This window comes from Sphingobacterium olei (assembly GCF_005048855.1).
Classification (GTDB): Bacteria; Bacteroidota; Bacteroidia; order Sphingobacteriales; family Sphingobacteriaceae; genus Sphingobacterium; species Sphingobacterium olei.
This window is the reverse complement of record NZ_SUME01000002.1, coordinates 530,399-760,836: the sequence shown is the minus strand read 5'-3', so window position 1 is coordinate 760,836 and position 230,438 is coordinate 530,399. Positions and strand designations below refer to the sequence as shown.

Genomic DNA, 230,438 nt, shown 5'->3' with positions numbered 1-230,438 from the left:
CGGAATGTGCCAGCAACGCCGTATACTTTTTGGCGGGTAACCCTAACGCATTTCCTGCCAACAATTCTAGTTCGCCAAACTCGACAAAGTGATTGCCCTTGCCTGATGTGCCCAACTGCCGCACGGCTTTACCTCTTAACGGTTTTAAAAAGGGGATCTCATTGAATACGGGACTGTCTAACACTTCGTGTTCCTGCCTGATATCCAAGCCGCCTTCCATACCAAAGTGCGTATAGTTTTTCAACGCCTGTTTAATCTGATAGGCAAAGCGTTGGATGTAACTATCGCTTTCATCAATAATGGAGAGCGACATCCGACATCCGATATCCATCCCCACTGCATAAGGGATCACGGCATTATCCGTGGCCAGCACACCGCCGATGGGTAAACCAAAGCCCATGTGTGCATCTGCCATGAGTGCACCTTGTACGCTGATCGGCAAGAGAGTGGCGAGTTCCATCTGCTTTTTGGCGGAGGGTTCAATCCACTTACCACCGTAGGTTTTACAGAAGACCGGCTCGTCGCGTAGTGCATGTGTTTGAAACGATGGATTTCCCGATTCGCCTATGATTTTTTCAGCAATTTTACCCGTGACCTCGTCTGCTAAAAATGACGCCGGATCGGCCATGATTTGTTGCAACATCTCGAACAGTTGTTGCTTGCTGTGGTGTTTGAAATGTTTGGAAACTATGTTAATGACCAAACTACGTAATTGATCATTTCGATAGCCGATTTTACTTAAATCTTTTGTTCTTAAATTGCCCATGTGGGTTCTTATGTATCTAAACTCGGGAACGCATTGAAGCTGTCGCCGAGTATGTTATTAAAAATTTGTTGAATTTGTTGTCTGACGCTATTTCATCCTTGTGGAAGGATATACCCTTGTATAGGTGCTCAGAAAATACCAAGAATTTGAAGGCAGCAAAAAACAACCAGCATAATTATGTACGCAACTGCTTAATCAATAAAAAAACAAGTGTTTGACTGCCTTGTTAGGCAATGAGCGAAAGGGGCGATATGTAAATTTGCGCTGTCATGATTCCTTGATGCTTAAAAGATTAGTAAATCAAGAATTGACGCAAAGTTAATCAATATGCTGACATTTGCAAAAAAGAGATTGGACTGAGGTAGTTAGATTTGATACAAAATTGGATCCCGAGCATTTTTAGTGTATTTTTAGAAATAGTCATCTACTAAAACTACAAATACGCTATTATTTTTTTCTTTCTAATAAGGAAGTATCTATATCTGCTTTTGTAACTCGTTTACTGAATCGAATGGTTCTTCCCGTTCGTGATACACCCTGAACCGTAATAATATACGAATCCGACAGGGTGTTGTTGTGGAACCTAACGGGAAACTTCACGTTGCCCTTGATCTGTACATCAGGATTCCAGTATAGGGTCTGCCGATCGTCATAAGCCGGCAAGCTGTCTCTGTTGTATTTTTTGTGATGAAAATCGTGAAAACCACTATAGCCAGCCACGTTGGAAAGTGATATTTTCGCCACACCAATATCCTTGTTCCTTGCATTGACGCCCGAGGTGTAGTACATAATGGCTCCACCACCTGATGGGTGTTGGATGTAATTTTCGTACACCCTAGCAAAGACAATCTCTGTAACATCCAACGGCATATCTCCACCTGTCCATGTCTTATCCCTATCATGTATATTGTTCGCCAATATCAAAGGCCCTAGACCTCGTATTATCGGATATTTGTTTTTTAGGTATTCAGTCAGTTCCTCTAAAGTAAACACATAACCAGGTATACCTTCGTGGAGAAGATCAATATCCATCACCGATTCGCGGTCGAACCAGCCCCGGGAGAATTGTGCCTGCATCTTCTGGATCCTGGCGTCGACCTTCTTTCGGGGAATACCAACTTCTTTGATGGCACGTTCCCCCGAGGGGAGTATGTAGTAATGGGGATCAAATTTTCCGATGTAGACGTGTGACAGATCCGTTCCCGCTTCAAAATCCGGGACAACCATTCGGTCGACCGGCTCAAAGTTGGAAAAGCTCCACTCGATCTCATGCGAAATGGTTTTGAGGCGTTCGTCGATCTGTACCACCCGGGTCTGTAGCGTGTCATAGAAAACGATGTCACGCAGGAGCAGATTGCCTAAAGTATCGTACGGTACCTCCTCATAGCGGAAATCTGCTTCGGTCAATAGCCGGTAACCGAACGAAACTCCTTTTACGGTCTTATCTTCTTTTTCAAGGCGCTGCTGCCTTTTGTGGCGCAGACCCCAAAACTTCTCCCATTCTTTGGGCGGCATCGTTATCCGCCCTTGCAGCGAGAGAACGGCATCATTAATGGAATCAGCAGGCCCGGGCTTGGGGTAGGAATAGCGGTATCGTCCGCAAATGGCAAATTTATAACGTGCCGGATTATCCGCAACGCTAGGTAATAGGCCGTCGTGCACAGAAACGGACAGGTTCCATTCATTGTAGTCCGGGATCAGGATATCGAAGCTGTTCCCACCAAATCGATCAAAGGAAACCTGTTCGAAGGACAACTGTGGCTGAATGGGGTTAAAGCGGTCAAGCCGCATCGTGGCAAGCACGGAGTCCTGTTCTTCAAGCACGAAGTCTCCGGAATAGCTTCCTCCCAACAGTTCTTCAAGGGGGAATGTTATCATATTATCTATCCCAAAATGCAGGTTCTTATACCATGTGGTGCCAGGTTCGGGAATGAATAGCAGGGTCGCATTTCTGAATCTGGACTGGTTTTCGATAACGATCAGGGTGGTGTCACCGGCCTGTCCAAGCCTCATACGTGCACCATATGGACTATTCGTAAGTACTTGTTCATAGTCCGTGCCCTGATGGGACCAACGTAGGAACAAAGGGGTCTTTTCTGCCCTGAACTGCACGGATGCCCTGCCAAGGGTATCGGTTGTAAAAGCGGCCACTTCCGTCCCGCTTTCGTTGGCCAGTATAGCATTGATCCCGGTACGTACGTTCCACTGGAAAGATGCATTATTAAAAAGTCCGGGAAGGATACCGTCTCCCTCAATAAGTACCTCAACGGCAGGTCTACTGTCCGATACTACTTCCTTCTTCTGAAAAACGCCTATCTTGGATACGAATGGTTCGTGCTCTTTTCGTTTAGTGTACAGGTTGAAATAGAGCTCATGGTCTTTATAATCATCCGGTATAATATATTGCCCAAAGGTCGAACCTCCTACAACAGGCCTTAGCTGTTGCTCAAGGACATCTTTGTCCGGCCGGCCGATGGCCATCGCGAGATTCCGTACGGCGGTGTCGGGGCTGCCTTTATAAATGAGGTTAGCTTTATACCACACCGTGTCACCTGGAAAATAATATGTCCTATCTGTATGCAGCTGCACATCGTGCTGGGCATAAAGTTTATGGGCAAATATAAAATACAGCAGCACCATCAATAGTCGTTTGCTAACAGCACGAACAACGCTATTGCTAGTATTAATTTGTAATATGGTCAACTTCTTAATATTTGAAAGGTGTACGGTCATGCTAAGTATTAATCGTCCTTCTCTTTTTTAACGGATACTAAAAACTTCAATGGACGGAATCAAGATGAACAAATATAAAAAATCAAATCATCTATCTTGGCGGAGCCTAGCTGAATCATAATTGAATATAACTGTCTGATAAAGATACTAAAACGTTTTTACATATAAAAAAAAGAATAAGCAGCTCGGTATCGAACAAAGAATAACCGTTTTCAGTTAATAATGATAAGATGGCATCTATTTGCTGTTTTGCATCATGGATTTAGCGGTTATTAGTTACGACAATATTAACAATTTTATGTCGCGGTTTAGAGTTATAGTTTACGCCCACGATGCTGAACCTATCGAAGAAACTGTGGTAGAAACTGTGGTAGAAACTTCTGCTTTAGTACGCTCTTATATAGAGGACAATCCCCACATCACAAGAGAAGAATCCGTTAAAAAAATCCAGCGTTCAGTTAGAGGGATAGAATACCAACTGCTTTTCAATCCGTTTTTATGGATAAAATACGGATAAGATACAGACTCTCGATATTCTGTTGAAACGTTAAAAAATGATAAATAACGAAGGAGCTTATGAGGTGTATAAATATTTCGATATAGATTAGTTCCAACATAAAGATTATATCATGAAGGTAGTATTACAACTTCTATTTTTTGTCGTGTTTTTTAACACAGCTGCTTTAGCTCAAGTTTCCCAAAGAGACTACAATCTAGATTTTAAGCAAACTAAAAATAATCTCCCAATTGGCTGGCATATCGTTAATAGCGAGGGTTACGACATCGGAATGGACACCAGTCAATTAGCGTCGGGTACCCCCTCTTTGAAAATAAAGTCCGTAGCTGAGGTGAATTCAGGAGCAGGTGTACTAGTTTTCGATATTCCTGATAATTTAGCCGGGAAATCACTCACTTTCGTTGCTAAAATAAGAACTGAAAATGTTTCGGAAGATGGGCAGGTCGGGATCTATGGCCATGTCCATCATAAGGTTGATTTTAAAAATTTGGAAGACCTAAAAATTAATGGCACCCGTGACTGGAAAGATTACAGCATCACATTGGAACTCGCTCCTGAAGAAACGGATAAGATAAGTATAGGATTATATTTGATTGGAAGTGGCACAGCATGGTTTAACGAATTGCGCTTGTTTGTTGATTCCAAAAACTATAAGCAAGCTCCGGTCTTTGAGTCCACTGCGGATTCTATTTACAGGTCAAGTTCCCGTTTATCTCCTTTCGAACTAAACGATCAGAATCAAAAACTTTTAAAAGATGTTGCGCTGGTCTGGGGAACAATCAAATATTTCCATCCTTCCGTAGCTGAGGGAAAATGGAACATGGATGCCGAATTGTTTAAATTTCTTCCTAAGATTCTGTCCCTTCAATCAAAAGAGCAACAGGAAATTGAATTCATTAACTGGATCCACAAATTTGGCGAAATACCATCTAGATTAAACAATAAACAAGATCACAATGAAAAAAACGAACTGAAACTGAGAACAGATTTGACCTGGATCGCGCAATTAGATTATTCCGATAAACTGAAAAAGATACTTTTACAATTGTCGGAAGTTGAACCTCCTGATCAACATAGATATATAGAGTATTTTGCAGGCCCAGATCACCCGGACATCAAAGAGTTTTCATACACAAAGGCAAGTGTGGATGATATTGGTATTAGACTGCTGGGATTATTTCGTTACTGGAATATCATTCAGTATTTCTTTCCTTACCGCTATTTGACAGAACAGCCCTGGGACGGGGTTTTGGAAGAATTCATACCGGTTTTCCATCGTGCCAATACCTTCTCGGCTATAGATAGTGCTTATCTAAGATTGTTTTCTAAAATAAACGATGGTCATGCTTTTGCTACTCTTTCGACTTATTATAATACAACTGTATTCGGGAATAACGGTGTCGGGTTTAAGATTAAGATTATTAATGACAAGGCAGTTGTTGCGGCGTTGGGAGTCGATAGCCTGGACCGTGAAAAAGGTCTGTTAGTTGGAGATGTTATAGCTGAAGTTAATGATATCCCCATCGTTGAATATATTCGATCCAAACGCCCGTTTATAGCTGCTTCGAATGAAAAAACAGCTTTAAAATATATGGAGCAGATTCTCTTCCAGACGAATAAAGACCAACTGAAAATCAAATTTTCAAGAAATGACATTGAAAGTTTCATTAGCATCCCTACATTAAAGATAGATGCTATCCGGTCAGTCCCTGAAAAAAGCTCGCCACCTTTTCAGATTATAAATAACCGTATAGGATACGTTCAAGCCGGAAAATTCAAAGAAAAAGATCTCGAGCCGTTCCTTAATTTGATGGAAGGTAAAGAAGGCCTAATATTAGATTATAGGCAGTATCCAGCGGAAGAGATGCACCAGTTATTTTCAGATTATCTATTTCCGGAAAAAAAAACCTTTGTTAGGATTTCAAATAACAAAGGTCTTTCCCCGGGCGAATTTGCTATAAAGCGTTCAAGCACCATTGGTAATCACAACCCTAATCATTTTAAAGGCAAGGTGGTCATATTAATAGACGAGGGCTCACAGAGTGCTGCTGAGTTCCAGACGATGGCCTTCCAGACCATCCCAGGCACAGTGGTAATTGGGAGAAACAGCGCAGGAGCAGATGGAAATTTCTCTTCGATCCCGCTACCTTTTGGGTTTAAAACTGCATTTTCAGGAATTGGTGTCTATTATCCCGATATGGGAGAAACACAGGGAATAGGAATCGTTCCCGACATTTATGTAGAACAGACCATCGAAGATGTTAAAAACAAGAAAGACAGGATATTACAAACCGCTTTAGATCTATTTTAATAAAAACAGGTATGGTTTCATCCATGGATTATTCAAAATCGCTACTGGATTACAATGTTTCCGAGTTTGATCTCATCCGCACGAAATACAACTTATTGTACAATCAGGGCGATACGTGAGAGAAACCATAAAATAACCATTCCAGAATTATCTGAAATTGTCGGAATTAACGCCACAAACATACAAGATAATGTAAAGAAATTGCACGATATGGGTAAAATAAATTGCATAGACCCAGCGAAAGGTGGCCACTGGAAAATTATTGATGGATACTACGATACCCCCGATCTTTTCAGGGGGAACTGCTATCGACGCATGACGAAAACCAGATAGTTACTACGACTTTTTCCGAATGCTGGGGACATTATACAGAATCTTCCATTCGGAATTTTCGTTTACCAACGTGATATTAGATGAAAAATGCAGCAGTTCGCTCTCCAGTATAACCTTGGCGATGGCGATGTTGCCCCGTTCGTCTATAGACTCGATCTTAATCGTACGTGGTGAACCCCCGAATCGTTTTGTCTCAATCAGTTCGATGTAACGTGTCTTGGAAAAGATAAATATTCCCTTCTGTTCAAAAAATCCATCTTGTATATTTTGGTATGCATCGTGCATTACGGCGGCTAATACGAAAGTATTACGTGTATCGGCGGCATTTACGAAGGTATGTATGGCCTGTATAATCGCTATGCTATAGTTCATTGTCGTCATTATAATTTTAGATTAGTGCTGTTTTGATTTCCTGATAAATAGAGGCTAGATTGGTTGGCGTCATTAATGGGTTGGCCGTGCCTTCTATCTCAAATAAATAGCTGTGGCTAATGCCCATAAAAGCCAAAATATCCGTTAAGTATCTTCCAAATATATCGATGTGCTCGGTAGGATCTTTTTGGCCTCCTCTAGCCGTAATTACAAATGCCTTCTTGTTAACAAGTAATCCTTGATGCGTGCCTTCTTCTGTATATCTAAATGTTTCATTGACCCGTACAATATGATCAATATATGCTTTTAGACGGGAAGGGATCATGAGGTTATACATCGGGCAGGTGATTAGTAGATAATCACTTGCTTTAATTTCATCAACGAGAGCATTGGATAGGTCTAGAATGGCCACCTCTCTGTCCTTGGCAAAAAATGCTGTAGTTAATTCCTGATGAAGATCGGGTATATCCAGAATTCGTAGATCACGGTATATTACGTTTCCATGAGCATATTTTTTCTTCCATCGTTGTTCTAAAAAATCACCCATTGATCTACTATAAGAACCGTCTGTGCGTATACTTGCATCGATTCGTAGTAATGTTTTCATAAATACGTTTTTTGTATACAAGACAACAAGCACTATCTGAATGTGACACTATTCTAAATTATTTTGGAAATGTGATAATTTGTCCGGATCTACAATGGAATATATATTGTCTATATGACCAGATGGACTGACAGAAAATATCTGACAATTATAGAGTTTATTATTTTTATAAAAGCATACGGCCGGCTGATGGTTGACTATCGCAAATGTATAATCCTTTGCTTCGAGAAACATCCGGTATACATATTGAAGAAGTTTTGCTGTTGCTTCACGACCTACCTCAATATCCTTTACCACATTGACTTTCTGTCCACCATCTGCCATTATTCTGATATCATCGACCAATAGTTCTTCTAAACTACGAATGTCGGCATGTACGATTGCGTTGATATAGCGGGATAGCAGTTCGTCTGGTTGCTGTCTTATCTTGAACGGCGCCCGGCCCATTCCTTTTTTGGCTCGGGTCAGCAGTTGCCTGGAATTAGCTATACTGATTTCAAGTAAATTGGAAATCTCCTCATGCGTGTAATCAAACCCTTCTTTGAGTATAAAAACCGCTCGTTCCCTTGCATTCAATTTTTCCATCAATACCAGCAACGTATAGTTCGCCGTATGTTCTTTGAGCAGTTTCGAAGCGGGGTTGTCCGTAGCAACGGGTTCGGGCAACCATACACCATATTGAGCGGTACGTTTATTTCTCTTCTTAAAGTTGATAGAGAGATTGATGACAGTACGGATCAGATAATTGCGCTCATTTTCTATCTTAGATTTATCGACAGCAATGTATTTTTCGAGGGTATCCTGTACCAGATCTTCTGCATCCTCATAAGATCCGACGATATTGTAAGCGTATGTAATTAATTTGCGGTATGTTTCGTCCATTATGTTTTTTTCTTACGGACAACTAAAGCCGATGAAACGTGACAACTTATATATTTTTTTGTTAATGGGTGAATTGCACTGTTATTTATTCAGAACAAATGTAAAATTCTTCTACTAAATTAAACAAACGTTTGTTTGCATATCCACTAGTGAAGATTTTCTTTTGTTTTATATCTTTAGGTTCAAATATATTCGCTAAACTATGAGACTATCGCTATTGGCTTTATTCCTATTGACCCCTTTCCTTATTGCCATAGGACAGCAACAACGTCCCAATATTATTTTCATTCTGGCAGATGACCTCGGTTACGGGGATATTGGACCATATGGCCAAACCAAAATAAAGACACCTGTATTGGACGAACTGGCGACCCAGGGAAGACGATACACCCAGTTTTATGCGGGCAGTACCGTCTGCGCACCTTCCCGATCCGCCTTGATGACCGGGAAACATACGGGCAACGGCTACATCAGGGGCAACGGTGAAATTGCGTTGAGAAGCCACGATGTCATCTTACCAGAACTTTTAAAACAATCGGGTTATACTACCGGGATGGTAGGTAAATGGGGATTAGGACTAGCAGGCACGGACGGAGCTCCCGAAAAAAAAGGGTGGGATTTTTTTAGTGGTTTACTGCATCATGTTGAAGGACATTTCCAACGTAAGGATTCCGTGTGGACATACCTGAACGGACATAGCGCAAAAATACCCCTGGAAAAAGATGCTTATGTTAACGAGTGGTTTGCACAGCAGGCACTAAATTTTATGGATGCGAACCGCAATAATCCATTTTTTCTATATGTTTCTTTTACGCTACCACATGCTGAACTGGCGGTACAACAGCGTTATCTGGATCAGTACCTGGATGCGAAAGGAAATAGTATCTTCTCACCGGAAAAAGCGCAACCAAGTGGTTTACATTATGGGCCTCAGTCTTTTCCCAAAGCAGCTTATGCAGCGATGGTAACTAGCGTAGACGACTATACGGGTTGGATTTTGAAGAAATTAGATGAATTAGGCATCGCAGAGAATACGCTTGTGATCTTTACGAGTGATAACGGCACCCACCAAGAAGGCGGACGTACGTTATTGGATGCAACGGATGTATTTCGCAGCAGCGGGCCATTACGAGGAATTAAACGTGACCTGTATGAAGGCGGAATCAGGATTCCTTTCATTGTCCGTTGGCCGGAGAAGATCAGTGCCGCAACAACGAGTAATCATATCGGTGCGTTCTGGGATATCGTACCCACATTTACGGAGCTCGCAGGAGGCAATGCTCCTGCCGATATCGACGGGATATCGTTTGCTGCAGATCTGACTGGTGGAAAAAAACAAACACAGCATGAAACACTTTATTGGGAATTTAATGAAGGAGGATTTAAACAAGCGTTACGGATGGGTAATTGGAAAGCGGTACGTTTCTACAAAGGTAAGGAACCTCAACGAACAGAGCTTTACGATTTGAGTACCGATATTGGTGAAACAAAAGATCTTGCTAATGATTTTCCAGATCAGGTCAAAAAAATGGAAGATAGGATGGAAAAGCAGCACACCACATCGGAACATCCACTGTTCAGAATTAAATAGTAGTATGGTTATACTTAGTTAAAAAATATCTTAATCTTTAGCCTGAGTTAAAATGCTCTAGAGCTAAAGCTTCGTTAAAACGGGAGATTCGTAGCAAGTAAACCCAACTTGGGTACCTCATCAAAGAGAAAATTCAATGTTCCTATCTATAAAATATTGGCTCCCAAACCGACTACACTTGAAATTATCTCTGTAGAATTAAACGAAGAAAAAAAATTCGGAAAGAAATTTTTAAAATAGCTAACCACCCGTCGTGCGTTAACAATTTTGAAATACACAAAGTCACAGATAGACAAAAAATTAAAAGTTTAATAATCAAATATTTACAAATCAATTTATCGCATATCGCTCTAAAAAAAATTAGAATATCGTTCTCAGTCTATAATTCAAATTCTCACGAGCAACCGCTTCCGCTCACTGTTCATTTCAAAACAATTTGCCAAAAATGTTTCAAACGCTTTTGAAAGCAAATAAAAATTACCTATTTTAGAAAATATAAACAATAAAATGCGTTATGAACTATACTAATCAGAGACTATTCGTCAATATGTTAAATCCTCAAGTTTCGCGTATCCACAGAAATTGTTCTGGCTTTAGCCAATTTTAACATATTCCAGAAATCAGGATTAATACACGTCTTAAACTATTTACTTAATCATAAAAGATTCATTTGCTCGTATACAAACGCAAATGGAAAATTTAATAATTCTTACCATATAACGGAGTTACGATATGACTGAAAATAAAAAAACGAAGAGATCTTTAATCACTAAATCGAAATTATTAAACGCAGTAGAAAAAGTACTTACGGATAAAGGATTTACGGAATTAAAAGTGGTTCCTATCTGTAAAGCTGCAAATGTAGATAAAAAACTGATTTACTTCCATTTTGGAGATCTAAACGGACTGCAGACCGAGTTCCTAAGAAGACAGGACTTTTGGGAATCTAAAACGGAGATTTCCGAAGAAATGGACAAAGAAACTGTTAAGCACATATTGACCAATCAATTTGCCTCTATCTATGAAAATGATCTACTGAAGCGCTTATTGATATGGGAGCTAAGTGAAGAGAATGAAACATTGAAAGAAATTGCTCAAGAGAGGCATGACAATACAAACAAGATAGTTGATGAATTTGTCAACCAACAGGATTTCAGCTCTGACGTGCCTCCGCTATTGGCATTGGTCGTCGGTGGATTGCATTATCTTTCTATACGTTCTTCGGAGAAAGGAAACACTTTCTATGGGATTGATGTAAACAAAAAATCCGACAGAAATAGAGTAGTCAACACAATGAGGAGATTAATCAAACATTTGAAATAAATAAAAAAGCCCCCTTTCTTCACATTTTTGTTACAAACACCTGTTGCTTAGTTTTTTTACGCAAACGATATACTGCATTCAAAAAAAGGATATTCTATGCCAACCCCTTGGCTAGTATATTCTTTTTAATGCCGGCTCCGGCATTTTTTTTAATTTAAATCTAACTATAAACAATTTATAATTAAAAAGTTATGAAAAGCAAATCATTTGCACTTATGTCTGGTTGGTTACTACTGGCCTTTTTCTTGTCTTGCAGTAAAAAAGAAAACCTGAAATCACTCAATCCCATCGCCACCGCTGAAAAACTTGCGACCACCAATCCCATGGCAATCACGAGTGCACAAATTGGTCAAAACACCCAAAATTTCACTGAAATAGTGGATGCAAATACAGAAAGGAAAAGACTGCAGGTAGGCTATCCAATGACAGATCACGAACCTACCGGATTCTATGCGCTTCCAAACAGTACACTCACGGTGAATCTAGAACTAACGCAAGGTAATAACAGGCCCACGTTGTTGATCGGGACTTACTCACGTACCACACAACGCTGGAATCCACAGGAGTTTCATCTTGCTGTAGGAAACAATACTATCAATGTGGATAATGTGGGAGGAATTATCTGGGTGAGATATACGAACAGCAATCCCACTTCAAAAGCCAAGATAACGTTTACAAATGGTCATGTAAAGCATGCTGTTTTTCTTCGTGATGAGACGAATAACACCGACTGGTATAATCAACTACAGACTTATCAAAATGTACCGGAGGTATTGATGGTGGGCGCAAGAAGCTTAATGGTATTTACGCGTGATCGTGCACTCAATACCTATAATCAAGACAACAACCTAGTTGTCTCGAATGGAGATTTAATCTCCAACACCTACGATTATATACACGGATTAGACGGCTCCATACCACTCCATACCCCAAGTGCGCACAAGCGGGTTTTATTTGTAGAGTCTGATCTAAATGACCTATGGATGTCGGCCGTTAATTACCGAACAGCCTATCATGTAAACGCAGCCCAATACGCATTCACGCCATTGATTGCGCTAGAGGGATGGGGACCATGGCATGAGATTGGGCATATGTTTCAACAGCAGACATGGAAATGGGGATCCATGGGGGAGACTACAGTGAATGTGTATACATTGGCAGCAGAACGCGCAATGAATATTCCTGTCAATCAAAGACGCCTTATTGTGGACAATGTATATAACAATGTAATTTTACCTTTCTTCGCTGTAAACGAATCTTCCCGCAACTTTGAAAACGTTGGCGCGTTTGGACAATTGTATATGTTCCACCAACTATGGCTCGCTTTTGGGGATGATTTCTTCATCCAGCTCCATCGCCAAAGTAGAGAACACAGCGTGCTTGCCGACAATATGAACGACGTGGCGCGACAACGTTTCTTTATGGTAAAAGCCTGTACCATATCCGGATACAATCTTACTGCTTTCTTCCGTAAATGGGGCTTCAAATATGATGAATCCATCTATACGGAAATCGCAGGCTTAAATCTTCCAAATCCGCCACAGGATTATACCCTGCTAACCGATTTAAATGCCGCGGAAGGAAATATTATCGACGGAGGTATATATCATATTATAACTAAACTGAACAACAGCAGTGTGGTAGACTGTAATAGCCATTACCCTGTAAACGGGACTGCAATTACATTGTGGACCAACAATGGAGGAGGAAACAACCAGAAATGGCTGGCTCGTAAAACAACCGATGGATCGTATATATTTAAATCTATGGCAGACACGAGCAAGGTTATAGATGTAGAGAATGGCAGTTCGACCGCCGGCACATTGATAAAGATGTATAGCTTACATGGAGGAAATAATCAAAAATGGTCCTTAGCAGCCGATGGAAAAGGTAGCTATACACTATCTCCCCGAAATGCGCCGACCCTAATATTGGATGTAAACGATATGTCGACAAACAATGGAACTAGCTTAAAAATATGGAATGCCAACGGTTCGAATGCTCAGAAATTCAGGCTAAACAGGCTTAACTAATATCGTTTCATAACATGCAGCAAATATAATATGTACGCTTAAATATCTAAAACAAAAGAAAACTGTTAACAACTATCTCAAAATTAGAAAAAATTTAACTTTTTATTTTGTTTCTACGAATTACTTCGTACATTTGATTACGAAACAATTCGTAGAAGATATGAGTGAGCATTTAATTAAGCCTACAGAAGGTGAAATGGAAATTTTGCAGGTCCTTTGGAAAAAAGGGGAGTGCACTGTCCGTGAAGTATTCGAAGAGCTGAATAAAAAAGACATCGGATATACCACCATTCTCAAAATCATGCAAATCATGCACGAAAAAGGGATGGTAGATAGAAATACGTCTGCAAAGACGCACATCTATAAAGCTTTACTGAATAAAGAGCATACGCAGCAACATTTTCTAAACAAAATGATAGATACCGTTTACAATGGATCTACAGCGCGGTTAGTCATGCAGGCATTGGGAAATAAAAGTGCGAGTAGGGAAGAAATTGATTTAATAAAAGAATACCTTGAAAAACTTGAAAAATAAAAAATCATGGAAGCTATCGTTCAAAATCTAATTAAAGCCCTCGGATGGAGCATCGTGCACTCCCTCTGGCAAGGTGCAATACTATATATCATATTGGTTGGCCTATTTACACTTATGCCTAAGGCGAGTCCCAGAATAAAACATAATATCGCCTTCGGAACATTATTGTTAACGTTGGCAGCTTTTATATTCACGGTTGCTTCTACATTCTCCCTGCCGGTTGCACAAACCAATCCAGGTGTTAAATTTAATGAACAGGATTATGTTCTGCTTATAAAAGAATTTCAAAAAGGACAATTCGCAACGGAAAATGTTTTCCCTTTTATCGTATCGATATACCTGTTGGGAATATTATGTCAGACCGCGTTTCTACTGAAAGGCTATCTTAGGCTCAAAAACATCCGCAATCGTGATATTCAGCCTGTCCCTGCCGAGTGGTCAATCCTATTTCAAAACGCCTTGCGAAAATTGAACATTTCTAAATCGATAGGTTTCTATCTTTCGACACGCGTAAGCGTGCCATTGGCGATCGGTTATTTCAAACCCGTCGTGTTATTTCCAGTTGCCCTGATAAACCATCTTGACACGGAACAGGTGGAAGCTATATTATTACATGAACTGGCTCATATCCGCCGAAATGACTACTTAATTAACCTCGTTAAAGTATGTATCGAAACGATGCTATTTTTTAACCCGTTTATATGGCTTACTTCAAGGTTTATGCATATCGAGCGTGAACACGCATGCGATGATTTGGTCGTCCGTTCGACTAAGACACCTCTTGCCTATGCTAAAGCGTTGTTACATATCGAAACCCTCCGCATCGAAAAAGCTCCTTCTATGTCTATGGCAGCCACAGGAAATACACACTATTTATTAAAACGTATAAAAAGAATAACGAATATGGAACGAAATTATCCCAATGTAAAGCAACAGCTCTTTGCAATTGCATTGACCTTATTTACCTTTATTACTGTTGCCTGGATTGCACCGGACAGAAATAAAAATGATCTTACAAAAAATAAAAAAACTGCGGAAGAAACGCTAACCGAAATAAACAATGAAACAGAAATACGGGAAGTGTTGACAGGAAGAGCAGATTGCGATACAACATCAGTTGAATCGATAACGACTCCTATAGTTCGTAGTACTTCAACGGGAACAACCGTAATTCAACACTCGGACAACAGATCCGACAGTGTAAAAGCATTGTTTGACGATGCGGAATTTAACGCAAAGATTTCAAAAATAGAGGCGAGCGCAAAAGAAATCGAACAATATCACAATTCGCCGGAATTCAAGGCCAAAATAGCAAAGATAGAAGCCAATGCCAAGGAGGTCGAAAAGTACTTCGAATCGCCGGAATTTAAAGAGAAGATTTCGAAAATAGAGGCAAATGCAAAAGATATCGAGAAGTATTTTAATTCGCCAGAATTTCAGGGAAAAATAGCCAAAATAGAATTGGAAGCTAGAAAAATAGAAAAATACTTTGAGTCCCCAGAATTTAAACAAAAGATCGCGAAGATAGAATCCAGCGCCAAGGACATCGAAAAATACGTTGAATCGCCAGAATTCAAAGAGAAAATAGCTAAAATAGAAATCAATGCGAAAAACATTGCAACATATTACGAATCGCCAGAATTCAAGGATAAAATAAATAAGATAACGGAAACATATAATGCTCCGGAATATCAAGAAATCCACAAAAAATATCAACAAGAGTTGGAGACCTTACGAAAGTCAAAAGAAAAATAAGGCTACACCATTTTTTCTGAAAGTGTTCATATCACTGCCCTTCAAGAACCTTCATATTTACCTGTATTATTGGTAAAATATGAAGGTTTTTTACGTATTATTGTGTTTAAGCATACTTCGTTAACACATGGACTTTATATATTATAGCGATCTTTTAGGTACAATGGTTTTTGCCATCTCAGGAGCTATGGCAGCCAATCGCAATAACATTGATATTTTCGGCGCTACTTTTACCGGATTTGTGACGGCTATTGGCGGAGGATCTTTGCGTGATATATTTCTAAATATCAGACCCGTTTGGGTGGAAGATGGAAATTACTTAATCGCTATATTCATAGGCGTATTTATTTCAATTATAGCCAACAAACAGTTGGACAAATGGGCGCGTACCCTATCCTTATTTGATGCAATCGGTATCGGCTTCTTTACCGTGGTGGGTGTTCAAAAGTCATTATCTTATGGTAGCAGTGATATTGCGGCAATTATGTTAGGTATGTTTTCTGCATCCATGGGTGGGGTGATACGTGATGTATTAATGAATGTGACACCATTAATATTGCGGAAAGAGATTTATGCCACAGCATGTTTATCCGGGGCAATGCTATTTGTTGTATTGAATAACTTTCATGTGGATAATGGTACGAATGCCTTCTTAAGTGCAGCACTCGTATTTCTGATTCGCATATTATCTGTTAAGTTCAATTTGTCGTTACCGACAGTCAACCCTACAGAAAAAAAAGACGCTTAAAGTTGTTCCAATAGTTTTTCAAATGCCATCCCCCTAGATGCCTTTAGTAAGACAAAACTATCCGAAATCGTTGAAATTGCTGATTTAGCTTCCTCCGTGGTTCGATAGTATTCGCCTCCGGATTCCCTCTGTGCATAGAATTCTTCTCCTACAAAGATTAATCGATCCAGACGCAAGGACTTCGCCAGTGCGATAATTTTTTTATGTTCGACATAGGCGTCCTCACCCATTTCAAACATATCGCCCAAAATCACCACTTTCCGATCTGCATCCAGCACCTTCATGTTATCCAAAGCCGCCGACATACTGCTTGCATTCGCATTATAAAAATCCGCAATAATGGTATTCTTTGCTGTTTTTGTAATCTGCGAACGATTATTTTTCGGGACATATTCTTCAATACCCCTATTGATAGGGATAGGGCCCACTTTAAAATGTAATCCGACTGCAATAGCGGCCAAGAAGTTTTCGATATTATACGCTCCTGTCAGGCTTGTAGATACCTCATAAATGGGGGTTGTATCTTTTATCTTCCAGCTAATGGAAAGATATGGATTTGCATGCAACAACTTTCCAATTACATTATTTTGATCGGAAAAACCATATCGCACGATTTTATTAAACGTTCTCGCATTCGCCATTTCGAGTAATTCGGTATTGTCGCTTTGCAAAAAAAGAACGCCGCTATTTTCCTGAAGAAAATCATATAACTCCCCTTTCGCCTGTTTAACTCCTGCGAATGAACCAAAACCCTCCAAATGAGCCTTTCCTACGTTGGTAATAAGACCATGTGTAGGCCTTGCTATATTACTTAATAGCGCAATCTCTCCTACATGATTTGCCCCCATTTCTACAATAGCGACTTCGTAACTATTGTCTATGGAGAGGAGGGTCAAGGGCACTCCGATATGATTATTTAGATTACCCTGTGTAGAATACGTTTTATACTGCTGGGAAAGCACTGCATATAATAGCTCTTTCGTTGTCGTTTTACCATTTGTTCCGGTGACACCGATAACAGGAATATTTAAGTGTGATCGGTGATACTTTGCCAGATTTTGAAGTGTGGAAAGCACATCCTCCACGACAATGTAGTGATCGCCTTTACCATATTGAGCCTCATCTATCACGACATATTTTGCTCCCGCTGCCAACGCCTGATCGGCAAATGCATTTCCATTAAAGTTAGCTCCTTTTAAAGCAAAGAAAATACTATCTGCCGCTATATTACGCGTATCAGTAGTGACTTTGGGAAACGCCTTATAAATATCGTAAAGTTGATCGATCTGCATAACCTATTAATTGATAAAACAAAAGTAAACATAAAAAGGAGCATAATTTTCTAATAATGCTCCTTTTTATGTTAGTATCCCTTCTATCTAAGTTTATATGCGACGACGCTATTGCTATTGAAGGTCGGGATATACAGTATTTGCTCGCTTGGATTGTACCCCAAATCTGCTGTATTCATACTACCTTGCACATCGAGCATTTTTTGAAAAGATCCGTCTGCCCGCACATAATAAATAATTCCAGACCAACATGTAACCAGAAAGTCGCCATTTCCTACTGGTTCTAACCCATCGCCACCCTTCTCAAATCCCGTTGCAAGTACGGTCTTATTTTTGTTGGCATCAATCTTCCATAACTCCGGTCCCGCCAAGGCATATAAATGATCATTTACAAATTTCAACCCATTTACGGAAGGAACATCTTCCATATATAAAGTATATCTAGATCCCTTGATTTGGAATATCTTATTTTGCCGTGTATCTGAAACATACACGACACCATTCTTATCAACGGTAACATCATTTAAGAATGTCGCCTCCGCTATCTCGATTTCATTTACTATATTTCCGCTGACAACATCCACCACCACTACGGAACTAATATCTGCAATGTACAGAAGGTCGCGATATAGAGCCAAACCTTTAGGTGCATTGAGTCCGGTAATCCAATCGGCGTGCTTCAGCGATCCGTCAAGGTTTAAAATAGCAACACCCCCTTTGCCATCCTTTGTAGTTCCTTCTCCATCAATTAAGGAAACATATAGTTCCTTTTTTTCAGGAACAAACAGCACAGATTCCGGAACGGGTAATTGATCTGTTGATTCCCATAATTTATCCAGAGATTTTTGTTGTGCATTAATTCCTTGAACGAATAGCACGGCACATAATATACTGATTAACTTTTTCATCTATTTAATTTCTATTTAATTTGCCTTTTAACGGTGATGAAGCTATTGGGATAAAAATAGCTAAATCAAATCATAACATCAAATTTACCTTCTCTCTACATAACACACTTTCTTCGACATCGTTTGCGTAAAAATCACTTCGCTTTTCTAATAAAATTGGTTAGACTTGTCTATCCAATATAATAAAGTCTCTATGTATTTAAATCATAAAAATCTAGTTTCAATAACGAACAATACAGTCGAAAAACCAACTGAAAAGGTTCTTCATCTTCCGGAAAAAATAGTCCAATTCGGAACAGGTGTGCTGCTACGCGGATTGCCGGACTATTTCGTCGATAAAGCCAATAAAAAAGGTGTTTTTAATGGTCGCATTATCGTCGTAAAATCAACGTCTTCGGGTGGTGTAGATGCGTTCAAAGAACAGGACAATTTGTATACTACCTGTATTAAAGGTATCAGTAAAGGAGAAATTATAGAAGAAAATATTATTAATGCTTCTATCAGCCGTGTACTATCCGCAAGAGAAGAATGGAATGAAATACTTGCTACTGCGGCAAGCGCAGATATCGAAGTGATCATCTCTAATACAACAGAAGCAGGCATTGTAGAAAGCAATGACAATATCCATGATATGCCGCCAGCCTCATTTCCGGGCAAACTTCTGTCGTACTTATACGCGCGTTACAGGGCGTTCAGTGGTGATGTAAGTAAAGGATTGGTCATTTTGCCGACAGAACTTATTTCTAATAACGGAGACGTACTAAAACAATACACCATTTCGTTGGCACAAAAAAACAACCTTGAAGAGGCATTTATCCACTGGTTAACATCTGCCAATACCTTCTGTAATACGCTTGTTGATCGCATTGTACCCGGCGCATTTGTTGACGAAAGCTTAGGCTACAAGGATGACCTTATGATCATGGCGGAGCCTTTCACATTGTGGGCCATCGAAGCTAACGATCCTAAAGTAAAAGAGATTCTGAGTTTTGAGTCCGTAGATACTGGCGTGGTCATTACACCGTCCGTATATAAATTCAAGGAACTTAAACTTCGCCTATTAAATGGTTCACATACCTTCACCTGTGCATACGCATTGCTCCAGGGTTTTGTAACCGTAAAGGAAGCCATGGAAAATGCTTCTTTCAAAAAATTCATCGAAGAATTAGCGTTTAATGAGATTGGTCAGGCTATCGAATCCGAAGAAATAACCCGTGAAGATATTAACGATTTTGCAAGCAGTGTAATCGATCGCTTTAGCAATCCTTTCCTGGCACACAAGTGGGAAGCTATCTCCCTAAACTATACATCGAAAATGGCTTTACGGAACGTTCCAATTGTCGAAAAATGGTATAATAAATCAGAAAATGTACCGAAGCACATCGCAACAGGGTTTGCGGCGTATATCGTACTTATGGACACGCAAAAGGTTTCCGATAAATTTTTCACAAAATTACAAGATACTTCGTTCGCCATTCAAGATGATCAAGCCGGAAAACTGTACGACTATTGGCAAAATAAAGATACAGTCGTTAAAAACATTTTGACCGATCAAGGGATTTGGGGTGTCGATTTAACCTCGTTCCCAGGGTTTTTGGAAGAGGTACAAGCGCAAGTTAATACCATTAAAAAAGAAAATAAAACCGCGGTTTAAGATGAAATCAAGAGTATTACGCATACATCCTAAGGATAACGTATTGGTCGCTCTTCAGGACTTGACCCAAGGGGAGACCATCACCTTCGAAAACAAGGCTTATACCCTGCTGGAAGATATTCCTGCCAAACATAAGTTTTTTACGCAGGATATGAACTTGCAAGACGAGATTTATATGTATGGTGTATTGGTCGGAAAGGCGCAATATCCAATCCCGGCAGGCAGCATCATGAATACCCAAAACACGAAACATGCGGTAGATCCCTATACCTATCGTCCTTATCACTACGAATGGCAGGCTCCTGATGTATCCAAATTCGAGGGCAGTACGTTCAATGGCTATTGGCGTAGTGATGGCCGTGTGGGGACTGCGAATTACTGGCTTTTTGTACCGACTGTCTTCTGTGAAAACAGAAATCTGGACGTCATAAAAGAAGCGATGCATAATGAGCTGGGTTATACGGTAACCGATAAATACAAACGATTCACCCATAGCCTCATCAGATACTATGAGCAGGGAGACGATATTTCTAACCTTGATTTTTCTGCAGATAGTGCAGCACCAAACGAGCGATATTTTAAAAACATCGACGGCATTAAATTCCTCAACCATCAAGGTGGTTGTGGCGGCATCCGTCAAGATGCCGCGGTACTCAGCAAATTGCTGGCCGCCTATGCGGATCATCCGAATGTAGCTGGGGTAACTGTTTTAAGTCTGGGCTGCCAAAACCTGCAGGTTGCAGACTTTCGAAAAGACTTATTGGAACGTAATCCCGGTTTTGATAAACCTTTGTTTGTCTTTGAGCAGCAACAATCACAAAGTGAAGAACAGCTCATCAAAGAAGCGATAAAACAAACTTTCGCGGGTTTAATTGAAGCAAATAAGCTGGAACGCAGTCCGGCTCCGATCAGTAAGCTCGTACTGGGTGTTAAATGTGGCGGAAGTGATGGGTTTAGCGGTATAAGCGCCAATCCCGCTGTTGGATATACCTCCGATTTATTGGTCGGATTGGGCGGTACGGTGTTATTAGCTGAGTTTCCGGAATTGTGTGGTGCGGAGCAACAACTTATTGACCGCACAAAAGACGAGCAGGCCGCAAAAAAATTTATCAGATTGATGAGTGCCTATAGCACAGCAGCCGAACAAGCAGGATCGGGATTCCACATGAACCCTTCTCCTGGAAACATCAAAGACGGACTGATTACAGATGCCATAAAAAGTAATGGGGCTGCAAAAAAAGGGGGTACTTCTCCTGTAGAGGACGTATTAGATTACACCGAGCAGGCTATTAAACCGGGACTAAATCTGGTATGTACACCCGGAAATGATGTTGAAGCTACTACCGGAAAAGCGGCGTCCGGCGCGACGCTGATTTTATTTACGACAGGCTTGGGCACGCCCACGGGAAATCCAATCTGTCCGACGATCAAAGTGTCAACAAATAAAGAGCTGACCCGCAGAATGGGCGATATTATTGATATTGACACCGGCCCAGTGATTGACGGTGAAAAAACCATTGAAGAAATGGGAGAGGACATCTTAGCGTATTGCATCAAAGCCGCTAGTGGCGAGATCACACCAAAAGCAGTATTATTAAATCAGGACGACTTCATTCCTTGGAAAAGAGGCGTGAGTTTATAATTATAAAAACTATTTGACATGAAGAATTTTTTAGATGATAACTTCTTACTACAAAGTAAAGTGGCGGAAGAGTTATATCACAACTATGCCAAAAATCAGCCTATTATAGATTATCATAACCATTTGATTCCGGATCAGATTGCTAATAATATCAATTTTGAAAATCTGACTCAAGTGTGGTTATATGGTGATCATTATAAATGGCGTGCAATGCGGACAAATGGGGTAGATGAACGATACATCACCGGTGACGCTTCAGATTTTGAAAAATTCCAAAAATGGGCGGAAACCGTGCCGTATACAATGCGCAACCCGCTATATCATTGGACACACTTGGAATTGCAACGTTATTTCGGAATCAACACATTGCTAAACGGAAATACGGCAAAAGAGATCTACGACGAAGCTTCTGCTAAACTTCGTACACCTGAATATGCCGTACGTGGACTATTGCAAAAGATGAACGTCGAAGTAGTCTGTACGACAGATGATCCGATTGATACGCTGGAATACCATCAGCAATTTGCTAAGGAAGATTCTACGCTAAAAATGTTGCCTGCATTTCGCCCCGATAAAGCGATGAACTCGGATAATATAGCAGATTTAAATGCCTATATCTCCAAATTGGAACAGGTTACCAACACTTCAATAGGTTCACTAGATGAATATTTGGATGCGCTCAAACAACGTCATGATTTCTTTGCGGCCAATGGTTGTTCGGTATCTGATCATGGATTAGAACAAATCTATGCCGAAGATTATACGAAAGAGGAAATCGCTGCTATCTTCAATAAAATCCGTACGAATCAGGAAATCAGTTATTCGGAAAATCTGAAGTTCAAGTCTGCTATGTTGATCTATTTTGCAGAATGGGATCATGAAAAAGGATGGGTACAACAATACCACTTAGGTGCACTTCGCAATAATAACACTAGACTGTTGACCAAATTGGGCCCGGATACAGGCTTTGACTCGATTGGGGATTTTAGCCAGGCAAGAGCATTATCCAAATTCTTAAACAGATTGGACACACAGGATAAACTTACGAAAACCATTATTTATAATCTCAATCCGGCAGACAATGAATTGATCGCTACAATGATTGGAAACTTTAACGATGGATCTGTCGCTGGTAAAGTTCAATTTGGATCGGCTTGGTGGTTTCTAGACCAAAAAGACGGCATGATCAAACAAATGAATACCTTATCAAATATGGGTTTGTTAAGCCGGCTTGTGGGTATGCTCACGGATTCTAGAAGCTTTCTTTCGTTTCCTAGACATGAGTATTTTAGAAGGCTGGTTTGTAACCTTTTTGCCGAAGATGTCGTGAATGGCGAATTGCCAAACGATATGGAATGGATCGGTAAGCTAATAGAAGATATCTGCTATAAAAACGCGAGAAACTACTTTAATTTTTACAAATAATAATACAAAAGGAAGCTTGACTTATCACCGGTCAAGCTTCTGGTTACCTTTAGCACATAATCATTAAACAACTAAACTTAATATGAGCTTAAATTTGGAAAACCTCTTTTGGGAAGAAGAAGACATCCCGAAGGAGTATCTCTTGGAAGAACAGATTGATCAACGTACATTTCTATCAAACGGCGAAATGAAAACGTGGAATGGTCCTGTCAGTGAAGTTTTCTCACCCGTATGTGTAAAAACGAAAGACGGCCTGGCTCGTAAACGCATTGGCAGCTATCCAGTATGTACGGAAAAAGAATCCGAAGAGGCACTAAATGCAGCGGTAGCGGCTTACGACAATGGACGTGGGAAATGGCCTACGATGTCGGTAGCTGAGCGCATTAAATGTGTAGAAGATTTCACGAATAAAATGATCGACAAAAAAGATATTGTCGTCAAATTGATCATGTGGGAAATCGGAAAATCGTATGCGGATTCGATCAAAGAATTTGATAGAACGGTAGAATATATTTACGCCACAATCGATTCGTTGAAAGATCTAGATAGACAGTCTTCCCGTTTCGAGATCGAGCAGGGCATTATTGCCCAGATCCGTCGTTCACCGCTCGGGGTTGTATTGTGTATGGGACCATTCAATTATCCGTTGAATGAAACATTCACGACCTTGATTCCGGCCTTGATAATGGGTAATACGCTGTTATTTAAACCTCCTAAGCATGGTACATTATTACATTATCCATTGCTGGAAGCATTCCAATCCAGCTTTCCGAAGGGTGTAATCAACACGATCTACGGTAGAGGTAATAAGATCATTCCCGCACTAATGGAATCCGGCAAAATCAACGTACTAACGTTGATAGGGAGCAGTAAGGTTGCAAATGAGCTTAAGAAACTGCATCCGAAAGTAAATAGACTTCGTGCTATATTAGGCTTAGATGCTAAAAATGCAGCTATTATTACAAAGGATGTTGATCTTGACCTGGCGGTAAAGGAAACAGTGCTTGGTTCTTTGTCGTTCAATGGACAGCGTTGCACGGCTATTAAAATTGTATATGTACACCGCAGCTTGGCACAGGAATTCCTGAAAAAGCTCTCTGAAGAGGTCGCAAAGTTAAAATTCGGAATGCCCTGGGAAAGTGGCGTGTCGCTTACTCCTCTTCCAGAGCCTAATAAGCCTGCATATTTGCAGGAATGCATCACCGACGCTGTTGCAAACGGCGCTAAAGTAGTCAATGAGAACGGAGGCCAGACGCTTGAATCCTTTGTGTACCCCGCTATTTTATATCCCGTAAACGACAAGATGAAACTGTATAGGGAAGAGCAGTTCGGACCATTGATCCCTGTCGTACCTTTTGATGATCTAGAAGAGCCTATAGAATACTTAATTAGCTCGCCACATGGCCAGCAGGTAAGTATATTCAGTCGGAATGCTGCGATCATTTCATCACTGATCGATCCTTTAGTGAATCAGGTAAGCCGCGTGAACATCAACTGCCAATGTCAGCGTGGACCAGATAGCTTCCCTTTCACCGGGCGAAAAGACAGCGCGGAAGGTACACTTTCGGTATTCGATGCTATCCGGTCGTTTTCTATACGATCACTGGTGGCAGCTAAATATACGGACGACAATAAGAAGCTGCTCAATGATATTATTGAAAGCAATAATTCTAATTTCGTCAGCACCAAGTTTATATTTTAAAACAACAGTTACAAGTCAGGCCATCGTGCTTGACTTGTATCGTTATAAACCTTTGTAAATTCGATCGTCCAACAGCTATCGTACTATTTCAATAACCACAGTTATGAAGATATTTTTAACAATCTCTCTTTTCGCACTAGTTGGCATTTTAAATGCACAGGTGCTGTCGGATTCTGTTGCAGATCGGATGACCAGCTACCAACTTAAAAATGGCGGTTGGCCAAAGCATCTGGCCGATAAATCGGTTGTTAACTATTCGAAAGTTCTGACGCCCGCTTTGCAAAAAATCATCGATCAATCGACCGAAAAGTCTGCGACTATTGATAACAATGCGACCACACGTGAGATAAACCACCTTCTCCTTGCTTATTCCAAAACCAATAATGACAAGTATCTTCAAGCGGCGACAAAAGGTGTTGCGTATATTCTGAGTGCTCAAAATGACAAAGGAGGATGGCCTCAATATTATCCGGACAGTAGCTCATACCGTGGCCAGATCACTTACAATGACGGCGCGATGATTAATGTATTGGAAATTTTACTTTCCATATCAACAAAACAAAAGCCATACGCTGTTTTAACGGATAAATTTAACGGAAGGATAGAAAAAGCCCTAGCACGAGGAATTAAATGTGTATTACAAACCCAGGTTAAACAGGGGGATAAAATAACTATTTGGGCCGCGCAGTATGATCAGAAAACAATGGAACCTGCCCAAGCCAGATTATTTGAACCGGTAGCCCTAGCAACAGCGGAATCCGTGGGCGTTCTTCGCTTTTTGATGCGTCTTGACCATCCAACTCCGGAAATACAAAATGCAGTTAACCACGCTGTAGAATGGTTTTCGGCCCATAAAGAGGTGGGTTATGATTACATCAAAACGGAAAAAAATGGAAAATTTATACGGGATTTGGTATCTTCACCGACGTCTACCATATGGGCAAGGTTTTATGACATCAAGACGAATCAACCCATCTTTGGAGATCGCGACAATACGATAAAGTACTCGCTGAATGAAATAAGTGAGGAACGACAAAATGGCTACTCTTGGTATGGAAACTGGCCAGAAAAGATAATTACACGAGAATATGAAAAATGGCTTAAGAAGGTAAATGAATAACGTTACTTAGGTATGCTAAACTAATTGTATTGCATATCAACGTAATTTTCTCTAAGTTTACCTTTGTGAAGTACAGAAATTATACACTTAAGGATGTTGCGCAAGATTTGGGCCTTTCGACTTCTACTGTTTCACGTGCATTGCGGGATAGTCACGAAATCAGTGAAGAGACCAAGAAGAAAGTGTTGGATTATGCCGCAAAAATAAAATTTAAAATAAATCCTATAGCAAGAAGCTTAAAGGAACGGAAATCGCAAAGTATTGGTATCGTCGTCAGCGAAATCGCTAATAATTTCTTTTCACAAATTGTAAACGGAATCGAATCTGTCGCTCATCAGAAAAACTATCACGTCATTATCTCACAGTCTCACGAATCGAGTGAGAAGGAAAAAATGAACATAGAACACTTAGCGTCCCGGTCAGTAGATGGTCTTCTTATATCGCTGTCTTCCGAAACAAAAAATATTGACTACATCAAGGAGCTTTATAGCAGAGGTTTGCCGATTGTATTTTTTGATCGCATTCCCAAAAATTTCAATACGTTCACGATCGTTTCCGATAACTTCCAAGGGGCTTACAAGGCTACTGAAGAGTTCATTTTATCAGGAAAAAAGCGAATTGCACATCTCACAAATTCTAAAAGCCTTTCTATTACTCAATCTCGTCTAAATGGTTACAAAGCAGCTTTGGATAAACATAACATTTCTTTTGATGAACAATTGATTCAATATTGTCCGTACGGAGGTATGCACATGGACGAAATAAATCATGCATTGGATCACTTTATGCAAGAGGGTTTTGATAGCATTTTTATTTCGGGAGATCGTCTCACAGCAGGATTTTTATTGGCGACTAAAGAGAAAAACGTGGCACATGATTTCCCGATTGCTGGATTTACAAACTCTGATTTTATTCAGTTATATTCACCAAAAATAATGGTAATTCGTCAAAATGCCTTTGAAATGGGTAAAACTGCTGCAGAGCTGCTTATCAAAATGATCGAAACAAAATATCCAATCACGGAATTCGAACAAATTGTGTTGCCGGTGCAGCATAGTTAGAGATGACGTCGCAGATATCGTCTTCTTTTATGTTCGATCTTGATTCAGCCATTTGGGTACGTTGGGAGCTTCGTACGATTCCATTTTTAGGATAAGTCCTTCTATGGTTTTATCCACTAACAGCATCTCTTGATTCTCCTTTTTTAAGAATCCTACCTGTACAAGATGATTAATAAAGGCAATGAGATGATCGTAAATGCCGTTCGTGTTTAATATCCCAACGGGTTTTTGATGTAGACCAAGCTGTGCCCAGGTTATCATCTCAAATAGCTCTTCCAATGTTCCGAATCCGCCCGGGAGCGCAATGATACCTTCAGACATATCATCCATAATCGTTTTACGTTCATGCATAGTGTCGACACATATTAGATCCGTAACGCCGCTATGTGCAATTTCTTTACTGTTTAAAAACTTAGGAATTACGCCGATCACCTTTCCATGCTTTGCTAATGCTCCATCAGCTACGGCGCCCATAAGCCCAACCCGTCCGCCTCCATAAACTAATGTAATTTTTTTTGACGCTAAATATTCACCCACATGACGTGCTGCCTCCATCCAGGATTCATCAAAACCAGGACTTGATGCACAAAAAATAGATATGCTATTCATCTTCATACTACAATTATAACGAAAAAACCGCAAGCATAGCGCCTACGGTTTGATTAAACTAAACATTGAAACAAAATAATCTCATTATAATGCCCTATTTTTTTCTTCGCTATCGCTGTCTTTTTTACGGATAGATTGCTTTAAATTTCCAAATTTATAGCTATACGTCAGTCGTACTGACTGTGTATCATGATATTGCCGTATTTTAGAGTTGAACTCCGCAAAATTGGTCGAAAGGTTGTTTCTGTTGGTTTTAAATATATCTGTCGCCGCAAATTTGAGCGAGCTTCTCTCGTCTTTAAAATTATAATTAACGCCCAAATCCATGTTCCACTTGGTTTCAATACGGTACACATTGTATAGGAAAGGCGACGTATAATTAACCGACATTTCGGCTGAGAATGCTTTTGAAATCTTAAAGGTATTCATGGACGTACCTTGAAAGAAAACCGAGCCTTCGCTTACGTATGAACCAGCAACCGGACCTTCAAAATACATATGAATTCCTGTTAAGTTATTATACATTGTCCAAAATTTACCAATCCGGAAAGGTGCACTGATATTTACGTATGTTGTATTGGTTCTTCCCAAATTTTCCCTAATCACCCAGGTCTTCTTTTCAACCGTATCTTGTCCCATACTTTCAACCATCGCATCAGTGGTGTAGTCATGTCCTAATGAAATATTAAACATTTTGTATAGGGTATAATTTAAGGTCAAGTTATTTGTATACTGCGGCTGTAGATACGGATTCCCTCGCATAAAAGTTCTCTTATCTATATAATACTCAAATGGATTTAAATGCCTATAGTTTGGACGTGAAATCTTGCGGGCATAACTTAAAGATAACACATGGTTTTCATGCGCATTAAAACTTACCGCAGCCGACGGAAATAAGTCAAAATAGTCTCTTTTTACCTGAGAATTTTCGGTAATAGATTTTCCATCAGAAACGGTATATTCACCTCTAAGCCCCGCTTTAATACTCCATTTACCATAATCTTGACCATAATCCAAATATCCGGCGGCAATTTGTTCGATATACAAAAAATTGTTTGTTCTGTCTATATTGTTTTCCCATGCTCCCTCTTGAAATTGTTCAAAAAGTATATCATTGTCCGATCTGACATTGCTATACTTCAGTCCTGTTTCCAAATTTCCCTTCGCAAAAGGTTGTGTATAATCCAACTTAGCTGCTAATATATCTATCTTGACGGATGAATTACTTTTCTCCAATTCAGGCTCATAGATATTAGATAGATTCGGAAACATTGTTCTATATATATAATCAATGCCGGTCTCTGTACCGAACTTGCTATAGTCTAGGTCTGCCGTCAATTTCTTACCTGTAGTATCAATTTTAAACTCGTTATTGGCGTTAAAGGAGTATCGGTTAAAACGTTCCAGACTCCAAGAATTTGTATGCATGATGGAGTCGATCACATTTAACACAGGGCCCATATTCGTTATGCTATTATTATCCTGATCTTCAACGTTATTATTTCCATTAAATTGAAGGGTTAAAATATTCCGCTCGGATGTTTTCTGCTCTATACCAATTTTATACGCATGCGTTCGATCTCTCTCGAATAATTCGGCCATCTGATCAAAAACCGTATTTTCATTGTTATTCGGAATTACTCGTTCCAAGTCCAAATCACTTTCTCTTGTATTATCTGTATAAGAATAGTTACCAAACAATGTTGTATTGTTCTTCTTATAGTTCAGATTAATAGAAGAATTTCCTCGAAAGCGCCTACCCATACCACCACTAGCTACAAAAGATCCGTTAAAACCTTCCACTCTATTTTTCTTCATCACAATATTAATGACCCCTGCCGCACCCTCTGCATCATCTTTAGCAGAACGCGTCGTAGAAACTTCAATACTTTTTATCTGGGCTCCATCTGTACTCTTCAAAAATGTGGCTAATTGATCTCCTGTCATATAAGTTTGACGGCCATCGATAGTAACATTAACACCCTGTTGTCCCATCAACAACACATTATCATCCTTGTCGACACTTACACCTGGTGCTCTTTTTAAAACTTCCAAAGCGTTATTCCCTGCTGAAATAGATGAATTTTCGACATTGAGTATGAGTTTGCCATTTGAGCTTTGAATAAGTGGTAGTTCGCCTTTCACTTCTACAGCCTCTATTTCGGTAGATAATGGTAACATCGTAATGACGTCCATTTCTATTCCCCTATCAACAACGGTGAACGATTCACTTTTGAATCTGGACAATCCAACTGCCGAAACTTCTATTATAAATGAACCCTGAGGCGCATTTTTTATTTCATAGTATCCCGATTCATCGGTTACACTTGTTTTGATAATAGCCTGTGTACTAGAAGACAAAAGATAAATGGAAGCGCCGACAATTGGTTCTTTTTGTTCATTCACTACCTTACCTTTTACATCGGTTTCCTGTCTGGAAGCCCAAGCAAAGTGAGCAGTAGTGAGCATGTTTAATAGCAATAACAGTAAAGTTTGTTTCATATATAATATTATCTCTTAGACGCAAATTATTCAGATGTCGTTGCATCTTCTTCTTCTTTTTTTTCTACTTCTACTTTTTCAGGTATAGCACAGATCAAACCAGATTTTGTCATTATCCATTCTGTTTGTTTTATTTTTAATTCTTCGGGGTAGTTATCGTAGCAATTGTGATAAGCAATTTCTCTAATTTTACCTTCCAAAGATCTATCAATACCTACTTTAGTCCCCACAGGTAGATACGCAACCACGTTCACACTCTGCCCCCTGTACAAATCATCGGCTCCTAACGCAAAATGACTGTTAAAGATTACTTTGCTATCTACCTGTTCGGCTTGATAATTTATTTTTGAGGCACGTTCGGCAGCCAATTGATACGATTTCCCCTTCGCTTTATAATGATATTGAATAAAGGGTTTTTCTAAAGAATCCAATGACTCAAAACGAATTTCAATATCTGAACGCAACAGGTTATGCAAACTTTCTCCATCTACCTGAATATTATACCTTGTTTTACCATCTGCAGATGAAGAGGCTTCGATCACCCGTACATCTTTTTCCGAAAACGAATAAACAGGCTGTACCTTAAGTGGCCTATCAACTTTGATGATACTATCTTCCCTAAAATCTTGAGCACCTATTACACAATAGAATATCACCACGATAATTGAAACGATCCAAGTCGCCCACATTCCCATTGAAAGGTAATTATTCATGGGTCTGATCTTAAATAAGATCCGTAGGAAAATATAAAACAACGCTATAAAAGGTAGTGCTATGGCAAAGGTACCTGCTAGCAAGGCAAAAAAAGCCTGTCCGGCCTCTAGCACTTCCAATGGTGGAAAATAAATTTCTTCCTGATAACCCATGATAGCTAAAGTACAGGCGACAAAGAAGAAAAATAAACCAAAAATAGTAGCTCCCGTGAAAACAAGCATACAGGCTGCAAGTGCCTTTCCAATGAATTTAAAAATCTCTCCGAAACCTGTTCCGATGCTGCGTAGCCCTCTGCTAAACTGAGCATTTGCGCCCGAAAAGTTTTCACGGATACCCTCCATCTCTTCTTCAAAATTCTTTTTGAAATTTTGCAAATTGGGTGCTTCTCCCCGCATTGCCATTCTATCTGCACGGGTAGAAGCTACCGGCATCACTGCCCACAATACGATATAAAGTAGTACCCCAGATCCGCCGATCAAAACGAATAGAATAAAGAACGCGCGCATCCACTTTGGCTGAACCCCAAAATAATGCCCTAGACCGCTACAAACACCACCGATTGTGGTATCTTCTGGATCACGCATTAATTTCTTTCCCGTTTGGAAAGGCTTATGTTCTTCTCCACTTGAAGTCTGTTGTTGATGAAAAGATTGTTGTCCGATTTCTTCTTCTTCAGATGCTTCTTCAAAATCACTCACTCGCCCCATCTGCGCAATAACTTCGGAAACATCGTCTTTATTGATTACCTCTTTTCTTCCGGACTGAATACGCTCACTGAACATTTCAGCAATTCGATTTTCGATGTCAAGCAATATTTCTCCACTATCTGCAGATTGGCTAAAATGTCGTTTGATATCGATCATATAGCCCCGTAATGTCTCATAAGCATCTTCTTCGATATGAAAAACAATACTGTTGATATTTATGATGATAGTCTTATTCATGATTTTTATTGATATAGTTGGGTTGTTTATGTTTGTTATTTTCGTCCGAATAGTGATGTCTCTACAGCGTAAACCAATTCTTTCCAGGTGATATCAAGCTTTTCTAATACTTCGGTTCCCTCAATGGTGATCTGATAGTACTTTCGGGGAGGACCGGATGTAGACTCCTTCCAACTGTAACTCAACAGGCCATTATTCTTAAGGCGAGTCAATAATGGATAAAGTGTTCCTTCCACTACTAAAAGCTCCGCCTTTTTAAGCTCGCCAATAATATCCGAAGCGTATATTTCACCCTTAGAAATAATGGAAAGAATACAGTATTCTAGTATCCCCTTTCGCATTTGGGTTTGTGTATTTTCTGCTATCATAATAATACAAAGATATATCCTTTAACTAGTACTTTGCAATACATAGTACTATATTTTTTAAACAAACAATACTAACAAACTGATAATCAGTCAAATAATTTTTACTCAAGAGAATAATGTAATATAAATATGGTCTAGTTTTTCGGATTTTATGCAGAATACTTTCCGTAATTGAAAGATTAATACGACATTTAGGGCACCATGAGATATCTTGTAAATTACTTTTGGGCTATATTTTGGGCACTTATTATGTTCGTGCTTATGATAATGCCTTCCAATGAAGTGGGAATACCTCTTTTCGAAGGTTTCGACAAATTGGCGCACTGTGGTACATTCTTCGTCTTAACGGTTCTGTTATACTGGGGATCTATTATTAAATCCAAACGGAGAGCCTCTAAATGGATAACTGTTATTAAAGTATTGATCAGTACTGTTATATTTGCTTTCATAACCGAAGGTGCGCAATTGTACTTTGCACCAACGCGAACCTCCGACTGGTGGGATATATTTGCAGATGTGGTGGGTATAGGAATGGGAACTTTTGCGTATATTTTGTATTATCAAAAAAGAGAATTCTAATGCGAAAAAAATATATTATTTGGATAACTGTAGCCTTCTTGACGACAACAGGCTTACAATCTTGTGGCATTTTTAAAAAAGGCTGTGACTGCCCTTCCCCGACTGGAAAAAGGAGATAGTTCTAGGCTCGGGCTATAGTCGCCACACTTACTTGTGCGCCCGCATCTATCAATACATTTCCTAACGATGAAATCGTAGCTCCTGTAGTCAAGACATCATCTACGATCAAAATATGTTTATTTTTTACCATTTCCTGGTCTTTGATGTAAAAGATATTCTCCACATTATCGTATCGGTCCGATCGGCTCTTTTTGGTTTGGCTTATGGTAGCCTTTAACCGCAAGAGCAATGTATCTGACCATTCCTTTTCTAATCCTTCAGCTAGACCTTTAGCAAAATAACTGGACTGATTATACCCTCTTTTTCGCAATTTAGAGCGATGCAACGGAACGGGTAGAATTAGATCGATCTGACCCATATCGCAACCTTCCAACAATTTCCGTGCATACATTTTTCCTAAATAATAGCCTATTTCCGGCTGATTTCCGTATTTCAAATTATACACGATCTTTTCTACCCTGGAAGACTTAGATAGATATAACATGGATATGGCAAATTGAAAGTCTAGTTTGCCCCACAACTGACGGACTGTCGCATTGTCTGCATCCGAATGAAAATCAGTAAAAGGAAGATGATATAAACATGCTGTACAAACCAACTCTTCATGCGAGAAAAGGGAAGTCTCACATCCTACACAAATGCTTGGGAAAAGCAAGCGTACAAAATCCTGAAAATATTGACGAATCATCACATCTTTAACCGATTAGTAGGATTAAAGATAATAATAAATTAGGTCATACCGGTGATGCATACGCTAAAAAAACATGTCACTGCCTACGGTAGGCAGGCGAGGAGGTCTCGTTTACATGAATAGGCGGCTGTGCGCCTTGCAATGACGCTAAACATTAGGATTTTAGATAGATAGAAACTGTAAATAATTACGTTGTCGCTTCCTTTTCCTTTATCGCCAACTGCCCACATGCGGCATCGATATCCTTACCCCGGCTACGACGCACATTGGTAATAATACCCTGACTACGCAAATAAGTTGCAAACTGCTCGATTTTATCTGCTTCAGCATTGACAAAATCAGCAAGTGCGATAGGATTGTATTCTATAATATTGACTTTGCAAGGTACATGTTTACAAAAACGAGCTAATTCTTTAGCATCTTGCAGCTCGTCGTTAAAATTGTGAAATACGATATATTCGAAAGTAACCGGGTTTTTAGTTTTAGCGTAGTAATATTTAAGGGCTTCCGCAAGTGATTGAAGCGTGTTTTGCTCGTTGATAGGCATGATTTCATTGCGCTTTTCATCATTTGCAGCATGTAAAGAAAGCGCTAGATTAAATCTTACTTCATCATCACCCAGTTTTTTGATCATCTTGGCAATACCGGCAGTAGAAACCGTTATACGTTTAGCAGCCATATTCAGACCGTCTGCTGCTGTGATACGTTCGACGGACTTCATCATGTTTGAATAATTCAATAGCGGCTCTCCCATTCCCATGTATACAATATTTGTAAGCGGGAGTCCGTATTTTTCTTCGGCTTGTTTACTGATCAAAACAACCTGATCATAAATTTCATCGGCATTGAGATTACGCTTGCGATCCATATACCCCGTAGCACAGAATTTGCAGGTAAGGCTGCAGCCCACTTGTGAACTCACACATGCCGTCATGCGCTCCGGTGTAGGGATCAACACGCCCTCGATGATGTTGCCATCGTAAAGGGAAAAACTACTTTTTATGGTACGGTCGGCGCTAATCTGCGATGCTTTAACAGCAACAAAATTGATCGTAAAGCCAGCTTTCAACGTTTCGCGAAGCGACTTACTCAAGTTACTCATTTGATCAAAATCAGTTGCTGATTTTTGCCAAATCCACTCATAAATTTGCTTTGCACGAAATGCCTGCTCACCCATTTCGGTAAGTTTTTCTTTCAATTGATCCAATGAAAGACTTCTGATATCCACTAACTTAGTTTTCTCTGCCACGTGACAAAGATACAGCAAATTTTATTAGCAGTCCTATTATCTCCCTGTATCGCACTATAGATTTACAAAAATATTATATTAATAAACAAGAATATCCCTGACACTCAATATATTTGTTCTATGAAAGCACATTCCATTCTATCTGCCATCACGGCATTACTTATCTTTTCTTCATGTGGAGGAGGAAAATATGCAACTACCGAGAAAGTTTATAAAAAGAAAGCAAAGCAATTTGCTGAAGTGTATAAAGAAAGTCCAGTAACAGGACAACTGGAAAAAATTAATGCCGCAGATAAAGAATGGATAGCATCTATTAATTTTGGTGTACGCAAACCCAATTACGTCATGATACACCACACTGCTCAAAATTCCTTGGAACAAACGGTAAAAACTTTCCACAGTGAAAGGGCGGGTGTAAGTTCGCATTATGTCATTGGAAGGGATGGCAAAATTGTACAAATGGTTAACGATTATTACCGCGGGCACCATGCCGGATTGGGAAAATGGGGTAACGATACCGATTTGAATTCCTCGTCAATCGGTATAGAATTAGACAACAACGGAACCACCGATCCTTGGCCAGAGATACAGGTAGACGCTTTGGTTCAATTGTTGGCATATTTAAAAGATGCCTACAAAATTCCTCAAGCTAATTTTATAGGCCATATGGACTATGCCCCTACGCGTAAAAATGACCCATCACGCTTCCCATGGAAAACGTTAGCCGAAGAAGGGTTTGGCTTTTGGTACGAAGACTATTTGGAAAACCCTCCGCTCGGTTTCGATCCCCGATTGGCGCTACGCATTATTGGTTACGATGTCAAAAATCTGGATGCTGCAATTAAGGCCTTTAAAATACACTATATTCAGAAAGATACGACAACAGCCAACCTAAACGAGGAAGATCTGAAGATATTGTATTCCATTTTCAAAAAATTCTTGTAAAAAAAATGTAAAGTTGTAAAGTCAAAAATTGGTTAAAACAATTTCTAAAACTTCCATAAATTTTTAGCTTTTTAATACTATTTGTCGGCAATTTCACGAAGATTCGTAATAATTTCGAAGTCTTATTTGGTTCGAATTATGTTTCCTAACTTAGCAGAAAGACCTTTTATACTATTGTTATGCTAAAACTAAATGTAAAAAACGAGACAGGTAGATTGAGGGCCGTAATACTAGGAATAGCAAAAAACAGCGGACCGGTTCCTAAAATGGAAGAGGCATATGATCCAAAATCATTGGAACACATACTTGCAGGAACATATCCCACTGAAAGCGATATGATATATGAGATGGAGACTTTTGCCGAGGTACTGCAACGATACGGAATCCAGGTATATCGTCCAGAGTTAATTCCCGACCTGAACCAAATCTTTACGCGTGATATCGGTTTTGTAATCGACGACTATTTTATCAAAGCCAACATTCTTCCCGATCGCGCGGAGGAATGGAATGCAATTCAATATATTATCCGCCAGATCGATCCGGAAAAATTCATCATTCCACCGGAAGAAGTGCATATTGAAGGAGGAGATGTTATCTTATGGAACGATTACATTTTCGTCGGCACCTACAGAGGGGAAGATTACACCCAATACAATACGGCACGAACGAATATACAAGGTGTAGATTTTATAAGAAACTTATTCCCTAACAAAACTATACTCGAATTTGATTTGATCAAATCCATGACCAACGCCAGAGCAAATGCATTACATTTGGACTGTTGTTTTCAACCGGTTGGTATACATCAAGCCATCATCTTCAAAGAGGGATTTCGGGAAGAAACCGAATACAATAAGATCGTAGACCTATTTGGGCTCGAAAATTTATTCCAGATCAATGCAGATGAAATGTATCAAATGTATTCAAATGTGTTTTCTATTGGTCCGGAGATTATTGTTTCCGAAAAGAGATTTACACGCCTTAACTCTTGGCTCCGACAGCACGCATTCATCGTTGAGGAAATCCCATATCACGAAATCGGTAAGCAAGAGGGATTACTCCGTTGCTCTACATTACCTTTAACACGAGATTGATATGCAGACCACTGATACCATCTTATTGGTGAGACCGACCGCTTTCAGACGTAATGAAGAAACGGCTGTGAACAACCATTTTCAACAAAAAGGAAAACAGATAAACGTGCAGGAGCTAGCATTGGCGGAGTTTGACAACTTTGTCGACTTATTGGAAACATATGGAATTCGTACAATTGTTGTACAGAATGACGCGAAGCTGGATACTCCTGATAGTATCTTTCCAAATAACGTAATCTCGTTCCATCAGGGGAAAAAGGCTATTCTATATCCCATGTTTGCACCAAACCGAAGGGAGGAACGAAATCTCAATTATTTAGGGGTACTGAACAAGGTTGGTCTCAATTTCGAAAAACTCAAAGATTATTCAATCTATGAGGAAAGCGGAATGTATTTGGAAAGTACCGGAGTGCTCGTATTAGATAGAGTTCATAAAATCGCATATTGTTCTTTATCGGAAAGAGCTCATCCTCAATTGATAGCGCAATGGTGTGAAGAAATAGGATATCGTCCAGTGATTTTTGAGGCGTTACATCATGTGGATGGTAAAATGCTTCCCGTCTATCATACCAACGTCATGCTCGCCTTAGGAACCAATTTTAGTGTTATCTGTTGGGATAGTATTCCCAATACGAAGCATCGAGAAACGCTGCAGAAGTGCTTTGAAAAAACCAATAAGACCATAATTTCGATCTCGACAGAACAACTAAATCACTTCGCTGGTAACATCCTAGAGGTGCACTCCAAGGATGGCGAGCCGATTATCTGCATGAGTACACAGGCATTCGAAAGTTATACGGAGAAGCAGATAGATCTGCTGGAACAGTTCGGGAAAATAATTCATGCCCCTATTTACAACATAGAAAAATATGGCGGCGGAAGTGTGAGGTGTATGATGGCCGAAGTATTCTATTAATACAGGATCGTAAACTTAAAATCTAAGGGATTAAAATGTTTCACCAACTCTTTGACCAAATCGTCTCCATATTTAATATACAACGTTGCAAAGTTCTCTGTACGTTCCTGTAGGCCACCACCGGGAAATAACTGTTCTTTCACGCGCTCAATATGGATTAGGGCCTCATCATGGTTTCTTTTGTCGGCCTTCAGAAGTTTTTTTTCCAGGTTGTTCATGGCCTTTTTGAGACGAGCCTTTACAGCTTCGGCACTCGGTCCAAGACTAGGATCAATTTTGTGTGTACGGAGTTTGATTTTTCCAAATATGGCATTGATTTCCATCCATTCATCCCTTAAATTAAGACGGTGGGCGGTATGCCGTTTGACATAATCATTCTGCAGGATGAGCGTGGGTTTGAAAATGCTCTTAAACGTGAGATCTAATCGAAAGATTTTACCCGCTACGTTATCGTCCGTAATCATGGCCGAGTTACGGGGTATCAGAATCGGGAAAGGTACTCCAAACTGGTCGAAATTTGCTTTCAATTGAAGCCAATAAACAATTTCAGCACCGCCTCCGATATAGGCTAAATTAGGCAGAATCACTTCTTCGTATAATGGCCGCATAACTACATTTGGACTGAAACGCTCGGGGTGAGACTGGATTTCAGCTCGTATTTCGGCTTCGGTGAAATATATATCCTGATGTAAAACCTCAAATCTACCGTCAGGATTTTTGACAATCCGTTCCCGGAAACCGTCCGTCAAATAAAAAAAATTGCATTCTCGAGCATGTACCTGTGCATGGAAGCCTTTTTCTTCCAGCATGCGGGAAGTCTCCGTAATGGCATGAAAGCTTTTTTCATGTAGGATATCCTCTTCGATAATATGTGCAAAGAGTTTTTTTAGCTCCGGCTTGTCGGCATCCACGATGACCAGACCATATTCCTTGAATAGTGAATTTGCAAAAACACGGGTTGCATCTGCTAATGATCGGTCTTTGCGATAAGCATCTTCCACGATCGCTGTAAGTTTGGTAGAATTTTCGGATAGACCCAACATCGAACAGTACTGACGTACCACCTGCTCCATACTGCCCGTATCCATCCTTCCGGTGCCCGAAACACGTGGAACATCCCAAACTATCTTTTTGCCATAAACCCGTGTATTGTTGATTTCTTCAAAATCATGATCCTCTGTTGCCATCCAGTAAACAGGAACGAATTCTTTGTCCGGAAAATTTTTCTTTAAGTCAGAAGCTAGACGTATCGCGGTGACGATTTTGAAGATAAAATACAATGGCCCCGAGAAAATGTTTAATTGATGCCCCGTCGTAACGGTAAAGGTATTTTGATCCGTTAATAACTCAATATTGGCAGCCACCTGAGGGGAATCTGCCAACACGGAACCATATTGTCGTTTTATCTGATCGACTAGAATTGTTCGACTCTCAAAAGTAAAAGAAGACTTCAGTTCAATTTGTTTCTCAAAACCCGAGATATTAGGAGAATTGCTATAAAAATTTGCTAACTCCTCATCTGCTGCCAAATACGCGAGTAATGTTTTAGAAAAACTGTTGGTGTCTTTATAGTCGATATAGGTTGCTTTCATTTACCTTTTTAAATCTTGCACAAACTTAGATATTTTTCTAAAAACGTAGGTTCACACAACAAATTATATCATTTATTTGACAATTGAGGATAGCACATCTCGCTTACTTTGAAGCTTGGACAATCGTATTAAACTCATATTCTCCCTTAAGGGGATCATAGGAAATATTGACCGTAAACTTCTTATTCATATCGATTTCAATCTCGTGTGTATCGACCGTCGTATTCAAATTACTCTTGCGATATAATTGTACCTCCACTTTTTTCGATTCAGAAGGAACATAGGTGAAGGCATTTAAGTTAATGTTACGGATTACCGAATCCCCTTTCATATCGACTTTATACTCGGATGGATCGGCACCGATAAGATTCCAGCGTATTAACTGCAGAATGTCGAAATTGTTATCTGAATCATAGGGAGCATCAACCGTAAGCTGTACACTATCCCTATCAAATACCATTAGCGTATAATAGTGATGTTTTTTAATGCGGACAGTATCTTCGTGATCGCCGATAGAAAACTTCCTCAGACCTGCTTGAATATCTTCATATGCAGCTGGTTGACCCGTCGACCCCGAAATAGTAATTCCCTTGCTCGCTCCAAACAGTCCATCGATATTCAGTTGATTGGGCAAGGAAGCTTGTTTAGATACATTAATAACCGAAATAGACGCAATATCCTCAACCGGATCAATGGTTACTTCCGGTTCAACATGACTTGGACTGCATGCCATAAATAACGAACCTAATACAAGGCTCAGGAAGGATAATTTTTTTGTCATATTGATCGCAATGAAATGGTTAAAATAATCTATAACAAACTTAGCGAACTCCTTGTCGTTTTACAACAGTTTTATTTAATTTAATAGCACATTTTAAATTAGCTATTTCACAATAGAACCATATAAATCGAAGTCTTCAGCCCGATGAATATTTACCGGTACGAAATCACCGGTACGGGCATAATTGTCCCTCGCGTCAATAAGTACTTCATTATCAACTTCCGGCGAGTCATATTCGGTACGACCCACAAAATAATCCCCATCCACTTTATCGATTAAAACCTTGAACGTTTCCCCTATTTTTTCCTGGTTAATCTCGTAAGAAATACCTTGCTGTACCTCCATGATAGCTTCTACACGTTCTTGCTTCGTCTCTTCCGGAACATCATCCACTAAAGTATGGGCATGTGTTTTTTCTTCGTGCGAATACGTAAAACACCCCAGGCGGTCGAAACGCGTTTCTTCGACCCACTCCAACATTTCTTGAAAATCTTGCTCCGTCTCTCCTGGATATCCACAAATTAGTGTTGTACGTAAAGCGATATCTGGAACTTTATCCCGGATTTTATGAACAAGATCAATTTGCTTTTGCTTACTCGTACCACGGCGCATCGAAGTCAACATCCTATCGCTAATGTGTTGTAATGGCATGTCTAAGTAGTTACAAATATTACTTCTTTCATTCATGACGTCCAAGATATCCATCGGAAATCCAGAAGGATAAGCATACTGTAGTCGGATCCATTCGATTCCATCTACATCGGAAAGGTGCCGCATTAAATCAGAAAGATTACGCTTACCGTAAATATCCAGTCCATAGTACGTTAAGTCCTGCGCAATCAGAATAAGTTCCTTGGTTCCATTTGCAGCCAAGAACTTTGCCTCTTTGACCAGATCATCGATTGATTTAGAAACATGTTTTCCGCGCATAAGCGGAATCGCACAAAACGAGCACGGGCGATTACATCCCTCCGCAATTTTGAAATACGAAAAGTGAGATGGCGTAGTTAATAAACGTTCGCCTAATAATTCATGTCGGTAATCTGCACCTATACTGGATAGCAGGTCAGGAAGATCATTGGTTCCGAAATAAGCGTCTACATTTGGGATTTCGGACTGCAGTTCGGGTTTATATCGTTCAGACAAACAACCCGTTACAATCACTTTATTTATTTTACCTTGATCTTTAAGTTCGGAATACTGCAGAATGGTATCTATCGATTCCTGTTTTGCATTGTCGATAAATCCACATGTATTAATTACGACAATATCATTTGCTTGGATATTCGCCGACTCGTGAACGACCTCGATTTGATTGCCCTTCAATTGTCCCATCAACACCTCGCTATCGTGTATGTTTTTCGAGCATCCTAGTGTTACGACATTCACACGAGGTTTACTCACCGGTTGAGCAACCTTTGCATATTTTGTTCTCATTCTTTTTTAATATATGATCACGCGGATTTAAGTTCAACGATCACTTCTTCTTCGGCAACAAGATCGCATCCGCCGTCAATTTAATCCATAAATCCGTGTAATTACTTAAATAGCGAATCCACGAAATCTTTCTTGTTAAATAATTGTAGATCGCCGATTTTCTCACCCACCCCAATATACTTTACCGGAATTTTGAATTGATCGGAAATTCCAATTACCACACCGCCCTTGGCTGTACCGTCTAATTTTGTCAGTGCCAAAGCATTGACATCAGTGGCTTGTGTAAATTGTGTACATTGTTCTATCGCATTCTGTCCGGTGGAAGCATCCAGTACCAGCAAAATCTCGTGTGGTGCACCTGGTACAACCTTCTGCATTACCGTTTTGATTTTACCAAGCTCATTCATTAAACCCACCTTATTATGCAAACGACCCGCTGTATCAATAATAGCGACATCATCACCATTAGCGACGGCAGATTGTACTGTGTCAAACGCGACCGAAGCCGGATCCGATCCCATGGCCTGAGCGACTACACGCACACCTACCCGCTCACCCCAAAGTTGGATTTGGTCTACAGCTGCCGCTCTAAACGTATCCGCTGCTCCCAATACCACCTTGTTTCCTGCCAGTTTGAGCTGATGTGCTAATTTGCCTATAGTAGTCGTTTTGCCGACACCATTGACACCCACCACCATAATAACATAGGGTTTGTGATTTCCGTATTCAAAATTTTCGAAATCCGCACTGTTATTTTCGGCGAGCAGATCTTGTATTTCCTCTTTAAGAAGTCCGTTCAGTTCATCAGTACTTATATACTTGTCCCGAGCAACACGTTGTTGAATACGATCTACAATTTTTAACGTAGTCGTCACACCCACATCCGACGTTACCAGTACCTCCTCAAGATTATCCAATACATCATCATCCACTGTCGATTTACCAACGACGGCTTTCGTAATCTTGGACAAAAACCCCTCTTTGGTCTTTTCCAATCCGCGATCTAAGGCGTCTTGCGCTTCAGGAGTTTCCTGTTTTTTCTTAAAAAAATCAAATAATCCCATTCGTAAAAAAGTAAAAAGTAAGAAGTAAGAAATAAAAAACAGGAATTAAGCCTATCCTTAATCCTTAGTCTATCAACATCAAACATACTAAAAAAGCCCTTCTGGTGCAATACCAAAACGGCTTTTCGTATTTTTAAAGGAAAACTTTAAAAAAGGAATATCTTCTGCTTATTTAGATGCTGCAGCAACAACTTCTTTTACGTTGTCGTTGTGTACCATACTTTCTTTGAAAGTATAAGCTCCAGTTTTCGCAGATTTAGTAGTAATGATAACTTTTGTAAATTCTTTACCGCCACCTTTTTGTAACGATGCAACTGCTTTCTTTGCCATGGTATAATATTTTTAAATCAATGGTACTAGACCACCAATAACGTGATTACTTAATTTCTTTGTGAACAGTAACTTTTCTTAAAACAGGGTTGAATTTTTTCAACTCTAAACGCTCTGTGGTATTCTTTTTGTTTTTTGTTGTGATGTAACGCGACATCCCTGGAAGACCACTTTCTTTGTGCTCAGTACATTCTAAAATTACTTGTACTCTATTTCCTTTTTTAGCCATTGTTTTACTTTATTAAAATCCCGAAGGACTAATGTTCATGAATATTTTTAATTAACAGGCGATTATCTATTAAACGTATCCTTTTTTGATAAATTTATTAATAACCGAAGTAATTCCGTTCTTGTTAATCGTTTTAATAGCAGATGTAGACACTTTTAAAGTTATCCAACGGTCTTCTTCAGGAATATAAAAACGCTTAGTTTGCAAATTCGGGTAGAATTTACGTTTAGTCTTAACGTTCGAGTGAGATACGTTATTTCCTGTTAATGCCGTTTTGCCTGTTAAATCACAAATTCTTGACATGATATTTATATTTAATGTTGTCTATTTACACAAATTGTCTCTTTGCACTCTCTGCAAAGAGTTTGCAAATATCTAAATTCTTTTTGTGATATGCAACAGTAAAATAAGAATTATTTGAAATAATAATTCAATAATAGGCTCTTCTCGCAAATGTATATCTTTTATAATATTATATTTGTCTACAGAAGGCAAAATAGTTTTCAACAATTCACAATGAATAAATATCTATTACGTGGAATTCTGCTTTTACTGGCAGGTTCTGCTGCTGTATATGGCGGCAATATCCTTATGGAAAACGAGAACAATCTATACAAGATCGTTATGGCTCTTGGGGTGATTCTATTTGGAATGGGATTCCTCCTTGCCATCTACAGTTTTTTCCGTAAAATAGACCGCCATACTATTTTAGAAAAAAGAAGAGAAAAGCAGTAAGGAAAATATGCTTCAGAAGACGAAGGGAATTGCCCTCAAGGTCACCAACTATTCGGAAAACAGTGTAGTAGCCCAAATCTTTACAGAAGATTTGGGGCTACAATCCTATTTAATTAACGGTGCCCGAAAACCCAAAGCCAAAATCCACATCAATATGCTCCAGCCACTGCACTTACTGGAGATGGTGGTATACCACAAAGATAATAATGCACTGCAGCGAATTAAAGAGGCGCAACAGTACCCTGCGTTGCACCAGATACCGCTAAATATCGTAAAAAGTTCATTGGCCATTTTTCTTAATGAGGTGCTATATAAAGTATTGAAACATCAACAACCTGATCCGCAACTATTTCATTTCATACAGCAATCTATATTATGGCTAGATGAAACGGAAAGCCCCTTAGCGAACTTCCATCTTAGTTTTCTGATGAAACTCAGCAAATTTCTAGGTTTCTTACCTACCGTAAACCAAGATCAGAAACCGTTCTTTGATTTAATGGACGGCGTCTTTACTGATTCGCTCCCTCCTCATCAACATGTATTGCAGGAGCCGCATACGACGATATTCCACAATATACTCACGTCCAGTTATGAAGCATCCTATGGCTTTCATATGAAACATGTGGATAGAATCTACCTTCTACAAAAGATAATAGATTTTTACCGTCTACATACGGAAAACTTTGGAGAAGTTAATTCACTTTACATTTTAGAAGAAATATTTCACTAGACCGCGCTGTTGGTGTCGATAACTCTCGAAAAATCACAGAGATGAAACCAAACAATTTTCAAGAACCCACATTGTAGTATACGTGACTTTTGTGCTCGCTTAAGCAAAAGCACTTTATTCGAAAGTATATTTGTCTTTCTAGAAATGATTTTCGATATTTAATATCAATTTTAAATTTAAATTATCACAATTATGGAATGGTACTTGAAAGTAGTCCGCGACAACTACGCTAATTTTAATGGTCGTGCCCGTCGTAAAGAATACTGGATGTTTACACTGGTAAACTTTATCATCGGCAGCGTTATCCTTAGGACCATAGACCAACTGTTTGGTCTTACATTTGGAGGAGAAGGTCTTCCTTGGTACAGCCAAAACGGAATCTTAAGCACGGTCTATTCTTTGGCAGTATTGATTCCGGGCCTCGCAGTAAGTGTGCGGCGTCTTCACGACACGGGAAGGTCTGGTTGGAACTTCCTTTGGGTTTTTACATGTATTGGGATAATTTACGTGCTGTACCTCGCTATATTGGAGGGCGATCACGGACATAATGAATACGGAGCAGATCCCAAAGGTGACGAAAATCAAGATCCTTTTGCCGGCCAACGGGAGGCTTATCAAGATCCTAATAACCCTTATACCAATCCGCATACACCCAATAACCCTTTCGACAGCGATAGACCTGTCTAAAACACCGGACAAACATAAAAAAGCCCGTATTCAAAATTTGAATATGGGCTTTTCACAATAAATATATATAGAATCTATTAGATAACTTTTACATTTACCGCGTTAAGACCTTTGCGGCCTTGCTCCACATCGTAAGACACGTTGTCGTTCTCACGAATTTTGTCGATTAATCCTGACACGTGAACGAAAATTTCGCTCTCTCCAGAATTTGGAATGATGAAACCGAAACCTTTGGTTTCATTAAAGAATTTTACTACTCCTTCTTGCATTGTATTAAGGTATTATTTTTTCTAAAGGTATTAAATTTTTTGAAAAGATGTAATTTTTTTGAAAACAACTTTAAACGCTGATAATTGTTTTGTGTCTATCCAATACATAAAAACGGTAGAGTTTTTGAAGTACTTTTACATACATAGATTACATACACATGAAAAAATTATTAGGTATCCTTATTTTGATCGGCGCAATGACAATGGCTCAAGCGCAAACCGGAAATGTCGAAAACAGTCGTAAAGTAGCGACCAAAGGTTTCGCCGAACGTGAAGTAACTCCAGATATTATTTATCTTTCCATTAATTTGAAAGAATTTTATATAGATGGAAATACCAAGAAAAAAGTTTCCATTGAAACATTGGAAAAGCAACTATACGATGCTGCTATAGCAAATGGGGTGAAAAAAGAGGATTTTACCATTCAAAACGTTTATAGCTACAACTACAATACGAAGAAAAAAGGCAACGAATTATTGCAGGCCCGCCAATATCGTCTCAAAATATCTAACCTCAATAACCTAGACCTCATGTTAGATAAAGTAGATCCTTTTGGAATCGAAAGCACGTCCATTAGTGGATACGATCATTCGCAGAAAAAAGAAATTGAAAAAGAATTAAAAACGGAAGCGGTAAAAGATGCACGTCGCAATGCAGAGATATTAGCAGAAGCGGACCAGCAAGGAGTAGGAAAGGCCTTAGTCATCAACGACAACAGCAGCATGAACTTCAATGACCTCATTCCACAACCTCGCATGATGGCTTATGCAAAAACGGCAGACTCCTCTGTAATGGAATCAAGTGGAAATGGTCTTAATATCGACATCCGCCCAATCAAACTGACCTGTTATATAGACGTGGTATTTGAGTTGAAATAAAAATGGTTAATGAAATAGCATTTCCTGAAGACAAGCGCTCCAAAGATTTTCGATGGGTAGAACGTATGTCCAAATGGATGGATAGCGAGTTTAGTATTGGAAAATTCAAGTTTGGGTTGGATCCAATACTAAATTTCATTCCATTAGGTGGTCAGACCGCGTCATTTGGGATTTCATTGATGCTAGTCATTGTGATGTACCGCAACGGGGTAGGATCCAAGGTCGCGGTCAAGATGCTTCTAAATGTAATGTTAGACGCGATATTAGGTTCAATCCCGTTAATTGGAAATATATTTGACTTTTTTAACAAAGCCAACCAAAAGAACATTAAGCTTTTAAAGGAACATTATTTTGAAGAGAAGCATCAAGGGTCTGCCAAAGGGTTATTGATCTCCATCTTTTTCATATTATTCCTCCTTTGTGGTGTGATCTTCTATATGATGTGGCTTTTAGGAGAATGGCTTTTCAGTTCTATAGAAAATTTATTCTAACCTAAAATATTAGTGCCTAGTTGAAAAAATTATCCACTATTTTTGTACCATGTCTAAAACAAGAATATTTGCATTAATTATTATCGTCGTCATGCTCGCCGCGATTCTGACTAATCCCAAGGAAGAGGAGTTTTATCTTGCCGTAAAAGAAAAAGCGACCACTTTAGTGGAAAAGGAACTCAATTACGAACACCAAGATGCATTAAATCTGGGCATGACATTATTTGGCAACCGCATTGTCGACGAGTTTGTTACGAATAACGTGCGGATAAAAAATTACTATTTATTTTCGGTCGTAAGTCTTAAATGGCAGGGCGAAGAAACCCCGATAGGAGGTGGTGCTTTTAAAAATATATGGTTTAGTTCAAAAATTGACGAAAAATCAGAAGAGATCGTCGGTATACTCAAAAGGCTGTAATGTTAGAGATACTTTACGAAGACGAAAATCTCATTGCGATCAATAAACCACACGGTCTATTGGTGCACCGATCTTCCATTGCCGCAGACACATCGCTATTTGCCTTACAGCTCCTTAGGGATCAAATTGGTAAAACAGTTTATCCAGCACATCGTCTCGATAGAAAGACCGCTGGTGTCCTATTATTTTCGCTGGATAAAGAGACCGATCAACTGGTTCAGCCTTTATTCGCCAATAAAGCAATAGAAAAAAAATACATCGTAATAGTAAGAGGCTTCTGTCCCGAAGAGGGTACAATAGACTATCCTTTGGCCAAAGACAACGGTACGGTACAGGAAGCCATAACACATTTTAAAAAGCTCGCTCAGGCTGAAATTGATATTCCTTCGGGAAAATTTCTAACTTCACGATATTCCCTCGTGGAAGCAATTCCCGAAACCGGACGAATGCATCAATTAAGACGACATTTTGCGCACATCCTCCACCCGATAATAGGTGATAGACCACACGGATGCAACAAGCAGAATAAAATTTGGAAAGAAACATTTGAAATGGACACTATGATGTTGCATGCCCGATTACTTGACTTCATCCACCCCCATACGCAAAAAAGAATACAAATCGAAGCTACTCTTCAGCCCGAATTTCATCGCGTACTTGAGATACTAGCTATACCCAATCCGTACGATCATGCTTAACAATTTCTTAATCGAAATATTTTTGACCATTTCAGGGGTAAGTGCGGCTTCGGGCTTGCACTATGAAAATAACAGTATTTTTCTGATCGCCGACAACAGCAATTACCTCTACACCTATCTTATTGCAGAAAATCGCCTCGAAAAGCGCTTGCTTTACGGAGAAAACAGCAATAACGAACTGCTGAGCAAAGCAAGCAAATTAGATCTCGAATCTATTTTTAAATTCAAGGATACATTCTACTTATTCGGATCTGCCTCTACAAAAAACAGAAACCATCTTTTCAAGCTAAATCTCGGCGAAACTGATGCCGTAATGCACCACATATGGACAGATAAGTTTAAAGCCGTAAAAGAATCGTTATCTATTGCCGATGAGGATCTAAATATTGAAGGATCCTTTATCCACCAAAATCATTATTATCTTTTCAACCGAGGAAATGGCCCTGCTGGAAAAAATGGAATTATCCTGATAGATTTAAAATTTAAAGATCCCGTGCAATTTTTTCCAGTTGTTCTCCCTCGTTTTGAAAAGGGAATAGCCAGCTTCACAGATGCTATACTTATCGGTAACAGTGTTTACTTTTTGGCAGCGATAGAAGATACTCAATCCACTTATGAAGATGGAGAAAAAGGAGGAAGTCTATTTGGCAAAATAGACCTTGAAACCAAACAGGTTCAGGACATAACAATGATATCCACTACCCATAAATTCGAAGGGATCACCTTAATGGCAGAAGATGAGAATAAATTGTTTTTTTTGTTGTGTGAAGATCCGGATGATGAAAGTCTTGAAACGACGATCTATAAACTCACTGTACAAAAGTAATCGATTGCGCAAATTACTAATATCATAAAATGATCGTCTTTATTGTTGTTTAAATAACTATTTTTGTAACAAAACATTACTAAAATAAACAAAATGGAACTGATCTATTCAAAGAGAATCGTTAAACACCCACGAGAATGATTCTTTGAACATCGATAAATTTCATGCTGTCCTAAAAACATAATTATAAAACAAATGAAAAATACTGCTTTAACAGACCTGCATACATCATTAGGTGCTAAAATGGTTCCTTTCGCCGGCTTTAATATGCCGGTGCAATATTCCGGTATTAATGATGAGCACGAGACAGTACGTACAACTGTCGGCGTTTTCGATGTAAGTCATATGGGCGAATTTATATTAAAAGGAGAAAAAGCATTGGACTTAATCCAAAAGATTTCTTCTAATGATGCCGCTAAGCTTTACGACGGCAAAGTACAATACGGCTACATCCCAAATGAAGACGGTGGTATCGTAGACGACTTTTTAACTTATCGCATAGACGAAACGACGTATTTATTGGTAGTAAATGCCTCTAATATTGAAAAGGACTGGAACTGGATCAGCAAATACAATACCGAAGGTGTTGATATGAAAGATATCTCTGACAAAACTTCGTTGTTAGCAATCCAAGGCCCTAAAGCGTCAGATGCATTACAATCGCTAACAGATATCGATCTTGCGCCAATGGAATATTACACCTTCCAAAAGGGAAAATTCGCTGGGGTAGACAATGTAATTGTATCGGCCACAGGCTACACCGGAGCTGGAGGTTTCGAAATCTATGTGGCAAATGAAGACGCAGAGAAAGTATGGAATGCCATATTTGAAGCCGGCGCAGCTTATGGTATCAAACCAATAGGATTAGGTGCACGCGATACTTTGCGTTTGGAAATGGGATTCTGTTTATATGGAAATGACATTGACGACAAAACATCACCTTTCGCCGCGGGCTTAGGCTGGGTAACGAAATTCACGAAAGACTTTGTAAATTCAGCTAATCTTAAAGCTGAAAAAGAAAATGGCGTTGCACAGAAATTAGTTGGCTTTGAAATGATTGATAGAGGGATCCCTCGCCACGATTATGAAATCGTAGATGCCGAAGGTCACGTGATCGGTCGTGTAACCTCGGGAACACAATCCCCTTCATTGAAAAAGTCTATTGGTCTCGGTTATGTCAATACCTCCTTTGCAAAGGAGGGTACTGAAATCTACATCCATATCCGTAATCAAAAGGTGAAAGCGGTAATCAAAAAACCTCCTTTTGTAAAATAATCATAGAAAGAATAAAAAACGGGTTAATGTAAAATTTAACCCGTTTTTTTATTCTTCTTTTGCTTCGTCAAAGGAGGTGTTCGTAACGCTGGTTTAGCCTGATTCCGGACATATTTTAAGAGTACCATTTTTAGGTAGATCAACACCACACCAATGGCGATAGCCAATCCAAGAATCAGCATATTCCCACTTTTATAAGCGGCAACTCCACTCATAATCAGAAAAACAATCCCCAGATTAAGTAATACATTTAATATAATTTGCTTCTTCATTTTTTGGTTCCTTTTTGTTGTATGACTCTTTCTCGAATAAAATAAAAATAGACGATTCCCCCAATGATATTTAAAAAAACAATAAATAGGGTTAACATGATTCGTTCGGAAGGATCGATATACGGAGAAAGCATAATTTCCCGAAGTACCATAAATACCCATATAAGCGAAATTAGTAACGAAACACTAAAAATAAACGGAGCAAAAGATACCTTGAGGGTCAATAATAGAATCCCTATTATATAAAACACCAAACTAAACAAGAATGCTTCTTTAGTTTGGTGAAATAGATTCATGAGTTTCATGCTACAAAGATACAGGAAGTTTTACAGATGCCCCTACAAAACCGATACCGTCTTTTCTAAAATTGTCTAAACGATCGAACGGAAACGATACTCCCTGTAATTTTCAACATTTGTTTACGGGAATATACCCAGTTCTTCGTAAGAAACACCAATTTTATTTATCGCACAAATAAATGCAGCAGTACGCATATCATCCACACCAGGTGTATTGACATAGATTTCTCTTATTTCTTGATAAGACCCCATCATTGTATCTTCAAGCCCCGAGTGAACGAGATCAATTTCGTCCGGGCCTTTGAGGATGATTTTACGCTCTACTTCAGAGACCTTCTTATTCGTCATGCTTTCCACAGAGTTGATAATCTCGGCATATCTGTTTTCACTAAACCGCTTCTCCAAACGTCCATAACGTACATGACTTAGGTTCTTTAACCATTCAAAATAAGAAACAGTTACGCCTCCGGCATTCAGATACATATCCGGAATAACCAATACTCCTTTTCTGAGCAATATTTCATCCGCATCTGGGGTCAAAGGACCGTTTGCGGCTTCACCGATAATTTTAGCTTGAATACGGGAAGCATTGTCTTTATGGATTACCGATTCCAAAGCTGCTGGAATAAGAATATCGCACGCTTGTTCTAGCCCTTCGGAAATATTTTCTATATTTCTAGCATTAGGAAAATTCAACAATGAACCGCTCTTAGCACGATGCGCCTGCGCCATATCGACATCTATTCCGTTCGCATCATAGATCGCTCCATTGTATTCGATCAATCCGACAATAATGGCTCCGGCATTCTGAAAATATTTAGCGGCATGGTAGCCTACATTTCCTAACCCCTGAATGATAACTCTTTTCCCCCTTATCCCAGTCGTCAGACCCAATTTTACCATATCTTCTTCGAAAGCACAAGCCTCTCGAATCCCAAAGAATACGCCTAGACCTGTTGCTTCTACACGACCTCTAACACCACCCTGCGAAATAGGTTTGCCCGTAACACAGGCCATCGCATTAACATCATTGGGATTTAAAGATGAATATGTATCTACTATCCAGCTCATTTCCCGCCCACTTGTACCATAATCGGGCGCGGGAACATCAATCCCAGGTCCAATAAAATTTTTTTTGCACAATTCGGAAGTATAGCGACGGGTGATTTTCTCCAAATCGAATACGCTATATTTCTTAGAATCTATTTTTATACCGCCTTTTCCGCCACCAAAAGGCACATTCACAATAGCACACTTATAAGTCATCAGTGCAGCCAAAGCCATCACCTCATCCTGATTTACTTCCATACTAAAACGAATCCCACCTTTGCAAGGTAACTTGTGGTGAGAATGCTGTACGCGATAGGCTTCTATCACTTCCACACCATCACCGATACGAACGGGAAATTTGACACGCAATATCGAATTACATGCCTTGATCTGCTCCAATATCCCGGCTGAAAATCGTGTAAATTTAGCCGCCTTATCAAAGCTTCGTTCTACCCCTTTGAAAAAACTATAGTCACTTGTAGACATAAAAATGGTTTATTTATTCTGTTTATAATTTTCGATAAAATTACCAAAAATCAGTAGATAAATCTTTAAAAACCAGTGAAAAGTGAATTTTTAACAAGTTTTCAGCGATGACGCCATATTATTATAAAATAATAAACAAAGGTCAAAATTAGTTGGGATCTTGTTAGCATTCTTTCCCTAAATTGACAAAAAAGAAAAAGGGAACAAACTATAATTTATTCCCTTTTTGCACCTATTCATACTGATGCCATTAATACACATCCAATTCAGGATCAATCTCTTCTTTCCAAGCTAAAATACCACCCTTTAGGTTGGAAAGATTCGTGTAGCCTTGTTGTTCCAATAGCATCACTGCCTGAGCACTTCGTTTACCTGAACGGCACTGGATGATAACGGGAATATCTTTAGAAATTTTCTCAGCCTCAATCACAACGCCCGATAGCGGAATATTAAGGCCATTTAAATGAGATACTTCATATTCAAAAGGTTCACGAACGTCGATTAATTGAAACTCTTCGTTTCGATCCATCATTGACTTTAATTCTTGAACAGTAACTTCTTTCATAGTTTTCTATTTTAATCAAACTTAGATAAAATGCTTCGAATTCGCAAACCGCACACAGTGAATTTAAAGTAGAAAAATACGACTTTCTTCCGATACACACCGTTTGTAGTATCATAACATTTCTAAAAATGCTAACTTGCCTAAAACTTTTTATTATATGATAAAATATGCTTTTTTACTCCTTGGTTTTTCCTCATCACTATGTTGCACATTGGCACAACAACCTTCGGTAAAACCTGTTTCAAATAAAGAAGAAATCGCCCGTATCCTGAACACATTAGCTTCGGACGATATGCAGGGCAGACATGCTTTTACTCCAAACATTGCTAAAGCGGCAGATTTTATTGCCGATGAATTTAAGACAATCGGACTAAAACCTTATGCCGAAGATAACTATAGACAGACTTTTTCCGTTCGAAAAATCATACGAAAAAGCCAAAAAATAATGCTTAATAAAAAAATACTTGCTGAAAATGAATATCTTATCCTTGGAAATAATCCCGTTATAAACTGGAAAGAATACAATACCTCGTTAAGAATAGATAAAGGTGAAGATTTCGCCATTAGGTTTAGAGAAATAGCAACTTCTCCTGAAGATGCTATCGTGCTAGTACACCCCTCATTTGCGGAAATGATTTTGCGATTCAATAAAATATATGGCCGGGAAAATGTGCTTTCAAAAACAGAACAACATTCTCCGGCTAAAGTATTTATTGTTACCAATGAGAAAAACCCTTCGATTGATGTTCATGCTGAAAATGAAATTCAAGACTTTCCATTATTTAATGTGGCTGGTATGCTTCCAGGTAAAAGCAAACCAGAGGAGTTTGTCATATTCTCTGCACATTACGACCATATCGGAATAATCCAAGCAGATGGTCAAGATTCTATTGCCAACGGTGCTGATGACGATGCTTCGGGAACTACGGCAATGATTAGCTTAGCCAAATATTATGCAACGCTCAACAATAACGAAAGAACGTTGATTTTTGTCGCATTTACGGCCGAAGAAATCGGAATGTACGGCTCAAAATATTTTTCAAACGAGATAGATCCGGAGAAAGTTGTGGCAATGATTAATATCGAAATGATCGGCAAAGATTCTAAATTTGGCCCCAATACCATGTATATTACGGGATATAACGCCTCTAACTTAGGCCAATTGATGCAATCTAATCTGCAGGGTTCGACCTTTCAATTCCATCCCGACCCCTATCCGCAACAGAATTTATTCTACCGCAGCGATAATGCTGTACTCGCGGCATTGGGTGTGCCTGCGCATACTTTTTCTACTTCTCAAATCGACAAGGACACCTATTATCACACCGTAAAAGATGAAGTGGGCACCCTAGATCTCGACAATATAAAATCGAGCATTGAGGCTATTGCAATAGGAGCAAAGGGTCTAGTGGATGGCACGCAAACGCCATCTCGGGTAGAGAGATTAAAAGATTAGAAGAGACAAGGCTGTGTGGGCGATGTTGTCCTGGACAACATCGCCCACACAGCCTTTTATTTAGATGGCTTACATGACCCGCTTGTGTTCCGTGAATACCTTTGTATCTACTACATTCAACTTGCCTATCTCCGTACCTACATTGATTCTGAAACTACCTTTTTCAGTAACTCTCCTTAGATCGTAATCCACGAACGAAAGATCCTTACCGTTCAATATAAATACGAGATCTTTGGTTTCCCCCGGATTTAATTCGATTTTTTGAAAAGCTCGTAATCGTTTATTGTCGGGTGTAATGGAAGCGTATTCATCTGATGAATACAATTGCACGACTTCTTTTCCTGCACGATTTCCGCTATTCGTCACTTTTACAGTGACCGTGAAATTCTCATCGGCCTTGATGTTAGTTTTGTCGAAGGCGAGACCTGCATATGTAAAAGTGGTATAACTCAATCCATAACCAAATGGGTACTGGAATTCCACCGCATTCTGGTAGTTATAAACACCGTCCATCGATTCCTTTACCTCGGCAGGTTTATAATCGTATGTCAATAGTGCGTTCGGAAACTTTGGATAAGAATATGGCAATTTTCCAGAAGGGTTAATCTCACCAAAAAGAATGGAAGCCAATGCATCTCCACCATAATTCCCAGGTAAATAGGTTTGAATAACCCCTTTCAGTTCCGCTTCAAAACGACTGATTAGTCTCGGGCGGCCTTCATTGAGCACCAATATAACAGGTTTGCCTGTTGCTATTAAAGCTTTGGCCAATTTTTCTTGATTTTCTGAGATATACAAATCATTCATATTGCCAACCGATTCGGTATAGGTATTCTCTCCAAGACATAGGATAATAGATTCTACATGCTGTGCTGCGCGTACTGCTTCATCTATATCGATTTGATACTCTTCATGCCATTCACCATCGTTTTTATAGGATACCCCGGCAACGTAAGTGGTATTTTCCTTTCCATTTTTGTGGGCTATTGCATCATATATCGTGTGGTAACCTTCCGAAAATTCATGTACTTTTTCTCCTTGCCAAGAATAAGACCAACCTCCGTTGAGCGCTCGCATCGAATGTGCATTTGGTCCCGAAACCAATACCTTTGTATTCACCTTGAGTGGCAATACATTGTTGTTCTTCAATAGCGTAATAGATTCAGCTGCCGCATCAAAAGCTAATTTTTTGAACTTTTCTGACGCAAAATCTAGATATTGACCCTCTTTTGGGATTGGATTTTCAAAAAGTCCCAACGCCATCTTAAGTTTTAGTATCTTCGTAACTGCATCGTCAATGCGCGCGATCGGCACCTCTTCGTCTTTCACCAATTCGATCAAGTAGTCACAAAACTTAAAATTATACGGTACCATAGACATATCGATACCGGCATTTATCGCCTTTTTCACCGCCTCCTTATGATTTTCAGCAGCCTTATCACGGTTGTAAATATTCTCAATATCTGCCCAGTCGGTCACAATAACACCTTCGAATCCAAGTTCCTCTTTCAACAATTTGGTTAATAATCCCGGATTGGCATGTACAGGTAGTCCATTAATAATCCCCGAATTGATCATGACGCTGTGTGATCCCGCATCAATGGCTGCTTTATATGAGCCTAGATAATATTCACGTAATTGAATTTCTGGAATCCATGTCGGAGTGCGATCTTTCCCCGAGCGCTCTGCTCCATAGGCAATAAAGTGCTTGATACAGGATGCTACCGAAAACGGACTGGAAAGGTCATCACCTTCGTATCCTTTGATAGCAGCAGCTGCCATTGTAGCGGTCAGATAGGAATCCTCACCATAGGTCTCCCACATCCTCGGCCAGCTCGGAATGCGTCCGAGATCTAGTAAGGGGCTGAAATTCCAAGGGATAGCAGATGCCCGCGTCTCATAAGCCGTTACCTGAGATCCTTTATAGGCAAACTCTGGCTGCCATGTTGCTGCGATACCTATTTGCTGGGGAAAAAACGTTGCTCCTGCGGTGTATGTAGTACCATGGATCGCATCGACACCATAAATTATAGGAATACCGGTTTCTTTAATAGCCTCCTCCTGTAACTTCCCTATCAAGTCATTCCATACCTCCACAGTTCTCGCTCTATTATTGGCTGTATTCAATACTGAGCCGACTTTATATTTTTTAAATGCGGTCTCTAGCTGTATTGGGTCTAACACCAATGGTTCTTTGCTTGAAAATGGATCCGGTCCTATTGTTAACACATCTAAAGTTACCTGTGTCATCTGTCCCACCTTTTCTTCCAAGGTAAGACGTTTTAAAATTGCCTCTACTTTTGATTCGTCTACATTGGTAAACAGTTTTGCTTGTGCATACAGCGATCTTCCGGAGATGATCAAACCAAATGAAAGAGCAAGTACAAGCGTGCCTAGTCTATTGTTCATAATATACGTGTATAGTGCGGTAAGGGATTGTTATTTTTTTCTATTTAGACGGATTTATGAGATCATATACTCTAACATAATCAACTTTCATTTCGGCAGGAAAAGCATGTTCATCCACCCCTTGCTGTCCGCCCCAATCTCCACCTACAGCGATATTGATTAGCCAATGAAATCGTTTATCAAAAGGCCAAGCATTAGATCCTTTCTTTTCATTGGGAAAATTGAATATTTGTTGATCGTCGACGAATCCACGGATATAATCGGGAGTCCAATCTACGCGATATAAATGAAACTCAGTAGAAGGGTTCTGTATCGCTTTCGTAGCTGTTTTCTGTGTTCCGATCGAATGGTGATAATCTTTCGTGTGCGTACTGATATGTACCACACCCAAATCGTATCCGACATGCTCAAGGATATCAATTTCACCAGAGTTTGGCCATCCACCATAAGCCCAATCGGTAGGCAACATCCAAACGGCAGACCATGTCCCCCTTCCGGTAGGCACCTTGGCCTTTACTTCAAACCGACCGTATAAAAAATCTGCCTTGCCTCGGCTCACCAATCTAGCAGATGTATACGCTAATCCCTCAAAATCTTCTTTACGGGCGGTAATAGTCAGTGATCCGTCTTCTACCCGTGCATTTTCCAACCTAGATTCGGTGTAATACTGAAGTTCGTTGTTCCCCCATCCATTATTTTCGGAACCCACATCATATCCCCATTTTTTGGGATCGGGAGCTCCTTCGTAATCAAATTCATCAGACCAAGTTGGTGATGTTGTAAATTGCCAATTGTTATTGATCACAGAGTCTAATGTACCGCCACTTTTTTCTTCACTGACACAGCCAAAAAGAGAAGCAGATAAAAAAACACACAACAAAGTTGCTAAAAGATTGATATGCATATCTAATATTGTTCTACAGAAACCATATAGGTCTCCATTCAAGGTAAAAAATGTATAGGGGCATTAATAATTATTTTGCGTTAATCCGCCAGTTCGCACTTCGTTATCCGGAATAGGCATCAGTTCATGTTTACCCGCAATAAAACCCTGAGCAGCTAATTCTGCTGATGCCCTGCCCCAACGGACAAGATCAGGGAAACGAGCACCTTCATAAGCGAGCTCCAGTTGTCGCTCGCTAACGATAGATTCAAATAAGGCCGTACCTGTGGCAGTAATATCTGGCAAATTAGCACGAAGTCGAACTTTATTTAGTTCGGTCCGCGCCCTATCTTCATCATTGGAACGATAATATGCTTCCGCAGCCATTAACAACACGTCCGAATACCGAATTAAACGCCAATTATTCCCATAGTTCAATTCGGCAACCGGAGCACCAGATTGTGACGCATACGTACCATATTTCCGTTGGAAATAACCTTCAAATTGATAAGCGTTTGTACTTGTCCAGTCTCCTCCGGCAGCCCGCAGCTCGCTTAACGACATCACCGTATTCTTTCTTCTATCGACATCACCGGCAGCGATAAATGCATCCCAAAGTTTTTTCTTTGGTGTTATAAAGCCCCAGCCGCCGACGAGCGAATCGGCAGGTGCCTTAACATAAAAGTCACTGCGAGGTCCCATCAATTGGATATGGATGTTGCTAATCGGACGAGAGTCCCATGGGAAATTACCCCAATCGTAACTCCGGTCGCTGGCATAGCTTACTTCAAAAATAGACTCTTTCCCAAACTCGCCTGTCCGTGAAAATGCATGTCCTATACTTGGTTCCAGACCGTATTGATTTGAAGTGATGACGTTATCAAACTCGGCTGCAGCGGATTGCCATTTTTCTTGATAGAGAAGTACCTTTCCTAAGAGAGCCTGTGCTGTCCCCTTGGTTACCCTAAACCGATCTCCTCCAGCATAACCACTACGAATCGGAAGCACAGCAATGGCGTCGCGACAATCTTGCTCTACTTGAGCATACACATCTGCACGAGGCTGCCGTCCGGTTGAAGTATATTGAGTCGCAGGCACATCGTCTAAAACCAGGGGCACATCACCCCATAACGACGTCAATTCAAAATACTGATACGCCCGAATCACTTTAGCCTCCGCAATGAGACGTTTACGCAAATCGTTATCCGGACTCACCTTATTAATCACCTTATTCGCACGAAAGATCGTGTAGTAACACATCCTCCATACATCACGTATACTTTCATTTGTCGCATCAAAATTATAGGTGTTGATCTGCTGATAACCCGGTTGATCTCCAGGACCACTACCTCCAGCATTCGCCTCATCCGATGGTAGTGTTTTGATAAAGTAAACGCTACCCCAAGTACCATTATAATGTGCCGCCATGAAGTTGTAAATGGCGGTAACTGCTTGTGTTGCATCCACATCCGATTCGTAAAAATCGTCCTCAGAATATTGTCCCGGAACGTCTTGTTCCAGAAATTTCTCACACCCCGCAAACAGGAGTAACATGGCAGTAAGAACTGAAAAACTCTTGATATATCTCTTTTTCATAATATGTATCTATTTAATTATTAGAATGTAAAGGATAAACCCACCATTGCCTTTCTTGGAATAGGGTATCCTCCCCTGTCAATACCTATGCTATTTCCACCGTTACTTCCCCCTTCAGGATCTACACCCGGGTATTTGGTGAACGTGAAAAAGTCGTCAAGCGAAACGTACACTCTTGCATTCTTGAACCTGATAGTGTTTAAAACATTATCGCCTAAGGTATATCCGAATTGCAATTGACGGATTCGGGCAAAAGATCCACTAAATATCATCAAGTCACTATTATAGATGTAATTGTTGGACGTATTAGGGGCAAACCAGGTATTAGTGCTTCCCGGTCCTGTCCATGCATCGGTCGAGAAGAAAGCAGGTTTGTTTGCTGTCGGCCGATCTGTTCGATTAAAGCCCATCATGATGTCATTTCCTGTCTGCCCTTGAAATAGCACAAGAAAGTCAAATCCCTTATACGAGGCGCTCAGCCGGGCCCCATAAACAAAATCTGGATGTGGATTTCCGATCATCGTCATATCCGCATTAGATATTTGTCCGTCACCATTCACATCCACAACTCTTGGATCCCCTGGATTTGGTGCGTATCCCGTTAGGCCGTTGTCCGCAATATATTGTGATATCTCTTCCGGTGTTTGGAAGATTCCGTCTGTTTTGTACCCATTAAAATACCAGATAGGATTGTTTAGTGTCATAGCTGTTGCCGTCCAACCCGTACCAACTCCTGCCCCGCCGATAAAAGGAATATTGGGATCAAGACGCGTTACCTTATTATTCAACGTGGTGAAGTTACCTCCAATTTCAAAATTGAAATCCGAACCAATTTTGTCGCGGTAGTTCATCTCAAATTCGAAACCCTTGTTAACGACTTCTCCGGCATTGACTGTCAATAATGGAGCACCTGCAAAAAAAGGAGCGGAGCCCGTCGTCAACAGATCCATTGTAGACTTTTTATAGTAGTCCATGGTTACTGATAAGCGGTTACTTAGGAATGCTAGATCCAAACCCACATCAAACTGCTGACTTGTCTCCCAGGTAAGGGTAGGGTAAGCAAGGTTATTGGGAGCTGCACCATTCAATAGGTTTCCATCCGCATCGGGATAGAAATGTCCAGAACCCACAGCATTCATCCATTCACCAAGTCCCACTGCCGAAAGGCTACCATTTTGTCCCCAACTGGCGCGAACCTTAGCATAGTTCAAAATACTAGATAATGCCGCTCCATAAAAACTCTCGTTGGAAAGAATCCATCCCGCCGATACAGACGGGAATGTTCCCCATTTATATCCGCTGGAGAACAGGGACGAACCGTCTCTTCTTACCGTAGCGTTCAATAGGTACCTTCCCGCGAAATCATAGGAAATCCGACCAAAAAATGACGCCAGTGTACGCGTATTGGCATTACTACCTATGCGGTCGGTATCATCTGGCACGAAATCGGCATAGGAGAATCTATCTTCTTCTTTAAAAAGTCCTGCATAACTTCCGTTCATCCCATGCCACATAAATTTCATAGCAGATACACCTCCCAATACGGATAAATTATGCTGATTAAATGCGCGTTGATAAGTTGCGAAGTTTTCCCACTGCCAGGACGTCCAGGTGTCACTATTGTCCCATCCCGTTGCTATACTGTTAAGGCTTTCGCTGGAAGACCAAAATGTCGGTGTCCATCCGTGACCTTGTTGTGAAGCGATGTCTACACCAAAACGTGAGGTAAACTTGAAGTTCTCGATCGGTTCCACTTCTGCATATACATTTCCCACTATCTTATTCTGAACAGTTTCCCCCCTTGCCATATCTATGCGTGCCAACGGATTACCATATTCTCCTCTTAACCAATTGGAGATACCATATAAGTTTCCGTTCGGATCTGTCCGCAACAAAGGCCCAATAGGATCCCCATTAGGTGTAGTTCCTCCCATTGCCGCTTGTACATGTGACGGCAAGGTCGAACCATTAGCATACACCACTGGCGTCGTCGGATCCATTACCAAGGCACTAACCAGGATAGAACCAAACTCGTTGTTGTCAGAGATCGCCCTTCGCTTAAACTGCGTAATAGACAACCTATTTCCAACAGTCAGCCAAGATCGTAATTTACTATCTCCGTTAAAACGCACATTGTAACGATCAAACCTCGATTTAGGGCCACCTGCAATACCTTCTTGTGTGAAATAAGTCCCGCTTAATAAATAAGTAGACTTTTCTGAACCTCCGCTAAAGGTCAATGTATGGCGCTGTTGGGGCGCATTATTTATTACTTCCGATAACCAGTTTGTACCCTCTGGATCAGTGACGTCAGAAGCCGAAGGACTCCCTGGTGTATTGGACGCTTGCAAATACTGCTGATACTGATCTGCATTCATCATTGTAATGAAATTATTTTTAACAGATTGCTGTACAAGCTGCGAACTCCAGCTAATGTCTGACGTGTTATGCTTCCCTGTTTTCGTGGTAATAATAATGACACCATTCGCGCCCTCAGCGCCATAAATCGCTGCTGAGGCTGCATCCTTAAGCACTTCTATGGATGCTACTTCTGATGGGTCGAGAGCTTCAATCCCACCGGCGCGTACACCATCAATAACGTAAAGCGGTTGATTAGATCTATTTGACCCCGTGCCACGAATCCGTATATTGATTCCCGCTCCAGGCTGGCCTGAAGTCGGTAGCACGGTGACACCCGCAGTCCTCCCCTGTAATGCCTGATCTATTCGCGCGTTAGACACAGATTTAAGTTCTTCTTCTTTTACGGAAGATATTGCCCCTGTGACCAAACTTTTCTTTTGTGTTCCATACCCAACGACAACAACTTCGTCCAACTCGCTTAGCTCTTCCTCCAATGAAACATTGTACGTTCCGCTAGATGTGACACTGATTTGTTGAGAAACCCTTCCCACCTGACTGAACACCAAAGTAGCACTTGATCCCGAAATTGTAATTGAATATTCGCCTGACACATTCGTACTTGTAGATATACTTTGTCCCAGGATAGCTACTGTAACACCCGGAAGGGGATTACTCCCCACAGTAGATGTTACACGACCTCTTACCTGCAACGATTGTGCAACAAGTTCCATGGTCGAAAAACACATACATAGTAACATGAATGCATGTAAAACTCCATTTCTCATAAGCTGAAATTATTAAACATGGTTTATAAATTATTTGGTTATCCATATAGTCCTCTTTCTGTGTGACAGATTTTAGAAGACTATACATCAAATTTAGGTTACGAATTCTAATTTTTGCTTTTTCAGAGGCCTACAATTAGCCCTACAGAAAATGAGAAACAATAAAAAATATCTAAAAACAGCACTACAAACGCACTACAACAAATATTCAAGTCATTGATTTACAAACGCTTAAAAAGTATCTCGAAAATGTTAGGATTTCATGAAAATAATCGACGGAGGGGAGTTCTATATATCCTTCCGCATGATATAATCATCTAATATATACTTGTAATAAGGTATATCTACTGCTTGAGTAACGACAAAGCCTTGTTTCAGATAGAAATAATAAGCTTTATTTCCTCTATTTACGTTTAATTCAAGAGTGGTTATATTACGTTTTAATGCTTCATTTGCAGCAAAGTTAATCAATAGTGTACCGCATCCTTTACCCTGAGTTTCTGGAAGAAGATACAGTTTTTCGATCCGTAATAGGAGGCTAGTACTTTTCTTTTCCACTAGTGCCATAAAACCCACCGCTACTCGATTTTCATCAAATAGAAGATAAAACTCTTGGCCATCATGTATTGATTTTTTCAGCGCTGAAATACAATATAAATTTTCGAGCATAAAATCTATCTGCTCCTGGTTTAGAACATCAATATAGGTGGGTGGATAAATCTGATGTGCCAATTGATGAATAATTAAAACATCTTCGGCAGCAGCCTTTTGGATAGTAAACATTAGATTTCTTCTCCTATCCACACAAATTCGGGTGTATTAAAGGCTAGATAAATAAATCCATCTTGCTCCGTAATAAATGTATTTATGGATACCTTCTGGATGCCGACCAATGATTTTAACCGGTCTTCCCGCACAAAAATCTTTTCTCCCTTTTGTTTCCACTTTTTGTATTCCCTTTCTACAAAAACATACCTTTTGCCCCCAAAAAATAACACGATGTTTATCTTGTTACAATAAGAAAAAACCGCATCCGGAATTTCATCACAAATAATATTAACGGCTTTATAGTTATTAACAACCAAATACTGCAGCGCATCAGCAATAAATCCACGTTGGAGTGGGATTTTTTTTATCTGTTCCTGTATATATAGATTATTACATTGATTCGTAACAACAACGTCTACCTTGATGTCATCTGCCAGAAAGAAATCTATCGTATAGTCATTGGTAAAAACGGTAGGGCACCATTCCAGCAATTGACCAACATATTCTTTATCTAGATCCGTTACCGATTCCACAACCAATGCCGGTTCTTGATTTTCTCTTACTATATGATGAGAAGACATTTTTTGAAATTAAAAAACCATAATAAGATTTTTTACCGTTGTAACTGCTTGATTGCTATATATGACATAAGCCCTATACTCGTTTCTAATGCGGCTTCATCGATATCGAATGTAGGTGTATGGACAGCAGACGTAATTCCTTTCGCCACATTTCCAGTTCCCAAACGATAGAAACAAGCATTGGTTTCCTGCGAATAATAAGCGAAATCTTCCGCCGCCGGCCATAGGTCCAACTCAATAACATTTTCATTTCCCAGAAACTCTTGGGCAAAGGCCCTGGATTGCGCTGTCAGCTCGGGTTCATTTATCAAAAAGGGATATCCTTTTCGCACTTCTATCGAACAGCTTGCATCCATGCTTTCTGCTATTCCTTCGGCCATCTTTGTAATTTTTTCATGCGCTTCAGCACGCCATTTCTCGTCAAAAGTTCGGAATGTACCCTCCAAATAAACTTCGTCTGGAATAACATTTGTCGCACCGTTACCTACGATCTTACCCCAAGAGAGTACAGTCGGTATACGGGGGTCAGCACTACGGCTAACAACCTGCTGAAGAGCCGTAATAATCTGCGCCGTAATAGCGATGGGATCAATATTTTGATGAGGCTGTGCTCCGTGACCGCCTTTTCCGCGTACTGTCATGAAAAGTTCATCACAGGATGCCATATATTTTCCTGCTCGAAAACCAACCTTCCCCACTTCAATAAATGGCATTACATGTTGACCTATAATCGCCTGTGGCTCAGGATTTTTCAAGACACCTTCTTTGATCATGATAGAAGCTCCTCCAGGAAGACGCTCTTCTCCCGGCTGGAATATAAACTTTATCGTACCGCCAAACATAGATTTAAGACGATATAAAATCTTCGCCGCACCTAATAGTGAAGAAGTGTGCACGTCATGCCCACAGGCATGCATCACACCCTCCTGCTGCGAACCGTATTCTCTTCCTTCTACTTCTGTGATAGGCAACGCGTCCATGTCAGCACGCAACGCAATAACACGATCAGAAGGCAGTTCTCCACTTATAATTCCTACCACGCCCGTATTAGCCATAGACTGATAGGGGATCCCTATTTCATCCAGCCTCGCTTTTACAAAGGCAGCCGTATTAAACTCTTTAAACGAAAGTTCGGGATTTTGGTGGAGATGGCGTCTTGTTGCAACTGTTTCTGCAAACAATTCTCGTGACAAAGATTTAATGGTATCCTTTAAATCGGACATGATATAGATTTTTTATTGCCAAACCCAAATGTCTTCAACAAAAACGAAAACATTGCTATATTGTGAACGTAAAACATTCATAAAGTTATTTGCTTCAGCTCTACTTTTGAAGTCGCCGACTTTAACCCGATAGTTGGGTTCATCGTAATTAATATAGCTATCCACGTCAGCATATTGACTTCTAAAACGACCCTGCACAGCGTAAGCCTCATTTCGGCTTGACCCCGAAAATATCTGTACCCTAAAGCCCTTACGTTTTACGCGGGTTGCTTTTTTTTTGTCTACGGGTTTTGTACCAAGACTAATGGTCCGTGTAGCTGTAGGGTTGATTTCATGCGCTGATCTATATTCTTGTAATAATGTAATCAATGAGTCCTTTGCCACTTCTACAGTACCCTCCTGTGCTTTCGCTACAGTAGATACCACGACAAGTACTACACATGAAATCAAACCTCTTTTCAGCATCACTTTATATTTTTTTAACCGTTTTTTCCGTGACAGTTCTTATACTTAAGACCTGAACCACACGGGCATTCGTCATTACGTCCCACTGTTTGCTCCTTACGGATCGGTTGGGTCACCTGCGGTACGCGTGTATCAATATCCTCATCACTTACACCTGTTGGCGAACTTAACTGCTCTTTAGTAGCTGTAACCTTAGCTTGCTGGACTGGTATAGGACGAGCCTCTTGTATATCCTGCTGTTGCTGACCCGGTATTTCTCCTTTAAACAAGAAACTAACAATATCCTTATTCATGGAAGCAAGCATAGCTTTGAACAAATTGAAAGCCTCCATTTTATAAATGATAATCGGATCCTTCTGTTCATAAACTGCATTTTGTACAGATTGTTTTAAATCGTCCATTTCACGAAGATGCTCTTTCCAGGCTTCATCAATAAGCGCTAATACAATTCCTTTCTCGAACGATTTGAACACCTCTATTCCGTTAGATTCAATCGCTTTCTTCAAATTCGTCGCAACTTGTATGCCACGAATTCCATCTGTAAACGGAACAACCACATTTTCTATCATATCGCCTCGCTCTGCCATTACATTTGTAAGAACAGGTAAGGTCTGCGTAGCAATATTTTTAGCTTTATTTTCGTAATGCGTAATGACCTGTGTAAAAAGTTTATCCGTTAATGTAGGAATATTACTAGAAGTATATTCCTCCACAGAGATAGCCGGATCAATGGCAAACAAGCGAATGACTTCTATTTGGAACTCTTCATAAGAACCGCCTTCTTTCGATTCCGTAACAATATCCTCCGTAACATCGTAAATTGTATTGTTCAAGTCAACATCAAGACGCTCTCCAAACAAAGCGTTTTTACGCTTTGTATAAATCACAGTACGCTGTGAGTTCATGACATCATCGTACTCCAATAAACGTTTACGAATGCCGAAGTTATTTTCCTCTACTTTACGTTGTGCTCTTTCGATAGATTTCGTCAACATACTGTGCTGCATCACTTCCCCTTCTTCGACTCCCATTTTCACCATGATGTTGGATATTCGCTCAGAAGCAAATAGACGCATCAACGGATCTTCCAATGAAACGAAGAATTGAGAAGATCCTGGGTCTCCTTGACGACCAGCACGGCCGCGTAACTGACGGTCAACACGACGAGATTCGTGACGTTCTGTACCAATGATGGCTAATCCTCCAGCATTAATTACTTCCTCTGCCAATTTAATGTCCGTACCACGTCCGGCCATGTTCGTAGCAATAGTTACTTGCCCTGGACGACCTGCTTCAGCTACAATATCCGCCTCCTTTTGGTGAAGTTTCGCGTTCAATACATTATGTTTGATTCCCCTCAACTTCAACATCCGACTTAACAATTCGGAGATCTCTACCGAAGTAGTACCGACTAATACCGGTCTCCCTTGCTCCGTAAGGAGTTGTATTTCTTGTGCGACGGCATTATATTTCTCACGTGCTGTACGATAAATAAAATCCTGTCTATCATCACGTTGTGTAGGTCTATTTGTCGGTATTTCTACAACATCCAATTTATAGATTTCCCAAAGCTCTCCGGCCTCTGTAGAAGCCGTACCCGTCATACCCGCAAGCTTGTGGTACATACGGAAGTAATTCTGCAAGGTAATTGTAGCATATGTTTGAGTAGCATCTTCTACCTTTACATTCTCTTTTGCTTCAATGGCTTGGTGCAATCCATCCGAGTAACGACGACCATCCATGATACGTCCCGTTTGTTCGTCTACAATTTTTACTTTCCCCTCGTCTACAATATACTGATCATCAATTTCGAAAAGCGTATAAGCCTTCAACAATTGATTAATGGAATGAATACGCTCTGCCTTTACCGAATAATCCCTCAATAATTCTTCCTTACGGGAAGCCTTCTCTTCTAATGGAATATCCGCTTTCTCAATATCGGCGATTTCTGTACCTACATCGGGAAGGATGAAGAAACTAGTATCCTCTCCTGAAGCTGTAATTAATTCAATCCCTTTTTCAGTAAGTTCTACTTGATTATTTTTTTCATCGATAACGAAAAATAATTCTTTATCCGCCTTTGGCATATGACGGTTTTGTTCTTGCATGTAGTAGTTTTCTACCTTTTGAAGAACTTGACGGTTAGAACCTTCACTTAAGAATTTGATTAAAGCTTTATTTTTAGGAAGACCACGATATGCACGGAATAACGCTAAACCACCTTTTTCAACATCGGTATCGCCAGATGCTATCGCTTTCTTAGCCTCATTCAATACCGTATTGATATACGCTTTTTGCGCGTTCACTAACTTTTCGATACGCGGTTTTAGTTGATGAAACTCATGTTGGTCGCCCATTGGGATAGGGCCGGAGATAATCAATGGGGTACGTGCATCATCAATCAATACAGAGTCAACCTCATCAATCATTGCAAAATGCAACTTACGCTGTACCATTGCCTCAGGCGTCTGCGTCATATTGTCACGCAAATAGTCAAAACCAAACTCGTTATTGGTACCGTAGACAATATCACATTTGTACGCATTACGGCGCTGTGGCGAATTTGGTTGGTGTTTGTCAATACAATCTACGCTTAACCCGTGAAATTCAAACAAAGGACCATTCCACTCGGAGTCACGCTTTGCCAAGTAATCATTGACGGTTACAATATGTACGCTTTGTCCGGACAACGCATTCAGATAGGTAGGCAAGGTACCTACTAACGTCTTACCTTCACCAGTAGACATCTCCGCAATCTTTCCTTGATGTAATACAATACCGCCTATAAGTTGTACATCATAATGCACCATGTTCCACGTGACTTCTGTTCCTGCAGCATTCCATGTATTGCTCCAGAGTGCCTTATCCCCTTGAATAGTGACATTTGGTTTACGGGCAGCCAAGTCTCGGTCAAAATCACTAGCTGTAACCTCAATAACAGTGTTTTCAGTCAACCGACGTGCCGTATCTTTCACAACAGCAAAAGCTTCAGGAAGAATTTCTAACAATATCTCTTCTAACTTTTTATCTCTATCTTTAGTCAGCTTATCGACTTTTTCATAGATTTCTGTTTTTCCAGAGATATCAGATGTGCTTTCATCCGCACTTGCTTTCAATGCTGCAATTTCAGTATCTATGTCTTTTAAATATTCTTGGATTCGGTTTTTAAATTCGGTAGTCTTTTCGCGCAGTTCATCATGCGTAAGGTCGGTCAATTTACTGTATTCTTCTTTGATCTTGGTAACTAACGGTTGGATAACCTTAATATCCCGTTCAGACTTACTACCAAAAAGTTTACTTAGAAATTTTAACATAATATTTTTTTTTCTCAGTTCTAGCACTCAAAATTAAATCCAAAGTTTTTTTTAAGACAATTTGGCACTAATCGGGCAAATTTACTTATTAAGGATGATAACTTAGACTATGATATCTATTTTTTTGTCTTTTATTTTTTTGACAGTGTTTGCCTCCAATATTCATCAAGAAACCTTCGTGACATTTGCGATAGTTGTTCATGTTACTACAGATCATAAAGGCTTTTTATGTCAGAAAAATATTCTTCTCGATTTGCGGTATAAGACCCACAGAATGGGCTTTTTCGAATAATGTTGTCACAGCAGATCGACCTTCCGTTCCTAAATGTATAGAATATTTATTGACGTACAATTCAATATGTTTGTACATTACTGTTTCTTCCATTTCCTGTGCATACGAACGAATGTATTCCAATCCGGATTTCGGATTGGCAAAAGCGTACTCCACACTTTCCTTAATAAGCTGATTGACCAACAATTTAACATCAACAGGAAGCTCACGTTTTATGACAATACCACCTAAGGGAATGGGATTACTCGTCGTTCTCTCCCAGAAATCCCCCAAGTCCATGACTTTAAAAAGCCCTTTATCTTGATACGTAAATCTGTTTTCGTGAATAATCAGTCCTAAGTCGATGGTATTATCCAATAACGCCTGTTCGATATCCGAAAACACGAGCTCTTGTTTATTCTGGAGGGCTGGAAAAGCTAATCCCAATAAAAAATTAGCCGTAGTATACTTGCCCGGAATGCCAACCCGCAAATCCTCCAATGCCGCCGGTAAATCATTTCCTGCATATGCCTTCAATTTAGTCGTTAAATCCGCACTTTTCGTAATCAATAACGGGCCGACACCAAAACCTAAAGCACTTCCCGCATCCAGCAACTCGTATTGCTGAACCGCGTATGCAAATGCATGATAACTGAGTTTCGTAATATCCAGCTCATTATTAAACGCTTTATCATTTAGGGTCTCGACATCATGGTACTCTACCCGAAAAGTTAACCCTTTAGTATCTATTTTATGATGTATCAGTGCATCGAAAATAAACGTGTCGTTCGGACAGGGCGAAAAGCCTAACGTTAGTTCCATGTTCTTAAATTTTCAATTTCGTTGCGAAGATAAGCAATAACGCCCCGATAAAAGTGACCAAGACAACACCCCGTCCGGTGGCATCATATCCTTTTTTAAACAAAATACGCATTGCTATTAAATTAACACCCGCTGCTATGACGTATAAAAAAATAGGTTTATCCGGAGATAACATAGTCTCAAAGTCAGTATAAACAGTCAGCAAAAAAGCAATCAGCGGGGCAATCAGGCCAATTAGTACACCTTGGATTAACGAATTCTTCATTTTTTAATTAACATCAAAATTCCAGGAATTTAATTCGGTAATGGTATGATGGGCGGTCATGTCAAATTGGGTAGGCACCACGGAAACATAACCATTGCTCAGCGCGTGTACATCGGTATCCTCTCCCTTATCTAACAGTTGAAATTTACCGGTCATCCAAAAATATTCTCTATTGTACGGATCCAGGCGTTCATCAAACTCCTCAAACCACTTGGCGGTCGCCTGCCGGCAGATTTTTATCCCTTTTAGCTCTTTGCCGACATGGGGGAAATTGACATTCAACAACGTTGCTTTTTGTAAACCATTATCCAACACCTGCTGGGCAATAGCCCGTACATACGGTCGGCAATGCGAAAAATCGGCATGATGCGAAAAATCATCTAACGAAAATCCTATCGACGGAATATCCTCTATGGCGCCCTCTACCGCAGCTGACATCGTCCCCGAATATAGCACGTTAATGGAATAATTCAACCCATGGTTGATTCCTGATACACATAAATCAGGTTTTTTACCCTTAAAAATCTTGTTTACCGCTAACTTGACACAGTCTACCGGTGTACCGGAGCATTTATACATCTCCACGCCTTCATACAGGTCAATTTTGTCCAAACGGAGCGGTTTTCCGATCGTTATGGCATGTCCCATTCCCGATTGCGGACTGTCCGGAGCTACCACTACGATATCGCCTATTTTTTGCATCTCTTCAAGCAGCACTTTAATACCCGGTGCTGTAATGCCGTCATCATTGACGACCAAAATCATCGGTTTCTTTTTTGCCATACTGCGAAGTTAGAAAGAAATAAATTAAGAGATTGTAAAATCTCCATATGGTTTGTACGTATAAAAAAAGAAAAGGTTGATTTCCAAACAGAAACCAACCTTTAAATTATCCAATCGTTAATTTTAACCTAAACCTTTAAGCCAATCAATGACTTCTTCTCTGGCTTTACCCAGTCTTTGTTGAAGCCGTCCCAGTAATTCATCATCTTTTCCTTCTTCATATTTTAAATCGTCATCCGTCAACTCTGCGTATTCTTGCTTTGCTTTCCCTTTCCATTCGTTCCACTTTCCTTTTAAATCTAATTTATCCATTATATATTACTCCGTTATATGTGATATAAATTCAACAATCCGGCTGAGCAAATGTTTTAAAAAAATATATTTCATCCTATAAAAATTCCAAAGGGAAGCGGCTAACGCAACCCCGGTAAAACGATAATCGAAGTTGGTATACAATCCAATTATATTGCATATCAACGTAATTTTAGTTAAGTTTAGAATTTATTTCAAAATTTCAGCTAAACTATGAGTAACATTACCTTTGAGAGCCGGTATGCTATTGGGCCTAACGAAGCGAAATCCTTAGACACGAAAGGTCTTCGTGAAAATTTTTTAATCGATAAACTTTTCTTCGAAGATAAAGTACACTTTGTATATACGCATTATGATCGCTATATGGCTGGAGGAGCACTTCCCGTCAATGGAAAACTAAAACTCGAAACGATTGAACCATTGTTAAAAGAACCTTACTTTTTAGCGCGCCGTGAATTGGGCATTATCAATGTTGGGGGAGATGGAAAAGTAGAAGTCGATGGCGAAACTTTTGAGGTGAACTACAAAGAAGCGTTATATATTGGAAAAGGAGCCAAAGAAATTTATTTTATCAGTAACGACTCGAGCAAACCTGCAAAGTTCTATTTAAACTCTACTCCGGCTCATCATAGTTACCCAACAAAACGTGTAACCAAGGCCGAAGCGAATAAAATCGAATTAGGTGCGTTAGAAACAGCCAATCACCGTACAATTAATCAGATGTTATTGCATACTGTCATCCAGACGTGCCAATTGCAGATGGGAATGACCGAATTAAAACCGGGTTCTGTTTGGAACACCATGCCGGCCCATACACACGACCGCCGTATGGAAGTATATTTCTATTTCGACGTACCGGAAGGACAATCTGTTTCCCATTTTATGGGGCCGGTCGATGAGACCCGCCATATCTGGATGCAAAATGAACAGGCTGTAATTTCTCCACCGTGGTCTATACATTCCGGCGCCGGAACAAGCAATTACACCTTTATTTGGGGTATGGCTGGCGAAAACATGGACTATGATGATATGGATAAAAGTGCTATAACTGATCTAAAATAATAATAAACTAATATTAATGTCTATATTAAATTCTTTTGATTTAACAGGAAAAGTTGCACTCGTATCGGGGTGTAAACGAGGTATCGGTAAAGCATTAGCCGAAGCTCTTGCAGAGGCCGGAGCGGATATTATCGGCGTGTCAGCAACCCTAGAGTTGGAGAACTCCAAGGTCGAACAATCTATTAAAGCAATCGGTCGAAACTTCTACGCCTACCAATGTGATTTTTCAAAACGTGAAGAGCTTTATACATTTATTGAAAAAGTAAAAACAGAACATCCGCAAATTGATATTCTATTCAATAATGCGGGAAATATCTTACGCAAACCTATAGCGGAACATCCAGATGAATATTGGGATGAAATTATAGAAATCAATCAAAACGCCCAATTTATCTTAACTCGCGAAATAGGTAAAGATATGATAGCGCGCGGTTCGGGTAAAATTGTATTTACCGCCTCGCTATTGACTTTTCAGGGCGGAATTAATGTACCAGGATACGCCGCCTCTAAGGGTGCTGTCGGTTCCTTAGTAAAAGCATTTGCTAATGAATGGGCTTCCAAAGGGGTTAATGTAAACGCAATCGCTCCAGGTTATATCGCTACCGATAATACAGAAGCTCTTCGGGAAGATCCTGAACGTTCGGCATCAATCTTGGGTCGTATTCCTGCAGCACGTTGGGGAGAGCCGGAAGATTTTAAAGGCCCGGCAGTATTCTTAGCTTCAAAAGCTTCAGATTATGTACACGGCACGATTCTTACAGTAGACGGAGGTTGGATGGGCAGATAAAAGAAAGGGCTATGAATATAGCCCTTTCTTCTCTATAAAATCAATGACCTTATCCGGTGTATAAAATTTAATGTTTTTTGCGTCTTTTATCGATCTGCGCAGAAAAGTAGAGGATAATTCCATCATGGGAGTTTCCGTCATGATAACGGAAGGGTGATTTTTTAACTCGCTTTCCTTATATCCCGGTCGAGGATAAACTAATATTTTATAATCTCGCAGAATAATATCGGCATTTTTCCATTTCGGAAGACCGATTAAATTGTCTTCTCCCATAATCAGAAAGAAATCTTTGACTGGATATTTCTCCGCTAAATACATTAGGGTATCGATAGTATAAGAAGGTTGTGGTAATTTAAATTCGATATCCGAGGCTTTCAGGTTTACCGTATCGGCAATGGCTAAGTTTACCATTTCCAATCGGTCGTACATATTTCCCAAACTTTTTTTTTCCTTGAACGGATTTTGGGGCGACACAACAAACCATACTTCATCCAGTTCGGTATGATTTGCCATATAATTTGCAATAATCAAATGACCTATATGAATGGGATTGAAGGAGCCAAAAAATAGACCAATTTTTTTATTTACCATTATACTCTAAAAAATCCAACACCAGTTTTTCAGCATCTTTACATGCTGTATCCAGGTCAAAGTTATTCAATATCACGTCAAATTTATCGGCGTAAGATAATTCCAATTCTGCTTTCGCAAAACGTTCCTTCAGTTTCTCTTCCGAATCCGTACCTCGACCCGAAAGGCGTTCTTTCAAAACAGCCAAAGAGGGGGGATTGACAAAAATAGCTAACGCATCTTCCGGATATTTTGATTTGAGACGTAATCCACCTATCACATCAATATCAAATATCACATGCTTGCCCAAAGCCCATATGCGCTCCAGCTCCGAGCGCAATGTACCATAAAAAGTACCCGCATAAACTTCCTCAAATTCAATAAATTCGTGTTTTGCAACTTTATGCAAGAAATCGTCCTTCGATATAAAATAGTAATCCTTTCCATTCTCTTCTGTTCCCCGTGGAGCACGTGTACTAGCAGAAATCGAAAACTCAAACTTATCGCTATATTGCCCTAATATATGTCTTACTATAGTTGTTTTTCCAGCTCCTGATGGTGCAGAAAAAATTATTAATTTACCATTCATTACTATAAAACATTTAGTAATTGTTCTTTGACCTTCTCCAATTCCTCTTTCATCCGTACAACAATTTGTTGAATACCTGCATGATTAGCTTTCGATCCCAATGTATTGATTTCCCTACCCATTTCCTGAGAAATAAATCCTAGTTTTTTTCCGTTCGAATCCGTTGCCGTCAAAGCTTCCAAAAAGTAATTACAGTGACTTTTCAAACGAACTTTCTCTTCGGTAATATCCAATTTATCAATATAAAAAATCAATTCCTGTTCGAAACGGTTTTTATCAATATGTTCTTTTCCTACGGTATCGTCCATATACTGACTAATTCGTTCACGGATCAAGGGAATACGATCTCCTTCTATCGATTCCACCTCCAATAAAAAAGATAAAATCATTTTCACCCGACTTTCTAAATCCGACTTCAGCACTTTACCCTCATCTAAACGAAAGGTATTAAATTTTTCAATAGCCTGGTGAAAAGCGGCCATTAAAATTTTTCCCTCTTCTTCATCCACCTCATCCTCGTTATTCGTCACTACCTCCGGCATGTTCAAGGCCAAATCAAACAAAGAAGCTTGTTTATCTCCTACTTGGAAAGCAATTTCTTGAAGTTGTGTGTAATATTTTTTTAGCAGGTCGCCATTAATAGTCGAGGCTTTTGCTGTTTGATCAGTATATTCTGAAGAAATCATCACATTGACTTTACCTCGTTCAATAAGTTTACTACACTCACCCCGCAAAGTCAGTTCTTTATCTGAAACCGCTTTTGGAAGGCGGATACCTAACTCCAAAAATTTAGAATTTAGAGATTTGATTTCTACGGTATATTTTACCTGCTCGTTTTCTTTCGAGCCAACACCATATCCTGTCATTGATTTTATCATACGCAAAGGTATGAAATATTCATGTCTCCGAAAACACCCGAAAAATTCGCCGGCTACCAATCATGTTTAGCGATCAAGACGCATAAATAACTTGTATAGCGTGAACCAACAGGTACGCGCACAAAACCAATACCGATATCGACAAGTGATCCGTTCCATTCGTCCATTCCCAAAACATGCTTTCGGTGCATAAATCCAGGAGAATTTTTTCCAATAATAAACGCTTTTATTCCCTCTGAAGCCGTAGGGTGGTTGGCAGCAATGGATTCAAAGTTATTCGCGGCACTTTTCTTCAGCCAATCACTATTCAGGGAATATCCACCTTTCGCGATATAATAGTTCGGCCCGAGCCCTTTGGGCGAAACGTGATCAAAATAATTATGATTGGCCATATCGTAAGCCCTAAATTCAGCTACTTGGGCTAGAACATCATTCCATACTAATTTTGTGCTTGTGACTTTCGAAATATCAGATATTCCCAATACCCTGGCATATTTTTTTGGATTCATTCGAATATCATTTAATAACTCATAGGCCTCTCTAGCTTGAACCTTGTCAACAATGATATTCTTTTTTTGAGCATTACCCGTTGTAAAAAAGAAAAAAGAGATTAATAAAATAAGAATTCGCATGCGTATATTTTTAATTACAGACTAGCTCTCGTTTACAACGTTTAAAACAGCACGAAATTGATGGTATTTTTGTGATCATCGGAAACGATTTCCAGAAAAAAGGAAGCTTATTAAGCTTCCTTTTTTCTGGAAAATTTTTCTTTAACGACTTCGAATAGAATCGGAACTATAGAAAGAAAAATAATTATCAATACCACTTTTGAGAAGTTATCTCGTATAATCGGGATATTTCCTAAAAAGTATCCTGCTAATGTAATTCCGATAACCCAAAGAACAGCTCCTATTACATTATAGGTGATAAATGTTCCATAGTTCATTTTTCCTATACCTCCAACAAAAGGAGCGAGGGTTCTTACAATCGGAACAAAGCGGGCAATTACAATCGTTTTACTACCGTACTTCTCATAGAAAGAATGTGTTTTGGCAATCTGTTCATCGGATACCATCTGCTTACCGAAAAGCTTGAACTTCGTAATCCGCATCCCAAAGTTCTTGCCGATAGCGTAGTTAAGAGAATCTCCGGTAATCGCGGCAACTAATAATAGGATTATCATAATCCATACGTTAAGTTCATTAGGCTGGGCTGCCAACATGCCTGCTGCAAACAATAAGGAATCGCCCGGTAAAAAAGGCATCACGACAACACCCGTTTCAACGAAAATTATTAAGAACAAAATCAGATATGTCCAATACCGATAATCATTGACAATCTCCACAAGATGGTCATCAATGTGGAGTATAAAATCTATTAGCGAATGAATGAATTCCAAGATCGAACGAATTAACCGATATTATTTAACATAACAGGCATGACCAACATCAGGATATCTTCATTATCCTGCTTTATAGCCGGCACCAATAATCCCGCTCTATTTGGCGTACTCATTTCCAATACGACTTCTTCACAATTTAAATTGTTTAACATCTCCACCAAGAATTTGGCATTGAAGCCAATCTCCAGATCCTCGCCTTCAAACTGACAGCTTAATCTTTCATGCGCTTCATTTGAGAAGTCCAAATCCTCTGCCGAAATATGTAACTCACTACCATTGATTTTCAACCTTACCTGATGCGTTGTTTTATTGGCGAAAATGACCACACGTCGAAGGGTATTCAAAAATAACGACCTATCAACTGTCAGCTTATTGGGATTTACCTGAGGAATCACGGCTTCGTAATCCGGGTAGCGCTCATCTACTAATCGACAGATTAGATGAATACTTCCAAATTGAAAGAATGCATTTGTATTGTTATATTCAATAGATACGGTCACATCATCCGAAGGAAGTGAAGACTTCAATAAGGCTAGTGCTTTTTTGGGAAGGATAATAGACGTTGGTTTTTCAGTACCAATATCTGTACGGCGGTACCTGACCAAACGATGTGCATCCGTAGCCACGAAAGTTATATTTTGATCTCCCAATTGCACAAGTACCCCCGACATAGCAGGGCGCAATTCATCATTACTTACTGCAAAAATCGTTTTGTTTATTGCTTCCGCCAATATTGGGGCGATAATCTTTACAGTCGTCACATTTTCTACAACAGGAATTTTTGGAAAATCGTCAGCATTCTCACCACTTAATTTATATTTTCCATCTCCGGCACTTATTTCGATAGCCAATGTATTCGTGTCTACCGAAAAAGCTACGGGTTGATCTGGAAGAGTTTTTAACGTATCTATCAAGATTTTAGACGGCATAGCCACACGGCCTTCCTCTTTAGCTTCAATTGGCAGAGAAGTTACCATACTGGTTTGTAAATCCGTAGCCGAAATAGTAAGCGTGTTATCTTTGATTTCAAACAAAAAGTTTTCCAATATTGGAAGCACAGTACTGCTACTAGAAGCTCCGCTAATGGCTTGCAATTGCTTTAATAAAACTGAAGTAGATACAATAAATCTCATTTCTGATTTGCTAATTTTTTATATGCAATAATACAGAAAAATTATCAAATCTTTACAATACCGACGAAAGGTTGTTGTATCGTTTCAACCAACTCAATTATTAAATTAGTACATTTGTAGCTGTAGCGAATACATATGCAGTTTAAAGAGATTGTAGGACACGAAAGCATTAAAGCACATTTACTCCACACGGTGAAAGAAAACCGGGTGAGTCATGCGCAATTGTTTTTAGGGCCGGAAGGTTCTGGAAGTCTCGCCTTGGCTGTAGCCTATGCACAGTATTTAAATTGCGAGGATAAAGGTGATGAGGACAGTTGCGGGCATTGCCCTTCTTGCCGGAAGTACGATAAACTTATTCATCCGGATTTGCATTTTTCTTATCCCTTCTTTGCAAAAGGTAAAGATGAAACAGCAACCACTTATGTGGAAAACTGGCGTAAATCTTTTATCGCAAATCCTTATATGGGACTGTCTTTTTGGAGAGACCAACTGGATGCGGAAAATAAGCAAGCAAATATCAATATTGCAGAAGCGCACAGTATCATTAAAAAGCTAAGTCTTAAATCCTTTGAGGCGGAATACAAAGTATTGATCATGTGGTTGCCGGAATATTTAGACACACAGGGGAATGCTTTATTGAAATTAATTGAAGAACCTCCTGAAAAAACACTCTTCTTACTTGTAGCTGAAAATCAGGATAAAATAATTAACACCATTATTTCGCGTACACAGCTGGTCAAAATAAATAAGTTACAACACGATAAAATCAAGACCTTTCTTATCGAAAACAAAAATCTTGATCCTAAAAGTGCCAATGAGATCGCTTTTATCGCGGATGGAAATATTCAAGAGGCTTTAAATCTCATTCAACAAGAAAGCGAAAATAAAACGTTCGATCTGTTTGTTTATTGGCTTCGCAATATCTATTCAGACAACGGCTCGGAAATTATTCCGTTGTCTGATGAAAATCTTGCAAAACTAGGACGAGAAAACCAAAAAAGTTTCTTACTTTATGCCATTAATATGATGCGACAAATTATATTGATGCAGCAAGGTTTACGTGATTTAGTGTTTTTGCAGCAAGAAGAATTGACTTTTGTCGAAAAATTTAGTGGAATTTATCAATTTGAACAACTAGAAGAAGCTATAGCGTTGCTTGAAAAGGCGCATTATGCAATTGAAAGAAATGCAAATCCAAAAATATTATTTTTAGATTTGTCTTTGCAATTAGTTTTATTGTTCAAATATCAAACGTTCCCGAAAGGGGCTCAATATATATAAAATAAAAATATGGGATGCGGCAGTTGCTCGTCCGGAGGTTGTGGAAGCAGTAGCAAATTAGGCACTGTACCAGCAGGATGCCAGGATAATGGCTCGTGTATGACCAGCGGATGTAATAAATTAGATGTATACGACTGGCTTTCCGACATGGATTTGCCTTCAAATTATAAACCATTTGATATCGTAGAGGTTCGTTTTAAAGGATCTCGTAAAGATTTTTTTGTCAATACAGACAATATCTACTTAGAAATGGGTGAAATGGTCGCGGTAGAGCCTTCTACCGGAGGCTACGATATTGGGCACGTTTCTTTGACGGGTGAATTGGTAAGATTACAGCTCAAAAAAAATAACATTACCCCGGATTCGGTCGCCAAAAAGTTATATCGGAAAGCCAATGAAACCGATGTCGCTAAGTTTAATGCGGCAAAAGAACTAGAGTGGGAAACCATGCACAAAGCACGTAAACTTGCTTTAGACTTAGGTCTTTCCATGAAAATTTCGGATGTAGATTATCAAGGAGACAAAACAAAGGCAACGTTTTATTATACAGCAGAAGGTCGTGTTGACTTTCGCGAGCTGATAAAAAGAATGGCCGAATCTTTTCGTATCCGTATCGAAATGCGCCAAATTGGTATGCGCCAAGAAGCAAGTAGACTGGGAGGAATCGGATCTTGTGGAAGAGAATTATGTTGTTCTACCTGGCTTACTGATTTCAAAACAGTATCTACCTCAGCAGCGCGTTATCAAAACCTGTCCTTAAATACACTCAAATTAGCAGGACAATGCGGTAAGTTGAAATGTTGCTTAAATTATGAACTGGACAGCTACATGGATGCTCTTAAAGACATTCCTAATGATGTAGACCGTCTGGAGACTTTGGCTGGAATGGCTTATCTGCAGAAAACGGATATTTTCAAAAAAACGATGTGGTTTTCTTATCCAGGAGTCGAGAACTGGATTCCTTTATCGATTGATAAAGTAAGAGAATTTGCTGAAATGAATAAAGGTGGTATAAAACCAGAAGCTTTAGAGTACACACCCGAAAAACAAGAGGTTAAAAAACCTCTTGTCTTAGATTACGAGAATGTGGTTGGACAGGACAGTCTTACTCGTCTTGATGAAAAAAATAGAAAAAAGAAAAAGAAGAAAAGTAAACCAAAAAATCAGGTTAACACAATTGCTGAAATAAAGGAAAATACGTCTGGCGAAAAGAAACAACTTCCCCTAAAAAATCAAGTTCAAAAAAACCAAGCCGAAAAGAAAAGCGAGGGGAGTAGTACAGAAAATCAGTCTAGACCAAAAAGACGATTCAATAATCGAAATAGAAATAGAAACAACGATAAATCAAATAAAACTGGCGAGTAAATCTCGCCAAATTTTGGTATGATGTACAAGCACCTTTTAATCGTAGCGTCCGTAATTTCTTTGCTTTCTTCTTGTGTAGATGGGGCTTATTATGAAAGTAACGCAACAATACCTAATCAGTCCTGGTCTTACGACAATATTCAAAAATTTAAAGTAAATATTGATGACACTACGGCCAGATATGATCTATTTATTAGTTTAAGACATGGCGCTGACTACGATTTCTCCAATATCTTTGTCTTGCTTCACGAAAAAGGAAAGGGGTTAAAAGATACCGCTTATAGAAAGGAAGTTACACTGGCTCAATTAGACGGAAGATGGTTAAGTAATTCGGCTGGAGGCGTTTACGAAAAACAATACTTAGCAAAAGAAAATTTTACTTTTCCAGATACAGGGAAATATGAATTTGCTGTAGAACAAAATATGCGTGAAAACCCGCTAAAAGATATTATCAACGTAGGTATTAAGCTTGTGAAAAAATGATCCCGGTCCTAAGATGGATATTGTCACCTATTAGCCTAATCTATCTTCTCATAGTATGGATTAGAAATAAACTTTACGACAAGGCCATACTAAAAAGCAAATCTTTTGATATACCCACCATCGTAATTGGAAACTTAGCAATAGGAGGGACGGGCAAGACTCCTATGACGGAATACCTTATCCGTTTGCTAACTTCACATTATACACTTGCAACATTAAGCCGCGGATATGGTCGTAAAACTTCCGGCTTCCGCTACGTTGAAAAAACTTCTACAGCCTTAGAAGTAGGAGATGAGCCGCTACAATTCAAAAACAAATTTGCGAAACTCACCGTAACGGTTTGTGAAGATAGATGTGCAGGGGTTGAAATCTTAAGAAATAGCCATCAAGTTATTCTTTTGGACGATGCCTATCAGCATCGCAGATTAAAACCAGGATTTGCTATCCTGCTTTTTGATTTTAACTCTCTGTTCTCCACAATCATTACTCTTCCAACGGGAAATTTTAGAGATAACTTTTCAGCTTCGTCCAGGGCAAACTTAATAGTAATAACGAAATGCCCTCTTCGACTTTCATTGAGCCAGCAACAGCAAATAGAACACCGAATCAGAAAGCACTCCAAAGCGCCAATATTTTATTCTACCATTAAATATGATCAACTTAAGGATTCTAATCATATGCCCGTAGCATTCGATCTCTCGGTTTATCATATTCTTTTGCTCACAGGAATAGCTAATCCCCAGCCCTTAAAAGAATATCTCCTTTCCAAAGTAGCTTCTATTAAGCAATTAACCTTCGCCGATCATCATAATTATAGTGAAACGGATTATATTAAAATCAACTCCGCTTTCCAAAACCTAGAAGGGAATAAAATAATCATTACGACCGAGAAAGATATACATCGTCTTCATGAAGAGATCCTAACGACTCTTCCTATCTATTATATTCCCATTCAGTTAGACTTTATAGCGGATAAGGAAATGTTCGATGAGAAGGTATTAAACTACCTTTTTCACGTGCAAAGTGTTAACGAACATTAACAAAGGTTAATCTTTACTAAAGATCTTATTTTAATGCATTTATATAGAATAAAATCATGATTTTTATACTGCGAAGCAAACTTGCCTTGTGAGTAAATTTGAAATAATGCAATTAAAACAAAAACATATGAAAAATTTAATGTTAGTATTAGTGGTTATATTTTTGTCTGCTTCGGCAACTGTAGCCCAAGAAAGAGGAAACCGTCAAGGAGCAGGTCAAAACCGAACACCTGAAGAACGAGCCAAAGCGGAAGTAGAGCGGCTCGGTACCGCGTTAAGTTTAAATCAAAGCCAACGCGATTCCATTTATAAATATTCACTCGAACAGACTAAAGAGCAACAAGCCTTATTCCAACAAGGTGAAGGAGACAGGGAAAAACGCATGGAACAACTGAGATCTTCTCGGGAAAAGTATGACACTAAGATCAAATCGTTCTTGACTGAAGACCAAATCAAAAAATACGAAGAAGCACAAAAAGAAAGAACACAACGCAGACAACCGAGAAACGAATAATAATATTCTGAATACCAATATATTAAAGGGAGAATAATTAAATTATTCTCCCTTTAATTTGTTAAATGATGTTAAAATGTAACAAAACAGATACACAAATACAACAAATAGGTTCTTTTGGTTGTTATTATATCAACAACAATTAAATAATATTTAAACACTTTAAAAATTTATGCTATGAAAAAATTAATTTTAACAGGACTGAGCTTTTTATTTGCTATTACATTAACATTCGCTCAACAAGGTACACCAGAGGAAAAAGCAACAGAGACAGTGACCAAGCTCACCGAGAAATTGGCACTTACTGAAGAGCAACAAGCATCGGTATATAATATTGTTCTAGAGCAAACTACAGCAAAATATGCACTAAAAGCAGATACTACATTATCAGAAGATGTCGTTACAGAACAAATTTCGACATTAACTTCAACAGCAGATGCAAAAATAATAGAGTTGTTGACTGATGAACAAAAACCCGAATTTGGCAAATATATTGAAGAGCGTAATGCTAAAAAAGCGGAAAAAAAGTCTTCTACTGACCCAGTACAATAATTAAATAAAACTTTAGTTCACAAAAAAGGGATTCATAAAAATGAATCCCTTTTTTGTGAACTACTTAACTTATGATGCTTTCAATTTCTTCTGGATATCCTGCACGTAAGTTTTAAACTTTTTATCTGTTTCAATTAAATCTTCTACTGTTTGACAGGCATAAATAACAGTGGAATGATCTCTACCTCCAAAAAAGTTACCGATTGATTTCAATGAAGACTTTGTATGATTTTTAGCCAGATACATGGAAATCTGACGAGCTTGTACAATCTCCCGTTTACGAACTTTTGATTTGACCATTTCCACAGGAACTTCAAAATATTCACAAACTAATTTCTGAATATATTCCATAGAAATCTCCTTGTTTGTATTCTTAACAAAATTCTTTAACATCGACTTTGCTAAGTTCAAATCTATTTCTTTCTTATTCAATGTAGACTGAGCCAACAAAGACACCATAGCGCCCTCTAACTCGCGAACACTATTATCGATTTGGGTAGCAACATATTCTACGACACTATCCGGCAATTCAATACCATCGGAATACATTTTCTTCTTCAAGATAGCCATTCTCGTTTCTAAATCCGGTATTTGGATATCTGCCGACAAACCCCATTTAAAACGACTTAATAACCTTTCTTCTAAACCTGACAAATCTTTTGGTGCCTTATCTGAAGTCAGAATAATTTGCTTTCCCGACTGATGTAAATGGTTGAAAATATGAAAAAATATATCCTGTGTTTTTTCCTTTCCAGCAAAATTATGAACATCATCCATTATAATCACATCCATCGCTTGATAGAAGTTTACAAAATCATTGATCGTGTTATTTTTCAATGAATCTACAAACTGTTGACAGAATTTTTCACAAGAAACATAGATGACAAGCTTATCCGAAAGATTTTTCTTAATCTCATTTCCAATGGCTTGAGCTAAGTGCGTTTTTCCCAATCCTACATCTCCATAAATCATCAGCGGATTAAAAGAAGTACCTCCTGGTTTATTAGCAACAGCATATCCGGCAGAACGAGCTAGACGATTACATTCACCCTCAATAAAATTATCGAACGTATAATTTTGATTTAACTGTGGGTCTACTTGTAATTTTTTTAACCCGGGAATAACAAAAGGATTTTTAATATTCTTATTAAGCGCTACCGGGACTGGAATTGACTGCTTCTTTGCTTCCGCGCCGTTTCCTGTTGAAGGAAGATTGGTCGTATAAGGTACATTAGTCGAGGATTTCTCTATTACGATATTATATTCTAAGCGCCCCTGCTCTCCTAGAAACTTTTTAACGGTCTTACGAAGAATGCCTACATAGTGTTCTTCCAACCATTCGTAGAAAAATAAACTTGGCACTTGAATAGTCAAAACGTTTCCTTCCAAACGAACAGCTTTTACGGGCTCGAACCATGTCTTGAAACTTTGTGCCGGGATATTGTCTTTTATAACCTGAAGACAGCTATTCCAAACACTTGTATACGTTTTTTCCATTCCTAAATTGTTAATAACTTGATAACCAATTAATGATATAAAAAGTGTTTATAACTTTTCCTTACAACGAAGATGACAAAATTTTTTCAGCTAAAAAATTAAAAAGTTAAAAAAAACACAAGTGTTTATAAATTAGATAGTTAAAGTGTTTTCTTTACTATTTTTAGCGAATTAATACCCGTCAACTTATACTTTTCCACAGCAAAAAAATAAGTAAAATTTCAAGCAAATTTTGTGTATGGATCGAAGTTAACGATAAAAATTGTGGAAAACTATAACTATAAAATTTTAATAGATTATACCACAAAAAATAAGCCACAAATACTTGTGGCTCAATTAACTTTTTATTGATAGGCAACAACTAACTTACCATAGCATCCGTGGGCATTGCTTTCGCCATTTTTCGACATTCCTCGATAATAGATTTTGCATCGTAATGACAGATACCCCAAAGTTCGGACTGTTCACCATGCTCTACAATACTGTCTGGAATTCCCAGACGCCTTACTTGTGCCTGATAATTATGATCTGTCATAAATTCTATCACAGCAGATCCAATTCCACCTGGTAAACAACCGTCCTCTACGATTATTACCTTACCGAATTTCTGAAATACTTCATGCAACAACTCTTCGTCCAAAGGTTTTGCAAACCGCAGATCATAGTGAGCAGGATGAATTCCTTCCGTATTTAGAACCGATAACGCTTTTGTGGCTTCATTACCTATATGGCCGAAAGTTAGAATAGCGACTTCCTCTCCGTCTACAAGTTTACGTCCCTTACCAATCTTAATTTCTTTAAAAGGTCTTTTCCAATCTACCATTACACCGTTACCTCTTGGATAACGGATTACAAAAGGTCCTTTATCTTCTAATTGTGATGTATACATCAAATTACGCAACTCTTCTTCATTCATTGGCGAAGACACAATCAGATTCGGAACGCAACGCATATAGGCGATATCATATGCACCGTGGTGCGTAGGACCGTCGGCACCAACCAAACCTGCACGATCCAAACAAAATACAACATTGAGCTTCTGTAATGCGACATCGTGTATTACCTGATCGTATGCGCGTTGCATAAAAGAGGAATAGATATTACAAAAAGGGACTAACCCTTGTGCGGCTATACCGGCACTAAATGTAACTGCATGTTGTTCCGCTATACCCACATCAAAAGCACGGGTAGGCATTTCTTTCATCATAATATTCATAGATGAACCGGAGGGCATAGCTGGTGTCACACCCATAATTTTAGGATTCACCTCCGCCAATTCCACTAATGTGTATCCGAAAACATCTTGATATTTTGGTGGCTGGGGCTTATCTGACGACGATTTTTTTATTTCTCCAGTAATTTTATCGAACAAACCAGGAGCATGCCATTTCGTTTGATCTTTTTCAGCCAGTGCATAACCTTTTCCTTTTACTGTAACCGCATGCAATAATTTTGGCCCGGGAATATGTTTAAGATCTTCTATAGTTTTCACCAACTTATTAACATCATGTCCATCTACGGGACCAAAATATCTAAAGTTGAGCGATTCGAATAAATTTGCGTTTTTTAATAATGTTCCTTTTATACTTTGTTCCAATTTTTTAGCCCATCCGTATGCGTCAGGACCGTTTTTTGAAATTTTAGCTAATACTGAAATCAGATCGTCACGAAATTTATTGTAGCTTTTTGACGTGGTGATGCTGGTTAAATATTCCTTTAATGCGCCTACATTCGGATCGATCGACATGCAATTATCATTCAGGATAACCAATAAATTTGATTTTTCTATTCCTGCATGATTTAGTGCTTCAAATGCCATACCGCCTGTCAAAGCACCATCGCCTATAATGGCAACATGCTGTCTATCTATCTCTCCTTTATATTCCGAAGCTACGGCCATTCCCAAAGCAGCCGAAATCGATGTCGATGAATGTCCAACACCAAAGGAATCATATTCGCTTTCACTACGTTTAGGGAATCCGGAAAGTCCACCTAATACTCTATTGGTATGAAAAGTTTCACGCCGACCTGTTAATATTTTATGTCCGTAAGCCTGATGACCCACATCAAATATAATTTGATCATAAGGTGTATTTAAAACATAGTGTAACGCAACCGTTAATTCAACCACTCCTAAACTAGCAGCGAAATGTCCACCGTTAACAGATACGATGTCAATTATATATTGCCTCAACTCTTTACATACTTCCTCTAAATCAGATTCCTTAAGTTGTCGTAAATCAGACGGATAGATTATATTCTGTAAGAGTGCTCCTGCATCTACTTGCATAACTTGAAAAATTTCAAAATAAGATACAAAGTAACAATTTATTCTATAAATAGTAGAACAATAAAAGTAAATAAAAGTTTAGCTATACCTATTTCACTATATAATCCGTTTACAGCTAAAAATAATATTTCCGCTATGGAGTAGGTAATTAATTGTGTATAAATTTATCTAAGTTTGTAAAAAAACAAGTTTTGCAGCGTTTATGGAAGCTATTAGTTACGAAATCAAGTTAGAACAGTTCGAAGGACCTTTTGATTTATTATTGTTCTTTATTGAACGTGATGAATTGAATATACATGATATTCCTATTTCCAGGATCACAGATGACTTTTTGGATTATATCCAAAAGATGCAATCGTTGAATATTGAATTGGCTAGTGAATTTATTTTTGTAGCTTCTACGTTAATGCGCATTAAAGCCAAAATGCTCCTTCCAAGACCGGATCTTGATGAAAATGAAAACGAGATCGACCTGAAAGAACAACTCGTTCAAAAATTGATTCTCTACAAGCAGTTCAAAGACGTATCTGAGCACCTCAAAGAGGCTGAGGATCGCAGATCAAAGCTACATCTTCGAGGCAATATCGTCTATGATTTAAAGAATACGAAACGCCAGATCACAGAAGAGGAACTTTCTTCCTTTGATTTATATAAGTTGATGATGGTTTATGAAAAAATGATGTATCATTTTACACACCGCATACTTCCTGTGACCCATACCGTTGTCAAATTTCCCTATACCATAGAACAGCAGAAGAAAGCTATTTCCCAGTTAATAGAACTCAATAAAAAACTCGACTTCCAAAACATTCTAAAGAACTCGGAAAACAAAGTACATTTTGTCTTTAACTTCCTTGCTATTCTCGAAATGCTTCAGCAAAAACTATTGGAAATTGAAGTGGGAATTGGATATAATAATTTTTCAGTGGAGAAAAGAGCAATTGAATTAAATTAATGTTTCTTCAAACTATCTAAGCAGTTTTTGAGATATGCAAATTGTTCGTCCTTCGTCTTGCTGGGTATCTGTCTCAAAGCCTGAATACCGGCCATCAACGCTTTAGTATTACGGTTTTCAAAGGAGGCGGTAAGCGATTCAATGGTATTATCATCTATAAACCCATCGACAATACCAAGGACTATGGCTTTTTCCGCATCAAAATACTCGGTTTGTAGACATAGCTGTAATACCTTTTTTCCGGGCATTACTTTAAGCAAACTTGCCATCACCTGAAATGGAAAAAGCCCCAAGGCTAACTCAGGAAGTTTAAACAGCGTCTCCTTTTTACAATAGACGTAGCTGCAACCTAGAATAATGAGAAAACCACCCGCAATAACATTTCCCTCTACGATCGCTATTGAAGGTTTTAGAAGACTATCAAATACCCGTCCTAAGGAAATGTCCTGATTAGGAATGGACAGATTAGGAGTATCAAGCGCAGCATTTTCAAACGTATGAAGATCCATTCCTGCACAAAAAACCGGACCTTCCGCTTTAATTATTACGACTTTGATAGCATCATCAGCATTGGCCAATTCAAATGCATGTGCTATTTCGTTGACCATTGTAGGTGTAAACGCATTTCTCTTTTCTGGGCGAGCCAATGTCAAAATAAATCTGAAATCCTCCTTTTCTATTTTTATAAAATTATACTCCATTATTCGATACCCCCGCTTAATCTAAAGATATACTTTTTTATCTGCTACAACGAATATTCTATTTCGTGTAATCCACTAAATCTTGTAATTTTATCCTTTCTTTTTAACCTAACACCTAACACCTGCCTATCAACTCTTCAAAACCTGTTAATAATGCTGTTATTTGCGTTGGTTTTCCTCTTCCAAACCTATCCAAAAGCAGTTCCGAAGGTACATTACCTACTAAATCATCCTGTGCAAAGGGACATCCTCCATATCCTAGTATTGCACCTTCAAATGTTTTACATCCCACTTCATAAGCCGTATTAACTTTTAAAAGTGCTGATTCAGCCGTACTGTGCAAATGAATACTAAATTCCAATTCGGGAAAATTAACAAATAAAGTTCCTAAAAGTTCTTTTATCATTAAAGGAGTTGCTTCAGATGTGGTATCAGCTATTGAAAATCGGCGTATACCCAGTTCGTTAAGTTTTCCAATCCAATTCAACACGATATCCGGATGCCAACTATCTCCATATGGATTACCAAAAGCCATAGAAATATAAATCAATAGTTGCTGAGCAGGAGTGCGATCCAAAATATCTTTACACGCTCTCACCTTACCGTAGGCTTCGGATATAGATGACTTTGTATTTCGTTGTTGAAACGTCTCAGAAATAGAAAATGGGTATCCCAAATAGTCAATTTTTTCAAATTGACTACCAATTTCAGCACCTTTTTCATTTGCTATAATGGCAATTAATTTGATATGATCATCCTTTTGAATTAGATCAATAAGCGAAATAGTGTCCCTCATTTGAGGTACCGCTTTAGATGAAACAAAACTCCCACAATCAATATAATCGAAAAGTTTACTTCCAATCAATTTATTAATATATTTTGCTTTCTTTTCTGTCGGTATAAAATGAGCTATACCTTGGATTGCATCTCGAGGACAATCTACCAGCTGAATATTTGATTTATTTACCATCCCTTTTTTCTGAAAATATACTTTTTTAATGACCATCAGGAACTTTCATCCCCATTATGCGCTAATCATGAAGGTTTTATCTCCCTTGAAATAACCATTTTCTGGATGGCGCTTGTACCTTCACCAATCGTACACAACTTCGCATCACGAAAAAATTTCTCCGCTGGGAAATCCTTTGTAAAACCGTATCCTCCGTGAATTTGTACGCTTTGATTCGAAACTTCAACAGCAGTTTCAGAAGCAAATAATTTCGCCATTGCACTCTCCTTTGTAACATTTTTACCAGTATCTTTCAAATATCCCGCCTGACGGGTCAATAGTTCCGAAGCTTCTACTTTTGTAGCCATATCTGCTAAAGTAAAACCCACATCCTGAAAATCAAATATTTTCTGATTAAACTGTTCACGTTCATTTGCATACCTCAATGCGCATTCATAAGCACCACGTGCTATTCCTAATGATAACGCAGCGATAGAAATCCTTCCTCCATCGAGTAATTTTAGGGCTTGCACAAATCCATTACCCACCTCTCCAATTACCTGACTTTTATGCACCCTGCAGTTATCAAAAAACAAACTCGCTGTTTCCGAAGCACGCATTCCTAATTTATCGATTTTCTTTCCAGCCGTAAAACCAGGTGTTCCTTTTTCTATAATAAAAGCAGTCACACCATGCTTATCACCCTTTTCTCCCGTACGAACCATAACGACAGCCACGTCACCACTAATCGCATGCGTAATGAAAGTCTTCGATCCATTTATAATAAAATAATCTCCATCTGCTACAGCTGTCGTAGTCAATCCTCCTGCATCTGATCCCGATCCGGTTTCTGTCAGTCCCCAAGCACCGATCCATTCTGCAGAAGCTAATTTAGGAAGATATTTTTCCTTTTGCTCCTCATTCGAAAATGACAAGATATGATTGGTACACAAAGAATTATGTGCAGCAACAGACAAACCTATCGAACCGCATACCTTAGATATTTCGTCTAAAATAGTGATATATTCTTGATAACCTAAACCTGTACCATTGTATTTTTCGGGGATGAGAACACCCATAAAACCGTATTCACCCATTTTTTTAAATAGTTCTACAGGAAAATATTGGCTTTCATCCCATTCCATGATATAGGGTTTAATATGAGCTTGTGCAAATTGACGAGCACTTTCTCGTACTAAAGCCATTTGTTCTGTATTCTTCAATTCGTACATAATGAAATATTGCTTAAGTTTATATAGAGTTTTAATATATATTTACAAATATTATAAAAAACAAATAATATTTTATGATATTTATAAATATATATTCTATAATCCATTTAAAATTAATATTTTTTTAATATATCTATATGGACAAGTTATTGACATTACTAAAGGAAAAAACAGAAAAACTTCATTTAGGTGGCGGTATACATAAAATACAAAAACATAAAGAAAAAGGAAAATTAACAGCCTGGGAACGGATTATCTACCTTCTAGACGACAATAAACCATATACCGAAATTGGAATTTTCGCCGGAGATGGAATGTACAAAGAAGAGGGGGGATGTCCAAATGGGGGCGTGGTAGTTGTACTCGGTTATGTAAAAAATAAATTATGTGTCATTGTATCAAATGATGCTACCGTAAAAGCCGGGGCCTGGTTTCCAATTTCAGGTAAAAAGAACCTCAGAGCTCAGGAAATAGCTATGGAAAATCATCTCCCTATTATTTATTTAGTAGATTCCGCTGGTGTATATTTACCCCTGCAAGATGAAATCTTCCCGGATAAAGAACATTTTGGCCGCATATTCAGAAACAACGCTAAAATTTCAGCAATGGGAGTCCCCCAAATTTCAGCAATAATGGGATCCTGTGTAGCTGGAGGAGCATACCTGCCAATAATGTCTGATTATGCGATGATAGTGGAAGGGACAGGATCTGTTTTTCTAGCTGGTTCCTATCTTGTACGCTCATCAATAGGGGAAATTATTGATAATGAAACTTTAGGAGGAGCGAGTACGCACTCCGAAATATCAGGTGTTACAGATAATAAATACCCAAATGATGAAAGCTGTTTAGATGCCATTCGGCATATTGTAGATAAATTTGGTGATAATCCGTACGCTGGTTTTTCACGTATTGAACCTAAAGAGCCAGCCGTTCCATTTCAATACATTTATAAGCAATTACCAGAAGATCGACTCAAACCTTATAATATGATACCTATATTGGAGGCTATTGTTGATAAAGAATCACTAGAGGAATATAAAAAGGATTATGGTAAAACGATTATATGTGCGTTAGCGCGTATAGATGGTTGGGCCGTCGGAATTGTAGCGAATCAGCGGGAAATTGTGAAGGCCAAGAAACCGGGGAATGCAACGGAAATGCAGATGGGAGGAGTTATCTATTCGGATTCAGCAAACAAAGCCGCTCGATTTATTATGAACTGTAATCAACAGAAAATTCCATTGGTATTCTTCCAAGATGTAACAGGTTTTATGGTTGGAAGTCGTTCGGAACACAATGGAATAATTAAAGATGGTGCAAAAATGGTAAATGCAATGGCCAATTCGGTAGTACCAAAATTCACATTTATAGTTGGAAATAGTTATGGTGCAGGTAATTACGCTATGTGTGGGAAAGCATATGATCCAAGATTAATATATGCCTGGCCTACTGCACAAATGGCTGTTATGAGTGGCACTTCTGCAGGTAAAACATTATTACAGATACAGGAAGCAACTTTAAAATCTAAAGGAGTAGAACTTACAGAACAGGATAAAAACAAATTATTAAAAGATATCGAAACCAAATACACTGAACAATTAAGTCCCTATTATGCCGCGGCACGATTGTGGGTAGACGGTGTCATTGATCCTAAAGATACCCGCAAAATTATATCTATGGGTATTGAAGCTGCTAATCACAACCCAACTATTGAAAGATATAATGTAGGCGTGATACAGACATAATTGTTAGATTATAAAGTTTGCGACTTTGCATTCCATATTAAAACACATTTAAATTCGCAATATTATCTTTATCCAATGGTGATTCAACTACCTTGGTACCAAATTGGTTGTAAATTCTCAGGTTAAAAATTACGTCATCTTTTACTAAGCTGTTTAAATCTGGATGGGAATTAACAACCTGATCAAGAATTTTCGGAAACGATGTCTTTAGGATATCATTTGTTATTGTCGAATCTGTCGCATTAAGGATAAAATCAATATTCGCTTCTTTCTTATTGATATAATATGCTTTAGATTGCTTTACTAAGGGATTACTAATTTCTGAATTATTAAAATCCTCAATGAATGCGAAAATTTTTCCTTCTTTGGATTTACAAGATGCTAAAACTAAAGCAAGAAAAAAAAGTGTAAGTTTCTTCATAATTTTATGTTTTTAAATTTAAAGCAACTGCTATTTTATACTTTACTATTATTCGACTTTACAACTTCACGAAAGTAAAACTTTACGAATTTTACTTTTTAAACGCGTTCCAACCCTGAGCCGTAATCGGATGAACATGACCTGATTTCGAAATCATCTCGCATCCTGCATGCTCTTCAGTGATATAACCAATAATAGATATATCCAGCTGATTTTTAATTTTATCGTATTGATCCTGTGGAACAGTGAATAACAACTCATAATCTTCACCGCCACTCAATGCACAAACGGTTGGATCTAAGCCAAATTCACGAGCAGTCTCGTACGTCATTGGATCCAATGGTATTTTTTCTTCATAGAGCTTGCATCCCACTTTAGACGCGTTACAGATATGCAATATTTCAGATGCTAAACCGTCCGAAACGTCAATCATCGCATTCGGCTGTATGCTATATGCCGCAAACAATTGCACAACATCTTTTCTGGCTTCCGGCTTTAATTGCCTTTCAATGATGTAATCTTTACCTTCTAAATCCGGCTGAATTTCAGGATTTTCCAGAAAGATATTCTTTTCACGTTCCAATAATTGTAATCCTACATAAGCCCCACCTAAGTCTCCTGAAACGCATAGTAAATCACCTTCTTTTGCACCGGAACGGTAAGCTATTTTATCCGCATCTGCATATCCGATGCTCGTTACCGAAATCACAAGGCCTTGAGCCGAAGCCGAGGTGTCGCCGCCCACCAAATCAACATTGTATTTTTTACAGGCTATCAATGCACCTTCATATATTTCTTCAACAGCCTCTAAGGGGAACTTGGAAGAAAGACCTATGGAAAAAGTAATCTGCGAAGCCAACCCATTCATCGCATAAATATCACTTAAATTAACCTGAACAGCTTTATAACCCAAATGTTTGAGTGGAACGTAGCGCAAATCAAAATGTATACCTTCCAACAATAAATCCGTAGAAATTAAGGTCTTCTTGTTACTAAAATCCAACACAGCAGCATCATCGCCTATTCCTTTTATAGTTGAAGATTCCGTAATTTCTACAGCTTCTGTCAAATATTTTATTAGACCAAATTCGCCTAACTCATTAATATCTGTTCTATCTTTATTATCAAACATTATCTAATTCAAAAGTATTAAGTTAAAAAAATAAAAGCCAAAGATTAAAAGTAAAAAGATCTAAATACCAATATTTGACATCTAAAAAGCTACAATCCCAATTGAGCCGAAATTTGCAGCATACGTTCTATAGGTTTCTGAGCCCTAAGAATAACATCTTCTGCTAAGTTAATTTCAGGTTGCTCGTAATACAGACAGTTATATAATTTTTCCAACGTATTTAATTTCATATGCGGACAGTCATTGCAGGCACATAAGTTATTAGGAGGAGCAGGAATGAACGTTTTAGTTGGACTAGCCTTTTGCATTTGATGTAAAATACCCGATTCCGTTGCTACAATGTATGTTTGACTGGGATCTTCAATCGTAAATTTTAACATCCCGGAAGTAGATCCAATATAATCCGCTTTTGCTAAAATATGATCCTCACATTCAGGATGAGCAATAAATTTGGCATCTGGATAAGCCTCATGTAAAGCCTCTATCTTGTCTTGAGAAAAAATCTCATGCACCATACAAGCTCCATTCCACAATACGAGGTCACGTCCGGTTTTCTTTTTAACATAAGCTCCCAAATTCCGATCTGGACCAAAGATAATTTTTTGATCTGGAGGCAGACTTTCTACAATCTGCACGGCATTACTCGAAGTACACACAATGTCTGACAAAGCTTTTAGTTCTGCCGTACAATTTACATAGGTGATGACTAAGTGGTCAGGATATTGTTCCTTAAACTTAGCAAATAGGTGTGGAGGACAACTATCTGATAAAGAGCATCCTGCTTTCAAATCTGGTAATAAAACCTTTTTTGTCGGAGAAAGAATTTTAGCCGTTTCTGCCATGAAATGTACACCGGCAAACACAATTACATCAGCATCCGTTTTAGCGGCCTGTTGCGAAAGACCTAAGCTATCTCCAATATAATCAGCTATATCCTGAATTTCGGATTCCTGGTAATAATGAGCTAAAATAACAGCATTCTTTTCTTTCTTAAGTCTGTTGATTTCAGAAACCAGATCAATAGTTGGGTCTATATCCACATCTATAAATCCTTTTGCTTCTAAATCTCTTTCAAAAGTTGTATTCATTATCTCTTCTCTAAATTGTCGTTAATTACTTTGACTAACCAACTTTACAAAAGTAAACAAAGAAATTCAAACGAAATCCACATTCCCTTTTTTCAATAAATAATAATTCTTTTTATAAAAGAGAATCTTATTGTTTATTAGCATGTGGAAAATGGGGAGAATTTAGAACGTATTTATTTTTATATATAGATAACTTGTTTTTATTAACAACTTATTCACATTTTAAAGTATATTTAGTACTGATTATCAATTATGTAAATATAGACCTATTTTATTTTCCATATTTTTATGTGAATTTTTTGAAGTTTATAATTTGTTAATATTATCTTCAAATTGAGGTAATAATTACATAACATATGTGTGAAGTTTATAGCTATTGTGGAAGAATAAATAGTTTTCATATTTAATTCACTATTTGTCTACACGTTTTCCACATATTTTGTTAATTTGTTGTCTTATACAATAATGGATATATATAAAGAGCAATATGTCTTTCAAAAAGGTTGATTTTTTAATAGTTGGTTCTGGTATAGCGGGTTTAAGTTTTGCGTTGAAGGCTGCTAAGTTGGGAAAAGTATTGATCGTTACCAAGGCAAATGAGGATGAGTCTAATACAAAGTATGCTCAAGGGGGAGTAGCCGTGGTTACAGATCAGACAGATAGCTTCGAAAAGCATATTCAGGATACGCATACAGCGGGTGACGGTTTATGTAATCCACAGGTTGTGGAAAACGTAATTAAAGAGGGACCCGCTCGAATTGACGAGCTTATCGCGTATGGAACCTCCTTTGATAAGGAGGCTTCTGGGGAATATGATTTAGCGAAGGAAGGAGGACATTCAGAACATCGTATTCTCCATTATAAAGATATTACCGGATATGAAATAGAACGTGCTTTGTTGAGTCAGGTGCATCAAAATGCGAATATTGAAATACTTACGCATTATTTTGCCGTAGATTTAATAACTCAACATCATCTAGGAGAGCATGTGGATAAGAAATCCCAGGATATTAATTGCTACGGTATATACGCTTTTAATACGAGGTCAAATCGTGTAGAGAAATTTCTTGCAAAAATAACGTTAATGGCAACAGGTGGTGCGGGACATGTATACGCGAGTACGACCAATCCTACCATAGCGACGGGAGATGGAATAGCTATGGTGTATAGGGCTAAGGGCAAAGTTAGAAATATGGAATTTATCCAATTCCATCCCACTTCATTATATAATCCAAGTGAATATCCTGCTTTCTTGATTTCTGAAGCAGTGAGGGGTTTTGGTGGTATTCTACGTAGAGCAAATGGGGATTCTTTTATGGAAGAATATGATGAACGAGGTTCGTTGGCACCACGTGATATCGTTGCACGAGCAATAGACGCTGAAATGAAAAAATCTGGATTAGATTATGTTTATTTGGATATTACGCATCGGAGTAAGTCAGATTTACTCTCTCATTTTCCTAATATTTATGAGAAATGTCTTTCCATAGGATTAGATATGACCAACGATTTTATACCGGTTACACCAGCGGCGCATTACTTATGTGGTGGGATATTAGTTGATGAATTCGGTGCGACATCAATTCAAAATTTGTATGCCTGTGGAGAGTGTTCTTCTACGGGATTACACGGTGCTAATCGTTTAGCTTCTAATTCACTACTGGAAGCTGCAGTGTATGCACATCGCATTTTTTTGGATGCAAGTGTTCGATTTTCAACAATCAATTTTCAAGATAACGTTCCTGATTGGGACGATTCGAATACGCGGCTTTCCAACGAAGATATATTGGTTACACATAATCTACGTGAAACGCAAAAATTCATGAGTGACTATGTGGGGATAGTGCGATCTGATTTTCGTTTAGAACGTGCAATGAGCCGACTTGGTCTTTTGCATGAGGAAACAGAATCTTTTTATAAGAAGACGAAGCTTTCAGTAAAACTTTGTGAACTAAGAAATGTTATTCAAGTAGCATATTTGGTAGTTAAATCTGCCATGAAGAGAAAAGAAAGTAGGGGATTACATTACACGACAGACTATCCGGATCATGCAGATGTATTAGAAGATACTATTTTATAAGATATGGCGATTATACTACCGGTTAATGAACATTTTCCATTCATTGGAGAGAACAGTTTCATAGCTCCTAATTGTACGATCGTAGGAGATGTTACTATAGGTCAGCATTGTTCTATATGGTTTAACGCCGTGGTGCGGGGGGATGTTAATTATATTAAGATAGGTGACTATTCTAATATACAGGATAATGTGACTATTCACGGTACCTACCAACGGAATGGTACCGACATAGGAAGCTACGTTAATATAGGTCACAATGCGATCGTTCATGGTTGTGCCATACACGATTATGTGTTGATTGGAATGGGCGCTATTGTGATGGATAGAGCTGTTATTGAATCAAATGTGATTGTAGCTGCCGGCGCGGTCGTATTGGAAAACAGCATATGTGAATCAGGGTATTTATATGCCGGAGTTCCCGCTAAGAAAGTTAAACCGCTTACGGAAGATCAGCTTAATTTATTGCAGAAACTACCACATAACTATGTATTATACAGCTCTTGGTTTTCCGATTAAAACTTGTCTTACTACTCGAATTTAACAGCTATCGTTTCGTTTTGCTCCCAGTTTGCACGAATAGTAAATGTTTTATTAAGGTACCAAATGGGTTCTGCTTGTTCTAGTGTATATACATTGGCACCATCCCATTTATTATTGTTGTTGATATCCTGTATGATTCGGATAGAATATTTTCCTCCCGGAAATTTAGTATACGTTAAGGTGGATTGATTTCTGATAAGCCGTTTATTAAATACCTTTGTTTTGGCTTCATCGATTAACTCCACAATATAATTAAAAGAGGTATCCAAACCACTTATTTTAAAGATAATATCTCCATAATTATCGGATTCGTCAAGTGTAAATCTGGTTTTAAGTTCTTTATTAAAGTCATCAAAAGGACTGAGCATAGCCTTTTCTTCCAAGACCAACTCATAATTTTTGTTTGGCCTCCAATTAAATCTAATATGATATAGACGGCTGTTTAAACTATCTTGTTGTAATTGGAAATTTCTTCTAGACACAGAGTCTTCTAATAATTGTATTTTGTTTTTATCGACAGAAGCGATTGGGTATTTACTGGTAAGTGTAATATGGTTTACTTTATCTACCTTATTGGACACGTTTAAAAGTGGTGTGATGAATCGTTCATATTTATCATTTTTTCCTCTACGGATCAAGATAGTATCCACAACATTCTCATTTTCAGTTAGCTGTAGTTTTAGCGAATCGAAATCTAATTTTTCTAAGAAGATAAATGCGGAATCATTATAATTCGAGTAGTTGACGACCTTTTGGGTATCATATACACTAGGATCGATAACTCTTATATTAGGGTCGTCTAATTGTTGATTAAAGGTGAGCAATATCCTGCCATCCTTTTCTATTTTCTTATCTAATGTACGGTGTACCTGTGGCTTTCCTTTAGAATATTCAAGATGTATACCTGAAATATCGGTTGTCAATACAATGCTATCTTTTAGAAATCCGATTGCTTCGTCAGGGCTGTTGTATATTCTATCATTGTTTTGTTCTTGTAAGGCATAAATGCGGTAGGTATCTTCTCTTAAATTTCGAAAGATAAAGTTTCCGCTGGTATCTACGGTGGTATATATGGAAGCTTTCTTTTTACCGAAAATGGAATCTTGTCGAGTAGGAATCAAAAGAACGCGAACGTCTTTATCTACTTTTTCGTCAAATGCTTTGGTATACGCATTTTTAACAGATCCGGATATCGTTAACGAATCTAATTCAGGGCCGGTAGCGAAAACATAGGTATAGTTGATAATTGGATTACTTTCATTATAATCTACCAATCCTTTTCCGAAGTTGATTGTATAGGTGGTATTATTTTCTAACGAATCGGGTAGCTTAATGTGTAGATTTTTTTTTCGTACTTTATATTCTGGCTGCTTATCGACATCAGGTGAGATATTGAATTCTTTAAATTGATTGTTGAGTTTAATGAATTCATCAAATGTCAGTATAATTTCAGAAGCATTAAAATTTGTGGTAAGGTTTACGGGCGACTCATTTAAGAGTTTTGGTGGTAAAGAATCTTTGGGTCCACCGGTCGGCCGTTGCATATTAGCACAACGAAAAAGCGTTAATGATATAAGGATAAGAAAGCTTAAAACAACTAATTTTTGAAATTTACTACTTTTTAAGCTCTGTGAGCCATTTTTATATATTTCGGACACCTGTTTCATATATTTTAAAATATTGTCTTATATCGCTTAATATTAATCATCTTTTTTTATTTTTAATATATTGAAAATCAGTATATTAACTCATGTGAACCATTAAAATGCTTATATCAGATGGAGAAACGCCGGATATTCTCGAAGCCTGACCTAACGTTCTCGGTTTTACTTTAAATAATTTTTCGCGCGCTTCGATAGATAGAGAGGTCAGAGAAGAATAGTCAAAATCCGGATTGATTTCTTTATCTTCCATCTTTTTCATTTTATTTACAATTTCCATTTCTTTTTCAAAATAGCTGTCGTATTTTACTTTAATTTCAGCCTGTTCAATGGTGTCTTCATTAAATGTACTGAGAAACGTATGGAAGTCGGAATCCGCTTCGGCAATATCCAGAATTCCTACTTGAGGTCGTGTTAAAATATTAAATAGACGTGACTTTTGTGTTAAGGTGCTTGATCCTAATTTTTCCAGCATAGGATTCATACGATCTGTACTAATGCTATTTAGTTTCATATATTCTACAATAGCGTCGGAATTATCAATTTTTTCCTGAACACTTTGTAGTCTTTCTTCAGATACCAGACCTAATTTGTGTGCTAAAGGTGTGAGTCTAATATCTGCATTGTCCTGCCTAAGCAACAAACGATGTTCGGCTCTGGACGTAAACATACGATAGGGTTCTTCTGTACCTTTCGTAACCAAGTCGTCGATAAGCACACCAATATAAGATTCAGATCTTTTTAAAATAAGTTCATGTAAATCGTTTATTCGCTGATGTGCATTTACACCTGCTACGAAACCTTGAGCGGCGGCTTCCTCATAACCTGTAGTTCCGTTAATCTGGCCCGCAAAGAATAGTTTTTTTACGCGTTGTGTTTCCAGTGTAAGATCAAGTTGCATAGGAGGGAAGTAATCATATTCAATAGCGTATCCCGGCCTATACATTTTAGCTTGTTCAAATCCTGGAATGAATTGTAGGGCTTTCAGCTGTATATCTTCCGGAAGGGAAGTTGAAAATCCGTTTACATATATTTCCACAGTTTTGAATCCTTCAGGCTCAACGAATATTTGATGGCGTTCGCGCTCGGCAAAACGATTTATTTTATCTTCTATTGAAGGACAATAGCGGGGTCCAAGACCTTTGATCCGTCCGGTAAACATAGGAGATTTTTCAAAACCAGTCTTCAGTATTTCATGCACTTTATCGTTTGTATACGTAATCCAGCAGCAACGTTGTTCTGTGGGCATTTCTATATTTGTATATGAAAATCTACTCTTTTTTTCATCTCCCCATTGTTCTTCCATGAGGGAGTAGTTGAGGCTCCGTCCATCTATTCGTGGTGGCGTACCTGTTTTCATACGTCCTGACTCAAAGCCAAGTGATACCAGTTGCTCTGTAAGACCAGTGGATGATTTTTCGCCTGTTCTGCCTCCGCCGAATTTTTTTTCACCAATATGAATTATACCATTTAAAAAAGTTCCGTTAGTAAGAACCACAGAGTCTGATTCTATGCGGATACCCATTGAAGTAATGACACCTTTCGCCTGACCATTTTCTACGATTACTTCCTTGACGGTATCCTGCCACATGTCTAAATTTGGCAATGACTCTAACTGCAATCTCCATTCCTCTGCAAAGCGCATTCTGTCATTTTGCGTTCGAGGACTCCACATCGCGGGTCCTTTGGATTTATTTAGCATTCGGAACTGAATAGTAGACTTGTCGGCAATAATACCAGTATATCCGCCCATCGCGTCTACTTCGCGCACAATCTGACCTTTCGCAACCCCGCCAATAGCGGGGTTGCAGCTCATTTGTGCAATGACACCCATGTTCATCGTTATTAACAAGGTGGATGAACCTAAATTTGCAGCAGCAGCAGCAGCTTCACAACCGGCATGCCCAGCTCCTACAACAATAACATTATATTTTTTAAACATATTTCAATTCTGTGGTTTCACGTGAAACATAGCGCTATGTTTCACGTGAAACTTTATATATATTCCGCTAATTCTAACCAGCGTTCTGATTTTTTGTCGAGTGATGATTTTAGCTTTTCAATTTCAGATGCTATTTCAGCTAACTTTATATGATCTGCTATTTCAGACAGTAAATTAGTTTTATCAACTATACTGTTTTCAAGTGTAGTGATTTCTAGTTCTAAATCTTCATATTCTTTAATTTCTTTATAACTTAACTTCTTTTTTAAATGGTTTTCAATAGGAGAGGGGATAAGTGTTGCAGCCTTATTTTTGCTAAGTGCTTTTTCTTCTTTAATCTTTTGTTCTTGCTCCGATTTGAAATCAGCGTAATTTCCGTTATAAATCGTAACAGACCCTTCACCGTTAAAAATAAAAAGTTGTTCGGTTAATTTGTCTATTAGATATCTGTCATGTGATACCAAAACAAGTACTCCGGGGAAATTAAGCAAAAACTCTTCCAGCACATTTAATGTGTCTATATCTAGATCATTAGAAGGCTCATCTAAAATTAGAAAATTGGGATTAGCCATCAATACCCGCATAAGATGTAATCGTTTTTTTTCACCTCCACTTAGTTTGCTTACCATTCCAAACTGCTTTTCGGGCGGGAAGAGAAATAACGTTAGTAATTGAGACGCCGTAAGTGTATCTCCATTTGCCATTTGGATATATTCGGCGACGTTCTTTACAACATCCAATACACGTTCACCTTCATTAAATTTAAGTCCACTTTGTTTATAGTATCCAAACTTAGTTGTTTCTCCTATTTCAATCTTCCCATAATCTGGTAGTACCTCATTCGTAATAAGATTTAAAAATGTACTTTTACCAGAGCCATTTTTACCGGCCAATCCGACACGATCTCCTTTTTTGAAGATATAGCTAAAGCTAGATATAACGTCTTTATTGTTATAGGATTTATTTATATTTTCAATTTCAAGAATCTTTGATCCTTGACGGGATACCTTAACACTCAGTTGTACCTTATCGTTTTGACGGGGACCTTTAGATTTATCTTCTAAATCATAAAAAGCTTCAATCCGTGCCTTGGATTTCGTTCCTCGAGCTTGAGGCTGTCTTCGCATCCACTCTAGTTCTTTTCGCAATAGATTCCGAGCTTTTTCTGCAGAGAGTACATCATTGTATTCTCTATCAGATTTCTTTTCTAAGTAATATGCGTAATTACCTTTATAAATGAAAAGCTGCCCCTTATCTAATTCGCGGATTTCGGAAGATATATTGTCCAGAAAATACCTATCATGTGAAACTGTTAGTACCGTTTTGTTGCCCGTAGTTAGCAACTTCTCCAGCCATTCAATGGTCTCGATATCCAAATGATTGGTTGGCTCATCTAAAATGTATACATCCGGCTCGTCAATTAATAACTTAGCCAATGAAAGACGTTTTTTCTGCCCACCGGAAAGATTATCTATTCGTTGATCAAAATTGGAAATCTGTAACCTGTTAAGAATAGTCTTAATATTATTTTCGTATTCCCAGGCGTTTAAAGCCGTTAGTTTGTCGGTAATATCAGCTAATTTGTTATTGTCAATATGTTGACTATCAATTAGTTGTTCGTACTCTTTTATTAATTGTTGTTGTTCGTTGTCCGCACTGTATATGAAATCATTTATGGTATTTAATCCGGTGAAATCAGGTTCCTGAGGGAGATAACCTATGCGAATTCCTTTTTCTTTTACCACTTTTCCCTGATTCGGCTGAAATACTTCAGCGAGGATTTTCAAAAGGGTGGATTTACCTGTCCCGTTAATCCCTACAAGAGCTACCCGTTCTCCTCGCTGTAGCGCGAAATGCAAATCTTTAAATAGCCATTTGTCGTTGAACGAATGACTTACCTGTTCTGTACCTAATATACTCACGCTATTTTTTTATTTCTTCTGTTTTGTAAATGTAAACCCCATTGCTCGAAAAAGTAGCGATATATACCACCGTCGAAGCCACTTTGGCCGAATCTATACTTCGTAAATTTTTAAATCTACCTGCATTTTTTCTAATAATATACTCTCTTTTCTGTTTCCTTTAAGCAGGGAGGTGCGAAAAATATTTGTGCTCTCGATTGATTGTGCAATTAAATCTTTTTCTGTTTCTCCCTTTAGCCGTAAATAGAATTTTTAGAACCAGGATCGGCTAACATACTAGAAACTATTGCTACGAATTGGCCACCGTTCTTTTTCAGAATAACCGCAACGTTAATGGGATAATCGTGGTCTATTTCAATAATAAATCGACTAGTTGAACACCAACTAGTACGTTGGCACCCAATACCAATGTATTATATTTTTTCGTAGACATACTTATCCAATTACAAAAGTAATGAAATATTCTTTTTTAGAAGGGAAAATACGAGGAGAGGTGATGTTTTTACAAATGTCTGTTAATTAAGCCGGAAGTCAGCTATTAAATGAAAACGTGGAATATCAACATGAATAATAGCCGCGTCGACTTCGCGGATCATTGTATAAAAGCCTTCCATGTAGCCGATATCACTTTTTAAGTTACAACCGGAAACATATTGATGCAGTTCTCCTGGAGCTAAAGTAGGCTGTTCGCCCACCACACCTTCACCATCAACCTTTTTATGCTCACCAATAGAGTCGAAAATTTCCCAATGCCTGCCGATCAGCTGCGCTGTATGATCACTTGTATTTTCAATCGTAATCCGATAGGCAAACATAAAATGCATATTAGTAGGATTAGAATATTCCGGCTGATAGATACATTCTACAGAGACTTTTATTCCAGACGTTGATTGCGTGATCATATTTGATTCAAACTTAGATAAATTTGTTTTTATATACAAAATATAGTTGCGATGAATATGATAACAAATTTATTCATTCGCTTTTGTTCATATCGCATGAATGAGCGCCGTGCGGTTATCGCTCTCCTCTGCCATCAAGCATTTATTTATAGAGGAAAAATAACAACTTGCGTCGACTTTTCATAATGGTACTGTAAAGAAATATACAATTTTGCAGATTTGCGAATTCGCAAATCTGCAAAAGGAGAGTCTAAACTTTACTTGCTTCGCGCACCTTTGGTGCGATTTTATTCCCATATATTTCAATCGCTTTCATCATATCTTTATGAAATGGACTCCCCACATCCATATGCGCTGAAAAACGGGTCAAACCAAAGACTTCTTTCACGTGTAGGATTTTCTCTATTGCCTCATTCGCATCTCCTATAACCAAATGACCATGTGGAGATCTTCCAAAATCAAATTGAGAACGTTGATAGGGGGGCCATCCTCTTGAAGCACCTATTCTGTTCATTTGAGCAGAATAAACCGGATAATATTGATCGGCTACAGCTTGGCTGTTCTCTCCGAAAAAAGCATGCATGTGAACACCAACCTGAAATTTAGATATATCATGACCGTTATCAGCATATGCCTGTTCGTACAATTCAAAAAGTGGTTTAAATTGTTCCCAAGCTCCACCTATAATGGCAAACATAACCGGTAGACCAAGTTTTCCGGCCCGGATAACAGACGAAGTAGTTCCCCCAACAGCAACCCAAATCGGCAGATGATTGTCTATAGCACGGGGCAATACGTCCTGATTAATCAACGATTTACGGAATTTTCCTGTCCAGTTAATCGGGTTCTGATTATTTATTTTTACAAGTAGATTTAATTTTTCTTCAAAAAGCTCACTATAATCTTTTAGATCATATCCAAAAAGGGGAAATGATTCAATAAAGGAACCCCGTCCTGCCATCAATTCAGCTCGGCCATTTGAAAGTAAATCTACCGTTGCAAAATCTTGGTATAGTTTTACAGGATCTGTAGAGCTCAATACAGACACGGCACTTCCGAGCTTAATGCTTTTGGTAACAGTGGAAGCTGCTGCCAAAATAATTTCAGGGGAAGCAACAGCGTAATCCGATCTATGGTGTTCTCCCATTCCGAAGAAATCTAAACCAACTTCATCCATTAACTTAATTTCTTCAATAATTTCTTGAAGACGTTGTTGAGTAGATTGGATTTCTCCTGTTTTGGGATCAATTTGAAGATCACCAAACATACCTATTCCTAATTCTAACATAATTTTTCCTCCTTTATAAAACAAAGGTACGTTGGGGATTGCGAATAATTCTTGAACTACATTAAGAATTTGAGATTAGGTAACTGTCTCTAAACTTTTGTTTAGAGATAACGTAAGTTTGTTTTCACTATTTATTGGGGTATTAATTGGATATAAGAGGGTAATAACAGGGGGTTAGCAGGGGTTAAACCCTATAATAACCTATTTAACAGAGTTTAAAAAAACTTTAAATAGATAATAAAATAAGAAATTATATCTAACTTTAACAAACAACTAACCCAATAAAGAATTATGGCAATACAAAAAAATGGACCAAACGGAGCTTTTATCGGAAAAGTAGGCAGCGTGTTCGGATACGTACTAAACGGACAGAATATTATTCGAGGCGCACGCAAACCGAGTACAAAGCAACCGAGCGCAGCCGAGTTGTTGAACAGGGAGAAGATGAAAGTTATGGCAAATTTTTTAGGTCCAATTTACCCGGTATTACGTTACGGTTATAAAGAGCTAGCACCTAAAGGAGCTCGTGTAGGAGCTGTACAATTAGCTCAATCGCATGTACGCAAAGAGTGCGTAGAGCTAGACGACCAAGGCGTACCGTTTGTAAATCCGGAAAAGGTTTTGGTATTTAGGGGTAGTTTGGAACCTCCCAGGGAATGCGAGATGCAACGAGAGGGAAACAGCTTGCATTTTCGTTGGCGCGTAAATCCGGTTCATCAAGATTCCTTTTATCAATTGAACGTACTTATTTATAAAGTTGATGCCGCTTTGGTTGATCTGAGGATTGCGTTGACGGAGGCAAGTGCGGGTCAATGCACGATAGAATCCTCTGTGTTATCTACCAACGACAATCCGACACATGTGTACGTGGGCGTTGTTGATACATACAAGGAAATTTTATCTGATTCGGTTTATCTAGGTGTTGTGGGATAATTATCCGTGTATGTATTCCTTGTTTCCATAGGATTGAATAAGTTGCCCCTCAAAGTCCAGCCACTCTTTCCATCGCTTATCCACATCTACGTCAATCGTATATTTGCGCGCAAAGTTTAAAAATGTGGTATAGTGATTGGCTTCTGATACCATAAGATCATAGTAGAATTTAGCCAGAGCTTCGTCTTTTATATTCTGGGTCAATACCCTAAAACGCTCACAGCTTCGCGCTTCGATCATGGCTGCAAATAGCAATCTATCGATAAAGGCTTGATTACGCGAGCCATCTTTCTTCGAAAATTTCATCAATTGGCCGACATAATCATCCTTACGTTCACGACCTAAGGTATAGCCTTTTTCTTTGATGATGTCGATTACCATCTTAAAATGTTCCATTTCTTCAATGGCTATTGCTGTCAGCTCATGTACCAAATCTTCGTATTCCGAATTCTGAGTGATCAACGAAATAGCATTCGATGCTGCCTTTTGCTCACACCAAGCGTGATCGGTTAAGATTTCTTCTAAATTTGATTCCGCAATATTTGCCCAACGCGGATCTGTTAATAGTTTTAAACCAAGCATAGTCATTCGATTTCTGAATCCAAACTTAGATAAAGATATGTTATACGCAAAATAAAATAGCTAATTTCGGAAGATGAGAAAAATCTTATTCATAGGACTTGTCTGGCCGGAACCAACATCATCTGCTGCAGGGTGGCGGATGTTACATTTGATTAAATTGTTCCTGAATTCCTATGAAGTACATTTTGCATCTGCTGCCGGAAAATCAGATTACTCGCATGATTTAATAAAACTGGGCGTTCACGAACATAACATACTGTTAAATCACAGCTCATTTGATAAGTTTATCAGTCAACTTCAGCCTGATGCAGTATTATTCGATCGCTTCATGATTGAAGAGCAGTACGGTTGGCGTGTTGCAGAATACTGTCCTAATGCATTACGTATATTAGATACGGAAGATCTGCATTTTTTGCGGTTGGCCCGGCAAGAAGCCTACAAGAAAAATCAACCACTAAATATAAATTCAGATACGGCAAAAAGAGAGATAGCCTCTATTTTACGATCCGATATTTCACTCATCATTTCAGAAAATGAAATGGAGCTCCTACAAAAGGTATTTAGTATAACTCCAAATCTTTTATACTATTTGCCCTTTCAGGAGGATGAAATTGTAGCAGATAGAATTGACCGATGGCTGAATTTTGAGGAACGAGAACATTTCGTTTTTATTGGTAATTTCATCCACGAGCCCAATTGGCGGACCGTAGAAATTTTAAAAAATATCATTTGGCCTGTGTTAAGAAAGAGAGTACCTTCTGCGGAATTACACATTTACGGAGCCTATGCTTCAGAAAAAGTATTTCAATTACACAAACCTCAGGAGGGCTTTTACATAAAAGGCAGAGCTGATAATGCGCGACAGGTATTAGAACGATACCGTGTATTGCTGGCACCCATTCCATTCGGGGCAGGAGCAAAGGGCAAATTTGTGGACAGTATGCAAGCGGGAACACCCACTGTATGTTCGTCTGTTGGAGCAGAATCCATGTCGGTAGACGGCGAATGGAATGGTTTCATATGCGATGAATATCCTGAATTTATAGAGAAAGCTGCTGTACTATACCACAATAAAGAGCTTTGGTATGATTGCCAACACAAAGGTGTGCAAATCCTGAATGATCGTTACGCCAACCCAATCTATGGTACAGCTCTTCTTTCCCTCTGTGAAACCAAAATCAACCATTTGACGGAAGACAGGAATGAAAACTTTATGGGTCAGATTCTACTTCATCAACAGCATCAGGCTACAAGATATATGGCGCTTTGGATAGCCGAAAAAAACAAAAAAGCGCAACCTTAGCTGCGCTTTTTTTCTCACTAATTTAACGTTTGTTACTACCTTACCTCTTTCTTTTAAATACAATCTCAGTTCGCACGCTAGCCGTGATATTTATTAAGGTCAACGTGGCGATTGACTGTACAATATTTTCTTTAATATCATAATCCATACCGTCAAATGTCATTTTTTTAGGAGACGATAGGTTATAATTCTTGGATGTCTGTACATCAGATCCTTCCGTTTTTATCCAAGCTTTACCATCTTTGTCAAAATTTAGCGTTTGATCTTCAGCTAATAATTCTGTCGTTATATTTAATGTGTTATCTGAGTTTCCAGATATTGTCTTAGTGGCTTTTTGCCATACTCCGGCGGTAATAATATTTAAAGCTGTATCACGAGTGATGCTATCTATCGTTTCCTTGCTACAGGAAGACAATCCGATTATGGAAACCGCCATGAATAGTATTAATGTAATTCTAGTTTTCATATGTATATAATTATTTGTACTTAATATACCAACTATTGTACCAACCCCTAAAATATAAAGACAATGATTTATGTTAGCTCAAACTAAAATCAGATTTCTTATCTTTATAAGGCAATCAAAAATATGATCAAAAAACAAACTAAATGAAAACAATCAAAGGGCCAGGTGTTTTTTTGGCACAATTTATAGGAGAGGAAGCCCCTTTCAATTCATTGGACGGTATTTGTAAATGGGCCGCTGATTTGGGCTTCAAGGGAATCCAAATGCCTACATTAGATACGCGATTTATAGATCTTCGTCTTGCCGCAGAGAGTAAAACCTATGCAGATGAACTAAAGGGTAAAATAGCTTCATATGGTTTGGACATTACGGAGTTATCTACACATTTACAAGGGCAATTAGTCGCTGTTCATCCAGCATATAATGAATTATTTGATTCTTTTGCTGTGCCTGAAGTGAAAAATAACCCGAAAGCGAGAACGGAATGGGCTATTCAACAGTTGAAATATGCCGCTCAAGCATCACAGAATTTGGGTTTGAAAGCACATGCCACCTTTAGTGGATCGTTATTATGGCAATATTTTCATCCGTGGCCCCAACGCCCAGAGGGATTGGTCGATGAGGCTTTTACCGAATTAGCAAAAAGATGGACACCTATTTTAGATGCATTCGAAGAGTGTGGGGTTGATGTCTGTTATGAAATACATCCTGGAGAAGATTTATTCGATGGTATTACGTATGAAATGTTTTTGGAGAAAGTGAATCAACATCCTAGAGCCTGCCTATTATATGATCCATCGCATTTCGTACTACAGCAATTGGATTATATCCAATACATCGATTTTTATCACCAACGGATTAAGGCTTTCCATGTGAAAGATGCTGAATTTAATCCAACGGGACGACAAGGTACATTTGGTGGATACCAAAGTTGGGCAGATCGTGCAGGGAGATATCGTTCTCCCGGTGACGGTCAGGTTGACTTCAAAACTATTTTTAGCAAGTTAGCGCAATACGATTACGATGGATGGGCGGTTATGGAATGGGAATGTTGTATCAAGAATCAAGAAGATGGAGCCCGCGAAGGATCAGAATTTATTCGCAAAAATATAATCCACGTAACAGACAAAGCCTTTGATGATTTTGCCGGAGCTGAAAACGATGCAAATTTTAACAGGAAAATATTAGGACTATAAATTACATTCATCTAAAAAGGCCAATGAATATTTTATTGGCCTTTTTAGCGTTATCGTCCTTTTTTGACAAAAGGGAATTTCATCTTGTAAGATACCGTTACATTACCTTTCGAGATAGCATCTAACTTGCTTTTCAACATGGCCTTTTTTACAGGACCTAATTTATCGATAAATAATTTTCCCTCGATATGATCGTACTCATGTTGTACAATACGTGCTGCAAGTCCAGATAAAGCGACTTCATGTTCTTCGAAATCCTCATCAAGATAATTAATAACAATATTGGCAGGGCGTTGCACTTCTTCGGTAATATCTGGGATGCTTAGGCATCCTTCGTTGAATCCCCATTTATCTCCGGTCTCCTCTACTATAATTGGGTTTATCAATACTTTTTTGAAATCTTTCAACGACGGATCGCCTGCTTCATCTTCATCATCTTCTGCAAAAGGAGATGCGTCAATCACAAAAAGTCGAATCGGCAAACCCACCTGTGGGGCAGCAAGTCCCACACCACGGGCTGAGTACATCGTTTCAAACATATTGTCGATTAGCTCTTTTAAATTTGGGTAATCTTCATCTATTTCGGCGGTCTTTTTTCGTAACACGGGATCGCCATACGCTACTATTGGTAATTTCATTTTCTTTATTTGCAAAGTGCAAAGTTACCAATTATTTGTGACAAGGTTCTGAACGAATAATTAGTAATTTTACGACCATGAGCGATCACAAGCAGATAGTATTGGAATTTATTCAAAAAATAAGGCAACGAATTCCATTGAATTTTACGGTACTTGTGCGTGAGAAAACAGTTTCTTTGCTATCCGAAAAATTCCATGTAGTTTTCTATCATCCGCAATCCGTACGTTTATCGAATGAGATCATTCGAAGAACCATTCATATCGATTACGATATAGTAATCTCTTCGTCCGAAAAATTATTAGCTCGGTTAGAAAGTATCTTTGGATTTGGGAATCGCATTTATGCGCGGGATACGGTGGTTGCACGGGTTGATAAAAAGGTAGCCCTGGAATTTCAGGAAGAGCATCATCTGCAATTGGCCTTACCAGGAAAATATCGATATGGTCTATATCGTCAAGGGGAACTGGTATCAATAGCCGTATTCAGCGGAGGTAGAAAAATGAATGATACACCGTTGGATTATCGATCTTTTGAATTGCTTCGTTTTTGTCACAAAGGATCCGATATTGTGATTGGTGGATTGTCTAAATTAATAAAGGCTTTTAGGAAAGACTTTAAACCCGGAGACATTATGACGTATGCTGATCTAGACTGGTGTCAAGACTCCACTTTGGAGAAAATCGGGTTTATACCCGTACAAAGAACTCCACCTCAGCTGATTCTTGTAAGAGAAGGTATCCGTGTATTCGGAAAGAATATAGTGGTTAAAGATCAAAAAAACGATTATTGGGTTGAAAATAACGGAAGCCTGAAATTGAAGATGATCTTTTAATTTCTTTATTTTAAGCAATAGCCCGCCAATTTATTGCATTTAAGATCAAATTTGCCTAAGTTTATTTTTCGGTTACGGGCCGAAAGTCTTAGTTAGTAAACCCTGTTTAGAAACAAACAAAACACACACACATATGACACGAAAACTTCGTATGGGAATGGTAGGCGGAGGAAATGATGCCTTTATCGGTGCGGTACACAGAATTGCCGCTTTTATGGATGGAAAAATTGAACTTGTATGCGGTTCATTTAGTGTAAATCCGACGGTTTCCCTTGAATCGGGTAGAGATTTATTTGTTGCAGAAAATCGTATCTACGCCGACTATAAAACAATGATTGAGCAGGAAGCGCTCTTACCCGAAGGAGAAAGAATGGACTTCCTAACTATTGTGACACCTAATTTTCTGCATTTTGAACCTGCAAAATTGGCGTTAGAGAATGGATTTGATGTTGTGGTCGAAAAACCAATGACCGTATCGTTGGAAGAGGCAAAGCAACTTCAAGATATTACGATTCGGACCGGACGTACTTTATGCCTTACGCATACGTATTCAGGATATCCGATGGTAAAGCAGGCAAAGGCTATGGTAAACGGAGGACATTTCGGAAAAATTCGGAAGATCGTTGTCGAATATCCACAAGGGTGGCTTAGTCGTTTATCGGAACGCGAAGGTAATTCCGGAGCGGCCTGGAGAGCAGATCCAAAACGATCGGGAAAATCTTTGGTAATGGGAGACATTGGCACCCATGCCGCTCATTTAGCGGAGTATGTTTCCGGCTTGCGGATAACTGAATTATGTGCAGATTTAACCACGTTTGTAGAAGGGCGTCAAATGGATGACGACGGTTCTGTCTTACTCCGTTTTGATAACGGCGCTAAAGGTGTTTTGATGGCATCACAGATATCAGCAGGGGAAGAGAATGCGGTTCGCATACGTATATATGGTGAAGAAGGCGGACTCGAGTGGGCCAATGAAGATCCAAACAATTTAATTATAAAGATGTTGGATCAGCCGCGACAGATTTATCGCACGGGTAATGCATATGCAGCACCTTATACGTTAAGTTCCTTTGCCACACACAATACGCGGATTCCGGCCGGTCATCCGGAAGGACTATTGGAATCTTTCGCTAATATCTACCGAAATTTTGCATCCACTGTATCTGCAAAAAGAGATGGGCTTGAACCTAAACCAGAGGAGCTGGATTTTCCGAATGTACAGGATGGCGTACGAGGGATGGCCTTCATTGATACGGTAGTAGAAAGCAACAATAGTAACGAAAAATGGACTAAATTTGTGGTGTGATAAACATCCATTCTGTAGTCCATTATCTTCAGACAGAAACCTCTTTTCTGTCTGAAGATTTATTAATTATATTGGGCCCCACAGCCAGTGGAAAAACGAAACTAGCCGTAGCGCTAGCTCAAGTATTCGATGCTGAAATCATCAGTGCCGACTCCCGTCAGGTGTACCGAAATATGAATATTGGTACAGGTAAAGATCTGCAAGAGTATCAAGACGTTCCCTATCACCTGATCGATATCTTAAATCCCGGAGAGAAGTATAATGTAAGTTCTTTCCTGCGGGATTTTGATGAGGTTTTCCAGACCATTAGAAGCAAAGAAAAGAAGGTAATTGTCTGTGGTGGAACGGGATTTTATTTGCAGGCATTATTGGAAAGCAGACCCTATATGCACATTCCGGTTAACCCTGATCTTCGATCGAAACGATCTGACTGGTCCAAAGATGAACTCATAGCTCAGATCAAATCCAAAAACATCCCAGAGGACTATGATATCGACTTTCATTCGCATAAACGTTTAGTCCGCGCATTGGAGGTGTTATCCTGGCTTGCTGAGAATCCTGGGGAAGAGATAACTTCTACCCCTCTTTATACCGCAACAGTGATCGGACTTAATCCGCCGGTAGAAACGAGGCGAATGCGTATTTCGAAACGTTTAATTGCACGTTTGGACAACGGCATGGTCGACGAAGTGAAAACTTTACTAGCTGGAGGCGTTACACAAGAAGAGTTAGAATATTATGGATTGGAGTATAAGTATATAACGTCCTTCCTGCAAGGAAAAATGAGTTATGCAGATTTTACGCTTAAGTTAGAAACAGAAATTCATCGTTATGCCAAAAGACAGATGACCTATTTTCGAAAAATGGAAAAGGATGGGGTAAAGATTCATTGGTTCTAAATATAAAAAAAGGTTATCAACCGGGGAGATTGATAACCTTTAACTAACCAATTATTAACCTAAATTATGAGCAACAAAGATAATGTTCCACCTGGAAATAGTCAAGTTTTTAACCTATATTAACGATAATGATACAGTTTGGTTGCGAAAGAAAGAATTCCTTCCAGATGTCAAAAATACTTCATATTTCGTATCCATACGGAGCGTTATACAACATGATCAGCAATTACACTGATTGCATTTAAAGATAGCATGCTCTCGTTTTCTCATTCGCTTCAATTTTGATACATTTTAGCAAAAAGATGAACAGAATCTACAACCCTCAATGGTTTTCTTGCTTTACTTTTGATTTACAGGTAACAGATTTATAAACAACACTGCAAAATAATTTTCTCGCCAATGCAACACACGCTTAGACAGCGTGAGAAATTCTCTCGGTGGTCAGCCATTGACTTCGTTGGATAAAGATAGATTGGCGAGAAAAATTAGAGGGGTAATGCGAATCAGTAATATAGACTTATGGAAAAAAACTGAAAGATTTATTTCTCCCCGACGAATAACTCGATACGGAGGATGATGTGGCAATTAATTAAAAAAGAGAAAAGATTTCAAAATTAGATTTATGATGATAAACACATACTTACAACGACCGTGGAAAATGAGCGCGCGCGGTTTAGTTTTAGTTTTATGGACCTGCCTTGTGCCGTTCATGGTACTTGGACAGAACAGATCGATAACAGGTACTGTGACCGATGTGCAGACCGGAATGCCTTTGGAGGGAGTTGGAGTGCAGGTCCAAAACAGTTCGGCTGGAACGAGCACGGCCGCCGACGGAACGTTCTCTTTAGAGGTACCGGCAAATGCGGTACTGACGATTTCCTTTGTCGGTTATGAATCCCAGACACTAACCGTAGGGAATGACATTGATCTTCAGATAAAATTGACTGCCGGTATCGAATCCATGGAAGAGGTGGTTGTGGTGGGTTATGGTACCATGCGGAAAAAGGACCTGACCGGTTCCATTATCCAAATCCGTCCAGATCGCATCGCAAACGAAAACCCTAGAACGGTGCAGGATATCCTGCGCGGAACGCCAGGGCTTAATGTTGGTTATAGCGCGTCGGCAAAGGGCGGAGGTTCTTTGCAGATCCGCGGGCAACGTTCGGTATATACCGATGGCGATCATAATAGCCCGTTGCTCGTAGTAGACGGTATGTTTTTTTATGGTGAACTTTCCGAAATTAATCCAGATGATATCGACCAGATTGACGTGTTGAAAGATGCCTCAGCGGCAGCCGTTTATGGATCAAAAGCGGCTAACGGAGTTATCATTATTTCAACCAAAAGGGGTAAGCCCGGTAAGCCTGTTGTAAATTTCAACGCCAATTTTGGGGCTACCGGACCGAGTAATTTCCGTAAAAGATGGGCTACAGATGCGTATCTACAGCATCGACAGGATTGGCTGACAAAAAACACCTATGGAGTCAATTCCGAAACAGGTGCATATGAGGCTTATCAAACTGGCGTGTTTGCCAATCAGCCAGGCTTTTTTATGCGCCCAGATCAGTTGCCGTCAACAGTTTCGCTCGATAGTTGGCGTGCGTATAGCACTAATGATGCAGATGAGTCTGATCAAAGCATTTGGGCAAGACGCTTGGGTTTCACAGGTAATGCTCTGCAAAATTTTTTAGACGGAAAAACAGTTGACTGGACTGAAAAAACTTTTCGTACAGGCTTCGATCAAGATTATAATGCTAGTGTAAGCGGAGCAAGCGAACGATCAAACTATTATTTTTCCATGGGGTATTTAGAGAATCAAGGCGCTGTGGTCAGTGATAACTATAGGGCGATACGTGCTAATATGAAGGTAAATGCCAACGTAACCAATTGGTTCGAAATAGGAGCCAACGTTAACTTTCAAGACCGTTCGGATGGTAATGTAGAGATCGACATGGATCAGATGATGCGTAATAGTCCCTATGCCGATTATGAAGACGGCATGGGTAATCCGCTACAGTTTCCGTTGAGTTCCGAATTTAGCCAGCGTGGGTACAACTACGATTTTCAAAGGCAATATTTGGAATTGGACAAGGGCTTTACCGTATTCAATACGATCTTGCAAGCGAAAATTAAGCTGCCTTTTAATATTACGTACTCCTTTAATGCTTCACCGCGTTATCAATTTTTCCACGACCGCTATTTTATGTCGGCAGATTTACCGGGGTCTGACCCTAAAGCGCGTGGTGCCAATCGGGAATCGGCGAAACGTTTTGACTGGTCCTTAAATAATACAATCAACTGGGATTATATCTTTGCAGAGAAGCATCGGTTTAATTTAACGTTGGTGCAAGAAGCCGAACAACTTCGGTACTGGCAAGAACGCATTGAAGCACGAAACATTTTACCTTCTGATGCGTTAGGCTTTCATAATGTTGGAATGGGTAATAAAGAAGAAAGTAGTTATTCCAGTAATGATACCCACGAGACAGCTGATGCATTGATGGCGCGCCTGTTTTACAATTACGACGATCGCTATATGTTAACTGGAACAATTCGGCGTGATGGCTATTCCGCTTTTGGTTCGACTGATCCGTATGGCGTATTTCCATCCTTGGGTGCTGCTTGGACGTTTACCAACGAGGATTTTTTTAAATGGAATCATATTATGAGCTCCGGTAAGCTGCGCATTTCATACGGAAAAAATGGTAATCGATCGCTTGGTTCTCCATATTTGGCATTAGCTAATCTTTCAAGAGGAGGAGGAAAGATGCAAGGTTACCTTGACGCTTCAGGTCAGCTGCAATTGTACCGATATCTGATGATGGACAGATTAGCTAGTCCCAATTTAGAGTGGGAGAAAACTGCCGCATGGAACGTTGGATTGGATTTCGGATTTCTTAGCAACCGTATATCCGGAACATTCGAATATTATAATATGCAGAGCCACGATATGATCATGAATCAACGTATAGCAGGCTTTTCTGGATTTAAAAGTATCACGACCAACCTTGGTCTGGTAGAGAACAGTGGGGTCGAGATTGCGCTTAACACCCAAAATTTCGAGCGGGAAAATTTCCGTTGGTCTACGACCTTCGGGTTTTCATATAATAAAAATCGAATTAAACACCTGTATTATGATTATGAAGACGTGTTGGACGAAGGGGGTAACGTAACTGGAAGCAGAGAACAAGACGATATTACAAATGGGTGGTTTATCGGCCAATCCATCAATACCATCTGGAATTATCGCGTAACCGGAATATGGCAAACGCATGAAATTGAAGAAGCAGCACAATACGGACAAAAGCCAGGTGATCCTAAGGTGGCAAATAATTATAGTGCTGACGATGTAGTTAACACAGATGGTTCTGTTACGCATGTTTATAATGATCGGGATAAAGAATTCCTAGGTGAGACCGTTCCACCTTACCACTGGTCTTTACGCAATGAATTTGTCTTGTGGAAAGATCTGACCTTATCCTTTCAAATTTACTCTTATATGGGACATAAAAGTTTGTCGGGCAATTATCTCAACAACGATGATGATGGTGGACGTATGCAGTATGCTTTAGCCAATCTTCCTGCAAAAGAATACTGGACACCTGATAATCCAACAAATGAATTCGGTCGAATAGAAGCTGCGGGTCCGGTAGGAGCTGCTGGCGCGCAAAAATTGTATAACCGTTCCTTTATCCGACTGGATAATATTTCAGCGGGGTACACGCTTCCACAACGATGGACGACCATGTATAATTTAAACCGGGTCAAGGTGTTTGGAGCCGTGCGTAACACGGCGACTTGGGCACAGGAATGGATATACGGTGATCCCGAAACAGGTTCTTGGGCGTCCCGTACATTTACTATTGGTTTGAATTTAACTTTTTAGGGCATTAAAAACGACAGAGATGAAGAAGATACAACATAAATTAAATCGTATATTATATACCGTATTAATAGCAGGCACTATTTTGAACAGTAGTTGCTCACGGGATTTTTTAAATCCGGATCCACTTTCCTTCTATGAACCAGGAACTACTTTCAATTCTAAATCTGGATTAGAGGCCGTCATGGCTATTAGTGACCGTCACCTTAAGTTATATTGGATGACAGATCATAATGAAATGTTATCGCTGGGTACGGAATATATTTTTTCCGAACTGATGGTGGCTTCTGCGACCGACAAGCGAAATATGCTTGCAGATGTGGCCAATATGCTTACACCTACAAGTGATGACGGCACTCACAATAACCTAGATCGGACCAATAGCCTGTGGTACTTTTGGGACGAAACCTATAACGGTATTAGGAATGCAAATACTATTCTCCATTACGTAGACGGTGTACAGGATTTGGACGATGCGACCAAAAATCGATTTAAAGGACAAGCGTACTTTCACCGCGCATTCCGTTATCTGGCCTTAGTGTTCCAATACGGCGACGTGCCCTTGGTTACTAAATTAGTGGAGGTTCCCAAGCAGAATTACCGTACGACCAAACGGGAAGCTATTCTAAAGATGATCACGCAGGATATGGAGCTTGCTGTAGATTGGGTGCCCAACCAAAGCGAAATAGGTTTAGTTGGTATGGTTAATAAAGGTGCTTGCCGCATGTTGTTGGCAAAATGTTATTTGGCGATTGGAGAATATGCTAAAGCCAAGGAACAGTTGGATATTCTGATCAATCAGTCTGGCTATGCACTCATGCTAAATACCTTCGGTACGTTTAACGACGGTGGAGAGCCAGAGACTTGGCCTATCACCCGAAATGTGATCTGGGATTTACATCGCGCCGAGAACAAGTTGATTACAGCAAATCAAGAAGTAATTATGGGGATGCCTAATCGGGGATCGGATGCCGAATCTTTTGTAAAAATGCTGACCATGCGTATATTGTATCCTTTTGTTTTTGACAACCGAGTACAGGCAAAAGACGGTCGGCAGGCTCTGATGAACATCCGAAGGAATACCGCAGACTACAACTCACAATACGATTATATGCGGGCGTTCGGACGTGGGATAGGAACCTTTCGCCCTACGCGCTTTCACATGACCAACCTATGGCGGGTGAATGGAGTAATGGATGAAACTGACTTGCGGCATAGCTCAGAGGCGGGCAACTGGATCCGTATGGAAGATTACAAGGTAAATAATAAAGCATCCACCGAATTTGGTAAACCACTTGCGCTTTTTAACCCGGACAATGGTGCCTTGTTATGTAGCGATACGATCCGCCGTTGGTTTGATGTACCCCATTATAAACTTTTTTTGGATGATCCGGTGGCTGAAGCTAATATTGTCGGATCGGATGGACATCGAGGTGCTACAAATGGTGGGAATGCAGACTGGTATCTCTACCGTTTGGCCGAAGCGTATCTACTTCGAGCAGAAGCCAAATACTATATGAATCCTAGCGATGGAACGATCAAAGACGATTTGAATGCCGTGCGACAGCGGGCGAAATGTTCCCAGTTGTATACCGGTAACGTGACGATCGGCGACATTATGAACGAACGTGCGCGGGAGCTATATTGGGAAGAATGGCGCAATGTGGAATTGAAACGGGTATCGCTATGCTTAGCCCGTAGCGGAAGACCGGACGAATGGGGTAATACTTATTCTTTGGAAACATTTGATAAACAGAGCGGTACCGATGCAACGGGGGGAAGTTACTGGTATCAGCGTATTATTCATTATAGCATCTATAATAAAGGTCCCATCCAGATCAATGCTCCCGGCATTAGTGAACCAAACTATACTATGGATAAAAAGAATATGTACTGGCCTATTCCTAATTCAGCAATCACTGCTAACATAAATGGACGACTTGCCCAGAACTATGGCTATGATGGCTACGATCCAAGCGTACCAAAATGGGATAACTGGGAAGATGCGGTAGCAGATGAGGACACATTTTAAATAATAAAGACGGCTACTTTTTATTTAGCCCCAGTGAATAACCTGTTATTCTGTACAGGTTATTCACTGGGGTTCTTATTTCAGATAGGTTCAGTATTAAAACTGAAAGTAATCGTCGTTACCTCGGTGATGGCCTAAGCATCAATTTAGGGCAGGGTTTAATAGTGTGTGATAAGCCGAAACAAATTGTGGTCTAGTATTTGTTTATATAGCGACATAGAAGATGAGTATGAAAATGAGAAAAATTTTAGGGTTTATTCTAGTGTTCGCTATGTTGTTGAGCTTTTCCTCCTGTTACACGCATCGAAATGCGCGTGGACATGTACCTCCGGGGAAAGCAAAGAAGGTCTATGGGGATAAATCCGCAAAGCGATATGCCCCCGGACAACAGAAGAAAAAGACGAAGAAGGGCAGAGGACACCATAAGTATGACGTTTATCTGTACCGAGCGTTGTAAGATAGCAATCAGTCCTCTATACATAAAGGACTGATTACCTCTCTAAATACGTTAATGCTTAGAAAAGGCACTAAATTTTACTAAAAGTAAGTTTTGGAATAAGCTATTTTTCTTTATTTTTAGCGAAAGAGAATCGTCTTGCGATACTAAAACCCCATCTAAATTGCCCTTTGGTCCATGTGCTTGTTGTCTCGGTTATGAATTGTGACTCTTGCACCGCGGTAGCGTTAGTAAAATTTAGATGGAATATATGTCCGCCAGTTTCCAGCTCTAGACCTACACCCAAGGCATTATAGAATTTCTGTTGATTCACCTCTTCTATGTATTGTTTTTTCTCTTGATTTCTGAAGGGCAGAAAATAATCAGCAACGACAGCCATACGCTTACTTATTTTCAAGCGTCCTCCTGCTCCGATGGCAAAAACGCTATTCTGATCTCCAAAAGCTGTATAGTTGCGGTGCGTATAGGTTGGTAGAATAGCAAAGGAAAAAGATGGGCTAAACTTTCGGGCGATGATAAATTGGCTGATATAGGTTAACCGATCCCCGAATCCCCCATAACTGATTGGAGAAACTGGGTCATTTGAAGTTCCTACAGCTGCAGCCGTTGTACTCGCGAAGAAAGCAATACTAATTGGTCTCACATTATCCTGTGTTTGGTCTAGAAAGCGATATTTTACATTCATTTCATAAAGTTGAGTCGCAGCTGTAGCACCTTTTGCCCGTGCTATGCCGACTGTCACATTGTCGAATAAACCGTAATCAAAACCTATACGTATATCTGTCGAATGATCCATCCCAAAGAAATTCTTTACACCCCCTGCTCGACCGGCAAGATCTCCGAAGCGATGGTCTACACGGAAGTCCATTTCATTCTTATGAATGGTTTCGGTAGTCTTTATATTGATCAAATTACCTGATTTAAAGGTTGCCAATATTTTCTCGGAATTATTGGTTTCCAGCTCGATGAGCTTGTCCAGGTCTTCCTGTGCAAACGACAAAAGTGGCATGGTTAGAACAATGGCTGTTACGATTTTCAAATACAATAATTTCATAGTTATGATTGAGGAATTAATATTACTGAGGTTTATAGCTTGCTGATATCTCAATATTTACGACTTCGGCAATGTTTCTACCTACAATAGAGGGTATCTTAATCTTGTGGTCTGCAAGTTTAACGTTAAAGCGGCAGGTCGCAGATAGTATATTGTCTTTGACAATAATCTTAGCCTTAGTTTGATAGAGTTTGGTTACCCCATGGATGAGAAGTGTACCTGACACATCGACTACGTAGGTTCCGTTTTTATTTAACTTTTGTGGTTCATCAATTTTACCTTTGAATTCAGATAGCGGATACTTATCGCTTTCCATATAATTTTCATTAAAATGCTCCTGCATTAGTTTTTTGTCAAATTCAAACGAGGTATTTCTTACCTTAAAGACAATATCTCCGGTGCTGAGGTTCAAAGCGGAGGCAGCAGTTTTGCTAATAGCTTGTATATCTTCTAAGGGAGCATTGCTAAAGAAAGAAATCTCCGCATGCTTAGCTGTCAGCGTTTTTTGTGCGTAAACCAACATAGGTAGACAACTCGTTAGTAATATGATGTATTTTATCAATTTCCGCATATTTGTTCAATTAGTTTTCGGGTGTATTACGAGTGAACCAGGCCGCGAGTAATTCTCTTTCCTGTGATGTTAATGATCCACCCAAAGGCATGGTGCGATTTTCGAGTACGACGTTTTTTATGGTGGCAGCATTGTTTTTAACGGATGTATATCCGCTGAAAGTCCATTTTCCGCTCGCGGATGCTCCGGCCACGTGGCATGAGCTGCATTTGCTTTCAAAAAGAGTTCTTGCAAAGTTGGTATAACTTACATTTTCTACAGTTACGCTTTCAGGAGGCGGTTCTGGATTTGGTTCTGCTGCTTGGTCTTTAGAACAGCTTACTATAGCGGTGATAATCGCAATGATGGATAATACGACGATGTTCGTGCTTGTTAACGGGCGGGTGCGTCTGCATCTGTTTTTTAATTGTACTAATTTCATGTTCATTCTTTTAGTATAAACTTAATTGCTTGGGGCTATGGAGCTGTTTTCGTTTACAATCGGCCATATACCGGGTTGCGGTACGCTTACTCCTTTATTATCTCCAGTTTGGCTGTCCTGGCCAAAATAGTAGAGCGGCCATCCTTTGTAGGTAAGCTGTTTTTTACCAAATACGTCTATATTATCTATTAGTTCGTCAGCAATTATCGAAGGTAGTGCTCCGCTTATCATTTGATAAATCGGCCATATAGGATCGTTACTAAAGTCTTCTTTGGTGAATGTGTTTTTATTGAATTTATCTGGAGCAAAGGCATAAAGTGTGCGTCCACGATCGTCTGTAAAGTAAATTGTATTTCCCATTCCTTCAGACAGATCTTCTTTATAATTTTTTCCATTAGCTCCCACCAATTGGCTGTTCACAACCATTAGCATATAGTCTGGTTTTGCTACGAACCAGATTTTTTCTAATCCATCGCCATTGATGGTATTGGCACTATTGTCGCCAGTAAAGTAGTATAACGGCCAACCTTTATAGGTTGTCTGCTTAGATCCGTCGGCCCTGGTAATTTCTCCAATCTCGGCTTTGTCGACTGCCATGTCAGTACTCGTTTCGGCACTATGATATTTAGGCCACGTTGTCAAGCAGCCAGCTGTGCATGTCGAAGTGCCTTTTGCGTCGTTGGAAAAGAAGTATAGAGTTTTTCCCTTCGCATCCGTAAGGACATCCCCGAAAACAGGATCAGCTCGTAGCTGTAAACCCATTGGGTCATTCTTCAATTCGTTCTCGTCATCTGAGCACGAGATAAATGTTGAAAAGGCCATCACTAGTAGCGAGGCATAAACTGGCGTTTTTAAAAAATTAATCATATCTTTCCATGTTGAATGTTGTAACATATAGTACGGAGATGGATTACAAAAGGTTGCCACGAGGAGAAAAAAAGTTCTAAAAAAAAAAATTACTAATGCAGGCAACCTTTTGGAGTTACCTTACGTAGGTAGAGTAGAAAGGAGAATTGGTGAAATCCATTACGCAGATTAATTCCATCAAAAATATTATTAAGGGTTGTATAAAGGAAGACCGTAGATCTCAAAAAGAGCTCTATCGTGTTTTCTATGCATTTTCGATAGCTATCTGTACGAGATATGCCAACAATAGAGAAGATGCTGCCAGTATAATGAACGAGGGTTTCTATAAAATCTTTACACAAATCAAGAAATTTGATATCAGTAAACCAATGGAGCCCTGGATTAGAAAAATTATGACCAATACCGCGATAGATTTTTATCGACACAATCTTAAGTTTGCGTATACATCAGATATAAGCGATTATGAACATCTCGGAGATCGTTACGAGCAGATATATGCTAAATTGCACTATGATGATCTGATACTCATGATTCATGCTCTTAGCCCTTCCTATCGAGCAGTTTTCAACCTTTATGTCATTGAAGGGTATAACCACGAGGAGATTGCCGAAATGTTAAATGTTTCTATAGGCACATCAAAATCTAATTTATTTAAAGCGCGCGCCAAACTGGCTGAAATGGTCAAATTAGCGGAATTAGGGACAAATGAAAAAAAAATGAATGTGGAGGAGTAATGGAGAAAGAAAGAAAGAATATTGATGAGTTATTTCGAGAAGGATTGCAGCGTCCATTAATACCCTTTGATGAGATGCATTGGCAAGCGATGGAGCAGAAGTTGGAGCGGAAGAGACGTCTACGAAAGACCAGAGTAGTGAGTATATTTGTTGCCATGACTGCAGCCTCAATAGCTGTATTTTTGTTATTGCATATTGACAAACCCGCGCCTATCCGCTCAAATGTTGTATTAAGCAAACCAGAATATCTTGCAGATACAGCAGTTGTATCCAAGAATGCCAAAGTAGAAGACAGGCATAGGATAGATGAAGTCGTTAAGAACAGAGGAAATGTAGGACAAAAAGAGAACAGTCAGGGGCTTGACAATAAAAGCAGACTAAGTGCGGCAAGCGAAGGACAGTATTTTGGGCGTGGGGAAATACAGGAGCTAACTTTGGCGTATAGACTTTCAGCAGCTTCATTAGACTTAAAGCTCGCGCCTGCCGCTTCACCGAGAGAAATAAAGATGCAAATCATGGAGGATACACTCTTTGTGTTCGAAGAGCAAGACCAACGATCTAATTCTACCAAGCAATTGATTAAAGAGAGCCCTTTTAAACAAAAGGGTACATTGAGTGCATTAGCTGCTCCAGATTTGTCTAATGTCCGTGGTGCGGGTCAGTATTCATTGAGTCAAAACGTCGGTCTGCTTTATACCCATTCTTTAAGTAAGAAGATTAGTATTTCGACAGGAATCCTTTATGCGAAGAAAAACTATAAATCTTCATATAGTTTCTATAAGCCAAAGTCAATAGCTGAAGGTATTCAGCTTCCTTCTGATGTAGATGCCTCTTGTGATGTGATCGATATCCCCCTATTGGTTAATTTTAATGTAGCAAATCTTAAAAAGACGAAAGTGACCTTGAGCGCCGGTCTTTCAAGTTACTTTATGTTGAGGGAAAATTACCGTTTTTCATATGACGAACAGCCTAGTTATTCTAGTAGTACGTTGTACAATAACTACGAAGTACGCGGGGAGAACAAACACATAATGGGGGTAGCCGACGTTGCAATATCTTTTGATCGTCAGATAAATGATAAAGTCAATATCGGCATAAGACCTTTTGTGAAATTACCTTTGACCGGGATAGGCTATGGACGGACACGTTTAGAATCAAAAGGCGTTGCTATAACCGTCGGATTGAATATTTTCGGTCGATAATGAATTAAAGTTTTTCTAATCTTTTATTTGAGTAAGGCGCAAGGAAATGTAGGTCTGATGTGCTTCCTTTATACGGATGTTAAAGAGATAAAATTACATAAGTTGTTTTCACTCACTTATATACCGCATTCGCTCGATGAAAGCCACACTCTGCTCATTAACCTGATATTTTCGGATTTTATGTGTTTGTTTTGATGTAACAAGCCCTATGAAAAGTAATGTACATAGTGGCAATATACTATTTGTTATGAACACTAAAAGCCTGATTAAGATTGTCCCGATGGTTATACGCATTGGAAGCTATTCATTAAGTTGTACAAAAGGAGGTGTGGCAGTTCCCCGGGACGAACGAAGTGGGTGGGGAGATGGTGGATTTTCCGCTAATGCCATTGTTAATTGGCACGATTACAGGAGTGTAAAAGCGGCATTCGGTGTCGCCGACTAATTTAGTTTGAAAAAATCCCCTTGCCATGAAATTCTCCCTTTGGCTTTGTCTGTTGGTAGCGTTGATAGTTAAGACCTCGACTACACTTGCCCAAGACTTATCGAACCTTCAAGCCCAGAAGCCCATCGGGTTCAATGGCACTCTCGAACTTCGGGGTATCTATTACAATGCCAGCGGCATTGCCAATCGGCGTGATCCTTTTACCTATTTGCTGAGTGGAAGCCCTACGGTGAGTCTTTACGGATGGAGTGTGCCCTTCAGTTTTACACTGAGCAAAGATGACCGTGCGTTTAGGCAGCCTTTCAACCAATTTGGGATGAGTCCTACCTACAAATGGATCACCTTGCATGCCGGGTATCGAAACGTGACTTTCTCTCCCTTTACCTTGGCAGGCCATACGATGCTCGGTGGGGGATTCGAGATCAACCCCGGCAAATTGCGGGTTGGATTCATGTACGGGCGACTCAATCGAGCTACTGTTATAGACACAACTACGCAATCATTAGTGCCGTTTTCCTTTAGCCGTAAGGGAATGGCTGCCAAGCTGGGGTATGGAACCTCCACTAACCATTTTGACTTGAACTTCCTGCATGCCAAGGACGATAGTACTTCCCGGCCGGATGTCCGGTTACCCGACAGTTCGAATGTACTGGCCGCGGCCAATACGGTGTTGGGTTATAGCATGAAGTTTACGTTATTCAAGAAATTCTCTATAGAAAGCGATGGTGCGGCAAGTATCTACACCCGCGACATAAATTCACCGATTACATTCGATTCCATAGCCGACCCCACGCTTCAGCGAATGAAAGGGCTCCTGGACATCAACGGTACAACGGAATGGTTTCTGGCATTTAATGCGGGCATCGGCTACCGGGAGAAAAACTACGGTATAAAGGTAAACTACAGGCGTATAGAGCCTGATTTTAAGACTATGGGTGCCTATTTTTTCGCCAATGATGTGGAAAATTTGACGATCAACCCCAATTTCTCACTGCCTAATGGGAAGCTACGCGTAAATGCAAGCCTAGGAATACAACAGGATAACGTGAATTTACAAAAGCAAGCCACCAATAAACGGATTATCGGTTCGGGTGTGATCGGTGCGGAAATTACCGATAAGCTGGGTGTAGATATCAACTATAGTAATTTCTCTAATAACCAGCGGCCGAATACGCTGCGGTTCGCCGATTCATTGAAGATCGTGCAAACTACCCAGACACTGAATATCATGCCACGGTACACGATTATTGGGGAGCGAATGACCCATATGGTCATGCTCTCTGTAAACCTAAGCGGTATGAAAGATTACAATAGTTACTTTGAGCAGGAGGCCAACAACCGGGACATTAATACCAGCCAATACCTGCTGAACTATAGTGTGAGTTTCCCTTCCAAACTATTGAGCGTGTTCGCAAGTCTTAGCCACACCGCGATGGAAGGCGCAGGCACGGAAACGAGTTACAGCGGGGTGACCTTGGGAGGCAACTATAGTATGGCGAAGCAAAAGCTACAGACCGGCCTCAATGGCAGCGTGATGCAAGGCAATACGTCGTCAGGCAAAAGTATGATTATCAATGGATCGATGAATCTTAACTATCGAGTCAATAATTGGCAATCTATACGTGCCTCGTTCTTTTTGACCAACAATAATCCAGGGAGTGTGATTACGGGTGTGAATCCTACATTTACCGAGACACGTGGTGAGTTGGCCTATCAAATCAACTTCGGATTATGAAAAACTTACGATTGATATTACTTCCTATTAGTTTGATCCTGTTGTTTTTGACGGCGTATGACGTCGAGGCGCAGGTCAATGTAAACATCAGGGTGTTACCGCCTTACCAAAGCCGGATCACCGAGTATGCCTCCCGGCCAGATCTAATGCTGCTCACGCTCACCAATACATCCACCACGCCACGCCGTGTGCAACTATCTGCATCCATAAGCGGCGACAACGGAGTGGGAGCTTGGGTGAGGCCGGGTTATCGCAGCCCACAAGCTATCGTACTGGCTCCGGGACAAGTGCTGAACCTCAATGGGACGGACATTGCCTTTTTATTTGACCATAACCAGATCCAGTATACCGGCATCAGTCAAGCGGATTTCACAAGGGGTGTGGGTTTGTTGGAGGGAACTTATCAATTATGTGTGAAGGCGCTGGACTATGATACGCACAATCTATTGAGTCCAGAAGAGCCTATCGGCTGCACGCAGCTGGTAATCAGCAGTGTGGAACCACCCACGATCATCTCGCCTTTCAACGAGCAAGAATTGCGCGCCGATGGTCCGCAAGCGTTTCCCATCACATGGAGCACACCGCCGGGCGCATCGCCGATGACGCAATATAAAGTGAAGTTGGTGGAAATGATTGTGCCCAGGAACCCAAACGACGCCATGCAATCATCTACTACACCTCCCTTTTTTGAGGAAACGGTCAACATGAACATGTTGTTGTATGGCCCACAATACCCACAACTCACTCCGGGAAGGCAATATGCGTTGATGGTGCAGGCCATCGACCCCTTTGGCACAATCAGTTTCCGCAACCAAGGGATGAGCGAGGTGGTGCTATTTACGTATGGTGCTACGCAGGCGGAGCCGGCGGGTCCCATCGTTGTCTATCAGGGAGACACCTTGCGTAAAGATACCACGCGTATCCGCGGGCGGCTCCGGTATCGCTTTGCGGGTGATGCCGAGGGGCGCACATTCGCCGTGGCCCACGAACGGGTATACCTGAAAAAGGTGTTTGCCCGGCAGGAAATGGACGACGACGGTGTAGCGCGGTTTGTGCCGCTATCACCCCGTGAGTCTTTAGCCATCGACGACCAATCGGCCATGCTCGACGGTGTGGCCGTGGAAACCGATGAAGATGGAAACTTTACACTGACCTGCCTGATGTCGGCATTGGATAGCGCGGGGGTCGTCCCTGACGGAAAGCGGGATTGGTTTACCGGCGGACAAGCAACGAAATCACGGGTTTCCGGATTCGGGAATTTCGGTCAGGTACCTGACAACCTGGTGCTGATGTATCAGTTGGTGACAACCAATCCGCATTATAAACCGTACGGAGAATACCTGGCCATCACCCCCGGCGGTACCCGTGATCTGGCGGACGTGGTGGTAGCTGCCAACAGCTATACGTTGAGCGTAAATGTGCAGGAGGTGTTCAACCAACTCCGTGGCGATTACGTAGCGGGGGCTAAAATCCGGATTTACCGGAATATGGCCGACAAGAACGACAAGCGGCTCGGTATCCCGAAATACGAAGGCGACCTGTTGGACGATGCACGCTTGGATCAAGCCACCCGTGCCGATAAGGTGCTGATCGCTGAGCGTACGACGCCCAGTCCTTCAGGTTCGGCCGATCCGGAAGCGTTCCGGGTCAATTTCGAACGGCTATTCAGGAACTTGGATGCCGAGCCGTACCGATACCGGGTCAGCCTCGAAAATGGCAACATGGTACTGATGGAAACTTCGCTCGAACAGCTGCAAATGGCGCTAGGTGGTTCGCCGTTGGGCGACCGCATCGCGAAGCAGGGAAAATCCGACGGAAAGGAAACGGCTAAGGCAATCGATACAAAAGGTCTCGTTGCACTTTTCGGAACTGGGGCGGCCAAACCGGCTCCTAGCAATCCCAAGGGCGAATCTCCTCAAGCGCAGACATCGGACGGCCAGGCAGAAGCCCGTGTTGCGAACGCAACACTCAAGCCCAGCACGAATAGGAGTGGCTGGCTGAGTTATCGGTATAACGACGAGCCGGATACGGCCAGGCTGACGCTCGATAAAAACCTGGTGACACCGCCAAGGACCAAGCTGACCGGCAAATTGCAGTATGCCTATAAAACCGACCGCAGCATGCCCGCTACCCCATATGCGAATATGCCCGTTAAGTTGGTGGTTTTCTACCTGATGGATGAGAACGGGTCGTCGACGCCTGATAAGAGGGGCCGTGAGGTGACCAGCCGGACATTACAGGCAGTTACCGCCAAAGTGGGCGCCGTGGCGTCAAATTCGTTCTATTCAACCGCCGCTATGCGGTATGCCAATCAAGATTTGGTAGGCCCACAGGCCAGCGCGTCGGGAAGCATAAGCGGCGCCAAACTGTTTGTCCCTGGAATCAGCGCGGAGGTGGGGGCTACAGCCATCGGTTCGAGTTCGGTTGTCCAAGGCGTGTTGAACGGCGAGCTTCAAGCAGGGAGTGAGGACGGGTATGAGCGGTTGCGTGGTGATGGTATTGAGGTGGGCGGCAAAACCATCCAGGACAATATGCAGGTGCTACAGACGGTGTATACGGATGCAGAAGGGCGCTTCACCTTCGATTTTCCCAACGGCGAATTTACGGGGGCCGAGCTGGATGGGTCGGTGGCTACGCCTGTGCCGGACCAGACAGGCTTGCGGGCGTACGGAAAGGTAAAGCGGGTGTACCGCGTCGTCCCCGACGTACGGTACTATTGCGCGCCGGATGAGAACATTGTCGTACAGCCTTGGGAGGATGCCGACTGCGGTACACTCACTTCATTCGTGCAAACGGTGAATATCGATGTGCATGTCGAAAAGATCGGCAGACTGGATAAACCGGATATCCTCGGTGCTTTTGCCAACGTGCCGGTAAACCTGTATAAGCCCGCCTATAGCTCCACCCGGAAATATTGGCCCGTGATGCAGGGTATCGACATCAACAGGGAAGTGAATCCGTTCAATAGTGGAGGGAACATGATGCTGGCCGGCACTGTAACGATGGCGACCGGTAGTATGGCCAATACGGGCAATGCGGCTAATCCGGGCAATTCAAATGCGCTCAACAACGCGTTCCAAACCGCGAGGTTTACGCCCAACTACAATGCAACTTACAGCGGAGCCAGCTTGGTCGCGTTTAGTGGCAGACAGACGGACGGTAAACCGGCCGCTGCAAATGTCCTGGCTATGCGGCCCCAATATGGCGTACTACAGTCTGCGGCGCCGTCGGTGTCCTCGCCCGTGTTGACGAATTTCCAAACCTATGTATTGTATCGGCAGGGGGCCAGTGACGAAAACGGGAATATACGGTTTGAAAACGTGCCCAAGTCGCTGCCAATCACCCAAGACATGATTATGCTGGAAGCCGATGGCCGCGACCGGCTTACCGCTGCCGCTTTTGAGACGGCCTACCTCGATTTTCCGGCCACGAAGAATATCCCTACGCGGCGGGAAGTGGAAAATCCCGGAATTGACATGGATAATAAAGGGATTATCCGAACGGATGCATCCAGCTTCGTTTTCAATAGCGAGTTCGACCCGAGTGTTAATCAATCGGTTTACTTCCGCGTACTGGCCAAGCCCACCGAAGTTCGTGGACGGATTACGGATGATTTTACGACGTTAGGCATCAAAGGCGTCAAGCTCCATGTGAGCATCAGCTTCGGCGTGAACAATAATGCATACTACCTCTCTGAATTTACGGAAACGAATGCTGATGGGTATTATGATTTCTCGTCGAAAATAAAGGATTTCCTGATCAATGCTGGCAACGATGGTGTGGAAAAAACCGGAGAGACAGGCTACCTCTATGTGCGTGTAATTTCGGCGCCGGGATATGAAGTGCCGGCCGAGCCCTACGGTGTGCAGATCGCTCCGGGAGTAACCGGAAAGCGCGAAGATTATACCACCGCGCTGAAGCCGCTTGGGCGGAATGCCTTCGGCTACGTGGTGGACGCCGAGAACCCAGCCAAGGGCGTAACCGCTCGGGTGAAAATCAAAGACCGCGGCCGTTGGGTAGACACCTATGCCTACACCGGAAAAAAGGATGAGCCCGCAAAAGAAAAGAATTACATGGAGTACAATGGATACTACGCGAGTTCATTTGACGCTGTGGTGCAGTCGAATATCCAACTAGCCACCCAAAGTGGCAATCAGTCTGTATCGCGACCGTTGGGCAACGCCGGCATGTTGGTGACCGCCTTGGTAAACAATAAACCTCAAACCACCTTCAAAGCCAGCTCCGCAGCCAGTGTTTCACCGATTGTCCAGGCAGCCATGGCCCGGTCGGAAGAATCGGGAAGCAATATTCAGGTGATGGGGGCTATACGGGAAATGCAGGTGGGCCCTTCAGTAGGCGTCACCGCACTCAACCGGGTGACCGACCTACAGCGGTTTGACATCGACCTACCGGCAAGACCCGATTCGATCATGATCTTGCCCTATGATCCCGCCTACATCGGCGTAACCGTGGCAGTGAATCCGGACGGTCCGGACGCGTATCTCGGCGATTTCAAATTGCAGCGGAGGGAGCACCGCGTCGAGATCCTGGTGAAAACAACAACCGGGGGAGTGGTGACCAATGCGAACGTAGAAATAGAAGGTGCGGGCGACGATAATTTCCGGAAAACGAACAGCATGGGGTTGGCATCGTTTACGTATGTAAATAACTCCATCGACAACTTTACCGTGCGGGTTAGCAACGGCGCGCAACCCCGTTCGCAGACAGGTAAAGCACGGGAAACGACCCCTGATACGGCCCCAGCGAAAGGTGCACAGCCGCAGCAAACCGGTGGACTGCGTCTGCCGGACGGAAATGTTGGCAACGCTAACGGAACAGGGAACGGGCAGCTCAACATCGTCAGCCCCACGCAGCAAAACGTACTTTTCGTGCCCCGCACGCAAAATTTTGTGAGCAACGATGACAATGTGGTACACCGGATTACGGTCGTTGTCCAACCCGCCACCGTGATGACGGGCCGTGTGGTCTTCGCCGCGGATAGCTCACCGGTAAGGGGTGCCGTGGTCTACATAGACCAAGGGCGGGGCAGCGAGTCAGACATGCGGGCGGAAACCCGTTCGGATGGTACCTACGAACTAATTGTCCCGGCACCTGCCGCCAGTGGATTATTCCCGAGTGGCAATAGCCAGCTCCCACAGGCGATTACCGCCACCTATTCGGCGCCGGGCCGCACCTATATCGGCCAAACCGTATCGTTGGCCAAGCGGGGCAAGGTGCCTCAATCTGCGCCTACTTCCGTCGATTTCGCGATACGCGAAGCGGGCGACATCGATGTCAGCAAGCTGTACGGATTCCCCGCGCGGTTGAACGATTTACGTCCGACAAGCGGCGGATACCTTGTCAGCGGTGAATTGTACGACCTGGAAGACAACCCGAATTTTGCGCTCCGGTCGGCATCGGGACCGAAAGTGCTGGCGTTTGAAAACCTCAAGGTCGGCGCTTCCACCATCACAAATGATGACGGAGTTCCGTTGGCTGTACCCACGGAAGACCACATCCAGTTTGAACAGAAACAGCTGCGGATCCGTGTGTTTAACGTATTCAACGGACAGCTGGCTGAACAGGGCAACGGTAAGTTGAAGATGACCAAGGGGCAGACAGATACTACGGGCGTACTCAATGGACAAGTACGTATTGTTGACAATTCGTTTAATTTCCCGACGAGTTACATGACCATCAGTAATTCGGATTTTTACGTCGGGAATTATGGGAATGCCAACACGGCCCAGAAGTTGACCATTCCGGTCTTCCGCACAGGTGAACCTTATCCGCTGACGAAATTTTCGATTACCGCGGGCAATGGCAGCCCAATCCGATTCAAATACCTCGGCTTCGACGGACTCACGGAGACCGCCGGCGAGCGGGAGTCTTTTGTGATGGGCGATAGCGTGAACCTGTTCATGAACCTAACCGCGCGCATACAGGGTGGGATAACCCTAGACCTCAAGGCGGGCAAGGCCGTAATCAGGCACGACCGCATGGATCCGGTGGTGACAGACAATGAGGTGCGCTTTAAGCTGGAGGAGTGGGAGGTGCACAGTACGTCATGGACGCTGTCTAATACATCGGGCGGTATCGTACTGAATAACAATACACTGTATACCGGGAAAGCCGATATCAAATTGAGCAAGATCTCAATCATCCCCGGCGAGCTTATTTTCCACAACGCTACCGGATCGGAGGCCGCAAATCTCCGCAACAACCTCACGGTGGGGGGCAAAGCGAACATCAAGCTGCATGTCAATCCCCGGGCAGACATTGCTTTTGTCTACGATCCGGATGTAGGCCGTATACCCGGACAGGGGCATTTCAAGTTTACGCTGCGGAGCGATGACGGAAAGGCGGCGCACCTGAAAGGACTTCCTGGGATGACGAATCCGAATGATCGGTTGGAGATTCAATATATGTCGCTGTTGAGCAACAACGAAGAAGTGTTCGGCTTCAGCACGGATGCGGAGGGTATCACGTTCCAAAATCAACTATCGTTCAAACCACAAAGCATCTATAGCGCGTTCGACCGGCTCGTCATTTCTGGAGCGGCTAGTCTACATATTCCCAATGTGCCAGACAACCTGTCGGCCACCATTTCCTACTATCCGGAAGGCAACGGCGCTAACCGCTTGGTGGTAAGTCCGCTGGAGTTTTCCTTTACGGGCAGCGGTGGCACCACGTTCACCACCCTGAAGCAGGAAAACGCACAACTGTTTCATGAAAAGGGCATTGGCATCGCCGGCACGATAAAGCTGCCTGGGCAGTCCACGACGCTGAAGGCAAACCTGGTGAGCATGGTCACCGGCGGCCTCAATGGGGCGGCCGACGAAGCGCGGCGGCAAACGGAGATCGTATTGGGAGCCTATCAGGAAGAAGCAGGCCGAATGGCCGCGAACCTGGTGGATGAGGTGGCCAATGATCCCGCGCTGGCCGAAGCCCGCCGGACACTCGAAGAAGCTATGGGTGGCGCAAACGACACCTATAACCAGTTGCTCCAGATGGGCGGATCCACCGCACAGGCGATGCAGGAGCTTGCCGGCAAATGGCGGCTGATCGGCGAGGGGATGGACATCGTCAACAACGGTATCGACAATAACCCCATCGGGGCCGCGATGCAGATAAACGGCATCATCAAGGGCTTCTCGGGTATCGATATTGCCGACAAGGCGAAACAAACCGCCAAAATGGTGGCCATGGAGGCGCTAAAAGGGATTCAGGACGAAATACCGGTACAGAAAATCGCCGACGGGGCAGCGGGAGGCAATGGTGGCTTCTCAGACATGAAGTTTGATTTTGACTTCGCTAATGGCCGCGTGTTCGGGTCGCTCAGCATGCCCAAGCTGGAGGCAGGTGCCGTGACGCTGACCAAGCTGGGCATAGAAATGTTGTTTGACCCCAAAGGCTGGTATTTTTACACTGGCGCCAATATCAACGTACGGGGCGTGCCGCTGATTTTCCCACTGGGCGTAGGCATGTGCGTGGGTTCCTATCCCGAGATTTCACCGGCACTGGAAGCCCGGATCACCGAAGTATCGTACGTGAAGCGCCTGCCGAATACGTATAAGGCCAACGGCATACAGGGCTTCTTCCTGACCGGGCGAAAAGACATCATCGAGGAAGTGAAATTCGAGGTGCCGGGGATCGGGATCGAAGTTGGTGCCATGGCGGGCTTGGATGCCCGTATCTATGCCAATTTCGGCGGAGCCTCGCAAGAATTGGGTATCGGGGCGATGGCATTCGGGCGCGCTTACGCCCGCATGTCGCCGGTTTCGCAACTACTCATGGGATGCGGCATTTCCGGCGAGGTCAAAGCGGAGTTGGGTGTGAAGACCACCTTTACCAACAGCCCGGCCGGTGTCACGTTCAACGCCCGGGCGTGTGGCTCGCTTAACATGAAGGCCGAGGTTACTTGTTTGCTGGTGGCAAAGAAATCGTTTGACATCGGATTCCTGGCATTGCTTGATCTTTGCGTCGGTGCGGATTGCACAAAGACCGTGAACTTCAATGCCCGCCTCTCCGATGAAAGCTGCAGTGAAAGCAATGATTTTGATTATTAATACGATAAAGCAATGAAATCTGCGAGTATAAAAAGTGTGTTGATGTTAGTGGTGGCCGGCTTTGCCGGTATCACGGTCGGTTTGGCGCAGCAGCGTAAGACGGGCGAAAAGGCCTACTTCACCGGTACGGCGCAAGGGCTCTACGTGGAGTTCAATGACGTGGCGGTGGCGCGGATGGGGCTGACCGTTATGCGGAAAAGCAAGGCGGACGCCGATTATGTGCCTGTCGGAAGGACTGCCCGGCCGACCAGCGGTGCTGATTTTTACCGACGGATGAGCGATGTGGTCGATTTGTTTCCGGGATACAGCCTACCCGCTACGGAGCTGGCGGATTCGCTGTGGCAGGTATGGAGTGGTCAGGACGCGGCCTCGTTATTGGGTGTGCGTAGTCCGATCATCCATTTGGCGCTGGGCCTGAGCTTTTTGGATACCGGCGCTGTAAGCGGCGAAACCTATGCCTATCAATTCACAGGCAAGGCCGATGGATCCCGTTTTGGATCAGAGTGGGTGGACTATGAACGGACATCGCCGGCATTTTCCCCGATGAGGAGCACCATTGTTGACCCCGGAGAAAGCCGGCCATACCTGGAATGGCAATCCGCGCAAGCGAACGGGGCCATGCAATTTGACATATGGCGAAGGGTAAGCGGCACGGCTACCGATTTCGAAAAATTATTCACGCCGTCTGGCGTAGTCGTGAATGCCAAGGGCGATTCGCTTACCTACTTGGTCACCGATACCACGGCGCTATCGGGTGTGCGGTACGATTACTACATTGCCAGCAGGGATATCTTTGGCAACCCCGGCAATCCCTCGGATACCGTTACCTTGCAGGTAGGCGGGCGTCGGAATATCGAAACGGCGTTCAATGTGCAGACCCAGGCGGTAGACAACGGCATACGGCTGTATTGGGAGCCGTTGGAGCAGCGCTATAGCCTGCAGAACATCGTCATCCTGCGAAGCGCTGTGTACGACGGGGGGTACGAAACCATTGCTACTGTGCCCGTAACGGATACCGCCTACGTAGACCTCGACGTGCGCGGGGGAAAGAGCTATTACTACCAGTTGTTGATACAGGGCGAGGCCAATTTTTCCCTAGCGTCGCCGCGCGTTTCTGGCATCTATCAGGGCGTCGTGAAGCTATTGCCGCCCCAGAACCTCGAAGGCAAAGATACGCCCGAAGGCTGCCGTTTATCGTGGTACTATGCTGATACGGTCAATCTGCGCGGTTTTTACGTGTATCGCACCACGTCCCCCACATCGCCCTTGGAGCAGGTAAGCGGACTGCTACCCCCCACGGCGGGCCTCAATACTTATGTAGACACTGCACAACGGGCAGCGGGTGGCCATGCGTACTACATGGTTGCTGCCGTATCTACCACCCAATCGTTGAGTCCACCTTCCGCCGTCATCGAAGTACTGCGGTCTGGTACGAACGAAACCGTGCGGTTAACCGCACCCAGCCAGCTGAGGCCGCTTTGGCTCACCGATACAACGGTTTCGCTCACCTGGTTGGATTTGCACCGCATTTCTGAGCACGTGGCTGTTTACCGGGTGTACCGCAAGGACACCGATGATGGAGCATTCGGGGAAAAAGCATGGCTGGAAACCGATATGAACGAATTTGTCGACACACTGACCCACGGGCAGCAATATTGGTACGCCATCCGATCCGTTGATGCCAGTGGTACGCTGAGCGCGCTGAGCCCGGTAGTGGTCGTAGCCTCCCAATATCAGAAACCCCTGCCGCCAGGGAGTGTGCGATTGATGGCGGGCGACGGCGGCGTGGTAGTTAACTGGGACACCGATGGCGCATCGGGCAACATTCATTCGTATCGCATTTACCGGGCGCTGGCCGCAGGTGGTACGGAAATGATTGCCGACGTTGAATCCGTGGGAGAACAGCAAAGCTATTTAGACAAAACGGCAAAAGCGGGCAATCGCTATTATTATTATGTCTCGAGTGTCGATAAACGCGGAATTGAAAGTGAAGTAAGCGAGGAGGTTTCGATTACGATGCCTTAACGGCGCCTAACCCTACCGGCCTCCTTGCTTGGCGGCGGGTATTGGCACGGATGTGAACAGCTCCCTCAATCAAACGGCTCACTCGCTCATTGATACGCTATACCGGCGCATTGTTGGAAATAAAATCTGAGGCATGACTTAGGTTTGTGTAGTCATTCGTTAAATATAGATGTTATGAACAGACTTTCACTATGCATCGCAGTTGTCCTATTGACCATGGCTTGCGGCAAAAAAGACAACCCTCAACCCGAAAATGAGTTGACTTACAACGGGCAAGCCATCACGTTAGCCAGTGCCAGCTATATCATCGCCAATGACTACGAGTCGCTGGAGGTATACAGCGAAGACCAGCAATGCATGATCAACATCCTTTTGAGTAAGCTTGGCAACGAGGTGGCACAGGGCACATACACCTATGCCAATCAGAATAATAATCCAAACTACAATCCTTCGGAAAACTTTTGGTATGGACACATCTTGGTGGCAGATGAACCGGTGGATGAAGTGGTTTCCGGTTCGGTCAGTATCCGCAAAACAGGAAGTAATTACCAAATAACATTCGATTTGGTTGCCGAAAAGAGCACGATCAAAGGAAGGTATGCAGGGCCGGTGAATATTAGCCCATAAAATGAGAGCACGATTAAGACGATTTGTAAGATAAGGTGCTGTTTTGCGATCAGGGCGGCTGGAAAAATATTATACAAGAGATAATGAGCACGATACGGTTCATTGACTCTAAAAAACTAAGCGAAATGAAATTCAGTTTAACATGGGTATGGATAGTGGCATTGGGAATTGCGTTGGGATGCAAAAAGGAAGGTAATGGCCCACATGTGGCGCAGTGTGCGCTGCCAGATTATAAGGCGGTTTCGCAAGGCGATTTCGGCCGGCCATGCGGTATAGCGGTTTCCAAAAGCGGAATGGTCGCAGTGAATGCATATAACGGATTTGGCGAATATGGTGGTGCATATGGTATCCTTGGCAAAACCAGGGTTTGGCGCAATTACAGTGACTTTCTGGCTAAGGCCGCTCCTGTGGCTGAATGGGACAACCGAGGGGCTGAGGCGTTGGCTTTTGACAGCGATGATAACCTATATGTGGCCGAAACCGAGCAGGTTGCAGGCATTGCCGTTTATCGTAAACAGGTGTTTACGATTTCTGGGCGACCAGACGTTGTCACTTACCACTATGTCAAAACTATACAAGGCGGATTTGTGAACCCGCGAGGTCTGGCTTTCGACAGCCAGGACAGGCTCTACATCGCAAATGATGGCGTGGGAAACATCATCCGGATGAATAGTCCGCTTACCTCGGATGTGAAGCAACCCATCGCCTCAGGTTTTGGCAATGTCAAAGGGTTGGCCATCTATCAGGATACGCTGTACACCACAACGTTTGGTGAAGACGTCGTGATGAAGCATACTTTAAATGGGGATGGGTCGTACGGTACAATTGTGGGCATTGCGAGGGGTATCGCCAACCCGGTCGATATAGCTGTAACGGATGGGGTGTTGGTGATCAGTTCGCCGGTATCTGGCATGGTTACCCTCCTTAACCCACAGGGGTTCAACGGTCCATCCGTGAGTTACGATGATTGTGTTAAGGAAATAGCTGTAGGTCGCAATTTGTTCGGATTGGCGTTTGTGCCCACGCCAAGCAATGGTGTGGGCTTATTGGCCGCCCATCTCGATCAGAATAAAGTGATTTTTTACCAACCATAATGATTGAGATTAAATTATTACACCATGAAAGCACTTCAAAAATTAATATTTTCTGCCATGTTGATCTGCCTGATGTCGGCATGTAAAAAAGATAACAACCGTCCAGACGAACAGTCAGGAGATGTGACCATCCGTGTCGAAACGGCCAGCGGAATCACCTATAAGGTGTATGTCAATGAAAACCTGGGTAGCTACAAAGGCATCCTGGTGATGGGTAGCGGCAATGACCCTGGAAATCCTAGTCCCGGCAGCTTGGACGGGGGGCTTGAAAATAACACCTGCAAGAAAGCAGCAGAAAACGGTTACGTGGCTGCCGTGGTGCAATACCGCGCTACACCCGGGAATGCCGATTGGAATGGCAGCGCCACCATGGTAGGACAGGATTACGCCACGTGCATCAATGCTTTGTCGGCAAAATATGGAGTGGACAAGTCCAAGTCCGTGGTGGGTGGTGTATCGTATTCTTCGGCCATGCTGCTTACCAATATCGTCCTTTCGGAAACCCTCAAACACACCAAAGGACTGCTCGCCTCCTGCTGGACGGCTGATGCTTGGAGAGCACAAAACTTCAAAATTCCCGTATTCAACATCGTATGCAACTGCAACTGCGATGGCGGCGGGCTCACTGGAGCGGCGCTTATGGCGCAAATTAACCCGGCAGTAAAAGCGCAAAGTGAAGCCGTGGTAGACAATAGTTGCAATACACATTGCGGCGGCAATTGGGTGGATCCGCTCTATACGAAAATGACAGCTTGGTTAAATTAAATCACATAACATTCAAATTCCATGAACACAAAACAATTTTCCCTCGTACTGGCCATGTGCATGATGTTACTTGGCGGGGTACAACATGCAAAAGCACAATTCCCCGTGAAATTCGGCATTGGATTGGAAGTCGGTCTTCCGCTTACAGAAGGCTTGGCGGAACACATGCTGGGTATCGGTGCCACGTTAAATGCCAGCTATGCTATGCCATTCCACGAGCCCTTGGACGTGATTGCCTCTGTGGGATACCACCGGTTTGTGTATTATGAAAGACTCGAAGGCGTAAATAATCCGCAGTATGTGCCCATAAAACTGGGAGCGCGATACAATTTCAATACGGCTTTTCCCGTGTTTGCCAAATTGGAATTTGGTCCGGTGATTTCCCTCCAGGATGCTGAAGTGGGAGAAGGCACGAGCTTCCTAGTTTCACCGGGTGTTGGTACCCTATTTGGTCCCGTCCGTGCCGAGCTGAAATATGAGGAATGGATGAATTCAGGAATTGCGGACTTTGGGCTACTCTCCCAATCCTTTTTGGGACTCAAATTCACCTATGAATTCTAATATGCACCGCACACACCGTGTGATTAATTATTCGAAATATGAAACATCTTATTACCTATATCTTTCCATGGTTGGTCGGGCTGCTGGCGGTGGTAAGCTGCAAAAAGGATGGTACATCATCCGACCAACAGGATAACCTGGCCAACACCCTTTTATACGGTCATTTTACCGACGATGCCCTGTCAGACGATAATAGGCTTTTTGCTATTAGATTGCATGAAGGGGGTAAATTCACCTGGTACGATGCTGTCAATACCTTTTCTGGCGAATGGTCGCAGGAAGGGAATAAGGTTGATTTTAGGTTTACCGAAGGCGCATTCAACCGCTGGAGTGCGACCAGAAATCGGGATGAGCTGGTGGATATCATCGGCCCAACTCCTGCAAATTATTTTCACTTGGTCAATATCCGTATAGCCGGTGCCAGTGGCCCTAACTCATTGAAGGGAACTGAATGGCGGGAAATCAACGAAAATAGCCAGCTAACTATTTTTCCCGGCCAGCCGGAAGGCTTGATGCAAGTTGTCGGGGTAAGACTGCGAAGCTTGGGTAGCGATGGCTTGATTTTTAAGCAAGTGGATAGACAGGTCTTGTTGCCAAATGACAGCTATGCTGGACAATATCTCACCATGCTCATTACGCATGGGAATTTCTTGGTCATGTATTGTTATGAGCCCACCCCTTATTCAGGGATGAAGAAGTTCACAACTTATACTTACCTATTGAAGTAATAGAAAAGCAAAATGAAACAAGAGGAAATAAAAAATTAATACATGAAAACATTAGCAAGAATATTATTCGTCGTCTTATTGCTGGGAGGTGCGTCTGCCTGCAAAAAGGACAATGTCAATGCGGGCTTTGATCTTAATGAAGATATAGGCGGATACGTAGTCATTGGCAAAATAACGCCTGTAGAAAATATCCAATCCACGTTTATGATCACATTCGACCCATTGGTCAAACGCGCAACATTCTATGATGGCTCCTCGTATATTTATTCGCACCGTTTTACGGTGAGCGGGAATGAAGTGCACATCGATATGGATAATCAGTATTTGAAAATCAGTATCAGGGAGGGGGCGATCGCTTCTTGGGATGCTGGCGATTCGGAGTTTGCAGCCAATATTGTGGACAACTCACTTTCCCTACACAAGATACCGGATAGCAATGTACTGCCTGGCCAATACGAACGTACCCAATGGGCAACTAATATTCCAGCGTATTTCATTCCATATTTCAGCACCCATCTGGCGGTATCCACAGACAGTTTTGTGTTTGGTGTAGACGATGACACTGAGCCGACAACAGCATATGAATTGATCAATAATATGGCAGCAGATCACCTCACGTCGGTAATGTCCAACGATGTCCGAATACGAACCCTGATGATCAGGATAGGTAATCACATGGAGGTGGTGCGTGTGCGGTCGTTTTTTAGCAACGGGGCCATACAAGGTTTTGAAAGCACGCAATATGGACGCAAGTAAAGGAGAACGGATCGATATGCTTAGGCTTTTCGTGTCGAAGACTCGCGCACAATCAATTCTGTTTTTAAAGTAATCACCTGATGATCGATAATGTCAAAGTCTTGATCCTGAATATGTTGAATAAGCATTTTGGCGGCCGCTTCTCCCATTTGTACCGCTCGGTCGTTAATAGTGGTTAGGCTGGGTTCGATTATCTGCGCAATAGGATAATCACTAAAACCGACTATTGCGACTTGTTCTGGTACGTTTATTTTTCGTTTATTAAGAACCTTTACCATACTGGCAGCTGTGTAGTCGTTAGCACAAAAGACACCATCAGGTAGCGGATTTAATTCCAATATTTTTTCAGCACATGTTAGCCCTTCTTGATAACTTAAGCTATGGGTCACAAAAATATGGTCGTCCCTAAGAGGCAGATGGTATGATTTAAGCGCTGCTTTATACCCCTCTAGCCGAGCCCTGAAAATTCCGGTCGATTGATTACCAGCTATATGCACGATATTCTTGCAGCCGATCTTTATCAAATGTTCCGTTGCGTTGAATGCCGATTCAAAGTCATTAATCGTAATTTTGTTGGTGTCGAAAGTTTCTGGTGTTCGATCGTAGAAAACGACAGGAAGTTTAGTTTTAATGAGTTTTTTGAGATGATCAAAATTTTTGGTTTCCATCGCCAAACAGATAATCATACCTTCTACCATCATGTTTTGTAGATTCTGAATGATCTCTTTTTCCATTTTGTAGGAATCTTTGGACTGAAAGATAATAACATGATAGCCACTTTTATATGCGCAATCTTCAATGCCGCTAATCACACGGGAGTGAAAATCAATATCTATCCTCGGAACGATTATACCTATAGACTTTGTTTTTTTGCTTCTAAAACTTGAGGCAATTGCATTAAGGCGAAAGCCAGACTGCTCAGCTCGTTCAGAAACAAGTTTTTTGGTAGCCTGACTTATTTTGGGGTGATCAGCAAGAGCTCTTGATATAGTTGAGGGCGAAAGATTGAGTTCTTTGGCCAGATCTTTTATCGTTATAGGAGTTGTTTTTTTTCTTTTCATCTCTGTCAAACTATTGCCCGATGGTTAGAGTTGTCCTACTGCAAGCGGGCAAAATAACATAAGGTAAGTATAGCAAATAAAGATAAGTAAAATTCCAACGCCGTGCTGTTTTAGTTCTATTTTGTGACAAACGTTTGCATTATTTATGTGCTTTCAGTATTTTTTCAGCATTTATTTTTTATTTGATTTATTTATTAATATTCTATAGATCAATTATATATGATAAGTATTGTTTGTTATTTATATTTAATAATGATAAAATTTTTGGGCAAATGTTTGCATTAATAGTTGTTATTAAGTAGTTTCGATTAACATTTTATAACCTCGATAAATGATGATATATGAGTTTAGAAACCAATCCTAAAATTTCTTTAAGCCCAAAAAGAAATCAAGCAATCATTAGGTGGGTAGCCTTGGTTGCCTTTAATTTCCTTCTCTTCCATTCTGTATTGGCACAAACAAGGACAGTATCTGGAAGAATTACCGATGGCCAGACAGGGCTAGCCATATCAGGGGTCAGTGTGGTCGTCAAGGATGGGGCTCAGGGGGTGAGCGCCGGGCAGAATGGTGAATACAGTATACCAGGTGTAGCTGATAACGCTGTCTTGGTATTTTCCATCTTAGGCTATAGTACACAGGAAATCAGTCTTAACGGACGATCCGTACTTAATGTTTCTTTGCAATCTTCCTCCAATGAAATTGAAGAAACTGTGGTGGTGGGATACGGACGTCAGAAAAAGCGAAACTTGACGGGATCGATTGTTTCCGTAAATAGCGAAGAGATCGAAAAAACAGCATTACAGGATCCAATATCTATTTTGCAGGGACGTGCAGCGGGTGTTCAGATTACATCCAATTCGGGCGCTCCAGGTAGCGAGATGACTATTCGCGTGCGGGGTAGCTCCTCGCTGAATTCAGGAAATAACCCACTTTTTGTTGTTGATGGTATTCCGATCGAATCGGGATCCATGTCCAACCTCAATGGCACGGAGGGCTTCGGATTAAATCCTTTGGCCGCCATAAATCCAGGAGATATTGAATCAATAGAAATATTAAAAGATGCGGCATCCACGGCTATCTACGGTTCGCGAGCTGCGAATGGTGTGGTGATGATCACCACTAAAAGAGGGGCGGAGGGTAAGGCCATTGTGGATGTTAATTTAACCACCGGCGTAAGTGAGTTAACGCGCAGGTTAAGTGTGTTGAATGCCACACAATATCGTCAAGCTATTATCGATTCATATAATAATATGGACAATCCGGAAGAGCCCTTCTGGACGATTTTGGATTCATTGAGTGCAACAAATAACGGAGATGTGGATTGGCAGAGCGAGTTGATGCGTGTGGCACCACAGTATAAAGTAGATTTATCTATTCGAGGAGGAAGTAAAACAACGCAATACGCTTGGAGCACATCGTATCTGGATCAAGATGGTATTATTTTGAATTCCAATTTTAAGCGACTCACCTCCCGGTTGAATACAGATTTCAATATTACGGATAAGCTGAAAATTGGTCAAAGTATTTCATATACGAATGCCCTTAATAATAGGATCAATGCTGCCGGTGCCGGCAATTTAAGTGTGATCCGGGAATTGCTGGTCCGTCCACCTATTATGTCTATGTACTTGCCAGATGGTTCGTTAAACGGTTATAGTTTAGGGAGACGGAACCCGGTAGGTATTGCCAAATATGCGACAAATTTAAATAAAAGCAACCGGATAATAGGTAGCCAATACCTCGAGTATCAGATTATACCCGACCTTATTTTCAGAAGTAATTTAAATTTCGACTTCACATCCATGAAGGAAGATGAATTCATGCCGACAATACTGGATTACAGAGAAGGTTATAATACGGGTGCAGTTAGAAGCAGTACCAACATGAACTGGGGGAGTGAGAGCTTTTTGCGCTATACCAAAACAGTCAATCAAGATCATAATTTTGGAGCCTTGTTAGGGTTTAGCTTACAGAGCTGGCGCTATGATCGTACAGGGCTAAACGGCATGTTTTTTCCAAGCGATAATATCAGGACATTGAATGCTGCAGGTACGATCTCTAACAAAGATGCGAATGGTGTAGATATCAATGTTGCTTCCGAACATGCGATGCTGTCTTATTTTGGTCGTGCGTCCTATGATTATCAAGGGAAGTATCTGGGAGAAATCAACCTACGTTCCGATGGTTCATCTAGATTCGGTAGGCAGAAGCGATTTGGTTACTTTCCTTCTGCATCGGTTGGTTGGCGCTTCTCACAAGAAGATTTCTTCAACGCTAACGTAGTCAACGATGGTAAGATACGCTTCAGTGTAGGTAAGACGGGTAATGAGGCCATCGGAGATTACACCTCTCAAGGCGAATTTGTTGTTGGTGCCAATTACCTTGACTTTTCTGGCGCAGCTCCTACGGTTATGCCGAATGAAGGCTTAACTTGGGAAACGACGACACAATATAATGCAGGTCTGGATCTGGCGTTTTTTGCGAACAGAATCACCTTTACAACCGATTTGTATATTAAAAATACCGACGACCTGTTATACGACGTTCCTATTCCTACAACAACCGGATTTGGCAGCTTTATGCAGAATATCGGTAGTATACAGAATCGTGGTGCGGAGTTCTTGCTGACCACTAAAAATATTTCCCGTGAGAAATTTTCGTGGGCAACAAACCTTAACATCAGTTTGAACCGTAACAAAGTCTTATCACTACCGGAAAATCTCTTGACAAACGGGTATATCCAAAATGGAGCATACCATATCTTACAGGAAGGGTTGCCTATCGGCGTATTCTATGGGTGGCGCTTTGACGGGGTATATGCTCGTGATGAAGACAATGTGAATGCGATCACGCATGGTGCATTGGGACCGTTATTTAAGGGTGGCGATCCCATCTGGCACGATCTAAATGGCGATGATTTTATTACGCCTGATGATCGTCAGATCATTGGTATGGCCGAGCCTAAGTTCTTTGGAGGCTTTGGTAACGACTTTACGTACAAGAACTTTGCATTGAATGTGTTTTTCCAGTTCTCATACGGCAATGATATCTATAGCGCGATAAACCAGGAACGGAATTCTATCGTGCGTTATAACAACCTATCAGCAGATGCACTGAACAGGTGGCGAGAGCAAGGTGACGTCACAAACTACCCAAAACCGGTGAGGGATGACCCAAAGCAGACAGATAGCCGTGTGTCCAGCAGATGGGTAGAAGATGGTTCTTACATCAAATTGAAAAATGTTAATCTAAGATATACGTTTGCCAATAGTTTAGTGAACCGGATCGGACTGCGTAAGGTCGATGCTTTTGTAACTGGTACCAATTTGATCACATGGACAAAATACACTGGATTTGATCCAGATGTCAATTCCTTTTCTGGCTTGCGTGTCGGTGTGGATCAAGGTTCTTATCCGCAAAGCCGTATGTTCATTTTCGGGTTAAATATTGGTCTTTAATAGAATATATTATGAAAAATACGAATATAAAATTTCTGCTATTCACGCTGATCGTACTGGTTAGCTCATGTGCAGACTCATTTTTAGATAAGGAGCCGATCAGTGGCTTTTCGGCTAAGGGATTTTACAAGAATGCAAGTGATGCGCAGGCCGGTGTATATGGTATCTATAATTCGATGCAATCGGCTTTTCGCCAAAATTTTGCCTTGTGGGGTGAAGGTCGTGCCGACGCCGTATCAACCAATCAGGCGGGCGATCCCCTAGCGTTGACTCAAAACGACCTCACGCCGGTTATGCAGTCTGCCCGTTGGGATAATCTCTATACCGTTATAAGCCGGGCTAATTATGCAATCAAATATATTCCGCAGGTGTTTGACTCAGAAGAAGGCACCTTGCGTAATCAATTAATAGGACAGGCTAGAGCATTACGGGCTATCGCTTACTTTTATGCCGTGCGCGTATGGGGTGACGTTCCGCTCATTGTGGAACCTTTCGAAAGCGTTCAACAAGATATTTTTTCCACCCGAACCAATCAGGAAGCTGTGCTGGATATGATTGAGGAAGACCTCCTCTATGCATCTACCTATTGTGCAGATAATTACACAGGCGCACGTAATCGCGTAATCTTAACAAAAGGAGGTGCAGATGCGTTCTTGACGCAAGTTTACATGTGGCGCAAAAAATACCAAGATGCGATCGATGCCGCTGAGCGTGTTATTGAAAGTCCGTATTACTCCTTGGTTTCTATGCAAGACTGGAACAAAATATTTACGGATGGGATGAGCAATGAAAGTATTTTTGAAGTCGGTTACAATGAAATTCAAACTAATGCACTGCGCGTCATCTATGCTCTGGGCTCTGATAGCTACTATTTTCCCAGTTTAGCATTTAGAAGCACATTTGAAGATGGTGACCTACGAAGAACCCGTATTTACGATGTCACACAGACAGCGCCACGTAAAATATGGAAGTTTTTTGGTGAAGGATTTAATGACGAAAGCCCGGATCCATCTTCTAATAATATTGTTTTGGTGCGGCTAGCCGATATCATCTTGTTAAAAGCGGAGGCTCATGCCAATCTAAACGAACCGGATTTAGCCCTCCCTTTATTGAACCAAATAAGAAGACGTGCCGGCTTAGATAATCTAGATTTGTCTGGATCCACCGCTTTGTATGGCGATTTGGCGTCTGCCGTGTTGCACGAGCGCGCAGTTGAATTGTGTTACGAGGGTCATCGTTGGTTTGATTTGGTCAGAACCGGCAAGGTGGTCGAAGTCATGGGGCCAATTAATGAGATCAGTGATACCCGCAATTTTGTGTGGCCTATTCACGAAGACATCATCAACCGGAATCCAAATATCGATCAAAATGAGTTTTATAAATAACTTTTAGTTGGTTTCAAAATATATACAGATGAAAAATATAAAATTAATAAGACCTCTTCTGCTATCCTACGGTGCTATTTTGATCTTATTCAGCAGTTGTGAGATACAAGAAGATTTCAAATATCAGCCATCCAATGTCGATGGCAAATTAGACCTAAACGCCTGGGACTATATCCAGCAGAGCGATTCACTGTCTTTCCTGCAACAGGCAATCACGTATGCAGAGGTTCAATCCTTGTTTAATGGATCGGAAGCGAAAACCTATATTCTTCCTAACAACGCGGCATTCAGGACTTACCTACGGGAAAATCAATACAGCACAGTAGAAGACATCCCGCTGCCCATATTGCGTAATATATTACGTTACCACACGGTGAAGGATCGCGTTATCTTCACGGATCCTGCATTGGCGCCAAGCAATCGTCCCATCGCTTATGAGACGGAAAATGGTCAGGTGATGTACCTTTCGCACAACAGCAGTTTTATCGGGTTGATCAATGAGGGCACCAATGTACAATGGCAGATCCGGACGTCAAATCTGGAGCCGACCAATGGAGTAATTCATGTCGTCAATTCGGTTGTCTATTATTCCGCTCCTACAGGTGAGGCTGCCGCACCCAATCCTAACCTCATTCGTGATACCATTTATGCGCTTCACGATTCGTATGTCAATGGACCTCCGTCCGCAGGAACGAATTTTGGAACTGCCACAACATTGCGTCTTAAAAATCTTAACGGCAACAGTGAAGTAGACCGTCGTGTTTACCTGCTATTTAATTTTGACGATTTTAAGAAAGACGGTATCGTGACCGATATGCAATTGAAGATCCAGACAGCTTTTACAGCTGGTAAGGGGGTATTTACCTATTTATATGATGTACCAGGATACACGGATTGGACAGAGACAGCCATTAATTTCAATACGGCACAAAAGCCTCCTGCTGGGACTAGCCCTATTGCCAGTTTTATTGCGGTTGCGGGGCAGCCATTTGTTTTCGATGTTACCGGCTTTTACAACACAAAGCCCGATCACGGACGTGTTACCTTTATGTTGGATGCGCAAGCGGGTTCGGATGAAACAACGGATCTTGCTTCGAAAGAACACCCGACGTTAGCACCTCCTATGTTGATTGCCATATTAGCATCGGGGGTAAGCACCTTGACGTTGGATGCAAATGCAGGTATCAACGTATCCAGTGGCGGCGTGTTTGTGCTGGATAAAGAGGTCTTGGAGGTAAGTGGAGCTGCAGCGGCTGATATTGCTTATACCGTAGATGACATATCGTCAAATGGCTGGTTGATCAAAGGCGCAAATATCCTGCGACCAGGAGATCGGTTTACACAGTTGGATATTGACCTGAAGAATATTCTCTTCATCCACAATGGAGAAAACAATGCTGCGAGTACGATTGGTCTGTCTGCTAGGGATAGATCGGGAGGATTGGTTGACGATATATCGGTTAATATTAATGTGCAATAATTTTAAAAACACTTCTGATATGGTAAGAAAGTTTGATTTCAATCCGATCGGCCGTGCGTTGCTGTGTATGGGCCTCATGCTGGCTACCATGTCGTGTTCGAAAAGTGCTGTCAACGAAACAGGTCAGGATACGATAAATACAGATAGGACGCTGTCTTTTTCAGGGATGGACTGGATAGTGCGTACCTCAGGTACTGCAAAACAGGGGCCGGGTCCAAATCTATTTTCAGACGCTTCCGAAAATGTATGGGTAGACGAACAGGGTCGTTTGCACTTAAAAATTGTGCAGAAGGGTGGATTCTGGTATTGCGCAGGGGTTATTTTGCGCCGAAGTATGGGTTACGGCCAGTATGTGTTTTATATTTCGAGCGACGTTAGTAAGCTGGATCAAAACGTAGTAGCTGGATTATTCACGTATAAAAATGATCATGAAGAGATTGATATCGAGTTTTCCCGATGGTCGGTAGCAGACAATAAGGATTCGCAGTTTGCGGTGCAGCCATCGGATCGGGCCGGCAATAAGGTACGTTATGACCTCAACCTATTGGGAACCCAGTCGACACATGCTTTCGACTGGCAAGCAGATAAAATTGATTTCATCAGTTTGCAGGGACATGGTTTGACTCCCACTGCTGAAAATGTAATACATGAATGGACCTATACTGGAGGAAATATCCCTCCCGAAAATGAAGAACGCCTACGTATGAACTTATGGCTGTTTCGTGGTGTGGCGCCGTCGGATCTAAAAGAACAGGAAATCATTATAGAAAAAGTAGAGTTTATTAAAAAATAAAAAGAATATGTCAGAATATTTTAAGAATGTCCATGTTTTTCAGTCGGCACAACAAGCAGGTTATGCGGCAGGACAGGCTATTGAAGAACAGATTGTACGGTTACAACAGAAGAAGAAGCATATCCGGATGATATTTGCGGCGGCTCCCTCTCAAGATTATATGCTGGAATACCTTACCCGTTCGGAAAAAATTCAATGGCACAACATAACGGCATTCAATATGGATGAATATGTTGGTCTTGCAGACAATTCCCCGCAGTTGTTTTCCCGATACCTGGACAGGAATCTGTTTTCTAAAGTAGCTATAGGGGAAAGACATACTATATCGACAAGCGGAAACGTACACGACGAGATAAGACGTTTTTCGGAGATGATTGAAAACGGACCTATTGATATCGTATGTCTCGGCATCGGAGAAAATGGTCATCTCGCATTCAATGATCCGCCGGTGGCTGATTTTAATGATCCCGATACCGTCAAATTGGTGGATCTGGATGTTGTATGCCGGCAACAACAGGTAAATGACAAGTGCTTTTCTACACTAGATGAGGTGCCGTCGACAGCGTTAACTTTAACGATACCGACTTTGTTACGTGGCGAAGCATTATTTTGCGTCGTTATAGGTGCGCATAAAAAGGAGGCTGTTCGACATGCCTTGCTTAGCCCTGTTGATGCTTCTTGGCCGGCAACGATCTTGCGCGAACATCCTAGTTGCCAGTATTTTTTCGATAAAGAAGCCTATAGCGAGGTCGCAGTAATGAAGGTTTGATTTTGTAGCCAATTTTCACTAGATTTAGTAGAATGAGTAGCTTGTTGATATATAATGGAAAACTGATCGGTGCGAGTGGGATTTTAGAAAATGCCTATCTCTATGCCAGAGATGGGGTGATATATGACATAGGTGTGGATAAACCGACGGATATTGACGAAGATATTGTATTGATTGATGCTGAAGGCTTGTATATTTCTCCTGGTTTTATTGACATGCATGTTCATGGTGGTGGAGGGCATGATTTTATGGACGGTACGGTAGCCGCTTTCTTGGGCGTAGCAGAGACCCATGTTAGGTACGGTACAACCGCCCTGAGTCCTACCACGTTGACCAGCACGACTGAAGCCTTGTTTCAGACACTGGACGCATACAAAGCAGCTAAAGAAATTAATACCAAAGGTGCACAATTTGTTGGTGTTCATCTCGAGGGTCCATACTTTGCGCTAAGTCAAAAAGGAGCACAAGATCCCAAATACATTCGTCACCCAGATCCTGAAGAATACGAGAAGATATTAGCATACTCGGATGATATTGTACGGTGGAGTGCCGCCCCGGAGTTGCCCGGAGCCATAGAATTCGGTAGGTATGTCAAATCCAAGGGTAAGATATTAGCTCTAGCGCATACCGATGCGGTATATGAAGAAGTACAAGCGGGCTTTGATAATGGTTATACCTTGGCCACACATTTCTATTCGGCCATGTCGGGCATAACTAGGCGAAATGCTTATAGATATGCGGGTGCTGTAGAAGCCGGGTATTTGATCGACGAAATGGATATTGAGATCATCGCTGATGGCATTCATGTTCCATCCCCATTGCTCCGACTGGTTTTCAAAATCAAAGGTGCCAACAGGATCGCATTGATCACAGACGCCATGCGTGCTGCGGGCATGCCTGAAGGAGAAAGTATACTTGGTGCAAAACAAGAAGGCACAAAAGTAATTGTAGAAGATGGCGTAGCCAAGTTGTTGGATAGGTCTGCTTTTGCGGGGAGTGTTGCTACTGCCGATCGCTTGGTGCGAACCATGATACAGGAAGGGTATGTATCGCTCTTCGATTCGGTCAAGATGATGACATCGACTCCAGCCCGCATCATGGGACTAGATAGTAAAGGCTATTTAGCCATCGGAATGGATGCCGATATCGTCTTATTTGATGATGATATCCGTGTTGCAGTGACCATAATTGCGGGCGAAGTAAGGTATCAAGCCCATTAAAAGGTTATTGATGTGACGTAATGTAAACTCGACATTTTTTTCTAATGCGAAATCTGGGTTAAAATTAATATTATGAAAAATTATATAAGTCTACTCGTTGGAATTTGGTTTTTGTTTACGGCGACCGCTCTTGCCCAGCGAGATGTGGATCGAGATTTTAAGGTGAAAGGGTTTCATTTGGATCTCAGGATTCAGGTCATGAAGTTACCCGCATTAAAGGCTTTTGCAAAAAAGCTGAAAGACAATGGGTTGAATACATTGGTCATGGAGTGGGAGGCTACTTATCCATTCAAAGATCATCCACTGATTCCCAATAGATATGCCTATACGCGAGAGGAGGTCGTCGATTTTATTTCGTATTGTGATTCCCTAGGACTCGACGTGATTCCTTTACAGCAGAGCTTCGGTCATGTGGAGTACATTCTTCGGCATTATCGATACAAGGATCTACGGGAAGATCAAAAAGATTATTCCCAGGTGAATCCGCTTCGTGAAGAATTAAACAAGGAACTGTTTACAAGTCTTTACAAAGATCTGATCGGCACACACACCTCAGATTATATCCATATTGGGGGGGATGAAACCTACTTATTAGGACATTCTGCCGAATCAAAGAAAAAAGTTGAAGCTGTGGGCAAGGGCCGATTATATGGCGATTACATTAAACTGTTGTGCGATATTGTCGTGAGTTTAGGAAAACGGCCTGTACTTTGGGCGGATATTGCGTTAAAATACCCAGACGCGTTGGAGGGTCTGCCCAAGGAAACTGTTTTTGTAGATTGGAATTATGGCTGGGATATCAATATGTTTGGCAAGCATGATAACCTATTGAATAGTGGTTTCGAAATATGGGGATCACCGGCCATCCGAAGCCATCCTGACAATTACTTCTTAACACAGTGGGAAAAGCATTTTAATAATATACGGGATTTCATCCCTCTGGCCCGAGAATTTGGTTATCAGGGCATGGTCATGACCTCATGGTCTACATCGGGACTGTATTCACCTGTATGGGAATCGACGCGCGATATTGTTGACCTGTATACAATCCGTCGTGTATACCCCATTTCTGGATTCAATATCTTAATAGCGGCTTATTTTCAGAGCGTTAATAATAGTTCAGCATTAGATGTGAATGATTTTGTCACATCATATGCTAAGGCGCAATATGGTTTTGGCGATAAACAAGCCACACGATTCCGGGAAGCTCTGCACGCTATTCCCTACGAAATCAATCAGGGAAAAATCAGTAAAGAACCCCTCGAAATCACCGCTTTTCGGGATAGTGCACAACTGGTTTCACAAATTTTCCATGAACTAAAACCGCGTAAGAATGTGGAAGAATTTGAGCATTACCGTTTGATGGCCGATATTCGCCTGCAATACCTGAGTTATATGTCTATCGAATTGCGGGCAAATTCACCGGATTTTCAACAAAGGGATGTTCCTGCGCTATTGGCAGAACTGCAGGCTATAGATACGACAACACTAGACCGACGATTTGCCGAATTAAACAAGTATTTGCTACATGATGCTGAAATAGCACAAGAAAACGAGCTACGAAACAGTAAAATCAAAATACTCTACGAGCGATTGGCCCGAGATACTACATATTAAGATATATATGATGATAAAAGCGATATGTTCAAGCCTCTGTGCGTTGGTATTATTTGCGCTGCAAGTAAATGGCGCATCACAACAAGATACATTGCGAATCGATGTGAGCTGGTTACCCATCGAAAACAACTATGCAGGTAAAGAGCAGGCCCTGTCTGTACTGACCTTTAAAAATAATGGGGAGATAGCCTTGCCTAAAACCGGTTGGCGGTTGTATTTTAACTTTATACGGATCGCGACACCCAAAAACGAGCAAAATTTGCTTGATATTAATCATGTGAATGGAGATTTATTCTATTTTAGCCCCTCCAGAGACTTTGAAGGACTAAAACCAGGCGAGGAAATTAGCTATGAGTTGATTTCTCATTCGTGGTTAGTCAACCGCTCGGATGCCCCTCAGGGATTTTATGTCGTCTGGGATGACAAGCGGATTCAGCCTCTGGCAGCAGTGGACATTCGTGCTCCTCAAGATGAAAAGAAATTTTATCGGGTAGCAAACGACAACGAAGAGACATCGGCGTCCTTATTCGACCAAAATCAATCGATTCATGCTAAAATCAAGGTGATCCCTCAAAAAATCTTTCCGACGCCACAGGTTTACGAAGAGAAAGTCGGTCATTTTGAACTCAATCATGCCACAAAAATAGTTGCCGATGTCGTGTTTTCGAATGAAGTGGAACTACTGAAGGAAGATCTTTCTGCGTTAATGGGAGTTCAGTTCGGAAGTGGATCCGGAACTGGAAATACGATACAGCTTAAAGTCGATGCAGCACTGTCTGAGGAAGCTTACCGTATGGAAATAGACCATGATGGGGTGCGGATTTTTGCAGGTCAAGCAGCAGGAGCCTTCTACGCCATTCAATCGTTGAAGACGCTTATCGATCCCCACTATTTTGCTTCTTCACAAAATAAATCCATTTCGTTGCCCGCCATCAACGTTGCAGACGAGCCACGCTTTGGTAAACGGGCACTCATGCTGGATGTAGCCCGAAATTTCCAATCCAAGGAGCAGGTGCTTAAAGTTTTGAACCTGATGGGATTATATAAGCTTAATACCTTGCATTTTCATTTGAATGATGACGAAGGTTGGCGACTGGAAATTCCAAGTTTTCCGGAGCTTACAGCGATCGGAAGTCAGCGGGGACATATTTTTGGCGAAGATCAGACCAGTCTCCCACCATCATACGGATCAGGACCATTTGCTGGGAAGAACTCAGGTTCGGGCTATTACACCGAAGCAGACTTTATAGAGATCTTGCAATATGCTACAGCACGACATATTCGCGTTATTCCCGAGATTGAAACGCCGGGCCATGCCCGTGCAGCAATTAAAGCGATGGAAGCCAGATACCAGCGATTAATGAAAGAAGGTAAGGAAGATGAAGCCAAAAAGTATCTATTACGAGATTTTGACGATCAGTCTGTGTACCGTTCTGTCCAAAAATGGAATGATAATGTCATGGATGTTTCTATGCCCTCAGTATACGATTTTCTGGAGGTCGTAGTAGATGACGTTATTGCGTTATACCAACAAGCAGGCGCCCCATTGGAGATCATTCATTTCGGTGGCGACGAGGTACCCAATGGTGTTTGGGAGCAATCACCAGCATTTGCTAAACTAAAGGCTACCGATGAGCAAATTGAGCATACAGATCAGTTATGGGATTACTATTTCGATAAAGTAGATAAGCTTTTGAAAGCACGAAACCTCACCTTGTTCGGTTGGGAAGAAGTGGGTATGCACAAGGTTTTGGATGGAAATGGAAAAAAAAGGTGGATTCCCAATGAACAGTTCAAAGACCGAAATATTCATCTCAATGTATGGAATAATCTATCTGGAAATGAAGACTTAGCCTATCGATTGGCGAACTCGGGATACAAGGTAATGCTTTCTTTCGTTAGCAACTTTTATCTTGATATGGCCTATTACAAAAGCTTTAACGAGCCCGGGTTTTATTGGGGAGGTTTTATAGACCTAGATAAACCATTTAGTTTTATTCCATTTGATTATTTAAAAAACCAACAACGAGATTGGCTAGGGCGCCAGCTACGCCCCGAAGTATTGCAAAATGCGGAAAAGCTAACCGAAGCAGGTCGAAAAAATATCATTGGAATTCAAGGCTTACTTTGGGCAGAGACCGTTAAAAATCCGACACAGATGGAGTATCTGATTTTGCCCCGTTTTTTTGCACTGGCCGAAAAAGCATGGGCGCAAGCCCCAGTTTGGGAAACCGAGACAGATCAAGTTCTTTTCAACGAACAATATGCAGGGGATTTAGCTACTTTTTACCACACCTTAGGTCATCGTGAACTGAAGCGTATGGATTATTATGCCGGCGGCTTCAATTATCGTATTCCAAGACCAGGCATCAAATCAGCGAGCGGAAAGTTGTATGTCAATACACAACTGCCGGGTTTTACCGTTCGATATACGGTAGATGGTACGGAGCCCACGATCGACAGCCCCATTGTTACCCAGCCGATTGAGTTTAACGACAACGCGCGCTTTAAATCATTTAATGACTTGGGCAAAGGATCTGATGTATCAAAGGTAAATAATTAACAACCTAACAAATTATGGCACAAGATAAGACAGTAACCCTAGCTTCCCTGAGTAAAAGAGATACAATAGTTTCCATTGCAATTATCGGAGGGCTATTCTTTATTTTTGGTTTTGTGACCTGGATCAATGCCATCTTGATACCCTATTTTAAGATCGCATGTGAACTCAATCACTTTGAGTCTTATCTTGTCGCTTTTGCTTTTTATATAGCATACCTAGTCATGTCATTGCCTGCTGGATATCTATTGAAGAAGATAGGTTTTAAAAAGGGGATGATGATAGGTTTTTTGATTATGTCGATAGGAGCAGGGCTATTTGTTCCTGCGGGGTTTTCAAGGGCATATCCAGTGTTTTTGACAGGACTTTTTACATTAGGTATTGGGTTGTCCATATTGCAGACTGCCGCTAATCCCTATATCACGATCTTGGGCGACAAAGAGCGAGCAGCACAGCGATTTAGTATTATGGGTATTTGCAATAAACTAGCTGGGATTATTGCTCCATTGTTGTTTGCTGCGGTTATTTTACGTTCGACCGATAATGTGCTATTCGAGCAGATAAATCTGATGGAAGGAGCCGAGAAAGAGCAGGCATTGGATGAGTTGATCGCGCGTGTAATCGTGCCTTATGCTGTCGTGGCGGTTGTGTTATTTATACTTGGTCTATTTGTGCGGTATTCGCCTTTACCCGAAATCGATACAGAGACGGAAGATGAGCAGCTAGCGACGTCCAATGCGGATAAGAAAAGTATCCTTGATTTTCCACATTTAGTATTCGGTGCTATCGCGATTTTCTTTCATGTTGGCTCTCAAGTGATTGCTGTGGATAGTATCATCAACTATGTATCTGAGACTGGAGTACCCTTTTTGGAAGCCAAGGTTTTTCCGTCGTACACATTGACAGCTACGATTATTGGTTACCTGTTGGGGATCGCTTTTATTCCAAAGGTGATGAGTCAGTTGACTGCGTTAAGAATATGTACAGTGTCTGGACTTGTGTTGAGTATAATGGTTATACTGGTGGAAGGCAAAGTACATTTATTGGGACATTATACCGATGTTTCGGTCTGGTTTATCGTATTGTTGGGATTTGCCAATTCGATGATCTGGGCGGGTGTATGGCCGTTAGCTTTGGACAGTCTTGGACGTTTTATCAAAATAGGCGCATCTCTACTCATTATGGGCCTTTGTGGAAATGCGATAATGCCCTTGATATATGGGTATTTAGCCGATACATATGGACTAAAAGAAGCTTATTGGGTATTGGTACCCTGCTATGTATATCTAATATTCTATGCCTACTATGGCTTTAGGTTGAAGAAGTGGAGGTAAATATTTACTCTTCCGGTTTATCAGCTGGCTTCTTCCGATGATCAAGTTTTTTCTTTAAATACTGGACTAAAGAAGGATCTCGGTGATCTTCCATGTCACTCAACTCAAGTTCTAACGCTTTGTTGCTCAACTGAATTTCTACGAAAGAAATGACTAAAGACACGGTAAAAAACAAAAGACTTGATGCAAAGGAAATCTCGGCAACCAGTGTGTTGTTCAGGTAGATTCCATACATACATAAGATGCAGGCTATAAAGCTCAAAACTCCCATGCCCTGCATATGTCGCAATAGTTTAAGTCGATAACGAAGATTTTCAATTTGACCTTTTAAGACACCACCTTTGTTGCGTTCAAGATATTTTGCGTGCAGGCTCCGGACCAAAGTAGCCAAGGCTAAAAATCGATTCGTGTATGCGAGCATAATTAAACTGATGGCCGGAAAGAGCAAAGCCGCTGTATTGTACGTTATCATGAGCTAAATGGTAATATGTTTTTCGCTATAAAATAAAAAAGCAATTATCAAAGATATTAAGAGCAGATTTAAATTCCATATAATATTCACAAAAGCTTAATATCGTATTGACATGTTGTTTATAAATAATGCGTTCATTTACATAATAATATCAACCCTATCGTTAAATAAATTTAAATTATGAAAACGATCACTTATTTCTTTCAAAGAATTTTTATCCGCCTGTTTCTAACGAAATTCTCTTCTTTCTCTTCCCCCCTTAGATTTCATAAGACATAATCCGGGTGAAAAAGAGTTTTCATCCAAAAAACGGTAGTTTTGAATGGCGACATCGATTTGGCGGTAAATGCTATTAGCTATATAGGATGACCATATTAAGATATTTCCTGTTTGAAATAATTTATTTATTAAAAGAGTGCTATCAATGCTGTTGATCAAGGAAGCCTTTGGCGAAGATTTTACATGGGGAGTTTCTACTGCTGCTTATCAAATTGAGGGAGCCCACAATCAAGGAGGGAAGGGCCTTTCGATTTGGGATACGTTTGTCAAGAAAAAGAACAAAGTATTTCAAAACCAAAATGGTGATATGGCTTGTGATTTTTACAATCGTTATACCCAGGATCTGTATTTAATGCATAGCTTAAATATTCCCAATTATCGATTTTCGATTTCCTGGAGTCGTATACTTCCAAATGGTACTGGTGAAATTAATACCGAAGGGATCGATTTCTATAACCGGCTTATTGATCTTTCCCTTGAGTTAGGAATCACACCATGGGTTACACTCTACCATTGGGACCTTCCCGATGCACTTGAACGAAAAGGAGGATGGGTAAATCGTGATATCAAGGAATGGTTTGGCAATTATGTGTCCATTTGTGTTGCGCATTTTGGTGATCGGGTAAAAAACTGGATGATCTTAAATGAACCGATGGTATTTAGCGCAGCCGGTTATTTTTTGGGGATACATGCCCCGGGGAGAAAAGGTTTGGATAACTTTTTAGCGGCCACGCATCATGCAGCGCTTGCACAGGCATATGGAGCGAGAGTTATTAAATCGACACAAAAAGACAGCAATGTGGGTACTACTTTTTCTTGTTCTCATATAGAACCTTTCAGGATGAAAGAAAAGGATATTCTCGCGGCTAAGCGAGCAGACGCATTGCTCAACCGGCTATTTATTGAGCCATTATTAGGAATGGGATATCCAACAGAGGACATCAAAATCCTGAATAGAATGGAGAGATATATGAAACAAAATGATGAAAAGGACGTGATATTTAACATGGATTTTATTGGTATACAAAATTATACACGTGAAGTGATACGACATGCAACTTTTGTTCCTTTTCTGCAAGCGAAAATAGTGAGCGCAAAGGAACGCAAGGTTGAAATGACATCAATGAATTGGGAAATCTATCCGGAATCGATCTATCATATGTTGAAAAAATTCAATGCCTATCCAAATATCCCGCCGCTAATCATTACAGAAAATGGAGCAGCTTTTCCGGATCAGGTAGAAAACAATAAGGTAGACGATCCTAAAAGAGTAAAATATCTACAACACATCCTTGAACAAGTACATCGGGCAAAACAAGAAGGCGTAAAGGTTAATGGGTATTTTGTTTGGACGTTCCTCGACAATTTTGAATGGGCTGAGGGATACCATCCTAGATTCGGACTGGTATATGTTGACTTTCAGACGCAGAAACGTATTGTAAAATCATCGGGGCATTGGTATGCTGATTTTCTTAAATAGGCAGATGTGTATAAAATAACCAAAAGATCGCTCCGGCAAAAATAAAGCTGTCATATCGATCCAATATGCCACCATGTCCCGGAATTAAGGTGCTATAATCTTTCAGGCCGCACCTGCGTTTATACCAAGACGCCAACACATCTCCTGCAAATGCTCCCGTACAGATTAGTATTGGTAAAAACAATGTCGCATAACCCTCCATATGCAACCATCTCAGTACAAAAAAACCAACTACAGCACCCATTACGTATCCGCCTGCCACACCAGCAACCGTTTTATCAGGGCTAATTCTTGGCAGGATTTTCCTTTTGCCAAAAAGTTGTCCCGTTAACTGTGCAAAACCATCAAACGTGAATACGATCGTATAGACGTACAATACATGTTCGGAAGACGACTGACTTGAAAACCGATAAAATCCAAATGCTATGGCGAGATAAATGATGATTGATACGATACCAAACGGTGCGTTTCGTCTTGATGCCCTCCAGCCCGAAATGATTTCATATGCGCCGATCGCCAGTAAGCCCACGGCGAGATAACGTGTGAAACCAACCCATATACACCAAATGGTAATAATCACTACAATAAGGTAAAACGTGTACTTCACCCATCGTGCCCCGCTTTGCTCAGCATCGCTCCTTTTGTTTAACCGTACGGTAGCCGCTGCCCCGATACTAAAGAAGAGGAATATGATATAAGATAATGTCCACAACATATTTATTCGGATTTACGGCGTAAAACAAAGAAGATACTTTTTAGGTTGGAGCGAAGTTTGGCTAATAAAACGACTAGCAACAGTTCTTCCAAATAAGCCAAACAACTAACCACTAGCATAAAATAAAAGTAGGCAGCGTTAAAACCGAAAAGAAAAAAAGTGAAGATGAATATACCCTGAACATAGCCCGTCGCCTTGTAGGACCATAAATGAAAGCTCGGAAAGTGTTTGAAACGAATCAAGGACAATAGCTGTGGAAAGATCCACAACACAATTAGCGTGGTAAATTCGACGCGGTATGTGCTCACAAAGGTTCTCTCTAATACTACCATCCCCGTGAAAGCCATGATATACGTGCCAACATCGGCCAGTGAATCCAACTTTGCACCCCACTCGGTTTGTAAGTGAAACACCCTGGCAATTAAGCCATCTAGAATGTCCGTTACCAAATTTATAGATAATAACATGATAAACAGTGATTTATTTCCTGTTACTATTGCCTGTATAATAAATGGTAAAGCTAGGATGCGGTATATAGACAGTGCATTGGGCACGTTCCATATATTTTCTTTTTTAGAATCCATATTATGAAGGTTTTTTCTTCTAAATTTTTTATGTGTGCTCCATCACTTTTTCTCTGGATGAGGCTATTTCACTGATGATTTATAAGAACAAATATATTGTGATTTTTATAGTTGAATTTGTGTAAAACAATAATATTATTTTATCTGTTTTGCGAAAATCACAAAATAGGGTGAGCAACATGCTAAAGGCTGCTGCTCTGACTCGTCGGGTATTTGATAATAGGGATTGAGGTATCCTCAAAAAATAAAAAAGCGGCTTGATAAAAGCCACTTATTCTGTTTAGTCTCTTCGAGTGGAATTAAACCTGTTCGACTAGTTGTCAAGAGCCTCGACCGTTTTAGCGGGACTAGGCGGCAGGGGATTGTGGTACTCCGGCTGTAATTTTAGCAAATTGAGCGTTTCCTGAAAATCCTTATTGTTGATGTCAGCTTGATTTTTATATTCCAGCAAATCGGATCCATAGATATAAAATTCATATTGTGGGGGTAGATTCTTATTTTTGATGTTAGTCCATTCCACTAAGCGAAAGCTATCTGTTCGGATGGCACGTCCCATCCAGCCATCGCGCGGATAACAATGATAGGCGTAGTCTATTTTATGTTCTTTTTTCGTTAACAAAGGAACCAGACTTTCTCCATCGAAAGGAACAGGATTGTTTGTAGTAAGTTTTAAACCCGCTAATTGGATTAATGTGGGATAAATATCAACGGTCTCCACAATCGAGGTGGAAGCATGTCCACTCAAAATTTCCTTCGGATAAGAAATCACAAGAGGAACGCGATTTGCTAATTCGTAATTTACATGTTTTGTCCACATGCCCATGTCACCGAGCAGATAGCCATGGTCTCCCCAAAGTACAACGATCGTATTTTTATCCAAACCGGTTCTTCTCAGTTCGCTCAATACCTTTCCTATCTGGGTGTCGACGTAACTTACACCAGCGTAGTAGCCATGTATAAGTTGTCTTTTGAGTGAATCGGGGTAACGTTTGTTTTCTTCGTACGCCGGGATATTTTGGTATTGTTCAATTTCGCCGAATCGTTTGATGGCAAAATCTGGTGCTCCTGAAGGGTGTTCCTCGGTCTTCGGTAGTGGAATTTGGGCCCTATCATATAAGTCCCAGTACTTTTTGGGCACGGAGAAGGGGAGATGTGGACGCGCAAAGCCTACGGCAAGAAAGAAAGGTTGCTTTTGATTTTGTAGCGAGTCCAGTACCTGTACGGCCTTGTTTGCCACACGCCCATCACCGTAAGCTTCGTCAGGTACATCGGGCGATTCCCAAGGGATACCCTTTATCTGTTTCAGTGCATATTCCCACGAATGATTTTCAAAAAGGGCCGCTTCTATAGTCAATTCGGATTGCGTCTTGTCCATCGTAACGTATTCAATAATCTTTTCATGAAAATGAGGCACCGACCAAGATTGTGTATCGTTGTACGTATTATGACCAACATGAAATACCTTGCCTATGGCCTGTGTGAAATATCCTTGATTTTTAAAGGCTTCAGGAAGTGTTATCACGGCTGGATAATATTGGCGAATGTCTCTTCCAAAGTCGTAAAGTCCCGTTGAGGTTGAACGGCTCCCCAGTAGCAGACTGTTCCGTGATGCCACACAAACGGCTTGGTTACTGTAGGCACGATCAAATCGCACTCCCCGGTCAATCAAACCATCGATGTTTGGTGTGACAGCTGCTATATCCCCAAAACCATGTATAGCAGGTTTTAGATCATCGACCAAAATAAAAAGTACGTTAGGTTTTCGTTGTTTCTGCTGTGCGTTGGAATAGGATGTAAAGAAAATAATGTTGCAAAGGATAACTAAGATAATTTGATATAGCTGTATTTTATTCATGATTTAGCCATTAACTTTGGTAAGTTCGTTATTTGTCCTGTTTTTCGCAAACATTTAACGCGGCTTTTTATGGCATAAAAAAAGGAGACAACCGTTAAGTAGTGTCTCCTTAAGTAGCCCGTAGGGGAATCGAACCCCTGTTTCCAGAATGAAAATCTGGCGTCCTAACCCCTAGACGAACGGGCCATTTCCGATTTGGTGATGCAAATATAGAGGCTTTTTTATTACTTCCAAAATATTTTCACCACCAAAATTGTAACTTATTGGATTTTAATTTTTTATTTTTAAATAAGATCGAATCCAATGTCTGTTCTGAAGTATTTTCCTTGATAAAAAATACGTCCAGCATCCGCAGTTGCCTGCTGTAAAGCCGAGAAAAGGTCATTTTGTAAAGTAGTGACGGCTATTACGCGACCGCCTGCAGTTACCACTTCTCCGTTAACTTCCTTCGTGCCTGCGTGGAATACGATCGATTCCTTTACGTTTTCTATATTCGAAATTACTTTTCCAGATTCGTAATCTCCCGGATAACCGCCCGAGACCAGCATGACGGTAACGGCTGTTTTTGGAGAAACCGTATACGAACGTGTCTCTAAATTTCCCTGTGCGACACCCTCCAAAAGGTCCAACAAGTCAGATTCTATTCGAGGAAGTACCGACTCTGTTTCTGGATCTCCCATACGTACATTATATTCGATGACAAATGGTTCTCCTTCAACATTCATTAAACCGATGAAGATAAATCCTTTGTACGGAATGTTGTCGTTTTTGAGGCCTTCGACCGTAGGTTTAATGATGCGTTCTTCGACTTTGCTCAAGAAAGTTTCATCTGCAAATGGCACAGGCGAGATAGAGCCCATTCCCCCTGTATTCAATCCGGTATCTCCTTCTCCAATCCGCTTATAATCTTTCGCGGACGGTAATACTTTGTAGGAATTACCATCGGTTAATACAAATACAGAAAGTTCGATGCCCTTTAAAAATTCTTCAATGACAACTACACTACTCGCATCTCCGAATTTGGCCTCTGCTATCATAGCCGTGAGTTCATCTTTCGCGTTCTCAATAGTCTCGCAAATCAAAACACCCTTACCGGCAGCTAATCCATCAGCCTTTAAAACGATCGGAAGATTCTGGGTTTCTAGGTATGTCAAGCCTTCTTCTAAATTTGATTTATCAAAAGATTTGTATGCCGCGGTAGGGATATTATGTCTAAACATAAACTCCTTTGAAAAGTCTTTAGATCCTTCTAGCTGAGCACCAAGTTGTTGGGGGCCGATCACTGCGATATGTTTAATGTCTTCTCTCCCTAAAAAATAATCATGAATGCCTTTTACCAATGGTTCTTCCGGCCCCACTAATATGATCTCTATTTTGTTCTCCAAAGCAAAGGTTGCAATTCCTTCGAAATCGGTTACTTTTAAAGGTACATTTTGACCATAAACCCCTGTACCGGCATTACCTGGGGCAATAAAGAGTTTTGATAGTCTAGGGCTTTGTGCTAGTTTATAAGCAAAGGCAGATTCACGTCCACCCGATCCAACGATTAAGATATTCATCTAGCAAAGATATTGATGTCTGTTAAGATTACATAAATTTTTACGTATCATAATGCGAATTGCATAATATTTTTTATCTTTCACCTATCAGATTTTAAATCAATTGACAATAATTATGAGAGCCTTTTTCCTTTTATTTTCCTTTTTAGTGTTTTTTTCGACAGGATATACTCAAGATATCCAAAAAACTTTAGAGAAAGCGGATGATTTTTATCAATCCAATCCGCAGGAGAAAATGTATTTACATCTGGATAAATATGCCTACACAGCAGGGGAAACAATTTGGTTTAAGGCATATACTACGATTGGTATCCATAATTTCTTTTCCAATTTGAGTGGCATTGCAAACGTAGAGCTAATAAGTCCCAGTGAGGAAATCGTAGCGGCTATAAAGATTCCGTTGATTTCAGGCTTAGGGATAGGAGATTTCGTGTTGAACGATACCATAGTAGAGGGATCGTACCGAATTAGGGCATATACAAACTGGATGCGAAATTACGACGATGCTCATTTTTATGATCGTACGATTCAGATTAGTAATGGCCGTCTGGATAATGTGTTGACAACTACGTCCGTTACCTCGTCTGAGAAAGACAATATTTATGCTATTAATTTGAAAAGTCTCGCCGGTAATGCGCTTTCTAAAACAAGTATAAGATACGAGGTGATCAATGAAGGCAAGGTGGTCGATAGGGGAAGGACAACTAGTGATGAAGCGGGGCTAGCTACAATAAAAGTAGATAAAAAATATAAAGATCCCCTTCTTAAACTCCGTTTCGAAAATATGGAGAAGATAAATGTTACGAAACTTATCAAAGGAATTGCTCCCCAACAAAACAATCATTTGCAGATTTTTCCCGAGGGCGGCAAGTTGTTAGCGAATGCCGTAAACAATATTGGAATAAAGGCAATTCAACCAAATGGCTTGGGAATAAAAGCAAAGTTGGTCGTTCTTGCGGGGGTGGATACAATTGTTTCAGTCGAAACGAACGATCTTGGAATGGGGGCATCGTCTATATTTATTAACGAAGATATGGTGCTCAATGCATTTGCTGAGTTTGCTGACGGTTCCAAACAAGAAGTGCCTGTTCCTTCGATCGAAAAATCGGGTTATTCTCTGCTCGTTAATAATCTAAACCCAAGCAAAGTATATGCACAGCTGAATATTTCTCCAGATTTAGTCGATCAAAAAGAAATGTATTTTGTCGTGCAGCATTTGGGGCAGGTATATTTCGTGTCAAAACAGAAATTAACTAAAAACGAACTGGTTTTCGCTGTTGATAAGGATAAATTGCCAACAGGGGTTGTGACGATCTCTATTTTAAATGATCAGTTTATACCTGTTGTAGAGCGTGCTTTTTTCAGCTATAAACCGGAGAATATACTTCCCATGGAAATAACGCTTAATAAAGAGAGTTATGTTAACCGCGAGAAAGTGGATGTGCATTTGAATGTCGGTACTCAGGGAGACAGTATTCGTTTTGCCGCATTATCCGCATCAGTTGTTGATCTTTCCAAAATCAAAGACGAGTATGCCGTAGCACCGAATATATTGTCGACGTTATTGTTGAGCTCAGATTTAAAAGGATTTATCGAAAATCCGGGTTATTATTTCAATGACGAAGTGAATGCGACCGATTTGGAGTTTCTGATGCTTACACAAGGTTGGAGAAGTATGGACTGGAAAGATTTGGAAATCGCGACCACTCATAAGTTTGAACCTGAAAAGACGCTAAAAATATCCGGTTATACCAGAAAGTTGGGTAGAAAGGCTGCAGAACCAAAGGCGTCTGTACAATTGATTTCTACGAAGAACTTTATGGATTTTATAGATACCTTATCTTCCGAAGACGGTTATTTTGAATTCGATGAATTATTATTTCCGGACAGCGTCAAGTTTTTGGTTTCTGCAAAAAATGAAAAAGGTAAAAATAATATTGACATTGAAATTAATACGGCCGAAAATCCTACTCTTTCTGCTAATAGAAATGCTGCGTTAGAAAGGAGCGATATCAATGATTTTTATAAAGATGAAATAAACAATTCAAAACAGTTTTTTGGTGAATTGGAGCGTAATGGTTTAATGGAACGAGCAATTGCTATTGAAGAAGTGGTGGTAAGGGCAAAAAAGAAAAGAGCTGCCGAAAATTCCAGTAATCTTAACGGTTCGGGTAATGCGGATCAAATTATATCGGCGGAAGACTTGTCCACTTGTGCTACGCTCGAGATGTGCCTTGCTGGCCGGTTGATGGGCGTGACTTTTATGAACGGTATTCCTCACAATACAAGAGGGAATGTTCCAATGCAAGTGGTACTGGATGGGATGTATATTGAGGCAGATCAGATTGCGATGATCAATGTAGCCGATGTCGAAAGTGTGGAAGTGCTGCGGAATGTTAACTATACAGCGATATATGGCTCATATGGGGGTAACGGATTGTTGATTATTACCTCTAAAACGGGGGCATCGGCGATGCGCAGTTTTACGCCTAAGGGGCTTGTTACGATACAGCCACAGGGTATACATGTGAATAGGACGTTTTACAGGCCTGTGTATGATGTGTCGGATGAAACGAAATTTAACCGAGACCTGCGTACCACGATTCATTGGGAACCAAGTCTGGTAGCTAACAAAGACGGTCAGACGTCTTTCGAGTTTTTTACTTCCGATGGAAAAGGCAAGTACTTGATGGTCATTGAAGGAATTGATTTAGGAGGAAGAATCGGTAGAAAAGCCATAGAGTTTGAGGTAAAATAAATGAGGGGGGGGCTAAATCCCCCTCATTTATTTTAGAGAAGCAATTAGATCGGTCTCAATAGGAGATATTTTGCTAATCATGTACCTTTTTGTATCCGTTATCCGCATCTCGTCAAGCGTACAAATAATGTCTTTCGTACGTGCATCCTTATTGGGCTTTATCAATACGATCATATCTTTTCCCTCACTGACCAGAGGAATCGCGCTCTTCAGTTTTAAAAGAGTAGTCCGCAGGTCGGGCGAATCCAGCAGTATTTTTTGTGGATTTGAGATAGGTCGCTCCAGATTGCCATGATACCATACGACTTCATTTTCGGCAAGCAAAAGGGATACGATTCGACGTTCGTTTATTTCTGTTGGTTTTTCGTCTCCATTGTCGGGTATGGCAACATCCAATGAATTTGGTTTGTTAAGCGTTGTGGTCAACATGAAGAAAGTGATTAATAGAAAGGCTAGATCTACCATAGCGGTTAAGTCTACCTTGGGTGTTTGTCGACGTACACGGTGTTTCTTTGCCGACACTGGAGCTGATTTTTGATTTAATTCTGCCATGATTCGAATATTTAATGGTTAACTAAAAGAAGAAGCTTATTTATATAGATGATGAAGTAAACCGCCTGTTTCCATACTATCGTGTATAAAAAAATGCTTATCTTGTGTCAAACTTAACGGAGTTTAGGTTGTGTATATAGGCAGAATGTGTATCCTCCGTCAAGGTGGTTTTTAGTAGCAGAAATAGTTGAAACGATGAATTTTTTAAAAATTAAGAAAGACGACCATATTTTTCATATCACCTTGGATCGGGGTAAGTCGAATGCAATGGATATACATGTTGTGAATGAACTTATTGTCGCGATTCATGAAGCCGAGGCAGATCCTGCGATAGAAGGACTGATATTATCGGGCAAAGAAGGATTCTTCTCCTCTGGGTTGGATTTGATTACGCTTTATGACTACGATGCGGAGGAAATGAAGGAATTTTGGAATCGTTTTATGTTGCTGCTCCATACGCTGGCAAGCTTTTCCAAACCAGCTGTTTCTGCAATTACAGGGCATAGTCCCGCGGGCGGATGCGTATTGGCCATCTGTTGTGATTACCGTATTATGGCAGAAGGAGAATTTATTATTGGATTAAATGAAGTCCCTGTAGGTATCGTAGTGCCGGATAGTATATTTGATCTGTACAGCTTTTGGTTGGGGCAGGCACAAGCGTATCGTTTTCTATTAGAGGGTAAATTACTCAAACCACAAGAAGCACTGAAGGCGGGCTTAGTAGATGAAGTTGTTGATTTCAACCGCATTCAAAATGCCGCGATGCGTAAAGTGAAAAGTGTTACCCAATTTGAAAAAAATGCATGGAGGCTTACGAAGCTCAATTTGAGAAAATCGCTTTTGGCAACGCTATCTGAAAATCATGATGCTGTTATTGGGCAGGTATTAAAACAATGGTGGTCTCCGGCAACCAGAACTATTATGAAAACGATCATTGCTAGTTTAACGCATAAAAAAGCTTAAAAATGAATATTCAAGGAGCGCTGAAAGAAGAGGCCTTAAAAGACAAAACAATTGTTATAACAGGAGGAGGCACAGGATTAGGGAAGGCTATGGGAACATATTTTTCCGAATTGGGAGCCAATCTGGTGATCGCTAGCCGCAAGTTAGCTGTTCTTGAAAAAGCAGCGGAAGAAATTTCGGCGAAAACAGGCCATAAGGTTTTACCTGTTGCCTGTGATATCCGTCATATTGAGGAAGTGGAAAAGCTGCTCGCAAAAAGTGAGGAAGCCTTTGGGCAGGTCGATGTACTGGTCAATAATGCAGCGGGTAATTTTATTTCTCCAACGGAAAGACTTTCCGCCAATGCTTTTTCAACGGTCATAGACATCGTATTGAAGGGTACCGCAAATTGTACATTGACTTTTGGTAAAAATTGGATCAAGCGAAAACAACAAGCCAATGTATTGAATATCATTACTACTTATTCTTTCACAGGGTCGGGGTATGTGGTTCCTTCTGCTGTCGCTAAGGGTGGCGTACTTACGATGACACGCTCATTGGCCGCAGAATGGGGGAAATATGGAATTCGGCACAACGCGATTGCCCCTGGCCCGTTTCCCACCAAAGGAGCCTGGGATAGATTACTCCCGGGAGAGTTGGCTGAGAAATTTGATTTTAAAAACCGCGTTCCACTTAAGCGCGTGGGAGATCATCAAGAACTGGCTAATTTAGCCGCATTTTTAATATCTGATTTTGGAGGATATATAAATGGTGAGATCATAACGATCGATGGAGGAGAATGGTTGCAGGGAGCCGGACAGATGAACGGAATGGAAGCAATTCCCGAAGAAATGTGGGACATGATAGAAGAAACAGTACGCAAAAACAATACATAAAATGAAATCGTTATTCTTTACTATTTTCTGTGCGATATTATTATTTTCGTCTTGTAATCAAAACAAAGGCAAGGAAGGAGGAGATCAAGATAGCACACAAATCAAGGCACCCCAGTCCGAAGAAGAAATTCAGCTGCTCAGTGAAGTTATCACGCGGTTCGTAAGGGCTTATATTAGCCAAGACAACCAAAAGGCAAATGCGCTCATACACCCTGACTTAGGTTTTACAGTTATACATAGACCAGGGGTGGCGGATGTATTTACCAAGGTAGACAGTATTGATTTTGCGCAGCCTGTTCCGGAATATTTTCCTTATCCCACTTTTTCTAACGATTATGTATTGACCTTCGAATCCCTACCAGCTTTTGATTGTGGCACGGAGAAGTGGACTAAAGAAGGCTTCTTTTGCGATACCACATCTCATCCGGACCAATTATCTCGGATCGCTGCATTTCAAAGGGAGTTTAATCAACACGAGTTTTCCGAATCACAAATGGAAGAAATCAAGAATGCAGAAAGGAAAAGTTACCGTGTTATTCTCACTTCTAGAGATCCACTTATTTTTCATCTTCAACAACAGGAAGGGGTTTGGTACATTACGGTACTGGATAGAGCATACGCGGGGTGCGATGCATAACGATGAAGATATGCCCATCGCTATTGTTGTATATAATTAAAGAAGATTTTATTGAAATTAACAGCAGTTTTATAAGCGCTTTTTGAGGCATTAAAATTATATTTACAACAAAAATTATAGTGTTAGTCATGACAAACTTTGATAACGAAACAAATGGCCGTATCCAACAATGGTTGACGGCAGAATATGATCAAGATACGGTAGCGCAGGTACAAAAATTAGTAGACGATAAAGAGGAAACGGAATTGTTGGATTCGTTTTACAAAGAATTAGAATTCGGCACAGGGGGACTTCGAGGTATTATGGGGGTAGGTTCAAACCGGATGAATAAATATACCCTGGGAAAAGCTACGCAGGGTTTGTCCAATTATCTAAAAAAAGAATTTCCGAATGAAGAAGTGAAAGTTGCGGTATCTTACGATAGCCGTAATAATTCGCAGGTTTTTGGAAAAATGGTAGCGGATGTATTTTCAGCCAACGGGATTAAGGTATATTTATTTGAAGAGTTGCGCCCGACACCTATGCTGTCATTTGCCGTTCGCCATTTCGGATGCCAGGGAGGCGTAATGCTTACCGCCTCGCACAACCCAAAGGAGTATAACGGCTACAAAGCTTATTGGAATGATGGCGGTCAGCTGGTGGCTCCACATGATAAAAATGTGATTACCGAAGTAAATGCAATACAGTCTGTTACCGAGATTAAATTTGAAGGTATCCAAGACAATATCACGGTAGTGAAAGAGGATTTTGACCAGATCTATATCGATGCAAACAAACAATTAAGCATTCACCCCGAAATCGTTGCTGCACAACAAGACCTAAAAATTGTGTTTTCTCCGATTCACGGAACAGGGATTACTTTGGTTCCCAAGATACTTGAGGCTTGGGGGTTTAAAAATGTAACGGTAGTGGAAGAACAATCGAAGCCCGATGGAAATTTCCCAACCGTGATTTATCCCAATCCAGAAGAGGAAGAAGCGATGTCTATGGCCAAACAAAAGGGCGAAGCGCTCGATGCGGACGTCGTAATGGCTACCGATCCGGATGCAGACAGGGTTGGGGTGGCTGTCAAGAATGCAAATGGAACGTTTCAACTGTTGAACGGTAATCAGATCGGCAGTTTATTGACCTATTACGTACTATCTGCTAAACAAGAAAAAGGCGAATTGCAGGCAGAAGATTACGTTGTGAAAACCATCGTTACGTCTAACCTGTTTTCGGATATTGCCACCGGTTTTGGTGTAAAAAGTTATGAAACGCTTACGGGATTTAAGTTTATTGGCGAGGTGATTACGAATCTCGAAGAAAAGGAGAATTATTTAGTCGGAGGAGAAGAAAGCTATGGATTTTTAGTAGGCGATTTGGTACGGGATAAAGATGCGGTGAACTCCTGTGCTTTCATTGCGGAGATGACGGCTTATTTCAAGAATCAGGGAAAATCTCTTTTTGATGTACTGCTGGAGATATACGAAAAGTACGGGTTCTATCAGGAGAAGTTAATTTCCTTGACAAAAAAAGGAAAAGCGGGCGCCGATGAAATTAAACAAATGATGATCGACCTTCGTGCTAATGCACCTAAAGTATTGGGTGGCGTCGCCGTTAGCGAAATTCGGGATTATGAAAATAAAGTAGCTTATGATCTGACTACAGGTAAAAAAACTGCAATCGATCTGCCTAAATCGGATGTACTGCAATTTATTACAGTGGATGGAGATGTTATTTCGGCTCGTCCCTCTGGTACGGAACCAAAAATTAAGTTTTATTGTTCCGTAAAAGAGCAGTTATCGGCTATTTCGGAATACGACATGGTAGCCGGGAAGTTAGAACATAAAGTGGAACAGATTATGGCTGATATCGTAAAGAATTAAATATGGAAAAATGGACACTGCTGGATTCTAAATATGTTATTGAACGTCCATGGGCTACATTGCGGGTAGATAAGCTGCAATTGCCCAATGGTAATATAAAGGAAGAGTATTATGTGCTGGAATATCCAACATGGGTTAATATGATCGGCATTACAGCAGAGAATCAAGTACTATTTGTCACACAATATCGACATGGTGCAGGTCAGATAATGACGGAACTACCCGCTGGTGTGGTAGAAGAAGGGGAAGATCCCGCAGATGCCGCCCGACGGGAGCTGTTGGAAGAAACCGGTTACGCTTTCGATTCCATCGAAAAGATAGCCGAGTTGTATGCTAACCCCGCTACAAGTGGAAATATTACCCATACTTACGTCTTACAGGGGGGTAAGAAAATCCAGGAACAGGAATTGGATAACTCAGAAGACATTGAAGTAGTATTGATGTCTATTGAAGAAGCCAAAGTCTTTTTATTGGAGAACAAGATCGGTCAAGCGCTGCATTCAGCAGCGTTGTTTTATGCTTTTAAGCATTTGGGAATATTGTAGGCGTTAGATAAGGGATATTAGACGTGAGATATGAGAGTGGAGGAACTTTTTGTACCTTTGCAAAATGGCAAGAGAGATATTCGAAACAAAACGAAAAGCACTAAAGATTAATCTTAATCCAGATATTTACGGGACATTTGCAGAAATTGGTGCGGGACAGGAAGTGGCCCGCAATTTTTTTGAGGCGGGTGCCGCTTCGGGAACGATTGCGAAGACAATGTCAGCGTATGATATGGCATTCAGCGATGCAATTTACGGAGCAGAGGAATCTGGGCGTTATGTGAGTCGTACACGATTGACCAAAATGATCGGTCATGAATTTAATTTACTTACAGAGCGTCTCCACGGCGACAAATATGCGAATAAGAAATTTTTTGCTTTTGCGGATACGGTAACTACCCTGAATTTTACGAAAACAAATGAACCGCACGGCTGGGTAGGGATACGTTTTCAACAGGAAGTAGGAGGCCCGACAAACGACATCATTATTCATATCCGCCTGTTGGATAGTGACAATAGATTACAGTCTAAGGTACTAGGAATTATCGGTGTTAATTTGGTTTTTGCAGCTTATTTTTATGCGAATGATCCACAAACGATGATTGAATCGTTGGTCGATAATCTTTCTGTAGGGTCTGTTGAAATCGATTTGGTAAAAGTTTCAGGTCCCGTTTTTGAACAGGTAAACGAACGGTTAATTAATCTCTATCTGATTGCAAAAGGATTTGCCAATGCAGCGATTTTCAGACCCGATGGTAAGGCTGCACAGATAAAGGATTACCTGTATAAAAAGAATATCATTATTCTGCGTACAAAGTACCGTCAAAAATCTAACCCAAACTTTGACCTTTTTAACTTAGCTGTTGAACAGTTTCGCAAAAATACTGGGGCAGTTCCTGAAGATACGGTAGTTTTGATTGAAGTGTTGATGGGAAATGTACTGGAGGAAGATAGTAACATTACCGATGAAGATTTAAAATATTTTGCCGAGCGTGCCGAATATTTGTGTTCCACAGGAAACAATATTATGGTGTCGAATTTTAGACGTAATAATCATTTGGCTGAATTTGTCAAAACGTTTAGACCGAAACACGTTGGAATTGCGACCAACGTATCCAATCTGCGCAATATCTTTAATTCGGACAATTACAATAAAGAGCAATACACCAACGAATTACTGTCTTATATTTCGGGGATGTTCAGCAAAGATGTGAAACTTTATGCATATCCATACCTGAATAAAAAGGAAAATGAAATTGTCACCACAAGGAACCTGGAGGTTTCAGAAGAAGCGAAACCTCTTTTCGATTTTTTGATCAAAAACCAATATATTGTTGATATTGAAAACTACGATGAGAAATTTGTGAAAACAGTTTAAATCAGACGCGCGTGGGCATAAAAATGCGCAAACGATTGATTTTGCGAAGGAATGAGAATAAATATTTTATGACAAATAATTCACTTGAAAAAGTTTATCTTTGCGCATCAAAAAACATAAAAATTAAAAATCTTGAATTGTTTGAAATACAGCAAGTTAAGTGATTAATAAAATACTGCAATCAAACGGCAAAATGAGTAACGTATATTACCAAGAAAAATTCGAAGATCGCCACAATGGCCCCAGAGCTGAGGAAGCGAAAGAAATGTTAGCCTTTTTAGACGTTGATTCTTTGGATCAATTGATTGAACAAACTGTTCCTTCTCAAATTAGAGCTAAAAATCAATTAAATCTTCCATCGGCACTGAGTGAAGTGGCGTATTTGGAGAAAGTAAAGCAGATCGCTGAAAAAAATAAAGTGTTTAAGTCGTTTATTGGTCAAGGGTACTATGATGTGAACGTACCTGGTGTAATTCAGCGTAACGTGCTGGAGAATCCGGGGTGGTATACCCAGTATACGCCTTATCAAGCAGAGATTGCACAAGGCCGTCTACAAGCGTTGTTAAATTTTCAAACTGCGGTATCCGATTTAACGGGTTTGGAAGTTGCCAATGCGTCTTTATTGGACGAAGCGACAGCAGCAGCTGAAGCCATGTTTATGTTGTATAGCGCACGTAAAAATAAAAATGCAAATGTTTTCTTGGTAACATCAAACGTGTATCCACAAACGTTAGACGTATTGCAGACAAGGGCAATTCCATTTGGGGTAGAAATTCGAGTTGCGGATATAACGGCGTCAAATTTGACGGATGACGTATTTGCATCATTTATTCAATACCCAGCAGCGGACGGTTCGATAAGTGATTATAAAGCTTTTGCGGATAGCGCACATGCAAAAAATATTTCAATTTGTGTAGCGGCAGATTTGATGTCATTAGCACTATTGACGCCTCCCGGCGAGTGGGGTGCAGATGTTGTGGTTGGTAATTCACAACGTTTTGGTGTGCCAATGGGATTTGGCGGACCTCATGCAGCCTTCTTCGCTACAAAAGACGCCTACAAACGTAATATTCCAGGCCGTATCATCGGCGTAACTTCCGATTCAAACGGAAATTATGCATTGCGCATGGCGTTACAAACCCGTGAGCAACATATCCGCCGTGATAAGGCATCTTCTAATATTTGTACTGCACAGGCATTGCTAGCTATTATGGCTTCTTTTTATGCCGTATATCACGGACCTAAAGGAATTAAAGATATCGCATCCCGCATCAATGATCTGGCGAAATTGGCTGATAAAGCCATCCAATCCTTGGGTTACGAGCAAACAAATAAAGCTTATTTTGATACATTACGGTTTCATGTTGGGGACCAAGCAGGTACGTTAAAAGGCGAAGCGTTAGATAATGAATTGAACTTCTTCTATCATGAAGGTACGGTAGGTATATCTATTGACGAGACCACTACTTTCGAAGACATTCAAACTATTGTTAAAGTATTCGCTAAAATTAAGGGAAAAGCGCAGTCTGATGTAGACTTAGTTGCGTTGGCAAAGGAAGAAGTATCTTCTATCCCTTCTGAACTGGTTCGGAGATCGGCTTATTTAACACATCCGATTTTCAATAGCTACCATTCAGAAAGTGAAATGTTGCGCTATATTAAATCCTTGGAAGTGAAGGATCTTTCGCTATGTCATTCCATGATACCATTGGGATCATGTACCATGAAGTTGAATGCAACGACAGAAATGGTTCCTTTGACATGGGCTCGTTTTGGTGGATTGCATCCGTTTGCTCCAGTGGATCAAACTTCCGGTTATATGCAATTGATCAATGAATTAAACGATTGGTTGTCGGAGATTACCGGATTTGCTAAAATGTCCTTTCAGCCCAATTCTGGAGCGCAGGGTGAATATGCAGGTTTGATGGTTATTCGTGCTTATCACGAAAGCCGTAGCGAAGGACACCGTAATGTGTGCTTAATTCCTGCTTCAGCGCATGGAACTAATCCAGCTTCCGCCTCTATGGCTGGCTTGAAAGTAGTGGTCGTAAAATGTGATGAACGTGGTAATATTGATGTCGCGGATTTGAAGGCGAAAGCAGAAGCACATTCTGAGCAGCTGAATTCGTTGATGGTCACTTACCCATCTACGCATGGCGTTTTCGAAGAACCTATAATCGAGATCTGTCAGATCGTTCACGATAATGGTGGACAAGTATATATGGATGGTGCAAACATGAATGCACAAGTTGGTTTGACGAGTCCGGGATTTATCGGGGCCGATGTTTGTCACCTGAACTTGCACAAGACATTTTGTATTCCGCACGGTGGAGGTGGCCCAGGTATGGGACCTATTGGTGTGGCAGCGCACTTAGTTCCTTTCTTACCAAATCACGAAATCGTTGAAATTTCAGGAGAACAAGGGATTTCAGCTGTTTCGGCAGCACCATTTGGTTCGGCTTCAATATTAGTGATCTCTCATGCCTATATCGCCATGATGGGAGGAGAGGGACTTACGAATGCGACTAAAACTGCAATTTTGAATGCAAATTATATCAAAGCACGTTTAGAAAACCATTATCCTGTGTTATATGCAGGTGCAAATGGCCGTTGTGCACACGAAACGATATTGGATTGTCGCGCGTTCAAAAACTTCGGTATTGAAGTTGGAGACATTGCTAAGCGTTTAATGGATTACGGTTTCCACGCACCTACGGTATCATTCCCTGTTGCCGGTACGCTAATGGTGGAACCAACGGAGTCTGAGTCAAAGGCAGAGTTGGATCGTTTCTGTGACGCTTTAATTGCAATTCGTAAAGAGATCGCTGCGGTCGAAGATGGTGAAGCTGATCAAAAAGAAAATGTATTGAAACATGCGCCTCATACGGCAGAAGTAGTGACAGCGGATGAATGGAATAGGACTTATAGCCGTCGAACAGCTGCTTATCCATTGGATTATCTAAAGGCGAATAAATTTTGGCCATCTGTTGGCCGAGTAAACGATTCGCAAGGAGACCGGATGTTGATCTGTTCTTGTCCTTCAATCGAAGAATATGCGGAGATCGAAGCATAAGTTTCTTTTCCCGAATAATAGCAAAAGCCTCTATATTGTTAAACGTATAGAGGCTTTTGCTATAATGGAGTCGTAACAAGGTCTCTTGGTTAATTATCGTAAGTATCCAATTGAGCATCGAACTCATCGAACAGCTTTTTTAGTTCTGCCGCTATCTGTGAATATTCCTCGATGACGTTGGTTCGCTCGCTTGGGTCATATGCCACATTGAAAAGCTCTTTGGCTGATTCGTAGGGTTTTCCTGAGTTATTGTTGATGCCAGCGGGTAATTCGCGATATTTCCAGCTGCCTTGTCTTACAGCTTCCGCTTTTCCATGATTAACCAGGTAAATGGGACGATGATAATAGTGATCAGGGTCTGATTTGCCAGTGAGTAGTGTAGCAATTGATTGGCCGTCCAGTGTTCTTTTTTGTGGCAATGTGGCTCCCGTCCATTCGGATAATGTGGGTAATATATCCACGTTGCTGATAGGCGTCCGAAGTATGTTAGGAGAAATATGTCCTTTCCAATAAATAATGAAGGGAACACGGACACCGCCTTCATAGGTCTGCGCCTTAGATCCCCGAAATACACCTGCTGTGCCTACATGCCAGTTTTTGGTGATGCCATCTTGGCTCATTCGGACAGGGTATTCAATCCAAGGGCCATTGTCGCTTGAAAACACAAAAATGGTATTGTCTGCTAAACCTCTTTCTTCAAGGGTGCGCCACATGATCAGGAGCTGTTGGTCAAGATCTTCGACGACAGCTCCTAATGGACCTGCAAAATGAAGATTTTGCATTCGGTCGGAAGTTGCTGCTGTCCCCACAGGAAGATGTGGCATATTGTGTGCGTAGTAAAGGAAAAATGGTTCGTCCGCTTTTTGATCGGCAATAAAGTGAAGTACTTCCTCTGTGTAAATCCTACTTAGGGCAGAATCAGCGGGGCGGGTAATAGTGGGAACTTTGTTCCTGAATATCTTGATGGTCGTATCAGTCTTGACATATGGGTCCCGATAGTCATGACTGTACATCATCCCGTAGAAGTAATCAAAACCCTGTGCATTTGGATGAGATTCGTGAAGGTCTCCCAAATGCCATTTACCAATCAAAGCGGTGCGATAGCCTTGGTCTTTGAGTAATTCTGCAATGGTCACTTCTTGCGAAGGAAGCCCATTCTTGGCCCCTGGGCCAATAGGATCAGGAAGATTATATCGGGAAGCATATCGGCCTGTCAATAAAGAAGCTCTTGATGGTGTACATGATGGACTTGTCACGACATAATCGGTGGCGCGGATTCCTTTTGCGGCCATTTGATCTAAAAATGGCGTGGAGATGCTCGGGTTGCCGTAGCAACTCAAGTCCGAATAACCCAGATCGTCAGTAAGGACAAAAATAATGTTTGGTTTTTGTTGTGCATAGCCCACTGTGGCAATAAGACAACATATTAGCATCATAATAAGTTTAAAGTTCATAACCCTAAAATTAATGATTTATTATTTAACTTGGTAAAGAGGACAAAGTTAGTGGTGGTTAAATATGGAGCTTCTATGATTGATCTATTTTTATACCATAAATAAACCATATATGAACATCGAATTACTTTTTTCCGGATATTTTAGGGCAGTAGTTGTTTTATGGTTGAGATATCCTTCAAAAACATCTTTTGCTGTAAATTAATAACGATTATAAATAAATGGTGAAATAAAATAATTTGAAATGAAAAGTATACTAATTGTTATTGCCTGTTTTCTGTTTTCTAATATTGCGGTACTTGGGCAACAAAAAACGAAACATCAAGCCGAATTTACGTCAGACCGTATGTTTTGGTTACACGAGATGGATAAAATGTGTAGACCTGTCATTCAGGGCTTAGCAAATGATAGTCTTCGCATTATCATGCCACAAGTTACTTCTGTGAAAGTCGATAATAGGGAGCAGCGAATAAAAGTACAATATGTGGAAGTGTTGGGGCGCGTGTTAAGCGGAATAGCACCTTGGTTGCAGCTCGAAGGCGGGAATGGGGAAGAGGATGCCTTACGCGATCAATATAGAACATGGATTATGAAAGGGCTAAAGAATGCATTGGATAGCAATGCAAAGGACTTTATGCGTTTTGATATCGGAGGACAGCAACTGGTGGACGCTTCTTTTTTGGCGTTTGCGTTTGTACGAGCACCGTGGTTGTGGGAACACCTCGACAAAACCAGTCAAACGAGGTTGGTGGAATCTATAAAGGTAACTCGGAGATTTAAACCGGTTTTTTCAAATTGGCTGTTGTTTTCAGCAATGAACGAAGCATTTTTAGCCAAGTATGGTACGGAGTGGGATGTTATGCGAGTTGACTATGCATTACGCCAAATGGAACAATGGTATGTCGGCGACGGTATGTATAATGATGGTGTCCATTTTGCGTACGATTATTACAACAGCTATGTCATTCACCCTTACTTAGCAGGCATCGCAGATGTAATCTCGGAGAAAACGGATGCTTACAGAGGCATGTTTGATAAAATCAACAAAAGAAATCAGCGGTATGCCATCATTCAGGAAAGGCTGATTAATACGGACGGGACCTACCCACCTTCGGGTCGATCAATCATTTATCGGGGCGCGGCATTCCACCATCTCGCCGATATGGCATGGAAAGGGAAATTACCTAAAGAATTAAAGCCTGCACAAGTAAGGGGAGCATTAACAGCGGTCATTAAAAAAACGCTGGAAAGTCCGACCACATACCAAGACGGGTGGCTCACAATAGGTTTATATGGAGAACAACCAGGCTTGGGAGATTTTTATAATAATCAAGGAAGTCCTTATTTATGTGCTACGATTTTTCTGCCGCTTGGACTTCCTGAAACCGACGATTTTTGGACAGGGCCAGCTTTGCCTTGGTCATCGCAGTTAATTTGGAGCGGGCAGCAAAATGCAACAAAAGACCATGGTGTAGACCTGAGATAAGTAGATTATGTAAAAATTGAATGAATTTTTGATGTATTTGAATCATAACTAAACATCAAGTTTGTTACAAAACGTTCCCTTTGTAAGGAAAGCGGCTGACCAAGCCAATTGCAAAATATAAACCAAAAGAGAGCGTATGAAACAGCAAGACAAAGATACATCATAAATGGAGTGTAAGAAAGACCCGTTCTATCACTAAATTAGTCAATCAATTTTAAAACTTACCGACATCAGGGAAATCGGATGTTGCTACCAATAAAATCTATATGTTAAATCAAATTATAAACAGATGGATCAAGACCATCATAATGTTGCTGTGTGCAATATGTTATTCCATGTATGGACTAGCGCAAGATTCTCAGATACGCGGAATTGTGAAAGACGCCTCCACAGATGCCGCACTATCCGGCGTCACCGTTACATTGAAAGGAAGTACTACAAAAAGTCAAACGAATGCTGAAGGAAAATTTGTAGTGAATGCGCAAGAAGGTCAAATACTTGCTTTTACCTTTGTCGGTTATAGTGATAAAGAGATTGCTGTAGGAAAGAACCAGAATCTTGAAATTCTCTTAGAATCGGCATTTAATGCACTTGAAGAGTTGGTCGTTGTAGGTTACGGTTCGCAGCGGCGTTCCGATATTACGGGGTCGGTGGCTTCTGTTCCAAAAGAACGTTTATCTAAATTACCCGTTAACAACGTCATGCAGGCGATCCAGGGGGCGGTAGCCAACGTAAACATCAACCAGGCGTCATCCGTACCGGGCGATGCACCTTCGGCTTTAATCCGCGGAAGGAACTCTTTTAGCGCGACTACAGGTCCTTACATTGTGGTCGACGGAATTCCACTTTCCAAAACGGATGGCTCCATCAATGATATCAATCCGAATGACATCGAGTCCGTTGAAATATTGAAGGATCCTTCAGCGGTTGCGATTTATGGTGTAAATGGATCGAATGGTGTTATTTTGATCACTACAAAAAGAGGAACGACAGGCAAACCGACGATTCGTTACAGCGGGTACGGCGGTATAGAAGAGGCGGCTCACATACTTGAACCCGTTTCTGGAGAAGAGTTGTTGGAGCGATATGCGGAATACGCAAGAATAACAAATACAAGTTTGTATAATGGAGGGCCGGTCCGAAACGAATTCGAATGGGACAACTATCAAAATGGCACAACAACAGACTGGCTCGATGCAGTTATGCAGACTGGCGTTATTCAAAATCATAATATTGGTCTATCGGGAGGAAGCGAAAACGCGCGCTATTTTATATCGACTGATTACCTGAACCAAAAGGGGATCGTAAAAGGGTATAATTACAAGCGCTATTCATTCCGGGCAAACACCGATTTTAACACTACGAAATACTTAACAGTGGGAACTTCTGCCTTTATTGTTGCACACGATAGAGATGGAGGGCGCGCTAATTTAATGCAGGCGGCAGCAATGAGTCCTTATGCCAGGATGTATAATGACAACGGCACGTTAACGCAGTTTCCAATGTATTCCGAACAATTGTGGTCGAATCCACTTTTGCCAACGACTTTGGACCCGGAAAGAAGAGAGTTTAACATATCGTTGAACGGGTACGCGGAAGCGGATTTCGGGAATATATGGGCGCCATTGGCTGGCCTGAAGTATAAGTTTAACGGAGGGTATTCCTTTGTTCCTAAACGCACAAACGAATATGAAGGGGAATCCGTGTACAATTTTGCGGGTTTAGGTCGAATTACGAACAGGGAATCGCAGACCTATACCATTGAAAATATTTTAACCTACGCTAAGGACTTTGGTTTACACCGTATTGATTTTACGGGTCTGTATGCCGCAAAGAGTAAATATTACCAGGAAGCCATCGCGACAGGTGAAGTATTTCCGAACGACGCATTGGGCTGGGGCAATCTAGGCAGTGCATCGACACAAAAAGTATCTTCTTTTGCTGACCTTTACCGTTCCGTTTCGCAGATGGCGCGGGTAAATTACGGCTACGACAGCCGTTATATGTTGACCTTGACAGTGCGACGTGATGCTGCTTCTATATTTGGCGATAATCATAAATATGGAACGTTCCCTTCGGCCGCTGTAGCTTGGAATATCCACAATGAATCCTTTATGGCTAATACGAAAGATGTGGTAAGTAATTTGAAATGGCGTATGTCGTATGGTGTGTCAGGAAATGAGGGCATAGGTATATATGACGCTTTGTTTTTGATGAATTCCAATCCGCTTGCTATGAATGGCTTATCCAATGCCGCGATACGCTACAGGGTACGCATGGGCAATGCCGATCTGCGTTGGGAAAAAACGGCCGGCTTTAACACAGGTGTTGATTTTGGTTTCTGGAACAATCGTATCACCGGTACGGTAGATTTCTACAAAACACGCACACAAGATATGCTGCTTTCGCAAAATCTTCCGCGACTTACAGGTTTTCAAAATGTGTTTACAAACCTTGGAAAACTAGAAAATACCGGAATCGACGTGATGTTGAATACTAAAAATATTTCGAAAGAGAATTTTACATGGTCTACTACATTAGTTTTTGCGCACAATAAAAACAAAATCGTTGATATCTACGGCGATGGTAAAGACGATTTAGGAAACCGCTGGTTTATAGGACAGCCCGTAGGTGTAATATTTGACTATACAAAAGTAGGAATCTGGCAGGAGGATGAGATCGCTGCAGGTGTTAACAAGGGATGGGATGAACAGGCAGAGGCTGGGGCAGTTAAATTGGCCGATCTGAGTGGCGATGGGATTATTAATAACGACGATCGCTCTATTTTAGGACAGACCGCGCCAAAGTGGACAGGGGGTATTACAAATACCTTTACCTATAAAGCTTTCTCCTTGAATATCTTCATTAATACCGTGCAGGGAGCGATGCGGAATAATTCACAAATAGGTGGTGCTTCTGATGAAATGGGCAGACGAAGCACGCCGGCAGAACTCGGTTATTGGACGCGAGAAAATCAAAGCAATGAATGGCGTTCGTTGAGTAACCGCTCTAATATTTATGGCTACGCTTTTCCTTCCAACGCAAGTTTTACGCGGTTGAAAGACGTTACGTTCAGCTATAATCTACCGCAATCTGCTGCTAGCCGGATAGGTGTTGGTGGGGTAACGCTTTACGCAAGTGGCCGAAACCTCTATACGTGGACGAACTGGCTGGGATGGGATCCGGAAGCGAGAGATGTGCCTAGGGGGAATACCGTAGATGGAGTTAATGACCAGCTTAATTATCCTATGGTCCGCACTTACGTTTTTGGTTTGAATCTTACATTTTAAATATACAGTCATGACGATACATAAACACACAAAAATATTTTCTCTGTTCGCTTTGCTATCTTTTGTCGCAGTCTCCTGCAGCGACAGTTTCCTGGAGGAAAAGCCTTATTCCAACTATGATGCGAATGCCAATGATCCATCTACTATAGAAAACCAATTAATCGGTTTGCATTATATCTACGCAGAATTATACGGCTATAGCGGAAGGCAGGGCTTTTTATCTATTTGGCAGATCGGGATGGACATCACGAGTGCCGGGGCCACAGAAGGCGTTGAAAATCCATTCTATCAGTATGCGGATTTAAATTCCGAGAATGGTGGCGTGAGCTATATGTGGATAAAGTGTTATGAATTTATAAATAATGCCAACGGTATTATTAGATCCGTAGGTGAGAGCAACCCCGGCGCAGCTGCCGAAGCACGTTTTTTCCGGGCGTATGCGTATAATATGCTAGTGACACTTTGGGGAGATGTGCCGGTACTAACAGAACCGATCTCCGTGCCCACGTTTAATTATTCAAGAGTGCCTGTGGCAACTGTTGACGCACTTATCGAAGAAGATCTGACCTTTGCGGTTAATAACCTTCCAGAGGTAGGTAGCGCAGTATCCGAGAGTCGCATAAACAAGGATATGGCCAGACAATTGGCTGCTGAAGCATATCTACGGATGGGAATGCGGGATGCCACTTATTTTGCAAAAGCGGAAAAGGCAGCAACGGATATTATTGATCCCGGAAAATATAAGTTAATTGAGGCACGATATGGCAAATACCTTGGAGAAGGTGGAGACTTTTATCGGGATATGTTCCGTCAGGGTAATATGCGTCGCTCAGAGGGAAATACGGAAGCGATTTGGACATTTGAATTGGAGTTCAACCGGGAAGTTAACGGTGGTACTATTGATAACCCGCAACATCGTCGCGTATGGCAGCCTGCTTATCACAAGTGGGAGGGTATGGTTAACGCAGACTCGCTAGGGGGGCGTGGTAATGGGCGGCTACGGTTGAGCAACTTTATGAAATACACGGTATGGCGTGGGCTTGATGGAGATCTTCGTAACAGTAACTATAATATCCGACGTACGACGAACTATAATCGTCCGGGATTTAGTGCAGAGATCGGTGTGGATGCAGATGGATATCGTGTAGCAAAAGATGCGGGGATTCAGAATATTAACATCAAAACCGGAGATAAAGTAATTCCGTTTAGGACAGATAGCCTAGAGGTATGGTATCCCTTTCCCACCAAATGGGGTGGCTATGATCCAATCGATGATTTTGGTTATGCATTGGTAAAAGATTGGCCGGTTATGCGTTTGGGAGAAACTTATCTGCTACGTGCCGAGGCTAGACTGCGTCAGAATAATGCATCGGGTGCTGCTGAAGATATTAACATCCTTAGGGATAGGGCATTTAAAAATGCTCGCGCAAATTCGGGCAATAGCACGCTTGGTGCCGTGTTCGCTTCTCAAATGACGGTTGATTTTATATTGGATGAACGTGCACGAGAGCTCATCGCAGAAGAAAATCGTCGCATGACGTTAGTACGTACGAGAACACTTAAAGAGCGCATTCCGCTAAATGGTGATCAAGGTCCCAGTAATAAAATAACCACTGGCTTTCAAGACTATAATGTGTTGTTACCGATTCCATTAACTGAAATACAGTTAAATAACAAAGAAGGAGAAACGCTTGTACAGAATCCGGGATATCCAAAATAGGGTCGTTCATGCTGACTGCCGTTTATTAAATTCAAGTTGTGAAGCCTTGTAACGGGATGGTTACAAGGCTTCTTTTTATGAATTAAAAACAAACGTTTTTGAGACAAAAACAAACAAATTATAATAAACGTATTTTTTACATTTGTTATACCATCGTTACCTAATTGAGAAAGAGGGGGCCGATGGGGCCTTGGCAAAACATTGAAACCTGAAATTATAAAATAAAACTGATGAAGAAACAATATATCCTGTTAATCTATGTGTTACTTGTATGCGGCATCTTATCAGTCTATGGGCAGCGCACTACTTCCAAAATACGAGTGGATGTCCCGATAGATTCTATCCTATTAAGCGACCCATGTATACTGGCAGACAAAGCAACAGCTACTTACTACATGACTGGAACAGGGGGTAAGCTTTGGAAAAGTAAAGATCTAAAACATTGGACTGGGCCGTTTGATGTTGTACAACACAATCGGAATTCGTGGATGGGTGAACGCCCTGATATATGGGCAGCTGAACTGCACAGGCATAAGGGGAAGTATTACTATTTCGCCACGTTTACCAATAAAGATATTAAGATTGATACGGTCAAGGGAAATATCATCGACCGGAGGGCCTGTCATGTATTGGTTAGCGATAGAGCGGAAGGTCCCTACAAACCAATGGCAGATTCGACATACCTACCTGCCGACATGCCTACATTGGATGGTACCTTGTGGGTGGACGCCGACAACAAGCCGTATATGATATACTGCTACGAATGGCTGCAAAACTGGGATGGTACCATAGAAAAGGTTGCACTTAAAGAAGATCTCAGTGGTACCGTTGGTAGAAGCAAACTACTTTTCAAAGCCAGCGATTCTCCTTGGAGCCGGGAACGACAGGATGGAAAAATAGGTCCCAATAAGGTAACTGATGGTCCTTGGATTTTCCGTACACAAACGGGAAAACTGGGTATGCTTTGGACCAGCTGGGTTTTTGATGTGTATACACAGGGAGTTGCCTATTCCGAAAGTGGTACCTTGGACGGACCATGGATACAGGAAAAATTACCTATAACTCTACCCGACTACGGACATGGGATGCTTTTCCGGACTTTTGAAGGAAGATTGCTTATGTCGGTACACAGCAATGAAAATAGGGACGGTAGACATATTAGATACCCGCATCTCTTCGAAGTGGATGATTCGGGTGATAGATTAGTTGTAGGGAAGCGACTTTATTAAATACAATCTTTAAAAATAACAACAAAATATAATAACCACATTGCTTTCTAAAATGAAGATATCAACTATTGCTGCGTTTTTCTTTTTTCTCTTAGCAAGTATAATTACCTATGGGCAAACATCTTTGGTGGAACCTCGATTCGAAGGGTATTTATTTGCTTATTTTGAAGGATCTGGCAAAGGTGTAGAGCAGGAACAGCTGCGCTTTGCGGTGAGTCAGGATGCAGTAAATTGGACTGCGCTGAACAACAATCGACCTATTATTCCTTCAAGCGAAATCTCCCAAACAGGGGGAATCCGGGATCCACATCTTTTAAGAGGCGCGGAAGAAAAAGCTTTTTATATGGTTGCTACCGATATGTTTACCATTAGAAATGGCTGGGAAAGTAATCCGGGAATTATACTGATGAAGTCAGATAATCTTGTCGATTGGCGGCACAGTATCATCGACCTACCAATATTATATCCTGAAAAATTTAAAAATGTAAAATGGGTATGGGCACCTCAGACGATTTACGATCCGAAGGTCCAAAAATATATGGTCTACTTTACCGTACGTTACCATGATGATGCCAAGCTCGATTTTTATGCAGCCTATGCAAATGAAGATTTTTCAGGATTTGAGCAAGAACCCAAACTACTCTTCAGCCCCAAATATGGAGGTATTGACGGAGACATAGTTTACAAGGACGGGCTATATCATCTTTTTTTTAAGGGAAATACAAAAGATACAAACGGCAAGGAGTTTAAAAACGGAATCCGACAGGCTACAAGTAAATCCTTACAAGGTCCTTGGAATGAATATTTTACATACCTCGATGCCTATGCAGACACCACCGTGGTGGTAGAAGGCTCCAGTATATTTAAACGGAATGATTCGAACGACTACATCTTAATGTATGACCTGTATGCCAATGGTCGGTATGAGTTCCAGCGAAGTACTGATCTGTTTAAATTTACACATAATCCGGAGTCGTTTACGAAAGATTTCCACCCTCGGCATGGTAGTGTGATCAATATTACCAGAGAGGAGGCTCAGCGTTTACAGCAGAAATGGGGTGGTGTTCCCACGACATTATTGCAACCGAGAGAAACAGGAGAACGGTTTCATTTAACTACATCACGAAACCAATTCACAAGAAATATAAAATGATGAATACGATAAAAAACAACTTATTATTAGCCGTTTACGTGTTGCTCCTTTTTGTTGGAGCCACGCATGCACAGACCTATAAATATGGGCCAGTAGAGAAAGATTTTACGGCTTATCTGTTTGCCTATTTTTCCAATAACGATCCGGACGGAGAGCAAGTACGATATGCGGTAAGCTTAGATGGCATTAATTACAAACCATTGAACGGAGGAAAACAAATTATTTCTTCTGATAGTATAGCGCTGAAGAAAGGTGTCCGTGATCCCCATATCCTGCGTTCGGCGGATGGGAAGTATTTTTATATGGTACTTACCGATATGCGTTCGAGCGAAGGCTGGCAGAGTAACGACGGGATAGTCCTTCTGAAAAGTAAAGATCTGCTGCACTGGGAACATACGGCTATCGACTTCCCAACCCGGTTTCCAGGTTTGACAGGATTTGATAGGGCAAACTTACATGCTGTATGGGCTCCACAAACCATCTGGGATGAAAAGGAACAGAAATATATGATCTATTACTCTATCGGAAGACACGATTGGGCGTATCCGGTGGGGGAACATATTCAACCGTATTTTAAATTGTATTATTCTTATGCTAATGCGGATTTTACGGATATTACCGAGCCTCAACCATTATTTGATTTTGGTTCAGCTGCCATCGATGGTGATATTGTATATGACAGTAAGAACGAAGAATACGTGCTGTTTTTCAAAGATGAAGGACGCTCCACGATAAACAATGGATTCCGGACAAGCAACGGCGTTATGCGGGCGACGAGTAAAAATGTGACCGGACCCTACACAGCAGAATATCGTCATCTCAATTTTGATAAACAACAAGCTGTTGAAGGTTCGAGTGTTTTTAAATTGATCAATTCAGACGAGTATGTACTGATGTATGATTGCTATACCAAGGGATATTACCAGTTTTGCAAAAGCACAGACCTGAAGAATTTCAGTTTTGTGCAGAATACGCCTACAGGTGGCGATTTTACACCTCGGCACGGCTCAGTGATCCCGATTACTCATCGGGAGCTGTTGGCCTTAACCGAAAAATGGGGTATTCCAAGTGGATTTGATTTACCGGCTCCGCAAAATAATCCGGTTTTAGAAGGCTACTATGCAGATCCAGATATCTTGTATTCCGAGAAAACCAAGAAGTACTATATTTACCCGACAAGCGATGGGTTCACAGGTTGGAGCGGTACGTATTTTAAGACCTTTTCGTCGGATAACCTGAAGGACTGGACTGATGAAGGTATTATTCTTGACTTAAAGAAAGACGTATCATGGGCTGATCGCAACGCATGGGCACCCTGCATTATAGAGAAGAGGATCAAAAAGAATCAGTATAAGTACTACTATTATTTCACCGCGGCGCAAAAAGTCGGCGTTGCGGTAGCCGAAGATCCCACAGGTCCATTCCTCGACTCCGGTAAACCGCTTATTGATTTTAAACCCGAGGGTGTGAAAGGCGGACAGGAAATTGACCCTGAGGTTTTTTATGATCCAAAATCAAAGAAAAGCTACCTGTACTGGGGTAATGGATACCTTGCCGTCGCGGAATTGGAAAAAGATATGGTTTCCATAAAGAAAAATACCATAAAGGTCATGACGCCGGATCACACATTCCGGGAAGGAGTTACCGTCTTTTACCGTAAGGGGCTTTATTACTTCTTGTGGTCAGAAGATGATACGAGAAGTGAAAATTACCGTGTTCGGTATGCCTATTCCAAATCAGCTATCGGCCCCTTAACCATTCCCGAAGATAATCTGATCTTGGCGAAGGATCCGACAAAAGGGATATACGCAACGGGGCATAATTCAGTGCTACAGATCCCGGGTACAGATGAATGGCGAATTGTCTACCATCGTTTTGACCGTCCCAATGGCATCAAAATGGGATCTGCTGCCGGGTACCACCGCGAGGTATGTATAGATGCGATGGAATTTCGGGCAGATGGTACAATAGAAAAAGTTACCCCCAAATTATAATCAATGCATTAAATTATTTGCTTTAATACTCATAACTAAATGAATATATATATATGAAAAAGCTGTTTTTTCTGGGTGTGATCCTGATGATATGTAGCTCCATTTCCATGGCGCAAAGCATACCAACTTTTAAAGTTAATTTGGACAATCCTTCTGGCAAAATTTCGCCAAACATGTGGGGAATCTTCTTCGAAGATATTAATCTTGGGGCAGATGGAGGCATATATGCTGAGCTGGTCAAAAATCGCTCGTTTGAGTTTAGTACGCCGTTAATGGGTTGGAAAACATTGGGCAAAAATATACCAGAAGGAACATTAATTGTTCAGAATGACTCAAAAAGAAAAGGAAATGCCCGCTCTTTATTAATTAATAAATCTACCGACTTTTCGTTGGGATTACAAAATGAAGGATTTCGAGGTATGGGAATCAAGAGTGGGTTAGAATATGAATTTTCCCTCTTATTTAAAAGTCCTAAGCCTGGCCTAACTCTTCATTTGGAACTGCTTGATGACACGGATAAGGTATTGGGAAGCTCCAAGATAAGTTTGACCGAAACTGCGGGATGGACGAACGGAGCCGTTAAATTTAGATCTGTCGGCGAAACGAAAAAAGGTAAACTTAATATCTGGATACAAGGCACGGGGCATGCCGAAGTGGACATGCTTTCGCTATTTCCGGAAGATACCTGGATGGAGAGATCAAAAGGATTGAGAAAAGATATGGTTCAGATTTTAGCTGATATGAAGCCCGGGTTTGTCCGTTTCCCGGGAGGATGTATTGTAGAAGGAAGGGATCTGGCGAACCGCTTCCAATGGAAAAAAACAGTTGGACCTATAGAAGAAAGGGAACTGATTATTAACCGGTGGAATACAGAATTCAATCATCGTTTAACGCCGGATTATTTTCAAACTTTCGGGTTGGGATTTTACGAATATTTTTTGTTGTCTGAAGATATTGGTGCTGAACCCCTGCCGATCTTAAATTGTGGGATGGCTTGTCAATTTAATACAGGAGAAGTAGTACCGCTAGATGAACTGGATTCCTATATTCAGGATGCATTGGATTTAATTGAATTTGCGAATGGAGATATAGATACAAAATGGGGGAAATTGCGCGCGGATATGGGGCATCCTGAAAAATTTAACCTTAAGATGTTGGGCGTCGGAAATGAAAATTGGGGACCGCAGTATATTGAGCGACTTATTGCTTTTCAGACAGTTTTAAAAGCTAAGCACCCTGAAATTGCCATTATTGCAAGTTCAGGAACGGGGCCGGATGGCGAACGGTTTGATTATCTGGACGAACAGTTAAGGGAAATGAAGATCGATGTGATAGACGAGCATTACTATCGTCCGCCTACATGGTTTTTGTCGAGTGCAGCACGCTATGATGATTACGACCGGAACGGACCTAAAATATTTGCAGGTGAATACGCATCGCATACTACCCGTCCAAATGGTCCTAACAAAAACTCATGGGATGCAGCACTTTCCGAAGCCGCTTTCTTAACCGGACTTGAACGTAACGGAGATGTCGTGACGATGGCTTCTTATGCTCCACTATTTGGGCATGTCGATGGATGGCAGTGGACGCCAGATCTCATTTGGGTGGATAACCTGAAGGTGTATGGTACGCCCAGCTATCATATCCAAAAACTATATTCAACGAATAAAGGAACTTCTATTATCCCACTGAAATGGGACGACAGCAATGTTGTTGGTCAAGACAGCTTGTATGCTTCTGCTGTGTATGATGAAGGAACAAAAGAGTTGATCCTTAAGTTTGTCAATCACAATAGTAGAATGGTAGATATAGCTTTTCAGCTTGACTCAAAGAAGAAGATAAATGGAGATGCTGTTAAAATAACAATAAACAGCAACGACATGTCCGCTTACAACAGCATCGAAGATCCATTAAAAATACAGCCACAGGAATCGAGCGTTAGATATTCAGGAAAGGTAGTCAAGGAATCTTTCTTGCCGCATTCTTTTACAGTTATCAAAATCCCTGTTAAATAACAGCAAAACCCATTCTTAATATAAAATAATTTCAGCGATATTCTTTATAAAAATGATGAAACGATTTCTTATAACGAGCTTCCTTAGTATCTTATTCTTAATAAGCTATTCGGAGGAAATGTATATTTCCAGCCCCGATAAACGATTAGTTGTGCACCTTTCGCTAGAAAACGGCCGGTTATATTATCGCGTACAACTGGATGGAAACGAGATGTTGGAAAAGTCACCTCTCGGCTTGAAGGGAAAAACGGTCGATTTAGCGAGTAATTTGCATTTTATGGACCATCAAGTCTCCAATCAAATCGACCTAACATACGAGGAACGGAAGATTAAACGCCGACAGGTTCGCTACCAAGCAAACGAACTCGTATGTAAACTTGAAAATGATGCGAAGCAAAAACTCGACGTTATCTTCCGGGTGAGTAATAATGATATCGCTTTCCGTTACCATGTACCACAGGTAGGTGAAACTGCTAATTTTCCTGTCGAAGAGGAACTTAGCGGGTTCAAATTTCCGGCTACTACGACCACGTTTTTGACGCCTCAAGCTTCACCTATGATCGGATGGATGAAAACCAAGCCTAGTTACGAGGAGGAGTATAATCCGGATCAGGCCATAGGAGAACCTTCCAAATATGGAGTGGGCTATACTTTTCCTGCTCTCTTTCACGTTGGAGACCGTGGTTGGGTTTTGGTTTCCGAGACAGGGGTGAATAGCTTGTATTGTGGATCTAAACTAAGTGAGGGGGCGAAGGATGGACTTTATAAAATCGCTTATCCCGAGCCTGGAGAAAACAATGGTATAGGTAGTGCACAGCCGACGATCGCTTTACCCGGTTATACACCGTGGCGTACGTTGACGGTAGGGAATAGCCTGAAGCCTATTGTCGAAACGACCATCACCTTTGATGTGGTCGAGCCCCAATATGCAGCTTCAACGGACTATACTTTTGGACGCTCCACCTGGAGTTGGTTAGAGTGGCAAGATGGCAGTATTAACTTCGAAGACCAAAAAAAATTTATTGATCTTTCGGCTGCAATGGGGTATGAGTTCAGCTTGGTTGATAATTGGTGGGATGCGCGAATCGGGCGCGATAAAATCGAAGAACTAGTCGTCTATGGCAAGGATAAAGGCGTAGGACTTTGTCTTTGGTACAATTCGAATGGTTACTGGAACGATGCACCGCAGACGCCCAAAAATCGTATGAGTACCGCCGTATCTCGCAAAGAAGAGATGGCGTGGATGCAACGTATAGGTATAAAAGGGATCAAGGTAGACTTCTTTGGTGGGGATAAACAGGAAACCCTAAAATTATACGAGGATATCTTATCCGATGCCAATGATTACGGCCTAGTTGTTATTTTCCACGGATGTACCTTGCCGCGGGGTTGGGAACGCATGTATCCAAATTTTGTTGGTAGTGAGGCTGTACTCGCTTCAGAGAATTTGATTTTCACCCAGCACGCAAACGATATGGAAGCTTTTAATGCCTGCTTACATCCCTTTATCCGAAACACGGTAGGTTCCATGGATTTTGGACCTGTATTACTCAATAAACGGCATAACCGTGAAAACAACGGAGGGACAATACGCAAAACGACCGAAATCTTTCAGGTGGCTACCGCTGTTTTATTTCAAACACCTGTTCAGAATTTTGGCATCACACCAAACAATTTGGATGAAATGCCAGCACACGTGATTGACTTTATGAAACAAGTGCCAACGACCTGGGACGAAACCGTCTTTATCGACGGTTACCCCGGGAAATATGTCATTTTAGCAAGAAAACATGCCGACCGTTGGTATGTCGCGGGCATCAATGCGGAGAAAAACGAAAAAATAATTACCGTTTCTCTGCCGATGCTTTCAGATAATGAATGGCAATTATATACGGATAACAATGATCGCACATCAAAGAAGGCTGTCATAAAGCCTGCAGAAGGTAAACAGCTCAAATTGACGATTCAGCCAGGTGGCGGTTTTCTAGTTGTCAGTATGAGATAGGTAGGGGTAAGCCTTTTGAATAATTTAGAAGTTAAATATCATTTGGGTGGATTACTCTTTTGGTAATCCGTAGGTGTTACTCCGAATTCCGCTTTGAAACAGGTGGAAAAATATCGGGGATCCGAAAACCCTGTGGCAAAAGCTACTTCACTTACCGAAATAGATTTATCTTGATCCATCATTTGACAAGCATGTTTCAGGCGAATGTTTTTAATAAATTCGCTGGGCGATAGATTGAGCAGTACTTTCGTCTTTCGGTAAAGAGTCGATTTTGATAACCCTAACTTATCACCCAATTTAACGACATCGAATTGATCATCTTCTAAATTCGACTCAATAATATGGACCATTTTGTTCAAGAATTGTTCGTCAAGGGGAGTATAATCAAGAGTTGAAATATTGATTTGAGGATTTGCTTTAAAATCCAGTTGTCTTGTCCGTTTGTTGATGACAAAGCTATGTATTCGCGCCTCTAATACTTTCAGCTCAAAGGGTTTACTGATATACGCATCGGCACCGGCTTGATAAGATTCAATTCGATCATCTATGCTGTTTTTAGCTGTTAGCAAGATTATAGGAATATGGTTTATCTCGGTGTTGGATTTAATGGTTCGACAGAGCGTTAAACCATCCATAACCGGCATCATGATATCGCTAATCACAATATCGATGTCATGATCACGTAGTAGCTCAAGCGCTTCTTCACCATGTGTCGCTTGATAGATGGTATAATTTCTAGACAAGACATTGCACATAGTCAGACGGAGATCTTCATTATCTTCTACCAACAGTAAATTCAGCTGTTTTTCACCAATCCGAAGTACGGGTAGGGTCTCTGGATTTTCCGCGATATCAACAGAGAAAGCGGTATCTAAAAAGTGCTTGTTCAGCAGTTGTAATTCTGATACCGAATATTGGTTTTTATCAATGGGAATAGAGACGGTGAAGTAAGTGCCTTTCTGAGGAACACTTTCTACGTTGATGCTCCCGTGGTGGATTTCGACCAGCTCTTTCGTCAGAGCAAGGCCTATACCGTTGCTCTCGCGCTGTTTTGCATGTTTATTGTTATAAAAAGGAATAAATATCAAATCCAATTCTTCTGGAGATATGCCAATACCCGTGTCTTGAAGCTGTATAGTTAAATGCGTGCCGTTTGGTTTTTCGGTGGTTGTATAGGAGAGGGTGATACGTCCACCATTTGGCGTGTATTTAAAAGCATTGGATAATAGATTGAATAAGATCTTGTCTAATTTATCAATGTCGAAATAACCTTCAACTGCCCGCGCCGGTGGTTGAATCTCGAAACGAATATTCTTTTTTTTCGCCAAAGGACTGAAGTACATGGAGCAGAGTTCTTCAATAAAATGACCAATTTCTCCATAGCTTACGCGCAATTCCATCTGTTTATTTTCCACCCTTCTAAAGTCGAGGATCTGTTGGAGCAAGCGCTTCAATCGATCTAGATTAAATCTCATTTTTTCGAATTGTGTTAGATTTTTCTTGGTCGTTATTTGAATGTCATCTATCAAACAGGAAATAATGGTTAATGGGGTGAGCAAATCGTGCGAAATATTGGTAAAATAGCTTAGCTTGGTTTGCACCAATTCGTTGGCTTTTTCTTTTTCTATCTGTGCTATTCTTAAGTCACTACGCAATTTCAGCCTGTTCATTGCAAAAGAGACGATATAATAGATAAGGGTAACCACAATTAGTGTGTAAACAAGATAGGCCAAATTACTTTCATAAAATGCGGGTTTCTTTTTGATTGTAATTTCTGTAATAGCCGAGTTCCATTTGTTATTGAGATCTGTAGCTTTGATCAAAAAGCGATACTCCCCTTTGCCAAGGTTATTGTATGTAGCGAAGAGACGTTCTCTTGGCGCGTATACCCAGTCTTTATCAACACCTTCCAACTTATAGGCGTATCTAATTTTGTCGGGATGGTTATATTCAAAAGATGTGAAACTAATCTCTAGATTCTGGTCTTCCGGTTCTAAAAGAAGCGCCTGGCTGTAGAAGTCAAATTTTTGATTTTCCGAATGAAGTACGGCAGATTGATTATTGATTTTAATGTCTGAGACAATAACAGGTGAGGTATGCTCAGCGACGAAATCTGAATTTTGAAATTGCACAACGCCATTATATCCGCCAAAATAGATAGATTTATTTTTGGGATCTATCGTATAGGCTCGTTTTGCAAACATATTCACATATAGACCATCATCGGAAGTGTATTCCACAATGTTTCTGTTGCCTGGGTTTATCCGGTATATATTTCTTGTGGTTGACAGCCAAGTGGTATTGCCAAGACAAACAACATCAAGAAGCTGATTCTTCGAAAAAAGCTGCGAGTTAGCGAATTCGTTTATTTTTTTCTGCTGAATATGATAAGACAGAAGGCGTGCATCTTTTGTGCCTATCCAGAGATTACCCTTATCATCGGCATCCATCGTTTCAATCTGATCTGTTAATAACCCTGGCGTATGTTTGCCGATACGCTGATTCTCTTTCCAGGAGTTTTGAGCACTAAGCTGGTAGATTCCATTACCTTTAGTGGCCACCCATAGGTTTCCTTCACGGTCTTGGGAAATTCCTGTGATATGATCTTCTATGTTCTGTATCGCGACTAGTCTTTGGTCTTTTGCCCGTTGCACAAGGACACCATTGGCTGTCGCAATCCAAATATTATTGTCTCTGTCTGGAAAGAAAAATAGAGGTGCACCGGCCTGCGGTGTGCTTTCCTGTAGATTTATTTGTCGCTTTAATATAATCTCACTATTGCTTTTTCGGAAGATATTTATGATCGGATCGTAGGATGATCCAATCCAGATCTCGTTATCCACTTCAAGTGCGCAGTTAACCGCACGAATAGCCAGTAAGTCTTTAAAGCTAGCGTTGCTATAGGTATAAACCTTATTTTTTTTAGGATCGAATTTACCCAAACCAAGCCGTTCTAAATTAAACCAAAGCTGTCCCTCGTTATCCTTGTAGAGCATATTTAAATTCGGAGCTATACCGTATTTCTTCTTCACTTCTTCAAAGCCAAAATGCTTTACATCGGGTCTGTCGAAACGAATAGTTGAAACACCTTTTCCTCCGACAGAAAGCCATAAAGTTCCCGTTCGATCTTGATGAATATCACTAAATATATTGGAAGTATTGTCAAATAATGACGATTGATCGATTTCTTCTAGTGCTCCGTCTGCCGTATAAGCAAAGGTAGATACGCCAGAGAAAGACAAAACCCAAATGTATTTCTTATGTCGGTCTTGGAGGATATTGTAAAAGAGATCTTCTTTTCCTTCTCTTCTTCTATTTTTTATCAGTATTTCCTGATAAATAGCCTTGGGGTCATCAGGGTTAAAAAGAAAAAGCCCGTCTCCCCAAGTTACAATCCACAGTTGTCCGTGGTCATCTTCTAATATTCTGAAGGGATTGTTTCTTGAGCCCAATTTTGGATAGGAAATAAACCGATCTACATTCTTATTTAATTTAAAAAGACCTGCGCCCCAGATCCCCATCCATATGTTTCCCCGGCTATCTTCGAAAACAGTATTAACCGTGCCTGAAGGAATTGTGTTCTTGTTGTTCGGATCGTGTGTGTATTTTTTTTTGAGACTAAGATCCGGTCGGTACACATGGATTGCGTTAAATGTTCCTATCCAAATGTTGGATTCTTTGTCAATGTGGATTGTCGTAATATTTGCATTTTCTAATGTCTGGTCGGGAAAAGGGCGTACTTTATAGGATTTCTTGTCCAATATATACAATCCACTTTGTGTGGCTAACAGAAGCGCACCTTCTATTTCGTTGACGGATGTTATATTTTGGTCAGCAATAACGTTACCCTCGCTATTTTTCAGCCTGAAGTTAAGGAGATTAAATGCATCAAATCGACTGAATCCCTGAGCGGTTGCAAACCAAATAAAGCCCTCTCTGTCCTGAAAAATTTGATTGACAGTTAATGAAGGTAATTCCTGTTCAATGCGGACAGAAGCAATTCCGATTTCTTGGGCAAAGGAAAAGCAATAACTAAAAAGTAAGGAAACTAAAATCAGGAGGTATGATAACGTGCTCTTCAAAATTATTCCGTTTAAAAATCAGTTCACATAAAGATACAAAAAAGATATGCTGAGATATTCAGATTTATAAATCATGTCTATACTGGTTATTATTTGGTAAGATATTAAACAAGTGGCATATGTGCAATACATTAAGTGTTTTTTTTACATTTATATTGTAAGCCGATATTTTTTCTTTCACCGATACTGGAGGAAATCGTTAAAGATGTGAATTAAGGGCGTATTTTTATCGATTTGAATCAATTTTATAACGTAAATAATCTCTAATTGAACACTGTCGTAATCGCTGTAGGCTATATTTGTTGCATTAACATTTACAGAGTATTTTAACACACCAAAAAATGTACGTAAATCTGATTGTTTGTTTTTTATTGTTTTCATCCGTGGTATTTGGCCAGCGAGTTTCAAAGAAGGATGTATTAACGAAGTTAAATCTAGCTAATGCCTATTGGCAGTCAAATCACACGCCTGAGCAATGGGCATTTTGGGATATTGCCGCCTATCATACCGGTAATATGGAAGCCTATAAGCTTACGAAGAAAAAGGAATATTTGGATTATTCCACAAAATGGGCAGTATATAACCAATGGAAAGGAGCGAAATCAGATCATAAACCCGAATGGAAGTATTCTTATGGGGAAAAGGACGATTACGTACTATTCGGCGATTGGCAGATCTGTTTCCAGACTTATATAGATCTGTACCAGCTCGCACCTGACCCGACTAAGATTGCACGGGCAAAAGAGGTCATGGAATACCAGATGAGTACACCAAACAATGACTATTGGTGGTGGGCAGATGGTCTGTATATGGTGATGCCGGTGATGACCAAATTGTATAACCTTACCCAGAATGAACAGTATCTGGATAAACTGCATACCTATTTTGTATTTGCAGATTCATTAATGTACGATCAGGAGGAGAAGCTTTATTACAGGGATGCCAAATACGTATATCCAAAACATAAATCGGCAAACGACAGGAAAGATTTCTGGGCGCGTGGAGATGGTTGGGTATTAGCAGGTCTGGCTAAGGTATTGGCAGATCTTCCAAAAGACAGCAAACACCGAGATGTTTTTGTAACACGCTTTAACGAAATGGCTGGAGCGGTAAAGGCCAGTCAGCAGCCCGAGGGGTACTGGACACGTAGCATGCTGGATAAAGACCATGCGCCGGGACCGGAGACCAGTGGTACGGCTTTCTTCACGTATGGTCTGATATGGGGCGTCAACAACGGCTATTTAGATAAAAAAGAATACCTGCCTGTGGTAACAAAGGCATGGAACTACCTTTCGAAAGTAGCCTTACAAAAGGACGGGAAGCTGGGCTACGTACAACCGATCGGAGAGCGTGCTATTCCCGGACAGGTAGTCGATCAGAATTCGACTTCTCCATTTGGGGTAGGTGCTTTCTTGCTGGTGGCTTCGGAACTGTATCGCTTTTTAGACAGATAAGATATAAGCGGAAGTGGCGTTTTTTTTCCGAAGAAAATGCTGATATCGAAAGCTAAGATTCTTTACTAAGGGAACAAAAGCCTCCATATACTAATGATGGAGGCTTTTGTTATTTATTCATACAGAATGCGCGAGATTATTAAAAACTTCTTGGTTTAATTTTATAGGTTTGTGTGTATGAATGCTGGCAAACTTTATTTGATTCCTGTACCGCTTGCAGAAGGTGCGGAAAAATCATCCTATACCTTCTTGCATCAAGAGATAATCGATCGTATCCATGAATATGTGGTGGAAAATGAGAAAACAGCAAGACGTTTCTTGAAATCAGCTGGTTTGAAAATACCCCAAAACCAATTGATTATCCACGACTATGGCAAGCACGCCCGAGGGCAGATGAATTACGGCGAGGTTTTTGCGAATGTGTTGAAAGGTAAAGATATTGGACTGATGTCTGAAGCTGGTTGCCCTGGAGTGGCAGATCCCGGGGCGGATGTGGTTCTTGAAGCACATAAAAGAGGAATTAAGGTTGTACCTTTAGTAGGACCAAGTTCCATTTTGTTGGCGCTGATGGCGTCCGGATTTAATGGGCAGAGGTTTACTTTTCACGGGTATTTACCTATTGATAAAGGAGAGCGGGCTAAACGCATTAAGGATTTGGAAAGTCAAAGTGCTCGGGAAAAAGTAACACAGATATTCATCGAAACGCCTTTTCGCAATAATCAACTGCTGAATGAACTGTTGCGGATCTGTAAGCCATCCACCTTACTGAGCATTTCCAGCAATCTAACAGCTCCAGATGAACGTATCAAAACTATGTCTGTGGCAGAATGGAAGAAAAATCCGCACGAATTGCATAAGATCCCAGCGATCTTTTTATTGTTTGTTTAAGTCTTAGTAAATTTAGCGGAACTAGTAGACCTGTTTTTAAAGTCGCAGTAAAAATATATGGAAGAATTAATACAAAATAATCCGGATTTAGCAAAGATGTTACCTTATGTTATTGCGGGAGCTATTATACAGATTACGTTATGGATTTTTTTCGCACATACCGTTCGATCTACCTTAAAATTGATACAAAAAGAGAACCAATGTATACTGCCGAATCAAGCTTGGTTTCTCGCAGTGCCTTTTTTTAATATTTACTGGAATTTTGAGGTTGTGCGTAGACTTGCCGATTCGCTGAACAACGAATTTTTTGATCGCAAGATAGCCGTTGAAGAGAATCCAACTCGTAAACAAGGCTATATTTTTGCTGTATCTTTTTTAGTCGGCAATTTGCCGTTGCCTGTATTTTTAAGGTACTTGGCGTCCGTTGTTAATTTCATATATCTTATCGTTTATTGGATTAAAATTGCAGAATATAAAAAACTATTAAAAGCACATAATAAACATACGGAATCGGAAGTTACCGATTATAACCTGTAAAAATAGGATAGCTGAAAAGTTAAAATCGAATAGATGAAGATAAAAGAACTGACAAATTATTTGGAAAGTATTGCCCCCTTGTCTTACCAGGAATCATATGATAATTCCGGACTTATTGTGGGAAATGCAGACGATGAGATTACAAAAGCGCTGATTTCTTTAGACTGTACAGAGTCTGTAGTCGATGAAGCGATTGCAAAGGGCTGTGATATCATCATATCACACCATCCTATCGTGTTCAAAGGGTTGAAAAAATTTAACAACCAGAACTATGTGGAACGCACCGTTATCAAAGCAATTAAGAATAATATTGCCTTGTATGCGATACATACGAATTTGGACAATGTCGTTGGGGGTGTAAGCTCGAAAATTGCAGACAAATTAGACCTTCAGGCTCCGGCAATCTTGAGCCCGAAATCGGGACTGTTGAAGAAATTGATCGTGTATGTACCCCGCACAGATGTAGAAACGGTGCGTCAGGCTTTATTTGATGCAGGAGCAGGTCATGTTGGTAACTATGATCAGTGCAGTTATAATTCGGCGGGTTATGGTACTTTTCGTCCGTTAGACGGAGCCGAGCCTGCCATTGGTCAAGTGGGAAGCCAAGAGCGCGTAGAAGAAACCCGGATAGAGGTAATTTATCCTGCCCAATTGGAACGCGCGATTGTGGTAGCGTTGTTGTCTTCTCATCCTTATGAAGAGGTGGCACATCATATCGTGACACTAGACAATACCTCGCATTATGTAGGGTCAGGAATCATTGGAAATTTACCCATTCCCATGTCCGAAGTTGACTTCTTAGCCTATTTAAAAGAAAAACTGAAGTTAAATGTCATCCGGTACACACAATTTTTAGGAAAAGAAATATCCCGTGTTGCAGTTTGCGGCGGAGCAGGAGGATTTTTGTTGGAACATGCAAAGCGTTCAGGAGCTGATGTTTATGTTACAGCAGATTATAAGTATCATGAGTTTTTTGATGCGGAAGGTCAGCTAGTTATTGCTGATATTGGACATTTTGAAAGTGAACAATTTACGCAAGAATTATTGTTCGACATAATTCGGAAAAAATTTGCTAACTTTGCTCTCTTAATAACGGAAACAGACACAAATCCAATCAAATACTACAGTTAATGGAACAAACCGTAGAACAAAAGTTACAAGCATTATGGTCGTTGCAAACGATCCATACTAAAATAGACAAAATTCGCCAAGTGCGTGGTGAACTTCCTATTGAAGTTGCTGATTTAGAAGATGAAATCGCTGGATTAGAAACGCGTCTCGAAAAAATTAGAGTAGATCTTGACGATTTAGAAGATTCAATTGTAAAACGTAAAAACATGATTAAAGACGCACAGTCGGCAATCAAGAAATACGAAGGTCAATTGAACGAAGTAAAAAACAATCGGGAGTATGATGCTATTTCTAAAGAAATCGAAATTCAAGGCCTTGAGATTCAAGTGTGTGAAAAACGTATAAAAGAAGCCGAGTTTGAAATCAAAAACAAAACGGAAGGCTACGAAAAAACGGAAAACAACCTGAATTTTAACAAAGCTGAGTTAGAGGTTAAGCAAAAGGAACTGGAAACAATTACTTCAGAAACACAAATTGAAGAAGATACATTGTTGAAAAAAGCAGAAGATGCGACAACAAACAATGAAGAGCGTTTGTTGAAGGTGTATAATAAGCTTCGTAATTCTTACCGCAATGGCCTTGCTGTTGTTTCTATCGAGCGCGATAGCTGTTCAGGCTGTCACAACAAGATACCACCTCAATTGCAGTCTGAAATTCGTCAACGCAAAAAAATTATTATTTGCGAGCACTGTGGACGTATCTTAGTTGACGAGGAAATCGCTTCTGAAGATTAAGGAAATTTTATTTAAAATATGAACGCTGGAATTATATTCCGGCGTTTTTTTTGCGATTTTTACTTTGGAAATACTGGATCAATTTTAATAATCCTCAGTCGTACTTTATGAACCCATATGAGATGCTTTCACTGAAGATAATTCGCTAAAACGAAGTGTAATGAGCCGATAAATATGCAACAACTTGGATATAATCGATTTAATAATTGGAAATCAAATATATTTCCAACATAAAATTATCTAAGTTTGTTGCTTAATATTCTTATCTGTATATGTTTAAAAAAATATCCTGTTATTTAAGTGCTGCATTCGCTTTTGTTAACCTAAATGAGAGTAAGGCACAACAAGAAACGTTGCTTTTGCGTAATCCGAGCATAAGTCAGACACACGTTTCCTTTGTTTATGGAGGTGATATTTGGGTTGCCGATAAAAATGGCCAAAATCCAAGACGACTTACCGTAAACCCAGGTGTAGAACAGAATCCGGTGTTCTCTCCCGATGGATCACAGATTGCCTTTACAGGTAATTACGATGGTAATACAGATGTGTATGTCGTACCCGTTGCAGGTGGAGAACCCAAGCGTGTTACTTTTCACCCTTCTGCGGATGTGGTAAGAGGCTGGTTAAATAACAACGAAATCTATTTTACCACTACACGTGAATTTAACTATTCCTTGGGTTCACGTCTATACAAAACAAGCTTGAGTAGTGAGCTGGCTACACCATTGCTGATGCCAGAGGCATATCAAGGCTCTCCTTCAGCAGACGGTCGATACTGGGCTTATATCAAAAATGGAGATCCCACCGAACGGGATCGTGTCGCATTCAAGCGTTATAGAGGCGGAGGTATGCCTTCTATCTGGATTTTTGATACCAAAACCAAAAATGTAGAAGTCATTCCAGGCGAAAGATGTAACGATGTAAAACCGATTTGGTTAGGCAATAAAATCTATTTCCTATCAGATAGGGATAAAATTGTTAATATTTACAGTTATGATGTAAAATCAAAGAAGGTAGAAAAACTGACAGACTACACCGATTACGATGTGCGTACATTGCAGGGAAATGGAAATGAACTGACCTTTGAATATGCAGGGCGAATTCATATTTTGGACGTAAATGCTAAGAATGTAAATTCGTTAGCCATTGCCGTACATGCAGACGCATTGTATAAAAGAACGCATTATGTAAACCTGAACCAAGATATTAGAGGCTTCAGTATTTCTCCTACAGGACAAAGAGCGCTATTTGAAAGCCGAGGTGAGATCATTTCGGTGCCGAAAGAAAAGGGCGATGCCAGAAATATTTCTAATGCAGTAGGGAGTCATGAACGTTTCCCGGCTTGGTCTCCAAATGGAAAGTGGATTTCGTACCTGTCCGATAAAAATGGAAAATATGAATTGGTTCTTCGCGACCAAAAAGCGGTAACCGAGCCTGTTTATATTAGTTTGGGAGCAGGGCCTTTTTATTTTCAGCCGCAATGGTCGCCCGATAGCAAAAAGTTGTTTTTCAACGATGCTCATCTTAACTTATATTACGTAGATGTTGTCAGTAAAAATGTCACGTTGGTTGATTCGGACAAATTAAGTTCTACATTGGGTCGTACCCGTAATCACTTCGAATCGGCATGGTCTTTTGATTCCAATTGGATTGCCTATTCTAAATCGTTAATTAACGGTGTCAATGCAATTTTCATGTACAATTTGGAAAGCGGCAAAAGCCATCAGATCACCGACGGCATGAGTCAGGCGGGCAGTCCGACTTTCAGTAGAGATGGTAAATATCTTTTCTTTGCCGCAAGTACCAATACAGGGTTAACCAATTCAGGCTTGCATATGAGTGCCTATGAGCGCAGTCCTAATTATAGTGTATATGCATTTATTTTGTCGAAAAAGACACCATCTATTTTTAAAAATGAAAGTGATGAAGAAACGGTAAAAGAAGACAAATCCGAAGAACCCAAAAAAGAAGAAAAAAAGGACGAAAGTAAAAAGAAGGACGACAAAAAGGATACGGCTGAGGAAAAAGTTGCCGTTAAAAAACTGGATGTAGATTTTGAAGATATTAACAACCGTATTGTGGCCTTGCCTTTACCCGCAGGCTACTATAACCTGGATGGTAGCGTAGATAAAATGCTGACATACCGTCGGGGAGGTACGTTAGGTGTGTACGACCTTGATAAACTGGAAAATAAAACGTTGATCGAAAACGTGAGGGGATTTGAAATAAGTGCAGACGGTAAGCGGATGATCTATTCCAATGGCAAAGATTACTTTATCGTGCCTGCCGGACAGAAACCCGGGCCAGATAGCGGTAAGTTAAATATAAGCGACTTTAAATATGAGGTCGATCCTGCTGCGGAATGGAAGCAGGTGTTTAATGAAGTATGGTCGCTCCAGAAAGATTTTTTCTATGTAGAGAATATGCACGGTGCCGATTGGGTAGCTATGAAAACCAAATATGAGAAATTCCTACCCTATGTCAATCACCGTTCCGATCTAGGTTATTTGCTTAACGAAATGATGGGTGAGATGGTGGTCGGTCACAATTACATTTATCCGGGGGATGAGCCGTCTACGCCATCCGTAAGTACAGGTGTGTTGGGTGCTGATTTAGAGGGTGTTAATGGTGTGTATAAGATTAATAAAATATTCACGCGATTAGATTGGAATCCGGCATTTAAAGCGCCATTGGCAGAACCAGGGCTGAATATTAAAGAAGGAAGCTATATTGTCGGCGTAAATGGGGTGAAATTAGATGCTTCGGTGAATATTTATAAGTTATTGGAACAGCGGGTAGATAAACAGGTTACGCTGCGCATTAATTCGAAACCAACATATGAAGGAGGACGGGATGTTGTCGTAAAACCTATTTCTTTTACGGATGAAATTGCATTAAGAAGAATGGATTGGGTAGAAAATAACCGAAAGAAGGTCGATCAATTGAGTAACGGGCAGATCGCTTATGTGTATATGCCGAATACGGGGCAGGAAGGATATACGTATTTTAATCGTTATTATTTCTCTCAAATGGATAAAAAAGCCCTTTTAATGGATGAAAGAAATAATGGAGGAGGTTCTGTAGCAGATTACGTTATTGATCTTTTGTCCCGTGAACTAATTGCAGGTTGGGGCATTCGCGACGGTAAAAGTTTTACCACGCCAGGTAACGGAATTTATGGCCCTAAAGCCATGATCATCAACGAGAATGCAGGATCGGGAGGAGATATGATGCCGTATATGTTTCGCTTCAAAGGTCTAGGCAAGCTAGTCGGTCGTACGACGATGGGAATTTTAGTCGGTATTTCGGGGTACCCTCCCTTATTGGATGGCGGACGTATTACCTCACCAAACTTTGGTGTATTTGATCTTAACGGAAATTATATCATTGAAAACGAAGGCGTAGCTCCTGATATTTTCATTGAACAAATGCCCAAAGATTTATTAGAAGGCAAAGATCCACAATTGGAAAAGACAGTTCAGCTTCTTTTGGAAGAAATGAAAACGTATCCGTATAACGAAATCAAAAAACCAGCGGATCCGATCCGTGTCAATTAAAAAAAAGAAGAGGTAAAATGTTACGTCACTGCGAGGAAGTATGACATGGCAGTCTTATCTGGTCGTCGTCATTCTTCCTCCTCGATGACGATGGTATTTGTTTTTTAAAATAATAGCTACCTTTAAATTATGAATGAATATATGGTATCACCGAACTCACCATGGAAGTCGCTCCTTATTTTAGTGGGGCTTACCATCGGTTTAAGCATTGCGGTACAGGTGATTGTACTCGTAGGCAGTATTATGATTACCGGAGATTGGGAAACAATCATTAACGATAGTAATTCGATTTATACAAACAATAGTAACCCCACCTTTTTGTATTTATTGCTGGCAAGCAGTTCTATCAGTACATTTCTATTACCAGCAATTTTCTTGCAAAAAATAGAAAGCTATTACACCTATTTCCCGGCAAAAGAAATTGGGAACATAAAGAACTACATATTAGCTGCGGTGCTATTATTCGCTTTTGCGCCATTGATGCAGCTTATTGGGGAGTGGAATATGCGTATGCAATTGCCAGTTTCTATGGATGGGTTGGAAAATTGGATGCGTGCACAGGAAGATAACATGGCCGTTCTTACGCAGAATATCGTCATGGTAGACAGTATAGGTTTGTTGCTGCTCAATATCTTGATCATGGCAGTACTACCTGCTATTGCCGAAGAGTACTTTTTCCGTGGATCACTTCAGCATATTTTTCAACGGGTATTCAAAAATCACCATATCACGGTTTGGGTAACGGCAATTATATTTAGTGCCATTCATGTGCAGTTTTATGGTTTTTTCCCGCGATTGATACTGGGTGTTTTTTTTGGATATATGCTGGTTTGGTCGCGCAATATTTGGATCCCTATTATTTGTCATTTTCTAAATAATGCATCGGTTACGGTGTTGGCATACGTATACACTAGACAGGGGAAGACCTATGCAGATCTGCAGGCTAGTGAAACCTATCCAATAATTGTGTATCTTGGCAGTTTAGTACTTACTGCTGTAATAGGCTGGTATTTTTATAAACATGTACATCAAAATAGAGTAATAGATGGAGAAAGGTTGGATTAAGATAAAATCGTATAACAACGCTATTGAAAGCGAAATCGTAAAGCAAATGCTGGAAGAGAACGGAGTAGAAGCGGTGTTGCTAAATAAGCAGGATTCTTCCTATTTATTTGGGAAAATAGAATTATATGTGCCACAAGAACATGTGCAAGAAGCAGAAGCCTTAATCGGTGACTACGGTACAACTTCTTATAATCCAGAAGATGCTAACTAGAGCTATTACCGGATTTTTTTTCATAGCCGTTGTGATTGGCGCTATATTATTAGGTCAATATAGTTTTGTTGCTTTTTTTAGTTTGCTGGGTACATGGTGTTTATTTGAATTTTACGGCATGGTGAAAAGCGATGTCTTGCGACCCCATATAAGCGTAGGGTTAATTACCGCTGTGGTACTCGGAAGTTTAGTAAGTCTATATTGTCTCGGCATTATTCCGTTGAATGAAGTTTGGTTATTCGTACCGTTATTTTCTGCGGTATTCATTGTATCCTTATTTCAAAAACATGCACAGCCATTTCATGATATTGCGTACACCTTTCTCGGTGTGATATATGCGAGTTTTCCTTTTTTATTCTTCCTTTCATTGGGGTTTATCCAAGGCGAATACAATCCGTATATTCCGTTGGGCTTCATGATTATATTATGGTCTAATGATACCGGTGCCTATCTGGCAGGAAGGAGTTTTGGGAAGCGCAAATTATTTGAACGGATTTCGCCCAATAAAACGTGGGAGGGTTTTATCGGAGGCATCGTGCTGGCTTTTTTTGTGTCGCTTAATTTGGCACAGTATTTTGGTTCATTGCAAAAATGGGAATGGGCGACAATGTCTATCATTATAGGTGTTTTTGGAACTTTGGGGGATTTAGTAGAATCCATGCTTAAACGTAGCCTTGGTGTAAAAGATTCGGGTAAGATTCTACCCGGACATGGAGGTTTACTTGACCGTTTTGATGGATTGTTGATTGCTGCGCCATTGGTTTTTATTTTTTTGTTACTCATTCAATAATTAAGAATTTAGAATAATTTAATACTATGCTTTTTTAATTTAATTTTGAATTATTAGTCTAATATCTCAAATCTAATATCTACTTATGGTTATTCGCTCATCTACCTTTTCATTTCTAAGCAACCTCAAAAAAAATAACTCGAGAGAATGGTTTCAGGAACATAAAGAAGAGTACGATCTCGCTAATCAGAATGTAAAGGAATTTATCGAAGCCATGATTCAGCGGTTGTCGGAGTTTGATCTGCAGATCAATACCGATATCAAAGCTTCTAAATGCATGTTTCGGATTTATAGAGACATCCGATTTTCGAAAGACAAGACACCGTATAAAAGCTGGTTGGCGGCAGGTATATCGATTGATGGTCGTAAATTAGATGGACCGGAGTATTATGTTCATATTGAATCGGGGAATAACTTTTTAGCCGCGGGCTACTGGAGACCTAAAAAAGAGCATCTAGATGCGATCCGTCAAGAAATTGATTACAATGCCGTTGAATTTGTCAATGCGCTAGCAGCGGGAGGATGGAAACCAGAAGATTTGTCTCAAGAAGACAAATTGGTACGTCCACCAGCAGGCTATGATCCTAACGATCCCAATATCGAATTATTGAAACTCAAGAGTTTTATTCTATATAAACAGTTTTCCGACGAAGAAATGCAAAATCCTGATGCCTTAGATAAGGTTATCAATACCTGCAAAGATATCTATCCGTTCAAGGTATTCATTCATGAGGCCATTGATAGTTAAAAATGTGAATTTGCAAATCTGCAAATTCGCAATACCTGCATGCGGTAAGAAAGCGCTAGCTAGGAAAACTAATCTTACCCATACAGATTGCCGGAGAATTTTTAATGTTATCGACATGCTCTGGGCTCCCGGCCACTGTTTCGTTTGCGAGCAGGGCAAATAAACAGGCCTCTTTCGCGTCGGGATTCATATTTATTTGCTGCATGGATTCGATTTTCAACAAAGGAAGATCCTGACGGATATTTTCCATTAGCAGCGGATTGTGAATACCGCCTCCGCTAATATATACGGCTACATTTTCAAGCCCTTTCGTCACTTTCAGAATTGACGCTGTAATAGCTTTTGCCGAAAAGGCATTGAGCGTAGCTAACACATCCGGATGGCTTAGCGAGCCTGTATTTGTTTCTTGTTGTATCTGGCTTAAATAGTCGAGGTTGAACAGCTCCGGTCCTGTTGTTTTCGGGAAGTCCTGCTGTAAAAATTCTTCGGCCATTAAAGCCGATAGTAATTCATAACGGATCGTGCCTTGTTTCGCAATCTTTCCATCCTTATCCATTTCTATCCCGTAATGTGCCGCCACATATTGGTTCATGATCGTGTTGCCCGGACCAAGGTCTGTTGCAAAAGATTTTAGATCACTGTTAGTATGAGGCAGGAAGGTAAAGTTCGATATTCCACCGATATTTAGTAGAATACGGTTTTCTACTTCATCTGTAAACAATAAATAATCGCCGTAAGCCGCTAAAGGTGCTCCTTCGCCTCCGGCGGCAATATGCTTTTGTCGGAAATCGGATACCGTAATGATCCCCGTATGAACAGCGATGTGATCCCCATCTCCGATTTGCAGTGTGCTGTTGGGAAGGGATGGATCTTTAGTCAATATCTGTGGTGCATGAAATACGGTTTGACCATGGCTTGCGATAAGATCGATTTGGCTGGCCTCCATATTCCATTCGTTTAAGGCCCGGTTGATCAAACCCGCATGTTCAACACCGATAAAGGAGTTTAATCCGCATAATAACTGTTGATCGATTTCTCGTTTTGCAAAAACACCACGTATTTTTTTTCGGAAATCAGAAGTATATTCCAGCGTAGCAAAATGAAGAAGATCAAGTTGGGTATCCGTACCGCTATTCTGGATGCGGCAGAGCGCAATATCTAATCCATCTAGGGAGGTGCCCGACATTAGACCTATGATTAAGCGTTCGCGCTTATTACCGATGTCGTAAAGCTTTTGGATTTGAGAATTCATTCCATAAATATAAAAACCAGAAACTATTATTTGTTAAAAAAAGCAATTTTATCTAAGTTTGGAAAAAAACAAAACAAAATGAATTTTCCAGCAGAATTAAAATACACAAAGGATCACGAGTGGGTTCGTGTAGAAGGAGATGAGGCTGTAATTGGTATTACAGACTTTGCACAACGTGAATTAGGCGATATCGTATTTGTCGATATCAATACTGTAGGAGAGGAAGTGGCAGCAAATGAGGTGTTTGGTACAATCGAAGCCGTGAAAACTGTTTCAGATTTATTCATGCCAACTACAGCTACGGTGTTAGCCATCAATGATGCAATTGATGCTTCTCCTGAACTCGTAAATTCTGATCCCTATGGCGAAGGATGGATTATCCGTGTAAAATTAGCAAACCCAGCAGATATCGACGGTTTATTAACTGCAGATGCTTACAAATCTGAAGTGAACGCTTAATCATACGAATTTTAACATAAAAGGCCTTTCAATTTTTTGAAAGGCCTTTTATGTTATGTAGGAATATAACTATTTATTTACCTCTCTTAATTCTACTATAGATGTAATTTTTGATCCTTGAAACTCCATTTCAGATGTAACATTAGAGGTCTTCGTGAAAAAAGTTTTTGAATCCAGAACGTAATGCCCCGTTGCCGTACCAATCGAATTGCCATTGGCATCGGTGTATGTTCCTGAAACGTCGATACGATATCCGTCCGCTGTTTTCTCAGCCAACGTGTTGGTTGTTGTACCCTTGGCGCCTAATTGTTGTAATTCAATTTCTGATTCCCAAGACGTTCCAATAGCAATTTCATGTTCAGGGAAAGAAACGGACATCCCTTGTATGCTGCCCCTATCAAATGCTTCTTCCGGAACATTCGGAAAATCCATGCTGATGACCTTTGCTTTTTTGTCCATCACGATCGAAAGTGTGCTTTCCAATAGCGGTTTGAATTGGGAGGCCATCATTTCTTCCATTTGGTTTTCTGCTGCTTTCTCCGAGTCATACGAGATCGTCATCATTCCAGCGTTGATATCCGTACGTATTTTTACATATTTGGATTCGTATGTTATCGTTTCGGGAGTAACGTCTGTTGCTGTCATCGTTAAACCCATGTTCATATCCATGATCATACTTTGTGGACCTTCTATATCCGATTTCATGATCATTTCATACATTTTCGTTTCTCCCTGTTGAGGAGCTAGACGCAATAATACTTTTTCTTGCGCATGTGTATAAATGGTAAAACAGACTAGTAACAATAAGGAACTTAATTTTTTCATTGTGTAAATTTTAGCGTGTCAATGTGGAAAGATAGCGTTTTTTTGAGCTAATCGCGCTTAAAAAATGAAAAAATTAAGTTCATATCATGCGCATAGTTGATCTAAATTTGATTAAATATTATCTCCAAATATAGAATAATGGCTTAATTTAGGGTTAGCTTATGATAACATCTTGTTATAAGTAGATAATTATAAACAGGAATAAAAGCACAAAATTGCGTTTTTTTGAGTTGACAATTATAATAAATGTATTTAAACAGATTCCACTTACACAATCAAAGTAAGGGGAGTAGTTTTATTCTTTTTTGTAGGGTATTATAATAGATGTATAGAGAAATAATTTATATGAGACGGCTTTTATTGATAATTTCCTTCGTTTTTCTGTCCGTATTTGACTTAAGCGCTGGTGGAAAGAATTTATTTTTCTCAACGCAGGGTGTCAGTAATATGGAGCGTTTTAATTATAGTGTGGAGCGTTTAGGTAGTTTTCTAGGTATAGATGCAAATGCGCGTAAGTCATTCCAGCCCGACCGTTCTCTACGTGGTGATGATGTGATATTGGGGTTAGTTACACCCACCTCGAAGGTGAGCAAAATGGTGCCTATTGCACTTTTAAATACATTGGAAAGCAAAGAGTCTTTCGTAGTTTATAGAAAAGATGCGTCATCTCCATTGTTGATCATTGGAAAAGATGAAGCCGGCCTCCTGTACGGCTGTCTCGAGGTGGTTAATCAAAGCCTTTATAGCGATAGAAAAGCGATAGCCCATCATGATGCGCCTGAAATGGTACTGCGGGGTACCGCTATTGGTATGCAGAAAACGGACTATCTCCCCGGACGAGATGTTTATGAATATCCGTATACCGAAGATCTTTTCCCCTGGTTTTATGATAAAGAGCTTTGGCTGAACTATTTGGATATGATGTTGGATAATAAATACAACACCTTATATTTATGGAATGGACATCCTTTTTCCTCATTGGTAAAGTTGAAAGATTATCCGTATGCACTGGAAGTGGATGATGAAACGTTTGCCAAGAACGAGGAAATGTTTGGATTTTTAACACAGGAGGCCAATAAGCGAGGTATCTGGGTAATTCAGATGTTTTATAATATTATATTACCCAAGCCTTTTGCTGAAAAACACAACCTAAAGACACAGGAAAGAAACCGTGTTATTACCCCATTGATATCCGATTATACGCGTAAGTCCATTGCTGCTTTTGTAGAAAAATATCCAAATGTAGGTCTGCTGGTTACATTGGGAGAAGCGATGGAAGGCGTAGGCCAAGATGATATTGATTGGTTTACGAAGACCATTATCCCCGGAGTGAAAGATGGGCTGAACGCAATTGGCAGTACAATAGAGCCGCCTATTGTATTGCGGGCACACGACACGGATGCACCGGCGGTGATGAAAGAATCCCTGTCAATATATAAAAATCTGTATACGATGGCCAAATATAATGGGGAAGCACTTACGACATATGCACCCCGTGGAAAATGGGCGGAGCTCCATCGGAGCCTCAGTGCGATGGGAACTGTACACATACAGAATGTACATATCTTGGCAAATTTAGAACCATTTCGTTATGCATCGCCGGATTTTATTCAGAAATCCGTACACGCCATGCACGACATCTACCATTCCAATGGTATCCACATTTATCCACAGGCTTCGTATTGGGATTGGCCCTATACCGCAGACAAAACGGAGGAGCGATTGCTGCAAGTAGATCGGGATTGGGTATGGTACCAAGCATGGGCAAGGTATGCCTGGAAGGTGGATCGCAGCAAAGAAGAAGAACAGGTTTTTTGGTCCAATCAACTGAAAGAATATTACGGTATTACGGAGCAGAATGCGCGTAAACTGTTGATGGCGTTGGAAGAAATAGGAGAGATATCTCCCAAGATTTTACGGCGATTCGGTATTACCGATGGTAATAGGCAGACCTCCACATTGGGTATGCTTATGACACAACTGATCAGCCCTTTTCGGTATGGTCTCTTTACTTTGTTATATGAATCGGAAGCACCCGAAGGAGAAATGATCATTGAGTATGCAGAAAAGCAATTCAAAAGTGAACCCCATATTGGGGAGACACCCATTCAGGTGGCCGATGAAATTGTTAATCATGGAAAAAAAGCCGTAGAACTGGTGGAGCAGATCGGTGAAGCAAGTAAGAATACTAACGAATTTAAACGTTTGTTAAATGATGTGTATATTCATAAAGCTATGGCTGACCATTATAGCTATAAGGTAAAAGCAGCCGTTCAGGTACTCGCCTATAAATATACCCGGGAGGTCGAATCCTTACGGGCTGCCGTTCCTGATTTAGAGAAGAGTTTAGCAGCCTATAGCATACTAACAAATTTGACAGCGGATTCTTATCTATATGCCAATAGCATGCAAACAAAGCAACGTAAAATACCTTTACGAGGCGTAGATGCAACTTTTAAACATTGGACGGAAGTCTTACCTGTTTTTGAAACAGAATTGAATAACTTTAAATTGGCGATCGATTCTTTATCCAATACAGGAGATGCGAAAGAGGAGGAAAGTAAACAGTATGTAAGTAGCGAGGCGAAGTTGTTGAGCAATGCGCATTTTACCCCTTTAAAGAAGGGAGCCAAATTGTACGTGGATCAAGAGCTGGTTGTGACTCATCTGCCGGAAGAACTGGAAGGCCTGCAGGCGGTTACGGTTAACTCCGAAGATCAAAAATTAAATGGCTATTCGCTGAAATTTGAAAGCAAACAAGATGTGAAGGTATTGGTCGGATATTTTAATAGTACGGATAAAGTTTTTGCGCCAAAACCGGTGTTGGAAATTGATGCTTCAGCGAATGACTACGGACAGGCGGAAACGAAGATCCGTAATGCAATGCGGATGCAATATATGCCGATGATCGACATACACACCTATTCTTTTCCTGCCGGTCAACATGAACTTAAATTACCTAAAGGAGAAGCTGTGATTTTAGGATTTGTGGATGATAACGAATTATTGCATCCTTATAATGCCGATATTGACAATCAGGGAGATGATTTGGACGATTTATTTGGGTATTATCAAGAAACTAAACTGTAAATAGAAAGTAAATATGAGAAGACATTCATTGTTTCTGTTATTATTATTACCCTGTTTAGCCATAGGGCAGGTCGATCTCAGAACAAAATTGGAAAGATATGTGACGAAATTTAATAACCAGGACAACGAAGCGGTTATTAATTTAATCGATAATAAAAGCTCTGGAGAGTGGCTTAATGCCAATGTCCCTCTTTTTGAATGCCCCGACGAAAATATAGAAGAGATATATTACTTTCGGTGGTGGTCATACCGCAAGCACATTAAGGCTACACCCGAAGGAACAATTGTAACCGAGTTTATAGAACCGGTAAAACATGCCGGAAAGTTCAATTCCATCAGCTGCGCATTAGCACACCACCTTTACGAAGGGCGCTGGCTGCGAAATAACGATTTTTTAAAAGAATACATTGATTTCTGGCTTTACAAAGCAGATGAGGGAGAATCAAGACCTCGGTTTCATCAGTTCAGTTCCTGGTTGCCGGATGCCCTGCTGGCCTATCATAAGGTTTCGAATAATACATCCTATCTGTCCAGTCGGATAAAGGACTTAGACCTGGATTACGAAAAATGGGAGGAAGAGCGCCAGTTGCCTAATGGGTTGTTTTGGCAGCACGATGTAAAGGACGGGATGGAAGAATCTGTTTCCGGAAGCAGGAGAGATGAAAATATGCGTCCTACGATCAACAGTTACATGTATGCCAATGCAAAAGCCCTAGCTGAGATTGCAGAAATTGTAGGTAATGTAGATTTAAAAGTAAAATACCAACAAAAAGCGAATACTTTAAAGCCAAAACTAATCGATTCACTGTGGGATAAAGAAGATAAATTTTTTAAGACGAAATTACCGAATGGCGATTTGCACAATGCACGGGAGGCAATAGGTTTTATTCCTTGGTATTTTCATATCCCAGCCGACAAAAAGGAATATGCCGCAGCTTGGAACCAGATATTGGATACGGCTGGTTTCAATGCACCTTGGGGCTTAACGACAGCCGAAAGAAGAGAGCCAACCTTTAGGACGAGAGGATCCGGGCATGGATGCGAATGGGATGGTGCAGTTTGGCCATTTGCAACCTCACAGACATTAAGAGGTATGGCCAATCTGCTGGCGGATTATAAACACAACGGAAAGGTCAAGAAAACGGATTTCTATCAAGAGGTACAGAAATATGCGCAATCGCATGTAATGGACGGAAAACCATATATCGGCGAATATCAGGATGAAATTACAGGCGAATGGTTGAAGGGCGACGATCCAAGAAGCAAATTTTATAATCACTCCACCTTCGTGGATGTGATCATACAGGATTTGATTGGACTGAAACCACAGGTTGGAAATATACTGGAAGTAAAACCGTTGATTCCTTCCGGAAAATGGACATATTTTGCGTTGACTAACCTAAGGTATCATGGAAAAGATATAGCCATTTATTGGGATGAAGATGGAAAAAAATACAACAAAGGAAAAGGCTTTACAGTATATGCAGATGGACATCAAGTTACACATGCAAGTAAGCTAAAGAATATTAAAATAAACTTAAATTAAAATGCTTAAAAAACTATTGACCGGATTTTTAATTGGTGTCTCTTTCCTATTTGGAGCGGAGGCAGGCGCACAGGAATTCTTTAACGTGATGGATTTTGGTGCGAAAAATGATAGTTCGGCTATCAATACACAGGCAATAAAAAAGGCGATTGATGCCGCAGCGAACAAAGGAGGCGGAACGGTTTATTTTCCGGCAGGAAAATACCTGACAGGCCCTATTCATTTGAAAAGTAATATCACGATACATATTGAAGCCGGAGCAGAACTACACTTCAGTGACAATTTTGATCATTACCTGCCCATGGTAGAATCCCGTTGGGAAGGCACCGAAGTAACTAATTTTTCGCCTTTATTTTATGGCAATGGGTTAGAAAATATCGCCATCGTAGGAAGAGGTTTAATAGATGGGCATGGTAAGAATTGGTGGCGGTTTTCGGAGGTTGAGGTCAAAAAGTTGACGGAAGACAGTAAGTGGCAAAAAGAATTCAAACGGTTGAATAAGGATGTACTCGCTCCAGATTTACCCGGTTGGGTAGAAAGAGGTTTTTTGCGCCCTCCGTTTATACAATTTTTAAACTGCAACAATGTGCAGATAAAAGATATAAAAATCCAGAACTCTCCGTTTTGGACGATCAATCCACAGTATTGTAATAATGTAACGATCGATGGTATCACGATCGATAATCCGCCTTCACCTAATACGGACGGGATTAATCCGGAATCTTGCCAAAATGTACATATCGCGAATAGTCATATCAGTGTAGGAGATGATTGTATTACGATTAAGTCGGGTAAAGATCGATCCGGAAGAAAAGTAAATATTCCGGCAGAGAATTACACCATTACGAACTGCACCATGCTACGCGGGCACGGCGGGGTAGTCATTGGCAGTGAAATGTCGGGAGGTGTAAAAAATATCGTTATTTCGAATTGTGTTTTTGATGGAACAGATCGCGGTATTCGCCTGAAGACGGCTAGAGGACGCGGTGGAGTGGTAGAAAATATCCGCGTAAGTAATATCGTGATGCGTAATATTCGCGATCAGGCGATCGTGATGGATATGCAATATGCCACAACAGAAGTAGAACCGGTATCCGAAAGAACCCCTGCGTTTAAGAATATTTTCATTAGCGATATGGCGGGAAATACAAATCGCGTAGGACTTATAAGAGGACTTTTGGAGATGCCTGTTGAAAATGTCAGCTTTTCAAATATTAACATGCAAGCGCAATCCGGCTTTTCATTGGAGAATGCCAAAAATATCAGTTTTCAGAATGTGCAGGTAGACGTTGCGAATGAGCCATTGATTAAAGTGAAGAATGTGGAGTTTATGGATATCCAAAAAGTTCAGAACTATACGCCACATCCAGATAAAGCTTTGATCGTATTGGAAGAGGCAAAGTATGTGAATATCCAAAATAATTTCCCTTATCTTGGGACTAATCTATACCTCGAATTGATTGGAAGTGAAAATGCAGATATTTCTGTTCACAATAACAATTTTTCCAATGTAAAGCAGCTGATAAAAGGAGAAAATAAAGCCTTGAAAATCCAAAATAACATAACTAGATAAGATCACATGTATTTGACGCGTTTCTCTTTACTATTCCTACTTCTGTTTTGTGCAAACTTATCATTTGCACAATATAAACTATGGTATTCTTCTCCTGCGAAGGTATGGGAAGAGGCCTTGCCTATTGGAAATGGTAAGCTGGGGGCGATGATATATGGGGGCGTAGCTGAAGATGAAATTCAATTTAATGAAGAAACCCTTTGGACAGGTGCTCCGCGTAATTATAATGCAAAGAATGCCCATCATTATTTAGATAGCATTCGTTATTTACTGGAGGTTGGCAATCAGAAGCGAGCAGAAGAATTGGCCATGAGTGAATTCATGGGATTGAAAAGTGAGACCGAAGATAACAGCGAATGGCTGAAGAAAGTAAGTGAAATACCTGGACAACAGGATGGTCCTTCAGCATTTAGTTTTGACGACTCCCGATGGAAAAACTTAGTTGTTCCCGCTTATGAGGGGTGGGAATCGGTGGGATTGGAAGGACTGGATGGCGCCCTGTGGTTTCGCAAAGAATTTGATCTATCCAAAGCAGATTTATTAAAAGACTGGGTACTCGATCTGAATCGCGTTAGGGATATTGATTATACCTACATTAACGGCATATTGGTTGGAAATACCAAGGGTGAAGCTGTTAAACGAGGGTATAAAATACCCAAAAATGTGCTACATGAAGGGAAAAATGTGATAGCCGTTCAGGTGATTAACTTATTCGGTAAGGGTGGAATTGCTGGATACAAAGATACAACCCAGCACATTGGCTTGGTCGATAGTGAGGGGCTTAAGCATTCCCTAAACGGCCACTGGAAATACCACGTACAGGACGCGAATCCCCCCAAAGTGGGTAGTTATCAGGCGTCTTATCAACCATTTGGCGTACTGAAATTATCTTTTCCACATGAAACCGCGACGGATTATAAGCGGGTATTGAATTTGGATGAAGGTTTAGCGGAGGTAACTTATACGACTCGGGGAGTACAATACCGACGTACCTATCTGGCAAGTTTTCCAGATCAGGCAATCGGCATCCAACTTGCCGCAAATAAAAAGAAAAGTATAAGCTTTAAGCTTGCATTAGGAACCAAGCATGCGCAGCATAAGATCGAGAAAGTAGATGAGAATACGCTTTCCTTAACGGTAAATGTTAAGGACGGCGGGTTGGTTGGTGTCAGTGTTGTCCGTATTAAGTTAAAGAACGGTACTGCTCGTATGGTCGACAATACGCTGGAAGTCAAAGATGCCGATGAGGCCTATGTATACCTTTCGGCGGCGACTAATTTTGTGAATTACAAGGATATTACAGGCGATGGTTATAAAAAGGCGTTGGCCGTACAAGAAAGAATGGCCCACCAATCCTTCGACGAATTCGCGCAGGCCCATCGGAAAGATTATAAGCATCTTTACGATCGTTTTGCGATCGATTTAGGCAAGCAAAGCCAACTAGCGACCGACGTGCGTTTAACCAATTTCGATAAGGATGTCGATCCTTCATTTGTAGCACTTTACGTGCAGTATGGCCGATATCTACAAATTGCCAGTTCGCGCGAGGGTACACAGCCCGCCAATTTACAGGGCGTGTGGAACCACCAGCTTGAACCATCATGGGGAAGTAAATACACCACCAACATCAACCTAGAGATGAATTATTGGCCAACCGAGGTGCTGAATCTGCGTGAGCTGCATACGCCGTTATTTCAGATGATTCGGGAGCTACAGGTTGCAGGTACGAAAACCGCTAAATCGTACTACAACGCGCGGGGATGGGTACTACACCATAATACCGATATATGGCGTGGTACAGCTCCCATTAACAACTCCAATCATGGCATATGGCCTACGGGCGGAGCCTGGCTGGTGACTCATCTGTGGGAACACTATCAGTTTAATCAAGACCCTCAATTTATAGCAGATTACTACGACATTATAAAAGGGGCGACCTTATTTTTCAAAGACGTACTTGTCGAAGACAAATCAACTGGTTGGCTCGTGAGTACGCCGTCAAATTCGCCCGAAAACGGCGGCTTGGTCAAAGGCCCCACAATGGATCATCAGATTATTCGGGCCCTATTTAACATCTTTATACAGTCGTCGGATATAGTGAATAGCGATGCGGCTCTAAGGGATTCCATCATACAGATGCACGCGAAGATTGCGCCTAACCAAATCGGGAAATACGGACAGCTACAGGAGTGGTTGGAGGACAAGGACGATCCAGAAAACAAACACAGACATGTATCCCATTTGTGGGGATTACACCCTGGGAATGAAATCAACAAAGAAGCGACACCGGCATTGATGGATGCGGCAAAACAAACGCTGACAATGCGTGGCGATGAGGGGACGGGTTGGAGCCTGGCTTGGAAAATCAATTTTTGGGCACGCCTGCAAGATAGCGATCATACGCTGAATATGATAAAAATGCTGTTGCGTCCGGCAGATAGCAATGGCGGATCTTATCCAAATCTTTTTGATGCGCATCCTCCTTTCCAAATTGATGGAAATTTCGGTGGTGCAGCAGGAATTGCCGAATTGTTTCTCCAGAGCCATCTTTCATACATCGAGATATTACCCACTTTGCCGGCGTACCTTGCTGTGGGTAGTATAAAAGGGATAAGAGCACGAGGAGGATTTGAAGTAGACATGGTTTGGGACGATGATACGTTGAGCACGTTGCAGGTGCGGTCCACAGCCGGCAAGCCATTACTACTAAAGTACAAAGACCATACTATCCAGCTAGATACGGAAAAAGGAAAGACCTACAGATTCGATTCAAATTTAAAACAGATAAATTAATATGTTCCGATACGGTTATTTTATTCTGGTTCTAATTTTCCCATTTATCTCCTATGCGCAGATTCCACGCGAGCAGATTTCACTAGATACAGGTTGGACTACTGTAATGGACGAAGTGGATACGGCTAAATATGAGGGGTTCCAACGGCTTGATTTCAATGCGATCTCGCAATGGAAGCAGGTGCAGGTGCCGCATAATTGGGATCAGTACGGTGGCTACCGACGTCAGCTACACGGCAATTTACATGGGTATGCCTGGTATCGGAAAACGTTTAAACTGAAGAGTAAAGAAAATAACAAGCGATATTACCTGTTTTTTGAGGGTGTAGGATCCTATGCTACGGTGTGGCTCAACGAGAAGCGCGTGGGTTATCATGCAGGCGGACGCACCACGTTTACGCTAGATGTAACGGATGCCATACGTACAGATGGTAAAGAAAATATTCTCGCGGTACGGGCCGATCATCCTGCCGATATTCGCGATCTCCCTTGGGTAGATGGCGGTTGTTCACCGGAACGGGGATTTTCGGAAGGCTCGCAACCACTCGGTATTTTCAGGCCAGTATCCTTAATTATTAAGAACGAGGTAAATATCGTTCCATTTGGCGTTCATTACTGGAATGACGAAAAGGTCGACCGGCGGCGAGCAGTCATTCAACAAACCGTGGAGGTCAATAACACGTCTCTTCGTAAACGAAGGCTAACCCTAGAAACGCGCGTAGTGGATGCCGCGGGTAAAGAGGTTGCAAAATCGTCGCAGATAGTAACCGTTGCTGCGAATAAAGAAGCGGAATTTAGATTACACGGTCTACAGGTCTCAAATCCTAACTTATGGTCTCCCGATAAGCCTTATTTGTATCAAGTGGAGACCACGATAGCTGATGGTAAAACGATATTAGACCGGCTCATTACGCCTTATGGTATCCGTAAAATCAGCTGGCCAAAAGGGCTGTTGCCAAACGGAAAAAATCAGTTGTTTGTAAACGATAAGGCAGTTTTTATACACGGAATTGCGGAATACGAACATAAACTCGGAAATTCGCATGCTTTTGCGGACGAAGAAATTTCTGCACGTGTTCGGGAAATGAAATCATTAGGATTTAATTCTTTCCGGGATGCACATCAACCGCACAATTTGCGATATCAACAATTTTGGGATGAAAATGGAATTTTATTGTGGACACAGATGGCGGCACACATTTGGTTTGACAATGAAGCCTTTCGGGAAAACTTTAAAAATTTACTCCGTGATTGGGTGAAAGAACGAAGGAACAGTCCTTCCATATTTTTATGGGGATTAGAAAACGAAAGTACGCTTCCCGAGGAATTCGCACGGGAGTGTACGGACATTATCCGTAGTATGGATCCTACTGCGTCTATTCAGCGCCTGGTGACTACCTGTAACGGCGGTAGCGGCACGGATTGGGATGTGCCTCAGAATTGGACCGGAACCTATGGGGGGCACCATAATACCTATGGAGAGGATCTGAAGCGTCAGGTGCTGGTTGGTGAGTACGGAGCTTGGAGAAGTCTGGAATTGCACAGTGAAGGCCCTTATTTGCCAAATCATAATGAATACAGTGAAGAACGGTTCTCGGAGATCCTACAGACAAAAATCCGTTTAGCGGATTCGGTGAAAAACGAAACCATCGGACATTACCTGTGGTTGTGGAATTCACACGACAACCCCGGCCGTGTACAGGGAGGAGAGGGCTTTCGGGATCTGGACAAAATCGGTCCGGTTAACTACAAAGGCATACTCACACCTTGGGGAGAGCCATTGGATGCGTACTATATGTACCGTTCGCATTATGCGCCAAAGGACGATCCTATGGTCTATATTGCTATGCATACCTGGCCGAATAGATGGAGGCAACCGGGTGTGAAGAATAATATTCGAATATATTCAAATTGCGATGAGGTGGAACTTTTCAACGACATCAATAATCGGTCGTTGGGCAAACGCAGCAATCCGGGGCTGGGCAAGCATTTTGAATTCAATGACGTGGATATACAATATAACGTATTGCTGGCGGAAGGGAAAATAAAGGGGAAAGTTGTAGCTAGGGATACCATTCTCCTCCATCATCTGCCCAAGAGTCCCAATTACAAGCTATTAGTGGATAAATCCGAATTACTCAAAGGACAAGAGAACTTTACCTATCTGTACCGGGTAAACGGTGGGGGCAATACCTATATAGATACGTTTGGACAAACCTGGGCCGCAGACCAGCCTTATTCCAGCAAGAACGGTTGGGGATCCCGGTCATGGGGAGATGACTATAACGTGAATTCCTATTTTGCGAGCCAGCGTCGTGTTTTTGACCCGATAAAAGGGACAGAAGATTGGGCCTTGTTTCAGACCTTCCGCTATGGGCAAGACAAATTAGCGTTTGAATTTGATGTAGAAAATGGCGAGTATATGGTGGAGCTCTATTTTGCGGAACCCTGGATTGGCACCGGAGGAATAAAAGATGGTACTGGATGGCGACTTTTTGATGTCGCTATCAACGGGATGGTGGTCGAAAATAAGCTAGATATTTGGAAAGAAGTAGGTCATGATAAAGTTTTGAAACGTACCTATAAAGTTATCGTTGAAAACGGAAAGATTGTGGTAAATTTCCCCCGGATCTATTCCGGTCAAGCGCTTATTCAGGCTATTGCCGTAGCTAAAAGCGGGGAGGAAACTCTCAAAACGAAATCAAGTCATTTTAATATTACACCTGTGGACACCGATCCTTTTGTGCTGAATTCCTGGATGGATATCGACTCGTCTTTTCACCAACTTCCCGCCTTTTTATACGGGTCAGATTATTTTCAAACTACAGGAGCTAAGCGATCGTTCACATTTAATTACCCTACCATTTTTTATGTAATTTCGAAATCGCTGGTACCGACATACGAAAATGCCGGGGATACCGTAGTGATGAGTACGGGAGAGAAACTTCTGGTGTCTAGAAAAATAGTGAATAAAGGAGAGGTTCTTGTGCTCCCGGATGTGGATTCCGATGCCATTTGCGCATTTCAGGTGCAAAGCGGCTTACAGCCTGCCTACGATCTGAAGAAAACCGACAGCTATAAAGCCAATCTATCGCAAATTTCGGTTAATGTGAGGCGGGTTGATTTTCAGGGGCAGGAACGCCTGCAATATATGGCACCTGATCAGGGTTATGTTGCCTGGGAAATTCAAGTAGGCGTAGCCGATATCTACGCCCTTACATTCAAGTATCATAATTCGAGTAAAGAGACAAAGTCTGGATTTTATGAGGTATTGGCTAAAGACGGGGCTATCCTAAAACCGAAAACCGCTGTTAGCTTCGAACCTACACGAGAAGGAAAGTGGAATTACCTGGATGAGAATACGTCAACAATGATCAATGCAGGTACATATATTGTAAAGCTCTTCGCGGCAGATGCAAAGGATGTATATGTCGATAATCTTGATGTGCAGTAGGGTGGTAGTTATACCCGATGTAGATATTTCTTTTTGTAATCCAATGGTGTTATACCCGTTACTTTTTTGAAATGCCTGTAAAAATTTGAAACGTTGTTGAATCCACATTCAAAGCAGATTACCTCGGTTGGCAACTTGTTTTCGACTAGCAACCTACAGGCATGACTGATGCGGATTTCAATCAAAAAGTCATAGTAGGTCTTTTTGGTCATCATCTTGAAGTACCGGCAGAATGAGGTCACGCTGAGGTTAGACACACCGGCTACCTCTTCCAGCAATATATCATTTTTATAATTGGCATGAGTAAAGTTGAACACATCGTTCAAGCGGATACTGTCTGCCTCATTTGAGTGAAGAAAGGCGCTCTGTGTTTTAACAATCGTTTCGTATTCATCACTTTCGGCCATTGTTTGCAGGATTTTCATGAGCGTGATGACACGCCCCATACCTTCTTCCTCCACGCAGTCGTGCATGAGTTGGGCTACCCGTTTTTTTGTCTGGCCTTTAAGCAATATACCGCTTTTTGCCTTTTCATAAAGTTTGGGTAATAAGAACATCTCTGGAAGTCCAAGCAGTTGCTTTCCAAAACAATCGGGAAGAAATTGCATAACAATGGCTTCTATCGAATAGTCGGGATTGTTTTGGTAATACTCTTCGTTACAACGCCAGGCGTGAGATAGTTTTTCGCCCACCAAAATAATTTCTCCAGGCGCAAAACTGCTTATATTGTCTCCTATAAAGCGAATGCCTTCGCCCCGAATCGTATAATGAAGTTCTAGTTCCTCATGATAATGCCAGACATTACCGAAGTTGGGCATGATATCATGTCGTGCCGAGAAAGAACTCTCGTATTGTACAGGAACTTTTCTAAATAGTGGCTTCATGAAATCGTTACTCCCCTCTGTTTATAGCTGCTAACAATTCAAAAGTAGTACATTTTTGCCATGAATGTATGAAGATAAATAATTAAATATCATAATTTATGTAATATTTTCTTGACGAATTTCAATTCATTTTTGCTGATTTATCTATGTAATGTTTTGTTTTTCAAGAAATTATTTCTTGTGATTTGTTGAAAATCAGTACGATTATTTGCTGTTTTTTTTCTTTTTATACCATGATAAGATGGTATAAAAAATGACGGTTGATATGAATACCAAGGCCCAATCATAAAAAGACTGGGCTTTGATGTTATGTATGGTGAAAGAAAATTAGTCAAACTATTTGCTTAACTAATCGTATCGACATTGTTGCCTAGGTTGCGGTAATTGATTTTTTCCTGGGGATTAGTACCATTTAGGTATTCTTCAACATTGGTATAACCATCACCGTCTGAATCGATCGCACCGTCTTTTGGATTTTTAGGGTCTAGGCCATGTTTGATTTCCCATTCGTCGGGCATACCGTCGCCATCGGTATCAACGGGTACGTCCGCAGGATTGAACGTTAAGTTAGGATAACCGCCCACTTCAGCTATATCTTTGATAATACCTGTTGCTGTCAATGGTTTTCCTGTACGTACCATTTCTGTAACACGTGTGTCTACCGCATCACGTTTTGGCAACGTAGCACCAGCCTTTGCCAAAACGGATTCGAAAGCAGCTTCCGCTGTCTGGTGTGGGGCTACAGGCCACCCTACAAATGGGGTATTTACACGAGCAAATTTTTCGGCTTCACTTTCATTGGGGATGACCGATTCTTTCGTTTCTTTGACGCGTATACCGGCCCAGTTGTTGTTGGTTACCTCTTCGTTGCCGTGCATAACGTTGCCGGCCACATACCATTTTCCGGGACGGTTTGATTCTTTTGGATACCATTCGCCTTCTCGCCATGCACTACCGGGAGAGTACATGCTTCGTTGTTCTATGCGGGCAAAGACTGCTCGCATGTTGTCATTCGTTGCAGGCCCTGGCTTGTAATAGTTATTGATGACATTGATCGTTGACGTTTCATCTCCGCCATCCATCGTACGATGACGCCAGTTGAACACCACATTATATCGGAAATCAAACGGACCAGACATCCCTATTGATGGATTCCGAGCTGTGTTGCTTGCGAATAAGTTGTGATGGAACGTAGAAGGATCTCCTCCCCAAGTACCACCAAAAGCATGTCCCTTGGCATCGAGCGCTTCACTGGAAATGGTCCATTGAACTGTTATATGCTCTGCTGGGTCTTTTATCTGCGTGGTTCCGTCGAGCGAAGGCCTCATGTGACGGTAAAGGGAGATATTCTCATCCATGCCCCAGCTTGTTGAGCAATGATCTATGATGATGTGATGGTCCGGATTGCCCCCTATGTTGTCATCACCTTGACCACCCATGGGAACACCACGGCGTACACGTAAGTGTCGTACAATGACATTGTGCGTGTTGATATTAAGTGTACCAGCTATACAAATGCCATCACCGGGGGCAGATTGCCCTGCGATGGTGATATCTGGCTGATCGATGTTGAGATCACCATTTACTTTTAATGTACCAGCTACACGAAATACCACAATACGAGGCCCTTTTGCTTCTAATGCGGCACGGAAACTGCCTGGGCCACTATCGTTGAGATTGGTAACAGCAATCACCTGGCCTCCGCGGCCTCCAGTGGTAAACATACCGCCTCCCCATGCTCCAGGAAATGCCGGAATAGCACCTTCGGGCAATCGCGGTGGATGTGGAGGTATTTGTCCGACTTCGGGTTGTCTATTTTGCGCGTGAGCGTCCGCGGGATAGAAAGACGATAACGCAAGCAGGCCTGCTATCGCAATTTTATAGGATGTTTTCATTTTCATGTTATTCGTGATAGGATATTATCATTTGTTTATAAATTGTAGTTAAATATACAATAAGAGCAGTGAAATAAATGTAACAATTATGTTTAACACATTGTTATGTCGATAATAGAAGAGATCTACACCGTTGTTTAGATCCTTGATTAATCTATTATTGCCTGCTCTATTAAAGAGATTAAAAATTTTTTTATGTCAATATAATACAGTAAAAAGAAAACTTTATACAGTCCTGCTGAGATCGGTTTTTGCATAACGGGGGTGGAGGTGCTTAATTCAACGTCAACTTTTTTATACCTTTGTATTGTATTGAACGTTAGTGCTCTTAACTTTCCACTTTGGTAATACCCAATCCCTTAGGTGCAAGTCGAGCAGACCGACAGAAAGGATGACAAGAAGTGGCATAACAAATAGATATTTTTGATGAAAGACTTAAACCATTACGTAGACACATACAAAGAACAGCTTAAAAAGGGTGACATTCAGGAAGCATACACAGCACTTGTAAAGTATGTGACGAGACTTGGAACAGCTTTATCAAAAAGCCTTTCCGAGAGTTACTCATTTGGAAGTCTCTTTCAAGGATATATGGACTATACATATTTCTATTACTCAAATGACTTTCTGAAGAAGAGGAAGTTAAAAATGGGAGTTGTATTAAATCATACAAAAATGCAGTTTGAAATTTGGCTTTTAGGACAGACGATTCCGATTCAAGAAAGATATTGGCAGTATTTCAAAACGACTAAGTGGAATAAAGACAGAACAACCAAACCCCAATACGCTATTCTTGAGGCTGTATTGATTGAAAATCCAGATTTTAACGATCTGGATTCACTCACGAGCCAAATCGAAGAAGGACTAATCGCCATTTCAAGCGAAATAATCGATGTCATTAAGAAGAGTAAATTAGCGTAAAGAAAATTAAATCATCCTAGTCCGAACTTACCTAATAAAGATGAATTACAGGAGGTTCTTCCGGAAGGCGGATCAAAATAATAGATACGAGGTAAACAACCATAAAATAAAACTTTGAGAATTATAAACAGGATCAGTCCAAAAATAGCGAACAGCATAATGAAAGTTATTACAATTTAAAAACATATAACATGAAAATCAGGCTTTAATGGTAGATATTAAAAGGATAATAACACTCCCGTTTTGTTGAGGTACTTTGCAGTAGCAAATAAACCGACCGGGCTTATTTGCCCTGCGCCAGATCTTATATTGATGATATCAAAGGAGGGAAATCCGTACGAAGCTTACAAAGCTGTCCATTGAGGAAATTGAAAAATTAAAATACTTGGTTAGACATTATGATTTAATGTAACCATCTGGATTTTTTTTAGACTGCTGTTATCGTTTAATCCCCATCACTCGATCGTAATAACTTCTTGCCTAACTGAGTGGCGTAATAATTGGTCGTTTGAATGTGGATCTTTAGGTTTTGGAACTTCTTAGCTGATTCTAAACAACCAGCCCTCAATTGATAAATAATATTATTTGTATTTCTTTGATATTCAGGATGATAATATTGTTCATTTTGTGACGAATATCATATATAGAATTAGTACAAATAATGTTTATTTTAGGTTTTAAACCAAAATATAAACAAAATGAGGAAAGCAACAATTTTATTCGCGTTCGCAATTGTCTTTGCGGCGCTTTCATTCACTGGAAATGCAAAAGCACAAACTGAATTATGGTTTAGTTATGAGCCTACACACGGATTCAATCAGACGAAATTCTATGTTACTTTATTTGATAATGATACTTATGACGTGTTTTATTTAGAAACAGACCTCCAATGTATGATTGATGCAATGACCTATGATTTGGGTGATGTACCCGCTGGAATTACACGTACCTTCCTGACTTTCTCTTGTAAAACTATAGTCTTCCAGTAAAGAAGAGGGGTTTGGGATCATCTGCGGCAGGCATTGGTCCTTTTGGACGGATAGCCTATTCTACTTTCATCCTGACAGTGGCCTTTCCGCATACCGCGGAGCCATGCAATACAGGGATATGCATCAATGCAATTGGGACTGGCAAGTGCAGCATCTTACCAGGGATAGTGTCGCGGACAGTAACGAACGAACGAGCGCGTACAGCTGGATGAAGACGGCGACGAGAACGAAGTTGGGAGTGGGCGTAATTCTGTTGTTGTTCGCCGTGGGGGGAGGATATTGGGTTTATAGAAAAGTAAAATAGTACCATGATATATTTTCAAATGAATAATACGTAACAATAGGTTTATTTTGTAAAAATAAATGTAATCTAGACACCAAATTAATGCAATATTTAAAAAAAATGAAAAGCTTTACAGCTTGTTAAGTAGCTGGCAGGCAAGGTGTACTGCGAGATGCTGATTTATTTGATCTGATAATATTGTATAATAAATGGATAATCGGGCATAGTATTCTTGCGTAAAGAATCCGTTACTTTGAATTAATCAATTATAGATAGTGGTAATGAAAAGTTGATAGACGAATCAATTATTATGTTACATTCGAAAGAGCATTTTGTTAAAATATAGATGAGTTAAAGAATTAATTATAAACAGATGAGGGGGTTGCAAACATTTTATTTTATTTTTTTTGTCTTTGCATTTAATAAGGTATCGGCTCAGGATAGCCGGCAGGAATATTTAAAAGTCATTACAGACCGTGCAGACAAGATCGTGGCGACATTGGGTATTCAAGATAGTGCGCAGTATTACAAAGTACGTACGCTCGTGGTAAATGAATACGATCAGGTGAATACACATCATGAAGAAAAGCAAAGAGAAATACAAGATCTGAAAGAAAAATTCAAGTCTGATAGCGAGGTTCAAAAAGCAAAAATCGCTAAGTTAGAACAGTCGAAAGCGAAGAAGCTGAAAAAAATGAACGCGAAGTATGTGTCCAACTTGTCCAAGCTGTTGACAAACGAGCAGGTAGAGGGCGTGAAAAATGGGATGACCTATGGTGTATTGCCTAAGACCTATATAGCTTTTCAGGAGATGATTCCAAGTTTGACGGTTGAGCAAAAGCAATTTGTATTGTCGAACCTAACTGAGGCAAGAGAGTTGGCCATGGCAGAACCGGGATCAAAGGAGAAGCATGCCGTGTTTGGTAAATATAAGGGACGGATTAACAACTATTTGGCCAAGGAGGGCTACGATCTGAAAGAAGAAGGAGCGAAATGGCAGGAAAGGATAAAGAATAAGAAGAGTACGTTATAAGTTAAGCGGAACAGCGTATATCTGACAAGAATCAATTTAATAATCTTACGTTCTTTTTCTAGCCAACGGAACGTAAATAGAACATGTTTATAAACCCATTTATTATTAGGTCGAAATAGGAGCTGTCTTTTTATATTGTTATAGAAGCACTTCTGTGAGGGAACTGATAATAAATTAAAACCTATATAAGTAGTAAATTAATTAAATAACCTAATCATGATGAAATTTCAAAAGATTAACGCACTGAGGCTATTTTATCGAACCTTGTTTTTCGGGGCTCTTATTGCAGCTATAAACGCTTGTAATAAAGAAACAGTGTATCCGCCGGTGAGTTTAACACAGATGACGAGCGGCATAACCATTGTGCATGCGGACACGTCCCTACGGCTAACCTGGAATCCAGGACTGGCAGCCTGGGAAGGAGAGGGGCGTCAAGTGACGGTCTCCTATGAGGTTCAGATCTCTACGGATCCCTCCTTTAGTGATGCGAGTAAAAATGCCTTTGATTTTGTAACCGATTCTACTTGGTTTTTCCTTGGCGATGAAGAGATTACACCATTGCAAAATTACTTCGCTCGTGTGCGCACGGTATCGAGTACCGGCACAGGTGCTTCCGAATGGGTGAGTACACCGAGCTTTCAACTGCAGCCTATCAATCTTTTTCGACCGATTAAAGTATGGAATCTGACCGACGAAGAAGTTATCCTCGGCTGGGCGAGGCACGGGGAGTTGACCTCCTTAATTGTGGAAACTGCTGAAGGTGGGAATAAGAAGGAGTTCGATGTAAAAGATCCAAGTGCAATCTCCAAGCTAGTTGAAGGGCTATCGGCGGGAAACAACTATGTGGCTGAGCTCTTACGGGGTGATGGTCGATCGTTAGGTGTACTGGAATTTGCCACTAAACCGTCTGTAGAGCAAGCCGGCTATATTGATTTGCGTGCTTCTAGCGACCCGATGATTTTGCAGAACACGTTGAATACAGTGCCTGACGG

General features: G+C 40.9%; 185 protein-coding genes and 1 tRNA gene (1 of these 186 cut by a window edge). 109 read left to right on the top strand and 77 right to left on the bottom strand.

The features are described from left to right. A partial coding sequence (locus FAZ15_RS07425) for an RtcB family protein (RefSeq protein WP_136900662.1) occupies positions 1 to 766 on the bottom strand: 766 nt, incomplete at its 3' end. Positions 767 to 1,213: 447 nt separating this feature from the next. Beyond that, positions 1,214 to 3,469: a hypothetical protein gene (locus FAZ15_RS07420; RefSeq protein ID WP_136900661.1), complete on the bottom strand. Its 2,256-nt coding sequence runs from the start codon at positions 3,467 to 3,469 to the stop codon at positions 1,214 to 1,216. A gap of 328 nt (positions 3,470 to 3,797) precedes the next feature. Here FAZ15_RS07420 and FAZ15_RS07415 point away from each other — a divergent pair, with 328 nt between their 5' ends. The 3 genes from FAZ15_RS07415 to FAZ15_RS23105 all read left to right on the top strand — a co-directional run bounded on the left by FAZ15_RS07415 (position 3,798) and on the right by FAZ15_RS23105 (position 6,660). Then, positions 3,798 to 4,016: a hypothetical protein gene (locus FAZ15_RS07415; RefSeq protein WP_136900660.1), complete on the top strand. Its 219-nt coding sequence runs from the start codon at positions 3,798 to 3,800 to the stop codon at positions 4,014 to 4,016. A gap of 112 nt (positions 4,017 to 4,128) precedes the next feature. Next, positions 4,129 to 6,327 (top strand): S41 family peptidase, encoded by a 2,199-nt coding sequence (locus tag FAZ15_RS07410; RefSeq protein ID WP_136900659.1) that lies wholly within the window; start codon positions 4,129 to 4,131, stop codon positions 6,325 to 6,327. Between the two features lie 54 nt (positions 6,328 to 6,381). Next, positions 6,382 to 6,660, top strand: coding sequence for a winged helix-turn-helix domain-containing protein (locus FAZ15_RS23105; RefSeq protein ID WP_136900658.1), 279 nt, complete (start codon positions 6,382 to 6,384; stop codon positions 6,658 to 6,660). 3 nt (positions 6,661 to 6,663) lie between these two features. Here FAZ15_RS23105 and FAZ15_RS07400 read toward each other — a convergent pair whose 3' ends face one another. From FAZ15_RS07400 to FAZ15_RS07390, 3 genes are read right to left on the bottom strand one after another with little or no spacing between them, the layout of a single operon-like run. Further along, positions 6,664 to 7,032, bottom strand: a complete 369-nt coding sequence (locus FAZ15_RS07400; RefSeq protein ID WP_162304895.1) for a nuclear transport factor 2 family protein — start codon at positions 7,030 to 7,032, stop codon at positions 6,664 to 6,666. Positions 7,033 to 7,048: 16 nt separating this feature from the next. Then, positions 7,049 to 7,639, bottom strand: coding sequence for an FMN-dependent NADH-azoreductase (locus FAZ15_RS07395; protein WP_136900656.1), 591 nt, complete (start codon positions 7,637 to 7,639; stop codon positions 7,049 to 7,051). A 48-nt stretch (positions 7,640 to 7,687) separates the two neighbouring features. After that, complete coding sequence (locus tag FAZ15_RS07390) at positions 7,688 to 8,521, bottom strand: sigma-70 family RNA polymerase sigma factor (RefSeq protein ID WP_136900655.1); 834 nt, start codon at positions 8,519 to 8,521, stop codon at positions 7,688 to 7,690. 202 nt (positions 8,522 to 8,723) lie between these two features. On the opposite strand from FAZ15_RS07390, the gene FAZ15_RS07385 reads away from it, so the two are divergent. The 6 genes from FAZ15_RS07385 to FAZ15_RS07360 all read left to right on the top strand — a co-directional run bounded on the left by FAZ15_RS07385 (position 8,724) and on the right by FAZ15_RS07360 (position 16,506). After that, positions 8,724 to 10,112 carry an arylsulfatase gene (locus FAZ15_RS07385; protein WP_136900654.1) on the top strand — a complete coding sequence of 463 codons (1,389 nt, stop codon included), beginning with the start codon at positions 8,724 to 8,726 and terminating at the stop codon, positions 10,110 to 10,112. 732 nt (positions 10,113 to 10,844) lie between these two features. Continuing rightward, complete coding sequence (locus tag FAZ15_RS07380; RefSeq protein WP_136900653.1) at positions 10,845 to 11,435, top strand: TetR/AcrR family transcriptional regulator; 591 nt, start codon at positions 10,845 to 10,847, stop codon at positions 11,433 to 11,435. Positions 11,436 to 11,626: 191 nt separating this feature from the next. Beyond that, positions 11,627 to 13,468, top strand: a complete 1,842-nt coding sequence (locus FAZ15_RS07375) for a M60 family metallopeptidase (RefSeq protein ID WP_136900652.1) — start codon at positions 11,627 to 11,629, stop codon at positions 13,466 to 13,468. A 160-nt stretch (positions 13,469 to 13,628) separates the two neighbouring features. Next, entirely contained in the window at positions 13,629 to 14,003 is a 375-nt protein-coding gene (locus tag FAZ15_RS07370) for a BlaI/MecI/CopY family transcriptional regulator (RefSeq protein ID WP_136900651.1), read from the top strand. A gap of 6 nt (positions 14,004 to 14,009) precedes the next feature. Further along, a complete protein-coding gene (locus FAZ15_RS07365; RefSeq protein WP_136900650.1) occupies positions 14,010 to 15,758 on the top strand; it encodes a M56 family metallopeptidase in 1,749 nt (582 codons plus the stop codon). 127 nt (positions 15,759 to 15,885) lie between these two features. Further along, the gene (locus tag FAZ15_RS07360) at positions 15,886 to 16,506 is read left to right on the top strand and encodes a trimeric intracellular cation channel family protein (RefSeq protein WP_136900649.1); all 621 of its coding nucleotides are present in this window, start codon (positions 15,886 to 15,888) and stop codon (positions 16,504 to 16,506) included. Here FAZ15_RS07360 and FAZ15_RS07355 read toward each other — a convergent pair. Continuing rightward, positions 16,503 to 17,798 carry a UDP-N-acetylmuramoyl-tripeptide--D-alanyl-D-alanine ligase gene (locus FAZ15_RS07355; protein WP_136900648.1) on the bottom strand — a complete coding sequence of 432 codons (1,296 nt, stop codon included), beginning with the start codon at positions 17,796 to 17,798 and terminating at the stop codon, positions 16,503 to 16,505. The two genes, FAZ15_RS07360 and FAZ15_RS07355, sit on opposite strands and share 4 nt — an antisense overlap. Positions 17,799 to 17,881: 83 nt before the next feature. Continuing rightward, positions 17,882 to 18,706, bottom strand: a complete 825-nt coding sequence (locus FAZ15_RS07350; RefSeq protein WP_136900647.1) for an SMP-30/gluconolactonase/LRE family protein — start codon at positions 18,704 to 18,706, stop codon at positions 17,882 to 17,884. Positions 18,707 to 18,899: 193 nt separating this feature from the next. Between FAZ15_RS07350 and FAZ15_RS07345 the strand changes: the two genes are divergently transcribed. The 6 genes from FAZ15_RS07345 (at position 18,900) to FAZ15_RS07320 (ending at position 27,310) form a co-directional block, all read left to right on the top strand. Beyond that, positions 18,900 to 20,360, top strand: coding sequence for a tagaturonate reductase (locus FAZ15_RS07345; RefSeq protein WP_136900646.1), 1,461 nt, complete (start codon positions 18,900 to 18,902; stop codon positions 20,358 to 20,360). A 1-nt stretch (position 20,361) separates the two neighbouring features. Then, a complete protein-coding gene (locus FAZ15_RS07340; protein WP_136900645.1) occupies positions 20,362 to 22,002 on the top strand; it encodes a UxaA family hydrolase in 1,641 nt (546 codons plus the stop codon). A gap of 18 nt (positions 22,003 to 22,020) precedes the next feature. Then, entirely contained in the window at positions 22,021 to 23,427 is a 1,407-nt protein-coding gene (gene uxaC, locus FAZ15_RS07335; protein ID WP_136900644.1) for a glucuronate isomerase, read from the top strand. A gap of 82 nt (positions 23,428 to 23,509) precedes the next feature. Further along, on the top strand, positions 23,510 to 25,129 hold the full coding sequence (locus FAZ15_RS07330) for an NADP-dependent glyceraldehyde-3-phosphate dehydrogenase (RefSeq protein ID WP_136900643.1): 1,620 nt from the start codon (positions 23,510 to 23,512) through the stop codon (positions 25,127 to 25,129). 103 nt (positions 25,130 to 25,232) lie between these two features. Further along, positions 25,233 to 26,249: a pectate lyase gene (gene pelA / locus FAZ15_RS07325; RefSeq protein WP_136900642.1), complete on the top strand. Its 1,017-nt coding sequence runs from the start codon at positions 25,233 to 25,235 to the stop codon at positions 26,247 to 26,249. Between the two features lie 65 nt (positions 26,250 to 26,314). Next, positions 26,315 to 27,310, top strand: a complete 996-nt coding sequence (locus tag FAZ15_RS07320) for a LacI family DNA-binding transcriptional regulator (RefSeq protein ID WP_136900641.1) — start codon at positions 26,315 to 26,317, stop codon at positions 27,308 to 27,310. Between the two features lie 27 nt (positions 27,311 to 27,337). Here the strand turns inward: FAZ15_RS07320 and FAZ15_RS07315 are convergent, their stop codons facing one another. The 4 genes from FAZ15_RS07315 to FAZ15_RS07300 all read right to left on the bottom strand — a co-directional run bounded on the left by FAZ15_RS07315 (position 27,338) and on the right by FAZ15_RS07300 (position 32,447). Next, positions 27,338 to 27,925, bottom strand: a complete 588-nt coding sequence (locus FAZ15_RS07315; RefSeq protein ID WP_238387182.1) for an LOG family protein — start codon at positions 27,923 to 27,925, stop codon at positions 27,338 to 27,340. Between the two features lie 78 nt (positions 27,926 to 28,003). Further along, on the bottom strand, positions 28,004 to 30,421 hold the full coding sequence (locus tag FAZ15_RS07310) for a TonB-dependent receptor domain-containing protein (RefSeq protein ID WP_136900640.1): 2,418 nt from the start codon (positions 30,419 to 30,421) through the stop codon (positions 28,004 to 28,006). Positions 30,422 to 30,447: 26 nt separating this feature from the next. Beyond that, complete coding sequence (locus FAZ15_RS07305) at positions 30,448 to 32,079, bottom strand: PspC domain-containing protein (protein ID WP_136900639.1); 1,632 nt, start codon at positions 32,077 to 32,079, stop codon at positions 30,448 to 30,450. 35 nt (positions 32,080 to 32,114) lie between these two features. Next, positions 32,115 to 32,447, bottom strand: a complete 333-nt coding sequence (locus tag FAZ15_RS07300; protein ID WP_136900638.1) for a PadR family transcriptional regulator — start codon at positions 32,445 to 32,447, stop codon at positions 32,115 to 32,117. 201 nt (positions 32,448 to 32,648) lie between these two features. On the opposite strand from FAZ15_RS07300, the gene FAZ15_RS07295 reads away from it, so the two are divergent. Continuing rightward, entirely contained in the window at positions 32,649 to 33,026 is a 378-nt protein-coding gene (locus FAZ15_RS07295; RefSeq protein WP_136900637.1) for a VanZ family protein, read from the top strand. A 121-nt stretch (positions 33,027 to 33,147) separates the two neighbouring features. On the opposite strand, the gene FAZ15_RS07290 is transcribed toward FAZ15_RS07295, so the two are convergent. Further along, positions 33,148 to 33,834, bottom strand: coding sequence for a ComF family protein (locus tag FAZ15_RS07290; protein WP_136900696.1), 687 nt, complete (start codon positions 33,832 to 33,834; stop codon positions 33,148 to 33,150). 190 nt (positions 33,835 to 34,024) lie between these two features. After that, complete coding sequence (rlmN, locus tag FAZ15_RS07285) at positions 34,025 to 35,086, bottom strand: 23S rRNA (adenine(2503)-C(2))-methyltransferase RlmN (RefSeq protein ID WP_136900636.1); 1,062 nt, start codon at positions 35,084 to 35,086, stop codon at positions 34,025 to 34,027. 120 nt (positions 35,087 to 35,206) lie between these two features. Here rlmN and FAZ15_RS07280 point away from each other — a divergent pair, with 120 nt between their 5' ends. From FAZ15_RS07280 to ctlX, 3 genes are all read left to right on the top strand, one after another. Beyond that, the gene (locus FAZ15_RS07280; RefSeq protein ID WP_136900635.1) at positions 35,207 to 36,031 is read left to right on the top strand and encodes an N-acetylmuramoyl-L-alanine amidase; all 825 of its coding nucleotides are present in this window, start codon (positions 35,207 to 35,209) and stop codon (positions 36,029 to 36,031) included. A gap of 179 nt (positions 36,032 to 36,210) precedes the next feature. Continuing rightward, positions 36,211 to 37,125: a dimethylarginine dimethylaminohydrolase family protein gene (locus FAZ15_RS07275; RefSeq protein ID WP_136900634.1), complete on the top strand. Its 915-nt coding sequence runs from the start codon at positions 36,211 to 36,213 to the stop codon at positions 37,123 to 37,125. Position 37,126: 1 nt separating this feature from the next. Continuing rightward, positions 37,127 to 38,041, top strand: a complete 915-nt coding sequence (gene ctlX / locus FAZ15_RS07270; protein ID WP_136900633.1) for a citrulline utilization hydrolase CtlX — start codon at positions 37,127 to 37,129, stop codon at positions 38,039 to 38,041. Here the strand turns inward: ctlX and bshC are convergent. From bshC to rpmB, 7 genes are all read right to left on the bottom strand, one after another. After that, positions 38,038 to 39,633: a bacillithiol biosynthesis cysteine-adding enzyme BshC gene (gene bshC / locus FAZ15_RS07265; RefSeq protein WP_136900632.1), complete on the bottom strand. Its 1,596-nt coding sequence runs from the start codon at positions 39,631 to 39,633 to the stop codon at positions 38,038 to 38,040. The genes ctlX and bshC overlap by 4 nt on opposite strands. Before the next feature lie 103 nt (positions 39,634 to 39,736). Continuing rightward, positions 39,737 to 40,414: a hypothetical protein gene (locus FAZ15_RS07260; RefSeq protein WP_136900631.1), complete on the bottom strand. Its 678-nt coding sequence runs from the start codon at positions 40,412 to 40,414 to the stop codon at positions 39,737 to 39,739. Positions 40,415 to 40,516: 102 nt separating this feature from the next. Further along, positions 40,517 to 41,851, bottom strand: coding sequence for a 30S ribosomal protein S12 methylthiotransferase RimO (rimO, locus tag FAZ15_RS07255; RefSeq protein ID WP_136900630.1), 1,335 nt, complete (start codon positions 41,849 to 41,851; stop codon positions 40,517 to 40,519). Positions 41,852 to 41,952: 101 nt separating this feature from the next. Next, positions 41,953 to 42,915: a signal recognition particle-docking protein FtsY gene (ftsY, locus tag FAZ15_RS07250; RefSeq protein ID WP_136900629.1), complete on the bottom strand. Its 963-nt coding sequence runs from the start codon at positions 42,913 to 42,915 to the stop codon at positions 41,953 to 41,955. A gap of 168 nt (positions 42,916 to 43,083) precedes the next feature. Beyond that, positions 43,084 to 43,245: a DUF4295 domain-containing protein gene (locus tag FAZ15_RS07245; RefSeq protein ID WP_136900628.1), complete on the bottom strand. Its 162-nt coding sequence runs from the start codon at positions 43,243 to 43,245 to the stop codon at positions 43,084 to 43,086. A gap of 46 nt (positions 43,246 to 43,291) precedes the next feature. Continuing rightward, positions 43,292 to 43,474, bottom strand: coding sequence for a 50S ribosomal protein L33 (gene rpmG, locus FAZ15_RS07240; RefSeq protein ID WP_002998409.1), 183 nt, complete (start codon positions 43,472 to 43,474; stop codon positions 43,292 to 43,294). A 69-nt stretch (positions 43,475 to 43,543) separates the two neighbouring features. After that, entirely contained in the window at positions 43,544 to 43,777 is a 234-nt protein-coding gene (gene rpmB / locus FAZ15_RS07235) for a 50S ribosomal protein L28 (RefSeq protein ID WP_136818622.1), read from the bottom strand. 213 nt (positions 43,778 to 43,990) lie between these two features. On the opposite strand from rpmB, the gene FAZ15_RS07230 reads away from it, so the two are divergent. The 3 genes from FAZ15_RS07230 (at position 43,991) to FAZ15_RS07220 (ending at position 45,626) form a co-directional block, all read left to right on the top strand. Next, positions 43,991 to 44,209, top strand: a complete 219-nt coding sequence (locus FAZ15_RS07230; protein ID WP_136900627.1) for a signal peptidase — start codon at positions 43,991 to 43,993, stop codon at positions 44,207 to 44,209. 7 nt (positions 44,210 to 44,216) lie between these two features. Further along, positions 44,217 to 44,939, top strand: a complete 723-nt coding sequence (gene recO, locus FAZ15_RS07225; protein WP_136900626.1) for a DNA repair protein RecO — start codon at positions 44,217 to 44,219, stop codon at positions 44,937 to 44,939. Between the two features lie 192 nt (positions 44,940 to 45,131). Continuing rightward, positions 45,132 to 45,626 carry a DUF805 domain-containing protein gene (locus tag FAZ15_RS07220; protein WP_136900625.1) on the top strand — a complete coding sequence of 165 codons (495 nt, stop codon included), beginning with the start codon at positions 45,132 to 45,134 and terminating at the stop codon, positions 45,624 to 45,626. 77 nt (positions 45,627 to 45,703) lie between these two features. Here FAZ15_RS07220 and FAZ15_RS07215 read toward each other — a convergent pair whose 3' ends face one another. Continuing rightward, positions 45,704 to 45,895 carry a cold-shock protein gene (locus FAZ15_RS07215; protein WP_136900624.1) on the bottom strand — a complete coding sequence of 64 codons (192 nt, stop codon included), beginning with the start codon at positions 45,893 to 45,895 and terminating at the stop codon, positions 45,704 to 45,706. A 158-nt stretch (positions 45,896 to 46,053) separates the two neighbouring features. Between FAZ15_RS07215 and FAZ15_RS07210 the strand changes: the two genes are divergently transcribed. The 6 genes from FAZ15_RS07210 to gcvT all read left to right on the top strand — a co-directional run bounded on the left by FAZ15_RS07210 (position 46,054) and on the right by gcvT (position 50,481). Further along, entirely contained in the window at positions 46,054 to 46,773 is a 720-nt protein-coding gene (locus FAZ15_RS07210) for an SIMPL domain-containing protein (RefSeq protein ID WP_136900623.1), read from the top strand. 2 nt (positions 46,774 to 46,775) lie between these two features. Next, a complete protein-coding gene (locus tag FAZ15_RS07205) occupies positions 46,776 to 47,264 on the top strand; it encodes a DUF4112 domain-containing protein (protein WP_136900622.1) in 489 nt (162 codons plus the stop codon). A 49-nt stretch (positions 47,265 to 47,313) separates the two neighbouring features. After that, complete coding sequence (locus FAZ15_RS07200) at positions 47,314 to 47,682, top strand: DUF4359 domain-containing protein (RefSeq protein WP_136900621.1); 369 nt, start codon at positions 47,314 to 47,316, stop codon at positions 47,680 to 47,682. Next, a complete protein-coding gene (locus FAZ15_RS07195; RefSeq protein ID WP_136900620.1) occupies positions 47,682 to 48,380 on the top strand; it encodes a pseudouridine synthase in 699 nt (232 codons plus the stop codon). Before FAZ15_RS07200 ends, FAZ15_RS07195 begins: the two co-directional genes overlap by 1 nt. Next, complete coding sequence (locus tag FAZ15_RS07190) at positions 48,373 to 49,206, top strand: DUF6929 family protein (protein WP_136900619.1); 834 nt, start codon at positions 48,373 to 48,375, stop codon at positions 49,204 to 49,206. The genes FAZ15_RS07195 and FAZ15_RS07190 overlap by 8 nt, the downstream gene beginning before the upstream one ends. 195 nt (positions 49,207 to 49,401) lie before the next feature. Continuing rightward, entirely contained in the window at positions 49,402 to 50,481 is a 1,080-nt protein-coding gene (gene gcvT / locus FAZ15_RS07185) for a glycine cleavage system aminomethyltransferase GcvT (RefSeq protein ID WP_136900618.1), read from the top strand. A 35-nt stretch (positions 50,482 to 50,516) separates the two neighbouring features. On the opposite strand, the gene FAZ15_RS07180 is transcribed toward gcvT, so the two are convergent. The 3 genes from FAZ15_RS07180 to FAZ15_RS07165 all read right to left on the bottom strand — a co-directional run bounded on the left by FAZ15_RS07180 (position 50,517) and on the right by FAZ15_RS07165 (position 53,153). Continuing rightward, a complete protein-coding gene (locus tag FAZ15_RS07180; protein ID WP_136900617.1) occupies positions 50,517 to 50,753 on the bottom strand; it encodes a DUF6358 family protein in 237 nt (78 codons plus the stop codon). A gap of 419 nt (positions 50,754 to 51,172) precedes the next feature. Further along, entirely contained in the window at positions 51,173 to 52,588 is a 1,416-nt protein-coding gene (locus tag FAZ15_RS07170; protein WP_136900615.1) for a Glu/Leu/Phe/Val family dehydrogenase, read from the bottom strand. 250 nt (positions 52,589 to 52,838) lie between these two features. Beyond that, positions 52,839 to 53,153, bottom strand: coding sequence for a rhodanese-like domain-containing protein (locus tag FAZ15_RS07165; RefSeq protein WP_136900614.1), 315 nt, complete (start codon positions 53,151 to 53,153; stop codon positions 52,839 to 52,841). Between the two features lie 157 nt (positions 53,154 to 53,310). Here FAZ15_RS07165 and FAZ15_RS07160 point away from each other — a divergent pair, with 157 nt between their 5' ends. After that, the gene (locus FAZ15_RS07160) at positions 53,311 to 54,609 is read left to right on the top strand and encodes a M20/M25/M40 family metallo-hydrolase (protein WP_136900613.1); all 1,299 of its coding nucleotides are present in this window, start codon (positions 53,311 to 53,313) and stop codon (positions 54,607 to 54,609) included. Positions 54,610 to 54,678: 69 nt separating this feature from the next. Here the strand turns inward: FAZ15_RS07160 and FAZ15_RS07155 are convergent, their stop codons facing one another. From FAZ15_RS07155 to FAZ15_RS07095, 13 genes are all read right to left on the bottom strand, one after another. Continuing rightward, positions 54,679 to 57,018 carry a glycoside hydrolase family 3 N-terminal domain-containing protein gene (locus FAZ15_RS07155; RefSeq protein ID WP_136900612.1) on the bottom strand — a complete coding sequence of 780 codons (2,340 nt, stop codon included), beginning with the start codon at positions 57,016 to 57,018 and terminating at the stop codon, positions 54,679 to 54,681. Between the two features lie 40 nt (positions 57,019 to 57,058). Further along, positions 57,059 to 57,922 (bottom strand): glycoside hydrolase family 16 protein, encoded by an 864-nt coding sequence (locus FAZ15_RS07150; RefSeq protein ID WP_136900611.1) that lies wholly within the window; start codon positions 57,920 to 57,922, stop codon positions 57,059 to 57,061. Between the two features lie 63 nt (positions 57,923 to 57,985). After that, complete coding sequence (locus FAZ15_RS07145; RefSeq protein ID WP_136900610.1) at positions 57,986 to 59,497, bottom strand: RagB/SusD family nutrient uptake outer membrane protein; 1,512 nt, start codon at positions 59,495 to 59,497, stop codon at positions 57,986 to 57,988. Between the two features lie 20 nt (positions 59,498 to 59,517). Continuing rightward, positions 59,518 to 62,643, bottom strand: coding sequence for a SusC/RagA family TonB-linked outer membrane protein (locus tag FAZ15_RS07140; RefSeq protein WP_136900609.1), 3,126 nt, complete (start codon positions 62,641 to 62,643; stop codon positions 59,518 to 59,520). Positions 62,644 to 62,931: 288 nt separating this feature from the next. Next, the gene (locus FAZ15_RS07135) at positions 62,932 to 63,447 is read right to left on the bottom strand and encodes a GNAT family N-acetyltransferase (protein ID WP_238387181.1); all 516 of its coding nucleotides are present in this window, start codon (positions 63,445 to 63,447) and stop codon (positions 62,932 to 62,934) included. Then, positions 63,426 to 63,992 carry a hypothetical protein gene (locus FAZ15_RS07130; RefSeq protein ID WP_136900607.1) on the bottom strand — a complete coding sequence of 189 codons (567 nt, stop codon included), beginning with the start codon at positions 63,990 to 63,992 and terminating at the stop codon, positions 63,426 to 63,428. Before FAZ15_RS07130 ends, FAZ15_RS07135 begins: the two co-directional genes overlap by 22 nt. A gap of 32 nt (positions 63,993 to 64,024) precedes the next feature. Further along, positions 64,025 to 65,215, bottom strand: coding sequence for a M20 metallopeptidase family protein (locus tag FAZ15_RS07125; protein ID WP_136900606.1), 1,191 nt, complete (start codon positions 65,213 to 65,215; stop codon positions 64,025 to 64,027). Between the two features lie 12 nt (positions 65,216 to 65,227). Beyond that, entirely contained in the window at positions 65,228 to 65,680 is a 453-nt protein-coding gene (locus FAZ15_RS07120) for an SPOR domain-containing protein (RefSeq protein WP_136900605.1), read from the bottom strand. Positions 65,681 to 65,694: 14 nt separating this feature from the next. Further along, complete coding sequence (gene secA / locus FAZ15_RS07115) at positions 65,695 to 68,994, bottom strand: preprotein translocase subunit SecA (protein ID WP_136900604.1); 3,300 nt, start codon at positions 68,992 to 68,994, stop codon at positions 65,695 to 65,697. A 226-nt stretch (positions 68,995 to 69,220) separates the two neighbouring features. Then, the gene (locus FAZ15_RS07110) at positions 69,221 to 70,087 is read right to left on the bottom strand and encodes a 1,4-dihydroxy-6-naphthoate synthase (protein ID WP_136900603.1); all 867 of its coding nucleotides are present in this window, start codon (positions 70,085 to 70,087) and stop codon (positions 69,221 to 69,223) included. 4 nt (positions 70,088 to 70,091) lie between these two features. Further along, a complete protein-coding gene (locus tag FAZ15_RS07105; protein WP_136900602.1) occupies positions 70,092 to 70,352 on the bottom strand; it encodes a hypothetical protein in 261 nt (86 codons plus the stop codon). A gap of 3 nt (positions 70,353 to 70,355) precedes the next feature. Next, positions 70,356 to 71,135, bottom strand: a complete 780-nt coding sequence (surE, locus tag FAZ15_RS07100; protein WP_136900601.1) for a 5'/3'-nucleotidase SurE — start codon at positions 71,133 to 71,135, stop codon at positions 70,356 to 70,358. A gap of 123 nt (positions 71,136 to 71,258) precedes the next feature. Next, the gene (locus FAZ15_RS07095) at positions 71,259 to 71,447 is read right to left on the bottom strand and encodes a CsbD family protein (protein ID WP_136900600.1); all 189 of its coding nucleotides are present in this window, start codon (positions 71,445 to 71,447) and stop codon (positions 71,259 to 71,261) included. A gap of 213 nt (positions 71,448 to 71,660) precedes the next feature. On the opposite strand from FAZ15_RS07095, the gene kduI reads away from it, so the two are divergent. Together kduI and FAZ15_RS07085 are read left to right on the top strand one after the other, a co-directional pair. Further along, positions 71,661 to 72,509: a 5-dehydro-4-deoxy-D-glucuronate isomerase gene (kduI, locus tag FAZ15_RS07090; protein ID WP_136900599.1), complete on the top strand. Its 849-nt coding sequence runs from the start codon at positions 71,661 to 71,663 to the stop codon at positions 72,507 to 72,509. 22 nt (positions 72,510 to 72,531) lie between these two features. Further along, positions 72,532 to 73,296 (top strand): SDR family oxidoreductase, encoded by a 765-nt coding sequence (locus FAZ15_RS07085; protein ID WP_202912344.1) that lies wholly within the window; start codon positions 72,532 to 72,534, stop codon positions 73,294 to 73,296. Between the two features lie 9 nt (positions 73,297 to 73,305). Here the strand turns inward: FAZ15_RS07085 and nadD are convergent, their stop codons facing one another. From nadD to dnaN, 6 genes are all read right to left on the bottom strand, one after another. Then, positions 73,306 to 73,887: a nicotinate (nicotinamide) nucleotide adenylyltransferase gene (gene nadD, locus FAZ15_RS07080; protein ID WP_136900597.1), complete on the bottom strand. Its 582-nt coding sequence runs from the start codon at positions 73,885 to 73,887 to the stop codon at positions 73,306 to 73,308. Beyond that, positions 73,877 to 74,455 (bottom strand): guanylate kinase, encoded by a 579-nt coding sequence (gene gmk, locus FAZ15_RS07075; protein ID WP_136900596.1) that lies wholly within the window; start codon positions 74,453 to 74,455, stop codon positions 73,877 to 73,879. The genes nadD and gmk overlap by 11 nt, the downstream gene beginning before the upstream one ends. Before the next feature lie 2 nt (positions 74,456 to 74,457). Further along, positions 74,458 to 75,333, bottom strand: a complete 876-nt coding sequence (locus FAZ15_RS07070; RefSeq protein WP_136900595.1) for a YicC/YloC family endoribonuclease — start codon at positions 75,331 to 75,333, stop codon at positions 74,458 to 74,460. Between the two features lie 53 nt (positions 75,334 to 75,386). Further along, complete coding sequence (locus FAZ15_RS07065) at positions 75,387 to 75,965, bottom strand: CAP domain-containing protein (protein ID WP_136900594.1); 579 nt, start codon at positions 75,963 to 75,965, stop codon at positions 75,387 to 75,389. A 110-nt stretch (positions 75,966 to 76,075) separates the two neighbouring features. Continuing rightward, a complete protein-coding gene (locus FAZ15_RS07060; protein ID WP_136900593.1) occupies positions 76,076 to 76,735 on the bottom strand; it encodes a DedA family protein in 660 nt (219 codons plus the stop codon). Positions 76,736 to 76,746: 11 nt separating this feature from the next. Further along, on the bottom strand, positions 76,747 to 77,871 hold the full coding sequence (dnaN, locus tag FAZ15_RS07055; protein ID WP_136900592.1) for a DNA polymerase III subunit beta: 1,125 nt from the start codon (positions 77,869 to 77,871) through the stop codon (positions 76,747 to 76,749). Between the two features lie 135 nt (positions 77,872 to 78,006). Here dnaN and FAZ15_RS07050 point away from each other — a divergent pair, with 135 nt between their 5' ends. The 6 genes from FAZ15_RS07050 (at position 78,007) to FAZ15_RS07025 (ending at position 83,106) form a co-directional block, all read left to right on the top strand. Next, positions 78,007 to 79,152 carry a DNA polymerase III subunit gene (locus FAZ15_RS07050; protein ID WP_136900591.1) on the top strand — a complete coding sequence of 382 codons (1,146 nt, stop codon included), beginning with the start codon at positions 78,007 to 78,009 and terminating at the stop codon, positions 79,150 to 79,152. A gap of 9 nt (positions 79,153 to 79,161) precedes the next feature. Next, positions 79,162 to 80,517, top strand: a complete 1,356-nt coding sequence (locus tag FAZ15_RS07045; RefSeq protein WP_202912339.1) for a PSP1 domain-containing protein — start codon at positions 79,162 to 79,164, stop codon at positions 80,515 to 80,517. A gap of 18 nt (positions 80,518 to 80,535) precedes the next feature. Further along, positions 80,536 to 81,000, top strand: a complete 465-nt coding sequence (locus tag FAZ15_RS07040; RefSeq protein WP_136900589.1) for a gliding motility lipoprotein GldH — start codon at positions 80,536 to 80,538, stop codon at positions 80,998 to 81,000. Continuing rightward, positions 80,997 to 82,040, top strand: a complete 1,044-nt coding sequence (gene lpxK / locus FAZ15_RS07035) for a tetraacyldisaccharide 4'-kinase (RefSeq protein WP_238387180.1) — start codon at positions 80,997 to 80,999, stop codon at positions 82,038 to 82,040. The genes FAZ15_RS07040 and lpxK overlap by 4 nt, the downstream gene beginning before the upstream one ends. A gap of 127 nt (positions 82,041 to 82,167) precedes the next feature. Further along, positions 82,168 to 82,554: a hypothetical protein gene (locus tag FAZ15_RS07030; protein WP_136900588.1), complete on the top strand. Its 387-nt coding sequence runs from the start codon at positions 82,168 to 82,170 to the stop codon at positions 82,552 to 82,554. A 177-nt stretch (positions 82,555 to 82,731) separates the two neighbouring features. Continuing rightward, entirely contained in the window at positions 82,732 to 83,106 is a 375-nt protein-coding gene (locus FAZ15_RS07025; protein ID WP_136900587.1) for a hypothetical protein, read from the top strand. A 69-nt stretch (positions 83,107 to 83,175) separates the two neighbouring features. Here FAZ15_RS07025 and dnaA read toward each other — a convergent pair whose 3' ends face one another. Together dnaA and dxs are read right to left on the bottom strand one after the other, a co-directional pair. Continuing rightward, positions 83,176 to 84,603: a chromosomal replication initiator protein DnaA gene (gene dnaA / locus FAZ15_RS07020; RefSeq protein ID WP_136900586.1), complete on the bottom strand. Its 1,428-nt coding sequence runs from the start codon at positions 84,601 to 84,603 to the stop codon at positions 83,176 to 83,178. 361 nt (positions 84,604 to 84,964) lie between these two features. Further along, a complete protein-coding gene (gene dxs, locus FAZ15_RS07015; protein WP_136900585.1) occupies positions 84,965 to 86,893 on the bottom strand; it encodes a 1-deoxy-D-xylulose-5-phosphate synthase in 1,929 nt (642 codons plus the stop codon). 202 nt (positions 86,894 to 87,095) lie between these two features. Here dxs and FAZ15_RS07010 point away from each other — a divergent pair, with 202 nt between their 5' ends. After that, complete coding sequence (locus FAZ15_RS07010; RefSeq protein WP_136900584.1) at positions 87,096 to 87,848, top strand: segregation and condensation protein A; 753 nt, start codon at positions 87,096 to 87,098, stop codon at positions 87,846 to 87,848. Here FAZ15_RS07010 and FAZ15_RS07005 read toward each other — a convergent pair. The 3 genes from FAZ15_RS07005 to FAZ15_RS06995 all read right to left on the bottom strand — a co-directional run bounded on the left by FAZ15_RS07005 (position 87,845) and on the right by FAZ15_RS06995 (position 90,730). Beyond that, positions 87,845 to 88,549, bottom strand: a complete 705-nt coding sequence (locus FAZ15_RS07005; protein ID WP_136900583.1) for an enoyl-CoA hydratase/isomerase family protein — start codon at positions 88,547 to 88,549, stop codon at positions 87,845 to 87,847. The genes FAZ15_RS07010 and FAZ15_RS07005 overlap by 4 nt on opposite strands. A 115-nt stretch (positions 88,550 to 88,664) precedes the next feature. Continuing rightward, positions 88,665 to 89,555, bottom strand: coding sequence for a beta/alpha barrel domain-containing protein (locus tag FAZ15_RS07000; protein WP_238387179.1), 891 nt, complete (start codon positions 89,553 to 89,555; stop codon positions 88,665 to 88,667). Between the two features lie 29 nt (positions 89,556 to 89,584). Then, the gene (locus FAZ15_RS06995; protein ID WP_136900582.1) at positions 89,585 to 90,730 is read right to left on the bottom strand and encodes an acyl-CoA dehydrogenase family protein; all 1,146 of its coding nucleotides are present in this window, start codon (positions 90,728 to 90,730) and stop codon (positions 89,585 to 89,587) included. 137 nt (positions 90,731 to 90,867) lie between these two features. Between FAZ15_RS06995 and FAZ15_RS06990 the strand changes: the two genes are divergently transcribed. Next, positions 90,868 to 92,475: an acyl-CoA carboxylase subunit beta gene (locus FAZ15_RS06990; protein ID WP_136900581.1), complete on the top strand. Its 1,608-nt coding sequence runs from the start codon at positions 90,868 to 90,870 to the stop codon at positions 92,473 to 92,475. Positions 92,476 to 92,512: 37 nt separating this feature from the next. On the opposite strand, the gene FAZ15_RS06985 is transcribed toward FAZ15_RS06990, so the two are convergent. The 3 genes from FAZ15_RS06985 to nadA all read right to left on the bottom strand — a co-directional run bounded on the left by FAZ15_RS06985 (position 92,513) and on the right by nadA (position 95,116). Further along, the gene (locus FAZ15_RS06985) at positions 92,513 to 92,896 is read right to left on the bottom strand and encodes a hypothetical protein (RefSeq protein WP_136900580.1); all 384 of its coding nucleotides are present in this window, start codon (positions 92,894 to 92,896) and stop codon (positions 92,513 to 92,515) included. Between the two features lie 91 nt (positions 92,897 to 92,987). Further along, the gene (gene thiL / locus FAZ15_RS06980; RefSeq protein WP_136900579.1) at positions 92,988 to 94,028 is read right to left on the bottom strand and encodes a thiamine-phosphate kinase; all 1,041 of its coding nucleotides are present in this window, start codon (positions 94,026 to 94,028) and stop codon (positions 92,988 to 92,990) included. A gap of 89 nt (positions 94,029 to 94,117) precedes the next feature. After that, positions 94,118 to 95,116 carry a quinolinate synthase NadA gene (gene nadA, locus FAZ15_RS06975; RefSeq protein ID WP_136900578.1) on the bottom strand — a complete coding sequence of 333 codons (999 nt, stop codon included), beginning with the start codon at positions 95,114 to 95,116 and terminating at the stop codon, positions 94,118 to 94,120. Between the two features lie 487 nt (positions 95,117 to 95,603). Between nadA and nadB the strand changes: the two genes are divergently transcribed. Further along, on the top strand, positions 95,604 to 97,196 hold the full coding sequence (gene nadB, locus FAZ15_RS06970; RefSeq protein ID WP_136900577.1) for an L-aspartate oxidase: 1,593 nt from the start codon (positions 95,604 to 95,606) through the stop codon (positions 97,194 to 97,196). Positions 97,197 to 97,199: 3 nt separating this feature from the next. Further along, positions 97,200 to 97,712, top strand: a complete 513-nt coding sequence (locus tag FAZ15_RS06965; RefSeq protein ID WP_136900576.1) for a gamma carbonic anhydrase family protein — start codon at positions 97,200 to 97,202, stop codon at positions 97,710 to 97,712. Positions 97,713 to 97,723: 11 nt separating this feature from the next. On the opposite strand, the gene FAZ15_RS06960 is transcribed toward FAZ15_RS06965, so the two are convergent. The 5 genes from FAZ15_RS06960 to FAZ15_RS06940 form a co-directional block, all read right to left on the bottom strand. After that, positions 97,724 to 99,280 (bottom strand): Ig-like domain-containing domain, encoded by a 1,557-nt coding sequence (locus tag FAZ15_RS06960; protein ID WP_238387178.1) that lies wholly within the window; start codon positions 99,278 to 99,280, stop codon positions 97,724 to 97,726. A 199-nt stretch (positions 99,281 to 99,479) separates the two neighbouring features. Next, on the bottom strand, positions 99,480 to 101,339 hold the full coding sequence (gene mnmG, locus FAZ15_RS06955) for a tRNA uridine-5-carboxymethylaminomethyl(34) synthesis enzyme MnmG (RefSeq protein ID WP_136900574.1): 1,860 nt from the start codon (positions 101,337 to 101,339) through the stop codon (positions 99,480 to 99,482). A 53-nt stretch (positions 101,340 to 101,392) separates the two neighbouring features. Further along, the gene (locus FAZ15_RS06950) at positions 101,393 to 103,261 is read right to left on the bottom strand and encodes an ABC-F family ATP-binding cassette domain-containing protein (protein WP_136900573.1); all 1,869 of its coding nucleotides are present in this window, start codon (positions 103,259 to 103,261) and stop codon (positions 101,393 to 101,395) included. 515 nt (positions 103,262 to 103,776) lie between these two features. After that, on the bottom strand, positions 103,777 to 104,163 hold the full coding sequence (gene apaG / locus FAZ15_RS06945) for a Co2+/Mg2+ efflux protein ApaG (RefSeq protein WP_136900572.1): 387 nt from the start codon (positions 104,161 to 104,163) through the stop codon (positions 103,777 to 103,779). Positions 104,164 to 104,413: 250 nt separating this feature from the next. Further along, positions 104,414 to 105,451, bottom strand: coding sequence for an LLM class flavin-dependent oxidoreductase (locus FAZ15_RS06940; RefSeq protein ID WP_136900571.1), 1,038 nt, complete (start codon positions 105,449 to 105,451; stop codon positions 104,414 to 104,416). 291 nt (positions 105,452 to 105,742) lie between these two features. Between FAZ15_RS06940 and FAZ15_RS06935 the strand changes: the two genes are divergently transcribed. Beyond that, positions 105,743 to 106,384 carry a DUF6266 family protein gene (locus FAZ15_RS06935; RefSeq protein ID WP_136900570.1) on the top strand — a complete coding sequence of 214 codons (642 nt, stop codon included), beginning with the start codon at positions 105,743 to 105,745 and terminating at the stop codon, positions 106,382 to 106,384. On the opposite strand, the gene miaE is transcribed toward FAZ15_RS06935, so the two are convergent. Then, positions 106,385 to 106,966: a tRNA-(ms[2]io[6]A)-hydroxylase gene (gene miaE, locus FAZ15_RS06930; protein ID WP_136900569.1), complete on the bottom strand. Its 582-nt coding sequence runs from the start codon at positions 106,964 to 106,966 to the stop codon at positions 106,385 to 106,387. A gap of 73 nt (positions 106,967 to 107,039) precedes the next feature. Between miaE and FAZ15_RS06925 the strand changes: the two genes are divergently transcribed. Continuing rightward, complete coding sequence (locus FAZ15_RS06925; RefSeq protein ID WP_136900568.1) at positions 107,040 to 108,269, top strand: glycosyltransferase; 1,230 nt, start codon at positions 107,040 to 107,042, stop codon at positions 108,267 to 108,269. A gap of 40 nt (positions 108,270 to 108,309) precedes the next feature. On the opposite strand, the gene FAZ15_RS06920 is transcribed toward FAZ15_RS06925, so the two are convergent. Continuing rightward, complete coding sequence (locus FAZ15_RS06920) at positions 108,310 to 108,735, bottom strand: hypothetical protein (protein ID WP_136900567.1); 426 nt, start codon at positions 108,733 to 108,735, stop codon at positions 108,310 to 108,312. Positions 108,736 to 108,878: 143 nt separating this feature from the next. On the opposite strand from FAZ15_RS06920, the gene FAZ15_RS06915 reads away from it, so the two are divergent. Further along, positions 108,879 to 109,931, top strand: a complete 1,053-nt coding sequence (locus FAZ15_RS06915) for a sugar phosphate isomerase/epimerase family protein (RefSeq protein ID WP_136900566.1) — start codon at positions 108,879 to 108,881, stop codon at positions 109,929 to 109,931. Between the two features lie 50 nt (positions 109,932 to 109,981). Here FAZ15_RS06915 and def read toward each other — a convergent pair whose 3' ends face one another. Further along, positions 109,982 to 110,569, bottom strand: coding sequence for a peptide deformylase (gene def, locus FAZ15_RS06910; protein WP_136818681.1), 588 nt, complete (start codon positions 110,567 to 110,569; stop codon positions 109,982 to 109,984). 77 nt (positions 110,570 to 110,646) lie between these two features. On the opposite strand from def, the gene FAZ15_RS06905 reads away from it, so the two are divergent. From FAZ15_RS06905 to FAZ15_RS06880, 6 genes are all read left to right on the top strand, one after another. Next, positions 110,647 to 111,402 (top strand): hypothetical protein, encoded by a 756-nt coding sequence (locus FAZ15_RS06905; RefSeq protein ID WP_136818682.1) that lies wholly within the window; start codon positions 110,647 to 110,649, stop codon positions 111,400 to 111,402. A 133-nt stretch (positions 111,403 to 111,535) separates the two neighbouring features. Next, positions 111,536 to 112,708 carry a Gfo/Idh/MocA family protein gene (locus tag FAZ15_RS06900; RefSeq protein ID WP_136818683.1) on the top strand — a complete coding sequence of 391 codons (1,173 nt, stop codon included), beginning with the start codon at positions 111,536 to 111,538 and terminating at the stop codon, positions 112,706 to 112,708. After that, positions 112,705 to 113,607, top strand: coding sequence for a tRNA (adenosine(37)-N6)-dimethylallyltransferase MiaA (miaA, locus tag FAZ15_RS06895; RefSeq protein WP_136900565.1), 903 nt, complete (start codon positions 112,705 to 112,707; stop codon positions 113,605 to 113,607). Before FAZ15_RS06900 ends, miaA begins: the two co-directional genes overlap by 4 nt. Positions 113,608 to 114,229: 622 nt before the next feature. Further along, entirely contained in the window at positions 114,230 to 117,493 is a 3,264-nt protein-coding gene (locus tag FAZ15_RS06890; protein ID WP_238387177.1) for a SusC/RagA family TonB-linked outer membrane protein, read from the top strand. Positions 117,494 to 117,512: 19 nt separating this feature from the next. Next, complete coding sequence (locus FAZ15_RS06885) at positions 117,513 to 119,522, top strand: RagB/SusD family nutrient uptake outer membrane protein (protein WP_136900564.1); 2,010 nt, start codon at positions 117,513 to 117,515, stop codon at positions 119,520 to 119,522. A gap of 229 nt (positions 119,523 to 119,751) precedes the next feature. Beyond that, a complete protein-coding gene (locus FAZ15_RS06880) occupies positions 119,752 to 119,979 on the top strand; it encodes a hypothetical protein (protein ID WP_136818686.1) in 228 nt (75 codons plus the stop codon). 103 nt (positions 119,980 to 120,082) lie between these two features. Here FAZ15_RS06880 and FAZ15_RS06875 read toward each other — a convergent pair whose 3' ends face one another. From FAZ15_RS06875 to FAZ15_RS06860, 4 genes are read right to left on the bottom strand one after another with little or no spacing between them, the layout of a single operon-like run. Then, on the bottom strand, positions 120,083 to 121,033 hold the full coding sequence (locus FAZ15_RS06875) for a DUF5777 family beta-barrel protein (RefSeq protein WP_136900563.1): 951 nt from the start codon (positions 121,031 to 121,033) through the stop codon (positions 120,083 to 120,085). Positions 121,034 to 121,055: 22 nt separating this feature from the next. Then, positions 121,056 to 121,604 carry a YceI family protein gene (locus FAZ15_RS06870; protein WP_202912337.1) on the bottom strand — a complete coding sequence of 183 codons (549 nt, stop codon included), beginning with the start codon at positions 121,602 to 121,604 and terminating at the stop codon, positions 121,056 to 121,058. 10 nt (positions 121,605 to 121,614) lie between these two features. Beyond that, positions 121,615 to 122,025 carry a c-type cytochrome gene (locus FAZ15_RS06865; protein WP_136900562.1) on the bottom strand — a complete coding sequence of 137 codons (411 nt, stop codon included), beginning with the start codon at positions 122,023 to 122,025 and terminating at the stop codon, positions 121,615 to 121,617. A gap of 21 nt (positions 122,026 to 122,046) precedes the next feature. After that, a complete protein-coding gene (locus tag FAZ15_RS06860) occupies positions 122,047 to 122,892 on the bottom strand; it encodes a hypothetical protein (protein WP_202912336.1) in 846 nt (281 codons plus the stop codon). 149 nt (positions 122,893 to 123,041) lie between these two features. Between FAZ15_RS06860 and FAZ15_RS06855 the strand changes: the two genes are divergently transcribed. The 12 genes from FAZ15_RS06855 (at position 123,042) to FAZ15_RS06800 (ending at position 141,633) form a co-directional block, all read left to right on the top strand. Next, positions 123,042 to 123,626: an RNA polymerase sigma factor gene (locus FAZ15_RS06855; RefSeq protein ID WP_238387176.1), complete on the top strand. Its 585-nt coding sequence runs from the start codon at positions 123,042 to 123,044 to the stop codon at positions 123,624 to 123,626. Continuing rightward, positions 123,626 to 124,828: a PorT family protein gene (locus FAZ15_RS06850; protein WP_136900560.1), complete on the top strand. Its 1,203-nt coding sequence runs from the start codon at positions 123,626 to 123,628 to the stop codon at positions 124,826 to 124,828. Before FAZ15_RS06855 ends, FAZ15_RS06850 begins: the two co-directional genes overlap by 1 nt. A gap of 247 nt (positions 124,829 to 125,075) precedes the next feature. Then, on the top strand, positions 125,076 to 125,273 hold the full coding sequence (locus tag FAZ15_RS06845) for a hypothetical protein (protein WP_136900559.1): 198 nt from the start codon (positions 125,076 to 125,078) through the stop codon (positions 125,271 to 125,273). A 25-nt stretch (positions 125,274 to 125,298) separates the two neighbouring features. After that, positions 125,299 to 127,008 carry a hypothetical protein gene (locus FAZ15_RS06840; protein WP_136900558.1) on the top strand — a complete coding sequence of 570 codons (1,710 nt, stop codon included), beginning with the start codon at positions 125,299 to 125,301 and terminating at the stop codon, positions 127,006 to 127,008. Beyond that, complete coding sequence (locus tag FAZ15_RS06835) at positions 127,005 to 135,077, top strand: hypothetical protein (RefSeq protein ID WP_136900557.1); 8,073 nt, start codon at positions 127,005 to 127,007, stop codon at positions 135,075 to 135,077. Before FAZ15_RS06840 ends, FAZ15_RS06835 begins: the two co-directional genes overlap by 4 nt. Positions 135,078 to 135,089: 12 nt before the next feature. Then, positions 135,090 to 137,102, top strand: coding sequence for a fibronectin type III domain-containing protein (locus FAZ15_RS06830; protein WP_136900556.1), 2,013 nt, complete (start codon positions 135,090 to 135,092; stop codon positions 137,100 to 137,102). A gap of 174 nt (positions 137,103 to 137,276) precedes the next feature. Beyond that, positions 137,277 to 137,729, top strand: a complete 453-nt coding sequence (locus tag FAZ15_RS06825; RefSeq protein WP_136818695.1) for a hypothetical protein — start codon at positions 137,277 to 137,279, stop codon at positions 137,727 to 137,729. 125 nt (positions 137,730 to 137,854) lie between these two features. Next, complete coding sequence (locus FAZ15_RS06820) at positions 137,855 to 138,823, top strand: NHL repeat-containing protein (RefSeq protein WP_136900555.1); 969 nt, start codon at positions 137,855 to 137,857, stop codon at positions 138,821 to 138,823. A gap of 24 nt (positions 138,824 to 138,847) precedes the next feature. Beyond that, positions 138,848 to 139,588, top strand: a complete 741-nt coding sequence (locus tag FAZ15_RS06815) for a hypothetical protein (protein ID WP_136900554.1) — start codon at positions 138,848 to 138,850, stop codon at positions 139,586 to 139,588. Positions 139,589 to 139,609: 21 nt separating this feature from the next. Next, complete coding sequence (locus tag FAZ15_RS06810) at positions 139,610 to 140,149, top strand: hypothetical protein (RefSeq protein ID WP_136900553.1); 540 nt, start codon at positions 139,610 to 139,612, stop codon at positions 140,147 to 140,149. Positions 140,150 to 140,187: 38 nt separating this feature from the next. Beyond that, on the top strand, positions 140,188 to 140,877 hold the full coding sequence (locus FAZ15_RS06805; protein WP_136818699.1) for a hypothetical protein: 690 nt from the start codon (positions 140,188 to 140,190) through the stop codon (positions 140,875 to 140,877). 42 nt (positions 140,878 to 140,919) lie between these two features. After that, on the top strand, positions 140,920 to 141,633 hold the full coding sequence (locus FAZ15_RS06800; protein WP_136900552.1) for a hypothetical protein: 714 nt from the start codon (positions 140,920 to 140,922) through the stop codon (positions 141,631 to 141,633). A 20-nt stretch (positions 141,634 to 141,653) separates the two neighbouring features. Here FAZ15_RS06800 and FAZ15_RS06795 read toward each other — a convergent pair whose 3' ends face one another. Beyond that, on the bottom strand, positions 141,654 to 142,694 hold the full coding sequence (locus FAZ15_RS06795; RefSeq protein WP_136900551.1) for a LacI family DNA-binding transcriptional regulator: 1,041 nt from the start codon (positions 142,692 to 142,694) through the stop codon (positions 141,654 to 141,656). A gap of 341 nt (positions 142,695 to 143,035) precedes the next feature. On the opposite strand from FAZ15_RS06795, the gene FAZ15_RS06790 reads away from it, so the two are divergent. The 9 genes from FAZ15_RS06790 to FAZ15_RS06750 all read left to right on the top strand — a co-directional run bounded on the left by FAZ15_RS06790 (position 143,036) and on the right by FAZ15_RS06750 (position 157,310). Then, entirely contained in the window at positions 143,036 to 146,152 is a 3,117-nt protein-coding gene (locus tag FAZ15_RS06790; protein WP_136900550.1) for a SusC/RagA family TonB-linked outer membrane protein, read from the top strand. A gap of 11 nt (positions 146,153 to 146,163) precedes the next feature. Beyond that, on the top strand, positions 146,164 to 147,537 hold the full coding sequence (locus FAZ15_RS06785; protein ID WP_136818703.1) for a RagB/SusD family nutrient uptake outer membrane protein: 1,374 nt from the start codon (positions 146,164 to 146,166) through the stop codon (positions 147,535 to 147,537). A 28-nt stretch (positions 147,538 to 147,565) separates the two neighbouring features. Next, positions 147,566 to 149,017 carry a CBM96 family carbohydrate-binding protein gene (locus tag FAZ15_RS06780; protein WP_136900549.1) on the top strand — a complete coding sequence of 484 codons (1,452 nt, stop codon included), beginning with the start codon at positions 147,566 to 147,568 and terminating at the stop codon, positions 149,015 to 149,017. A gap of 19 nt (positions 149,018 to 149,036) precedes the next feature. Further along, complete coding sequence (locus FAZ15_RS06775; protein ID WP_238387175.1) at positions 149,037 to 149,810, top strand: glycoside hydrolase family 16 protein; 774 nt, start codon at positions 149,037 to 149,039, stop codon at positions 149,808 to 149,810. A gap of 7 nt (positions 149,811 to 149,817) precedes the next feature. Then, positions 149,818 to 150,579, top strand: a complete 762-nt coding sequence (locus FAZ15_RS06770) for a 6-phosphogluconolactonase (RefSeq protein WP_136900548.1) — start codon at positions 149,818 to 149,820, stop codon at positions 150,577 to 150,579. 32 nt (positions 150,580 to 150,611) lie between these two features. After that, positions 150,612 to 151,799, top strand: coding sequence for an N-acetylglucosamine-6-phosphate deacetylase (gene nagA, locus FAZ15_RS06765; RefSeq protein WP_136900547.1), 1,188 nt, complete (start codon positions 150,612 to 150,614; stop codon positions 151,797 to 151,799). 72 nt (positions 151,800 to 151,871) lie between these two features. Continuing rightward, the gene (locus tag FAZ15_RS06760) at positions 151,872 to 153,416 is read left to right on the top strand and encodes a beta-N-acetylhexosaminidase (RefSeq protein ID WP_136900546.1); all 1,545 of its coding nucleotides are present in this window, start codon (positions 151,872 to 151,874) and stop codon (positions 153,414 to 153,416) included. Positions 153,417 to 153,423: 7 nt separating this feature from the next. Continuing rightward, the gene (locus FAZ15_RS06755) at positions 153,424 to 155,979 is read left to right on the top strand and encodes a family 20 glycosylhydrolase (RefSeq protein WP_136900545.1); all 2,556 of its coding nucleotides are present in this window, start codon (positions 153,424 to 153,426) and stop codon (positions 155,977 to 155,979) included. 14 nt (positions 155,980 to 155,993) lie between these two features. Next, positions 155,994 to 157,310: a sugar MFS transporter gene (locus FAZ15_RS06750; protein WP_202912335.1), complete on the top strand. Its 1,317-nt coding sequence runs from the start codon at positions 155,994 to 155,996 to the stop codon at positions 157,308 to 157,310. A 4-nt stretch (positions 157,311 to 157,314) separates the two neighbouring features. Here FAZ15_RS06750 and FAZ15_RS06745 read toward each other — a convergent pair whose 3' ends face one another. Then, positions 157,315 to 157,782, bottom strand: coding sequence for a DUF2721 domain-containing protein (locus tag FAZ15_RS06745; RefSeq protein WP_136900543.1), 468 nt, complete (start codon positions 157,780 to 157,782; stop codon positions 157,315 to 157,317). A gap of 424 nt (positions 157,783 to 158,206) precedes the next feature. Here FAZ15_RS06745 and FAZ15_RS06740 point away from each other — a divergent pair, with 424 nt between their 5' ends. Further along, positions 158,207 to 159,541, top strand: a complete 1,335-nt coding sequence (locus FAZ15_RS06740; RefSeq protein WP_136900542.1) for a GH1 family beta-glucosidase — start codon at positions 158,207 to 158,209, stop codon at positions 159,539 to 159,541. Here FAZ15_RS06740 and FAZ15_RS06735 read toward each other — a convergent pair. The 5 genes from FAZ15_RS06735 to purD form a co-directional block, all read right to left on the bottom strand. Next, on the bottom strand, positions 159,534 to 160,256 hold the full coding sequence (locus FAZ15_RS06735) for a phosphatidate cytidylyltransferase (protein ID WP_136900541.1): 723 nt from the start codon (positions 160,254 to 160,256) through the stop codon (positions 159,534 to 159,536). The two genes, FAZ15_RS06740 and FAZ15_RS06735, sit on opposite strands and share 8 nt — an antisense overlap. Before the next feature lie 2 nt (positions 160,257 to 160,258). Beyond that, a complete protein-coding gene (locus FAZ15_RS06730; protein WP_136900540.1) occupies positions 160,259 to 160,840 on the bottom strand; it encodes a CDP-alcohol phosphatidyltransferase family protein in 582 nt (193 codons plus the stop codon). A gap of 313 nt (positions 160,841 to 161,153) precedes the next feature. Next, positions 161,154 to 162,695 (bottom strand): sulfatase, encoded by a 1,542-nt coding sequence (locus FAZ15_RS06725; protein WP_136900539.1) that lies wholly within the window; start codon positions 162,693 to 162,695, stop codon positions 161,154 to 161,156. A 114-nt stretch (positions 162,696 to 162,809) separates the two neighbouring features. After that, positions 162,810 to 162,881, bottom strand: a tRNA-Glu gene (locus FAZ15_RS06720). A gap of 98 nt (positions 162,882 to 162,979) precedes the next feature. Then, the gene (gene purD, locus FAZ15_RS06715; RefSeq protein ID WP_136900538.1) at positions 162,980 to 164,254 is read right to left on the bottom strand and encodes a phosphoribosylamine--glycine ligase; all 1,275 of its coding nucleotides are present in this window, start codon (positions 164,252 to 164,254) and stop codon (positions 162,980 to 162,982) included. Positions 164,255 to 164,369: 115 nt separating this feature from the next. Between purD and FAZ15_RS06710 the strand changes: the two genes are divergently transcribed. Then, on the top strand, positions 164,370 to 167,012 hold the full coding sequence (locus tag FAZ15_RS06710) for a TonB-dependent receptor plug domain-containing protein (protein WP_136900537.1): 2,643 nt from the start codon (positions 164,370 to 164,372) through the stop codon (positions 167,010 to 167,012). Positions 167,013 to 167,039: 27 nt separating this feature from the next. Here the strand turns inward: FAZ15_RS06710 and FAZ15_RS06705 are convergent, their stop codons facing one another. After that, positions 167,040 to 167,564, bottom strand: coding sequence for an ExbD/TolR family protein (locus FAZ15_RS06705; protein ID WP_136900536.1), 525 nt, complete (start codon positions 167,562 to 167,564; stop codon positions 167,040 to 167,042). A gap of 195 nt (positions 167,565 to 167,759) precedes the next feature. Between FAZ15_RS06705 and FAZ15_RS06700 the strand changes: the two genes are divergently transcribed. The 7 genes from FAZ15_RS06700 to gcvP all read left to right on the top strand — a co-directional run bounded on the left by FAZ15_RS06700 (position 167,760) and on the right by gcvP (position 176,903). Further along, a complete protein-coding gene (locus tag FAZ15_RS06700) occupies positions 167,760 to 168,527 on the top strand; it encodes an enoyl-CoA hydratase/isomerase family protein (RefSeq protein ID WP_136900535.1) in 768 nt (255 codons plus the stop codon). A gap of 2 nt (positions 168,528 to 168,529) precedes the next feature. Then, the gene (locus tag FAZ15_RS06695; protein WP_136900534.1) at positions 168,530 to 169,402 is read left to right on the top strand and encodes an SDR family oxidoreductase; all 873 of its coding nucleotides are present in this window, start codon (positions 168,530 to 168,532) and stop codon (positions 169,400 to 169,402) included. Position 169,403: 1 nt separating this feature from the next. Next, positions 169,404 to 170,039 (top strand): hypothetical protein, encoded by a 636-nt coding sequence (locus FAZ15_RS06690; protein ID WP_136900533.1) that lies wholly within the window; start codon positions 169,404 to 169,406, stop codon positions 170,037 to 170,039. 128 nt (positions 170,040 to 170,167) lie between these two features. After that, complete coding sequence (locus FAZ15_RS06685) at positions 170,168 to 171,907, top strand: phospho-sugar mutase (RefSeq protein ID WP_136900532.1); 1,740 nt, start codon at positions 170,168 to 170,170, stop codon at positions 171,905 to 171,907. Positions 171,908 to 171,909: 2 nt separating this feature from the next. Then, positions 171,910 to 172,452: an NUDIX hydrolase gene (locus FAZ15_RS06680; protein ID WP_136900531.1), complete on the top strand. Its 543-nt coding sequence runs from the start codon at positions 171,910 to 171,912 to the stop codon at positions 172,450 to 172,452. 64 nt (positions 172,453 to 172,516) lie between these two features. Then, a complete protein-coding gene (locus FAZ15_RS06675; RefSeq protein WP_136900530.1) occupies positions 172,517 to 173,830 on the top strand; it encodes a nicotinamide mononucleotide adenylyltransferase in 1,314 nt (437 codons plus the stop codon). Between the two features lie 193 nt (positions 173,831 to 174,023). Beyond that, positions 174,024 to 176,903 carry an aminomethyl-transferring glycine dehydrogenase gene (gcvP, locus tag FAZ15_RS06670; protein WP_136900529.1) on the top strand — a complete coding sequence of 960 codons (2,880 nt, stop codon included), beginning with the start codon at positions 174,024 to 174,026 and terminating at the stop codon, positions 176,901 to 176,903. Between the two features lie 89 nt (positions 176,904 to 176,992). On the opposite strand, the gene FAZ15_RS06665 is transcribed toward gcvP, so the two are convergent. Continuing rightward, positions 176,993 to 178,357, bottom strand: coding sequence for a sulfatase-like hydrolase/transferase (locus FAZ15_RS06665; protein WP_136900528.1), 1,365 nt, complete (start codon positions 178,355 to 178,357; stop codon positions 176,993 to 176,995). 244 nt (positions 178,358 to 178,601) lie between these two features. Between FAZ15_RS06665 and FAZ15_RS06660 the strand changes: the two genes are divergently transcribed. From FAZ15_RS06660 to FAZ15_RS06625, 8 genes are all read left to right on the top strand, one after another. Continuing rightward, the gene (locus tag FAZ15_RS06660; RefSeq protein WP_136900527.1) at positions 178,602 to 179,843 is read left to right on the top strand and encodes a DUF2264 domain-containing protein; all 1,242 of its coding nucleotides are present in this window, start codon (positions 178,602 to 178,604) and stop codon (positions 179,841 to 179,843) included. A 266-nt stretch (positions 179,844 to 180,109) separates the two neighbouring features. Beyond that, complete coding sequence (locus tag FAZ15_RS06655) at positions 180,110 to 183,133, top strand: SusC/RagA family TonB-linked outer membrane protein (RefSeq protein WP_202912334.1); 3,024 nt, start codon at positions 180,110 to 180,112, stop codon at positions 183,131 to 183,133. A gap of 10 nt (positions 183,134 to 183,143) precedes the next feature. Beyond that, positions 183,144 to 184,853 (top strand): RagB/SusD family nutrient uptake outer membrane protein, encoded by a 1,710-nt coding sequence (locus tag FAZ15_RS06650; protein ID WP_136900526.1) that lies wholly within the window; start codon positions 183,144 to 183,146, stop codon positions 184,851 to 184,853. 230 nt (positions 184,854 to 185,083) lie between these two features. Beyond that, on the top strand, positions 185,084 to 186,082 hold the full coding sequence (locus FAZ15_RS06645; protein WP_136900525.1) for a glycoside hydrolase family 43 protein: 999 nt from the start codon (positions 185,084 to 185,086) through the stop codon (positions 186,080 to 186,082). 52 nt (positions 186,083 to 186,134) lie between these two features. Next, positions 186,135 to 187,235, top strand: coding sequence for a glycoside hydrolase family 43 protein (locus FAZ15_RS06640; RefSeq protein WP_202912333.1), 1,101 nt, complete (start codon positions 186,135 to 186,137; stop codon positions 187,233 to 187,235). Next, positions 187,232 to 189,229, top strand: a complete 1,998-nt coding sequence (locus FAZ15_RS06635) for a family 43 glycosylhydrolase (protein ID WP_136900524.1) — start codon at positions 187,232 to 187,234, stop codon at positions 189,227 to 189,229. The genes FAZ15_RS06640 and FAZ15_RS06635 overlap by 4 nt, the downstream gene beginning before the upstream one ends. A 53-nt stretch (positions 189,230 to 189,282) precedes the next feature. Continuing rightward, positions 189,283 to 191,247: an alpha-L-arabinofuranosidase C-terminal domain-containing protein gene (locus tag FAZ15_RS06630; protein ID WP_136900523.1), complete on the top strand. Its 1,965-nt coding sequence runs from the start codon at positions 189,283 to 189,285 to the stop codon at positions 191,245 to 191,247. A gap of 52 nt (positions 191,248 to 191,299) precedes the next feature. Then, positions 191,300 to 193,252, top strand: a complete 1,953-nt coding sequence (locus FAZ15_RS06625) for a glycoside hydrolase family 97 protein (protein WP_202912332.1) — start codon at positions 191,300 to 191,302, stop codon at positions 193,250 to 193,252. 38 nt (positions 193,253 to 193,290) lie between these two features. Here the strand turns inward: FAZ15_RS06625 and FAZ15_RS06620 are convergent, their stop codons facing one another. Continuing rightward, positions 193,291 to 197,334: a hybrid sensor histidine kinase/response regulator transcription factor gene (locus FAZ15_RS06620; protein WP_136900522.1), complete on the bottom strand. Its 4,044-nt coding sequence runs from the start codon at positions 197,332 to 197,334 to the stop codon at positions 193,291 to 193,293. 341 nt (positions 197,335 to 197,675) lie between these two features. Here FAZ15_RS06620 and FAZ15_RS06615 point away from each other — a divergent pair, with 341 nt between their 5' ends. The 10 genes from FAZ15_RS06615 (at position 197,676) to FAZ15_RS06570 (ending at position 208,449) form a co-directional block, all read left to right on the top strand. Further along, on the top strand, positions 197,676 to 198,788 hold the full coding sequence (locus FAZ15_RS06615) for a glycoside hydrolase family 88/105 protein (RefSeq protein ID WP_136900521.1): 1,113 nt from the start codon (positions 197,676 to 197,678) through the stop codon (positions 198,786 to 198,788). Between the two features lie 177 nt (positions 198,789 to 198,965). Continuing rightward, positions 198,966 to 199,676 carry an SAM-dependent methyltransferase gene (locus tag FAZ15_RS06610; RefSeq protein WP_136900520.1) on the top strand — a complete coding sequence of 237 codons (711 nt, stop codon included), beginning with the start codon at positions 198,966 to 198,968 and terminating at the stop codon, positions 199,674 to 199,676. Between the two features lie 57 nt (positions 199,677 to 199,733). Further along, on the top strand, positions 199,734 to 200,213 hold the full coding sequence (locus FAZ15_RS06605; protein ID WP_136900519.1) for a hypothetical protein: 480 nt from the start codon (positions 199,734 to 199,736) through the stop codon (positions 200,211 to 200,213). Positions 200,214 to 200,246: 33 nt separating this feature from the next. Next, a complete protein-coding gene (locus FAZ15_RS06600; RefSeq protein WP_136900518.1) occupies positions 200,247 to 201,344 on the top strand; it encodes a Nif3-like dinuclear metal center hexameric protein in 1,098 nt (365 codons plus the stop codon). Continuing rightward, positions 201,344 to 202,078 carry a zinc ribbon domain-containing protein gene (locus FAZ15_RS06595; RefSeq protein ID WP_136900517.1) on the top strand — a complete coding sequence of 245 codons (735 nt, stop codon included), beginning with the start codon at positions 201,344 to 201,346 and terminating at the stop codon, positions 202,076 to 202,078. The genes FAZ15_RS06600 and FAZ15_RS06595 overlap by 1 nt, the downstream gene beginning before the upstream one ends. Before the next feature lie 272 nt (positions 202,079 to 202,350). Next, positions 202,351 to 205,635 (top strand): S41 family peptidase, encoded by a 3,285-nt coding sequence (locus FAZ15_RS06590; protein ID WP_136900516.1) that lies wholly within the window; start codon positions 202,351 to 202,353, stop codon positions 205,633 to 205,635. 129 nt (positions 205,636 to 205,764) lie between these two features. Continuing rightward, on the top strand, positions 205,765 to 206,700 hold the full coding sequence (locus FAZ15_RS06585; protein ID WP_136900515.1) for a CPBP family intramembrane glutamic endopeptidase: 936 nt from the start codon (positions 205,765 to 205,767) through the stop codon (positions 206,698 to 206,700). Continuing rightward, complete coding sequence (locus FAZ15_RS06580; RefSeq protein ID WP_136900514.1) at positions 206,681 to 206,911, top strand: putative signal transducing protein; 231 nt, start codon at positions 206,681 to 206,683, stop codon at positions 206,909 to 206,911. Before FAZ15_RS06585 ends, FAZ15_RS06580 begins: the two co-directional genes overlap by 20 nt. Then, positions 206,901 to 207,701: a phosphatidate cytidylyltransferase gene (locus FAZ15_RS06575; protein WP_136900513.1), complete on the top strand. Its 801-nt coding sequence runs from the start codon at positions 206,901 to 206,903 to the stop codon at positions 207,699 to 207,701. Before FAZ15_RS06580 ends, FAZ15_RS06575 begins: the two co-directional genes overlap by 11 nt. A gap of 85 nt (positions 207,702 to 207,786) precedes the next feature. Continuing rightward, entirely contained in the window at positions 207,787 to 208,449 is a 663-nt protein-coding gene (locus tag FAZ15_RS06570) for a DUF2461 domain-containing protein (protein ID WP_136900512.1), read from the top strand. Positions 208,450 to 208,504: 55 nt separating this feature from the next. On the opposite strand, the gene FAZ15_RS06565 is transcribed toward FAZ15_RS06570, so the two are convergent. Continuing rightward, the gene (locus tag FAZ15_RS06565) at positions 208,505 to 209,701 is read right to left on the bottom strand and encodes an anhydro-N-acetylmuramic acid kinase (protein ID WP_136900511.1); all 1,197 of its coding nucleotides are present in this window, start codon (positions 209,699 to 209,701) and stop codon (positions 208,505 to 208,507) included. Between the two features lie 78 nt (positions 209,702 to 209,779). On the opposite strand from FAZ15_RS06565, the gene gcvH reads away from it, so the two are divergent. Then, complete coding sequence (gene gcvH / locus FAZ15_RS06560) at positions 209,780 to 210,160, top strand: glycine cleavage system protein GcvH (RefSeq protein WP_136900510.1); 381 nt, start codon at positions 209,780 to 209,782, stop codon at positions 210,158 to 210,160. A 69-nt stretch (positions 210,161 to 210,229) separates the two neighbouring features. Here the strand turns inward: gcvH and FAZ15_RS06555 are convergent, their stop codons facing one another. Continuing rightward, positions 210,230 to 210,985, bottom strand: coding sequence for a DUF6263 family protein (locus FAZ15_RS06555; protein ID WP_136900509.1), 756 nt, complete (start codon positions 210,983 to 210,985; stop codon positions 210,230 to 210,232). A 345-nt stretch (positions 210,986 to 211,330) separates the two neighbouring features. On the opposite strand from FAZ15_RS06555, the gene FAZ15_RS06550 reads away from it, so the two are divergent. The 5 genes from FAZ15_RS06550 to FAZ15_RS06530 are packed head-to-tail and all read left to right on the top strand — an operon-like array spanning position 211,331 to position 223,441. Further along, complete coding sequence (locus FAZ15_RS06550; RefSeq protein WP_136900508.1) at positions 211,331 to 214,075, top strand: alpha-d-galacturonidase; 2,745 nt, start codon at positions 211,331 to 211,333, stop codon at positions 214,073 to 214,075. A 13-nt stretch (positions 214,076 to 214,088) separates the two neighbouring features. Then, positions 214,089 to 215,621 carry an MGH1-like glycoside hydrolase domain-containing protein gene (locus FAZ15_RS06545; protein WP_202912331.1) on the top strand — a complete coding sequence of 511 codons (1,533 nt, stop codon included), beginning with the start codon at positions 214,089 to 214,091 and terminating at the stop codon, positions 215,619 to 215,621. A 1-nt stretch (position 215,622) separates the two neighbouring features. Continuing rightward, a complete protein-coding gene (locus tag FAZ15_RS06540) occupies positions 215,623 to 217,194 on the top strand; it encodes a glycoside hydrolase family 28 protein (protein WP_136900507.1) in 1,572 nt (523 codons plus the stop codon). 6 nt (positions 217,195 to 217,200) lie between these two features. After that, the gene (locus FAZ15_RS06535) at positions 217,201 to 219,987 is read left to right on the top strand and encodes a glycoside hydrolase family 95 protein (protein ID WP_136900506.1); all 2,787 of its coding nucleotides are present in this window, start codon (positions 217,201 to 217,203) and stop codon (positions 219,985 to 219,987) included. A 1-nt stretch (position 219,988) separates the two neighbouring features. Further along, positions 219,989 to 223,441 carry a malectin domain-containing carbohydrate-binding protein gene (locus tag FAZ15_RS06530; RefSeq protein ID WP_136900505.1) on the top strand — a complete coding sequence of 1,151 codons (3,453 nt, stop codon included), beginning with the start codon at positions 219,989 to 219,991 and terminating at the stop codon, positions 223,439 to 223,441. Between the two features lie 8 nt (positions 223,442 to 223,449). Here the strand turns inward: FAZ15_RS06530 and FAZ15_RS06525 are convergent, their stop codons facing one another. Both FAZ15_RS06525 and FAZ15_RS06520 read right to left on the bottom strand, forming a co-directional pair. Beyond that, positions 223,450 to 224,325 carry an AraC family transcriptional regulator gene (locus FAZ15_RS06525; RefSeq protein WP_136900504.1) on the bottom strand — a complete coding sequence of 292 codons (876 nt, stop codon included), beginning with the start codon at positions 224,323 to 224,325 and terminating at the stop codon, positions 223,450 to 223,452. 344 nt (positions 224,326 to 224,669) lie between these two features. Continuing rightward, on the bottom strand, positions 224,670 to 226,220 hold the full coding sequence (locus FAZ15_RS06520) for a polysaccharide lyase (protein WP_238387174.1): 1,551 nt from the start codon (positions 226,218 to 226,220) through the stop codon (positions 224,670 to 224,672). Positions 226,221 to 226,646: 426 nt separating this feature from the next. On the opposite strand from FAZ15_RS06520, the gene FAZ15_RS06515 reads away from it, so the two are divergent. The 5 genes from FAZ15_RS06515 to FAZ15_RS06495 all read left to right on the top strand — a co-directional run. Next, entirely contained in the window at positions 226,647 to 227,141 is a 495-nt protein-coding gene (locus FAZ15_RS06515; protein ID WP_202912330.1) for a DUF7000 family protein, read from the top strand. Between the two features lie 698 nt (positions 227,142 to 227,839). Then, positions 227,840 to 228,130: a hypothetical protein gene (locus FAZ15_RS06510; protein ID WP_136900501.1), complete on the top strand. Its 291-nt coding sequence runs from the start codon at positions 227,840 to 227,842 to the stop codon at positions 228,128 to 228,130. A 118-nt stretch (positions 228,131 to 228,248) separates the two neighbouring features. Next, positions 228,249 to 228,434: a hypothetical protein gene (locus FAZ15_RS06505; RefSeq protein WP_162304894.1), complete on the top strand. Its 186-nt coding sequence runs from the start codon at positions 228,249 to 228,251 to the stop codon at positions 228,432 to 228,434. Positions 228,435 to 228,786: 352 nt separating this feature from the next. Next, positions 228,787 to 229,446, top strand: coding sequence for a DUF3826 domain-containing protein (locus tag FAZ15_RS06500; RefSeq protein ID WP_136900499.1), 660 nt, complete (start codon positions 228,787 to 228,789; stop codon positions 229,444 to 229,446). A gap of 216 nt (positions 229,447 to 229,662) precedes the next feature. After that, positions 229,663 to 230,438 carry the 5' portion of a DUF4957 domain-containing protein gene (locus FAZ15_RS06495; RefSeq protein ID WP_136900498.1) on the top strand. The gene runs 850 nt beyond the window's last position, so 776 of the gene's 1,626 nt are visible here — the first part of the coding sequence; the start codon lies at positions 229,663 to 229,665; its stop codon lies beyond the right edge, outside the window.

Coding starts and splice junctions, on each gene's coding strand:
- FAZ15_RS06775 (WP_238387175.1), top strand. CDS start 149,037: ATGGTAAGAAAGTTTGATTTCAATCCGATCGGCCGTGCGTTGCTGTGT.
- FAZ15_RS06550 (WP_136900508.1), top strand. CDS start 211,331: ATGAGACGGCTTTTATTGATAATTTCCTTCGTTTTTCTGTCCGTATTT.
- FAZ15_RS06535 (WP_136900506.1), top strand. CDS start 217,201: ATGTATTTGACGCGTTTCTCTTTACTATTCCTACTTCTGTTTTGTGCA.
- FAZ15_RS07195 (WP_136900620.1), top strand. CDS start 47,682: ATGTTAGAGATACTTTACGAAGACGAAAATCTCATTGCGATCAATAAA.
- thiL (WP_136900579.1), bottom strand. CDS start 94,028: ATGTTTGATAATAAAGATAGAACAGATATTAATGAGTTAGGCGAATTT.
- dxs (WP_136900585.1), bottom strand. CDS start 86,893: ATGCAAGTAGATGCAGGAGCACTCTTACAGAATATAATCTATCCGTCT.
- nadD (WP_136900597.1), bottom strand. CDS start 73,887: ATGGTAAATAAAAAAATTGGTCTATTTTTTGGCTCCTTCAATCCCATT.
- FAZ15_RS07365 (WP_136900650.1), top strand. CDS start 14,010: ATGGAAGCTATCGTTCAAAATCTAATTAAAGCCCTCGGATGGAGCATC.
- FAZ15_RS06645 (WP_136900525.1), top strand. CDS start 185,084: ATGAAGAAACAATATATCCTGTTAATCTATGTGTTACTTGTATGCGGC.
- FAZ15_RS06575 (WP_136900513.1), top strand. CDS start 206,901: ATGCTAACTAGAGCTATTACCGGATTTTTTTTCATAGCCGTTGTGATT.
- FAZ15_RS06545 (WP_202912331.1), top strand. CDS start 214,089: ATGAGAAGACATTCATTGTTTCTGTTATTATTATTACCCTGTTTAGCC.
- FAZ15_RS07370 (WP_136900651.1), top strand. CDS start 13,629: ATGAGTGAGCATTTAATTAAGCCTACAGAAGGTGAAATGGAAATTTTG.
- FAZ15_RS06915 (WP_136900566.1), top strand. CDS start 108,879: ATGAAAACAATCAAAGGGCCAGGTGTTTTTTTGGCACAATTTATAGGA.
- apaG (WP_136900572.1), bottom strand. CDS start 104,163: ATGATCACGCAATCAACGTCTGGAATAAAAGTCTCTGTAGAATGTATC.
- kduI (WP_136900599.1), top strand. CDS start 71,661: ATGAGTAACATTACCTTTGAGAGCCGGTATGCTATTGGGCCTAACGAA.
- FAZ15_RS07030 (WP_136900588.1), top strand. CDS start 82,168: ATGAAAAATTTAATGTTAGTATTAGTGGTTATATTTTTGTCTGCTTCG.
- FAZ15_RS07275 (WP_136900634.1), top strand. CDS start 36,211: ATGCTAAAACTAAATGTAAAAAACGAGACAGGTAGATTGAGGGCCGTA.
- FAZ15_RS06745 (WP_136900543.1), bottom strand. CDS start 157,782: ATGATAACGTACAATACAGCGGCTTTGCTCTTTCCGGCCATCAGTTTA.
- FAZ15_RS06965 (WP_136900576.1), top strand. CDS start 97,200: ATGGCGATTATACTACCGGTTAATGAACATTTTCCATTCATTGGAGAG.
- FAZ15_RS07180 (WP_136900617.1), bottom strand. CDS start 50,753: ATGAAGAAGCAAATTATATTAAATGTATTACTTAATCTGGGGATTGTT.
- FAZ15_RS06540 (WP_136900507.1), top strand. CDS start 215,623: ATGCTTAAAAAACTATTGACCGGATTTTTAATTGGTGTCTCTTTCCTA.
- FAZ15_RS06725 (WP_136900539.1), bottom strand. CDS start 162,695: ATGAATAAAATACAGCTATATCAAATTATCTTAGTTATCCTTTGCAAC.
- FAZ15_RS07150 (WP_136900611.1), bottom strand. CDS start 57,922: ATGCATATCAATCTTTTAGCAACTTTGTTGTGTGTTTTTTTATCTGCT.
- FAZ15_RS06755 (WP_136900545.1), top strand. CDS start 153,424: ATGATGATAAAAGCGATATGTTCAAGCCTCTGTGCGTTGGTATTATTT.
- FAZ15_RS06730 (WP_136900540.1), bottom strand. CDS start 160,840: ATGGATTCTAAAAAAGAAAATATATGGAACGTGCCCAATGCACTGTCT.
- FAZ15_RS07050 (WP_136900591.1), top strand. CDS start 78,007: ATGCAGTTTAAAGAGATTGTAGGACACGAAAGCATTAAAGCACATTTA.
- FAZ15_RS07245 (WP_136900628.1), bottom strand. CDS start 43,245: ATGGCAAAGAAAGCAGTTGCATCGTTACAAAAAGGTGGCGGTAAAGAA.
- FAZ15_RS06700 (WP_136900535.1), top strand. CDS start 167,760: ATGAATTTTTTAAAAATTAAGAAAGACGACCATATTTTTCATATCACC.
- FAZ15_RS06580 (WP_136900514.1), top strand. CDS start 206,681: ATGGAGAAAGGTTGGATTAAGATAAAATCGTATAACAACGCTATTGAA.
- FAZ15_RS07340 (WP_136900645.1), top strand. CDS start 20,362: ATGAAATCAAGAGTATTACGCATACATCCTAAGGATAACGTATTGGTC.
- FAZ15_RS07350 (WP_136900647.1), bottom strand. CDS start 18,706: ATGAAAAAGTTAATCAGTATATTATGTGCCGTGCTATTCGTTCAAGGA.
- FAZ15_RS07290 (WP_136900696.1), bottom strand. CDS start 33,834: ATGATTCGTCAATATTTTCAGGATTTTGTACGCTTGCTTTTCCCAAGC.
- FAZ15_RS06960 (WP_238387178.1), bottom strand. CDS start 99,280: ATGCAACGGCCGACCGGTGGACCCAAAGATTCTTTACCACCAAAACTC.
- nadA (WP_136900578.1), bottom strand. CDS start 95,116: ATGAATACAACTTTTGAAAGAGATTTAGAAGCAAAAGGATTTATAGAT.
- gcvH (WP_136900510.1), top strand. CDS start 209,780: ATGAATTTTCCAGCAGAATTAAAATACACAAAGGATCACGAGTGGGTT.
- lpxK (WP_238387180.1), top strand. CDS start 80,997: ATGATCCCGGTCCTAAGATGGATATTGTCACCTATTAGCCTAATCTAT.
- FAZ15_RS06985 (WP_136900580.1), bottom strand. CDS start 92,896: ATGAAGAAACTTACACTTTTTTTTCTTGCTTTAGTTTTAGCATCTTGT.
- rpmB (WP_136818622.1), bottom strand. CDS start 43,777: ATGTCAAGAATTTGTGATTTAACAGGCAAAACGGCATTAACAGGAAAT.
- FAZ15_RS07385 (WP_136900654.1), top strand. CDS start 8,724: ATGAGACTATCGCTATTGGCTTTATTCCTATTGACCCCTTTCCTTATT.
- FAZ15_RS06880 (WP_136818686.1), top strand. CDS start 119,752: ATGAAAATGAGAAAAATTTTAGGGTTTATTCTAGTGTTCGCTATGTTG.
- FAZ15_RS06885 (WP_136900564.1), top strand. CDS start 117,513: ATGAAGAAGATACAACATAAATTAAATCGTATATTATATACCGTATTA.
- FAZ15_RS06850 (WP_136900560.1), top strand. CDS start 123,626: ATGGAGAAAGAAAGAAAGAATATTGATGAGTTATTTCGAGAAGGATTG.
- FAZ15_RS07215 (WP_136900624.1), bottom strand. CDS start 45,895: ATGCAAGAAGGAGTAGTAAAATTCTTTAATGAAACCAAAGGTTTCGGT.
- bshC (WP_136900632.1), bottom strand. CDS start 39,633: ATGAAAGCAACCTATATCGACTATAAAGACACCAACAGTTTTTCTAAA.
- FAZ15_RS06610 (WP_136900520.1), top strand. CDS start 198,966: ATGAATGCTGGCAAACTTTATTTGATTCCTGTACCGCTTGCAGAAGGT.
- FAZ15_RS07355 (WP_136900648.1), bottom strand. CDS start 17,798: ATGCAGATCGATCAACTTTACGATATTTATAAGGCGTTTCCCAAAGTC.
- FAZ15_RS06995 (WP_136900582.1), bottom strand. CDS start 90,730: ATGTACGAATTGAAGAATACAGAACAAATGGCTTTAGTACGAGAAAGT.
- FAZ15_RS06660 (WP_136900527.1), top strand. CDS start 178,602: ATGAAAAGTATACTAATTGTTATTGCCTGTTTTCTGTTTTCTAATATT.
- FAZ15_RS07260 (WP_136900631.1), bottom strand. CDS start 40,414: ATGACAAAAAAATTATCCTTCCTGAGCCTTGTATTAGGTTCGTTATTT.
- FAZ15_RS06595 (WP_136900517.1), top strand. CDS start 201,344: ATGGAACAAACCGTAGAACAAAAGTTACAAGCATTATGGTCGTTGCAA.
- FAZ15_RS06600 (WP_136900518.1), top strand. CDS start 200,247: ATGAAGATAAAAGAACTGACAAATTATTTGGAAAGTATTGCCCCCTTG.
- FAZ15_RS06500 (WP_136900499.1), top strand. CDS start 228,787: ATGAGGGGGTTGCAAACATTTTATTTTATTTTTTTTGTCTTTGCATTT.
- FAZ15_RS06940 (WP_136900571.1), bottom strand. CDS start 105,451: ATGTTAGAATTAGGAATAGGTATGTTTGGTGATCTTCAAATTGATCCC.
- FAZ15_RS06770 (WP_136900548.1), top strand. CDS start 149,818: ATGTCAGAATATTTTAAGAATGTCCATGTTTTTCAGTCGGCACAACAA.
- miaE (WP_136900569.1), bottom strand. CDS start 106,966: ATGCTTGGTTTAAAACTATTAACAGATCCGCGTTGGGCAAATATTGCG.
- FAZ15_RS06785 (WP_136818703.1), top strand. CDS start 146,164: ATGAAAAATACGAATATAAAATTTCTGCTATTCACGCTGATCGTACTG.
- FAZ15_RS06810 (WP_136900553.1), top strand. CDS start 139,610: ATGAACACAAAACAATTTTCCCTCGTACTGGCCATGTGCATGATGTTA.
- FAZ15_RS07170 (WP_136900615.1), bottom strand. CDS start 52,588: ATGTCTACAAGTGACTATAGTTTTTTCAAAGGGGTAGAACGAAGCTTT.
- FAZ15_RS06520 (WP_238387174.1), bottom strand. CDS start 226,220: ATGAAAACATCCTATAAAATTGCGATAGCAGGCCTGCTTGCGTTATCG.
- FAZ15_RS06925 (WP_136900568.1), top strand. CDS start 107,040: ATGAGAAAAATCTTATTCATAGGACTTGTCTGGCCGGAACCAACATCA.
- FAZ15_RS06865 (WP_136900562.1), bottom strand. CDS start 122,025: ATGAAATTAGTACAATTAAAAAACAGATGCAGACGCACCCGCCCGTTA.
- FAZ15_RS06710 (WP_136900537.1), top strand. CDS start 164,370: ATGAGAGCCTTTTTCCTTTTATTTTCCTTTTTAGTGTTTTTTTCGACA.
- gcvP (WP_136900529.1), top strand. CDS start 174,024: ATGAGTAACGTATATTACCAAGAAAAATTCGAAGATCGCCACAATGGC.
- FAZ15_RS06505 (WP_162304894.1), top strand. CDS start 228,249: ATGCATCAATGCAATTGGGACTGGCAAGTGCAGCATCTTACCAGGGAT.
- recO (WP_136900626.1), top strand. CDS start 44,217: ATGCTTCAGAAGACGAAGGGAATTGCCCTCAAGGTCACCAACTATTCG.
- FAZ15_RS06665 (WP_136900528.1), bottom strand. CDS start 178,357: ATGAACTTTAAACTTATTATGATGCTAATATGTTGTCTTATTGCCACA.
- FAZ15_RS06565 (WP_136900511.1), bottom strand. CDS start 209,701: ATGAATTCTCAAATCCAAAAGCTTTACGACATCGGTAATAAGCGCGAA.
- rpmG (WP_002998409.1), bottom strand. CDS start 43,474: ATGGCTAAAAAAGGAAATAGAGTACAAGTAATTTTAGAATGTACTGAG.
- FAZ15_RS06820 (WP_136900555.1), top strand. CDS start 137,855: ATGAAATTCAGTTTAACATGGGTATGGATAGTGGCATTGGGAATTGCG.
- secA (WP_136900604.1), bottom strand. CDS start 68,994: ATGTTAAAATTTCTAAGTAAACTTTTTGGTAGTAAGTCTGAACGGGAT.
- FAZ15_RS06625 (WP_202912332.1), top strand. CDS start 191,300: ATGATGAAACGATTTCTTATAACGAGCTTCCTTAGTATCTTATTCTTA.
- FAZ15_RS06735 (WP_136900541.1), bottom strand. CDS start 160,256: ATGTTGTGGACATTATCTTATATCATATTCCTCTTCTTTAGTATCGGG.
- FAZ15_RS06845 (WP_136900559.1), top strand. CDS start 125,076: ATGAACACTAAAAGCCTGATTAAGATTGTCCCGATGGTTATACGCATT.
- FAZ15_RS07390 (WP_136900655.1), bottom strand. CDS start 8,521: ATGGACGAAACATACCGCAAATTAATTACATACGCTTACAATATCGTC.
- FAZ15_RS06615 (WP_136900521.1), top strand. CDS start 197,676: ATGTACGTAAATCTGATTGTTTGTTTTTTATTGTTTTCATCCGTGGTA.
- FAZ15_RS07360 (WP_136900649.1), top strand. CDS start 15,886: ATGGACTTTATATATTATAGCGATCTTTTAGGTACAATGGTTTTTGCC.
- FAZ15_RS06860 (WP_202912336.1), bottom strand. CDS start 122,892: ATGATTAATTTTTTAAAAACGCCAGTTTATGCCTCGCTACTAGTGATG.
- FAZ15_RS06515 (WP_202912330.1), top strand. CDS start 226,647: ATGAAAGACTTAAACCATTACGTAGACACATACAAAGAACAGCTTAAA.
- FAZ15_RS07200 (WP_136900621.1), top strand. CDS start 47,314: ATGTCTAAAACAAGAATATTTGCATTAATTATTATCGTCGTCATGCTC.
- surE (WP_136900601.1), bottom strand. CDS start 71,135: ATGGCAAAAAAGAAACCGATGATTTTGGTCGTCAATGATGACGGCATT.
- FAZ15_RS06805 (WP_136818699.1), top strand. CDS start 140,188: ATGAAACATCTTATTACCTATATCTTTCCATGGTTGGTCGGGCTGCTG.
- FAZ15_RS06655 (WP_202912334.1), top strand. CDS start 180,110: ATGTTAAATCAAATTATAAACAGATGGATCAAGACCATCATAATGTTG.
- FAZ15_RS07125 (WP_136900606.1), bottom strand. CDS start 65,215: ATGTCCGATTTAAAGGATACCATTAAATCTTTGTCACGAGAATTGTTT.
- FAZ15_RS06650 (WP_136900526.1), top strand. CDS start 183,144: ATGACGATACATAAACACACAAAAATATTTTCTCTGTTCGCTTTGCTA.
- FAZ15_RS06790 (WP_136900550.1), top strand. CDS start 143,036: ATGAGTTTAGAAACCAATCCTAAAATTTCTTTAAGCCCAAAAAGAAAT.
- FAZ15_RS07190 (WP_136900619.1), top strand. CDS start 48,373: ATGCTTAACAATTTCTTAATCGAAATATTTTTGACCATTTCAGGGGTA.
- FAZ15_RS06825 (WP_136818695.1), top strand. CDS start 137,277: ATGAACAGACTTTCACTATGCATCGCAGTTGTCCTATTGACCATGGCT.
- FAZ15_RS07000 (WP_238387179.1), bottom strand. CDS start 89,555: ATGGTCATTAAAAAAGTATATTTTCAGAAAAAAGGGATGGTAAATAAA.
- FAZ15_RS06935 (WP_136900570.1), top strand. CDS start 105,743: ATGGCAATACAAAAAAATGGACCAAACGGAGCTTTTATCGGAAAAGTA.
- FAZ15_RS07305 (WP_136900639.1), bottom strand. CDS start 32,079: ATGAATAAGACTATCATCATAAATATCAACAGTATTGTTTTTCATATC.
- def (WP_136818681.1), bottom strand. CDS start 110,569: ATGAAATTACCAATAGTAGCGTATGGCGATCCCGTGTTACGAAAAAAG.
- dnaN (WP_136900592.1), bottom strand. CDS start 77,871: ATGAGATTTATTGTATCTACTTCAGTTTTATTAAAGCAATTGCAAGCC.
- FAZ15_RS06990 (WP_136900581.1), top strand. CDS start 90,868: ATGGACAAGTTATTGACATTACTAAAGGAAAAAACAGAAAAACTTCAT.
- mnmG (WP_136900574.1), bottom strand. CDS start 101,339: ATGTTTAAAAAATATAATGTTATTGTTGTAGGAGCTGGGCATGCCGGT.
- FAZ15_RS06890 (WP_238387177.1), top strand. CDS start 114,230: ATGATGATAAACACATACTTACAACGACCGTGGAAAATGAGCGCGCGC.
- FAZ15_RS07415 (WP_136900660.1), top strand. CDS start 3,798: ATGTCGCGGTTTAGAGTTATAGTTTACGCCCACGATGCTGAACCTATC.
- FAZ15_RS06870 (WP_202912337.1), bottom strand. CDS start 121,604: ATGCGGAAATTGATAAAATACATCATATTACTAACGAGTTGTCTACCT.
- FAZ15_RS06750 (WP_202912335.1), top strand. CDS start 155,994: ATGGCACAAGATAAGACAGTAACCCTAGCTTCCCTGAGTAAAAGAGAT.
- FAZ15_RS06830 (WP_136900556.1), top strand. CDS start 135,090: ATGAAATCTGCGAGTATAAAAAGTGTGTTGATGTTAGTGGTGGCCGGC.
- FAZ15_RS07400 (WP_162304895.1), bottom strand. CDS start 7,032: ATGAACTATAGCATAGCGATTATACAGGCCATACATACCTTCGTAAAT.
- FAZ15_RS07165 (WP_136900614.1), bottom strand. CDS start 53,153: ATGAAAGAAGTTACTGTTCAAGAATTAAAGTCAATGATGGATCGAAAC.
- FAZ15_RS06605 (WP_136900519.1), top strand. CDS start 199,734: ATGGAAGAATTAATACAAAATAATCCGGATTTAGCAAAGATGTTACCT.
- FAZ15_RS06815 (WP_136900554.1), top strand. CDS start 138,848: ATGAAAGCACTTCAAAAATTAATATTTTCTGCCATGTTGATCTGCCTG.
- FAZ15_RS07040 (WP_136900589.1), top strand. CDS start 80,536: ATGATGTACAAGCACCTTTTAATCGTAGCGTCCGTAATTTCTTTGCTT.
- FAZ15_RS06590 (WP_136900516.1), top strand. CDS start 202,351: ATGTTTAAAAAAATATCCTGTTATTTAAGTGCTGCATTCGCTTTTGTT.
- FAZ15_RS23105 (WP_136900658.1), top strand. CDS start 6,382: ATGTTTCCGAGTTTGATCTCATCCGCACGAAATACAACTTATTGTACA.
- FAZ15_RS06510 (WP_136900501.1), top strand. CDS start 227,840: ATGAGGAAAGCAACAATTTTATTCGCGTTCGCAATTGTCTTTGCGGCG.
- purD (WP_136900538.1), bottom strand. CDS start 164,254: ATGAATATCTTAATCGTTGGATCGGGTGGACGTGAATCTGCCTTTGCT.
- FAZ15_RS07010 (WP_136900584.1), top strand. CDS start 87,096: ATGGAAGCTATTAGTTACGAAATCAAGTTAGAACAGTTCGAAGGACCT.
- FAZ15_RS06690 (WP_136900533.1), top strand. CDS start 169,404: ATGAAATCGTTATTCTTTACTATTTTCTGTGCGATATTATTATTTTCG.
- FAZ15_RS06905 (WP_136818682.1), top strand. CDS start 110,647: ATGAGCGATCACAAGCAGATAGTATTGGAATTTATTCAAAAAATAAGG.
- FAZ15_RS07005 (WP_136900583.1), bottom strand. CDS start 88,549: ATGGAGTATAATTTTATAAAAATAGAAAAGGAGGATTTCAGATTTATT.
- FAZ15_RS07220 (WP_136900625.1), top strand. CDS start 45,132: ATGGAATGGTACTTGAAAGTAGTCCGCGACAACTACGCTAATTTTAAT.
- FAZ15_RS06675 (WP_136900530.1), top strand. CDS start 172,517: ATGGCAAGAGAGATATTCGAAACAAAACGAAAAGCACTAAAGATTAAT.
- FAZ15_RS06875 (WP_136900563.1), bottom strand. CDS start 121,033: ATGAAATTATTGTATTTGAAAATCGTAACAGCCATTGTTCTAACCATG.
- nadB (WP_136900577.1), top strand. CDS start 95,604: ATGTCTTTCAAAAAGGTTGATTTTTTAATAGTTGGTTCTGGTATAGCG.
- FAZ15_RS07130 (WP_136900607.1), bottom strand. CDS start 63,992: ATGTCTTCTCATCATATAGTAAGAGAAAATCAAGAACCGGCATTGGTT.
- pelA (WP_136900642.1), top strand. CDS start 25,233: ATGAAGATATTTTTAACAATCTCTCTTTTCGCACTAGTTGGCATTTTA.
- ftsY (WP_136900629.1), bottom strand. CDS start 42,915: ATGGGATTATTTGATTTTTTTAAGAAAAAACAGGAAACTCCTGAAGCG.
- FAZ15_RS06760 (WP_136900546.1), top strand. CDS start 151,872: ATGAAAAATTATATAAGTCTACTCGTTGGAATTTGGTTTTTGTTTACG.
- gcvT (WP_136900618.1), top strand. CDS start 49,402: ATGAAAAATACTGCTTTAACAGACCTGCATACATCATTAGGTGCTAAA.
- FAZ15_RS06630 (WP_136900523.1), top strand. CDS start 189,283: ATGAAAAAGCTGTTTTTTCTGGGTGTGATCCTGATGATATGTAGCTCC.
- FAZ15_RS07330 (WP_136900643.1), top strand. CDS start 23,510: ATGAGCTTAAATTTGGAAAACCTCTTTTGGGAAGAAGAAGACATCCCG.
- FAZ15_RS07145 (WP_136900610.1), bottom strand. CDS start 59,497: ATGAAAAAGAGATATATCAAGAGTTTTTCAGTTCTTACTGCCATGTTA.
- FAZ15_RS06525 (WP_136900504.1), bottom strand. CDS start 224,325: ATGAAGCCACTATTTAGAAAAGTTCCTGTACAATACGAGAGTTCTTTC.
- uxaC (WP_136900644.1), top strand. CDS start 22,021: ATGAAGAATTTTTTAGATGATAACTTCTTACTACAAAGTAAAGTGGCG.
- FAZ15_RS07280 (WP_136900635.1), top strand. CDS start 35,207: ATGAAAGCACATTCCATTCTATCTGCCATCACGGCATTACTTATCTTT.
- dnaA (WP_136900586.1), bottom strand. CDS start 84,603: ATGGAAAAAACGTATACAAGTGTTTGGAATAGCTGTCTTCAGGTTATA.
- ctlX (WP_136900633.1), top strand. CDS start 37,127: ATGCAGACCACTGATACCATCTTATTGGTGAGACCGACCGCTTTCAGA.
- FAZ15_RS06705 (WP_136900536.1), bottom strand. CDS start 167,564: ATGGCAGAATTAAATCAAAAATCAGCTCCAGTGTCGGCAAAGAAACAC.
- FAZ15_RS07155 (WP_136900612.1), bottom strand. CDS start 57,018: ATGAACAATAGACTAGGCACGCTTGTACTTGCTCTTTCATTTGGTTTG.
- gmk (WP_136900596.1), bottom strand. CDS start 74,455: ATGAATGGTAAATTAATAATTTTTTCTGCACCATCAGGAGCTGGAAAA.
- FAZ15_RS06555 (WP_136900509.1), bottom strand. CDS start 210,985: ATGAAAAAATTAAGTTCCTTATTGTTACTAGTCTGTTTTACCATTTAT.
- FAZ15_RS07070 (WP_136900595.1), bottom strand. CDS start 75,333: ATGATAAAATCAATGACAGGATATGGTGTTGGCTCGAAAGAAAACGAG.
- FAZ15_RS06695 (WP_136900534.1), top strand. CDS start 168,530: ATGAATATTCAAGGAGCGCTGAAAGAAGAGGCCTTAAAAGACAAAACA.
- FAZ15_RS07205 (WP_136900622.1), top strand. CDS start 46,776: ATGGTTAATGAAATAGCATTTCCTGAAGACAAGCGCTCCAAAGATTTT.
- FAZ15_RS07310 (WP_136900640.1), bottom strand. CDS start 30,421: ATGAAACAAACTTTACTGTTATTGCTATTAAACATGCTCACTACTGCT.
- FAZ15_RS06795 (WP_136900551.1), bottom strand. CDS start 142,694: ATGAAAAGAAAAAAAACAACTCCTATAACGATAAAAGATCTGGCCAAA.
- rimO (WP_136900630.1), bottom strand. CDS start 41,851: ATGAGAACAAAATATGCAAAGGTTGCTCAACCGGTGAGTAAACCTCGT.
- FAZ15_RS06570 (WP_136900512.1), top strand. CDS start 207,787: ATGGTTATTCGCTCATCTACCTTTTCATTTCTAAGCAACCTCAAAAAA.
- FAZ15_RS07300 (WP_136900638.1), bottom strand. CDS start 32,447: ATGATAGCAGAAAATACACAAACCCAAATGCGAAAGGGGATACTAGAA.
- FAZ15_RS07315 (WP_238387182.1), bottom strand. CDS start 27,925: ATGAAGATGAATAGCATATCTATTTTTTGTGCATCAAGTCCTGGTTTT.
- FAZ15_RS07395 (WP_136900656.1), bottom strand. CDS start 7,639: ATGAAAACATTACTACGAATCGATGCAAGTATACGCACAGACGGTTCT.
- FAZ15_RS07025 (WP_136900587.1), top strand. CDS start 82,732: ATGAAAAAATTAATTTTAACAGGACTGAGCTTTTTATTTGCTATTACA.
- FAZ15_RS07095 (WP_136900600.1), bottom strand. CDS start 71,447: ATGGATAAATTAGATTTAAAAGGAAAGTGGAACGAATGGAAAGGGAAA.
- FAZ15_RS06685 (WP_136900532.1), top strand. CDS start 170,168: ATGACAAACTTTGATAACGAAACAAATGGCCGTATCCAACAATGGTTG.
- FAZ15_RS07375 (WP_136900652.1), top strand. CDS start 11,627: ATGAAAAGCAAATCATTTGCACTTATGTCTGGTTGGTTACTACTGGCC.
- FAZ15_RS06780 (WP_136900549.1), top strand. CDS start 147,566: ATGAAAAATATAAAATTAATAAGACCTCTTCTGCTATCCTACGGTGCT.
- FAZ15_RS06900 (WP_136818683.1), top strand. CDS start 111,536: ATGACACGAAAACTTCGTATGGGAATGGTAGGCGGAGGAAATGATGCC.
- FAZ15_RS06640 (WP_202912333.1), top strand. CDS start 186,135: ATGAAGATATCAACTATTGCTGCGTTTTTCTTTTTTCTCTTAGCAAGT.
- nagA (WP_136900547.1), top strand. CDS start 150,612: ATGAGTAGCTTGTTGATATATAATGGAAAACTGATCGGTGCGAGTGGG.
- FAZ15_RS07160 (WP_136900613.1), top strand. CDS start 53,311: ATGATAAAATATGCTTTTTTACTCCTTGGTTTTTCCTCATCACTATGT.
- FAZ15_RS06530 (WP_136900505.1), top strand. CDS start 219,989: ATGTTCCGATACGGTTATTTTATTCTGGTTCTAATTTTCCCATTTATC.
- FAZ15_RS06800 (WP_136900552.1), top strand. CDS start 140,920: ATGAAAACATTAGCAAGAATATTATTCGTCGTCTTATTGCTGGGAGGT.
- FAZ15_RS06635 (WP_136900524.1), top strand. CDS start 187,232: ATGATGAATACGATAAAAAACAACTTATTATTAGCCGTTTACGTGTTG.
- FAZ15_RS07045 (WP_202912339.1), top strand. CDS start 79,162: ATGGGATGCGGCAGTTGCTCGTCCGGAGGTTGTGGAAGCAGTAGCAAA.
- FAZ15_RS07120 (WP_136900605.1), bottom strand. CDS start 65,680: ATGCTGAAAAGAGGTTTGATTTCATGTGTAGTACTTGTCGTGGTATCT.
- FAZ15_RS07110 (WP_136900603.1), bottom strand. CDS start 70,087: ATGGAACTAACGTTAGGCTTTTCGCCCTGTCCGAACGACACGTTTATT.
- FAZ15_RS06680 (WP_136900531.1), top strand. CDS start 171,910: ATGGAAAAATGGACACTGCTGGATTCTAAATATGTTATTGAACGTCCA.
- FAZ15_RS06840 (WP_136900558.1), top strand. CDS start 125,299: ATGAAATTCTCCCTTTGGCTTTGTCTGTTGGTAGCGTTGATAGTTAAG.
- FAZ15_RS07380 (WP_136900653.1), top strand. CDS start 10,845: ATGACTGAAAATAAAAAAACGAAGAGATCTTTAATCACTAAATCGAAA.
- FAZ15_RS06585 (WP_136900515.1), top strand. CDS start 205,765: ATGAATGAATATATGGTATCACCGAACTCACCATGGAAGTCGCTCCTT.
- FAZ15_RS07345 (WP_136900646.1), top strand. CDS start 18,900: ATGTATTTAAATCATAAAAATCTAGTTTCAATAACGAACAATACAGTC.
- FAZ15_RS07065 (WP_136900594.1), bottom strand. CDS start 75,965: ATGCGAATTCTTATTTTATTAATCTCTTTTTTCTTTTTTACAACGGGT.
- FAZ15_RS07230 (WP_136900627.1), top strand. CDS start 43,991: ATGAATAAATATCTATTACGTGGAATTCTGCTTTTACTGGCAGGTTCT.
- FAZ15_RS07410 (WP_136900659.1), top strand. CDS start 4,129: ATGAAGGTAGTATTACAACTTCTATTTTTTGTCGTGTTTTTTAACACA.
- FAZ15_RS07105 (WP_136900602.1), bottom strand. CDS start 70,352: ATGAAGAATTCGTTAATCCAAGGTGTACTAATTGGCCTGATTGCCCCG.
- FAZ15_RS07210 (WP_136900623.1), top strand. CDS start 46,054: ATGAAAAAATTATTAGGTATCCTTATTTTGATCGGCGCAATGACAATG.
- FAZ15_RS06740 (WP_136900542.1), top strand. CDS start 158,207: ATGCTGTTGATCAAGGAAGCCTTTGGCGAAGATTTTACATGGGGAGTT.
- FAZ15_RS06835 (WP_136900557.1), top strand. CDS start 127,005: ATGAAAAACTTACGATTGATATTACTTCCTATTAGTTTGATCCTGTTG.
- FAZ15_RS06920 (WP_136900567.1), bottom strand. CDS start 108,735: ATGAAAACTAGAATTACATTAATACTATTCATGGCGGTTTCCATAATC.
- FAZ15_RS07295 (WP_136900637.1), top strand. CDS start 32,649: ATGAGATATCTTGTAAATTACTTTTGGGCTATATTTTGGGCACTTATT.
- FAZ15_RS07140 (WP_136900609.1), bottom strand. CDS start 62,643: ATGAGAAATGGAGTTTTACATGCATTCATGTTACTATGTATGTGTTTT.